A 230,686-nucleotide genomic window follows, 5' to 3' on the forward strand; every position below is an offset into this window, starting at 1 on the left:
AGTTCGCGCCCTGAGCGCTCAGGGCCGGCCTGCAGCAGGGACAGCAGTGCCAGCAGGCGTGCGGTCGGATCGGCCATGGTTTCCTCCCGGGAAACGTGTACTAGAGGAGCGTATCCACCGGGCGCGCTCACGATCCGCCACGTCATCCGTCGGGCGATGTCTTCGGGGCGGCCGGGCGTGCACTGCGCGCCGCGCCGATGGAGGCGATGACGACGCACGCCACAGCCAGCCATTGCGACCAGAGCAACGCCTCCTGCAGCACCACGAGGCCGATCACCGCCGCCATCGCGGGCTCGAGACTCATCAGGATGCCGAAGACCCGAGGCGGCATCCGCCGAAGGGCCTCCAGGTCGAATGATGACGGAATCACCGAAGACAACAGCGCCACCCCGACTCCGGCCGCCAGTACCCACGGCTGGATCAAGGCGAGCCCGCTCTCGGCGACGCCGACGGGAAACGCCACGCACGCGGCGACGACCGCCCCGAGAGCGAGGCCGTTGCCTTCGTGGGTGTGACGACCCAGAGCCGCGCTGACCAGAATGTAGAGCGACCAGCACACTCCCGCTCCCAGCGCGAACAGCACGCCGGCGAGCTCGAGGTCGCCGACACCTCCCATGAGCAGCACGACACCACCGGTCGCCAGGAGCGCCCAGAAGGCATCCGACCATCGTCTGGAACCGGCGAGAGCGACGGCGAGCGGCCCCAGGAACTCGATGGTCACCGCGATTCCCAGCGGTATGAGATTCAGGGCCAGATAGAAGAACAGGTTCATCAGGCCGAGGATCACGCCGTACGCCAGCACGATCGCCCAGGCGCGACGATTCATGCGCAGAGGAGGGCGCCACAGCACGACCAGCACGATAGCCGCGAAGAACAACCGCAGGGCGACGGTGCCGAAGCTCCCTACGGTCTCGAACAACCCTTTAGCGAGGGCAGACCCCAGCTGGACGCTGAGGATGCCGAGCAGAACAAGGGCTGTCGGCGGGACGGCGTCGACAAGCCGCCCGCCCTCCCGCGTCAGGGGTCATCACGTCGGCATGCGCCGCGTATGGTCCTGTCGATATCCATCCAAGCCATCGCCCCAGTCTGCACGGCTGCGCCTCGTGCCACCACCCCCATCCGATTCGGAGGCTCGACGGCCTCCGGAAATCGGATGAGATTCTCTTTTCTATTAGGAAGATATCCCGCCTATTAGGCTCATATCGTCGTAGACATGAACAACATCAACCTCACCTTCCGCCCCTTCTCCGTCTCCGTCTCCGCTGCCGAGGTCGCCGACCTCCAGGACCGACTCGCCCGTACCCGCCTGCCCCAGCCGTCGCCGGTCGACGACTGGGATGCCGGCACGCCGAACTCGTACCTCCGCGAAGCCATCGACGCGTGGCGCTCCTTCGACTGGGCCGCCGCCGAGGCACGGATCAACGCGGTGCCGCATTTCACCACCGAGATCGACGGTCAGAGCATCCACTTCATCCACGTGCGTTCGGCGCACGAGGGCGCGACTCCGCTGCTGCTCGCGCACACCTACCCGGGTTCGTCGATCGACTACCTCGACATGATCGACCAGCTCGTCGACCCGGTGGCGCACGGCGGCCGCGCAGAAGACGCGTTCGATGTCGTGATCCCGGATGCTCCGGGCTACGGCTACTCGCAGCCGCTCGCCTCTGCCGGCTGGACCACGGCACGGGTAGCCGCCGCGTACGACGAGCTGATGCGCGGCCTCGGCTACGACAGCTACGGCATCCACGGCTCTGACAACGGCGCGATGGTCGCCCGCGAGCTCGGTCTGCTCAACCCTGCAGGCTTCCTCGGTCTGCACGTGATGCAGCTGTTCTCGTTCCCCTCCGGCGACCCTGCCGAGTTCGAGAAGCTGGAGCCCGCGGACTACGCCGGTCTCGAGCACATGCAGTGGTTCCAGTCAGTCGGTGGCTACAACACGATGAACTCGTCCCGTCCGCAGACCGTGTCGGTCGGCATCAGCGACTCGCCGATCGGGCTTCTCGCTTACAGCGAGCTGTTCAACAACTTCGGCAACGGCACCTCGCTGGTCTCGCTCGACAAGATCCTGCTCGAGGTGAGCGTGAACTGGTTCGCCAACGCCGCCTCTGGCATGAGCCGCAGCTACCTGGAGAACGCTCGGGCTGACGGCGGGGAGGACGCTGCTCCGCAGATCAACGCCGCGCCGACCGGTGTGGCCGTCTTCAAGGACGACTTCCAGACGATCCGGGTCTTCGCCGAGCGCGACAACTCGAACATCGTGCACTGGAGCCGCTTCGACGAGGGCGGGCACTTCGCCGCACTGGAGCGGCCCGACGTGCTCGTCGGCGACATCCGGGCGTTCTTCGCCGGGCTGCGCTGAGCCCGTCGCCTCAGTGCCGAAACCCCCTGATACCGCCGAGACCCCCTCGTACAGACGTCTGTACGAGGGGGTCTCGGCGCTGAACGGGGGTCTCGGTGTCAGGTTGCAGGCGTCAGTTCTCGCGCAGATCGAGCCACATGATCCGCAGGCCCACATCGCCTTCGGACGGATGCCGGAACGCGCCCGGCGCGATGCCGATCGTGCGGAAGCCGAGGTTCTCGTACAACTGAACGGCGGCCGTGTTCGTCTCCACCACGGCGTTGAACTGGACCGCTACGAAACCGCGGCGGCGCGCCCAGGCGATCATGTCCTCCACGAGGGTGCGGCCCACGCGGCGCCCTCTCGCGGCGGAGTCCACCATGAAGCTCGCCGATGCCACGTGCGATCCGGGCCCTGCGCGATTCGGGTACATGTTCGCTGTTCCGAGCACCTGGTCGTCCGCGACGGCGACAACGGTGCGGGCGGGCTCGCCGCGCAACCACGTCCGGCGCGCTTCGTCCTCGCTCATCCCGGGGTCGTAGGCGAAGGTCGTCTGCTCCCGGACGACCTCGCGGAAGATCGGCCAGATGTGCGGCCAGTCATTCTCGGTGGCCTCGCGCACCGTCACGGCGCTCAGCTGCGCACCTCGATCTGCATGCCCTCGGTGCCACCGGATTCCGCCCAGGCGAGGGATCGCTCCAGGATGCCGCGGAGCACCTCGAGGTCGATCTCCTCGAGGTCTTTGATGTAGAGGCAGCCGGCGCCAGCCGTGTGCGGGCCGAGCTTCGCGATCGCTGCCGCGTGAGCATCAACCCCGTCGAGCAGATACACCGTGGTCGCAGCCTTGCGGGGTGCGAAGCCGATCAGGCCGGTGTCACCTTCGGTGCCGGTCGGGTAACGGTAGTGGCACGATCCGAAGCCGATGATCGTGCCCCAGACCACGGGCTCGCGGCCGGAGACCTCCTGCATCAGCGCGGTCAGCGTCTCGGCATCCCGCCGGCGCTTCTCCGGCGTCGACCGCGCGATCAGAGCCGCGACATCGTCACCGGTCGGCTTCATTTCGCGGCCTTGGCTGCGGCCTTCATGGCCTTCTTGTGCTCGCGCACCTGCGTGAGCGACTCCGGCGAGACGATGTCTGCGACGCTGCGGAATGAGCCTTCTTCGCCGTAGGGTGCGGCCGCCTCGCGCCAGCCCTCACCGGTGAAGCCGTACTGCTTGCCCAGCAGCGCGAGGAAGATCTTCGCCTTCTGCTCGCCGAAACCGGGGAGTGTCTTGAGCCGCTTCAACACCTCGGCGCCGCTCGGGTCGCCCTCGGTCCACAGCGCGGAGGCGTCACCGCCCCACTGGTCAACGAGTTCCTGACAGAGCGTCTGCACTCGGGCCGCCATGGAACCGGGGAAGCGATGCACGGCTGGCGTCTGCTTGAACGCCTCGAGGAACTCGTCGGGATTCATCCGGGCGATGGTGGCGGCGTCGGCCGCCCCGGTCCGCTGTTCGATCTTCAGAGGTCCGGCGAACGCCGTCTCCATCGGCACCTGCTGGTCGAGGAGCATCCCCACCAGAAGCGCGAGCGGATTGTCGGTGAGGAGCGCGTCGGCGGCGGTGTCTCCGGTGATGTGAAGGGCCATGCGACCAGTCTCGCACCGACCACGTCGCCGCGGGATGCGGGCTTCAGGCGGATTCTGATGCCGCGGCGGCGTCTGCCTCGGGCGCGATCCCGTACAGCGTCTCGAGGGCGGCCGCGAAGTCGTCGGCACGACCGGTGGCGGCGAGTTCGTGCGCACGCGTGGTCGGTGCGTGCAGGAGAACGCCGGCGAGGTGACGCAGGGACTGCTCGATGCGTCCGTCCTCGTCGCCGCGGGCGCGGGCCCGCCCGATCTCGTTCTCGAGGAGCCCGAAGATGTGCGTGCGCAGCGCGACGATCGAGGGGGTCACACTCTGTCGTGCACCCACGACGTGGAAGGTGTCGGCGGCATCGCGGACGACGCTGCGCGCGGCATCCGTCGCCTGCAGTTCCTCAAGAGGTGCGTGCAGCCGGATGGTCTCCAGATCGAGGAGAGCCGTTGCCGCGAGGTGCGCGACCGCGGGGTCGACGTTGCGCGGCATGCCGAGGTCGATGATGAGGCGGTTGTGATCGCCGACCGGGCATCCCGCCGGCGCGATCCCGAGGGGAGCGCTCAGGTGCTCGGGTCCGAGGACGGGCTCGGTCGCCGTGGTGCAGGTGATCAGCAGGCTCGAGCGCGACGCGGTGTACGCGTATTCGTCGGCGGTGATCGGGCGGATGCCGTGCTTCGCGGCGAACGCCGCTTCGCGGCCGGACGGCGAGAAGACCGAGATGTTCACGGCGCCGCGCTCACGGAGCGTGGCGAGGGTGACGGCCGCGTAGGCGCCGGTGCCGACGAGCAGCACACGCTCGGCGGACCAGTCGGCGATGCGGCTGTCGGCGAGCTCGAGCGCGAGTCGTACCAGTGAACGGCCGGCGCGGCCGAGCGCGGTGACGTTCTTGACCTTGCGCTGCGCCTGGCTCGCCCGTTGGAAGAGCCGTTCGAGCTCGGGCGAGGTGGTGCCGTCCGTGCGCGCCGTCTTCAACGCGCGCCGCACCTGCCCGGCGATCTCGCCCTCGCCGGAGACCACGGATTCGAGGCCGGCGGCGACGGAGAACAAGTGTTCGGCGACGCGCCTGCCGGAATGCACGGCGTACGCGCCCTCGAAGTCCTTGGCGGCGACGCCGGTGGTTGCCTCGACGGCCTCGAGCACGGCTTCGACGCCGATGGCGCCGGCTGCGGTGACCGGCTCGTCGATCTCGATGTACGCCTCGAACCGGTTGCAGGTCGCCAGGACGACCGCACCCTGCACGACCGGCGCCATGCTCACCAGGGTCGGAGCGACGTCATCGGGGGTGCGGCTCAGACGTTCGAGCAGATCGAAGGAGGCGGTCTTGTGACTCGCCGAGACGCAGAGCAGCACAGTTCGATTGTACCGGCCCTCGTCGAGTGCGTCGGCGGGGCCGATATCCGGAGACTTGCATGCACCTCAGCACGCCCATAGGCCCGGCTGGGAGAATGGTGCCATGCCTCTCTCCGACGCGCCGTTGCTGCGCGCCCTCGCCGGTGATCGCCCCGCGCAGACCCCGGTCTGGTTCATGCGCCAGGCGGGCCGGTCGCTGCCCGAATACCGGGAACTGCGGGTCGGGACGCGGATGCTGGACGCCTGCCTCACGCCGGACCTCGCCGCCGAGATCACGCTGCAGCCGGTTCGCCGTCATGGGGTGGACGCGGCTGTGTTCTTCAGTGACATCGTCATCCCACTGCGCCTCGCCGGCGTCGACGTGGTCATCGAACCGGGACGCGGTCCGGTGTTCGCGAACCCGGTCCGCACCGCGGCCGACGTCGATCGGATCACCGCGATCGACCCCGCCTCGCTGGACGCGACCGCGATCGCCGATGCCGTGCGCCTCGTGGTCGCCGAGCTCGGCGACACTCCGCTGATCGGCTTCGCCGGTGCGCCGTTCACCCTCGCCGCCTATCTCGTCGAGGGCGGCCCATCGAAGGAGCACATGCGTGCGCGGGCGATGATGCACGCCGACCCCGCATCGTGGAACAAGCTGGCAGGCTGGCTGGCGCAGATCTCACGGGCGTTCCTCGAGGCGCAGCGCGACGCCGGAGCATCCGTCGTGCAGCTCTTCGACTCCTGGGCGGGTTCCCTCAGCAACGCCGACTACCGCACCTTCGTCGCGCCGCACTCCCGGGCCGCCCTCGACGGCATCGGCATCCCGACGATCCACTTCGGCGTCGGCACCGGGCCGTTCCTCGGCGACATGCGGCTCGGCGGCATCGCCGACGGTGTCGGCGTCGACTGGCGTCAGCCTCTCGACGAGGCCGCAGCCATCCTCGGGCCTGACGTCACCGTGCAGGGCAACATCGATCCCGCGCTCCTCTCCGCGCCCTGGCCGGTGCTGGAGGCGCACGTGCTCGACGTGCTCGAGCGCGGTCGCGCCGCTCGTGCGCACATCCTCAACCTCGGACACGGCGTGCCTCCGGAGACCGACCCCGACCAGCTCACTCGTATCGTCGAGCTGGTGCACTCGTCGGGACACGGAGCCTCGGTGTGACCGAACCAGCCGGCCCCGAGGTAATCGCAGCCCGCGCCGCCGCGACGCGCGTCGTCGTGATCGGCGGGGGGATAGGCGGGTTGATCGCCGCCCGCGAATGCGTGAAGGTCGGCATGCGGGTCACCGTGCTGGAAGCCGCGGATGCTCTGGGCGGAGCGATCCGCCGGACCGACCTCGACGGTGTCCGTGTCGACATCGGAGCGGAGAGCTTCGCCACCCGGGGCGGTCATGTGCGCGGCCTGCTCACCGAACTCGGTCTTGCGGATCGGATCGTGGCACCCACCGCCGGTGGGGCCTGGCTGGCCGGAATCCCCGGCGTGGGGGCCGCGCCACTGCCCGTCGGCGGCATTCTCGGCATCCCGGCGAACCCGTTCCAGGACGACGTGCGCCGCATCATCGGCTGGTCGGGCGCCTGGCGGGCCTACCTCGACCGCGTGCGCCCCCCGCTGACGATCGGCCACCAGCACAGCCTCGGCAGGCTCGTCTCGTCCCGGATGGGCATGAAGGTGCGCGATCGACTGGTCGCCCCGGTGACCACCGGGGTCTACTCCGCATCGCCCGAAGATGTCGATGTCGACGTCGCAGCTCCTGGGCTCAACGCCGCTCTCACCCGCGCCGGCTCACTGGCAGGCGCGGTGCAGGTGCTGCGCGACGAGGGCGCGGCACGCGCGGCCAAGGCGCCGGGAGCTGCCGTGGAGGGCATCGAGGGCGGCATGTCGGTGCTCGTCGATGCGCTGGAAGCCGAGCTGCTGCGTCTCGGCGCGATCGTGCGCACGAATGCGCGCGCGCGGTCGGTCTCCCGAGCGGGGGAGGCGTGGCTGGTCGAGGCAGATGTGGAGCCGGATGACACAGCCGACGTCGCCACCGACGATGAGCTCGCTGAGGCGGTGGTACTGACCGAGGAGATCGAGGCCGACGCCGTCATCCTCGCCACCGACGAGGCCATCGCGCGACGGCTCCTCGATCCTCTCGTGCCCGGACTCGCCGCCTCGGCGGCCGCATCGTCGGCGCCGGAGATCGAGATCGTCACCCTGCTGCTCGACGCGCCGGCGCTCGACGCCGCGCCGCGCGGCACCGGCGTGCTCACGGTTCCCGGCAGCCACACGGCCAAGGCGCTCACGCATTCGACCGCGAAATGGGGCTGGCTGCGCGAGGCCGCAGGCGTGCGTCACCTCGTGCGGGTCTCCTTCGGCGCGCAGGGCGAGCCGCCGGCGACCGCCACCCTGGACGACGAGGCTGCCGCGGTGCTCGCGCTGAGCGAGGCATCCGCGCTCCTCGGTGCGACCATTCCGCGGACCGCGCTCGTCGCCGCGCACCGCTCCCGCTTCGTGCAGTCGCAGCCGGCGTCGATCATCGGAGTGGGCGAACGACGTGCTGCCGCGCGTGCCGCCGTGCGGGCGGTCCCAGGTCTTGCTGTCGTGGGGGCGTGGGTGGCCGGAACGGGGCTCGCCCAGGTCATCCCGGATGCCAAGGACGAGGCCGACCGGCTGCGCCGCGCCCTGATCTGGGACTGAATGGCGGCGTGTGTCAACCCCCATCAAGAATTGATGCCGAAATCGGCATACAGGGTTACGCTGGTATCTGGCCGGCGGGGATCGAAGCCTGCGGCTCGACCGGAACAACGTGAGGAGCACCCTATGAAGGGGAAGATCGGACTCGTCGTCGGACTCGGCGCCGGATACGTCCTCGGTACGCGCGCCGGGCGCGAGCGCTATGAGCAGATCAAGAAGCAGTGGCTGAAGGTGTGGAACCTCGACCCTGTGCAGGACCAGGTCGACAAGGTCAAGACCTTCGCGAAGTCTCAGGCCGCGGCCGTTCCGGGCGCGCTGTGGAACGGGGCCGTCAAGGTCGTCCAGTCCGTGGGCGGATCCGGCACCCCGGGTCAGAAGCTCGACTCGGTGATCGCGACCGGCAAGGATGCCGTCGAAGACGTCGCCCGCGCAGCGGAGGACACCGAGGCCGAGGTGAAGAAGCCGGCCGCCAAGAAGCCGGCAGCCAAGAACTCCACGACAGGCTCAGGGTCCGCGAAGAGCGGCAGCTGAGATGCTGCGAGGAAAGCGCGACAGGGCTGACGACAGCCTGCTGACATTGCTCGGCGACCTGCCCGAGTTGGTCACAAACCTGGTGAAGGCGGAGGTCGACGCGGCGAAGGCGTGGATCTCACGCACCGCCAAGGACGCCGGAATCGGATCGGTCTGGTTCCTGGTCGCGTTGTTCTTCCTGTTCTGGGCGGTTCCGGTGATTCTCGTCTTCGCGATCGCCGGGCTGTCCTCCTGGTGGCCGGTCTGGCTTTCGGCGCTGGCGGTGTTCGGCATCCTCCTGCTCGCGGTCCTGCTCTTCGCGCTGCTGGGCATCCTGAAGTTCCGCAAGGTACTTGCCCGCCAGAATCCCGCGCAGGCCGTGGCTGAAGACATCCGACTCGTGAAGGACGCCGGCGATGACCGTATCTGAGAACACGCCCCGCACCGTCGTGCCCGCGGGGATCGTCGATCCCGTCGCCTCGGCCCGTGCCGAGCTCAAGGCGGCTCTCGCGGCGATCGAGGTGAAGGGCAACTTCCCTCGCCGGATCGAGAAGGCCTCACAGCGCGCTGCGGCGAAGGCTCGGGTGTTCGCCGATCGCAATCCGGTGGGCGCCATCGCTGCAACGATCGGCATCGCGGCCGCCGTCGGCGGTGCGATCTGGGTGATCGCCAGGGCGCTCTCGCGCTGAGGGTCCGGTCATCCGGTCGCCGCCCCCGCGTAAAGGAGGCAGACTGGAAGCATGTCCGAAGAGCTCGAAGAGAACCCGTCCGGCTTCACCCTCTGGGCCGTCTGGCGACGCCATCCCGAGATGCCGGTCACCGAGACCGACGCGACCGAACTCGAGACGATCGTCGGGTACATCGAGGACTCGGGAGTCACCGTCCGCGGCTTCTACGACGTCTCCGGCCTCAAGGCCGACGCCGACCTGATGGTCTGGCTGCACGGCGACACCGCCGAGGAGCTGCAGCGGGCATTGCGTCGCCTGCGCCGTACCGAGCTGCTGCGCACCCTCTTGCCGGTGTGGAACGTGATGGGCGTGCACCGCGACGCCGAATTCAACCGTCAGCACGTGCCCGGTTTCCTGCGGGGCGTCGAGCCGAAGCAGTGGCTGTGCCTGTACCCGTTCGTCCGCACGCCAGAGTGGTATCTCGCACCCGAAGAGGAGCGCCGCAAGATGCTCGCCGATCACGGGCGCAAGGGCGCGGCATTCACCGGGGTCATCGCGAACACCGTGGCCGCCTTCGCCCTCGGAGACTACGAGTGGCTGCTGCCGCTCGAGGCCGACGACGTGACCGAGCTCGTCGACCTGATGCGTGACCTCCGCTACACCGATGCGCGCCGTTATGTGAAGGAGGAGGTGCCCTTCTACACGGGGCGCCGACTTCGATTCGACGAGATCGCCGACGTTCTTCAGTAGTCGTGATGAACACCTCGAGCCGAGAGCGCCCGATCCTCCTGGGCACCCGCCGCAGCGCCCTGGCGCTGGCGCAGTCCGGCCATGTCGCCACCGCCATCGAGAAGCTCTCCGGGCGCCCGGTCGAGCTCGTTCCGATCGTCTCCGAAGGCGACACCAATCGCGCCTCACTGTCGGAGATCGGCGGCCAGGGCATCTTCGCGACGCGACTGCGCGAGGCGCTCTTCGCGGGGGAGTGCGACATCCTCGTGCACTCGCTCAAGGATCTGCCCACGGCGCTCCCCGACGGCCTGATGATCGCAGCGACCCCCAGCCGGGAAGACGCCCGCGACGTCGTCCTGACACGCGGGGGCACACCGCTGCATGAGCTGCGTCCCGGCAGCACCATCGGCACCGGTTCCCCGCGGCGCATCGCCCAGGTGCGGCGCCGGGCTCCGCACGCCGCAGTCGTCGACATCCGCGGCAACGTCGACTCCCGCCTCGCGCGGGTGAGTTCCGGCGAGCTGGATGCCGTGATCCTCGCCGCCGCCGGTCTCTCCCGTCTCGAGTCCGACACAGATCTGAGGCGCGAGGAGCTCGGCCTCGCCGAATGGCCGACCGCGCCAGGGCAGGGTTCGCTGGCCGTCGAGACCACGACGGGAGCTCCGGCGGAACTGCTCGACGCACTCGCCGCGCTGGACGACGAGGCGACGCGTATCGCAGTCACCGTGGAGCGCGCGATCCTGGAGGGACTCGACGCCGGCTGCCAGGCGCCGATGGCCGCTCATGCCGTCGTGACGGGGGCATCCGTCCGCGTTCGGACGGTCGTCTACTCGCCGGATGACGGCCGCCGGATCGGGCTCGACGTCACGGAGACGCTGAACGGGGAGTATATTCGTCGAAACGGCAGTGGCAATGGAGCGGATGCTGCCGATGGTGCAGACCCGATGCACGCGGCACGCTTGCTCGGGTTGACTGTTGCCCGTCGGCTGCTCGAACAAGGGGCGGCTGACCTCGTCTCCCGAGAGCTTTCCTCATGACATCATCCGATTCGAAGCAAGACCGACCGCTGGACGGCTGGCGCGTACTCGTGCCCCGTGGCGGGCCGTGGGGCGACGGCGTCGCCGCGAGTCTGCGCGCCCAGGGCGCGATTCCCGTCGTCGCGCCGCTCATCAACTTCGCGCCGACCACGGACCAGGCGACGCTCGACCACGCCCTGGCGCAACTGGCGGCCGGCGAGTTCGACTGGCTCACGATCACCAGCGCGACGACGGTCGACGTGTTGTTCGCGCACCGGGCTGTCGTTCCGCGCTCCACGCGGATCGCCGCCGTCGGCGAGACCACCGCTGCCGCTCTTCAGGCGGTCGGCTACGAGGTCGACCTGGTGCCGGAGGACGACAACTCCGCCGAGGGCATGGCCGCGCAGCTCATCGCCCTCGAGTCCGCGCCGCGCCGCATCCTGACCCTCCGCAGCGAGATCGCGAAGCCGGTGCTCAGCCGGTCGCTGATCGAGGCCGGGCACGACGTGCAGAGCGTCGTCGCCTATCGCACGGTGGGCGTCCCGGTCACGGAGCGCATCATGCGCGATGTCGAGAACGGGCGCATCAACGCGATCCTGATCACCAGCGGCTCTGTGGCGGCGCAGGTTCGGGAGCAGTTCCCGGAGATCCCGGACAGCACGCTGCTCGCCGCGATCGGCCCTCGCACGGCGAACGACGCCCGCAAAGCGGGACTGCCCATCTCGGTCGTCGCCGACCGGCAGACCGTCGACGCTCTCATCGACGCCGTCTCGCAGTTCACGCTTCCGCACGCGGCGGACGAGTTCGCGCCGTGAGCTTTCCGGATGTTCGCCTGAGGCGGCTGCGACAGTCGCCCGCGGTTCGTTCCCTCGTTCGGGAGACGTCGCTCCGGCCGGGGCACCTCGTGCTTCCGATGTTCGTGCGCGAGGGGCTTCGCGAGCCGTCTCCGATCGGCTCGATGCCCGGTGTCCTGCAGCACTCGCTGGACTCGTTGCGCGCCGCCTCCGTCGAGGCTGCCGAAGCCGGTGTGGGCGGGGTCATGCTCTTCGGAGTGCCCGCCTCGCGTGATGCGATCGGCTCCGGGGCGGATGACCCGGACGGCATCCTGAACATCGCGACCGCGGCTGTCGCTGCCGAGGTCGGAGACGCGCTCGTCGTGCAGACCGACCTGTGCCTCGACGAGTTCACCGATCACGGGCACTGCGGGGTTCTCGCATCCGACGGCTCGGTCGACAACGACGCGACGCTGGAGCGGTACACGGCGATGGCGATTGCCCAGGCTCGCGCGGGATCGCACCTGCTGGGCCTGTCCGGGATGATGGACGGACAGGTCGCCGTCATCCGCGCCGCTCTGGACGCCGAGGGCTTCGCGCAGACGTTGCTCCTGGCCTATGCCGCCAAGTACGCGAGCGCCTTCTACGGGCCGTTCCGCGAGGCCGTCGATTCGCAGCTGACGGGTGATCGTCGCACGTACCAGCTCGACCCGGGCAACCGCCGGGAGGGCGTACGCGAGGCTGTCGTCGACGAGGCAGAGGGCGCAGACATCGTGATGGTCAAGCCGGCCATGGCGTTCCTCGATGTGCTGCGCGAAGTGCGTGACACGGTGAGCATTCCCGTCTGGGCGTACCAGGTCTCCGGCGAGTACGCCATGATCGAGGCGGCTGCGGCCAACGGCTGGATCGACCGCCGCGCGGCCGTGCTCGAGTCGTTGCTGTCGATCCGTCGCGCCGGCGCCGACGCCGTCCTCACCTACTGGGCGACCGAGGCCGCGCGCTGGCTGCGCGACGACGCTCGTTGAGCGCCGCGGGGCCCCGGTCGCTGAGCGACACTTCGACTCGCTTCGCTCGCTCAGCACAGGTCTCGCGAGACGAAACGCGGCACACGAACATGAGGAACATCAAATGACCGACCGCAATGACGACCTGTTCTCCGCTGCCCGCGCTGTGATCCCCGGCGGGGTGAACTCGCCGGTTCGCGCCTACGGCTCGGTCGGCGGTACGCCGCGGTTCCTCGCCTCGGCGCGCGGGGCGACGGTGACGGATGCCGCGGGCAACGAGTACGTCGACCTCGTCGCGTCCTGGGGGCCGGCGCTCCTCGGCCACGCACATCCCGAGGTCGTCGCCGCCGTTCAGGATGCTGCGACGCGCGGTCTCTCCTTCGGCGCGCCGACCGAGGGCGAGGTCGAACTCGCCGAGCTGATCGCCGGGCGCGTGCGGGTGGGCGATACCCGGCCCGTGGAGCGGGTGCGTCTCGTGTCGACCGGCACCGAAGCGACGATGACCGCGATCCGCCTGGCGCGCGGCGCCACCGGTCGCGATCTGCTGGTGAAGTTCGCTGGGCACTATCACGGCCACTCCGACGGGTTGCTCGCCGAGGCGGGTTCGGGCGTCGCGACGCTGGCGCTCCCGGGGTCGGCCGGTGTTCCCGCGCCGATCGCCGCGCAGACGCTCGTCATCTCCTATAACGACCCCGCTGCTCTTGAGGCTGTGTTCGCCGAGCATGGGCCGCGGATCGCCGCCGTGATCGTCGAGGCGTCTGCCGCGAACATGGGCGTCGTCGCTCCGCTTCCCGGGTTCAACCGGCTCATCGCCGATACCGTGCACGCACACGGAGCCCTGATGATCCTCGACGAGGTGCTCACCGGGTTCCGGGTGCACCCGGCGGGATTCTGGGGACTGCAGGTCGAGGGCGGCGAAGAGTTCGTCCCCGACATCATCACGTTCGGCAAGGTCGTCGGCGGCGGGATGCCGTTGGCCGCCCTCGGCGGCCGGGCGGAGATCATGGATCTGCTCGCACCTCTCGGCCCGGTGTATCAGGCAGGCACGCTCTCCGGGAACCCGCTGTCGGTCGCCGCGGGGCTTGCGACGCTGCGGCTCGCGACTCCCGAGGTGTACGCGACGGTGGACGCCGCGGCCGCGCGCGTGGCGACGGCACTGGATGCCGCGTTGGCCGACGCCGGTGTGACGCACGCCGTCGCGAACGCGGGAAGCCTGTTCAACGCCGCGTTCCGGGCATCCGCGCCACGCGATTACGCCGAGGCGCAGGCGCAGGAGTCGTTCCGCTACGCGCCGTTCTTCCACGCGATGCGCGAGCAGGGGGTGGCGCTGCCCCCGAGCGTCTTCGAAGCCTGGTTCCTGACGGCCGCGCATGGCGACGAGGAGCTCCAGCGGATCGAGGCCGCGCTTCCGATCGCGGCGGCCGCTGCGGCATCCGCCACGCGCTGAGACGAAAGCACCCCTGCGGCGATGCCGCAGGGGTGCTTCGTGCAACAGCGGATCAGCCGCCGAGGCCGCCCAGCAGGGCGAGGAGCGTGTTGAGGAGAGAGGTGATGAGGCCGAGTACAGCGTCCATTTTTCATTCCTTCTTCTGGGGTGGGCCGAAGCCCGTTGGGGATAGCGTCCGGAGGACGCGACTCCACTTTGACCGTTTGGTATACCAGAGTGCAAGAGTGACGTTCGGCCAAAACGAAGAGGACTTTCGTCTAGGCGGCGTCTCCGACCGCCTCCACGCGAGGATGGGTCAATCCGACAACCGGATCGTTGCCTTCCTGTGAACAAGTTGCAGCCAACTCGCGGGAAGGCGCTGGCAGACTGGACTCATGGTGACGTTGCTGCTGGATTCGACGCAACTGGAAGTTGTGCTCTCGCCGATCGAGCGTGCCGCGACCTTCCACAAGAAGAGTCTCCTCATTGCGCGGGACACCATCACCAAGGTGCAGCTCACCGATGACGCCTGGACATGGTTGCGTGGCGTGCCCAACCCCGGGACGCACATCCCCGGTGTTCTCGCGGCCGGAAGCTGGAAAACCGCCGGCGCTGTCGACTTCGTTCTCATCCGCCGACGTCGACCGAGCGTCGTGATCGATCTCGAGGGCGATGAGCAGTACGGCAGGCTCATCCTCACGACGAGCCACGGACTCGCGCTGACCCAGGCGCTCCGACTGGATGTCTCGTCCGAACCTGCCGACGTCGAAGAGATCGTCTTGACCGCGCCCACGCCGACCAGCACGGGTCGCCGGCGTCCGGTCATCCGCCCCCGGCCCGCCTGAGCGGCACCACCCCTGACAGAAACGCCCTCCGGCACCCGAAAGGTGCGGAGGGCGTTGTCACGTGACGTGAGGGCGCTCAGCCGTGGTGGTGGTGCTCGTCCCCATGGTGGTCGTGGTTCTGCTCGTGCTCGTGGCCATGCTCGCTGTGATGCTCGTCGCCCTGCTGAGCCGCGTCTGCGTCGTGATCGTTGTCGCCGGACTCGTTCGCGTCGTCTGCGGTCGGTTCGGCTTCCTGATCGGTCGACGACGAGGGCTCGTCGCCGGACGGCTCGCCCTCTGCTCTCGCGAGGGGAACCGTGTCGATGACGCCGGTCGGGGCGACCGCCCAGTGCGCGCCGTCATCCTCGGATGAACCGTCATCGACGGATTCGTCCTCGGAGCTCGCGATCGCCTGATTCAGCGGGTAGTCCTTCGGCTCGTCTTCGAAGTACGCCCGTGCGGCTGCGGCGAGCATCGAGGACACGGCGGCGGAGCGCGGGTCGTCATCGTCGTGCTCTTCGGAGGTCGTTTCGTGGTCATCGCCGAGCGCCGCGAAGATCTCGATGCCCTCGTGCTCGTGCTCGTGCTCGTCGTCGTCGCTGTCGGCGGCGTCGCCTTCGCTCTCGGCGTCGCTCTCGGAGATCGTCTCCGAGGCCGGCGCGGCGTCTGCATCCTGGCTCGCGGCGTCTTCCTGTGCCGACTCTGCGTCGCCGTCCGCGACAGCATCGGTCGCTTCGGGGGTCGACTCATCGGACTCGATGACCGGAGAGAAGGCGGCCGTTGCCGCAGTCGCGGAGACCGGAGCCGCACCGAACAGGATGTCGTCGAAAGAGGGCTTCGGCGTCGAGGATTCCTCGTCGTCCGACGCGTCGGTCTCAGTCCATCCGGCGATGCCGCCCTCGGCGGCAGCGGTCACAGGCTCGCCGTCGGACGCGACGGGCTCAGCGGCGGGTGCCGCGTGCCAATCGATGCCCGTCCCCGACGTGGGCTCGGGCTCGGGCTCGGGCTCGGTCGCGTCGGAGTCGTCGGAGTCATCGGTCGCGTCGGAGTCCGCGTCGGTCGAAGCAACGTGCGCGTCGTCCTCGACCTCGGCTTCATCCGGACCGGCCTCGAACTCGACCTCGTCGGAAGCGAGGTCCTCTGAAGGGGCATCAACCGGGGTGACAGCATCCCCGAACAGCCCGAGCGCGCCTTCCGGAGCCTCAGCGGCCGCGGTGTCCTCGGGTGCGGAGACTGGTGCGGAGTCGGCAGGGGCCTCATCCGCGACGGTCGCCCCGAACAAGCCGGCAGCGCCGGCAGTGACCACTCCGGCCGCGACCGGTGACGGCACCGGGGCAGAATCAGCGGCGGGCTCGGCGTCGGCACCATCGGCCTCGTCAGCGTCAGCGTCAGTGTCGGCATCCGCGTCGACCGCGTCCGAACCCGGCTCCGCGCTCGCGGGACCGGCGACGGGCGCGACCGGCACCGCGCCGTTGCGCTCCTGATCGACCAGCTGCGAGGCCACCGCCTCGGCGCGCGGCTCGAGAGTGCCGCCGCGAACCAGGTCGATGAAGACGTCTTCGAGGGTCGGGCCGCGCTGCACGAGCGTGCTCAGCGCGATGCCGGCGGATGCGGCGACAGCGCCGACGGTGGCGGCGTCGCCGCCGCGTACGGTCAGGCCGGAACGGAGTACCTCGACGTCGAATCCGGCGGCGGAGAGCGCCGTGGTGAGGGCTGCGCGGTCATCGGCATCCACAACGACCGACCCGGCGGCAGGGTCTGCGAGCTTCTCGATGCCGCTCGCCAGAACCAGCTGGCCCTTCGAGAGCACGAGTACGTTGTCGGCGACCTGCTCGACCTCGCTGAGCACATGCGAGGAGACCAGCACGGTGCGGCCCTCGTCGGCGAGGCGGCGCATCAGCAGGCGCATCCAGCGGATTCCCTCGGGGTCGAGGCCGTTCGCGGGCTCATCGAACACGAGCGCTCCCGGGTCGCCGAGCAGAGCGGTCGCGACGTTCAGGCGCTGCCGCATGCCGAGCGAGTAGCCGCCGAGGCGGGTTTCACCCTCGCCAGCGAGCCCGACCATCGTGAGCACCTCGTCGATGCGGGACAGCGGGATGCCGTTCGCCTTGGCGGCGATCGTGAGCTGGCGGTTCGCCGTGCGGCGCGGACGATACGGAGTCTCCTCCAGGACCGCGCCGATCGTGCGCAGCGGCTGGCGTAGCTCGGCGTACGAGACCCCGCCGATCGTCGCGGTTCCGGAGGTCGCCCGCAGTTGACCCAGCAGGATCCGCAGTGTGGTCGTCTTCCCGGCGCCGTTCGGGCCGAGGAACGCGGTGACGACACCGGGCTCGACACGCGCGGAGAAGTCGGAGACCGCCGTCACATCATTGAAGCGCTTCGTCACGCGCGTGAACTCGAGCACCTGTCCTTCGGGCATCCGCGACCTCTCCTTGCGTGAGCAGTTCCTCCCTATCCTGCCGGAAAATGCCGTCATTCCCTGCATTTTGCGCGCGAACCGACGGCCCTGCGATCGGAGTAGCCTGGCACGCGTGACCGAATCCGCAGCCGCCCCCCGTGTCCTCGCCCGCACGGAAGGAGCACTCGGACGCCTCACACTCAACCGCCCCGAGGCGATCAACGCGCTCGATCTCGGCATGATCGACCTCCTCACCGACGCCCTGAACGCCTGGCGCGACGACACCGACGTGCAGATCGTCCTCATCGACGGTGCGGGTGAGCGCGGCCTGTGCGCAGGGGGCGATGTGCGCACCCTGCACGCGCAGATCGTGGCGGGGCACCCAGAGCGCACCGCGGAGTTCTTCCGCTCCGAGTACGCCCTCAACGCGCTGATCGCGGAGTACCCGAAACCGGTGGTCGCCGTGGCCGACGGCGTCACCATGGGCGGCGGGATCGGCCTCGCCGGGCACGCCGCCATCCGCATCGTCACCGAGCGGTCGAAGCTGGCGATGCCGGAGACGCGGATCGGCTTCACACCGGACGTCGGCGGCACATGGCTGCTCGGCAGGGCGCCGGGGCGATTCGGCGAGTACTTCGGACTCACCGGCAGCACCATGACCGGTGCGGACGCCATCTATCTGGGGTTCGCCGACCACTACGTCCCGACGGAGAACCTCGACGCGCTCCGTGAGGCGCTGGCGTATCGCGCCGATCCGACCGGTCCGAGCGAGATCGTCCTGCTGTTCGACGAGACGCCGGAACCCTCGACGCTTCCCGCCGACCGCGAGTGGATCGACGAGGCGTTCTCGGCGCCGACCGTCGCCGACATCATCGAGCGGCTGCGCGCACAGGGGACTCCGGATGCTGCGGCCATCGCCGACCTTCTCGAGGATCTCTCACCGACCGCACTCACGGTGACCCTCGAAGCCGTACGGGAGGCGCGCGAACTGCCGGGCCTTCGCGCGGCACTCGAGGGGGAGTACCGTCGTGTGCTCTGGTTCGCCGAGCATCACCCCGACCTCGTCGAGGGCATCCGTGCGCAGCTGGTCGACAAGGACCGCAACCCGCGCTGGCAGCCCGCGTCGATCGCCGAGCTCGAAGCGGATGCCGGCGCCGGCGCCCGCGCCCACGTTCCGGCGCAGCCGCTGTTCTGACCCCGGTCACTGCCTGCGCGGCCCGCCGCCTCGATCGGGCGTACAACTTGCATGACCACAGTGTCGAAACGGCGGCGGATCCGGCTGTTCGGCCCTGCAACCGTGCTTCGGTCATGCAAGTGGAACGCGGTTGGTGATCGGGAGCGGATGCCGCGGCATCCGCTTCTTCGTCTCGGTGCAGAAAATGAGCACCGGTCAGGGATTCGTTCGCTGTCAGCGAAGGTCCGCCTTAAGGGGGATACGAATGTCCGACCTTCGTGGCAATCTTTGTTGTGGCCGATTGTCGGTCGGCATCCGCCTGCCGAGAAATCCGCCGTTCAACCCTCTCAAGGAAGTCCGCCTGTGCTGGGAAAACTCCTCGTCCGCTATCTCTCTCGATATCGATGGCTGCTGCTCGGCGTGCTGGTGTTCCAGTTCGTCAGTGCCCTCGCAGCCCTGTACCTTCCGCGCCTGAACGCCGACATCATCGACAAGGGCGTGGCGCAGGCCGACACCGGTTACATCTGGCGTACCGGTCTGTTCATGCTGGCCGTGTCGTTCGGCCAGATCGTCGCATCTGTCATCGCGACCTATTTCGCGGCACGTGCCGCCATGGGTGCCGGTCGTGACATCCGCGCCGACGTCTTCTCGCGAGTGAGCGGTTTCTCCGAGCGCGAGGTCTCGGTGTTCGGCGCCGGGTCCCTGATCACCCGCAACACGAACGACGTGCAGCAGGTGCAGATGCTGGCGATGATGGGCGCGACGATGTTCGTCACCGCGCCGCTGCTCGCGATCGGCGGCATCATCATGGCCGTCCAGCAGGACGTCGGACTGAGCTGGCTGATCGCCGTCTCGGTTCCGGTGCTGCTCATCGTGGCCGTGATCATCATCAGTCGCATGGTGCCGCTGTTCCGCACCAACCAGAAGAAGATCGATGCGGTGAACCGCATCATGCGCGAGCAGCTGACCGGCGTGCGCGTCGTTCGGGCCTTCGTGCGCGAGGGCATCGAGGAAGAGCGCTTCCGCGGAGCGAACACCGACATCATGGTGGTCGGCCGCAAGATCGGCTCCCTCTTCGTCCTCCTCTTCCCGCTGTTCATGCTGATCCTGAACGTGACGGTCGTCGCCGTGATCTGGTTTGGCGGCATCGAGGTCAACGCGGGCAATGTCGAGGTCGGCACCCTGTTCGCCTTCATGCAGTACATCGGTCAGATCATGATGGGCGTCATCATGTCCAGCTTCATGGCGATGATGATCCCGCGTGCGGCGGTCTCCGCCGAGCGCGTCGGAGAGGTCCTCGACGCCGAAGCGAGCATGAGTCGTCCCGAGAACGGCGTCGTCGACTTCCCGACGCCCGGATCGGTCGCCTTCGACAACGTCGAGTTCACCTACCCCGGTGCGGAGTCGCCGGTGCTCAAGGGCATCAGCTTCGCCGCCGACCCGGGCGAGACCGTCGCGATCGTCGGCTCGACCGGTGCCGGCAAGACGACGCTCATCTCGCTTCTCCCTCGCCTGTTCGACGTGACCGGCGGCGCCGCGTTCGTCGGCGGCACGGATGTGCGCGAGGCCGACGTCGAGGCGCTGTGGAAGAGCATCGGCCTGGTGCCGCAGCGTCCCTTCCTGTTCACGGGCACCGTGGCATCCAACCTCCGCTACGGTCGCGAGGAGGCGACTGACGAAGAACTCTGGCACGCGCTCGAGATCGCGCAGGGCCGTGACTTCGTCGAAGAGATGCCGGATGGCCTCGAGTCGCGTATCTCCCAGGGCGGCACGAACGTGTCGGGCGGGCAGCGCCAGCGTCTGGCCATCGCTCGCGCGATCGTGCACCAGCCGCAGATCCTCGTCTTCGACGACTCGTTCTCGGCGCTCGACCTGACCACGGATGCGCGCCTGAGGCAGGCGCTCTGGCGTGAATTGCCGCACGTCACCAAGATCGTCGTCGCACAGCGCGTATCGACGATCACGGATGCTGATCGCATCGTCGTCCTTGAAGGAGGAACCATGGTCGGCGTCGGCACCCACGAGGAGCTGCTCGAGACCAGCGACACCTATAGAGAGATCGTCGAATCGCAGCTGGGGGTGGACGCATGAGCGAGCAGACTCCGCCGGAGAAGAAGACTCCGAAGAGCCGCCGCGAGCGCGCGACCACAGACTCGGCCGTCGCGACGGTCGAGCTGGAGCTCACCGAAGAAGAGAAGTACGAGGCCGAGCTCGCCGAGCAGGCGCGTCAGAACTCCGGTGACTGGGACAGTGTCGCGCCGGGCAAGGCCGACAACTTCGGGCAGAGCTTCGGACGGATGATCGGTCTGCTGAAGCCCTCGGCCGTCTGGTTCGTGTTCGTGTCGATCCTCGGCGCCATCGGCGTCGTGCTCACGGTCGCCGCTCCCAAGGTGCTCGGCGAGGCCACCAACATCGTCTACGAGGGGTTCATCTCGAACATCCTCGCCGCCAACGGTGTGCCTCGGGAGCTCAGCCAGGAGCAGGTCGTCGAGATGCTGCGTTCGCAGAATCAGGACGACTTCGCGAACATGGTCGCGGCGATGAAGAACTTCGAGGTCGGTGCGGGCATCGACTTCGAGCGCCTGCGCTGGATCATCCTCGCGGTGCTGGCGATCTACGTCATCGCGGCGCTGCTGAGCTGGATCCAGGGCTACGTGATCAACGTCATCATGGTGCGCACGATGTGGCGTCTGCGTGAAGACGTCGAGGCGAAGATCAACCGCCTGCCGCTGTCGTACTTCGACAAGGTGCAGCGCGGCGAGCTGATCTCCCGCGTCACGAACGACATCGACAACATCACCCAGACGATGCAGCAGTCGCTCTCCGGAGCACTGACGTCGGTGCTCACCGTCATCGGCGTGCTGGTGATGATGTTCTCGATCTCGTGGCAGCTCGCGCTGGTCGCGCTGGTCTCCCTGCCGTTGATGGGCGTGATCTTCGGCGTCATCGGACCGCGTTCGCAGAAGGCCTTCGGCACGCAGTGGCGCAAGGTCGGCCGTCTGAACGCGCGCGTCGAAGAGGCTTTCTCCGGTCACGCACTGGTCAAGGTGTACGGCCGCGAGAAGGATGCGCTGGAGAAGTTCCAGGTCGAGAACGAAGAGCTGTACCAGGCTGCGTTCAAGGCGCAGTTCCTCTCCGGCATCATCATGCCGGCGATGACCTTCGTCGGCAGCCTCAGCTACGTCGGCATCGCGGTGCTCGGCGGCCTGATGGTCGCCAGCGGTCAGCTTCGCCTCGGCGATGTGCAGGCGTTCATCCAGTACTCGCAGCAGTTCTCGCAGCCGCTGGCCGAGCTGGGTGGCATGGCCGCGGTCGTGCAGTCCGGTACGGCATCGGCCGAGCGCGTGTTCGACCTCCTCGATGCCGATGAGCAGGAGCCGGATGCCGCTGACGCACCGGAGCTCGTCGACGGCAAGGGCGTCATCGAGTTCGAGAACGTCGAGTTCTCGTACACGCCCGAGCGACCGCTGATCAAGGACCTCTCGTTCCGGGTGAAGCCGGGGCAGACGGTGGCGATCGTCGGACCGACGGGTGCCGGCAAGACGACGCTGGTCAACCTGATCATGCGCTTCTACGAACTCAGCGGCGGCCGGATCACCTTGGACGGGCAGGACATCGCGGAGATCACGCGCGACGACCTGCGCTCCCGCACGGGTATGGTCCTGCAGGATCCGTGGCTCTTCGCGGGGAGCATCCGCGAGAACATCCGCTACGGGCGTTCCACGGCCACCGATGAAGAGGTGCTCGCCGCGGCGAAGGCGACGTACGTCGACCGCTTCGTGCACGCGCTGCCCGAGGGGTACGACACCGTGCTCGACGAGGACGCCTCCAACGTCTCGGCGGGTGAGCGTCAGCTCATCACCATCGCGAGGGCGTTCGTCGCTCAGCCGTCGATCCTCATCCTCGATGAGGCGACCTCGGCGGTCGACACGCGCACCGAGTTGCTGCTGCAGCACGCGATGGCGGCGCTTCGCGAAGGACGCACATCGTTCGTCATCGCGCACCGCCTGTCCACCATCCGCGACGCCGACCTCATCCTGGTGATGGAGCACGGCGACATCGTGGAGAAGGGCACGCACGACGAGCTCATCGCTGCGCAGGGGGCCTACTGGCGTCTGTACCAGTCGCAGTTCGAGCAGGCGGCGACCGACATCGACGCCGAAGAAGCCCTCACCGGGTCGACTCCGGTCGTCGTCACGGGTGACGCCGAGGAAGTAGAAGCAGAAGCTGCGCGGATCGGCGCCTCGGTCGGCGTCGGGATGCCGGCGGCCGAGGTTGCAGCCGCAGAGGCGATCCTCGAAAGCCCGGAGGCTCCTGACCGCAAGGCCTGACCTCCATCACGCAGACGCCCCACTCCGCATCGCGCGGGGTGGGGCGTCTCGCGTTGTGCGGGTCCCCTGGGGTGTTGGGCGGCTGCCTCGTGCAGCTCCCTCAGGTGGCGCCTCGTTCGTGTGACACCTCGGGCCGGTATTCGGGTGTCATGGCGACCCGAGGTGCCAGATGAAGGGGCGCCAGTATGGGTGGCCCTGGTTCGTGTGGCACGTCGGGTCGGTACTCGGGCGTCATGGCGACCCGAGGTGTCAGATGAGAGGGCAGGGGAAGCGGATGCTGCAGGCGAGACCGGTCAGCGCTGAGCGGACTCGGCGATCCCGAACAGTTCGAGAGGGTGCGTCAGTCGCCACCACGGGCTCGGACCCGCGAGTTCATCGGCGAGGGTGAGCTTCGTCTCGGCGGTATTCAGCGGGCCGGTCGCCGTGAGCGTTCCGACCACGTCGCCGGCCGCCTGGGTGTCGCCCAGGTCGAGCTCGGGGGTCACTTCTGCGGTGCCCGCGTTCCAGAGGATGACGGCGGCATCGGCATCCGTCACGATCTTCGCCGACTCGCCCCACACCGTCTGCACTTCGCCGACGACAGTGCCCGCGGGCACCGTCGGCTTCTGCGTCTGCAGAGCTGCTTCGGCTTCGGCGAAGAGCGTGCGGGTCACGGCGAGGCGTTCGTCGTCGCCGTTCTGACCGAGGACGGCGGCGTAGAGCCGGACGGTGATGTCTCCGACCGGCACGTCCTTCGCCGTGAGGAGGTTGTAATACTCGAGGGTGCCTGTCTTGATGCCGACGACGCCCGCATCGGCGAGCATCCCGTTGCCGTTGGTCACCACGCCGACACCCGGAATATCGACCGACTTCGTGCCGACGATGCTCGCGAACACCGGGTTCTCCATGGCGAGCTGCGCGAGCTTGACCAGCGCCTCCGGCGTCGCGGTGTTGCCCTCATCGAAGCCAGAAGGCGTCACCACGGTGATGCCTTCGAGTCCGCGTTCGCGCAGCCACACCTCGGCGGCATCGGCGAAGGCGCGTTCCGAGCCCCAGATCTCGTCGGACAGCCGGTCGATGTAGTTGTTGGCAGAACCCAGCAGAATGCCCTGCAGCATCTGGAACTCCGTCAACGTGCCACCGACGGGAACATCCAGTGAGGACTGATCCGCGATCCGGTAATCCCAGTAGTCTTCGCTGTCCTGGAGAGTGAACGAGTACTCCGGGCCCTGCTCGCCGACGGCGAGCGGGAGCCTGTCCAGCACCATCAGGGTGCTGACGACCTTCGTGATGCTGGCGATGCCCGCTTCGTCCAGAGCGGAGGCGACCGCGCCGACGCCCTCGACGCCGACGGCCGCGCTGCCCTGCGTCGGCCAGGTGAGCGATGCGGGCGGTGCGGATGCCGCTTCGAACTCGACTGCCTGCACTGTCGGCGCGATCTCGTGCAGGGGCCACAGCAACGTCGTTCCGGCATAGGCGGTGACGAGCCCTGCGAGGATCCCGAGCGGCACCAGCGTCTGCGGCTGGGCGAAACCGCTGCGCAGTCGGGCACCTTTCAAAAGGCTCGCGCCGTTCGCCGTTGCGATCGGGCCGTCGAGCGTCCCTGGCCGCGTCTCGTTCGCGATCGTCGCCGGATCGACCCAGGTCAGCGCGGTCGCGCCGCGTCCGGCATCGGCCCAGCGAGCGGGGGCGGTGGATTCGACTGCTCCGGATCCGGTAGTCGCAGCGACATCCGGCAGCGCGGGATCCGGCAATCCAGCATCGGACAGTGCGGGCTCAGACAGTGCGGGCTCGGCCACCGCCGCGTCATCGATCGACGCGCGTGCGGCCGCCGCATCCGATCCCGTATCCGGGCGCGCGTCACGAAGGGTCACCTGCACACGCTACCGAATCATTCAAGGAATTCGCGGCGTATCCCGCCTCCGCGCCTGTGAAAGTCGTCCGCCGCGAGAGGGGAATCGGGCGGGCAGCGGCGAGAGTAAGATCGACAGCACAACCACGGGAGTCCGGCGAGCCGGGCTGAGAGGGAGCGATCGCGCTTCGACCGTCGAACCTGATCTGGGTCATGCCAGCGCAGGGAGGAGTTCAGATGAGTACATCCACGCCCACATCGGTGGCCACGTCCGAGGCAAAGGGCCTGCGTCGTCCTGAGATCTGGCGCTGGCGCATCGTCGACATCGTCGTCGCCAGTGTCATCGGCGTCGCCGCCGGCCTGATCTTCCTGGCCTGGAACGTCGGTTATCTCGGCCCTGCAGCGTTGCTCGAACCGCTGCTTCCCGGTGTGCAGGGCCTGCTCGACGGGCCGTGGCTGTTCGCCGGTGTGCTCGGGGGCCTGATCATCCGCAAGGCGGGCGCTGCGATCTACACCGAGGTGCTCGCTGCGGTCGTGTCCGCACTCGTCGGCAACCAGTGGGGCGGGTTCCTCACGATCGAGGCCGGACTCGTGCAGGGGCTGGGCGCCGAACTCATCTTCCTGCTCTTCTTCTACAAGCGCTGGTCGTTGCCGGTCGCGGCGCTCGCCGGTGCCGGTGCGGCTCTTGCGGGAGGCATCAACAACCTGATCCTCTGGTACGCGGGATCCGGCCCGACCTTCACCGTCGTCTACCTGATCAGCGCCGTGATCTCGGGCGCCGTCATCGCCGGCATCCTGTCCTGGGTGCTGGCGCGAGGCATCGCCGCCACCGGAGCCCTCGACAGATTCGGTTCCGGGCGCGAGGCGCGCGTCCGGGTCTGATGAGCGCGAGTACCACCGGCCCCGCCGCCGTCGAGGCGCGCGGCTGGGGCTGGCGGCACGCGAGCCGTCTCGCCTGGGCGCTGGAGGAGATCTCCTTCCGCATCGACCCGGGGGAGCGGGTGCTCGTGCTCGGAGCATCGGGGTCGGGGAAATCGACCCTGATGCACGGACTCGCCGGCGTCCTCGGCGGCGACGAAGAGGGCGAGAGCACCGGTGAACTGCTCGTCGACGGGGCGCCGGCGTCGGCCACGAGAGGCCGCAGCGGCCTGGTGCTGCAAGACCCGGATTCGCAGGTCATCCTCGCGCGGGTGGGCGACGATGTCGCCTTCGGATGCGAGAACCTCGGTGTGCCGCGGCCGGAGATCTGGTCGCGCGTCGGCGCCGCACTGGACGCGGTCGGCCTCGACGTGCCCCTCGACCGGCAGACGAAGGCGCTCTCCGGCGGGCAGAAGCAACGCCTCGCGCTCGCCGGCATCCTCGCGATGCAACCGGGGCTCGTGCTTCTCGATGAGCCGACGGCGAACCTCGATCCGCAGGGCGTCATCGAGGTGCGCGACGCGGTCGAGCGGATGCTGCAGGCGCAGCCGGCCACGCTGATCGTCGTCGAGCATCGCCTCGACGTCTGGCTGCCGCTGATCACCCGGGTCATCGTGATCGGCCAGGGAGGCGTCGTGGCTGACGGCTCGCCGGACCGCGTGCTCGGCGTCGAGGGCGCTCGGCTCGCAGCCGACGGCGTCTGGGTGCCAGGATTCGCCCCCGTACCGCCGCCGCCCCCGCGCCGCGGACCTGGGGAACCGCTGCTATCGGCCCGAGACCTTGCGGTCGCACGGGTGAAGGGCAGACCGGTCGCCTCGGGCATCGACCTCGACGTGCGCGCCGGGGAGGTGCTGGCCATCACCGGGCCGAACGGTGCCGGAAAGTCGACGCTCGGGCTCACGCTCGCTGGACTCCTGCCGCCGGCCGCCGGCCGGCTCACGGCATCCGTCGCCCTGGCCTCCGACATCGGCGAGGAACCCATCCACTGGGCATCGCGCGACCTGCTGACGCGTATCGGCATGGTCTTCCAGGAGCCTGAGCATCAGCTGCTCGCCAAGACCGTACGCGACGAGCTCGCCGTCGGACCGCGCGCGCTCGGCATGGCGGAGGACGAGATCGCGGAACGCAGCGACGAACTGCTCACGCGGCTGCGGCTCGACCGCCTCGCGCTGGCAAATCCGTACACGCTCTCCGGCGGGGAGAAGCGACGGCTGACGGTCGCGGCGGCTTTGGCGACCCGACCGCGCGTGCTCGTCCTCGACGAGCCCACCTTCGGGCAGGATGCCCGCACCTGGGCGGAACTCGTCGCCATGCTCGCCGCCCTTCGCGACGACGGGACGGCGATCGTGACGATCACCCATGACGTCGATGTCGCGAGGGCGCTGCACGCCGAGCGCTTCGAACTGGGCGGTGCGGGATGACGGTCCTCGACTCGCATGCGCGCACGGGTGGGCTCGCGCAGATCAACCCGGTCGCCAAACTCGGCGTGAGCGCACTGATCGCGATCCCGCTGATCCTCACGCTCGATCCCGTATCGGCATCGACGGCCCTCGTCCTGGAGTGCGTGCTGTTCCTCTTCACGGGGATCGGCTGGCGCGAGTTCTGGGTGCGCACCTGGCCGGTGTGGCTCGCGGCTCCGCTCACCGGGCTCACGATCGTCCTCTACGGCGAGACGAGCGGCACGGTCTACGTCGACTGGTTCGTGCTGCGCATCAGTGACGGCTCCCTCGCCTTGGCGCTGGCGACGATGCTGCGGGTGCTCGCGATCGCTCTGCCGTCGGTCGTGTTGTTCATCACGGTCGATCCGACCGACCTCGCCGATGGGCTGGCGCAGATCGTCCGCCTGCCCGCGCGTTTCGTGCTCGGCGCACTGGCGGGGCTGCGTATGGTCGGGCTCTTCATCGACGATTGGCGTGCGCTCGAGCTCGCCCGCCGGGCGCGCGGCGTCGCCGACCGAGGCAGGATCCGCCGCTTCTTCGGCATGGCGTTCGCGCTCCTGGTGCTGTCGATCCGCCGGGGAGCGAAACTCGCGACGGCGATGGAAGCGCGCGGATTCGGCGCACCGGTGGCCCGCACGTGGGCGCGCGAATCGCGCTTCGGCTGGCGGGAATGGATGCTGCTGGCAGTCGGTGCCGCGATCTCCGCGCTCGCGATCGCCGCGGCCGTCGTCACCGGCGCCTGGAACTTCATCCTCGGGCCGAGCTGACGCGAGCCACATCGGCTCCGATTCGGGAACATGTTCCCGAATCGCTCTGAGGGACCTGCGTCAGATCGTCAGATCCACTGGTGCAGCACCAGAACGCCGATGAGGATGCACGTCAGTGCGAGTCCGACCCAGCCGAGCACGACTCCCGCGTCGGCGAGTCGGCGCCCGCCCTGGCGGCGCGCGGTGATCTGGCGACGAGAGGCATATCCGGCCGCGATTGCGACCAGCGGACCGAGAACGGGCACGAGGAAGACGACCCCGGCGAGGCCGCTGATCAACGCCACGATGGCGAGTGTGTTCGTCTGAGCCGGCACGACCGTCTGCGAAGCGATATGGGTCGAGCGAGCCGGTTGCGGCCGGGGCGCACGTTCTTCGCCCCGGCGGCGGGCGGTATCTGCCCCCATGCGCGGGCCGGTCATCGTTCGAGCACGGGGCGCGGCTGCGCGCCGTGCAGGGAGGACGCGGCGAGCGTCGGATTGGTTGCCGGTGCCGTTCTCCTCGCGGATCGCCAGGCGGCTCCGACCCCCACGGCGAGCAGCAGTGCGAGGCCGGAGGCGAGTGGCGTCATCCCGTCACCGGAGTGCCACAGCGCAAGGCTGAGGATGCCTCCCGTCAGCCAGATGGCCGCTGCACCGCCCGCGAGCCCGGCTGCGTCGAATGCGATCGCCACGCTTAGCGCCACCGCACCGAGGACAGCCGTCCAGACTCCGATCTGGCCGATCGCGGTGAGCAGTTCGGATACGACGGGGGCGATGGGAAGGGGTGCCATGGTTCTCGGATTCTCGGGGTGTAGTAGACGGTTCTCCATATGAGGAGAGTCCGCCACGGCGATTCCATTACGCGGAACTCCGACGCCATCGGGCACCGGAGATGGAGTGTCGCGTAATGGAATCGGCAGCCGGCCATCTCTATAGATGGGTGACGGTTGCCCCTGCAGCCGCGCCCGTGGTGAGTGATCTGGGGTCGCTCACTCTCCTCGCCGACGCTCCCACGCCGGGGAGGATCCGGGTCTCGGCCCGGCAGGGGAGGACGGGTGGCTACCTCCTCCCCTGTTCCTGATCCATGCGTGGGCTCATCCACGCATGGCGAGACCGTCGACAGAGCCAGAGCGAGGAAGGCGAGAACATGGTGAACCAGATCGTGATCCATGTGCATGCGCTGGAGCGCTTTCGCCGCCGCAACGGAAAATCGGTGACTCAGGTCCTCGGCGAGGTGGGGATGACCGCCGCGGATCTGAACGCAGGCGTCCGTGGCGGAGGCTTCACGCTGGCTGATCTGGCACGCCTCGCCGAGGCACTCGACACCACTCCGCGCGACCTCGCAACCGCCAGCACCGTGCTCACGGCGGCGGAGAACCTTCGGCAGGCGCCCTGAGAGCCGCGAGGCTAGTGGAACGGTCCCCGAGACGACACCCCGCCGTCGATGACGATCTGCTGTCCGGTCATGTAGCGGGATTCCGATGAGCAGAGGTAGGCCACGGCCGCTGCCACCTCATCGGGGGTTCCGGTGCGACCCATCGGTATCTCATCGATCCAATCGGCGGTGTCGCTGTTCGCCACGGGTGTGCTGATCGCGCCGCCGGCGACGACGTTCATCCGGATGCCGTCGGCCGAGTACTCGGCACCCACGGTTCGCGCCAGGCTGGCGAGTCCGGCCTTCATCACTCCGTAGGCGCCTTGACCCGGCGCGCCCATGAAGCCGGTGACCGACCCGACGCTGACGATCACCCCGTGTTTCTGAGCAAGGAAGTGCGGCAGGACGAGTCGGATGAGGCGGGCGACGTAGCGCAGGTTGATCTCGTACATCGTGTCCCAGTCCTCGTCGCGCATCTCGTGCAGGCGCGCTGATGGCACGAAAGCGACCTGTCCGCCGACGACGGTGACCACGGCGTCGATTCCTCCGAAGGCCGCGACGGTCTCGGCGACGAGCTGGGTCAACTGTGCTGCGTCGCGGACGTCGACGGGAAAGCCTGCAGCCGTGCCCCCGGCCGCGGCGACTTCCGCAGCCGCGTCCGATACGCGCGTGGAGTCGATGTCGGCGATCGCCAGGCGCGCGCCGAGACTCGCGAGATGCCTCGTGATCGCAGACCCGATACCGCCACCGCCTCCGCCGACGATGAGGATGCGCATACCGGCGAGGGATCTGGACGGCGGGGTCATCGCGTCATTCTAAGCGTCTCGCTCCTCAGGTTCGGAGCCCGAGGGGCGGCTCAGGTCGCATTCCACAGGTCGCGGTAGTACGCGAGTCGTTCGCGGTCGGGTTCGACGCCGTAGGCCTCGATGAGCGCGTCTTCCCATCCGGGGCCGCAGTTCCACTCGGTGCTCATCGAGGCGACCGCGATGTCGGCCCAGCGGTCGGCGGTGCCGAGGGCCGCGAGGTCGACGTGCGCGGTCCAGCGGCCGTCGGCGGCGAGCAGGGTGTTCGGCATGCACGCGTCCCCGTGGGCGACGACCAGTCGATCGATCTCCGGCGCATCGCGGAAGGCATCGGCAATCTCGATACCGCGCCGCTCGGCGTTCGCGATTCGAGTCGGCACGCTCCATTCCCATGGGCAGTCCGCCACGGGCAGCGCGTCGTGCATCGCGCGCAGCGCCTCGCCGACCGCGCGCACGGCGGTTCCGGGATCCTCAGCCCACCTCGGCTCGACGGCGCTGTGGCCGTCGAGCGCGATCGTGACGAGCCACTCGTGCTCGGCATCCTGCCCTTGCTCGAGCACCTCCGGAACCGTGATCCAACGCCGCGCCCACCGCATCCGCTCGGCTTCATCGTGCATGTTCGCTTCGGGATCCGACGGTCCCCACTTGATGAACCGGCCGTCGTCGGTGCGGAAGGTCAGGCCGCCGATGCCGTTCCGCCACACCGGAGTGAGCGCAGCACCGCGCGCCAGAACAGCGACCTGCACGGGGATCGCAACAGGTTCGGCGGGGATCGACATCCCTCCATCCTGCCGTTCCCGCCTCGGGTCACGGCCGGATACGGTTCACAACTCAGGAGAATCGGCACGGGTCGAAGGCTGGGACGCCGGAAAGTCGGGGCTGAACGTCGAGATCCGCGCCAAGAGCCGAAGAGCTTCCTGAGTTGTGAACCGCGAACGCCCGCGCTCGCGCCGGCAGCACGTTCCGCTGCGTCGTCGGCAGTGGCGGTGTCGTAGGCTCGTTTCCGACGCAGATCCATGCTCTCAGCCCACACTCTTCGCGGGGTGGCAACAAGATCTCGTGGTGACACCAAGAACCACGTAAGCTGAGACTCAGTCGCACAACGACGTTCGAAGGAGAACACAATGCAGATCACCGGACAGGGTGCGCTGGTCACCGGCGGAGCCTCAGGGCTCGGCCTCGCGACAGCCCGACGGCTCGCCGCCGCCGGCGCCCACGTCACGATCGTCGACCTCGCCTCCTCCCATGGGGCCGAGCTCGCCGCCGAGATCGGTGGAGCATTCGCCCCGGCCGACGTCACCAGCGTCGAAGAGGTGCAAGCCGCCGTCGCCACGGCGCAGGCAGCGGCCCCGCTGCGCATCGTCGTCAACTGCGCCGGAATCGCGCCGCCGGCGAAGGTGCTCGATCGCGAAGGCAACCCTGCCGTCCTCGGAGATTTCGAGCGCATCATCCGCATCAACCTGATCGGCACGTTCAACGTCATCTCGCAGGCATCCGCCGTCATCGCGAAGAACGAACTCATCGACGGCGACCGCGGAGTGATCGTGAGCACCGCATCCGTCGCCGCATTCGACGGCCAGATCGGCCAGCCGGCGTACTCGGCGTCGAAGGGCGGCGTGCACGCGATGACGCTGCCGATCGCCCGCGAACTCGCTCGCTACGGCATCCGCGTCTGCACCATCGCGCCAGGCATCATGGAGACCCCGATGCTGATGGGTCTGCCGCAGGCGGCCCAGGACTCTCTCGGCCAGCAGGTGCCGCATCCGTCCCGTCTCGGCCGGCCCGATGAGTACGCGGCGCTCGTGCAGCACATCGTCGAGAACAGCTACCTCAACGGTGAGACGATCCGCCTCGACGGCGCGATCCGCATGGCACCGAAGTAATCCGCTCCCGTCGCAGAAGAGCACGGAAAGATCCACCGATACCGGGCTCCTCTGCGACGGGAACGACCGGTTGGACGAAGGAGAGACATGAGCACACTGGCTGGAAAGACGATTCTGATGTCCGGCGGCAGCCGCGGGATCGGGTTGGCGATCGCACTGCGCGCAGCGCGTGACGGCGCGAACATCGCCATGCTCGCGAAGACCGACACTCCGCACCCGAAGCTCGAGGGCACGGTCCACTCCGCCGCAGAGCAGATCCGCGCGGCCGGCGGCAACGCGCTGCCGATCGTCGGCGACGTGCGCGATGACGATGACATCACCGAGGCCGTGCTGAAGACGCAGGGCGAGTTCGGCGGCATCGACATCGTCATCAACAACGCCAGTGTCATCGACCTGTCGCGCTCGCTGGAACTCGGCGCGAAGAAGTACGACCTGATGCAGGACGTCAACGTCCGTGGCACGTTCATGCTCTCGCGCGCCGCGGTGCCGATCCTCAAGGATGCTGCGAACCCGCACATCCTCTCGCTGTCACCGCCGCTGAACCCGTCGCCGAAGTGGCTCGGCGCGCACACCGGCTACACGCTCGCGAAGTTCGGCATGACGATGGTGACGCTCGGGCTCGCGGCCGAGTTCGCTCGCGACGGCATCGCCGCGAACACGCTGTGGCCGCGCACCACGATCGCGACCGCGGCGGTGCAGAACCTCCTCGGCGGCGACAAGGTCATGGCGGCGAGCCGCACGGCGGACATCTATGCGGATGCCGCCTACGCGGTGCTCCTCAAGCCCGCGCGCGAGTACACAGGTCAGACCCTGATCGTGGAAGACGTGCTCGAGGCGGACGGCGTGACGGACTTCTCGAAGTACGCGGCGATTCCCGGCACTCCCGACAACGCGCTGTTCCCGGACATCTTCCTCGACTGAGGCGCGGTCGTCCGGGAGTCTTCGCTCAGATCAGCAGGTACACCGCGCCGACGACCGTCAGCGCGATGACGATCCTGTCGAACAACTGCTGGGGGATGCGGCGCGCGATGCGCAGCCCCACAAGGGCGCTGATCACGACGAGTGGAGCGAGCACCAGATCCATCAGCAGCACCTGAGTGTCGATCAGTCCGAGGCCGGCGAGAAACGGCACCTTCACCAGGTTGATGATCGCGAAGAACCACGCCGAGGTGCCGAGGAACACCTGCACCGGTGTGCGCGTCGCGAGGAAGTACATCGCCATCACCGGTCCGCCCGCGTTGGCGACCATCGTGGTGAAGCCGCCGAGGGTGCCGTAGGTGGTGGACAGCAGGACTCCGGATGCCACGGCATCCGCCGTCGACTGCCGATGTCGGCGCCAGAGCGTCACCGCGATCATCAGCAGCAGGATGCCGCCGACCGCCCGCCGCACGATGGCGTCGTCGGCGAACGCGAGGAACGCGAAACCGACCAGGAGGCCGGCGATCACCGCGGGAGCCAGACGGATCAGCGTCGGCCAGTGCGCGTGCCGCCGGTAGGCGATGAGCGCGAACACGTCGCCGACCATGAAGAGCAGCAGCATCGCCGCGGTCGAGGTGTGTGCGGGCAGCACCGCAGTGAACAGCACGACGGCGAGGGTCGAGCCGCCGGGGATCGCCGACTTCGAGATTCCGGTGATGACCGCGGCGAGTCCGAGTGCCGCCCATGCCCACGCGCTGAGTTCGATCACCGATCGAGCTCAGCGATGATGGCGTCGTACCCTCGGGAAGCGGCGAGCTGGCGGGGGAGCACGCCATCGCCGTCAGGGATCGTGATGTCCGCACCGCCGTCGATGAGAGCACGCACCACCTGCACGTAGCGCTCCGAGCCGTCGCCGAGCACGATCGCCTCGTGCAGAGCGGTCCAGTGCAGGTTGTTGATGTGGTTAGGATCGACGCCCGCGTCGAGCAGCATCCGCACGGTGCTGAGCAGGCCGCGCTCCGATGCCGGGATCAGCGCGGTGCCGCCGTACCGGTTGGTGCTCTTCAGATCGGCGCCGTTGTCGAGGGTGAGACGCAGGATCTCGTCGTGACCGCGAGCGCCCGCGTAGAGGTAGGCAGAGTCTTGGATGTCGTCCTTGGCGTTGACGTCGGCGCCGGCCTCGATCAGCGCCCGCGCCGCGTCGACGTGGTTCGCCTTGGTGGCCGCGACTAGCGCCGTCATTCCGCCGTCGCCACGCGCGTCGATGTCGGCACCGGCATCGAGCGCATTGCGAACAGCGCCGGCGTCGCCCTGGGCGGCTGCGGCGAGCAGGTCACGGGTGGCGTGCGACATGGCGGACTCCTCGGTGGATGAACCGGCGGATGCTGTGGGCTCGAGCGCGGTACACGCCGACAGCGCCGGCGCGCTCGCCGCGATCGCTGCCGCGAAGAGCGCCGGTCCTGTGCGCATTCCGCGCGCCCGGGCCCGTGTGATGCTCAGCCCCGGACAGCCGCGAGGGAGGCCGCGAAGCGTGCCGAACGCTGCTCGATATCGGCCCAGTCGGATGCGGCGATCGACGCACCGTTCGCGAGGTCGCCGCCGGCGCCGACCGCGACAACGCCGACCGCGAACCAGGCGGCGAGATTGTCGGGGGTGACCCCACCGGTCGGCATGAGCGGAGCATCCGGGAACGGTCCGCGCAGCGACCCGAGGTAGGAGGGACCGCCGAGCGACGCCGGGAAGATCTTGACGACATCGACGCCCAGTGCGAGCGCCGTCATCACCTCGGTCGGCGTCATGGCGCCGGTCATCACTGCGCGTCCGGTGTCGAGCATCGCGCGGGTGAGGTCGGGGAGGGTGCCCGGGCTGACGAGGAACTCCGCACCGGCCTCTGCGGCCAGGGTCGCCTGCTCGGGAGTGGTGACGGTGCCGGCGCCGATGTAGGCGGATTCGCCGTGTCGAGCGATGAGCTCACGGATCACGGCCGGAGCATCGGGCGTGGAGAAGGTCACCTCGATCCCGGTGACGCCGCCCCGGATGATCGCCTCGGATGCCTCCAGTGCGAGTTCGGGGGTGGAGGCGCGGAGCACGGCGAGGACCCCGGTGCTGCGGGCGCGGTCGAGGCGGTCGGACATGTGTCTCCTTCGGGAACGGACGTCAGCCCATTCTCTCCGCGCTGGCGCCCGATCGCGAGCCGGAGTCAGCGCGAGCGGCCAGGAACCCAGGCCTCGACGATGTCCTTGGCCTCCTTGAGGCCCAGGCCGGTGTGCTCGCGCACCAACTTGATCGCGTGGATCTTCTGATTCCCGGCGATGAGTCTGTCGACATCGGCGACGACGGAAGCGGGAAGCGCGGACCGACCGGAACCGGACGAGTGCGGCGCGGCGTTCGACGAGTAGGCCGTCGGAATCGACGAACGCGTGGGGGAGGTGTTGGAGACGGCGGCGATGTGCGCAGCGGTGGTGCTGATCGACCAGTGATCGATCCGGTCCTTCGCCTCCTTGAGGCTGAGCTTCGCGTGGTCGCGGAGCACCTTGATCGCTTGGACCTTCTTGCCGGCCGCCATGAGTCGATCGATCTGCGCGATCACTTCGGGCGAGGTCCCCGCGGGGGTCGCGGTCTTCGGGCTCGCCGTCGACGACCTCATGACCGGTACCGGCGTGAACGTCTGCGCTTCCGGAATCTTCGGCCGCATTCCGCGGAGGGCGGCGGCGAGGATGGCGACGACGGCGATCAAGCCGACGACGATGCCGATGATCCAGAAGATCTCCATGGGCTCAGTCTAGAGAGACGGGCATCCGCGCCCCAGGTGCTTCTCATCCGACAACGCGTACCCTGGGAGAATGACCGAGAATCCCCGCGCGCGCGACACGCGACCAGCATCCGCGTCCCCGCAGGGCAAGGTCCGCTCCACGAAGCCCGCGCAGGTGCGCCCCGCGACAGAGGGCTGGACGCAGAAGAAGGATGCCGAGGGGCGTCCGCTCCTGCAGTTCGCCAGCCCGAAGCGTGGCAAGCCGCCGGTGCACCTGGCCGACCTCACCCCGGCGGAGCGCACCGAGAAGGTCAAGGAGCTCGGCCTTCCCGGGTTCCGCGCGAAGCAGCTCGCGACCCACTACTTCAAGCACTACACCTCCGACCCGGAGCAGATGACCGACCTGCCGGCCGACATCCGCGACCAGCTCGTCGCGGGGCTCCTGCCGCCGCTGCTCACCGAGGTGCGGCGCCTCGAGACCGACCGCGGAGACACGATCAAGTTCCTCTGGCGGCTGCACGACGGCGCGCTCGTCGAGTCCGTGCTGATGCGGTACCCCGGGCGCATCACGCTGTGCGTGTCGAGCCAGGCCGGATGCGGCATGAACTGCCCGTTCTGCGCCACAGGCCAGGCGGGGCTCACCCGCAACATGTCGGCGGCCGAGATCATCGAGCAGATCGTCCGCGCGAACCGCCTCATCGTCGAGGGCGGTCTCGGCGGCAAGAAGGCCGATGACCATTCGATGGAGCGGGTGAGCAACATCGTGTTCATGGGCATGGGGGAGCCGCTCGCCAACTACAACCGGGTGATGCATGCCGTGCGCACGATGGTCGCCGAGCAGCCCGACGGCCTCGGCATGAGCGCTCGCGGCATCACGGTATCGACCGTGGGACTCGTGCCGGCCATCAAGAAGCTCTCGGACGAAGGCATCCCGGTCACGTTCGCCCTGTCGCTGCACGCTCCGGATGACCACCTGCGCGATGAGCTCATCCCGGTGAACTCGAAGTGGAAGGTCGACGAGGCCCTCGACGCTGCACGCGAGTACTACGAGAAGACCGGCCGCCGGGTCTCGATCGAATACGCGCTGATCAAGGACATGAACGACCACGCCTGGCGCGCCGACCTCCTCGCGGAGAAGCTCAACGCCCGCGGTCGCGGCTGGGTGCACGTGAACCCGATCCCGCTGAACCCGACGCCCGGCTCGATCTGGACCTCGTCGACCCGCGACGTGCAGAACGAATTCGTGCGCCGCCTCAACGACGCCGGCATCCCGACGACCCTCCGCGACACCCGCGGCAAGGAGATCGACGGGGCCTGCGGCCAGCTCGTCGCGACCACAGAGGACGAAGCCGCCTCGGCGGCGATGGCCTGACTCGGCCCTCCCGCCGATGAAAGCGGGGCTACTCCTTGACCGCGCCGGCGGTCAGGCCCTGCACGATCCAGCGGCTGGCGACGGCGAACATCACCATCGTGGGCAGGATCGTCAGCACGGCGGCCGCTGACATCGAGCCCCAGTCGATGTTGAACGTCGAGATGAAGCCGTTCAGTGCCGACGGCACCGTGCGATTCGAGTCGGTGTTCATGAGCACCACCGACAGGAACAGCTCGTTCCAGCAGTTGACGAAGTTGAAGATGAACGCGGCGACGATGCCGGGCGTCATCACCGGGACGAGCACCCGGAACAGCGCTCCGATGCGCGAGCATCCGTCGATCATCGCGGCCTCTTCGAGCGCGTTCGGGACGTTCTCAAAGAACCCGCGCAGCATGACCGTCGAGAACGGGATGCAGACGGCGACGTAGACGAGGATGAGGCCGAACTTGCTGTCGACGAGACCGAGATCGCTCATCATCGAGTACAGCGGTCCGAGTGCGATGAACGTCGGGATCATCTGCGTGAGCAGGAACGCGATCAGCACCATTCCCTTGCCGCGGAACTCGAAGCGGGCGATCACGTAAGCGCCCAGCAGTGCGATGAGCGTGGAGGTGAGCCCTGCAGCCAGCGAGATCAATGCGGAGTTCGCGAGGAAGACGCCGAAGCTGCTGTTCTCGAACAGGCTCACGTAGTTGGCGAGCGAGGGTTCGCTGGGCCAGTACTCGATGGGGAACCGGCTGATCGTGGCCGGCGCCTTGAATGACGTCAGGGCGATCCAGTACAGCGGGAACAGGGTGAGGAGCAGCCAGAGCGCGAGCCCGGCCGCCTTCAGCACCCCGCCGATGGTGAGGCGTCGCTCGGTTCGAGGAGCCTTGGCGGCATCGGGCACCGTGATGCGCCTGGTCTGCGTGATGGTCATCGGTTCACCTTCCTCATGGTCATGAGGTAGAACGCGCAGAAGATGAACAGGAACGCCACGACGATCAGTCCGATCGCACTGGCGATGCCGTAGTTTCCCTGCTGGGTGTAGTTGATCATCCAGGTCGTGATGATGTGCGTCTGATTCGCGGGCCCGCCGCCGGTCATCGCGTAGATGATGTCGGGGAAGTTGAAGATCCAGATCACTCGCAGCAGGATCGTCAGGAGCAACGTCATCGAGATGTACGGGATGACGATCGAGAACAACTGCCGCACCCGCCCTGCGCCGTCCAGGCTCGCCGCCTCCAGCACCTCGTCCGGAACGGACTGGAGGGCGGCGAGGATCATGATCGCGAAGAACGTCACGCCGTACCAGATGTTCGCGATGATCACGGCGAACATCGCGAGCTTCGGATCAGCGAGCCAGGGCAGCGGGGCCTCGATGAGGCCCGCTTTCATGAGCAGGTCGTTGACGACCCCGAACTCGGCGTTGAACATCCAGCGGAACAGCATCCCGATCAGGAACCCCGACACGGCCCAGGGGAAGAAGATCAGCGCCTGATAGAGGCCGCGGAAGCGGAAGCGCTTGCGGAGGGCCAGCGCGATGAGGAAGCCGATCACGAACTGCGGCACGAGCGAGCCGACGACCCACAGCACCGTGTTCAGCGCGACCGTCGGGAACGCCGGGTCGCGGAAGATCGTCAGGAAGTTGTCGAAGCCGACGAAGGGAGTCGAGGTGAGGTCCCACAGGTTCCAGTCGTGGAACGCCATCCTCGCGCCCTGCAGCATCGGGTAATAGATGAACCAGCCGACGAACACGATCGCCGGGGCCAGGAACGCGAGGATCGTCCACGCATGACGGCCGCGGAACGGTCGTTTCCTCGCGCCGGGGGAGGCCCCGCCGGTCGAACCGGCGGGACCTCTCGTGTTCGTCGCCGTGCTCACCGGGTCAGCCCTTCTCCGCGGCGTACTTCTCGGTCCAGAACGTGTCCCACGAAGCCAGCAGCTCCTCATGGGTCATGTTTCCGAGCAGCACGCTCTGCACTTCCTGGTCGGCCTTCTGGATCCACTCGGTCCACCAGCTCACGCCGCGAGGCTGCTGCACGTTGACGTAGGTCTCCGGGTCCTCGGTCATCGTGACGTAGCTGGTCCACGGACCGGAGGAGTAGAAGTCGTCCTCGGCCGCGTCGGCGATGATCGGCACCAGGCTGTTGGCCTGGGCGAACTCGGTGGCGGGCTCCGCGGAGGAGAGGAACTCCACCAGCTTGACCGCCGCCTCCTTCTGGGTGCTCCCCTCGGCGACTCCCCAGCCGGCGACGGCCAGCGGCTGCGCCGCTTTGCCGGTCGGGCCGACCAGGAGCGGTGCGGTGTTCCACTGGTCGTCGGTCAACGAGGAGTCCTGAACGGTGGCGATGACTTCGGGGTCCTGCAGCAGGAACGCCGTCGTGCCGTTGGTGAACCCGGCGACCATCTCCGGGTAGCCCCACGACACGGCTGACGGCGGGGACGCCTTCTCGAACAGTGCGAAGTAGTCGGCCAGCGCGTCCTTCGCCTCGGGGGCGGCGAAGATCGTCGATCCGTCCTCGAGGAGGAACGCGTCATCGACATCGAGGTCGTCGATCACGTAGGCCTCGATCGCGGCGACGACGTTGCTGTTCGCGTTCGGACCGCCGCGGAAGGCGTAGCCGTAGATGTTGTTCGCCGGATCCTGGATCGCGGATGCCTGCTCGAGCAGTTCCTCCCAGCTGTGCGGCGGCTCATCGAAGCCCGCCTCCTTGATGAGGTCGGTGCGATAGAAGAGCGACAGGCCGTAGAAGCCGTAGGGGACGAAATAGCTCTTGCCGCCTCCCTCGGCAACCGCCTTCGCGTTGTCGGTGAGCGCATCCCAGCCGTCCCAGTCGGACAGGTCCTTGTTCATGTCGTACAGCCAGCCGTTGTTCGCGAAGGGCCCGACGGTGATGTCGCGCACTTCGAGCACATCGACGCCCTTGCCGGACTGCAGCATCTGCTGGATCTTCTGGTCGGCCTGTTCGGTGGGCGGCGAGATCAAGGAGACCTTGATCTTGGGGTTCTCCTCCTCGAACGTGTCGAGCAGCCCGCGGATGAGATCGGTGCGGGCCGGATTGGTCAGACTCTCGACCATCTGCAGGGTGACGGTGCCGTCGGCGGATTCGCCGTTCGACGATCCGCCGGTACAACCGGACAGGACGAGGGCGGCGACGGTGCCGATCCCCGCGGCCAGTGCCAAACGCTTGTGCTTCACGGTGTGCCTCGTTTCTTGATGGGGGTGGGTGGGTCAGAGCACGACGGAGTCCGGCGAACGTCGGATGCCGGCTCGCGCCAGGATGGCGGGAACGCAGCGTTCGACGAACGCTTCGAAGTCACCGATCTCGGTGTACAGATGCGTCGAGAGACGGAAGTAGCCGGTGCCTTCGAAACTGGTGAACGCCGTTTCGACACGCGTCTCGTCGAGCAGCTGCATCCTGAGCTCGTCGGCGTCCTCGCGTGTCGCGCCGAGGCCGTCCGGAAGGCGGATCAGCCGCATCGACGGGACGGGGGACGGCAGTGGCGTGAGCGCGCGCTGGCTCGTGTAGGGCTGCAGCGCCGCCGCGATGATCTCGGCACCCTGGTCGGCGAGGTCGGCCATCGTGCGACGGGTGGCATCCCAGCCGTACTCGCGCTCGATGAACTCGATCGCGGCCGGGGTGCTCAGATACGTCGTGGCGTCGATCGTGCCCTGTGTGTCGAATCGGTCCGGATACGGCTGCTCCGCAGCCCAGGAGTCGATGAGGGGCCAGAGGTCATCGCGATCGGACGCGGCCGTCACCAGCAGGGCCGAACCGCGCGGCGCACACGGCCACTTGTGCATGTTCCCGAACCACCAGTCGCCTCCGCCGACTGCCGATGCATCGGGGACCAGCCCCGGTGCGTGCGCCCCGTCGACGAGGGTGCGCACTCCGCGCTCTGCAGCCGCGTCCGCCACACGACGTGTCGGGAGCATCCGGGCGGTCGGCGAGGTGATCTGATCGATCACGATGAGTCGGGTGCGTGCAGAGAGCGCGGAGAGGAAGATGCTGACGACCTCATCGTCCGTGGCGTGCAGCGGCAGGTTCACCGTGCGAACGCGCGCTCCGAAGCGTCGGGCGAGACGCGCCGCGCCCATCGTGACGGCACCGTACCCGTGGTTGGTGACGAGGATCTCGTCGCCGGGCTCGAGGCGGAGGCTGTTGTAGACGACGGTCGCTGCGGCGGAGGCGTTCGGGACGAAGGCGCTCGCTTCTGCGCTCGCCCCGACGAACGGCGCGGTCTGCTCCCGCGCCTGGCGGACGAGGTCACCCAGTCGCGGATACCAGGCGACCGGGCTGAGGTCGGCCTGCCGCCGCAGCTCCTCCTGAACGGTGATGACCTCGGTCGGCACCGCGCCGAACGATCCGTGATTGAGGTGGATCACCTCGGGGTCCAGCGGCCAGGCATCGCGGGCCGGTCCGCCGGATGCGAAACGCACCGGGGCAGTCGCGATCTCGGGCTGTGCCATGCATCCTCACAATGTCGTGAACCAAGTTGTTGCACAACCTTGCCATGAAGTCGCCGTATTCGCCACCCAGAACGAGAAAATCACGAAAGTCGTTATACAACTCGCGATGCGGCGCTGATCGTGACCGCCATCCGGCCGTGGCACAATTGCTGAGAAGGAGGGCCAATGACTGCGCTCGACACTGCTCTGCACGGACTGCGGGCCCTCATCGCCGACGGCACGCTGCGCCCGGGTGATCGCCTGCCGAGCGAAGGAGATCTCTGCGAGCAGCTCGGCGTCTCTCGTGGCTCTCTGCGTGAGGCGATCAGGATGCTCGCAGCCCTTGGTGTTCTCGACACCCGTCATGGGTCGGGAAGCTACGTCAGCGAGCTGCACGCCGCTGACCTCATCACCGTGCTGTCGCTGACGGTCGGCCTGTTGCCGATGGACGGCGTACTCGAGCTGATCGAGCTCCGACGCGCCTTGGAGTCGCACTCCGCGGCGCTGGCGGCGGCGCGGGTGAATCCGCAGATCATCGGTGAGCTCGACGCCCTGCTCGGGAAGATCGAGTCGAGCTCGGACTTCGATGAGCACTCAGAGCTCGACCACGCCTTCCATATGACGATCGCCGCCATGGCCGGCAATGATGCACTGACCAGTCTGGTCGATGTGCTCCGCTCGCGGTCTCGAGAGTTCCGCATCGCCGACCCCGTCGATGCCGCCCAGCTCAAGCTCCACTCCGACGCCGGTCACCGCGCCATTCTGCGGGGGCTCGAAGCGCGAGACCCGGTGGCCGCCTCTGCAGCGGCGGCCGCCCACGTCGCGCAGACCGAGTACTGGCTCCGTCAGCTTCAGCCGAGCACCAGCGATGCGGCCGACGAGGGAACCGGCTCGACGGCGCCCGCCTGATCGCGAACCGATGCGGCAGGCGTCGGGACGCCGGACCGACCGGCGTCTGAATCGGAGTGATCGCGTCGGGCATCAGCCGCTCCCAGCTGCTCTGCACGCGTGAGCCAGCGAGCGATCTTCGCCTCGTCGGCACCCTTGACGCCGAGCATCCGATGCGTGCGGACGGAGCGGATGCCGCACAGGCGCATGGTGTTGCGGGCGACCTGCGTCTGCGCAGGCAGGCCGGTGAATGGCGCCGCGTACCAGGGGGTGTCGGCGAGCAGGAGCAGTCGACCGCGCCGAGCGGGGAGCAGCCCCTGGGGCAGGCCGAGACTCGTGTAGCGGTACTCCTGCTGCGGAAGCAGTGCGCGGTCGAAGAAACCTTTGAGCACTGCCGGAACCGAGCCCCACCAGAGCGGGGTCGCGATCACGATCGTCTTCGCCGCCTGCAGGGCGAGCTTGGCATCGGCGAGGTCGTCTTCGAGCGGCATCCGCTCGCGATAGCCGAACCGCAGATGCGGGTCGAAGTCGAGGTCGCGCAGCGCGAGCACGCGGGCATCGCCGTGCGCCGCGGCGTAGCGACGGGCGAGTTCTGCGGTGAGGGAACGTGCGTCAGGGTGGCCGTCGATGACGAGTGCGGTTGCCATGATTTCTCCGATCTGGACAGTGTCAACTTGCTGGACAGTGTCAACATAGGAGAGAATGTTGCTCGTGTCAAGTTCTCGATCCGGCTATCACCACGGCGATCTCGCGCATGCGCTGGAGGCCGCGGCGATGCAGCTGCTCGCCGAGAAACCCGCCCAGGAGATCAGCCTTCGAGAGGTGGCACGGGCCGCAGACGTGAGTCACAACGCCCCGTATCATCACTTCGCCGACCGGCGAGGGCTGCTGAAGGTTCTCGCCGAGCGCAGCATGGCGGACCTCGTCGATGTCGTGCGCACGGCGATCGCGGATGCCGCCGACCCGGTCGCTGCGCTGGTCGACGGCGGCGCCGCGTACCTGCGTTTCGCGGTGGAGCATCCGCACGGCTTCGACGTCATCTACGACCCCACGGTGTGCGTCCCCGGTGAGCCCAGCGAGACCATGGCTCCACTGATCGCCGAGCTCGAACAGGTCTTGGGATCGGCAGCCGTCGCCGCCGGTCTCCCCGACGCGCAGGATGCGTTGGGCGTCTGGGGGCTCGTGCACGGCCTCGGTCTGCTGTGCGGGGCCGGGCATCTCCCTTTGGATGCGGCGCTGCTGGTCAGCGACTCGACGCTGCGGCGGATGCTGCGGGGGTGATGCCCGCACCCCCTGGTGCGCTCAGGGCGTGTGGATCCTCAGCAGCCGTCCGCTGCCCTCGATGAGTTCGCTCCAGGATCCGACGTCGACAGCGCATTCCGCGACGGCGCAGGTCGGCAACTGCACGAACTCGCCGGTGAGCTCGGCCACGGCGTCGCTCATGCCGGGGTTGTGGCCGACGAGCATGGCGACGCTGCTCTGCTCGGGAAGGGCTGCCGCGATCGCAAGGATCGAACGGGCGGATGCCGCGTACAACTGCGCCTCCTCGACCACCGTGATGCCGAACGCCGCGGCGTACTCGTCGGCGGTGCTCCGGGCGCGCGTCGCAGTGCTCGAGACGATGTGATCGACGCCGACTCCGTCGTCCGTGAGGCGCCGCGCCATCGCAGGGGCATCGCGACGCCCTCGAGTGTTGAGCGGCCGATCATGGTCGGAGAGGTGCGGAAAAGCCCAGTCCGACTTCGCGTGGCGGGCCAGCAGCAGGGTCTTCATGGGACAAGCCTGGCATCGGCGGAGCGCATGCGCATCCCCAACCTGTGAGCCGCTCGCAGGGATCTTCCGGGGTTCGCCCAGGCGTGGGTTCTTACTCTCGAAGGATGGCTTATTCCGCGCATCGCCCCGGCCAGATGGATTCGCAGGGGCGGATCACCTTCGAATCCGGCGCCCCCGACGGCACGGTTTCCGACGAGGACCTCAACTTCCTGCGCAGTTTCGAACCCACCGGTAGCGACTCCCCGACGACTCCGGTGCCGGATGCTCCCGACACCACCACGCGCCCGACAGCCGTGATCGACCCGGCCGATGTGCCAGCGTCTGCAGCGCCGGCGCCCGCTCCGAGGCCGCCGCGCGCACCCCGCCAGAAGCGTGTGAAGAAGACTCGGGTGGCCCGTACCCTCGCGATCCTCGGCGGTGCCGAGGGCGAGATCCTCGACAAGGTGCCCGGCGAGACCCCGCGCTTCGTGCAGATGTTCTTCGTGCTCGCGGGCACCGCGCTGGTCTCGGCGATCTCGATGCTGTTCGCCCTGACCACTGGCGTGCAGGCAGCGATCTGGCTGGCCGTGCCGCTCGCGATGGTCTGGGCGCTCATCATCTTCAACCTGGACCGCTTCCTCACGTCGACCATGACCTCGACCAGGAACGTCTGGAAGCTCATCGGCCTCGCCATTCCGCGCGTCATCATGGCGGCGATCATCGGCTTCGTCGTGGCCGAGCCGCTCGTGCTGCAGGTGTTCCACAATGACATCGCGCGTGAGGTGGCATCGACCAACATCACCCAGTCGCAGTCCGACCAGGATGCGCTGGAGAGCGGGCCCGAGAAGAAGGCGCTGGACGAGGCATCCGCCCGTCTCGCCGAACTCGAGAACCAGGCGGCGACGGGTATCGTCGCCGGCACCGGGTCGGCCTCGGCGAGCGAGTCGGCGGCGCAGGCGACCGTCGACGACCTGACCGCGAAGATGACGACCCAGCAGGGTGTCATCGATCAGGCACGTGCGCTCTACCAGTGCGAGCTCACCGGGGAAGGCGTGGGCACAGTGCCCGGCTGCACCGGCGTGAACGGCGAGGGCGCGAGCTCCGACGCCGCGCAGGCGCAGCTCGCGCAGACGCAGCAGACCTACGACGCGCTCGCGGAGCAGCTGCGGGTCGCGAACGAGGAGCTCGCCGCCGCCGGCAGCGCCGCGAAGGAGAACACCTCGGCCTCGGAGTCGCAGAACCGCCAGCAGGCGAACGACCAGCTGCCGGCCGCTCAGGAGTCGTACGATCAGGCGCTCGCCGCATACAACGGCAGAGCGGATGCCGTGGCGCAGGGCAACGCGGGAGCGATCGGCCTGCTCAGCCAGATCAGCGGCCTGAACAGGCTCTCCGAGAAGGAGCCGACGATCCTGTGGGCGCACCTCCTGATCGCGGCGCTGTTCTTCATGATCGAGCTGTTGCCCGTGCTGGTGAAGGTTCTCACCTCGTACGGAGAGCCGACGCTGTACGAGAAGGCGGCGGCGATCCGCAAGCAGGTCGCCCTCGACCGGGTGACCGCTGAGGGCTTCCGCGATCGGGCCGAGATCGTCGCATCCGGGGCGAGCGCGACGGATGCTGCGGTCTCGGTTGCGGAGCCCGTTGATCCCGTTGAGCCGGCCGCCACGCGTCGAGTTCCTGTTCAGGCCACCTGAGCGTTGCGTTCCGTGCGCTGAGGCGTTCGCTTCGCTCGGCCGAATGCGCTTGCCTCGGCCGGATTCGCGGAGAGCGGCCGAGGCAAGCGCACTTCGCCGAGGCGGGCGTCCGGCGCGAGGGGCGACGGGTCGGTGCGGCCGCGCTGGGCGAGGCTACTGATCCGGATCCTGCGGAGCGCGGGGGTCGTGCGCGCTGCGTCGGCGATCGAGCGGATCAGTGCGACGGTCGAGGGGGTCGCGCTCCAGGGTGCGCCCGTGAGCGCAGCCTCGATCACGGCAAGGGGATGCCGGAGGGCGTCATCGTGCTGACGGGAGTCGTCGCTGAGCCAGTCGAGCAACTGGGCAATGGTCCATTCCGAGTCGATTGGATCAAGAAGCATCCCTGTTCTGGTGGTCATCGTGTCCATTGGTCCAGAATCGGATGTCATGAGCGTTGAAGACAGGGCCAATGGTCGGCCAGTGGACCAGCAATCGGCCACCGGTGTGCCGCTGGTGCGTGCCGGCGAGGTGTCGTCCGACCAACTCTCGGCTCGGCTCGGCCGTTGGACGCATGGCGACGGCACACTCGCGGCCCGCCTCTCGCGAGGAATCGCCGCGTTGATCGCGAGCGGCGAGCTGCGACCCGGTGACCGCCTGCCAGCCGAACGCGCGCTCGCGGCGGCGGGTTCGGTCTCGCGGGGCACCGTCGTCTCGGCCTATGCCGATCTCGCCGAGCGAGGACTCGTCGAGCGGCGGCAGGGGAGCGGCACCCGGATCGCCGGTGTCGCGGCATCCGCGGCTCTCGTTCAGCGCCCCGGCCGTGGTGAGGTGCTGTTCTCCGCCCTGCCCAACTCGATCGATCTGCTCCGCACCGTGCCGCGGATTCCCGATCTGGGCGTCCAGCTGATCCGCGATCATCAGCCACGGCTCGATCTCGCCCTGCTGCCGGAGACCGACCCGGCCGGCCTCCCCGCGCTGCGCGAGCAGATCGCCGCGCTGTTCTCGGCGGAGGGCACGCCGACGACGCCGGAGCAGATCCTGGTGACCCACGGCGCGCAGCAGGCGATCAGTCTCGTCGTCAATGCCCTCGTCGGGCCCGGTGACGTGGTGCTCGCCGAGGAGGTGACCTGGCCTGGTGTCACCGACTCGGTGGGTCTGCGGGGCGGCACGGTATACGGCATTCCGATGGGCGACGACGGCCTCGACGTCGATGCGCTCGAGGTCGCGATGTCCCGGATGCGGCCGGTGCTCGTCGCGATCAATCCGCATCACCACAACCCGACCGGAACGCGATTGCCGGCAGCCGCCCGTTACCGCGTCGCCGAGCTCGCCGCGCAGTACGGCGTGCCCATCATCGAAGACCGCGTCGTCGCCGACATCTCGTTCGACGGAGTCGTACCCCCGTCACTCGCCGCCGAGAGGGCGGATGCTCCCGTCATCGTCGCGGAGTCGGTATCGAAGTGGGCATGGGCCGGTCTTCGGATCGGCTGGCTGCGCGCCGATCCGGTCCTCGTGCGACGCCTGCGCGGAGCCCGGCAGCTCGCCGACCAGTCCACAAGCGTCCCGGGGCAGCTCCTCGCGCTCGATCTTCTCGCGCATGCAGACGAACTGCGCCGGGACACGAGTCGCACCCATCACAGGAGACTGGGCCTCCTGCAGGAGCTGATGGCTGAGCACCTGCCGGACTGGACCTACGTTCCGCCGCGCGGTGGGCTGTCGCTCTGGGCGGCGCTTCCGATCGGGTCTGCCGATGCGCTCGCGCGGGTCGCCGCCATGCACGGAGTTTCTGTCGCCGGGAGCGCGTCGTTCGCAGCGTCGGTTTCGCCGGACGATCACATCCGCCTTCCGTTCACTGCTCCAGACGAGGTTCTGACCGAGGGGATCCGGCGCCTCGGTGCGGCATGGCGGGAGTACCGGGGCAGTCTCTGAGACCGGTCACGGAAAATCAGCCCCGCTGTCGGTTCCGGCCAGTAGCGTTGGAGCATGGTCAACTATCGCTATCTCGGCAACAGCGGTCTCAAGGTCTCTGAGATCACCTACGGCAACTGGGTCACGCACGCCTCGCAGGTCGAGGACGACGCCGCCCTCAAGACGGTCCACGCCGCTCTGGATGCCGGCATCACCACGTTCGACACCGCGGACACCTACGCCAACACAGCCGCGGAGGTCGTGCTCGGCAAGGCGCTCTCCGGCCAGCGGCGCGAGGGACTGGAGATCTTCACGAAGGTCTACTTCCCGACCGGCTCGAAGGGCCCGAACGACACCGGCCTCAGCCGCAAGCACATCCTCGAATCGATCAACGGCTCGCTGAAGCGTCTCGGCACCGACTACGTCGACCTGTACCAGGCGCACCGCTTCGACTACGAGACCCCTCTCGAGGAGACTTTCCAGGCGTTCGCCGACATCGTGCGGCAGGGCAAGGTGCTCTACATCGGCGTCTCCGAGTGGACGGCGGAGCAGCTGCGTGAAGGCCACGCGCTCGCGAAGCAGCTCGGGGTGCAGCTCATCTCGAACCAGCCGCAGTACTCGATGCTGCACCGCGTGATCGAGGGCAAGGTCGTGCCGGCTTCCGAAGAGCTGGGCATCTCGCAGATCGTCTGGTCGCCGATGGCCCAGGGCGTGCTGAGCGGCAAGTACCTCCCGGGTCAGCCGGTACCTGAGGGATCGCGCGCCACCGACGAGAAGAGCGGTGCGCACTTCATCAAGGGCTTCCTGAACGATGACGTGCTCACCGCCGTGCAGCGGCTGAAGCCGATCGCAGCCGAGGCCGGACTCTCGATGCCGCAGCTCGCGATCGCCTGGGTGCTGCAGAACCCGAACATCGCCGCAGCTCTGGTCGGAGCCTCCCGTCCCGAGCAGCTCGCCGACACGGTGAAGGCATCCGGCGTGAAGCTCGACGCCGATACGATGGCTGCGATCGACGTCGCCCTCGGTGATGCGGTCAACCGGGACGCCGAGGACACCTACACGGTGTCGCCGAAGGAGCGCCTGGTCTGAAGAGAACCCCGCGAGAGGGGAAGGGCGAGGATGCCGGTCGACACGACGACGTGCTGGCAGCTGACGGCCGCTGCGTGCCGGGGTGACGTCGCGCTCGTCGCGGCCCTCGGTACGGGCAGCGGCAGGCACAATGTCGATCCGGCCCTCGCCCTCGCCCTTCTCGGAGCGGCGGAGTTCGCCGCCGGCGAGTTCGAGCGGGCCGTCATCACCACCGAGCGGGCGCGGCTCACCGCCCTCGAAGCCGGGGACGCCGAGGTGTTGCACTTCGCCTTGTCCTTCCGCGTCCTCGCCTCCGCCGGAGTGGTCTGGGAAGATCCGACCGCCGACGACGGCTTTCCGGAGCTGTGGGCGCGCCGTGGTGTGCTGGACTCGTTCGACCCGAGCATCCTTCCGCTTGCCCGGTTCGCCTTCGTCGAGGCCGCATTCGCGACCGGGCGGTTCGACGAGGCAGCGGAGGTGCTCGGTCCGATCGGCGAAGTCGTCGGCGTCGACGCCGGGCTCAGCGGCATCCATGCCTTTCCTGCTCTCGTGCTGCAACCCGCTCGACTGCTGATGTTCCGCGGCGATGCGTCGAGCGCTGCGCCCCATCTCGAAGCGGCAGCGGCGATCGCCCGGGAGCAGGGCGACGAGGTCTGGGTGCGCGCGATCGCCTCCGCAGCCGCGTTCGCCGCGGTGCTGGGAGGGGAGAGCGGACATCTCGATCAGGCCGAACGCGACCTCATCGACCCCACGCAGGCACCTCGCGGGTACATCGAAGCAGCGGTCTTCGCCTTCATCGCCTATGCGCGAGCCGGCCTCGGGCAGTGGGCCAGGGCGGAGGCCATTCTGCTCGCCGCCGGTGGTCCGGCGTTCCCGTTCATGCAGGTCGCGGATCGCGCGATGTGCACCGACATCCTCATCGCCGCAGCGATCGAGCGAGGCGACCTCGAAGGCGCCGAGCGGATCGCGACCGAACTGCTGCCGCTGATCGTGCACCCCGGTGCGCAGGTTCTCGTCGAGCAGGCCTTCGCGCGTATCGACGTCGCACGCGGCCGCATGACGGAGGCGGCAGAGCGCGCGGCCATCGCGGGCGCGCGCGCCGAACTCGCCGGGCGTTACCGCGACGCCGCCCACGTGCGGATGCTGCGGGCCCGTGCCCTCGCTGCGCTCGGACAAGCGGAGGAGGCGGTCCATGAGAACCTGTCGACCCTGCGCGATCCGGGTATCACGGGCGATCGCGGCATCGAACGCCAGGTACGGCGCCAGCTCCGCCAGCTCGGTCATCGGCCGCGGCCCACGCCCGGATCCGGCTGGGGTGCGCTCAGTGCGCGTGAACGCGAGGTCGCCACCCTCGTCGCCGGCGGGGCGAGCAACAGGGTGATCGCATCGACGCTGTTCCTCTCCGAGCGCACCGTCGAGGGGCATGTCTCCCGTATCCTCGCGGCGCTCGCCATCACCTCACGCAGCGGCATCCCGGCGTTGACCCTGGGCCACCTCGGCGCCCCGATCGTCCCCGTGCCGGCGCTCACCCCGCGTCAGCAGACCACGGCGGAGCTCGTCGCCACCGGTCTCGGCAACGCCGAGATCGCCCGACGACTCGACGTCAGCGTGAAGACCGTCGAGAAGAACGTGAGCGAGATCCTGCGTCGATGCGGGTTGACCTCACGCACGGGGATCGCGCGGATGATCATCGATGCCCCGGTGCTCGAAATCGAAACCTGACCGGGTCTGGCGCGAGGTTTCCCTACTCACGCCGGTCGGCGTCGCGGTGCGATCATCGGTGACATGAGGCATTCGAAGAGCGTTGGCGCGTTGGCACTGCTGCTGCTGCTGACCGGATGCACTCAGGCGGCGCCGCCCGCGGAGGATGGCGGGAGTGCGCCGAGCACGGTGGAGGGTGACGGCGAGGGCGACGGTGCGGCGACTGGGGCCTGCGCCGGCGACCTCGACGAAGACCTCAAGCCGTTCAGCAGCGATCTGGTCACTGAGCCGATTCCCGATCACGCGGTGTACGGGGACGGCAGCGAGATCGCATTCACCACCTCGATCGGGGCGGGGCTGTACCCCACGTTCGAGTTGCTGAAGTTCGTCGACGGCGTGCCCGCCGATTACTCGGCAGGCAACTGGGAGGACGCCGGAGACGGACGCTATACCACCGCGCTCAGCGTGTTCGACAGCGATCTCGACGGGCAGGAGGGCCTCGTCAAGGTCATGGCATTCCCGGAGGGTGTCACGTTCGACGGCGAGAAATACGAAGGGGATCAGGTGGTGCTCGGCATCTACTGCATCACCTACTCTGTCGAGTAGAGGACGTCGCTCGCGGCCGCTCCCGCGGCGAGCGTCTCAGGCGAGAGTGATGTCGACCTGGATCTCGGCCGCGAGGCGTTCGAGATCGGAGCGCAGCGTCTCGAGGTCCACGGACGCAGGCACCTTCGCCACCACGGTCGCCTCGAACAGGCGCCCACCCGACATCGCCGCATCGCGGGTCGTCGTGGTCAGGTCCTCGATGCTGAGGTCGTGCGCGCTGAGTGCGGCGGACACCTCGCGGACGATTCCGGGCCGATCGTTGCCGAGCACCTGGATGGTCAGCCGCCGATCGCCGTCGGCGGTGGCCGCCGTATCCGTGCCGGTGACCACCGCGATCGTCAGCAGCCCGTCGAGACCGCGCAATGCGGCGTCCAGTTCGGCCGTGCGATCGGCCGAGACCGAGACCTCGATCACCCCGGCGAAGGTGCCGGCGAGCTCGGCGAGCTGGCTGTTCTCCCAGTTGCCTCCGTGCGCATCGACGACATCGGCGACGGCGGCCACGAGGCCGGGACGATCTGCGCCCGCGACAGTGAGGATCAGAGTTGTCATGGGGTCAGCGTATCGAGATGCCGTCGCCGGTGAACATCGGGCCGGGGTCACTCCATCCAGTCGCCGGTCGCCAGGAACTGCTCCAGCCGTGCACGGTGCGGGGTGAGGTCCCAGCCCTGCTCGGCGACCCAGGCGTCGGAGTAGTAGGTGCCGGCGTAACGGATGCCGCTGTCGCAGATGAGCGTGACGACGCTGCCGGTCTCGCCCGCGGCGCGCATCCGCGCGATGAGCTGGAACGCTCCGTAGAGGTTGGTGCCGGTCGATCCGCCGGCCCAGTGCAGCGTGCGCTCCTTGAGCAGCCGGATCGCCGCTATGGAACCCGCGTCGGGGACGCGGATCATCTCGTCGATCACGCTCGGGACGAAGGAGAGCTCGACGCGAGGACGACCGATCCCTTCGATGCGGCTCGGGCGTCCGGCCGGAGCATCCGGGGTCCCTGCCCATCCGTCGTAGAACGCCGAGCCCTCGGGGTCGACGACGGCGACCTGCGTCTCGTGGCGGCGGTACTTGACGTAGCGCCCGAACGTCGCGCTGGTGCCGCCGGTACCGGCCCCGACCACGATCCAGCGGGGGATCGGGTGCCGCTCCTGGGCGAGCTGGCTGAACACGCTCTCGGCGATGTTGTTGTTGCCGCGCCAGTCGGTGGCGCGCTCGGCGTAGGTGAACTGGTCGAGATAGTGGCCGCGGCAATCCGAGGCGAGGCGCTGCGCGGTGGGCGACATGTCTTCGGCCCGGTCGACGAAGTGGCAGCGTCCGCCGTAGAACTCGATGAGATCGATCTTCTCCTGGCTGGTCGAGCGCGGCACGACGGTGACGAAGGGCAGCCCCAGCATCCGGGCGAAGTAGGCCTCGGAGACGGCCGTGGACCCGCTCGACGATTCCACGAGCGTGCTGTCCTCATGGATGCGGCCGTTGACCAGGCCGTACAGGATGAGCGAGCGGGCGAGACGGTGCTTGAGGGAGCCGGTCGGATGCACCGACTCATCCTTCAGGTACAGATCGATGCCCCACTCCGACGGCAACGGGAACAGGTGCAGGTGCGTGTCTGCGCTGCGATTGGCGTCGGCCTCCAGCAGGGCGATCGCGGTGCTGGTCCAGGTGGTCATTGTTCGAGGGTATCGGCCGGGCGATTCCGGGCGGGACCCGTCCGTCAGGCGGATGCGGCCTGACGCAGCCACCGCTCGATGCCGGCGATGTGCGCGGTGGCCAGCGACGTTGCGAGAGCGGGGTCGCGCTGTGCGATGGCATCTGCGATCGCGCGGTGCTCGGAGAGCGTGCGCTCGACAGCGCCTTCCTCGGTGAGACCGCGCCAGACGCGGGCGCGCACCGTCTGACTGCTGAGGTGATCGATGAGGCTCGAGAGGTACGCGTTGCCGGCCATGCGCACGATATCGCGGTGGAAACGGATGTCGTGCTCCACGAGCTCCTCGACGGTGACGGAGGCGTCGACCCCGCCGACCTCCCGTTCGAGCTCGGCGATCTCGTCACCGCTGCCCAGGGTGGCGGCGAGGCCGGTGGCCTGCGACTCCAGCATCCGTCGCACGGCGAAGATCTCCAGCATCGAGTCGTCGCCGTGCATGTCGACGACGAATGAGATGGCTTCGAGGAGCAGGTTCGGCTCGAGGCTCGTCACATAGGTTCCGTCGCCACGGCGCACATCGAGCACGCGAATGACCTCGAGCGCCTTCACCGCTTCGCGCATCGAGTTCCGGGACAGGCCGAGCCTCTCGGACAGCTCTTTCTCCGGCGGGAGCCGGTCGCCGGGGCCGAGCTCGCCGGACACGATCATCGCCTTGATCTTCTCGATCGCCTCGTCAGTCACAGCCATGGCGTCATCCTCGCACATTCATCGGATGTCTGGGGCAGGATGGAGCCATGCGCGTCCTCGACTCACACCTGCACCTGTGGAGACCCGACCTTCTGGAGTACACCTGGCTGGAAGGGCCGCTCGCTTTCGAATTCGCGGCTCTCGAGTTGGAGCACGCCCGGATCGAGGGCGCCACCGAGGTGGGTGCCGTCTTCGTCCAGGCAGAATGCGTCGAAGCACAGTTCCTCGACGAGGTGCGCTGGGTGACGGGTCTTGCCCGTGAGGCCGGTGTGAAGGCCATCGTCGCCGGTGCGCGGCTCGACGAGGGTGCTTCGACGACGGCGCATCTCGAGGCGCTCGCGGAGTTCGGGCTGGTCGTCGGGGTACGCCACCTGTTGCAGGGGGAGCGCGACGGCCTCGCGGCGACACCCGCGTTCATCGCCGGTGCCCGCGCCCTCGCCGCGCGCGAGTGGACGTTCGACGCCTGTGTTCGAGCCGCGCAGCTGCCGGACATCACGGCGCTCGCCGCGGCCGTGCCGGAACTGCGAGTGGTGCTCGACCATGTCGGCAAGCCCGCGGTGGGCATGGCATCCGCCCCGCTCGCGCCATCGGCCCAGTGGGTGTCGGACCTGACCGCTCTGGCGCAGCATCCGAATGTCTACTGCAAGCTGTCCGGGCTCCCTGGCGAGGCCGGCGGAGATTGGGATGCTGCGCAGGTCGCGCCCTTCCTGGACGCCGCCGCGGCGGCGTTCGGCCCGGAGCGGTTGATGTGGGGCAGCGACTGGCCGGTCTCGGTCATCGGGCCGGCCGAGCCCGGCGACCCGCACGCTCCGGCCGACGGTGCTCCGACGTATCAGCCGACCGCTCGCACCCGCTGGGCGCAGACGGTCGTAGCGTGGGCGACGAGTCGCGGCCACGACGTCGATGCGATCCTGTGGGCCAATGCCGCACGCTTCTACGGCATCGACAGCGCGCCCCGCCGCGGCGGCATCCTGGGCTGGCTGCGCGGCGACCGGGGCTAGCGCCCTGCAACCGTTCGGCCCCACGTCGTTCCCGTCGCAAAATGTCCCGGTATTCCTCGCGAATACCGGGACATTTCGCGACCGGAAGGGTCAGGACGACCGGCGTAGCTTCCTGGTGATGAGTTCGAAGCACACGTGCCAGACGTACTCGAGGGGACCCCGAGGGAATGCTCGCAGCCAGAGCTCGGCGAAGAGGACGAGCAGCAGGGTGATCACGACGAACATCGCCAGTGTGCCGAGCACCGGGTCGATCAGACCGGAGAGTGGCGAGTTACCGATCACGTACTGTCCCACGCGCCCGAGGATGTTCTGCAGCACATAGCAGGTGAGAGCCATCCGGCCGACCATCGAGAGTCGACGTCCGACGAATCCGATGGGGCGACGTTGATAGAACTCGGCCATGAGCGCGAGCACGCCGAAGGCGACCATGGGTGCCGTGACGTATCTGCCGAAGTTGAAAGTGTCGCCGGTGACGAACGCGAGGAGGTCCAGTGGCAGGCCGACGCCGAAGCCGATCACCATGAGCCACTTCCTGAGCCGGGCTCCGCGGCTCTCGAAGATGCCGTTTCGGTACAGCACAGCCCCGAGGGTGAAGACGGCGAGACCAAGGGTGATGATCGTGCCGGCGTCGGTGCCGAGAGTGATGTCGGAGAACACCGTCAGGACGTTCTCGTGGACGGTCTGCCAGTAGGTGGGCCGGGCTTCGTACACGGGGAATTCGCCGGGAAGCACGATCCCCGGGAGGCTCACACCGCCTGGAGCGAAGATCCCGATCGTGAGGATGGCGAGGTGCGTTGCGAGCGCCGCCCCGATGAAGACCCACTGCCGCTTCTCCGGCAGCAGGAGGACGAATGCGACGATGAAGCCGACGATGGCGTACGCGCGCAGGACGTCGAACTGCACGACGAAGATGTAGTTCAAGGCGCCGTCGAGGAAGAGCAGGCCGGCTCGGATGGGGTACGTGCCTGGCCAGCGCAGGCCCCGCCGCAGGGCCGCTTGGCGTTGGATCTCGAGACCGATGCCGAACATGATGGTCAGCAGACCCAGGAACTTGCCATCCGGGATCCACCCCAGAAAATCCTGCCACCAGATGTCCACGGCGCGATCGCCGGTGAAAGCCACGAACAGCCAGATGTTGCTCGCCAGGGTGCCGATGATGGCGACTCCGCGGATCACGTCGAGCGAAGGAATGCGGCGCTGCGACCGAGCCGACTCGATCGGCCGTGAGCTCGTCGATCCTGTGTGATCGGCGGCGTCGGCTGCGGCTGACTCGGCAGGCGGCGTAGGCGGTGCGGGCGGCGTCGGTAGTTCGGGCGGAGAATGACGGCGGTGCGGGGTCAGCGGGGACGGTGAGACGAGATCGGTCATCGACCCAGTCAATGCGTCGAGCTGTTGTGGTCTCGTATGCAGATCTCGATACGCGGACGATAGCCGGTCGCAGCGGGAGGCATCGATCCGGATGGGATCGATGCCTCCCGCGACCGGCGGTGGCTCGGGCGGCGCCCGTCAGCCGATCGGACGAGCGTCGAACGCCACGTATTCGATCGTGTGGGTCTCGGGCTGTCCGGAGCCGAGCGCATGCGTGCGGACGGTCGCCGCTCCTGCGGGAATCGTCAGCCCGTCGGCGACGAACGTGCGCGTCTGGGTCTCGCCAGGGGCGAGGCGCTTGATCCGATCCGATCCGAGCGTCGTCTCGATGCGCACGTCGGTGTCGCGGTCACCCGCACCCTGCACCGTCACGGTGAGGGCGGCTCTGCCGTCGGTTCGCGTGGCTTGGACGGACACCGCGCCCGAGGTCGCCACCGGCCCGGCGTCGAGGCCGTCGAGGAGCAGCCCTCGGTAGATCCGAGGCGCACCGTCGAGGTTGAGCTGCACCTGCCCGCCCGACGAGGCCAGTGCGCTCGTTCGGCCGAAGGAGTCCGTCTCTGTGACCGTCGCCGTGGCCGGGAGCGTCACCTGGGTCTTCGTCGACCAACCGTCCTGCCAGATCTCCGGCGCGGGGAAGCGCCAGTCCGTGCGGGCACCGGCGGTGTTGAGCAGGTATCCGTCGCTGCGGTTCCAGAGCACGGCGAGCGGGCCCTCCGGCGTGGTGAAGAGCAGGCCGTGGGTGGTTCCGTCATCGAGGTGCACCCAGCGGACGAACTCGGCCTGATCGAACGCGCGGGCTGCCGTCGCATAGGCCAGGAGCGACGGCTTGGGCCCGAGGTCTCGATTCACCAGCCCGAAGTGGTACTCCGTGTCCTCGGGGTCGGCGCCCATCGGGCTGATCGTGTACGAATCGAAGAACTGATACCAGCACACGGCCCGCACACCCTCGGCCTTGGCGAGAGCGAGCGAGAGCAGCACGTTCTCGGCGGCGTGCCGATAGGTGTCGTTCCACCACGCGTTGGGCCGGGTGCAGGCATAGGCCTCGGTGAGCCAGATCTCCTTCTCGCCGTACTCGGACATCATCTCCTTCAGCTGGCGAAGGCCACCGAGGAAGTTCCAGTACGTTCCGGTGGCCCCGGGACTCCATTCGCCGCCGTCTCCGTCCGGGACGAAGTCGGGAGTGAAGTTCCCACGCCCGGGGTGGAAGGCCACGCCGTCGACGAGATCCCACCCGCCGGCAGCGTGGAACTCCTCGAACCATGGACGATCCATTCCCGCGAGTCCGTTGTTCATGATCCGGAAGTCGGCGCCCTGGGCGGCGCGCGCCGCGTGCACCGGCTTGAGCACGCGCTCCACGTATGCCGGGGCGGCATCGCCGGTATTGAACGGACGGTTGAGCTCGTTGCCCACCTCGAACCAGGTTGCCCCTGCTGCGATGGCCGTGGCCGTGCTGGACCCGGCCCAGGTGACCAGAGCGGCATCGGTCGCCGTGAGGTCGGGCTGCAGTTCGAGGTTGTGATCCATCCCTCGAGCGTCGTACGCCGATGGCGGCAGCCCCGGCCCGCCGTCGTAGGCGATCCGGATCCACTGGATGCCGATCTTCTGCCAGAGGTCGAGGGTCGCCTGCTCGCCGGCGTTCAGCAGCCACGGGTAGTTCGCGATCCCGAACATGCTGGCCGAACCCGCGGTGTAGCCGAACGGGGTCAGCGCGGCGAGTGTGGTGCGCGCGAATGCGCTGTCGCTCGTCGTCGTGGCGGTCGCCTCGAGCAGCACCATCCCCTCCGCTTCCAGAGGGACCGTGATCGCCGCATCCGCCGTGGACAGAGCGGGGATCGTGATCGATTGCGTGCCGGAGGTGACGACGACCCCGTTGTCGTCACGCGCCCACCAGTCCAGCGCGAAGGTGTCGTCGACCGCGTGGGCATTGGTCACCGTGACCGTCGCCGTCACGTCGCCCGCCGCATCCCACACGTTGTACGGCCGCTGCGTGGAGAGCTCGATGCCCACTCCGTCTCCGCGCCCGATGGCGGCACCCGAGGCAGGACGTGCATCGGTGAGGATCAGGCTCGCGCGGGTCACGGCGGTCGTGGCATCCACCGAGCTGCCGGGGGCGTGCACCCAGGTGGATGTGGTCCAGGCCTTGCGAGACGAGTCAAGCAGCAGTAGCCCGTGGCCGGCGGCCCACGCGGACCGGTAGACGACGCCCGTCGGAACCTCGTAGGGGACGCCGCCCGCGCCGTCGCGCTGCCACTCCGACGTCGGGATGTACTCGTCGGCGGCAGTGGGCAGGTTGATCGCCCTGCTGAACATGAAGCCGGCCGGGTTGAGGGTCGTCGATCCCGACACCGTCCATTCGACGTGCATCTGCGCGGTCTGCACGCGGATGACGGCAGACACGGTCTGCCCGCCCGCCGCGACAGGCATCGTGTAGTCCATCCGGATCGCCTGCTCACCGCCGACTGTCACCAGGGACGGCGTGCCGCCGGTGGAGGTCTGGATGCCGTGGACGGTGTCCTTCGTCTGGAAGCGGGAGCCCGCCATCAGCAGCGTTCCGGTCGCGTTGTGCACGGCGATGCGCCCGCCGACGGATGCCACGACACGGATGCCGGTGGCCGTGAGCGTGACGTCGGTTCCCGCGGCTGAAGCGGTGACGGTGCTCGGAGGTAGCGCGATCAGGGCGCCCGCGAGCAGACCGGCGCCGAGGAAGTGCCGACGGGACAGCGTGAGGTGCAGGGGATCGGGGGACATCATTGTCCTTTCCATGATGATAGGGATTATCAAGGAACTATGCACCGAGTAACGATTCCAGCACAAGAGTTTGACAAGGATCCGATCCGGTCTGTTATGGTCATCTTCGAGTTCTGATAATCCGAACTATCAGGAGAGCTCGATCAGGAGAGGTCAATGACGACGAACAAGAATGGGCGCATCACCCAGCGCGAGATCGCGAAGATCGCCGGGGTGAGCCAGGCGACCGTGTCGATGGTGCTCAACGACAAGGACTACTCCAACGTCCGCATCCCCGAGGCCACTCGTGAGCGGGTGCTGCGAGCGATCGAGCAGACGACCTACGTCGTCGACCCCGCAGCGCGTCGCCTCGCCGGACTCGACAACAAGATCCTCGGCATCTTCACCTACGAGCCGGCACTGTCGGCCGAGAGCATGGACTTCTACGGTCCGCTCCTCAACGGCATCGAACGCGCCGCTGAACGGCTCAGCTGCGATCTCCTCTTCTTCACGGCTTCTCCGCTCGTCGACGGCTCGCGCAGCCTGTTCCACAAGAACACCCGGTTCCGCCTCGCCGACGGTTGCCTGCTCCTCGGGCAGCAGATGAATGGCGCAGAACTCGCACGACTGGTCGCCGAGGGTTTCCCGTTCGTCGCCGTCGGACGTCGGGATGAGCCGGATGTGCCGTACGTCGGAATCGACTACCTGTCGCTCACCGGCGAGATCATCCGCCGCCTCGCGGCTCTCGGTCACGAGCGCGCGGTCTACCTCCACCACGGCACGGTCGCCCCCGCCGCAGCCGACCGCCGTTCCGGAATCGCCCAGGCGGCCTCAGGGCTGCGCATCGCGGTCACCTCGATCGATGTGACCGGCCTCGATCGCGCGGCGATCGCTCGTCGCGTACTCGAGCTGGACTCCACCGCCGTGATCGCCGAGGACGCGTTCCTCGCCGAGTCCGCAGCGTCCGCGCTCGCCGCAGAGGCGCCGGATGCCGCCCTCAGCTACGTCGCGCTCGCCGACGTCGCCGGTCACGCCATCGACGGCGCACCGCTCAGCGGATTCGATCTGCGCCGCGAGGCCGTCGCGTCGCGGGCGCTGTCGCTGCTCCAGGACATCATCCTCACCGACGTGGCCGAACGCGGTGACCTGCAGAAGCAGGTGCTGTTGACCGGCGAGATCGTCGACGGCGCGACCCTTCACGCGGTGAGTCGATGACGTCGTTGCAGACCGACGTTCTCATCGTCGGCGGAGGACTCGGCGGGGTCGCGGCTGCGCTGGCCGCGCTCCGGCGGGGTCGCCAGGTGATCCTCACCGAGCAGTACCCCTGGCTCGGAGGGCAGCTGACCTCGCAGATCGTTCCGCCTGACGAGTCGTACTGGGTCGAGCAGTTCGGGATCACCGCGTCCTATCGCGCGCTCCGCGACGGCATCCGCGACTACTACCGCCAGAACTATCCGCTCACCGAGCGCGCTCGTTCGACGAAGGAGCTGAACCCCGGACTCGGTCGGGTCAGTCGGCTGTGCCACGAGCCGCGCGTCGCGGTCGCAGTGCTCGATGCGTTGCTCGCGCCCTACCGTGCCAGCGGGCTGCTCACCGTTCTGCAGCCGGCGCTGCCTGTCGCGGCGACCGTCGATGGCGACCTCGTGACGTCGGTCCTTGTCGAGCACGACGGGCAGCGGCGCGAGATCACCGCGTCCTTCGTCCTCGACGCCACCGAAACCGGTGATCTCCTCCCTCTCGTCAATGCCGAGTACGTCGTCGGCGCCGAATCTCGCGCCGAGACAGGGGAGCCGAACGCCGCCGAGGTGTCCGACCCGCAGAACGTGCAGGCGATCACCTGGTGCTTCGCGTTCGACCACGAGGAGGGCGCCGATCACACGATCGAGCGACCTGCGGAGTACGACCGTTTTCGGGCGGCCCATCCGGAGTTCTGGGGCGCCCCGCTGCTCTCGTTCACCGCACCGGATCCGCGCACGTTGGAACCCGTGACGCGCACCATGAACGTCAACCCGCCGATCGTCGAGCGCGGAGCATCCGATCAGAGAACCGACGCGGGAGACCGAGACCTCTGGGAGTTCCGTCGCATTCTCGCCCGTGAGAACTTCGTCCCCGGTTTCCTCGACAGCGACGTGGTCGTGGCCAACTGGCCGATGCTCGACTACCTCGACGGCTCTGTCATCGACACCGCGGATGCCGCGGACCACCTGGCCGGCGCCAAGGAACTCGCGCGGTCGTACGTGTACTGGCTGCAGACCGAGGCTCCGCGACCCGACGGCGGCTTCGGTTTTCCGGGGCTCCGCCTGCGGGGAGACGTCGCCGGTACCGAAGACGGATTCGCTCAGGCGCCCTACATCCGTGAGTCACGGCGGATCGTCGCACGACGCACGGTCGTTGAGCAGGACATCTCGGTGGCGCTCCGCGGACACGGCGGGCCCGCGACCTTCGACGACTCCGTCGGCGTCGGCATGTACCGGATCGACATCCACCCCTCCACAGGTGGTGACAACTACATCGATGTCGAGTGCGCGCCGTTCGAGATCCCCCTGGGCGCGCTCGTTCCCGTGCGGCTGCGCAACTTCCTGCCGGCGGCGAAGAACATCGGCACCACCCACATCACGAACGGCGCCTATCGCCTGCACCCCGTCGAGTGGAACATCGGCGAGTCGGCCGGCGAGCTCGCTGCCTTCTGTCTGGAAGGCGCGCTCGATCCCGGCGCCGTTCTGGCGGACCGGGCACTCGTCATCGCTTTCCAGGCCCGCCTCGTCGAGGCGGGCATCGAGATCCACTGGCCCGAGATCATCGGCTACTAGAGAAGAGAAGGAAGATGTCAACAGCAAAGAAGCTGGGTGCGGCGACCGCAATCGCCGCGTTGGGCCTGGCACTGGCGGGATGCGGGGCAGCCGCGCCGACTCCCGTCGAGACCACTGCCGCCCCGGGAAGCGTGGACCTGCGCATGTCGGTGTGGACGTCGAACGAGGATCAGCTCGCACTCTTCGATGAGATCGCCGAGGCATACAAGGCGGACCACCCGGAGATCGGCGAGATCACGTACGAATCGCTGCCCTTCGCCGATTACAACACCACCCTCACGACGCAGATCGCCGGCGGCAACGCGCCGGATCTGGCCTGGATGGGTGACCTGTCTCGCGACCTCATCGAGGCGGACGCCCTCGTGCCGCTGACCGATGCTCTGAAGGCCACCAAGGGCTGGAACTACGACGATCTCGTCGGCAGCGTCACCGCGGAGTTCGCGGTCGACGATGAGCTGTACGCCTACCCGTTCTCGAACTCGCCCTTCGCCCTCTACGTCAACAAGGATCTCCTCGGACAGGCCGGAGCCGCCATCGACGGCGACGTCACGTGGGAGAAGATCAGCGAACTCGGCGCCACCGTGCACCAGGCCACCGGCAAGGCCGGTTTCGTCATCCGCGACTTCGACTACGCGAACTGGGGACAGCTCGCGACGGTGTGGACCGGCTGGGGCGCCAGCGCCTGGAGCGCGGACGGCAAGACCTGCACCTTCGACAGTCCGGAGATGGTCGACGCCTTCACGTTCCTGCACGACGCGGCCTTCGTCGACCAGTCGATGCCAGGGCCGGGGACCACCGCGGACTTCTTCGCCGGCGACGCGGCCTTCACGGTCGCCCAGGTGTCGCGCGCGGCGCTGCTCGATGGATCCTTCGCGTACGACGTGATCCCGCTGCCGAACGGGCCCGAGGGCGAATACTCCGTCATCGGTCAGGCCGGTGTGGGCGTGCTCGCCACGAGCCCGCACGTGCAGGAGGCGACAGACTTCCTCGCATTCCTCACGAACCCGGAGAACGCGGAGAAGCTCGCCGCGTACTTCCCGCCGCCCCGTGAGTCGCTGCTGACCGGTGAGCAGCTCGCCGCGAACAACCCGAAGCTCACGGCCGACCAGCTCGAGAGCGTCGTCATCGACCAGCTGCCCGACGCGGTGACGCTGCCCAACCACACGGGACCCGCGGAGATCAAGGCTGCGGGCAAGACCGCTCTGGATGCGATGTGGGCGGCGGATGCCGACGTCGAGGCCGTGCTCGCTGCGACCTGCGAAGCCATCGAGCCGCTGCTGTCGAAGTGACCGCTCTCGACACGGTGATCGAGTCCCGGGGCGCGGTGGCGCCCCGGGATCCGCACCGCCCGTTCTGGACGATGCGGCGGCGCGACCACCTCACCGGCTATCTCTTCATCGCGCCGCAACTGGCCGGCGTCGTGCTGTTCGTGCTCGTGCCCGTGGGACTGGGCATCTGGTACAGCCTCAACGAGTGGAACATCTTCCGCGGAGAACTCACGTTCGTCGGCGGCGACAACTACGCCGCTCTGCTGACGGACCCGCAGTTACCGGCGGTGCTCGGTGCGACCGCGGTGTTCTCACTCGGCATCGTCGTGCTCAACATCGCGGCGGGCCTCGGCCTCGCGGTTCTCCTCAACCGCCGCTTCCGCGGCGTGACGATCTTCCGCACGATCTTCTTCTCGCCCGTGATCGTCTCGGTGGTCGCGTGGACGCTGGTCTGGGGATTCCTGCTGCAGGACAACGGGGGCATCAACGCGCTCCTCGCGGTCTTCGGTATCGACGGGCCGAACTGGTTGCTCTCCGGCGACACGGCGATGATCTCGGTCATCGTCACCCAGGTCATCCGCAGCGTCGGGGTGAACATGGTGCTCTTCCTCGCTGCGCTCCAAGGCGTGCCGTCGGAGCTCTACGAGGCGGCCCGGATCGACGGTGCAGGACCGGGGCGGATCTTCCTCCGGATCACCCTGCCCCTGATCTCACCGACGCTCATGCTGACCGCCGTCATCACCATCGTCGGATCGCTGCAGGCATTCGCCAACGTCGCGGTACTCACCGGCGGCGGCCCCGGTCTGTCGACCACCGTGCTCGTCTACTACGTCTTCCAGCAGGCGTTCGAGTTCAACGACATCGGCTACGGGTCGACGCTCGCCCTGATGCTGCTGACCTTCGTGATGCTGCTGACCATGCTGCAGTGGCAGCTCCGCCGGAAGTGGGTGTTCTATGAGGAGTGAGGGATCCCGCATCCGCCGAGTGATCCTCATCGCAGCGCTGATCGTCCTCGCCGTGCCGTTCGCGGTGCCGACGATCTGGATGATCACGTCATCGTTCAAGCCGCTGGCAGAGATCTTCCGCTCGCCGCCCGCGCTGTTCGCGGAGAACCCGACGGTCGCCGCCTATGTCGAGGCATTCACCTTCCAGCCGTTCGCGCAGCAGTACTTCAACAGCGTGTACATCGCGGTGCTCGTCACGGCGATCGTGATGGCGGTGTCGAGTCTCGCCGGCTACGCCTTCGCCCGCATCCGCTTTCCCTTTGCGGATGCGCTGTTCCTCGTGGTGCTGGTCGGTCTGCTCGTGCCCGGCGAGGTGACGATCGTGCCGCTGTTCCAGATGTTCAAGCAGTGGGGGATGATCAACACCCACTGGCCGTTGATACTGGTGACGGCGCTCGCCGCCCCGTGCGTCCTCGCGACGTTCATCATGCGGCAGTTCTTCCTGTCGCTGCCCGTCGAGCTGGAGGAGGCGGCGCGCATCGACGGGTTGGGCAGGCCGGCGATCTGGTGGCGGATCAGTCTTCCGCTGTCCAAGCCGGCGCTGTCGGCGGTCGCGATCCTCACCTTCCTCTCGTCGTGGAACCTCTATCTCGAACCGACGGTGTACCTCACGTCGCCGGAGCTGTTCACGCTGCCGCAGGCACTGACCCGGTTCACGGATGCGTATGGCGGACAGATGTGGAACACGCAGCTCGCCGCCGCGACCATGACGGTGGTGCCGATGCTGATCGTGTTCATCGTGGCCCAGCGTCAGTTCGTGGAAGGGCTCGCGCACTCCGGTCTCAAAGGCTGAGGTCTGCCAGTGGCTGGTGCTCCCGTCGCCGGCTTCCGGTGTTCCGGTCGCAAGAATGCCCGGTATCCGTTCGGAATACCGGGCATTTTCGCGACGGGAGCGGAAGAGACGGCGTCGAAGGCTACTCGGAGCGGAGCCGCAGCCGCGCCATGCCGCCGTCGACCTCGATGAAGGTGCCGGTCGTCGATCCGGCCGCGGGGCTGACGAGGTAGGCCACGGCTGCAGCGACCTCGCCGGCGGAGACGAGGCGGCCATGCGGCTGACGCGCCTCGAGTGCCGCACGTTCGGCGGCGGGGTCCGCAGCCGAATCGAGCAGGCGCTGCACCCAGGGGGTGTCGGCGGTGCCCGGGTTCACGGCGTTCACGCGGATGCCCTCACGGAGGTGGTCGGCGGCCATCGCCCGCGTCAGGGCCGATACCGCGCCCTTCGACGCGCTGTAGAGCGCGCGCTGCGGGAGCCCGGTGGTGGAGGCGATGGATGCCGTGTTGCAGACTGCCGCCGCTGGAGACTTCCGCAGCCATGGCAGCGCTGCCGCGGTGACACGGGCGATTCCGGTGACGTTGATCGACAGCACTCGTGCCCACTCGTCATCGTCGTTCGCGGCGATATCGCCCTGGGCGCCGATGCCGGCGTTGTTCACGACGATGTCGATGCGGCCGAACTTCTCAGCCACCGCGGCGACCGCAGCATCCACCGACGCGCGGTCCGAGACATCGGCCGTGAAGGCGGCGAACGCGGCATCCGCGCCGGCCGTGTCGCGATCGAGCACGGCGATCTGCGCACCGTCGGCGTGCAGTCGTTCGGCGATGGCTGCGCCGATGCCGGAGGCGCCGCCGGTGACGATCGCCACCAGTCCCTCAAGTGAGCGGGTCATTTCCGTGCCTCCCATGCGACGAATTCCTGGCGCTGGTGGCCCAGTCCATCGATCTCCACCTCGACGATGTCACCGGGTGCTATGTAGGGGTACTTGCCGGAGAGGGCGACGCCTTGCGGTGTTCCGGTGAGGATCAGGTCGCCCGGCTCGAGGGTCACGTACTGCGAGAGGTGGTGCACGATGTGCTCGACCGAGAAGATCATGTCGGCGGTGTTCGAGTCCTGACGCGGCTCGCCGTTGACGAAGCTGCGCAACCCGAGCGCCTGGTGGTCGACCTCGTCGCGGGTGACCAGCCACGGGCCGGTCGGATTGAAGCCGAAGGCGATCTTGCCCTTCGACCACTGACCGCCGGAGACGGCCATCTGGAAGTCGCGCTCGGACACGTCGTTCGCGACGACGAATCCGGCGACATGGTCGAGCGACTCCTCGGGGGAGTCGAGGTAGGCCGCTCGGCGTCCGATGACGATGCCGAGCTCGACCTCCCAGTCGGTCTTCTCGCTGCCACGGGGGATCATCACGGTGTCGTTCGGGCCGACCACGGTGTTCGGCGTCTTCAGGAACACGATCGGGATGGTCGGGGGCTCTGAGCCTGACTCTGCGGCGTGCGCCGCGTAGTTCATGCCGATGCAGATGACCGCGCTCGGGCGGGCGATCGGCGCGCCGATACGCATCGCCGCCGCATCCTCGAGCACGGGGAGCTGGTCCGCCTCCCGGGCCGCCGCGATGCGCGCACGGAAGTCACCGGCGAGAAAATCACCGTTCACATCGGATGTCACGGCCCGAAGGTCGAGGTAGTGGTCGCCCTCTACGAGAACGGGGATCTCGGTCCCCGGGTCGCCAAGCCGTGCGAACTTCATGGTTCTCCTGCTTCGTCTGGATGATTCGATCGGTGGGTCGCTTTCTCAGCCGCCCTCGTTGACAGTATAGACATCCGATGTTTACACTCCAAGAGATCCGCATGAGTCATTCGCTCATGCCAGGGAGAGGAACCCGTGAGCCGTATCGTCGCACTCGACACCACCGACATCCGTTTTCCGACGTCGCTCAGTCTCGACGGCTCGGACGCGATGAACCCCGACCCCGACTACTCGGCTGCCTACGTGATCGTGCGCACCGACGCCGGGGACGATATCGAGGGTCATGCCTTCGTGTTCACGATCGGCCGCGGCAACGACGTGCAGGTCGCCGCGATCGACGCGCTCGCCGGTCACCTCGTCGGGCGCGAGCTCGAGCCGCTCATCGATGACATGGGCGGCACGTTCCGCGAGATCATCGGCGACTCGCAGCTGCGCTGGCTCGGCCCGGAGAAGGGCGTCATGCACATGGCGATCGGTGCGGTGATCAACGCGCTGTGGGACATCAAGGCGAAGCGCGCCGGGCTCCCGCTCTGGCAGCTCCTGGCGAGGATGACGCCGGAAGAGCTCGTCGATCTCGTGGACTTCCGATACCTCACCAACGCGCTCACTCGCGAGGACGCCCTGAAGATCCTGCGGGACGCGGAACCCGGGCGGGCCGCTCGCGAGCAGGAGCTGCTGGCCACCGGGTACCCCGGATATACGACCAGCCCCGGCTGGCTCGGCTACTCCGACGAGAAGCTGGAGCGCCTCGCCCGAGAGGCGATGGCCGACGGCTTCACTCAGATCAAGCTCAAGGTCGGCGCCGATCTGGATGACGACATCCGTCGCTTCCGCAAGGCACGCGAGGTGTGCGGCCCCGACTTCCCGATCGCGATCGACGCCAACCAGCGCTGGGAGGTCTCCGAGGCGATCGAGTGGGTGAACGCGCTCGCCGAGTTCCACCCCGCGTGGATCGAGGAGCCCACCAGCCCCGACGATATCCTCGGTCACGCCGAGATCGCCCGCGGCGTGGCGCCCATCCGCGTGGCCACCGGTGAGCACGCGCAGAACCGGATGATCTTCAAACAGCTGCTGCAGGCGGATGCCATCGCGGTGATGCAGATCGACGCCGTCCGCGTCGGCGGCGTCAACGAGAACATCGCCAACCTGCTTCTCGCCGCGAAGTTCGGAGTTCCGGTCTGTCCGCACGCCGGCGGCGTCGGCCTCTGCGAGGCCGTGCAGCACCTGTCGATGTTCGACTTCGTGGCGGTGAGCGGCAGCCGTGACGGCCGCATGATCGAATACGTGGACCACCTGCACGAGCACTTCGTCGTGCCGACGAACATCCAGGGCGGTTCCTACATGGTGCCGACGGCGCCAGGAACGAGCATGGAGATGAAAGCGTCCAGCATCGCGGCCTACACCTGGAAGGGCGAGCATGTCGTCGTCGCCTGATCTCCGCACGGGCTTCCCCCGCCTCGGCTACGGTGCCGCCAACGTCGGCAACCTCTTCCGCGAACTCAGTGACGATGAATCCTGGGCGGTGCTGGATGCCGCGTGGGAGAGCGGCATCCGCTACTTCGACACCGCGCCGCACTACGGCCTCGGGCTCTCCGAGCGTCGCCTCGGTGCGTTCCTGCAGACGAAGCCGCGCGACGAGTACGTGCTCTCGACCAAGGTCGGTCGCCTTCTGCGGCCGAACCCCGACCACGACGGCGGGCTCGACACGGCCAACGATTTCCACGTGCCGGCCGATCTCCGGCGCGTCTGGGACTTCTCGGAGGCGGGCGTTCGCACCAGCCTCGAGGAATCGCGCGAGCGGCTCGGCATCGAGCGCATCGACCTCGTCTACCTGCACGACCCGGAACGGCACGATCTCGAGCTTGCGCTCGCCGAAGCGCTGCCCGCGCTCGAACAGCTCCGCGACGAGGGGCAGGCTCCCATGATCGGCATCGGCTCGATGGTGTCGGATGCTCTCGCTGCCGCCGTGCGCGGGGCAGACCTCGACCTCATCATGGTCGCCGGGAGGTACACGTTGCTCGAGCAGCCCGCGGCGGCCGACGTGCTGCCGGCGTGCCGGGAGACCGGAACCGGCATCGTCGCGGCATCCGTCTTCAACTCGGGCCTGCTGGCATCCAGCGTGCCGCGGCGCGACGGGCGTTACGAATACGGGCAGTTGCCGGATGCGCTGTGGGAACGGCTCGTGCGGATCGCCGCCGTCTGCGACGACCACGACGTGCCGCTTCCGGCGGCCGCCATCCAGTTCCCGCTCCAGGCTGCCGAGGTGCGCTCCGTGGTCGTGGGCGGCAGCCGCCCGGCGCAGCTGCAGCAGAACGCCGACTACGCTGCCCTGGAGATACCCGAAGCACTCTGGCAGAACCTCGCCGCCGAAGGCCTCATCCCGGCTTCCGTCGCGACGATCTGAGGGAGAAACACGTGCTGGAAGGCATCCACCCTCTGCTCACCGGAGAGCTGCTGCTGCACCTCGATCGGATGGGTCACTCCGACTCGGTCGTCATCGCCGACGCGCACTTCCCGGCGTGGGCGCTGGGGCGTCATGTGATCGACCTGCCCGGCACGACCACCCCCGAGGTGCTCGCCGCGATCCGCACCGTGATTCCGCTGGATGACGCACCCGGCATCGACCTGATGACCTCGGCCGACGGCGAGGTGCTCGACGTACAGAGCGAGCTGATGGATGCCGCCGGCACGACGCTGGACACCACCCGCTTCGTCGAGCGTTTCGCGTACTACGAGGTGGCCCGCGAGGCGTACCTGATGGTGCGCACCGGCGAGACCCGCAAGTACGGCAACGCCCTGCTGCGCAAGGGTGTGGTCGGGCACGCCTCCGCCTGAAATCCGCGTTTCCGCGATGCCGAGCGGAGGCTCTTGTCGGGCCCTGTCGAGGGGACGAGACTGTTCTCGTCGGTTCGACGGGGACTCGACGAGAACTCGGTGGAAGGGAGCATCATGGCGCACGGTGACATCACGCACATCGACATCCCGGTGGGCGACATGGAGAGGGCGAAGTCGTTCTATTTGGGCCTGTTCGGCTGGGATATCGCGGAGATGCCCGGGTTCGAGGGCTATCCGATGTGGCGAGCCCCGAACGGCGTCTCCGGCGGCGGGCTCGCGCCGCGCAGCGACGACTTCACGCATCCGCGCTCATACGTCGAGGTCGACTCCATCGACGACACGGTTGCGGCGGCGCTCGCCGCGGGCGGCTCTGTCGCGATGGAGAAGCAGCCGATCGACGAGAACAGCTCCTGGGCGGTGATCGTCGACCCCGACGGCAACCACGTCGGGCTGTTCGAGGGGGTCGTGGGGGAGGGGTGAGTCTCCCGATAGGGTGATCGGAGTTCGACGAAGGAGCACTCATGGATCACCTCGACCGCATCGTCTTCATCGGGGACTCGATCACGGATGCCGGACGCGATCGCGCGGACCCGGCCTCGCTGGGCGACGGCTACGTCTCGCTGCTGGCTGACGGGTTCGCCGCCCAGGGAGCGACCGTGCGAAACCTCGGGATCAGCGGCAATCGGGCGAAGGATCTCGCCGCACGGTGGGACGTCGAGCTGATGCCGACAGAGCCCGACCTGCTGACTGTGTACGTGGGTGTGAACGACATGTGGCGGCGCTTCGACAGCGACGACCCGACGTCTGCAGCCGATTTCGAGTCGACGTTGCGTGCACTGCTCACTCAGGTGGTCGAGGCGCACCGACCGCGGCTCATCCTCATGGAGCCTTTCTTCCTGCCGGTTCTCGCCGAGCAGCAGGAATGGCTGCCCGATCTCGATGAGAAGCGCGCCGTGGTCCGCTCGCTCGCGGCCGAGTTCGGCGCGGAGCTGGTGCCGCTGCACGACATCTTTACGGCGGCGGCATCCGAGCATCCGATCGCCGACCTCGCGCCCGACGGCGTGCACCCGACCCGGCTCGGGTCCGAGATCATCGCCGACGCCTGGCGGGAGGCCGCGCTCGCCCGCGACGCCCGCTGACGCGCGGCGGGCAGGACCTCAGTCGTCGCCAGCGCGCCGTGCGCGGTAGGCCGCGACGGCGTTTCGATTCGCGCAGGTGGCCGAGCAGTAGCGTTTCGAGCGGTTGCGGGAGAGGTCCAGGGCGAGGGCGTTGCACGTGTCGTCGTCGCAGACGGAGATGCGCGACCCCTCATCGGCGCGAATGACGTCGATCAGCGCCATGGTGGTCTCGATGAGCACGCGCTCGGCGAGCGGCTGCTCGTCGGCGACCGCGTGCAGGTGCCAGTCGGCGTTGACATGCCGGACGAGCTGGGGGGCGAGATTCGACTCCCCGAGCGCGGCGTTGACGTGCGCCGCCATCTCGTCGCGCGGGGCGAGCAGCATGGCGCGCAGGCGGGGGCGGAGCGCGCGCAATGAGGCGAGCTCTTCCGCATCGCGGTCCAGTCGGCCGTTGTACGGGAACATCGAGAGGAAGGCGCCCTCGTCGTCGAGACTGTCGAGCGTGTCCGGATCCTCTGCGGAGTTCACCAGCCAGACGGCCGCGCGCAGGCCCTCCGCGGTGTCATCGGTGAAGAGCATATTGACATGTTACATCGGCGGAGCGTAACGTCACATGTCATGGACGCAATGGCAAATGACAAGGCGCGAGGGGTGCGTCTCGGCCTGCCGTTGGCGATCGGTGCCGCGTTCGCCTTCGGGATGTCGGGTGGGTGGGCGCGTGGTCTGATCGACGCGGGATGGACACCAGGGGCCGCGGTCACTGCACGGGTCTGGGTGGCCGCCTTGGTTCTCCTCGTGCCGACGCTCATCGCCATGCGCGGCCGATGGGGCGTCCTTCGGCGCAATGCCGGAATGATCGCCGCCTACGGATTGCTCGCGGTCGCCGCGACTCAGGTCTGCTACTTCCAGGCTGTGGCCGTGATGGACGTCGGGCTGGCGCTCCTCATCGAGTACACGGCGCCCGTCGCCGTGGTGCTCTGGCTCTGGCTGCGCCGCGGTGAGCGCCCCAGCCGTCGCAGTGTCTTCGGCGCCGCCATCGCTTTCGTCGGTCTCGTGCTGATGCTCGACATCCTCACCGGTGCGCAGGTCAACGGCGGCGGCATCCTCTGGGCGCTGGGCGCCATGGTCGGCGCTGCGATGTACTTCGTGCTCTCCGGGCGGGCCGACACCGGCGTGCCCCCTGTCGCGATGGCTGGTCTCGGCCTGTTGCTGGGAGCCATCGGGCTCACCATTGCGGGAGCCATCGGCGTGCTGCCCCTCGCGTGGACCACACAGGACATCGCGTACCGCTTCGGCACGGTGCCGTGGTTCGTTCCCGTGCTCGCGATCGGCATTCTGGCGACGGCGGTCGCGTATCTGCTCGGCATCGCCTCGACCCGGATGCTCGGGTCTCGCCTCGCCTCGTTCGTCGCGCTCGCCGAGGTGGTCGCCGCGCTGTTGTTCGGCTGGCTGCTGCTCGGTCAGCTGCCCAACCTGGTACAGGCATTCGGCGGGGCTCTGGTGCTCATCGGGGTCGTGGTGGTGAAGCTGGGGGAGCCGGTGGTCCCCGAGTTCGTCGAGCCGATTCCCGAAGTCGTGGCGGAGAGCATCGCTGAGCGCTGACCCTGGCGCGGGTGCGGAGATCGCCCATGCTGCCGTGACGGCCTGACAAATCGACGAATGTATACCAGGGATCCCGCCTTGGATGCGCAGATGCCGTAGCGAGCTGTTTATGTATACACTATCCCCATGACTCTCGCCGCCGATCGCACCACGGCGAGCGATCGCGCCTATGCCGATCTGCTGGACGGCATCCAATCGGGCGCCCTGCCGTCGGGGCTGGTGCTCGGAGAGGTCGAGCAGGCGGCACGCCTCGGTATCAGCCGCACGCCGATGCGCGAGGCCCTCCGCCGGCTCGCCGCCGACGGCCTCGTCGTGCAGCAGTCGCCGCGCGTGACGGTCGTGGCGGATCTGGATGCCGACGACATCCGCGCCCTCTTCGAGATCCGCCGGGCGCTCGAGGAGACCTCTGCTCGGCTCGCGGCCGCCCGCGGCGATGCCGCCTTGTTCCGGGACCTCGCCGGCGAGTTCGCACACGTCGATCTCACCGCCGCAGAGGGCCGGGATGCGTATTACGCGCTCATCGCACGCTTCGACGCCGCACTGGACGCGGCCGTCGCCAATGACTACATATCTTCGGCACTGCGCACGGTGCGCACCCACCTGGTGCGGGTGCGGCGCATGGCCCGCGACAAGCCGGCGCGACTCGCAGCCTCCGCCTCCGAGCATCGCACCATCGCCGAGGCGCTCGCCGCCCGCGACGGCGATCTCGCCGCCCACGCCACGCATGTGCACCTGCACAACGCGCTCACGAGCATCCTCGAATCCCTTCCGGAAGGATCAGCATGACCATCAACCACCACGTCCGCGTCTACCCCAGCTCCGAGACGCTCGAGCGAGAAGACCAGCTCGCCTGGAAGATCGCCGAGGTCGCCGCCGACCAGGTCGAGGTCGAGCAGGACGTCGTCGACATGATCATCAACCGGATCATCGACAACGCCTCGGTCGCCGCGGCATCTCTCACCCGCGCCCCGATCAACGCCGCCCGTGCGCAGGCGTTCAGCCACCCGGTATCGCGGGGCGGGGAGGGCGCGACCGTGTTCGGAGCCGCGCTCGACGACCGCACCAGCCCCGAGTGGGCGGCCTGGGTGAACGGCGTCGCGGTGCGTGAGCTCGACTACCACGACACCTTCCTCGCGGCCGAGTACTCGCACCCCGGTGACAACATCCCGCCGATCCTCGCGGTGGCCCAGCACGTCGGCGCGGACGGCCGGGCGCTGGTGCGCGGTATCGCGACCGGGTACGAGATCCAGATGGACCTGGTGCGCGCCATCTGCCTGCACAAGCACAAGATCGACCACGTCGCACACCTCGGCCCCTCGGCCGCCGCCGGCATCGGCACCCTGCTCGGACTCGACGTGGAGACCATCTACCAGGCGGTCGGTCAGGGGCTGCACACCACCACCGCCACTCGGCAGAGCCGCAAGGGCGAGATCTCCACGTGGAAGGCGCACGCTCCGGCGTTCGCCGGCAAGATGGCGGTCGAAGCTGTGGATCGGGCCATGCGCGGACAGACTTCGCCGTCTCCGATCTATGAAGGCGAGGACGGCGTGATCGCCTGGATGCTCGACGGCAAGGATGCGTCTTACCAGGTGCCACTGCCCGCCCCCGGCGAGCCGAAGCGCGCGATCCTCGACTCGTACACGAAAGAGCACTCGGCCGAGTACCAGGCGCAGGCGCTGATCGACCTCGCACGCAAGCTCGGCATCGAGAACCCGGCACTGCGGGACCCGGCGAACGTCGAGGCCATCGTCATCCACACCAGCCACCACACCCACAACGTGATCGGCTCCGGCGCGAACGACCCGCAGAAGTACGATCCGACCGCGTCGCGCGAGACCCTCGACCACTCGGTGCCGTACATCTTCGCGGTCGCCCTGCAGGACGGCGGCTGGCACCACGTCGACTCGTACACCCCGGAGCGGGCCGGCCGGGAAGACACCGTCGCACTGTGGCACAAGATCACCACGGCAGAGGATGCCGAGTGGACGCGTCGGTACCACTCCGAAGACCCCGACGAGAAGGCGTTCGGCGGCCGCGTCGAGATCCGCCTCACCGATGGCACCACCGTGGTCGACGAGATCGCGGTCGCGGACGCCCACCCGCTGGGGGCTCGGCCGTTCGTGCGCGAGAACTACGTCGCGAAGTTCCGGCTGCTGGCAGAGCCGGTGCTCGAGCCGGCCGAGATCGAGCGCTTCCTCGCGCTCGTGCAGCGTCTGCCCGAGCTCACGGTCGCCGAGGTCGGCGAGCTGTCGATCATCGCGAAGCCCGGCCTGCTCGAGGCAGCGGATGCTCCGAAGGGGCTGTTCTGATGCTGTACTCCACCGTCACACCCGCGGAGAAGCGGCGGCTGTTCCGAGAGCGGCTCGCCGGCGGGGAACTGCTACAGTTCCCCGGCGCTTTCAACCCGCTCTCTGCGCGCCTCATCGAGCAGAAGGGCTTCGACGGGGTCTACATCTCGGGTGCGGTGCTCGCCGCCGACCTCGGCCTGCCCGACATCGGCCTGACCACCCTCACCGAGGTCGCCGGACGCGCGAAGCAGATCGCCCGGATGACGGACCTCCCGGCCATCGTCGATGCCGACACCGGATTCGGCGAGCCGATGAACGTCGCCCGGACGATCCAGGAGCTCGAGGATGCCGGCCTCGCCGGCGCCCACATCGAGGACCAGGTCAACCCGAAGCGCTGCGGTCATCTCGACGGCAAGAGCGTCGTCGACGAGGACACGGCGGTCAAGCGCATCCGCGCGGCGGCCGACGCCCGAAGGGACTCGAACTTCCTCATCATGGCGCGCACGGACATCCGTGGCGTCGAAGGGCTGGATGCCGCGATCGACCGTGCGAAGGCACTGGTGGATGCCGGCGCCGATGCGATCTTCCCGGAGGCGATGCGTGACCTCGCCGAGTTCGAGGCGATGGCGAAGGCTCTGGACGTGCCGATCCTCGCGAACATGACCGAGTTCGGCAAGAGCGAGCTGTTCTCCACGGCGCAGCTGCAGGACGCCGGCGTCAGCATCGTCATCTGGCCGGTTTCGCTGCTGCGCATCGCGATGGGGGCGGCCGGGCGGGCACTCGATACGCTGAACGACGACGGGCATCTGACCAGCAGGCTCGGCGAGATGCAGCACCGCGCCGATCTCTACGACCTCATCGACTACGAGTCGTACAACCATTTCGACTCCGGCGTCTTCAACTTCACCATCGACACCTCCGGCCGTTGAGCAAGGAGCGCAGCGACGAGACGAAACGCGTTTCGACTCGCTTCGCTCGCTCAACGACCGGGAGTAGCAAAAGGAGCAGGCAATGACCGATCCCGACATCAAGAAGGGCCTCGCCGGCGTCGTCGTGGACACGACGGCGATCTCGAAGGTCAACCCCGACACGAACAGTCTGCTGTACCGCGGTTACCCGGTGCAGGAGCTGGCTGCGACGCAGCCGTTCGAGGCCGTGGCGTACCTGCTGTGGCATGGGGAGCTCCCGGACGCCGCGCAGCTGGCGGCGTTCCGTGCGGAGGAGCGCGCCCACCGCGCGCTCGCCGACAACGTCAAGGCCGCGATCGATCTCGTTCCGCTCGAGGCGCATCCGATGGATGAGGTCCGCACCGCGGTCAGCCTCCTCGGCGCGACCGACCCGGCAGCGGGCGGATCCGTGCTCGACGCCGGAGGGAGCCCCGAGGACAACCTGGCGCGCAGCATCCGCCTGTTCGCCGCCCTGCCCGCAATCGTCGCCTACGGTCAGCGCCGCCGCCGCGGGCAGGAGCCGATCGCTCCGCGCGACGATCTCGACTATTCCGCGAACTTCCTCTGGATGACCTTCGGCGAGCTGCCGGATCCGGTCGTCGTCGACGCGTTCAACCGGTCGATGATCCTGTACGCGGAGCACTCCTTCAACGCGTCGACGTTCACCGCTCGCGTGATCACCTCGACGCTGAGCGACCTGTACTCCGCGGTCGTCGGTGCGATCGGCGCGCTCAAGGGTCCGCTGCACGGCGGCGCTAACGAGGCCGTGCTGCACATCTTCGACGAGATCGGCACGGCCGAGAACGTCAAGCCGTGGCTCGATGAGGCCCTCGCCGCCAAGCGCAAGATCATGGGCTTCGGGCACCGGGTCTACAAGAGCGGGGACTCGCGCGTCCCCACGATGAAGGCGGCACTGGACACCCTCGTCGATCACTACGGTCGCACCGACGTCGCCGACCTCTACGCCGCGCTCGAGCAGGAGTTCGTCGCCCGCAAGGGGATCTACCCGAACCTCGACTATCCGTCGGGTCCCGCGTACAACCTGATCGGCTTCGACACCCTCACCTTCACTCCGCTGTTCGTCGCGGCGCGGGTGACCGGGTGGACCGCGCACATCATCGAGCAGGCCGGGGCGAACGCCCTCATCCGCCCGCTCTCCGCCTACAACGGCGTCGCCGAGCGGCACATCGCCGTCTGAGGCACATCGCCGTCTGACGCGCCGTCCGGCTCGAGGCCGGACGGCGCGTCAGGGGATCAGCCGATGCGCTCCCACGCGCTGCGCTTCGCACCAGGCAGGTCTCCGCGCGACCACCACTTGGCGCGCCAGAGGTGGCCGTCGTGCTCGGCGATGTCGCCTGCCACGAAGGTGCGCGTCAGGGTCCACTTCGCGACGCCTGTCGGCGCCGTGACGATCTCCTGCCAGGGGCCCCGCTTCGCGCCGGGCACGTCCTTGCGGCTCCACCATGAGGCGAGCCACGTCGAACCGTCGAAGGAGACTAGGTCTCCCTCGGCGTACGTCGCCGAGGAGCTCCACGGGGCGGGCTCGGTGGCCGCTGCGTCATTCCCGACCACGATGCCTCGGCCGTTCGTCGCGACGTAGACCCGGCCGAACACGTCGGGATCCCCTTCGATGTCGGCGCCGAGATAACCCCACTGGTGGTCGTCGTCGTTGATGCGGATCCAGGTGTCGCCACCGTCGGTCGACCGGAAGACGCCGCGCACGCCGTCTCGGCGCGCGGCGGAGTAGATCGCGGGACGTGTCTCGCCCGGTGCGGCCTTGCCGAAGCCGATTGTGTCCGCCCCGTCGAATCCATCGACCTGTTGCCAGGTGCCGCCGCGGTCCGTCGAACGCCACATGCCGTAGGCGCCGTCCGGATCTCCGCCGGCCAGCCAGACATCTCCGATGTGCCCCGGCATCGCGCCCAAGCGCACGTTGCCCTCGGCGGGGAGGGTCCCCGCGTTCACGGCCGCGAAGCTCGATCCGCCATCCTCGGAGCGGTAGAACGTGCCCGCTGCGAAACCGTAGACGATGTCGCGATCGACGCGATCCGCTTCGACCCTCGCTCCGGCAGGCAGCCCCGCGACCGGGACCCAGGTCGCGCCGGCATCCCGGGTGACCTGCGGTGCGGCACTCGCCGGCGCCCAGACTGCTCCGCCGCCATCGGCCGTCACCGCCACGCTGCCGCCGCCGGTCGAGCCGGGGACCGCGGGAGAGGAGAACCAGGTGTCGCCGCCGTCGCTCGAGAACGCGGCGAGGTGGGCGCCGGTGCCGTCGGTGCCGGCACGGGCGATGACGCCGTCGGCCAGACCCGCCGCGTCCACAGACGTCCCGCCCCCGAAATACGGGGCTTGGAACGTGTTCGTGATGGTGTCGATGTCGTCGTGCACGAAGCCGCCGAGGTCGCCCATCGCCGAGACGAGGTCGACGTCGCCGAGCGGGGCGGCGAGCCCCTGGATGGACGTCTCCTCGATGCCGTCGGCGGATGGAGCGAGGTGGATCCGACCGCCGGGCTCATCCCAGGCGGTGAGGTCGTCGGCGCGGTAGATCGTCGCGCCGGTGCCGTACATGAGCTCGTCGGAGTTGTGCGGGTCGATTTCGAGGGACGACACCATCCAGCCCAGCTTCGGCGTCGGCTCGCTCCCCGGGACCGGTTCGCCGACCTCTTTGCCGAACGCGAGCCACGGCACGCCGTCGATGGACTGCTCATAGCGGCGATCGAGCGAGACGGCGCCGTCGCTGCCGGTGACGTAGTCCCAGATCGGCGACCAGGTCTCGCCGCGATCCGTGCTGCGGAAGATCAGGATGTCGGGCCACCACTGGATCTGCGATGCAACCATGATCGTGTCCGGGTCGTTCTGGTCGACGGTCAGGCCGCCGAAGCCGAAGTCGCCGCCGGCCGGACGCTGCGTGGGCGTGATGTCCGTCCACGTGCCGGTATCGATCCCGTATCGCCATACCTCGCCGTCGGACCCGTCGTAGGGACCGCTGGTGTCGGTGGTCGTGATGTACAGGAATCGACCGCTCTCGTCGATCACGCCGCGCTGGGGGAGGAACCCGGTCGGGGCGCCCTCGACCTCGGCCCAGGTCGCGCCGGCGTCGTCGGAGCGGTAGAGGATGTGCTCCTTGTCGGCGACAGCCGTGAAGATCGTCGAGGTCGCGGTGCCCGCGGGGGAGGACGCCGCGTCGAACGCGGTCCACAGCACGCCGAGCTCGGAGGTGAGGTACGAGTTCTCGGAGGCGGGATCGGGTGCGAAATCGCCCACGTTCGGGAAGCTCTCCACGCGCTGGAAGCTCACGCCGGCATCGGTCGAGCGCCAGAGTCCCTGTCGCTGTTCGGCGCCGAAATAGAGCACGTCGTTGTCGTTCGGGTCGATCTGCAGGCGTTCGCTGATTCCGCGCCCCGGCATGTTGCCGCCGACCTTGAAGGGCAGCGGCGTCGCCTGCCAGGTCTCCCCGGCGTCGGAGGACCGAAGCACAGCGCCGTTGTTCGGGTCCCAGTCGTTCGTGTACATGCCGACCGCGGCATACACCCGTGCGGTGTCGACCGGGTCGGTGGCGAGGCTCAGCACGCCGAGCCAGTTCCAGTCGTCCCAGCCGACGTGGTCGAGGAGGGGCACCCAGCGGTCGGCCTCCCGATCGAGCCGGTACGCGCCGCCGATGTCGGTGCGCGCGTACACCAGCCCCTCTTCGGTGGGGTTGTAGATGATGCCTGGCACGTATCCGCCGCCGGATATCTCGACGTTCGACCAGTCGTATTCGGGACCGGTCTGTTCCGGCGTGCTCGCAGAAGCGGGCCCGCTCGCCACCACCGCCCCCGCGGCGATCATCGCCCCCGCGGCGAGGATCGCCGTCGTGGTTCTCATCCTGACCTGCAACATTCGCACTCCTTCGTGTCGATGGCGGACCGCACGGTCCGCCGCGACTTTATCGAAGCGCTTCGAATCGCACAAGAGTCGAGTCGTGACAAGCGACCACCGACGTGATCAGGCGCGCGAGGCGAGCCACTCCGCCTGGCGCAGCCACTGCACGGTCTGGCCGCCTTCATGGCCGTTGAACTCGTAGACCTCGATCTCGGCATCCGCAGAGCCGCAGTGATTGAACGCCGCGAACACGCTCGAGGGCAGTACGACGGCATCCATCAGCGCGACGGAGAACAGCACCGGCGCCGAGATGCGGCGGGCGAAGTTCACCCCGTCGAAGTACGACAGGGTGCCGAAGACCTCGTTCGTCACTCCGCGGTGCACGGCGAGGTAGCGCTCGATCTCTTTGAAGGGATGCTCCGGCGTCAGCTCCACCGAACGGCGGAAGTGGCAGAGGAACGGGACGTCGGGCATCGCCGCGACGACACCGGGATGCAGTGCGGCGGCGGCCAGGCTGATCCCACCGCCCTGGCTGCCACCGGTGACGCTGATCCGGCTCGCATCGACGGCTGGCAGCTGCGCCACCGCGTCGATCAGCAGCGCGGCGTCGGTGAACACGCGGCGGTAGAAGTAGGTCTCGGGGCTGCGGATGCCGCGGGTCATGAACCCGGGAACCGAGCCGTCCGAGCCGTGCGGGTCGGGGGTGTCGCCCCCGGTGCCCCATCCGCTGCCCTGGCCCCGGGTGTCCATCAGCACGTGCACGTAGCCGGCCGCCGCCCACTGCAGACGTTCGCCCGGAACGCCGCGACCTCCGTTGTAGCCGATGTACTCGACGACCGTCGGCAGGGGGGAATCCGAGTGCGGGCGGGTGATCCATGCGCGGATCGGTTCGCCACCGAAGCCGCTGAACGTGAGGTCCTCGACGATCAGCTGCGTGATCGGAGTCGTCACCGCCTGCAGCTGCGGTGCGGTCGCGAGCGCTCTCGATTCCGTGAGGGTGCGCGCCCAGAAGTCATCGAAATCCGCGGGTTCGGCCACATCGGGGCGGAAGGAGCGGAGCTGGTCGAGGGGGAGATCAGTGAAGGTCACCGGCGTCACATTAGCGCAAGATTTTTTGGCAAGGCGAAGCGTTTCGATTTTCGGCCTTGTGCTTGCGGCGGTTCCGCTTTACTCTCTAAGTCGAAGCGTTTCGACAGATCTCACCCGAGGATCGACAGGGGCGCGCGAGCGATCCAACCCAAAGGCGAGTGGAGCCCCGATGACCGATGCCGTGAACTCCGCGGAGCATCCTGTAGTCCCCGGGTTCCACCCGGACCCGACGATCTGCCGGGCCGGAGACACGTACTACCTCGCGCACTCATCGTTCGAGTATTCGCCGGGTGTTCCCCTCTGGCGGAGCACGGATCTCACCACGTGGGAGCAGGTGGGTCACGCCCTCGACGGTGATGAGAACCTGCGCCCGGGCATCGCCGGACCCGGTGGAGGCGTGTACGCGCCGACGCTTCGTCATCACGCCGGACGATTCTGGATGATCACCACGAACGTCTCAGGAAAGGTCGGCCAGCTGGTCACCTCGGCCCCGAGCATCGAGGGTCCGTGGTCGCCGGGCATCGTGATCGAGGGCGCCGTCGGCATCGATCCCGACCTCGCCTGGGACGACGAGGGCACCTGTTACATGACGTTCAGCTCGAACATGTCATCGGCTCCGGGAATCGCCCAGGTGCGAGTGGACCTGGAGACGGGCACAGTGCTCGACGAGCCGCGGACCGTCTCGCGCGGCACCGGACTGGCGTACCCCGAAGCTCCGCATGTCTTCCGGCGCGGCGACTGGTGGTACCTGCTCTACGCCGAGGGCGGCACGGAGCGCGGGCACACGGTGGGCATCGCCAGGGCGAAGACCCCGACGGGACCGTTCGAACTTCATCCGCACAATCCGATCTTCACCCGCCGCAGCACCACCTTCCCGGTGCAGAACGCCGGCCATGCCGACCTGATCGAGCGCCTCGACGGCTCCTGGGCGATGGTCTATCTCGGCGTCCGTCCGCGCGGAGCCACCCCTCAGTTCCACGTGAACGGTCGTGAGACGTTCCTCGCCGGCATCGACTGGGTCGACGACTGGCCTGTGGTCGTCCCGGACCGCTTCACCTTCACCCCCGCACCGACCGGGTTCACCGACCGCTTCGACGGACCGCTGCACCCCCGATGGACCTCTCCGGGCTTCGCCCCCGCCGAGATCGCCGAGAGCACACCGGGCGGCATCCGGATCGCCGTCGAGGATGACGCGCCCAACGGGGCACCGTCGATGCTCGCGACCCGCACCCTCGACGCGCACTGGCGATTCTCGGCGACGACCGAGGCCTCCGAGGCGGCCGCGGTGCGCGTGCGCATGGACGATCGGCACTGGGGCGAGGTCCGCATCGACTCCGGTCGCGCGCGGGCCGAACTTCACATCGGCGGGCTGACCCGCACCATCGACGACGACCGCACCGCGGCGTCCGGTGCGCGGTCGCTGATCATCGAATCCCGACCAGCGACGTCCGGGGGCCCGGACGACCTCGTCTTCGCCATCGCCGACGCCGACGGGGAGCGGGAACTCGCGCGCCTGGACGGACGGTATCTGTCGACCGAGGTCGCCGGTGGGTTCGTGGGGCGCACGGTCGGTCTGCGCGCGGCGAGCACAGCGGCGCTGTTCACGGACGTGGCGTACGAGCCACGGGAAGCCGCCAACGAGAACGCGGAGGTTCACTCATGACCTTGACGATCGGGAACACGACCGCGGTCCAATCCGTGGTGATCAAGGACTCGCCCACCTCGCGCCGACGCCGTGGGCGCCGCCAGCGACAGCAGGCCGGCGGCCGCCGTTCGATGGGGATGTTCCTGTGCATCCTGCCCTTCCTGGTGCTGGTCTTCCTCTTCTCCTACTTCCCGCTCTACGGCTGGATCTATTCGCTGTTCGACTACCGGCCGGCCCTCGGGCTCGCCGGCAGCGAGTTCGTCGGACTGCAGTGGTTCGAGCTCCTCGTCAGCTCACCGACGCAGGTGGCCCAGATCGGGCAGGTGCTGCTGAACACGCTCGCCATCAGCTTCCTCGGCATCGCGACCTCGATCCTCCCGCTGTTCTTCGCGATCTTCCTCAACGAGGTGCGTGCTCCGTGGTTCCGCAACGCCGTGCAGACGCTGACCACACTCCCGAACTTCATCTCGTGGGTGCTCGTCTACATGATCGCGTTCTCGCTGTTCTCCAGCTCGGGCCTCGTCAACAACGTGCTCAACGACGCGGGGCTCATCACGCAGCCGCTCAAGTTCCTCGACAGCGATCAGAACGTCTGGCTCACGATGACGTTGTGGAGCGTCTGGAAGGGCCTCGGCTGGGGCGCGATCATCTACCTCGCCGCGATCGCCGGCATCGACCAGTCGCTGTACGAGTCGGCCAAGATCGACGGCGCCGGACGATTCCAGCTGATGCGGTACATCACCATTCCGCAGCTGATGCCGACCTACCTCGTGCTGCTGCTCCTGTCGGTCGCGAACATGCTGAACAACGGCATGGAGCAGTACTTCGTGTTCCAGAACGCCTTCAACAAGGAGACCATCCAGGTCCTCGATCTGTACGTCTACAACATCGGCATCACGGGCAACAGCCTGTCGATGGCGACCGCGATCGGCATGCTGAAGAGCATCATCTCGGTCGCTCTCCTGCTCACCGTCAACTGGATCGCCAAGCGCGTCCGCGGCCAGTCCATCGTCTGAGAAGGAGACACCCATGAGCAGCACGACCTTCGGGGTCCGCCGTCGCAGCAGTGGCGACATCATCTTCGCGATGACGAACTACACGGTCTTCATCGCGCTCGCCTTCCTGTGCGCCTACCCGTTCTACTTCCTGATCATCAACTCGATCAGCGCCAACGACGTCTCGGCCCTCGGGCAGGTGCGCTGGTTCCCTGTCGATCTCCACCTCGAGAACTACTCGCAGGTGCTGCAGTTGAACGGCCTCCCGATGGCGGCCGTGGTCAGCATCGGGCGCACGGCGATCGGCACCTTCGCCGCCGTCCTCGCCTCCGCCTTCCTCGGGTTCATGTTCTCGCAGAGCAAGATGTGGGGCCGCCAGTTCTGGTACCGCTCCGTCATCATCACCATGTACTTCAGCGCCGGACTCATCCCGGTGTTCATCGTGATGAAGACGCTCGGCCTCACCAACAACTTCTGGGTCTACGTGCTGCCGTTCATCGTGCAGCCGTTCTTCATCATCCTGGTGAAGACGTACGTCGAGGCGATGCCCGAGTCGCTCCAGGAAGCGGCCGAGATGGACGGCGCGAACATCGTGCAGATCTTCTTCCGCATCTTCCTGCCGAACATGACCCCGATCCTCGCGACGGTCGCTATCTTCTCGGCGGTCGCCCAGTGGAACTCGTTCCAGGACACGTTGATCTACATCACCGATCAGAGTCTGTACACCCTGCAGTACCTGCTCTACATGTTCATCAATCAGGCCAACAGCCTGGCTCAAGCCGCTCAGAACTCCGGCGGCAACCTGACCGGCATCATCACGGCGGCGACCACACAGACGCCGACGTCGATCAGGATGACCGTCTCCGTGCTGGTCGTGCTGCCGATCATCTTCATCTATCCCCTGTTCCAGCGCTTCTTCGTGAAGGGCATCATGCTGGGCGCCGTCAAGGGCTGACGACGTCACTGCATCCAAGAAAGGAAATGCAATGAAACTCAAGCGCAAGGTGGCGCTCACCGCGGTGGCGCTCGTTGCCGCGGGCCTGCTCACGTCCTGCACCGGAGGTGACGCGCAGCAACAGGAGTCCATCTCCTCCTTCCCCGACAAGTGGGATGAGGAGATCACGATCGACGTCTTCGACGGGCTCGCGAATTACATGGGGATCCAGGAGGGCTGGTTCGCCGACATCGTGAAGAAGAAGTTCAACATGAAGCTGAACATCATCGCCCCGAACGTCGCCGGCGGCGGTGACACCCTCTACAACACGCGGGTCTCGGCGGGCGATCTCGGCGACATGATCATCACCGAGAAGGGTGAGAAGCTCGATGAGCTGGTCCAGGGCGGGCTGGTGATGGACAGCGCGCCGTTCTACCCCGCGATGAGCAACGTCGAGGAGTTCGACACGGCCGTCGAGCACCTCAACGACGGAAAGGACGGCGTCTTCGCCTTCCCGACCTCGGTCTCCTCGCTGAAGCCGACCCAGCCGTCTGAGGGGCTGGACCCGACGTTCGGCCCGTATGTCCGCTGGGATCTCTACAAGGCCCTCGGCTATCCGGAACTCAACACCCTCGAGGATCTCGTTCCGGTGCTGAAGGACATGCAGGATCTTGAGCCGACCGCCCCCAACGGCGGCAAGGTGTACGCGCTGTCGCTGTTCAAGGACTGGGACGGCAACATGATGGTCACCGCCAAGCAGCCGACCACCTTCTACGGCTACGACGAGCTCGGCTTCGTGTTGGCGAAGGCCGACGGTTCGGACTACCAGGGCATCCTCGACGATGACGGCGAGTACATGCGCACGCTGAAGTTCTACCACGAGGCCAACAAGCTCGGCCTCGTCGACCCCGAATCGACCACCCAGAACTACGACACCATGTGGTCGAAGGTGCAGAACGGACAGGTCCTCTTCTCGTGGTGGCCGTGGCTCGGTCAGGCCGCCTACAACACCGATGTGAACACCGCGGCGGGCAAGGGCTTCGAGCTCGCGCCGGTCAAGGACATCAACATCTTCTCGTACGGAGCAGAGGCCTATGGCGGCAAGCCGGTGATCGCGATCGGCTCGAAGGCCGAGGACCCGGAGCGCATCGCGGCGTTCATCGACTGGCTGTACTCGGCCGAAGGCACCTACGCCAACAACAGCCAGACCATGGGCGCAGCCGGCCCGCAGGGCATGACCTGGGAGCTCGACGACGCCGGTCAGCCGGTGCTGACCGAACTCGGCAAGCAGGCCTTCATCAGCGGTGAGGCGCAGGTTCCGGCTGAGCTGGGCGGCGGCACGTACACCGACGGCGCCTCCGCGCTCAACGTCACCGCCGTCCTTCCCGTCGACATCGACGAGGAGACCGGGCTGCCGTTCAGCTACAAGGCATGGCCGTCGTACCAGGAGCTCGTGAAGACGCCGCTCTCGGAGGACTGGTCGGCCAAGATGGGCGGAGCCGCCACCACCATGGAGTACCTGGAGACGAACGACCAGCTGCTGGTCGCCCCCGGCGCGAGCTATGCGGCCCCCGCCGACCCCTCGGAGATCGAGACGCTCCGCAACCAGGTCAAGGCCATCGTCATCCAGTACTCGTGGCAGATGGCATTCGCCGCCAGCGACGACGAGTTCGAGTCACTGAAGGCCCAGCTGCAGGAGCAGGCAGCCGGTCTCGGATACGACAAGGTGCTCGAGTTCGACATGGAGAACGCCGAGTCGCAGAACAAGCAACGTGAGGCGGTGGCGGCAGACGCCGGCTGACCCTCCTCGCAGAACGCCCCCGGGACCATGTGGTCCCGGGGGCGTTCTGCGTGGGGTTGCGGGTTACCGGCGGTGCCGCGCGAAGACGCTGCGGAAGAGGAAGGCGGCGGCGTAGGCGCCGACCGAGAAGCCGACTGTTCCCATGATCACCAGGAACGGCGGGAAGAGGATGCTGATGCACGCCAGCGTCACCGGGATCATCAGCAGGCCGAAGGTGCGTGCCGGCTCGGCAGCCGCGAGCAGCACGGCGTTCTTCAGGGTGCGTCGGACGCCGTCGTCGAACGTCGCCACCAGCGCCATCGCATAGAGGAAAGCGGTGAAGAGGAAGACGGCGGCGAGTGCGGCGACCACGCCGCCGGTCGTTCCCAGCACGCTCGGCGTGGACAACCAGAACACGGCGCTGAAGACCAGCAGCGCGACCGGCACCAGCAGTGCGAGGCCGGTGAGCGCACCGCGGCGGAAGTTCTTCACGAACGCGGGGAGGAAATCGGCGACCGGCCGCCCGGTCTCGTCATCGGAATAGCGGATGGTGACCTGGAACAGCGCGCTCGTCGCGGCGCCGATCGTGACGATCGGAAGGCACGTGACCAGATACATCACGTTCAGCGCGACGAACTCGATGAACGTCGACAGCCCCTGCACGGACCGGCTGTTCGGGTCGATCCTCATCGGGCGATGACTTCGGCCTGCTCGAGGGCTGACTCTTGTCGCGACGAGGCGAGAACCGGCGGCAGCAGCCGCACCTTCGGCGTGCTCTCACCGGCGAGCAGGGCCATGAGCGCCTGCGTGGCGGCGATGCCGAGGCCCTCGGCCGGCAGGTCGATGCTGTCGGCCAGGGTCGGCACGGTGCGTGCCGTATCCGCCGGGCAGAGCGCGATCGCCTCGAGCCCTTCGACCGTCGCCGCGCGTGCCGCGAGGTGTGCCAGAGCACCTTCGTTGTGGATGAAGAGGCCTGTCACATCAGGATGCTCGGCGAGGACCGCGTCCAGGACCTCGACGGATTCGTGCGTGGTCGGGCACGGGTGCACCGTCGCCGGAACACCGCGCTCCGCGCACACGGCGAGGAAGCCGGTGGAGAGCCGTTCGGCATACGAGGTGCGCCGGTCGATCACCTCACGGGGCGAGCCGAGCAGCGCCACGCGGCGGTGACCGAGGGCGATCAGCCGCTCCGCAGCCGCGCGTCCCGCGCTCTCGAAGTCGAAGTCGACGCAGGTCAGCTCCTCGGCCCCGCGCGGCAGGCCGATCAGCACGCTGGGGGCGGAGAGGTCGCGCAGGGTGGCGATGCGCGGATCGTCCGACTCGACATCCATCAACAGCAGGGCGTCGACCATCGAGGCGCCGGTCGCGCGGCGCAGGCCCTCGCCGTCGTCACTGGTGAGCAGCAGGATGTCGTACTGGTGCACCCGCGCCTCGCGCACGATGCCGGCGACGATCTCCATGACGACGTGCACGTCGACACCCGAGCGCAGCGGTGCCTGCAGGCCGATCACACTGGTGGATCGCGAAGCGAGCGAGCGGGCACTCGCGTGCGGTCGGTACTCCAGCGCATCGATGGCGCTCTCGACGCGCTCCTTCGTGTCCTGAGAGATCGTCCTCTTGCCGCTCATCACGTATGAGACGGTCGAGATGGAGACGCCGGCTGCCCGTGCGACGTCTGCGATGGTCACCATCGGTTCTCCCTCGGCTCGATGAGAGCGGGCTGCCCTGCAGTGAGGACGACGGATCGGATGCCGATCCCCGGCCCGCTCATCTCTATTGTGGTGTTCCCATCGCTGCGCAACCGTACTTTCACGATTTCGCCGTGTTCCCAGTCGATGTCGACGGTCACGCCCCCTCGTGCGCGCAACCCGCGCACGCTTCCGACCGGCCAGTCCGGTGGCAGTGCCGGCAGCAGCAGCAGCATCCGCTCGTCATGGGACTGCAGCAGCGCCTCGGCGACACCGGCGGTGAGGCCGATGTTCCCGTCGATCTGGAACGGCGGATGCGCGCTGAATCCATTCGCATAGAGACCGCCGCGGTGGCCCCCGCCGTCGGAGACCGCAGGACGCAGCGCCATCGTGATCTGGTCGAGCACCTGCGCGCCATCCCCGAGGCGTGCCCACATCGCGGTGCGCCAGGCCAGTGCCCACCCCGTCGACTCCCGTCCACGGGAGATGATCGAGGCCGCCGCAGCGGCGGCGAGCTCAGGCGACCGGGCCGGCGTGATCTGCGCAAGCGGGAACAGGCCGACGAGATGAGACAGGTGCCGGTGGTCGGGCTCGGTGTCCTCGCGGGGGCGGTCCCATTCCCGCAGGGTGCCGTCGGCATCGACCTCGGCGTCGGGAAGGGCGGTGGTCAGGGTGAGCAGCTCGGCGATCCACGGCTCGTCGATGCCGAGTGCCATCGAGGCCTGCACGCACGCCGTCGCGAGGGCCCGCAGCAGCGCGACGTCCATCGTCGAGGATTCGCCCACGCCGGTCGCGGTGCCGTCATCGGCGAGGAAGTGGTTCTCCGGTGACGTCGAGGGGCTCGTGTACGTGCGGGTGCCGTCATCCCGGATCCATGACAGCGCGAACTGTGCGGCGGAGGCGAGCACCGGCCACGACTGCATGCGCAGCTCATCGATGTCGCCGGTGAACGCGTAGCGCTCCCAGAGGTGCAGGCTCAGCCAGACCCCGCCCATCGGCCAGAACGCCCAGGCAGGGTCGCCGTGACCGGCCCCGACCGGCGCAGCGTGCCCCCAGGCGTCGGAATTGTGGTGCGCCACCCAGCCGTCCGCACCGTGCAGCTCACGTGCGACGGTGCTGCCGGATCCGGCCGCGAGCCGCCGGATGAAGCGCAGCAGTGGGGTGTGGCATTCGCTGAGCGCGGTGGTCTCGGCAGCCCAGTACGCCATCTGCAAGTTGATGTTCGTCGTGTACGCGCTCGACCATGGGCCGGGAAGCTCGGCATTCCACAGGCCCCGCAGCGTGAGGGGCAGTCCGGTGTGCCGTGACGACGACAGCAGCAGGTAGCGACCGTAGTGGAAGAGCAGGGCGGCGAGGCCGGGGTCCGGCCGCTCCTGGGCGACCGCGATCCGCTCCTCGGTGCTGAGTTCCACCGCGCCGTCCGCAGAGGGCAGGGTCAGAGCGCAGCGCAGATACAGCTCCTGATGCGCGGCGATATGCGTTCCGTGCCGCCGGTCGGACTCGGCGGCGGCATCCGATCCGACCTGCCCCAGCACGGCGACCGCCCGTGTCGGTGCATCGGCATCCGATTCCGGCTCTCCGGGGATCGACGGCGCGGTCGCGGTGCCGGCGACGAAGGTGTGGGTGCGCGCGAGCTCGGTGACCAGCGTTCCGGCCTCGACGGTCGCCGGGCCTGTCGAGCGCACGGCGATCGCGCCGGTGCGTCCGTCGCCGTAGCGCACCGGCTCCGGTGGTGCCTCGTGCCCCGGAGCCACATCGATCGGCAGCAGCAGCTCGCGGACGATTCCGTCGGGGATGCCGGCATCCGGCCCCGCGGAGCGGAGCAGGCTCCCGACGCGCAGCCGCACGCGCACCGGGGCATCCGCCTCGATCCGGTGCACGATCGCCCCGCCGGCGGAGTCCGCCCATGTCGTGTGGCGCACGCCGGCGTACTCGAGATGGGCGGTCGCCGTCGTGAGGTCGAGACGGCGACGGCATCCGTCGTCGAAGGTTCCGTCGATCTCGACGTCGATCCAGCCGAGCGGCAGGAAGGCCTGCACCCACGGCGTCTGCTGTCGCTGGAGGAGCCGTTCGGCTGCGGCGGCATCGCCGCCGGCGATGGCATAGCGCACCGCGTCGAGGGCATACGGGCCGCGATCGACCACGCCGGCGAGCGGGTCCTGGTCGGGGAGGCCGGACCAGGCCGTGATGTCGTTCAGCCACAAGCGCTCAGCGCCGGGGCCGCCCTGACAGGACGCTCCGCGCACCCCGTTGCCGACCGGGAAGGCATCGGTCCATCGCGCGGCCGCGCGATCGGAGCGCAGCACGTGAAGCGCTTCGCGAAGCATCGTGGACATCGGCACCCGGCTAGTATATGGTCTCGTTGTTGAAGCGCTTCGACAATCGCAGAGATGAGAGAGAAAATGTCGACGGAGACATCCGCCACCGGTTCGTTCGGTGCCGTGACGGCCGAACGAGGAATCTGTTTCGGAGGCGACTACAACCCCGAGCAGTGGGACTCCTCGGTCTGGCGTGAAGATGTCGAACTGATGCGACGGGCCGGTGTGAATCTCGTGACTGTCGGGGTGTTCAGCTGGGCCCGCATCGAGCCGTCCCCTGGCGTCCGCGACTTCGCCTGGCTCGATGAGGTGCTCGACCTGTTGCACGCCGCCGGCATCGCCGTCGACCTGGCCACACCTACGGCATCGCCGCCGCCGTGGCTCGGCATCCGCTACCCGGAGACGCTTCCTGTCGATCAGGACGGCGTTCGGCTGGTGCCGGGTTCACGCAACCAGTTCTCTCCTGCGTCACGCGTCTACCGCGAGCACGCGCTGGCGATCTCGCGTGACCTCGCAGCGCGCTACGCCACCCACCCTGCGGTGCGCATGTGGCACGTCGGCAACGAGTTCGGTCAGGTGGACTTCGGCGATGAGGCGGCACGCGAGTTCCGGCGCTGGCTGCACACGAGGTACGGCGGCGTCGACGGAGTCAACACGGCCTGGGGGACGGCGTTCTGGTCGCAGCACTACGCCGACTTCGATGAGATCCTGCCGCCGCGCCGGGCGCCCTACCTGATCAACCCGACGCAGTCGCTGGACTTCCGCCGCTTCACCTCCGACCTGTTGCGTGAGTGCTACCGCGAGATCCGCGACGCGATCCGCGAGGCCGGAGCGACGCAGCCCATCACCACCAACTTCATGGGGTTCTTCGCACTCGTCGACTACCGGTCATGGGCAGACGACGTCGATGTCATCGCCGACGACCAGTACCCCGATCCCGCCGACCCGCAGTCGGCCGTCGACATCGCACTCACCCAGGATCTGATGCGCTCGCTCGGCGGCGGGCGTCCATGGATCCTGATGGAGCAGGCCACGACGGCGATCTCGTGGCGCTCCCACAATCTGCCGAAGAGCCCGCAGAAGGCGCGCCTCGATTCGCTGCAGGCCGTCGCCCGCGGCGCGGACGGCGTCTGCTATTTCCAGTGGCGGGCCTCCAGCGCGGGGGCCGAGCGCTTCCATGCGGCGATGCTCCCGCACGCCGGTGCCGACACCGACCTGTTCCGCGGCGTGTGCCGGCAGGGTGCGGATCTGCGGCTCCTGCGTCCTGTGGTCGGGTCGACGGTCGAGGCCGAGGTGGCGATCGTGTTCGACTGGTCGTCGTGGTGGGCCGCGGAAGAGCCGGCCCGCCCCACGGAACGGCTCGTCGCGATGGAGCAGCTCGGCCGCTGGTACCGCCAACTCTGGCGGAGGGGTATCGCCGTCGACGTGGTGGCGCCCGACGCGGATCTGGACCGCTACCGGCTCGTACTCGCACCGCAGCTGTACATCACCGAACCGGATGCCGCTGCGGCTCTGGAGCGCGCGGTGGAGCGTGGCGCGCACCTCGTCGTCGGCCCGTTCAGCGGCGTCGCCGATCGCAACGCCCATGTCCTCATCGGCCGCTCGCCTGCGCTCCTGCGCGAGGTGATGGGCGTGAGCGGCGAGGAATGGTGCGCACTTCCCGATGACGATGTCGTACTCGTCGGCGACTGGTGGCAGCAGACGGACGGTGCTGCCGAAGCGTCGATTCTCGGCGAGCGGCTGCGGACGGACGGTGCCGAGGTGCTGCTGTCCTACGCCGACGGTCCTCTCGCGGGTCTGCCGGCAGTCGCGCGGAACTCCCGCGGAGCCGGCGCTGCCTGGCACCTGGGCGCTGTCGTCTCGGATGCTGTCCTGTCGAAGATCCTCGGCGAGGCCGCCGCTGCCGCCGGAGTGCGCGGCGTCGTGCCGGAGCTCGATGTCCTGCCGGACCTCCTGGAGGCCGTGCAGCGCGGACCGGTGCTCTTCCTGCTCAACCACGGGACCGAGGAGCAGCGCATTCCGGTGCGCCCCGGACTCGTGGACCTCCTGACCTCGGAGGCGACGGATCACGTCGTCACTGTGCGCCCCGGCGAAGTCCGGGCCTTGATCGAAAGGGCGGACTCGTGAAGTTCACCGACGGCTACTGGCTGACCAGGCCGGGTTTCACTCCGCTCTTCGGGGTCGAAGTCGATGACATCCGTGTCGACGAACAGGCGGGCACGCTCACCGTGTACGCCGCCACCGCCGGCATCCGTCACCGCGGCGACACCCTCAATCGTCCGATGCTGACCATCACGTTCTCGGCACCGTCGCCCGGCGTCGTGCGCACCAGGGTGCAGCGCCATGCGGGTGGTGTGCACCCTCGCCCCGACTTCGCGATCGCCGCCCAGCCGGGGTTCCTCCCGGTCGTGAGCCTCGACGACGAGTACGGCGTGCTCGACGCCGACGGACTCCGCGTGCGGGTGCGTCGCACCGGTCAGTGGCAGATCGACTTCGAGCAGGGCGACACCGTGATCACCCGCGCCCTGCCCCGGTCGAGCGGTCACATCTCGGGGCCGGACGGCGCCTGGGTGCATCAGCAGCTGACGCTCGAGCCGGGGGAGCGCATCTATGGTCTCGGCGAGCGGTTCGGCGCGCTCATCAAGAACGGTCAGACCGTCGACACCTGGAACGCCGATGGTGGCACCTCCAGCGAGCAGTCGTACAAGTCGATCCCGTTCTACCTGTCGAGCCGGGGCTACGGCGTCCTCGTCGACAGCCCCGACAACGTCTCCTTCGAGGTCGGTTCCGAGGTCAACACCCGCGTGCAGTTCTCCGTGCCGGGCGAGACGATCGACTACTTCGTGATCGCCGGGCCGACCCCGAAAGACGTGCTGCGCCGCTACACCGGACTCACCGGACGCCCGGCCAGGGTGCCGGCCTGGTCGTTCGGGTTGTGGCTGACCACGTCGTTCACCGCCGACTACGACGAGGCGAGCGTCAACGCGTTCATCGACGGCATGGCCGAGCGCGATCTGCCGCTGAGCGTGTTCCATTTCGACTGCTTCTGGATGCGCGAGTACCAGTGGACGGACTTCGAGTGGGACCCGCGGACGTTCCCCGACCCCGAGGGGCAGCTCGCGCGTCTGCACGACCGCGGGCTCAAGGTCTCGGCGTGGATCAATCCGTACATCGCGCAGCGCTCGCGGTTGTTCGAGGAGGCGCGCGAGCGCGGCTTCCTGCTGACCAGGACCGACGGCAGCGTCTGGCAGTGGGACCTGTGGCAGGCGGGAATGGGCATCATCGACTTCACGAACCCGGAGGCCACCGATTGGTACGTCGAGCACCTCGAGCGACTGATGTCGCAGGGCGTCGACACGTTCAAGACCGACTTCGGTGAGCGGATCCCGTCCGAGGACGTCGTGTGGCATGACGGCTCCGACCCCGCCCGCATGCACAACTACTATCCGTACCTCTACAACGAGGCGGTATTCCGCGCGCTCGAGCGGCGCTACGGCGAGGGGCAGGCCATCGTGTTCGCGCGCTCGGCGACGGTGGGCACGCAGCAGTTCCCCGTGCACTGGGGCGGAGACAGCGACTCGACGTTCCTGTCGATGGCGGAGTCGCTGCGGGGCGGGCTGTCGCTGGCGATGAGCGGCTTCGGCTACTGGAGCCATGACATCGGCGGCTTCGAGGGCACGCCGGACGCCGGCGTCTTCAAGCGCTGGCTCGCATTCGGCCTGCTCTCCTCGCACTCGCGGCTGCACGGCTCCTCGTCGCTGCGGGTGCCGTGGGCGTTCGACGACGAGGCGGTGGAGATCACCCGGCAGTTCACGCGGTTGAAGATGCGGCTGATGCCGTACCTGATCGGCGCCGCCGAAGAGGCTCACCAGACCGGCACCCCGATGATGCGTCCCATGGTGCTCGAGTTCCCCGAGGACCGGAGCGGCTTCGACGCCGATGCGCAGTACATGCTCGGCGATTCGTTGCTCGTCGCGCCGGTCTTCAGCGAGCACGGCGACGTCGAGTACTACCTCCCCGAGGGCGACTGGACGTCGTTGCTCGACGGCGGGCTGCAGGACGGGCGTCGCTGGCTGCGCGAACGCCACGGCTTCGACTCGCTGCCCGTGCGCGTGCGCCCGGGCACCGTGCTGCCGTGGGGCGCACGCGATGATCGCCCGGACTACGACTGGGCAGACGGTGTCACTCTGCGGTGCTTCGCCCTGCCGGACGGCTTCGACCGCACGGTCACCGTACTCGGTGCCGATGGTGCCTCGACCGCGTTCCGTGTGCGGCGCGAGGGCGACCGGATCACCGCCGGCTCCACCGATGCCCGCGCGCCGTGGTCGCTGCAGGCCGGCGACGTCTCGGCCGATGCGGCGGGCGCCGGAGACATCACCATCACGATCGAGGAGACCCGATGACCGCCGAGCCGTTCCGGGACACGTCGTTGACGGTCGCCCAGCGCGCACAGGACCTGCTGAGCCGGCTCACCGCCGACGAGCGCATCGCCATGCTGCACCAGGCGGCCCCGGCGGTCGAACGGCTGCAGGTGTCGGCATTCCACACGGGCTGCGAGGCGCTTCATGGGGCGGCGTGGCTCGGGACGGCGACCGTCTTCCCGCAGCCGGTCGGCATGGCGGCGACGTGGGATGTCGACCTCATCGAGCGCATCGGCGAGGTGGCCGCGACCGAGGTGCGCGCCAAGCGCGCGGAGAACCCGCTGGTCAGCCTGAACGTGTGGGCGCCGGTCGTCAACACGCTGCGCCATCCTGCCTGGGGACGCAACGAGGAGGGGTACTCCGAGGACCCGCACGTGACCGGTCATTTCGGGGCCGCATATTCGCAGGGGCTGCGCGGAAGGCACGAACGCGTCTGGCGCACGGTTCCCGCGCTCAAGCACTTCCTCGGGTACAGCAACGAGACGGACCGCTCGGCGACCTCATCGGAGATGTCGCTGCGCACCCTGCACGAGGAGGAGCTGCCGGCCTTCCGCGACGCGATCGAGCGCGGTGTCGCCGGAGGCATGATGCTCGCCTACAACCAGGTCAACGGCACGCCAGCCCACACTCAACCCGAACTCGTCGACGAGGCGCGCTCATGGGCGCCCGGTTCGCTCGCCGTGGTGTCGGATGCCGGCGCGCCCACCTTCGTGGTGAAGGTGCAGCGCGCGCAGCCGGACCACGAGCACGCCGCCGCGGCCCTGGTGCGCAGCGGCATGGACTCGTTCACCGATGACGGCGCCGACGCCGAGCCGACGATCGCGCACGTCCGCGGTGCGCTCGAGGCAGGACTGCTGACCCAGGACGACGTCGACCGCGCGGTCGCCCGCGTGCTCGAGATGCGTGTGCGAAGCGGTGAGTTCGACGGTGCGGACGACCCCTATGCCGGCATCACTGCCGACGACATCGACGCGCCGGCATCCCGTGCCCTCGCCAGAGAGGTCGTCGCCCGCTCGGTCGTGGTGCTGCGGAACGACGCTGCGCTGCTGCCGCTCGCGGCTCCCGCATCCGTCGCCGTCGTCGGACCGCTCGCCGATCTGGTGCTCACCGACTGGTACGCCGGGACGCCGCCCTATGCCGTGGGCATCGCACAGGGAATCGGTGCCCGTTACCCCTCGGCCGTCGTGCGCGTCGAGACCGGCGCCGACACGATCGCCCTGCGTGACCTCGCGTCCGGGCGCTACGTCGCCGCCGACCACGACGGCGCGGCTGTGGACGCGTCGGCGGATGCTGCCGGCGAAGCCGCGCTGTGGGACCTCACCGACTGGGGCGACGGCATCCTGACCCTGCGCTCGCATGCGAGCGGGCGGCTGCTCACCGGCGGTGCGTGGCCGATGCGGGCCGACGCCGATCGCGTCGGCGGCTGGGTCGTGCAGGAGACCTTCCGGAAGCACGTGCACGCGGACGGGTCGTGGTCGCTGCTGCATCTCGGGTCCGGGCGGTGGGTCAAGGTGTCGCGCGAGGTCGGACTGCTGGTGGCGGAGGGCATCACCGTCGGCGACGCGTCGCGCTTCGCCGCGCGAGTGATTCGCTCAGGGCAGGCCGCGGTCGCAGAGGCTGCCGCTGACGCGGATGTCGTGATCGTCGCGGTCGGCAACGACCCGCACCTCTCGGGGCGCGAGACCGAGGATCGCCCGCATCTGATGCTGCCGGAGTCGGCGGTCGCCGTCTGGCGCGCCGCGCGCGAGCAGAACGCCAACGCGGTGCTCGCGATCGTGTCGAGCTACCCGTACGTGCTCGGGGACGGCATGGCGGATGCCGGGACCATCGTCTGGTCGAGTCATGGCGGACAGGAGCTGGGCAACGGCGTCGCCGACGTGCTCAGCGGCGATATGCCGCCGAGCGGTCGGCTCGCGCAGTCGTGGCCGACGGATGCCGCACAGGCGGGTGACCTGTTCGACTACGACACGCTGCGGCAGGGGGCGACCTATCGGCACCAGCCGTCGCCGTACGCCTTCGCGTTCGGGCACGGGCTGACGCTGAGCGAGGTCGCCTACCTCGGAGTGACGCTCGATGACTCCGCGGTCGAGGCGCCGGCTCCGTCGCATCGGCATGCACCGCTGGTCGCGACGGACCCGTCGGACGCATCGGTTCGGACCACCGTTCGCGTCGCGAACCGCGGCGCGCGCGTGGCGGAGGAGCTCGTGCAGCTGTACGCGCTCGCTCCCTCGGATCTGCCGATTCCGACGCCGCGCCGCGTGCTGGTCGGCTACCGTCGCGTCAGGCTCGAGCCGGGGGAGGAGCGCGACGTCGAGATCGGGTTCGACCCGGCGCGGCTCGCGGTCTGGGACGACGGCATCCGCGTGGAGGGCGCGGTCGACGACTGGCTGCACCAGGGCGCGTTGCGCGTGCAGGCGGGTGCCTATCGGGTGGCGGCGGGGCCGTCGGCTGACGACCTCGCGGTGGGGGCGGTGCTCCAGGTGACCGAGGGCGGTGTCTGAGGGCGCACGGGTGCGGCTGTAGGGTGATCTCGTCGTAATGACACGATTCTGCAACGTTGTAGAATGATGTCGGAACAGGGGGATCGGATGGCGGTGACGTTGCACGACGTGGCGGGGCTCGCCGGCGTCTCGATCAAGACGGTCTCGAACGTCATCAACGACTACCCGCATATCCGCCCGGCGACCAGGGAGAAGGTCGAAGCGGCGATCGCCGAACTCGGCTACACGCCCAACCTCACCGCGCGGAACCTCCGTTCCGGCCGCACCGGCGCGATCGCTCTCGCACTGCCCGATTTGAGCCTCGCCTACTTCGCTGAGCTCGCCGCGCAGGTCATCCACGAGGCCGAAGCCGCCGGCGTCGTCGTGCTCGTCGAGCAGACCGGCGCCGACCGCACCAGGGAACTCGAACTGCTGCGCAGCTCGCGTCTCAAGCTCACCGACGGGCTGATCTTCAGTCCACTGGGCATGGGGCAGGAGGATGCCGCCGCGCTCGACGTGGGCTTCCCGCTGGTGCTGCTCGGCGAGCGCATCTTCGACGGCCCTACGGACCACGTCACGATGCGCAACGTCGAAGCGGCCCGCGCGGCCACCGAGTACCTCATCGCCCACGGGCGGCGGCGGATCGCCGTGGTCGGTGCTCACGAGGGCGAAGTCATCGGTTCGGCGGCCCTGCGGCTTCGGGGCTACCGGGAAGCGCTCGAAGCGGCCGGCATCCCCTATGACGACGACATCGTCGGCTACACGACGCTCTGGCATCGTGCGAACGGCGCCCATTCGATGCGCGAGATCCTCGCCAGGGGCGGCGAGTTCGATGCCGTCTTCGGGTTGAACGACACGCTCGCGCTCGGCGCGATGCGCGTGCTGCAGGAAGCGGGGCGCAAGGTCCCGGAAGACGTCGCAGTGGTCGGCTTCGACGGTCTGGATGAGGCCGAGTACTCCATTCCGAGCCTCACCACCGTCGACCCCGGCCGCGAGTGGATCGCGAAGACCGCCGTGGCGACGCTGCTGGCGCGCATCGCCGGAGATGCGGATGCGCCGCCGCGCACGCTCCTGGCCGACTTCCGCATCCTCGACCGAGAGTCCGCTCCCGCCATCTGACCTCGCCCGTCGCCCGACCCGCCACCCTCTGGCCGTCGCGTGTCTTCGGAGAGGCTTTTCGCTGGTCCCCAGGTCTCTGGACCAGCCGATTCCATCTCTGTGAGCGACGAGAGCGGCAGGTGCTGACGAATCGCGATTGACAGGGCGGGGTGTTCGGGTCACAATGTCTCTACAACGTTTACTACAACGTTGTAGAACGAGAGAGATCGCTCCTGCGGCCCAGCCCGAGCGACGACATCGAAGTCAGCTCCCGAGAGGAAACACAGCACAATGAAGTCACGGATCCTGGCGGTCACGGCCGTCTCAGCGGTCGCCCTGGCGACAATCACCGGATGCTCGAGCGGCGCTGCGGGCAGCGACGGCGACACCATCACGTTCATGTTCCGCGGCAACGACGCGGAGAAGGCGGCGTACACCGCGGCCATCGAGCAGTTCGAGAAGGACCACGACGTCGACGTCAAGATCATCATGACGACGGCGGACGAGTACTCCACCAAGCTCAAGGCCGCCATCACCGGCAAGCAGATCCCGGATGTCTTCTACATCGACCCGGGCAGCGTCCAGGCCTACGTCAAGTCCGGCATCGTCAAGGAAATCACCGACAAGGTCGAGGAGTCCGTCGACCTCGACAACATCTGGGAGTACGGCGTCGACAGCTACCGCTTCGACGGCAAGCTGATGGGACAGGGCGCGATCTACGCGATGCCCAAGGACATCGGCCCGTTCTCCTTCGGCTACAACAAGACCATGTTCGATGCGGCCGGCATCCCGCTGCCCGACCCGGAGGTCCCGTACACCTGGGCCGAGTTCGTCGACGTCGCCAAGAAGCTGACCCTCGACACGAACGCCGACGGAACGCTCGACCAGTGGGGCACCGGACTCAACGTGCAGTGGAATCTGCAGCCGTTCGTCTGGTCCAACGGCGGCGACTGGCTGAACGAGGATCGCACCAAGGTCACGGTGGACACTCCGGAGTTCGCCGAGGCGCTGCAGTTCTTCGCCGACATGTCCAACGTCGAGAAGGTCACGCCGTCCACCTCCGACGCGCAGACGCTGGACACCTACCAGCGCTGGATGCAGGGACAGATCGGCTTCTTCCCGGTCGGTCCGTGGGACGTGCCCACCTACGAGAAGCTGGATTTCGAGTGGGATCTGATCCCCTACCCGGTCGGCGCCACCGGCGAGACCGCGACGTGGACGGGCACGCTCGGCATCGCCGTCGCCGAGACGACGAAGAACGCCGACATCGCGACCGAACTCGCGATCTACCTGTCCACGGATCCGACGGCGCAGCAGTCCCTCGTCGATGCGGGCGTGCAGGTGCCGAACCTGAAGGACATGGCCGACGAGTGGGTCGCATCCGCGACGCTGCCGCCGGCGAACAAGCAGGAGTTCCTCGACATCGCGAACGAGTACGGCAGGGCGCTTCCGGCCAACACCACCTACAGCGCCGAGTGGTACGACGAGCTCTTCAAGAACATCCAGCCCGTCCTCGACGGCGAGCAGTCCGCCGAGGACTACCTCGCCGAGGTGCAGCCGCGCATGCAGCAGCTGCTCGACAAGGCGAACGCCGACGCGGGCATCGGCTAGCGGATACCCCGGGGCCGGCCCCACGGCCGGCCCCGGCACCATCCGTACGTCTCACAGAAGAGGTGACCATGTCCACGACGACCATTCGTCGCTCCCGGCTGCACCGGCGCGAGCATCTCGCCGCCGCGGCCTTCATCGCTGTCCCGGTGCTCGGGTTCCTGATCTTCATCGCCTACCCGCTGCTGTTCGCCGTGTACGCGTCGTTCACCAAGTGGAACGGTCTCGGCGAGCCGGTGCTCAACGGCCTCGACAACTACGTCGAGATGTGGAACGACCCGTACTTCTGGCAGGCGATGGGCAACACGGTGTTCATGATGATCGGCATCCCGATCGGACTGGTCATCTCGCTGCTGCTCGCGCTCGCCCTCAACCGCAAGATGCGCGGCACCACGTTCTTCCGCACCGTGTACTACGTGCCCGTGATCTCGTCGCTCGCCGCGGTCGCCATCCTCTGGCAGTGGGCGTACAACGGCGACTTCGGCCTGGTCAACCAGGTGCTGGCGTTCTTCGGGATCGACGGACCGAACTGGCTGCAGAACGCCGACACCGCGAAGCCGGCGATCGTGATCATGGCCGTGTGGAAGGGTCTCGGGTTCTCGATGCTCCTCTATCTGGCGGCGCTGCAGTCGGTGCCGCGGCACCTGTACGAGGCCGCAGCGATCGACGGTGCGGGCGCGTTCTCGCAGTTCCGCCACATCACGATCCCGATGCTGCGCCCGGTGACCTTCTTCCTCGTCGTCACCAGCATCATCGGCGGTGCCCAGATCTTCATCGAGATCAACATCATGACCCCCACCGGAGGACCCGAGTTCTCCACGGCATCCATCGTCTGGTACATCTGGCAGAAGGCGTTCAACTACCTCCAGATGGGCTACGCGACAGCGATGTCGGTCGTGCTGGGACTGCTGGTCTTCGTCATCACGGCGATCCAGTTCCAGGTCAACCGTCGGTCCCAGTTCTCCATCGAGTGAGGCAGCCATGACTCTTTCAGCCCCTGGAATGCAGGCAGTCCGCGAGACGGAGACAGCGCCTGGAACGATGACCACCGTGTTACCGGTGACCGCCCGCCGCCGGCTCCCGCGCCGCGTCTCCGGCGGATCGGACGCCCCGGTCGGCACGCGCTCCCGCTCCTACCGTGCGATGAACGTCATCGTCACGATCATCCTGTCCATCGGCGGCATCGTGATGATCGCTCCGCTGCTGTGGACCTTCAGTACTTCGCTGAAGACCAAAGAGGCCGTGTTCGCCCTTCCGCCGCAGTGGATCCCCGATCCGGTGCAGTGGGAGACCTACATCCGCGTCTGGACGGCCGGCCCGCTCGCCAGTGGCATCTGGAACAGCATTATCGTCTCGGTGAGCGTCACCGTCGTCGGCACGGTGACCTCGGCGGTCGCGGCCTTTGCCTTCGCGAAGATGCGGCTCCCGTTCAAGAACGTCGTGTTCCTGGCGATGCTCTCGGCGATCATGATCCCGTTCCCGACGATCATGATCCCGCAGTTCAAGATGTTCGCGGATGCCGGAATGGTCGACACCCTGTGGCCGCTGATCCTGCCGGGCCTGTTCGGCAACATCGTGATGATCTTCTTCCTTCGGCAGTTCCTCGACTCGGTTCCCGACTCGATCATCGAGGCGGCGAAGCTCGACGGGGCCGGGTACCTGCGGATCTTCTTCACGTTGATCTTCCCGGCGATCCGTCCGGCGATCGCGGCGCAGTTCATCCTCTGGTTCATGGCGATGTGGAACGACTACCTCGCGCCGATCATCTACCTGAACTCGCCCGAGAAGCAGACCCTGCAGCTCGTGATCGCGAGCTTCAACGCCACCTATGCCAGTCAGACCGACTACCCGCTGATCATGGCGGCGTCCTTCATCGCGCTGGTCCCGGTGCTCGTCGTGTTCGTCGTGTTCCAGCGGCAGATCATCGAATCGGTCGCTCTGAGCGGATCGAAGGCCTGAGATGTCGACCATGACGAACGACCCGAGCACCTGGGGCGCGCGCAACGCGCATGACCCGACCGTGGTGCGCGGCGACGACGGGCTCTGGTACATGTTCTCGACGGATGCCGCCGCCGGCGTCTCGGACTTCCCGATCGGTGCGCACATCCGCACCTCGACAGATCTCGTCACCTGGTCGTTCCACGGCACCGCGCTCGGCGAGGTGCCGGCCGCGGCGAAGGAATGGAGCGGTGCCGAAGGGCTGTGGGCTCCCGAGGTGGTGCGCTGGCCGACAGCGGATGGCACGTCGCGCTGGCACATGTACTACTCGGCCTCGACGTTCGGCTCACGCACCTCGGCGATCGGCCTGGCCACGGCGAGCAGCCCGGCCGGTCCCTGGGCCGATCAGGGCATCGTGATAGCGACGCGGCACGACCGCGACGCGTACAACGCGATCGACGCCGCCATCGCATTCGATCGCGCAGGACGTCCGTGGATGATCTACGGATCGTTCTTCGGAGGCATCCATATCGTCGAACTCTCGGCGGAGACGGGGACGCGGCTCCGCGACGAACCCGGTGCGCTCATCGCCCGGCGTCCGGACAGCGTCGACGGGGCGATCGAGGGCGCGTACATCCAGTACCGCCCGGAGGAGGACCGCTTCGTGCTGTTCGTCTCCTACGACTCGCTCGTCGACACCTACAGCGTGCGCGTCGGAGTCGCCGACGAGATCACCGGTCCGTATCGGGATGCGGCGGGGAACGACCTGACCTCGCCGACGGATGAGCGCGCTGCCGCGACCGGTACCAAGGTGCTCGGCGGCCACCGCTTCCCTGGTGGCACCGGGCTCATCGCACCAGGGCACAATTCGATCTTCACCGACGGCGATGCGACGTTCATGGTGCACCACGTGCGGCTGGCCGATGCGCCGACGCAGCACGAGGCGCAGATCCGCCGGGTGCACTGGAACCGCAGCGGCTGGCCCGTAGTGTCGCCGCATCCGTTCGCCGGCGCCGGGACGGAGCGCCTGACCGCGCCTGAGCAGGTCGCAGGGGAGTGGGATGCCGTGCGCTTCGCGCCCGAGGTGTCGGCTCTGGTGGAGGCGCAGCGCGTGACCATCGTGGCGGATGCCGTGTCCGACGGCGAGCCTGTCGCGGTGACGATCCTCGTGGAGGGCGTTTCGTCTCGTCGCTTCGCTCCTCGCTCAACGACCGGGGTCACGCACCCGGTCGTCGAGCGAGCGGAGCAAGACGAAACGCGTGGCGGGGTCGAGCTCGAGGCGGTCGTGTTCGGCGCGTGGGATCCCGTCGCTGGACGATCGGTCCTCGCCTTCAGCGGCATCGACCCGAACGGTGTCGTCTGGAGCGGCTCGAAGGCGGTGACGTCATGACCGCCCCCGCGCTGGGCGGTCTCGGCTGGACTGGCCGCGTGATGCAGGTACTGCAGGTGGTGACCTCCCTGATCGCCGTGAACGTGATGTTCCTGCTCGGCACGCTGCTCGGGCTCGGCATCCTCGGGCTCATGCCGGCTGCGGTCGCGGCATCCGCAGTGCTCCGGCAGGGGGACCTGCTCTCCGGTACCGCGGAAGGCGGCGTGGTCCGCACCTTCTGGATCCGCTACCGGGCGGAGTTCGCCCGTGCCAACCTCGCCGGCATCCCGTTCGGGATCGCCGGCCTGCTGCTCGCCGCCGACGCCGCGCTCCTGCCAACGCTGCAGGGTCCGCTCTCCGCCGCATTGCTCGTGCTCACCGGCGTCGTCGTGATCGGCACCGCGATCATCGCGATCACCGCGGTCGTGCTGCTCTCCCGCTATGACGACCGCCCGGTTCCGGTGCTGCGTTTCGCGCTGCTTCTGCCCCTCGCCTCCCTTCCGATGTCGCTCGGTGTGCTCGTCGTCATCGCGGCGTGGGCGGCGATCGTCGGGGCCTTCCCCGTGCTCCTGCCGCTGCTCGGAGTCGCGATTCCGCTGGCGATCGCGGTCCGGCTCATCGACCGCCGACTCGACCGCATCGACCACGCCGGCTGACCGGCACCCCCACCCGTTTCCCATAGCCCGAGTACCTCGCCGCGCTGCGCGTGCAGCCGGCCTGTCCCAGAGAAGGAAAAACGTGACCAAGGCACGCATCTCCATCGACCGCGAGGCGGTCGTCGCGCCCCTCGACCGACGCATCTTCGGCTCGTTCGTCGAGCACCTCGGCCGCTGCGTCTACGACGGCATCTACGAACCCGGCCACCCCACGGCGAACGAGGACGGCTTCCGCCTCGATGTCGTCGACCTCGTCCGCGAGCTCGGCTCCAGCACCATCCGCTACCCCGGCGGCAACTTCGTCTCCGGCTTCCGCTGGGAGGACTCGGTGGGCCCGCGGGAGCAGCGCCCGGTGCGGCGCGACCTGGCCTGGCACTCGATCGAGACGAACCAGGTCGGCGTCGACGAGTTCTCGCGCTGGCTCGCGCTCACCGGCTCCGAACTGATGATGGCGGTGAACCTGGGCACGCGCGGCATCGAGGCGGCCCTCGACCTGCTCGAGTACTGCAACCACCCCTCCGGCACGGCGCTGAGCGACCAGCGCATTGCCAACGGCACCGTCGAGCCGCACGGCATCAAGATGTGGTGCCTGGGCAACGAGATGGATGGCCCGTGGCAGACCGGCTACATGACGGCCGAGGACTACGGCAAGATCGCCGCCCGCACGGCGCAGGCGATGAAGACCGCGGACAAGACGCTCGAGCTCGTCGTGTGCGGGTCGTCGAGCTCGTCCATGCCGACCTTCGGCGACTGGGAGCGCACCGTGCTCGAGCACGCCTACGAGCACGTGGACTACATCTCCTGCCACGCGTACTACCAGGAGCGCGGCGGTGACCTGGCCTCGTACCTCGCATCGTCTGTCGACATGCAGTACTTCATCGAGACGGTCGTCGCCACGGCCGACCACGTCGGCAACAAGCTGAAGTCGTCGAAGAAGATCAAGCTCTCTTTCGACGAGTGGAACATCTGGTACCTCGACGAGCACCAGGCATCCGATGAGGTCAACGACGAATGGCGCGTCGCGCCGCGTCAGCTCGAGGACGTGTACTGCGTGGCGGACGCCGTGGTGCTCGGCAACCTGCTGATCACCCTGCTGAAGAACCACGACCGCGTGGCATCCGCCTCGCTCGCCCAGCTGGTCAACGTGATCGCGCCGATCATGACCGAACCGGGTGGCGACGCCTGGCGCCAGACCACGTTCTTCCCGTTCTCGGTGACCTCGCGCCTCGCGAAAGGCGAGATCGTGAAGCCGCGGATCGACGTCGGCACGTATGAGACGAAGGTGTACGGCGAGGCACCACTGGTCGACTCGGTGGTCACCACCGACGGCGCGGAGTCGGCGGTGTTCCTGGTGAACCGCAGTCAGACCGAATCCATCGAGGTGCAGATCGCCGTCACCGAGCTCGGCGCGACGTCGATCGACGAGGCCGTGACGATCTGGGACGACGACGTGTACGCCAAGAACACGCTCGAGAACCAGACCTGCGTCGGACTGAAGACGCTCGCGGGCGCCGCGCTCGCCGACGGCGTGCTCACCGTCACGCTGCCGCCGGTGTCATGGTCGGCCATCGCGCTGAGCTGATCCGATGAATCCTCTCTTGCGTCTGGCCGGCGCCGTCGCAGTCGTCGCGGTGGCGGCGGCGCTGGCCGGATGCGGAACCGCGGCCGCGGCCGCGCCCCAACTGTCCGGCGACATCTTCGTGCACGACCCTGCCTACGTGCGCACGGCCGATGGCGAGTACGTGTACTCGACGGGGAACGGGCAGATCGGTGACGGCAACATCCAGATCCGCAGCTCCGATGACGGGGCGAGCTGGGAGTACGTCGGCGAGGTCTGGGCGTCCAAGCCCGATTGGTTGGCGGATGCCGTGCCGGGTGTCGACAACCTCTGGGCTCCTGAGCTCTACGAACACGACGGCGTCTGGTACCTCTATTACTCGGCGTCGACCTTCGGCAGCAGTGATTCGGTGATCGCGCTCGCCACCAACACGACTCTCGACCCGGAGGATCCGTCGTATGAGTGGGTTGATCGAGGCGAGGTGATCTCCTCTGCCGGCGCCGACTTCAATGCGATCGATCCGGGCATCGTCGAGGATGCGGACGGCGTGCCGTGGATGGCATTCGGCTCATTCTTCTCCGGCATCCACATGGTGCAGCTGGAGTGGCCGAGCGGACTGCGTGCATCCGCGGACGATGAGCCGATCCGCATCGCCGATCGCGGACTCGTCGAGAACGCGATCGAGGCGCCGTACATCGTGCCGCACGACGGCTGGTACTACCTCTTCCTCTCCCGGAACTTCTGCTGCAAGGGCGTCGACAGCACGTACGAGATCATCGTCGGGCGATCGAAGTCGGTCACGGGCCCGTATCTGGATGCCGACGGCGGCGAGCTCCTCGACGACGGCGGCACCGTGGTGCTGACGACCGATGGCTCCCGCGTCGGGCCGGGTGGGCAGTCCGTGTTCGAGGACATGCTCGCCTTCCACTTCTACGACGGTGCCGCCGATGGCATCCCGACTCTGGGCCTTCGACCGCTCACCTGGCACGACGGCTGGCCTGAGGTCGCTGACTGAGCTACGCGCGAGTCGCCTCCAGCTCGATCACCGACCAGGAGAGCGCCGGGAGAGTGGCGCGGACGGCACCGTCGACGATCTCGGCTGCGGCGAGCGGGACCATGTGCACGGCATCCGGAGTGGTCTCGAGGTTGGCGGTCAGGCGGTCGCCGCCCTCCGGGATCGTGAGCGTCTCGGCCCCGACGACCCGAAGCCCGCCCATCCCGCGCAGGTCGATCGTCAGGTCGCTCTCCTCGCTCAGCGAGCGGTTCGCGACGAACAGCACGACGCGTCCGGTCGCCTCATCCCAGGTCGCCGCGGCGTCGACCGCGTCGACGCCGCCGTAGCGCTTCGTCTCGATCTGCGGCGCCGACACCGCGAGCCGCAGGATGCGCCCCTTGGCGAGACGCGCCATCCGCTCGAACGGCCAGAAGCTCGTCTGTCGCCAGGCCGGTCCGTTCTCTTCCGAGCGGATGGGCGCGATCACGTTCACCAGCTGCGCCTGGTTCGCGATCTTCACGCGGTCGCCGTGGCGCAGGAGGCTGTTCAGCAGGGTGCCGACGACGACGGCATCGGTCACGTTGTAGGTGTCCTCGATCAGACGCGGATGCTCTCGCCACCCCGCCTTCGCGATCTCGCCTGCCTCGACGTCGTTGTACTTCACCTGGTCCCAGACGTTCCATTCGTCGAACGAGATGTCGACCTGCTTGGTGTGCTTGCCCGCGGCCTTGACCGCATCGACCGTCGCGATGACACCCTCGATGAAGGCATCCATGTCGACCGACTCGGCGAGGAACGACTCGGCGTCGCCGTCGTGCTCCTGGTAGTAGGCGTGCATCGAGACGTAGTCGACCTCGTCGTACGCGTGGGTGAGCACGGTGTGCTCCCAGGTCCCGAAGGTCGGCATCGAACGGGAGGACGAGCCCACCGCCACCAGCTCGATCGACGGGTCGACCAGTTTCATCGCCTTGGCCGACTCCTGGGCCAGTCGCCCGTACTCACCGGCGGTCTTGCCGCCGATCTGCCACGGGCCGTCGAGCTCGTTGCCCAGGCACCACAGCTTGATGTCGAACGGCTGCTCGGCGCCGTTCTTGCGACGCAGGTCCGACCAGTAGGTGCCGCCGGGGTGGTTCGCGTATTCGACGAGCGACCGGGCCTCCTCGACGCCACGAGTGCCGAGGTTGATCGCCTCCATGACCTCGACGTCGGCCTCCTTCGCCCAGTCCATGAACTCGTGCAGGCCGAAGGCGTTGGTCTCGATCGTGTGCCAGGCGCCGTCGATGCGCACAGGGCGGTCCTCGACCGGACCCACGCCGTCCTCCCACCGGTAGCCCGAGACGAAGTTGCCGCCCGGGTAGCGGACGACCGTCGGGCCCATCTCCCGCACCAGCGCGAGCACGTCCGTGCGGAAGCCGCGTTCATCGGCCTGCGGGTGCCCTGGCTCGTAGATGCCGGTGTACACGCAGCGCCCCATGTGCTCGACGAACGATCCGAAGAGTCTCCGGGGGACGTCGGCGATCGTGAAGTCGCGGTCGATAGTGATGCGGGCGCTACTCATTGCTCTCCAATTGAGGGGTTTACTGACCGCCGAAGCCGCTGGTCGCGACGCCCTTGACGATCTGCTTCTGGAAGATGATGAACACGATGATGAGGGGGAGTGCGGCGAGGACCGCCTGCGCCATGACCTGTGCGTACTGGACGCCGTAGGCGCTGATGACGGTCTGCAGTCCCACCGGAAGAGTCATCAGCGTGGTGTCGTTGATGACCAGGAACGGCCAGAGGAAGTTGTTCCACGCGCCGATGAACACGAAGATCGCCACCGATGCCAGGATCGGCCGTGACAGCGGCAGCACGATCGACCAGAAGATCCGGAACCGGCTGGCGCCGTCCACGCGTGCTGCCTCTTCGAGCTCGATCGGGACCGCGTCGAAGAACCGCTTGAGGATGAACACCATCGCCGGCGCCACTACCTGCGGCAGGATCAGGCCCCAGTAGGTGTCGATCATGTTGAAGGTGAGCATCTGGTAGAACAGCGGGATGATCAGCACCTGCGGCGGCACCACGATCGACGCGATGATGACGGCGAACAGCCACTTGCGGCCGGTGAAGTCGAGACGCGAGAACGCGTAGGCCGCCAGGGCCGAGATCGCCAGTGTGATCAGCGTCGCCGCCGCCGACGTCCACAGGCTGTTGAACGCCCAGGTGTAGACGTTCCCCTGCGAGAGGATCGCCGTGAAGGCCTCGATCGTCGGGCCGGAGGCGCCGATCCATCCGGGGTCGCCGGATGCGGCATCCGTCTCCGTCTTGAATGCGGTGGCGACCGCCCAGAGGAAGGGCAGCAGCCAGCCGATCGCGAGCAGCGCGAGCACGGCGAACGCGACGATGCGCAGCGGGCCGAACGGCTTCTGGCCGGGGACGTGCGGGCGACGCCTCGCGCGCGCCTGCGGAGCGACGATCGTCTCGGTCGTGGGTGCGAGAGTGGTGGCAGACATCACAGCTGTTCCTTCCGGCGGCGCGAGACCACGGCCTGCGCGACGCCGACGATGACGATGAGGGCGAAGAAGACGTACGAGATCGCGGCCGAGTAGCCGAATCGGTAGCTGGTGAAACCGGCTTCGTAGATGTACTGGACGATCGAACGGGTGGTGTCGCTCGCGACGCCGCCGAGCATCTGGTACGCCTGGTCGAACAGCTTCAACGAGGCGAGGATCTGCAGGAGCAGGATGAGCACGGTGGCCGGACCGAGCTGCGGCAGCGTGATCGACCAGAACTGACGCCAGGTGCTCGCGCCGTCCAGCGACGCCGCCTCGTACTGCTGCGGCGGGATGTTCTGCATCGCGGCGAGATAGAGCAGGAAGTTGAATCCGACCGTCCACCAGACCGTTGCGATCACGATCGACATCATGTTGGTCTCGGGGTTCTGCAGCCATGCGAGCGGCTCGAGTCCCAAGGCCTCGAGGACGTTGTTCGCCGCGCCGATCTGAGGGTTGAAGATCCACACCCAGATCTGCGAGATGACGGTGGAGGCGAGCAGGTACGGCATGAAGAACGACAGCCGCCACAGCCACTGACCGGGAAGCCCCCGGTCGACGAGCGCGGCCATCAGCAGGGCGATCGCCACCAGCGGGACCGTGGACAGCAGGGTGAACCACACCGTGTTCCCCATCGACCGCCACATCACGGGGTCCGTCAGCGCCTCGGCATAGTTCGCGAAGCCGACGAGCGATCCGCCGGCACCGGTGAGGGACTGGTCGGTGAAGCTGAGGTAGATCCCGTGCACGATCGGCCAGATGAGGAACAGGACGAACGCGACGACGAACGGCGCGAGGAACGCCCAGCTGACCAGCTGCTCGCGGTGCCCGGTGCCCGCCCGACGCGGACGGAGATCGGATGCTCCGCCGGTGACGATCGCACGTGTGGAGGTGGCGGTGTTCGTCATGGCTTCCACGTCCCTTCGGGGTCTGCCGGGTTGGGTTGCGCGAGCAGGGTGTTGACGCGGGCTTCGAAGCGGTCGATCGCGGCTGCCGGGTCGTCGCCGGAGAGCAGCACCCCTTGCACGGCGGCGCCGAACTCGCCCTGGAAGCTCGATCCCGACCCGGTGAACCAGGCCGTCGGGTCGTAGACGACGTGCTCGGCGGCTTCGGCGTAGTGCGCCTGCGGGAGGAGGTCGTCGTATTTCGGCGACTGCGTGACCGGCAGGAACGCGGGAACGTGCCCGGCCTCCGCCCAGCCGAACGAGCCCTTCAGCATGTCGGCGACGAACCGGTACGTGAGATCCCGCTTCGCCGGGTCCGGGTCGGTCTGATTCGGCAGGACGAAGGAGTGCGAGTCGGCGTACACGGCCGGAGTGCCGTACAGCGTGGGGATGACGGTGGCATCGAAGGGCAGCTTCGCGTTCTGCATGGTGCGCAGCTCCCAGACGCCGGTGAAGAGCATCCCGCTCTTGCCGGTCGCGAACTCCGCCACGGCGCTGCCGTAGTCGTTCTGCGCCGCGGCGATCTCGCCGTCGAGCAGGGTCTGCATGAATTGGAGCGATTCGATCGCGGCATCCTTGTCGATGATGGCCTTGCCGCCGATCGGGAGCTCCATCGCCAGCCCGTGCTGCGCGTACAGGCAGTAGAACAGGCGCCACATCTGGGCGCCGTCGCCCAGGTATCCGTAGGAGAGCGCGTGGCCTTCCGTCGTGCCGCTGACCGTTCGGAGCTGGTCGAGGAACTCTTCCGGAGAAGACGTCTTCTTCAGTGCGCCGTCGGTGTCGAGAACGCCGGCCGCATCACAGATATCGGTGTTGAACATCATCACGAACGGGTGGGCGTCGAGGGCGATGCTGTACATGTTCTCGCCGACGAAGCCCTTCTCCCAGATCGGATCCGGGAATTTCGAGCCGTCGATGCCGAGCTCGGCGAGGCGGTCGAGGTCCCACGGGTCGAGCAGGCCGCCGGGTGCCCAGCCGACGGTGCGGGTGGCATGCATGACGGCGACATCGGGAGCCCGACCGCCGGCGCCGGCCATCGCGAGCTTCGTGTAGTACGGGGTGCCCCAGGCGAGTACGGTCGGACGGATGCGGAACGCATCCTGCGCGTCGTTCGCCTGTTGCAGAAGCGTCGACATCGTGACGCCGTCACCGCCGGAGAGCAGGTGCCAGAACTGCAGGGTCTGGGGGCCGGAGCCCAGGGTGGCGCCGGGGGCGCACCCGGCGAGGAGGGCGGTGCCGGCTGTCAGCCCGGCGACGCTCAGGAACTGTCGTCTGGATAGGCCTGCGGGTTCTATCGGGGGCGTCATTCGTCACTCCTTCGTGACTGCGGGCTGGGGGCGCACCCATCATTACATCGTGGTAATCCGAGCGCAAGAGCGCCCCGCTTTCAAAGAGCGCAAACGGCTGCATCCACGGTCCGAATGCAGCCGTTTGCGCTCTTTGAAGCGGGGTGCGGGTTCAGGGATGGTGGCCGGCAGGGGGCCCGGCGGTGCTGGCGCGCTCGATGAGCCGGTGAGAGAGGGTCAGGCCTCGCGGCGCGGCGCTGCGGTCATCCATCCGCGATTCGAGGAGGCCCAGCGCGGCCTCGGCGAGCTCGCGGCGGTCGAACGCGATCGTGGTGAGCGATGGCGAGGTGAACTCCGAGAACTCCACATCGTCGAACCCGGTCACGATCACATCTTCGGGAACGCGGATGCCGTGCTCATGCAGGGCATGCAGCACGCCGAGTGCGAGAGAGTCGGTGAGCGCGATGATCGCATCGAAATCGACGCCGCGCGAGAGCAGGATCCGCGCTGCTTCGGCGCCACTGGACATCGACCACGGCAGGAGATTGACCTCCAGAGCGGGATCGGCCGCGAGGCCGGCGGTGCGCAGCGCATCGTGGACGCCTTCGAGTCTCAGTCGGCTCGTCGCGGTCGCGACCGATCGGTCTTCATCGGCGCCGATCACGGCGATGCGGCGGGCGCCACGCGACAGCACGTGGCGCGTCGCGTCGGCGGCCGCGAGGCGGCTGTCGATGCGCACATGATCGGCCCTGTTCTGCTCGACCTCGCCGATCACCACGAGCGGCGGCAGTCGGTCGGCGTACTTGACGACGCTGTCCTCGAGGCGGACCGGATTCAGGATCATGCCGTCGATGAGCTGGGCGCGGGCGCGGGACAGCAGCTCCTTCTCGCGCTCCGGCTCCGACGCCGTCTCCTCGATCAGCACCGCCAGCCCGCGTTCATGGGCGGCTTCGACGATGCGGTGCACGAGCTCCGCCGAATACGCGGTGGCAAGGTCAGGGAGCGCGAGGGCGATGATCCCTGATCGCCCCTTGCGCAGTCCTCGGGCGCTCAGATTCGGGACGAAGTCGAGCTCCGCCATTGCCGCCTCGACGCGGGCCTTGGTCTCGTCGCGGACGGCCACAGTGCCGGTGACGACATTGGAGACGGTCTTCGGCGAGACGCCGGCGAGGGCAGCGACGTCCTTCATCGTGGCCCGCGGCGGCGGCATCGCTGTCATCCGGTCAGCCTAACGGGGAGCCTGGGCGATCGCGGAGTACAACGATGTAGTTCGATCGCTATCCTGACACGATGAGCATTGAGCGCAACTGGGCGGGCAACCTCGAGTATCGAGCCGCTGGAGTGTCACACCCGGAGTCGGTCGATGAGCTGCGCGCGCTGATCGCGACCGGTGGCCAGACCCGGATTCTCGGCACGCGTCACTGCTTCAACGACATCGCTGACACGGCGGGCGCGCTGATCGCGCTGGATCGGATGCCGGCGACGTACGAGGTCGGCGCAGCACGGGACTCGGTCCGGGTCGCGGGTGCGCTCCGTTACGGCGACATCGCATCACGACTCGAAGACGAGGGGCTCGCGCTGGCGAACCTCGCCTCGTTGCCGCACATCTCGGTCGCCGGTGCGGTCGCCACCGGTACCCACGGATCCGGTGACGGGATCGGCGCGCTGTCCACTGCCGTGCGCGGCCTCAGCATCATGACCGCATCCGGCGATATCCGCACGCTCGCGCGCGGCGATGAGGGTTTCGACGGGGCGGTCGTGAGCCTCGGCGCTCTCGGCGCGGTGCTCGAGGTCACGCTCGACGTCGAGCCGACCTACCAGATCGCTCAGCACGTCTTCGAGCATCCCTCATGGGACGCGATCCTCGCCGACCTGGGCGCGGTCACCGGCGCCGGAACCAGCGTCAGCATCTTCTCGACGTGGCAGCAGACGGACGTCGCCGACCAGATCTGGATCAAGCAGCGGGTCGCGGCCACCCGGGCGGATGCTCGAGCCGGGCAGTCGCAGCGCGACGACCTCGCCGCTCGTCTCGGCGCGGCGGCCGCCGAGGGCAAGCGGCACCCGATCCTCGGCGTCGATCCGGAGGCGTGCACCGAGCAGGGCGGCGTCGCCGGTGCCTGGTTCCAGCGGCTGCCGCACTTCAAGCTCGAGTTCACGCCCTCCGCCGGAGCAGAGATTCAGAGCGAGTACCTGGTGCCGCGGACCGACGCCGTCGCGGCGATCGAGGCGGTCCGCTCGCTCGCCGACCGGATCGCGCCGCTGCTGCTGGTGAACGAGATCCGCACGGTCAAGGCGGACGAACTCTGGCTGAGCTCCTCCTCCGGAACGGATGCCGTGGGCCTGCACTTCACGTGGAAGCCCGATGAGGCCGCCGTCCGGGAGTTCCTCCCGACCCTCGAGGCGGCGCTGCCGGCATCCGCTCGCCCGCACTGGGGAAAGGTGTTCACCCTCGACGGCGCCGCGGTGCGTGCCCGCTACCCGCGCTGGGACGACTTCGCCGCGCTCGCCGCGTCGTGCGACCCCGAGCGTCGGTTCGTGAACGAGTACCTGGAGCGCCTCGGTCTCTGAGTCCGGGGCCCCGGACGGACGACGACCCGCCTCGGGTCAGGCGAGCCCGTCCGCAGCAGCGCCCCAGGCGACCAGGGCCTGGCGGACATCGTCGCGCGGCTCGTCGGAGACCGCCTGCGCATACGCCTGCTCCAGAACCTCGGCGATCGCGACGCGCGTCCCCGACTCGGCGGAGCGGACGGCGGCCTCCACCATCGCGAGGCTCAGAACGTTCGCGTGCACCTCTCCCGACGGTACGCGGCCGTCGCGTAGGGCGCCGACGAACTCCACGAGGGACCCGGCGATCTCCGCGGGCACGGTGGCCATCGCCGTCGGCGTCTCGATCGCCGCTGGCACGCCGTTCTGCGGGGCGAGCTGGCGCTGCGGCGCCGTATCGCCGTCCCAGGCGGCCGAACCGTGCTCACCGTTGACCCGCCACATGCCGTTCCACGACGTCTCCAGTCCGTCGGCGCACCAGCTGCCGGTGTACGTGTAGCGCACGCCTCCCTCGAACTCGAAGACCGCGGTGGCCGCGGCGTCGGCCGCGTACCAGCTCCACGGCGGGTTGAACTCCTCGCAGTAGACCGAGACCGGGTCGCTGCCGAGGAGGAAGCGCGCGGCGTCGAAGGCGTGGATGGCCATGTCGACGAGCAGCACGTGCGGCATCTCGTCGCGGAAACCACCGAAATGCGGCGCCTTGAAGAACTCGGTCGTCGCGGATCCGAGCCTTCCCAGGGACGCGATCTGCTCACGGAACGCGGCGATCGAGGCGTAGTACCGCCGTGACTGGCTGGTCATGAGCAGTTGTCCACTGGCCTCGGCCGTCGCCGCGAGCGAGAGCGCCTGCGCGACCGTCGGCGCGATCGGCTTCTCGCAGAGCACCGGCAGTCCGGCGAACAGCGCCTCCGTGTTCACCGGGTGGTGGGCCACGGGAACGGTCACGTTCACGACGGCGTCGGCACCGGTCGCCCTGGCGACCTCCGAGACGCTGGTCCCGACGAGCACGCCGCCCTCGCCCGGCTGCAGCCCGGCGTCAGAGACGGCTGTTTCGGCGAGCGCGGTATCGAGGTCGACGACGCCGACGAGCTCGGTGGCCGGATTCGCGAGGATGGTCCCCAACCACGCGCGGCCCATTCCTCCGGCCCCGACGAGCACGATTCGGACGGGAGCTGCCGAGTCCGCGAGCGTGGCGAAGTCTCCGTTCAGCGGTGCACTCATCGGACGAGGGCTCCCTGGTAACCGCGGCCGTTGTAGAAGTCTTCGGTCTCATAGCGCAGCAACACGGGCACGGCCCGCTCCGGGCGCAGGGTCACGGCCCAGCGGACGCCGTTCGCGAGCACGCGGCGCACGTGCTCGTGGTGGTAGACGGGGTAGTCCTGATCGCCGGGCGAGAAGAAGAAGATCTTCCCGAAGCCGCGCTTGTAGGTCATGCCGGAGCGGAAGACCTCACCGCCGGTGAAGGTCGAGAGGAAGATCAGTTCGTCCGGCGCCGGGACGTCGAAGAACTCGCCGTACATCTCCTGCGCGGGGATGATGAACGGGTGCGGGATGCCCTGTGCGATCGGGTGGGTGGGATCGACCGTCCAGACAATCTCACGGTCTTCTTCGGAACGCCACCGCAGCGTGCAGCTGGTGCCCATGAGCGTGCCGAAGATCTTCGACCAGTGGCCCGAGTGCAGGACGAGCAGGCCCATGCCGGCGAGCACATGCTGATGCACGCGCTCGACGACCTCGTCGGAGACCTCGTGGTGCGCGGCATGCCCCCACCAGACGAGCACGTCGGTCGCGGCGAGGACCTCCTCGGTCAGGCCGTGTTCCGGCTCGTCGAGGGTCGTCGTGGTGACGATCGCCTCGGCGCCGAGATACTCCTCGATGCCCTCCTTGATCGTGGTGTGCATGCCGTCCGGATAGATCGCACGGACCTTCTCCTCCAGCTGCTCGTGGCGGTTCTCGCCCCAGACGAGGACCCGGATGGGGGTGGCTCGGGTGTCGGACATGGTCGTGCTCCTTCGGGGATGTGTCGGGTGGTCTGGTGTGTTCGAGGTCATTTCACGGCACCGCCGGTGGCGCCGGCCGCGATGAACCGTTGGGCGATGACGAGCAGCAGGATGGCGGGCAGTGATGACAGCACGGCGGTCGCCATGACGGCGCTCCAGTTCGAGACCTGCGAGCCGAGGTACTGGTAGATGCCGAGCGTCACCGGTCGCACGTCCTCGGTGGTGGTGAGGGTGAGGGCGAAGAGGAAGTCGCTCCACGAGAACAGGAAGGCGAACAGGCCGGCCGTGATCAGCGCGTTGCGGCTCACCGGTACGACGATCGAGACGAACGCGCGGACCAGGCCGGCTCCGTCCACTCGTGCGGCCTCGACGATGGATGGCGGGATGGTCTGCATCGACGCCCGCAGGATGAGGATCGCGAAGGGGATCGCGTGCGAGGCGTCGGCGAGGATGAGCCCGGGGATGGAGTTCAGCATGCCGAGATCGTTGTAGGCCGAGTAGAGGGCGTTCGCGATCACGATGCCAGGGATCATCTGTGCGATCAGGATGACGAGCAGAGCGATGCTGATCCACCGGAAGCGGAACTGCGCGAGTGCATAGGCGGCCGGGGCGGCGATCGCGAGGGTCAGCACGACGGTCCCGAGGGAGATCGCGAGGCTCGTGAGGAGGTGGCCGCCCTGGTCGGCGAACGCCTTCTCGTAGCCGGCGAAGCTGGGGTTGACGGGGAAGAAGTCGCCCGTGAGCGTGTTCCCCGACGGTTGCAGCGAGGCGTTCACCATCCAGTAGACGGGGAAGAGCATGATCGCGAGGATCACGATGCCGATGAACGTGTAGCCCAGGTGCCGCCGCGGGCCGGGTCGCCTGCGTGCGCCGGCCGGATCGAACGGCCGACGCCGCTGGGCCCCGCCGGTGACGATGCTGGTCGTGGTCATGGTCGGTCCTTACTCGTCGACGGCGCGGCGGTTGGCGCGCAGGTACACGATGGCGAAGAGCAGCGAGATGACGATCAGGATGTTGCTGAACGCCGCCCCGACACCGAACTCGAAGTTCACGAACGACTCCTGGTAGCTCCGGACCGCGAGGGTCTGGGTCGCGTTCGCCGGCCCGCCGTTCGTGAGCCCGAGGATGATGTCGAGCACCTTGATCGTGTACACGACGCCGAGGACGAGGACCACGCTCACGACGGGCCGGAGGTTCGGCCAGGTGATGTGGCGGAACGCCTTCCAGCCGGTGGCACCGTCGAGTGCGCCCGCCTCGTACAGTTCGTCGGGGATGTCCTGCAGTCCGCCGTAGAGGATGGTGACGTTGAACGGGATGCCGATCCAGATGTTCACGAGCACCACGGCGAGCAGCGCGACCGACGGACTGGTCAGCCACGGGACTCCGGAGAGGCCGATCGACTCCAGTGCGGCATTGAGGACGCCGCTGTCCTGATCGAGGATCGAGCGCCAGGTCGCGCTCGAGACGATCAACGGCAGCAGCCAGGGGAGCAGCAGCATCGCCCGCAGGAACGAGCTCAGCGGGAAACGCCTCTTGAAGAACACGGCGAGGGCGAGCCCGATGAGGAACTGCCCGGCGATCGAACCGATCGTGAACAGTGCCGTGTTCAGCAGGGCCGGCGTGAACAGCTGCGAACCGAACACGGTCGCGTAGTTCGCGAACCCGACCCAGGGCGCCTCGCCGGTGAAGAAGGTCTTCGTCGTGTACTCCTGCAGGCTCATCGTGATGTTCTTGACCACGGGGTAGCCGAAGAACAGGACGATGTAGAGCGCCGCGGGCAGGACGAAGCCGAGTTTCACGAGCTCCTCGCGCCGGAAGCGGCGGGAGTGCGTCCGGCCGCTTCCGGCGATGCTGCTGCTCACCAGGATCAGCCCGCCGCTGCCTGCTCGAACGCCTCGGAGGGCGTCGCCTGCCCGGTGAGGGCGAGCTGGATGGCGGTGTAGATCTCGGTGGCGGCTTCCGGCCAGTCCTCGCCGAGCTCGCCGGTGCGTGAACGGGCGTTCGCGACCTGCTCGGTGAAGGCTGCCATCTCCGGCACCTTCGCCACGTACTGCTCCGCCAGGGCGGTCTTCGTCGGGACGGTGAAGCGGGCCTCGGCGAGTGCGAGCTGGTTCTCGTCGTTCGAGATGCACTCGACGAACTCGGCCGCCTTTGCCTGCTTGGCGTCATCGCCTGTCACCGGGACGGTCCACACCTCGCCGCCGAGGGGTGCGACCGGTGTCTGGCCGGCCTGGTTGACCGGCACCTGGACGCTGCCGTAGTTCAGGTCGGCGTCTGCGCTGAGCGCCGGGATCTGCCACGGTCCGTTGATCATCATCGCGGCCTTGCCGGCCATGAACTGGTCGTTGACGTCGGCCTGGGACCAGTTGATGACGCTCTTCGAGGCGGAGCCGGACTCGACGAGGTCGACCTGCAACTGGAGGGCCTCGGCGACCGCGGGTGACGTGAGATCCGTCTCATCGCCGCCGTTGGTCCACATGAACGGAAGGAACTGCCAGCTGCCCTCATAGGTGGCGATCGAGCTGAACGCCAGACCGTACGTGTCGCCCTCGGTGAGCGCGGCCGCTGCGGTCTTGAGCTCGGCCCAGGTGGTCGGCGGGGTGATGCCCTTGGCGGCGAGAAGATCCTCGTTGTAGAACAGGCCGATGGTGTTCACGGTCGGGGCGAGTCCGTAGACCTCGCCCTCGTAGCTGGCGGCGTCGAGGATGCCTTGCGCGAACCCCGATGTGTCGACGTCGTAGTCGCTGAGCGGAGACAGGCCGCCGGTCGCGGCGATCTCCTGGACATCGGGATTGTCGAGCATGAGGACGTCCGGCAGCGTCTTGGACGATGACTGCTGTAGGACCTTCTGGATGAGGTCCTTGCCGGGGACGGTCTCGCGTTTGATCGTGACGCCGATCTCGTCGGCGCAGCGGTCGAGCGCGTCGCCGACCAGAGTCTTGTCGGGCTCGTTGTTGTAGTAATCGAGGATGGTGAGGGTGTCCGGGTCGCCGCCGGATGCCGCGCCGCCGCCGCCACAGGCGGTCAGGGCGAGCGGGGCGATCGCGAGGATCGCGAGCGAACCCATGACGCGCGGCCTGCGGAGCGGCCGGCGGGGGTTCGATGTGCTGGTGGATCTCATATCGTGGCTCCTTTGCCTGGTGAGGGTGCGTGCGGCGTCGGTGGTGCGGGTCGTTCTGTCAGTGGGGGATCTCGGTCCACGCGGCGTCGGCCGCTGCGCTCGCCGCGACGGCGGTGAGGATGCGCTGCACGATGAGACCGTCGGCGAATCCGGGTGCCGGCGCGCGGCCGGCGGCGAGGTCGCGGGCGAAGTCGGCGACCTCGTGCACGAAGGTGTGCTCGTAGCCGAGGCCGTGGCCGGCGGGCCACCACGCTGCTGCGTAGGGATGCCCCGGCTCGGTCACGAGGATGCGGCGGAACCCCGCCTCCTCTGCCGGGAGCGTGTGGTCGTGGAACTGGAGCTCGTTCATCCGCTCGAAATCGAAGGAGATCGAACCGAGTGATCCGTCGACCTCAAGGCGCATGGCGTTCTTGCGTCCCGAGGCGAAGCGGGTCGCCTCGAAGGATGCGAGTGCGCCGCCGTCGGTGCGGCCGATGAAGACGACCGCGTCATCGACGGTGACACGTCCCATCGCCCGGTCGTCGCCCGACCCGCTGTCTGCGGAGGCGCTCAGACCGCTGGAGGCGGTCGGAAGCGGGCGCTCCGTCACGAAGGTGGACGACAGGGCGCTCACGCCGGTGAGCTCGTGCCCGGTCACGAATCGGGCGAGATCGATGATGTGCGCGCCGATGTCGCCCAGCGCCCCGGAGCCCGCCTGCTCGGCATCGAGTCGCCACACGAGGGGGAACTCGGGGTCGACGATCCAGTCCTGCAGGTACTGCGCACGGATGTGGCGGATGGTGCCGAGCCGCCCATCCTCGATCAAGCGCTTGGCGTAGGCGAGCGCGGGAGTGCGGCGGTAGCTGAAGCCGACCATCGCCTGCACGCCTTTCACTGCGGCGCGCTCGGCTGCGGCCGCCATCCGTTCGGCCTCCTCGACGGAGTTGGCCAGCGGCTTCTCGCAGAGCACGTGGATGCCGGCGTCGAGGGCGGCGATCGCGATCTCCGCGTGCAGATGCCCGGGGGTGCAGATGTCGATCACATCGATGTCGCCGCGGGTCAGCAGCGCGCGCCAGTCGGTCTCCACGTCGGCGATGCCGAACTTGTCGGCGAAGGCGCGAGCAGCGCCGGCGTCGCGGCCGCTGACGGCGACGAGCTCGACGCCGTCAGCGAGATCGAAGAAGCGGGGAGCGGTGGTCCAAGCCTGCGCGTGGATGGTGCCCATGAAGCTGTAACCGATGATCGCGACGCGGAGTGCGTGACCGGGACGAGGGTCGGTGTCGGGCCCGGTGGGTGTCATCGCGGCTCCTTCGCCGGTCGAGGTCGTGGTACCCGTCACCGAATAGTTAACCGGTTTACTGGGCGCTTCGGAGACCAGCTTGCCTCGGGGGCTCAGCCAAAGTCAAGAGAAATTTAACCGGTTTACTGCATCGGGATCCGTGAGAGACTGACCGAGGATCGACAGTGGGGAAACGAGGATTCATGGCAACGATGCGTGACGTCGCGCGGCTCGCCGGTGTCTCCGTCGCCACTGTCTCATTCGTCGTGAATGACTCCAAGCCGGTTGCTCCGGGCACCAGGCTTCGCGTCGAGGCGGCGATGGCCGAACTCGATTTCCGTCGCAACGCCGTGGCGCGGGCGCTCGCCAGCCGCCGCACGCGCATCATCGCGCTGCTGTTCCCCGTCCTGCAGCACCGTCTCTCGGACACCGCCGCCCGATTCTTCACCGGAGCCGCCGAGGCTGCGTCCGAGCTCGGGTACACGGTCGTCCTCTGGCCGGTGGCGAACGACTCCGACTCCCTGCGCGAGCTCACATCGGACGGGCTCGTCGACGGCGTCATCCTCATGGAGGTGCAGCTCGACGACCACCGGATCGATCAGCTGCTCGCCGCGAAGACCCCGTTGACCCTCATCGGCCGCAACCGCGATCCGTCCGGCCTCGACTACGTGGACGTCGACTTCGAGGGCATGGTCGAGCAGTCGATCGACCGCCTGCAATCGCTCGGGCACCGGGACTTCGTCCTGCTCGAGGAGTCCGAGAGTCCGGGTCTCGAAGGGTATGGCCCGGCCGTCCGCGTGGACGAGACGTTCCATGCCGTCTGCGCGGCGCGCGGTTTGCGCGGGCGGACGCTCCGGTGCACGGCGACTCCGGCCGCCGGGCGCGCATTCGCATCGACACTGATCGCTGAGGCGCCCGAGGCGACGGCGATGCTCGTCCTCAACGAACACGCCGCAGTCGGTCTGGTGAGCGGGCTCGGCAGGCTGGGCGTATCCGTCCCTCGCGACCTGTCGGTCGTCCTCATAGGGTCGACGATCGAGATCTCCGCCATGGCGGATCCCGAACTGGCTGTCGTGGTCTCGCCGGCCGCAGAACTCGGTCGGCTGGGTGTCGAGACGCTCGTCGGTCGGCTCGACGGCACGCTGGGCGCCCTCCGCCACGAACTCCTGATGGGGGAGTTCCACGAGGGCGAGTCCCTTGCTCCTGCCCCGGTCCTCTGAAGCGACGTGAGTGATTTGCGCATACGGGGGGCACGGCCCGAGGAGCATAGAGAGATCTCCGCGTTGGCGTTGCGTTCGAAGGGCCACTGGGGATACTCAGCCGAGTTTCTTGAAGCGTGCCGAGCTGAGCTGACGTTCGATGCGACCGTCTGCGGATCTGGACTGATGTGGGTCGTGGAGCAGGACGACACGGTTCTTGGCTTCTGCCTCTTGGGAGGTGGTCCGAATGACGGCGAACTGTCGGCGTTGTTCATTGATCCATCTGCGATAGGCACCGGCTGCGGCCGAATGCTGCTTGAGCACGCCCTGCACGCCGCGCGGGCCGCAGGGTTCACGCGCCTGGAACTCGACGCTGATCCCGGTGCGGAGTCGTTCTATCTACGCTTCGGCGCTCGACGGATCGGTACCACGCCTAGCGGTTCCATTCCCGGCCGCGAGCTTCCGCGTCTCGCATTCGTCGTCACCGAGTAGTCGGGAACCGTGCTCGGAGGCGGTCGTTGACAGCTCTGGACCACACCGCGACTGATCGTTATCAGCGGGGAGGTGGTCGATCGGATACCGCCGTTGAGCCGTCGTTATCCAGGTGTGATTTCTCGAGGCGGTTATGCGCCCTGATCTGGGGTTGGAATGTCGGTGGTCCCTGGTGTACTAGGGGTTATGACGGCGTTGATGGATGCGACAGTGGAGCAGGTGGCGACGCTGGGCGCGCTCACTGATTCTGTCGTGGAGATCGAGCGCACGATCAGTTCGTTGCAGGCCGCCAGGGACGGGATGCTCGCCCTCGGCTCCCGGGTCGCTCTTGACGTCGCCCAGCAGGCCGGGAACCCCGATTACGGCGACATGGCGTTGCGGACGGTCGCGGCGGAGATGGGTGCCGCGCTGCGGCTCAGCGACCGGACGGTGCAACGACGGATGACGGAAGCCTCGTTCCTGGTGGAGCAGTTTCCATTGGTGTGGCAGGCGCAGGGTGCCGGGCGGATCAGCGCTGGACATGCCCGGGTGATCATCGACGCCGGCCAGCACCTTGACGACGCCGCCGACCGGGACGCGTACTCGGAGCAGATGATCGAGTTTGCAGAGCATGAATCCCCGAATCGGGTGGGGCGGATGGCCCGACGGGTCGCAGAACGGTTCCAGGTGCGTCCGATCCAGGACCGGCACCAGGATGCCCTCGACAAGCGGGGCGTGTGGGCGAGAGACGATGCCGATGGGATCGCGGAGTTCAGTCTGCGCGGCCCCGCCGCGCTCGTGCACGGAGCGTTCGACCGGGTCACCTCAATGGCGAAGACGGTGCAGGGGCAGGCGGATGCCGGCGACGAGCGCACGCTCGACCAGATCCGCTGCGACCTCGCCCTCGACCTGCTCCTCACCGGGAACCCGGCCGGACACGACACCTCCGACGGGCTCCTCGCCGGAATCACCGCACACGTGTCGGTGACGGTGCCGGTGACGACGCTGATCGGCGTCGGCGCGATCCCCGCGGAGCTGAACGGGCGCATCCCGATCGACCCCGCCACCGCCCGGCGGCTGGCCGGCGCAGCATCCGGGTGGGATCGGATACTGACGCATCCGATCACCGGCGGATTGCTCGCGGTCGACCGGTACCGGCCATCTGCCCACCTCAAGCGACTGCTGCGGGCACGGGATCAACGCTGCCGGTTCCCCACCTGCGGACTCCCCGCCACGGAGTGCGATCTCGATCACAATCAGGATGCAGCCTTGGGCGGGGCGACCAGCGAGGAGAACCTCGGAGATCTCTGCCGCCGACATCACGTCCTCAAACACAACTCCCCATGGCACGTCGAACAACTCGAAGGTGGCGTCTTCGCGTGGACCAGCCCCACCGGGAAGGTCTACCTCGATCGGCCACCACCGCCGAACACCGTCACTTTCACCGAAGACGACACCCCACCGCCCTTCTGAGCCAGGGGAGAGGGGGCGGCCCATGACCCAGAAGTAATTTCGGGTCAGCGTGAATGTCGGGCATCGAGGTGACACCGAGCACACACGCCGAATGTGGGCCGCGTCGTGCGTGGTGGGCGAGCATAGCGAGCCGAGGGGCGAGCGTAACGGTGAGTGCCTGAGCATGCGGCCTGATCAGGTGGTGGGCCGGAATATGACGTACCCGGCCGGAACCTGACGGGCTTGGCCTGAACCGACAGGCCCGAGCGCGACGGCCCGAACCTGCCGATCACTATTGACCATGCGAAGGGCCGGCCAGGTTCTCCCCGGCCGACCCGGCGCCGGACTCAGCAGCCCTTCGCCGCGTAGGCAGCAGACACGGTCGCGCTCCCTGTCGGCCCCGTCGCGGTGACCTGCACCGACCCTGCCGGCAGCGAGGCCACCCTGGTGTTGAAGGACGCACTGCGCGATTCGCCGGTCGCGAGAGCGAACGACTTCGTGCCGTAGGTGCTCGTCGCGGTGATGTCGAGCACGACGGCATCCGCATTGCGCACCGTCGCGACGACGACCGCCTTGCCTGCCACGCAGCGCGTCGCGGCAGTGGCCTCCACTGTGACGACCGGTGCCACCGGATCCGGCGCGACCGACGACAGCCGGAACCGCTGGCAGTCGTTATTCAGCACGCTGTACTGATGCACGCGCGTGCCGTCGGAGACGGCGCAGAACGAGAGATCCAGTGCCTTGCCGCTCGTGCCGTTGCGGAACTCGATGACACCGTCGCCCGAGACCAGCACTCGCCACGTGCTGCCAGCGATGCCGCAGGCGCCCTGCGTGACGGCGACGGAGTCGGCAGTCGACCCGCCGCTCACCGCGAGGCACTTCTCCGGTGCCGAGCCGAGGTGCATCTCGGATTCGCCGTTCGCGGCGGCCGTGAACGTCACGCTCTGGCACGCGGTACCGGTGTACTCGCGCTGCTGCAGGATCGCCCCGTCTGCACTCGAGCAGTTCGGCACTTCGAGCGCCTTGCCCGAAACGATCGAGGTGACCGCGACAGCGCCGGCCGGGCGCAGCGCCCAGTCCTGGGCGGCCGAGGCATCCGCCGTCGACTGCACGATCGCCCCGTCGCCCGCCTCGAGAGCCTTGCCACTCGTGCGGTTCGTCAGCATCGACCAGCCGCTCGTCGTCGGGGTCACCGTCCACTGCTGGCACCCCGAGGTGCGGAACGGCGTCTGCTGCACCGCCGTGCCCTCGGCAGTGGTGCAATCGGCAGGACCGACGGACAGGCCGCTCGCCGCGCCGACGAGGCGCAGATATCCGTCACCGGTCGAGTCGAGCACGAAGCGCGACCGCGACGAGGAGCAGTCGCCGAGCACGAGGGAAGCTCCGGCGGCGTCAGAGGCCGCGCTGGCGCACTGACCGGTGCTGCGGCTGACGAGGTTCCAGCGCGCCCCTTCGACCTGCGCCGTGATCGGCGCGTTCTCGCCGCTCGGCACCGTCACCGCGGTGGTGGTGGCCTGAGGGATGCCGAAGTCGGGCTCGCCGGCTGCATCCCAGGTCACCTCCTGCGCTCGCGCCGAGCGCTCGCGGCTGCATCCACCATCCGGTCGGGCGTTGGCGTGGTACAGATTCCACGTCTCGGTGCCGTCCGGCGAGGTGAAGAAGTCGTTGTGACCGGTGCCGTAGGCGCCGTTGGCCTTCGAGAACACCGTCCCGTCGCTCTTCTGCCACGATGACGACAGCACCGGGTCGCCCCCGAGGTACTCGAGCGTGCCGAGCTGGTAGTCCTCGGTGCCGCAGAAGCTCGCCGAGTAGGTGACCCAGGTTCGCCCGTCCTTCTGCAGCGCGATCGGTCCCTCGTTCACGGGCTGGCCGATCGTCTCCCAGGCCTCGACCGGCTGGGACAGGATGTTCAGCGGTCCGGTCGCGGTCCAGGGGTCCGACATCCGGGCGATGTAGTTGCTCTGCAGCCCGTCCGGCGCGAACGCCGACCAGAGCACGAAGAGCTCACCGTTCAGTTCCATGTAGGAGCCGTCGATGTTCCAGTCGTCGGTCGGGATCGGCCGGCCCTTATAGCTGTACGGACCCATCGGGTCATCGGCTGCACTCTCGATGACCTGCAGGTGCTGAGTGCCGTAGTTGCCGGCGACACCCATCGTGTACATCAGGTACCAGCGTGTGCCGTTCGGCCCGTCGAGCCGCGCGAGTTCCGGAGCCCACATGTTCCCGTTGCGCCCGGCGTTGGTGTCGGAGTAGACCGTGACTGGCTTGGTGGTGCCGAGCGCGGCGAGCGTCGGTGCCTTGCGCATCACCACCCTGTTGTCCCACGTCGTCGACACCATGTAGTAGTTGCCGTCGTGGAACTCGATCGTCGGATCGGCCGTGTCCGGAGCGAGCGGATTGGTGAACGTGTCCTCGCCGACGGCCTGCGCGGCGGGCGCCTGTGCGACCCCGGCCGCGCCGAGAGCGCCCAGCGCGATCGCCGCTGTCAGCGCGATGTGCAGCGCGGTGCGGATGGGTTTCAGCATGAGCGGCCTCCGTAGCTCGCGGTCGAGACGGCGCCGTCGACGGTGCCGGAGATCTCGCCGGCTGGTGCCGTGACGAGACGGGATGAGAAGGATGCCGAGGCGCTCGCGCCCGCGGCGACGGTCAGCGTTCGCGTCCCGTACGGTGAGGCCAGCACGACGGATGCCGACTGCGACGCCGCATTCGCGACCGTCGCGACGACGACCGCTTTTCCTGCCACGCAGCGCGTCGAGGCGACGACACGGATTCCCGGGGTCACGGTGACGGTCGCCGTCACCGGCATCCGCGATTCGTCCTGAGCCACGCCTCGAACGGTGAACGTGCCGGTGGTCGCATAGTCCTCCGGATCCACGCCCTCCCAGGCGACGGATGCGGTCTTCACCGTGCCGTCGGCCGTGGTCAGCCGCGCATCCGGCAGCACCGGTGCAGTGCCTGCCCGCGTCGACACCGCGATCGGGTCGACCTGCGCGACGGCGATCGCCGGCGCGTACGCCTCGAGCACCTTCTCGTACTCGGAGCGGGTCACCGGAAGCACCGTGCCGTGACGCGGCTTGCCCCCATCGCTGTTCTGCGGCAGGTTCGCGCGCAGCGTCTCGCCCAACGGCTGCCAGGAGTCGCCGTCCGTGATGTCGGTCGAGCCGAACGGGATGTAGTGGTTCGGTCCGCCGTGGTAGGACGGCTGGTCGATGAACAGGTACCAGTCGAAGCCGTTCACATCACCGGGGTTCGACGGGAACACGCTCGGTCCCTCCCCGTGGGTGTAAGTGCCGCCCGGTTCGCCGTTCGGCAGGCCGGTGGCCACCTCGTCCTTGATCAGCGTCCACTCGTCGGCCGGCCCGGTCGTACCGGGGTACGTGCCCGAGATCGGTGCGAGCAGGTCGGTCGACTTCTCCAGGCGCAGCGTCATCGACGACTCGTCCTTGCTGAAGCGGTAGTACGTGCCGTCCTTCTTCGCGACGGTCGAGTCGATGGTTCCCCAGTTGTTGGTGACGACGTCCGTCCAGACCTGCGGTTCCGAGAAGGTCACGAAGTCGTCGGTCGTCACGTACATCATGCGGTTGTAGGTGACGCCGGTGCGGTCGGCGGGATCGGCGGTGGGGTACAGGTTCGACGCCCAGAACACGACGTAGCGGCCGAGCTCGTCATCCCAGTACGCCTCGGGCGCCCAGGTGTTCCCGGCGAACGGCGACGAGACCTCGACGTGCCGTTGCGCCGACCAGTTCACCAGGTCGGTCGATTCCCACACCTCGATCGAGCGGGAGCCGGAGATCTGCGCCGTCGTGAAGCCCCCGGGGAGTCCGGCCACCTTCAGGTCGGTGGCGAGCATGTAGAACTTGTCGCCCTCGTGCGAGCGGATGATGAACGGGTCGCGCAGCCCCTGAGTGCCCTGGGTGGAGGTGAAGATCGGCTCGCCGTCGTTCAAGGTGTTCCAACGGAGTGCGTTGTTCCCCTTCGATGCGGCCAGGCTGACGCGTTCGGCGCCGGCCCCCTCACCGGTGAAGAAGGCCCACACGTAGGCCTCCGGGTCGGCGGACACTGCCGGCATCGGGCGCACCGTCAGCGTGAACTCGCGCTCGGCTGTTGCTGCGCCACTGGTCGCCGTAGCCGTGAGGGCCACGTCGACGGCCGCGGCATCCGCTGCCGGACGGGTGATCGACACGGTCGCCGAACCCGCCTTGACCCCGTCGCGGATCTCCGCGTGCGCGGAACCCGACGCGACCGACCAGGTCAGTGTCGAGCCGTGCGCCCCCGTCGTGGGGACGGCGATGCTGGTGCGGATGTCGTCGGTCGCGCCGAGGTCGACGGCGGCGATATCGGCCTCCGCCTTTGCGGCATCCGTGAGCTCAGCGGGGATCGTGACCGTGTAGGTGCGGGTCGTGCTCTCCCCAGCGGCGGTGAAGGTCGCGGTGAGGGTGGCGGTTGCGTCTGCCGACCCCGCTGCGGGCCGGACGACCGCGGCATCGCCGCCGGTGATCGTGACGGCGGCATTGTCGGATGCCCACGAGATCGTGGCCCCGCTGGCAGCCGTCGGCAGGGTGAAATCGGCATCGGCGGTGGCCGGCACCGTCACCGCGGCGACCGCGCGCTCGAGCGCCTGATCGGCGAACACCTGCTGCACGTCGGCGGCGCTGAGCGCTTCGTCGTACACCGCGAAGTCGTCGACGTCGCCGGCCCAGCCGGGATCGTTGTAGGTCGATCGGCCGAGGTACGAGACCAGCGGCGAGCCGAACGACGACACGTCGCGGTTCAGCGCCTGCTGCGAGATCTGGGTGCCGTTCACGTAGACGGTGAGCTGCTTGCTCGCCCCGTCGATCACGGTCGTGTACAGCGACATCGTCGCTGGCGTGCGGATGCCGGAGGTGGCGGCGTTCGTGGAGCCGGGGCCGACTTCGGTGCCCCAGGGGGCGCCGGCGTTCACGGTGCCGGTGACGACCGACTTCACGTACCCGCTCGGGTTCGCGGGGTTGAGCAACCAGTACCCGCTGGAGTACGAAGCGCCAGAGGCGACCGGGGCGCCGATGAAGGCCGCTGCCGTGTTCCCGGGGCCGGAGCGACCGGCGAGCCATGTCGACACCGTCAGCTGCTGCTTTCCGGTGAGCTGCGCCGTCGGGATCTCCAGATACCCGGCGGTGCCGCGCGTTCCACCCGGCAGCGACAGCCGACCGTCTGCGACGGCGGCTCCGCTCTGCCGGATGACGCCGTCGTTGCCGTTGCCCGATGAATCGGCCACGATGCCGCTCTCGGCGGCGTCGAAGGTGTAGTGGATGAGCGGGGTGGGGCCGTCGGCGGCGAAGGTCGCAGATGGTGACGTGGTCACGCCGATGGCGATGACTGTCGCGGCGGCGGCGGTGATGGCCGCCGCTCTGCGCACGCGCTGGCTGAAGGTGCCGTTCATGATCTCCTCTGATCAGTCTGGGGTGTTCGGGTTCGGGGGGATTCAGCCGCCCATGGGTGCATCCGTCGGACGACGGATGCACCCGAGTGGTTCAGCCGCAGGCTCCCGGAGGTATCGGCGCGGAGCCTTCGTAGCGCTGGCCGTCGGCGGCGATGCCGGTCACGGTCGCCGTGCCGCTTGTGATCGACGCGAGGCGCGTCGGGAACGACGACGAAGCCGCAGCTCCGGCGGCGATGGTGACGGTCTTCGTGCCGAACGGAGTGCGGATCACGGTGTCGGCGGGCACGGTGTCGAGGTTGCGAACGGTGACGACAACCTGCGCCTTGCCCGCGACGCAACGCACGGCGGTCGAGGCGGTGAGGTCGAGGTCGCCGGCCACGGTCTCGACGGCCGACGTCGAGGTCGCGACGGCGCCGTCGGCGTATCCGTCGTAGGTGGCCGTGACGGAGGTCACGCCGGCGGGCACCGTGACGGTGGCCGCCGCATCCGCGAGCGGCGCAGACTGCGTCCAGCCGTCACCCGAGAACGTGACGGTGCCCACGACCTCGCCGTCGTCTGCCGCTGTCACCGTGGCTGTGGCCTCGCGGCCGCTCACCGTGAGCTCCGTCGCGGAGGCGACAGCCGCGATCGAGGTCCAGTCGTGCATCGCGGTGAGCACCGTCTGGGGCACGCTCACGAACGCACCGTGACGCGGGCTCGCGGGGAGTCCGCCGGCCGGGCGCACGTTCCACTCCGGCCGCTTCGACAGTCGATCGGCCTGCGTGCTCGAGGCGATCTCGTCACCGGTGGTCACGAATGCCCGGTAGCCCCCGGCGCCGTAGTTGTCGACGAGGAAGACGTAGCCGTCGCCCGAAGGGTTGCTCGGGTCGCCGGCGTTCAGCTTGACGATCTCCGGCCCCTCGCCGGCCTGGCCCGTCTCGAGCCCCGTCATCCGGGTGTCGGTGAGCTGCCAGGTCTGAGCGGGATCCGCGTTCCAGTTCGACGTCGTGGTCGGCGCGGTCAGCACCTTCGATCGCTCCAGGAAGATGTCCTTACCCGCTTCGAGGGGGCCGGCTGCTCCGCCGTCCTCGTTCTTGGTGAACCGGTAGTAGTACTCGCCGATCTTCGTGACGGTCGAGTCGATGCGCGCGAAACCGGTGTCCTGCCACGTCGCCGGTGGAGAGGTGAACGTCTGGAAATCACGCGTCAGGACGGCGAACATCCGCGCGTGCAGATTGTCGGAGTTCGTGTGCGAGGCGTCCGAGTACAGACGTGAGGCGAAGAAGACGACGTACGACTGCAAGTCGTCGTCCCAGTACGCCTCGGGCGCCCAGGTCATCCCGGCTTCCGGCTGGTTGATCGTGATGCCGGTGTTCTCGCCGTTGGTCCTGTCCCAGTGCACGAGGTCGGTGGATTCCCAGACCTCGACCTTGAGGCTGCCCTCGGATTGCGCCGGCCCCCAGCCCGTGCCGCATCCGATGCAGAGGTCGGTGGCGATCATGTAGTACTTGTCGCCGTCGTGGGAGCGCAGGATGTACGGGTCGCGGAGTCCCCGGGTGTCGGTCGTCGATGTGATCACCGGAGCGCCGCCGTTGACGGGTGAGAAGGTGAAGAAGTCGTTGCCGCTCGTCGCCGCCTGGTAGATCTTCTCATCGGAGTCGGAGCGGAAGTACGCCGCCGCATAGCCGGCATCTGGGGCGGTGCGGGCGCGTTCGGCCACCGCGACCGAGAATTCGCGTTCGATCGTCGTGCCGCCCGCCGTCGCGTGCGCGGTGAGGGTCACGGACCGGTCGCCCGCTCCGTATGCCGGCCGGCTGACGATCCCGCCTCCGCGGTACGGGTCGGACATGCCGGCGGCCGGGGCCGTGTAGCCGGGGTCGGTGGGGGAGACCAGTGACGCATCGGACGACGTCCAGGTGATCTGCGAGCCGTCCACGGATCCGGTGGTCACCAGCGGGAGGTTCTCCGTCGTGCGCGGTGCGAGGGCGATGGCGTCCAGGTCGGCGGATGCCGAGGGTGCGACGACCACGGCCGTCAGCTGGATGCTGGTGCCGAGCGACGTGGTCGCCGTGAGCTGCACGGAGGTGTCGGACGAGATGGCGCGGGAGACCGTGCCGGTGGCGGAGATGACGGACGGGTCGGAGCTCGACCAGGTGAGCGTGATCCCGTTCGACGACGCGGGCAGCACGAGGTCGCTGCGGACCGCATCCAGCGAGGCGTTCTCTCCCCGCACGACTGCCGGCAGATCCAGTCGCAGCAGGGCGTCGGTGCTGGCAGCCTTCCGCTCGGCGGTGGGCATGCTCGCGGTCACCTGCTCGGGGGTCAGTGAGGTGTCCCAGAAGCGCACATCGGTGACATCCGCCTGCAGCAGCGGGTCAGGCGCGTAGAGCGAGCGGCCGAGGTAGCCGAGGGTGCTGCCCGTCGGCACGATCGAGGAGAGGCTGTAGGCGTGCGTCACGGTCGAGATCTGCTGGCCGTCGCGGTAGAGGGTGATCCGGTCGCCGCTTCCGACCATCGTGATCGTGGAGAATCCGGGGTTCAGGCCGCCGCCGGCGGGAACGCGCACCTCGCCGTTGCTCGAACCGGTCTTGACCCGGATGCCGGAGAGGACCTGGCCGCTGTACGAACCCTCTGCCGAGCGCGGATTCACGAACACGTGGTTGCCGAGTGCGGTGGTGTTCCACGCGCCGACGCCGTCTCCGATGACCCAGCCGAACTGGTTGCCTGACGTCGATGCCGACACGGTGTACTCCACGGTGAAGGCGTTGTCCGTGCCGGTCACGAGGCCCTGCGGCAGCGCCGCATATCCGTCCCGCTTGAAGCGCAGCACCGCATCGCCGTCGGCGTCGGTGAATGAGGCGTCCGTCAGGCCGGTGAGCGTCGCGTCGCGGCCGTTGCCGGAGACATCCAGCAGAGTGCTGCCGGAGTGGGACATGTCGTAGTGCGCGGTCGGCGCGGGGACGTCGGCCGCAGACGCGGCAGGGGCGAGGGTGCACAGCGAGGCTGCCAGACCGACGCTGATCCCGGCGGCGAGCAGTCGCCGGGAGCGGGTTTCGGGTGTTCTCATGCGAAAGTCCTTGTCATCGTTGACGGTCGGCCGCACGTGGTCGGGTCGTGCGATCCAATGCCCGGGGTACGTGAATGTTACCGGACACAATGGCGGAAACATAGGAGTTTCTCGTGACGCGAAGGTTGCCGAAACAAACCCTCGCGAGACGCGACCGTGCTGTGCTACGGTTCCTGGTTACCGGTAACAGTGAGTGTTGCCGCCACAACCAGGAGTCCTCGATGGCGAAGTCCCCTTCTCTCTGTGCCCGTCCGGCGCGACGACGCTTTCCGCTGTCTCTGCGGGGCGCCGGTGCGCTCGCACTCGCCGCGGTCATCGCCCCGGGACTGATCGGTCCGACGAGCGCGTCCGGTGCCGAGATCACGGCCCCGCGCACCGGACTCGTCGCCGAGTACCTGTTCTCGCAGGAGGCCGGAACCGCCGTCCCGAACACCGCAGGCAGCGCCGTCGGCGCCGCCACGGTCGTCAACGGCACGGATGCGCACTGGACCGGATCGTCTCTCGTGCTCACCGGCGGGGACAAGGGCGGCACCGGCGACTGGGTGCGGCTGCCCGACAGCCTGCTCGCCGGCGAGGAATCGGCCACGATCACGGTCGAGACGAAGTTCGATGCGTCGATGGCATCCGCCTGGCACTTCCTCTGGAACATCGGCAGCGAGGGCACCTCGGCATACTGGTTCGCCTCGCTGAAGGACACCGCGCGCACCGCGATCACCACCGGCGGCGGCGGCGCAGAGGTGAACGCGCGCGGCCCCGCGCCGCTCACCCCTGACCGCTGGTACAGCGTGACCAGCGTGATCGACGGCGCCGCCGACGTCATCACCTTCTACGTCGACGGCGTGCGCGCGGGCAGCGCCCCGACGACGCTCACGCCCGGCTCCATCGCCGCGCAGACCATGAACACCATCGGCCGTGCGCCGTACCCCGACCCGCTCTACAAGGGCGAGGTCGCCGCATTCCGGGTGTACGACCGGGCCCTGAGTCAGGAAGAGGTCGCAGACGTGTCGATCGCAGACGCCGTAGCGCACGCAGACGAGATGGAGGCAGCGGCGCAGACCGCGGTGGACGCGCTCGCCCCGGTCACCATCGACGACGCGCATGTCACGCTGCCGGGATCGACTTCCGCGGCCGTCACCTGGACGTCGTCGAGCGACGACATCGTGATCGGCGCCGACGGCCGCTCGGCCACCGTGACGCAGCCGGCGGCAGGGTCCGCGCCCGTGGAGACCACCCTCACCGCGACCGCGACGGTGCGCGGAGTCGCTGCGACGAGAGAGATCCCCGTGACGATCCAGCCCGCGGCGACCGAAGCAGACGACTACGGATACCTCATGGTGCACTTCATCGAGGATGCCGACGGATACGCCGAGAAGATCTACCTCGACGTCTCGCGCGGTGACGACCCCGAGAAGTGGGACCCGCTCAACAGCGGCAAGCCGATCCTCGCCTCGCAGCTCGGGACGACCGGCGTGCGTGATCCGTTCCTGACGCGCAACCCCGAGACCGGCCGGTACTACATCATCGCCACTGACCTGCGGGTGTTCGGCGGTGACGGCGGCTCCGGCTCGTGCACCAGCTGGTGCCACTGGACGACGAAGGGCAGCACCGACCTGGTCGTCTGGGAATCCGACGACCTGGTGAACTGGGGCGAGCCGCGCACGTTCGACACGGCGCTGGACAGCAGCGGCGCCCAGGTGGCCGAGCTCGGCATGGCCTGGGCACCCGAGGCGCTGTGGGTCGACGACTACCACCCGGACGGTCGGGGCGCGTTCGTCATGTACTGGTCGTCGAATGTGTACCCGGATGCTTCGCACACCGGTCCGAGCCACAACCGGGTTCTGTGGGGTGCCACCACCGACTTCTCCCAGGAGACCTATTCGTACGGCGGTGACTTCGTCAACACCGGCGCCAACACGATCGACACGACGATGATCCAGGACGACGGCACGACCTACCGCGTCACCAAGGACAACGGCCTGGGCAAGGGCATCTACATGGAGTCCACCACGGCCGAGCGGTGGTGGGAGCAGGGCACCTCCTGGACGACCCTGCAGACCGAGATCGGCGCGGCATGGGCGGGCGGAAACGCCGGCGGAGTCGAGGGGCCCGCCGTCTTCAAGAGCCACAGCGACGAGAAGTGGTACCTGTACGTCGACGTGATCCCGAGCACCGGATATCGGCCCATGGTCACAACGGATCTCGATGCCGGGTGGACGCAGCTGAACGACCCCTCGTTCTCGATGGCCCCGCACACCAAGCACGGCGGCATCGTCTCGCTGACCAAGGGCGAGTACGACCGGGTGCGAGCCGCGGATGCCGTCTCCGTCGTCACGGCGGATCTCGGGGTGGTCGAGGTCGAGGCGGGCGCCGGTACCGGCGACCTCGTCGCCGCGCTTCCGCAGGAGGCCGACATCACACTCGCCTACGGCCGAGGCGCGGCTTCGCAGCCGGTCTCGTGGGACACCTCGTCCGTCGACCTGTCCGCACCGGGAGCCTACGAGGTCACCGGAATCGTGCAGACGCTCGGCGCCAACCTCGACTCGTGGACCGGCGCCGGCGGCTCGACCGCCTGGAACGCCCCCGATCGTGTGCTCGCTCGCAGCGGGGCGCTCACGGTCACCGCGCAGGTCACCGTGACGGATGCCGCCACGCCGACCATCACCGCGACCGCGATCACCCGTTGCGTCGCCGGCAAGGTCGTGCTCGTCACCGAGGTCCAGAACGCCGGGACGACGCCGGTCTCACTGACCGTCACCACGGCGTTCGGTGTGACGGATGCCGGAACCCTCGCCGCAGGGAAGTCCGTCAGTCGCAGCACGAGCACCCGCCTGGCCGCGGTCGAATCCGGTGAGGTCACGGTGACCGCATCCGCCCTGATCGACGGAGCGGTTCGCACCACCACTGCCGTCGCCGAGTACGCCGCGCGAACCTGCGCTCGCTGATCCGTCAGCCGCCCGAACTGTCATCACCCACCTGAGGAGCGTCAGCATGTCACGGAGAACCCGCGTCGCGGCATCCGCCACCATCGCATGCCTGGTCGGCGGTGCTCTCGTCGTCGGCTCCGCACCCGCCGCGGTCGCCGCAGAGGAGATCAGCATCGAATCGTCCAAAGTCCTCGAGCTCGGTTTCGACGGTGCCCTGACCGACACCAGCCCGCGCGGAGCCGCCATCGGCCTGCAGAAGGGATCGGCGGTGTATGCGGCCGGCATCCGCGGGCAGGCATTCGCGTTCGACGGTTCCACCGCGCTGCGCCTCGGCACCGACGCCTACCTGCAGCCGCAGGACCTGACCGTCTCGTTCTGGTACAACCCGAGTGCGCCGATGACTGGCGAGCAGGTGTTCTCCTGGAACAAAGCCGCCTACAACTCCGACGGCTGGTATCTCACCAGCGAGAACGACACCGCCCCGCTCGCGCTGTCGATCGGACCGTCATCGGGTCAGCCTTACAAGGTCGCGGTCGAGGGCACCCGCTCGACGTTCTTCCCGGCCGGCACATGGACGCACATCGTCGCCACCTACGACCACCAGAGCAAAGCGGTGACGTTCTACCGCAACGGCGTGCGGCAGGTGTCCTCGGTGAAGTACCCGGTCAGCGCCGCCGCGAGCGGTGTGCTGGGCTCCGAGAGCACCACCGTGAAGACGATCGGCTACAACGGGCCGCAGTACAACGGCTCGCATCTGAAGGGCTTGCTCGATGAATACGCGGTCTACGACGGCGTGGCCACGATCGACGATGTCGTTGCGCTCACGCAGCACGGTACCCCCGACTTCGACCCCGCCTCCGTCGCCGGCGCGGACCTCGCAGCGCTGACGCTGCCGACCACGGTCAGCGTCGACTTCCCACTGCCGACCGAGGGCGCGAGCGGCAGCGCACTCGCCTGGTCTTCGTCGGACACCGCCCTGATCGAGGTCGACGGCGCGACCGCGCACGTCACCGTTCCGGCTGAGGGGGAGAGCACTGCCACCCTCACGGCCTCGGCCACGTATGGTGCGAGTGCGCCTGCCACCCGGGAGTTCGCGGTGACCGTCACACCGCCGGCCGGCGCATCGGAGTACCTGCTCGATGCGGGGCTCGAGAACCTGGCTGTCACCGACGAATACCTGGGGAACGCGAACGGTCAGACGATCGACTATCTGCTCAGCCTCGATCCGGAGAAGTTCCTGTACGGCTGGTATCAGCAGGCGGGGCTCACCCCGACCACGGCCTCCGGCTATGGCGGCTGGGAGCGCACCAGCGGCACCCGGTTCTCCGGCCACTTCTTCGGCCACTATCTGTCGGCGCTCGCCCAGGCCTACGCGACGACGACGGATGCCGAGGTCAAGGCGCAGCTTCTGGCCAAGCTCACCGCGGGTGTCGAAGGACTCAAGCGATGCCAGGACGCGTGGGCGGCCGCGCACCCCGAGAGCGCCGGTTTCATGGCGCCCTTCCCGATCAGCGCCCTCCCCAGCGGTCAGGACGGATTGCTCGTGCCGTTCTATAACCTGCACAAGGTGCTCGCCGGGCTCATTGACGCACACCAGTACGCGCCGGAGGCGGTCGGTGCTGACGCGCTGTCCGTGGCATCCGGATTCGGCACCTGGGTGCGCGACTACGCCGCGTCTCTCCCCAACCCCGCCACGATCCTGAACACCGAGTACGGCGGAATGAACGAGGCGCTCTACGAACTGTACGAACTCACCCGCGACCCGGCGCACAAGCGGGCGGCGGAGTACTTCGACGAGGTCGCACTGTTCCAGAAGCTCGCGAACGGGCAGGACGTCCTGAACGGCCTGCATGCGAACACGACGATCCCGAAGCTGATCGGCGCGCTGAAGCGATACACCCTCTTCACGAGCGATGCCGGGCTCTATGAGACGCTGAGCGACGCCGAGAAGGCGGCTCTGCCGATGTATCTCGCAGCGGCGAAGAACTTCTGGCAGATCGTCGTCGACGACCACACCTACGCCAACGGTGCGAACAGCCAGTCCGAGCATTTCCACGGGGCGGACAGTCTGTACGCGTACGCCACCAACGGGGTGACCACCGGCTACGGCGAGAACTCCACCGCCGAAGGGTGCAACGAGTACAACATGCTCAAGCTCACCCATGCGCTGTTCGCCGTGGAGCCGCAACTGAAGTACGCCGACTACTACGAATCGACGTTCATCAACACGATCCTCGCTTCACAGAACCCCGAGACCGGGATGGTCACATACTTCCAGCCGCAGACCGCCGGCTACGCCAAGGTCTTCGGCACTCCGCTCGACCAGTTCTGGTGCGACCACGGCACCGGCATCGAGAGCTTCACGAAGCTCGGCGATTCGATGTACTTCACCGACTCAGACGGCGTGTGGCTGAACCAGTTCTACAGCTCCGAGTTCCGCGATCCGGCGCATAACCTGCGCGTGACGCAGGCCGCGAACGTACCGGCAGATCCGCTGGTGAGCATCTCCATCGACGCGCTCGACGGCACCACCGTCGCCGAGGGAACGCTGCTGCGCCTGCGCGTGCCGTCGTGGGCGGCATCCGCTCCCACGCTCACGGTGAACGGCACTCCAACCGAGATCGCCCCTGTCGACGGCTACATCACGCTGGAAGTGGCGGCCGGAGACGAGCTCGCGTACACGCTCCCGGCGCAGGTCACGGTGGATGACGGCACCGAGAACGCCAACTGGGTCGCATTCAAGTACGGGCCGGTGCTGCTGGGCACCGAACTCAGCCGTGCGAACGTCGAAGCCAGCTACACCGCAGGGGTGCTCGTGCAGATGGGCGTGGCCGACAAGTCGTTGAACGCGAACGTCGTCGTCGATGACGCGGCCGCATGGAAGGCCGCCGTCGCGCAGAACGTCGAACGCCTCGCCGACGGTGTGAACGCGAACGGCCGCACCACGATGCGCTTCGCCCTGCATGGCGTCGACCCGGCGGCATCCGCCCTCACCTTCGAGCCGTACTACAGCCTCTACGGCGCGCGCTACGCGACCTACATGACGCTCGTGCAGCCGGACTCGGCCGAGGCGCAGGCGCTGATCCTGAGGGAGAAGCAACAGCTGCGCATCGACGAGACGACGATCGACGCGCTGACGTCGTTCGACAACAACAACAGTGAGGCCGACAAGAACCACCGCTACAACAAGTCGTCGGTCGGTGTCTTCAATGGTCAGCCGTACCGCGACGGACAACGCGCGGCCGACGCCTTCTTCCAATACGACATGATCGTCGATCCCGCACTGCCGGCGAACCACCTGGGCGTCCGCTACTACGGCGGCGACGTGGGGCGCACGTTCGACGTCGACCTCAACGACGTCCTGCTCAAGCACGAGCGGATCACCGACGCGCACGGCGCGCAGGACTGGTACATCCAGTACGACAGGATCCCGCAGGAGGTGCTCGACGGCATCGTGGCGAAGGACAGCTACAAGCGCGATCAGAACGGCCAGTATGTGCTGGATGCCGAAGGGCAGCGCATCCCGATCGTCACCGTGCGCTTCCAGAGCAACGGGACGAGTTTCGTCGGCGGCGTCTTCGGGGTGTACACCTCGGCGGTCGACCACTATGCGACGGATGCCGAGCTCTCGGCCCTCGCGGTCGACGGCGGAGCCCTCAGCCCTGCGCTCACCGCGGGGGTGGTTGACTACACGGTCACCGTGCCGGTGGGGGCGACCGAGGTGGCGCTGACGCTGACGCCGGCCGTTCCGAGCGGGCTCGTCCACGTCGACGGGATCCTGATCGACGACACCCTGCCGCGTACGGTGGCGGTGGCGCCGGGGGAGGCACCCACGGTCGTCGCGGTGAAGGCGACCGCACAGGACCACGTCACGACCGCCGAGTACTCGATCCGCATCGTGCGCGAGTCCGAACTCGAGGTGACATCCGACGCCTCGGTGCGCTGTGTCGCCGGCAAGGCCGTGCTCGTGGTCAAGGTGCGCAACGGTGCGGACGCCCCGGTGAACGCCGTGATCATGTCCGCGTTCGGCAGCGCCCGGTTGCGGGTCGGTGCGGGCGGGAGCGCTTCGACGTCGATCGCCACCCGTCAGCCGGCGATCGCGGCCGGCGAGGTCGTGGTCGAGGCGTCAGCGGAGGTCGGTGGCCGACTGATCGTGACACGGACGACCGTGAGCCATCTCGCCGCGACCTGCCGCTGAACGGACGCTTGACGGATGGATGGAGGTTACCTAATCTAACTTTGTTCCCGCTAACATTGGGGCGGGAGCGTGGTCCACAGACGGAACACGAAAAGGCGACGATGCCGACCGAGGTCGCATGCGAAGCCTGAGAAGCGAACCGACAGCCTGGGGCTGATCGCTGATTCGGCACGGCAGACGCCGACCGAGGAATTGGAGTAACCATGAAGATCACCAAGGGAACCGCGGCACGTTGCGCCGCAGGCATCCTCGGCGGAGTGCTGCTGGCGGGCGTCGGAAGCGCCGCCTTCGCGGCGTGGCCGGACGAGGAAGACAGCTCGGGCGTCGACGTCAAGGTCGACATCGCCCCGGTGGCGGGCGGCGCACTGAGCCTGACCGTCGACGGCACCGAATCCGTGCTGACCGAGACGGGGTCGACGGCCTCGTACCGCCAGTTCACCGGCACCCTGCCGAACGTGACGGTGACGGATACCCGCACCGACGTGCCCGCCGGCGTGTACTGGTACGTCACGGGTCAGGCCGGTGACTTCACTGGAGCCGCCGGACAGCCGAGCATCACGCCCGACCACCTCGGGTGGACCCCGGCCCTGGTGACTACGGGCAACGGCGAGGTCACCGCCGGCGATGCCGTCGCCACCTCGAAGGATGACCCGACGCCGCCGGTGCCGAACAACGTAGGACTCGTCGGCCAGGAGATGCTGCAGCTCGCGCTCGACTCTGCCGAGGCGCAGGCCGCGGCCGGACAGTGGACGGCGAATGCCGGCCTCGTCCTGAAGACCGACGTGAACGTCGCTCCGGGCAGCTACACGTCGTTGCTGACGCTGTCGCTCTTCGAAGACACGTTCTGAGCACCATTCCGACGAGGGGCTGGGTCCGGGTGACCGGCCCAGCCCCCATCACCTGATCAGGACTCCCGTGAACTCTGTGCGATTCCGTTCGCTGCTGGTGAGTGCGCTGGCCGCTCTCACTCTGCTCGGTGCGCCTGCCGTGGCGGCTGCTGCCGAAGGCGACGCGCCGATCTCGTGGTCGGTGACCCCGGCTGACGAGTCCGGGCCGGACGGTCGCGTGTTCGTGGAGCACGCCATCGACCCCGGTGAGACCGTCGACGATCACCTGGCGGTGCGCAACCTCGGTGCCGAGCAGGTCACCTTCCGCCTTTCCGCCGCTGACGGCTTCTACAACGCGAACGGCCGGTTCGACATGCTCCGCTCCGATGAGGAGTCGGTGGCGGCCGGAACCTGGATCACGCTGCCGGAAAGCGTCACCGTCGCACCCGGGGCGACAGCGGTGGTTCCGTTCTCCCTGACGGTCCCCGAGGATGCGGAGCCGGGTGACCATGCCGCCGGCATCACCGCGTCCGTGGTCTCCGGGTCGAACGGCGAGGGCACCGGGGTCGGCGTCGAGAGCCGGGTCGGGTTCAAGGTGATGACTCAGGTCACCGGCCAGCTGAAGCCGGCGTTCTCCGTCGAGAAGATGCAGACCGACTATCTGCTCTCCTGGAACCCGTTCCGACCCGGCGACATCGCGACGACGTTCACCGTGGTCAACACGGGCAACACCAGACTGATGGTCGAGGGCGCGCTCGACGTCGCCGGTCAGACGATCGTCTTCCCCGCCGAGGGGGAGCGTCGCAGCGAGCTCCTGCCGGGCGAGGAGAGGTCGTACGCGCTGGCGGTCGATGACGTGTGGCCGCTTTTCGGCTTCCCCGCCGATCTCACGGTCGCACCGGTGGTGTCGTCATCCGCCGAAGAGGCGACCATCGTCACCGCCGCGACCACCACGCAGTTCCTCTGGGCCATGCCCTGGCCGCACCTCCTGATCGCCGTGGGTGTCGCACTCGTCGTGGTCGCGCTGCTGTGGAACCGCATCCGTTCGCGTCGGCGAGTGGATGGCCTGATCGAGAAGGCCGTGGAACGTGGTCGTGAGCAAGCGCTCAGAGAATCCTCCGTCCAGACGGAGAGCGTATGAATCCGTTCGCGATCGCGGCCCTGGAGCGCGAGGGCGGTGAACTCGCAGACGGAACGGTCGGCGTCTACATCCATGTCGAGATCCTCCCTCGCACGTGTCTCGAATCCTGCGGCGGACTCCCGGTGACGGGCGGCGAGGTGCCAGCGGTTCTGCTGGCCATCGGCCTCGTGCTGATCGTCGTCGGCGTCGCATTCCTGGCGATCAGGACTGTTCGCCGTCGCATCCGGGCTGACCAGGCAACCTCGGGCGCCATCCTCTGATCCTCACCCCGGCGGCTGCCGGATACCCAGGAAGTGCAATGATGCAGACTTTCACCAGACGGACCATCGCGGGTCTCACCGCGCTCACGCTCGGCCTCGCAGGTGCTCTGATCGTGACGCAGCCCGCCCTCGCAGCCGCACAACCGGGGCCCATCGCCGAATACGACTTCAACGACGGCACGCTTGCGGACTCGATCGGCGGAGCCGACCTCACCGCGAGCGGCACGGCCGTCGTCGCCACCGACGCGGAGAAGGGCAAGGCGTTGCGGCTGGACGGTACAACCGACGGCTTCGCCGCATTCCCGGTCGGATTCTTCGACGGGCGCAGCACCATGACCGTGTCGATGGACGTGAAGTCCGAGAAGACCAGCGGCAACTTCTTCACGTTCGCGATCGGTGCGGATGCGAACAAGTACCACTTCCTTCGGGTGCGCGGTTCCGATGTGCGCAGCGCGATCACGCAGAACTCGTGGCAGAACGAGTCCGCAGTGACCGGCACTGTCTCCGGCGGGCAGTGGCACAAGTTCGATGTCGTCTTCGACGGCACCACCATGACGGTGTACGTCGACGGTGTGAAACTCGGTGAGAACGTCGCGCTGGGCACGACGGTGGAACAACTCGGTACCAACCTCGCCGGATACCTCGGCAAGTCGTTCTACGTGGGTGACGAGTACTTCAAGGGCTGGTTCGACGACGTGCGCATCTACGACCGGGCGCTGTCGGCCACCGAGGTGCTGGGCAACGCCGGCGTGACGGATCAGCTGATCGATGTCTCGCTCGATGACCCCGCAGCGCTCAAGCTGGCTCCGATCGTGGACGCGGCAGCGCGGACGGTCGTGCTCCCGGTGCTGAAGGGGACGGACGTGACCGCGCTCGCGCCGACGTTCGGCGCGGCCGACGGCGTCACGGTTTCGCCGGTATCCGGCACCGTCGTCGATCTGAGCGCTCCGGTGACCTACACGCTCACTGCCCCGGGAGGGGAGACCGCGACTTGGGTGATCGAGGCGCGCGTGGTGAACAGCCCCGTCCTGCCCGGTCTCTACGCAGACCCCAACATCGCGGTCTTCGGCGACACGTACTTCATCTACGCGACCTCCGACGGCTATGCCGGGTGGGGAGGCAAGGAGTTCTATGTGTGGAGTTCGAAGAACCTGGTGGACTGGGTCCGCTCCGATCAGCCCTTCCTGACGCTCGACGGCGCGAACGGCAACGTGCCGTGGGCCACGGGCAACGCGTGGGCGCCGACCATCATCGAGCGCGACGGGAAGTACTACTTCTATTTCAGCGGTCACAACGCGAGCCTGAATCGCAAGACGATCGGCGTCGCTGTGGCGGACAGCCCGTACGGCCCCTTCGTCGCGAAGCCGACCGCGATGATCCTCAACAACGAGGCTGTCACCTCGGGCCAGGCGATCGATCCCGCTGCCTTCCATGATCCGGCGACCGGCAAGTGGTACCTGGGCTGGGGCAACGGATCCCCAGTGCTCGCCGAGCTCGGCGACGACATGGTCTCGATCAAACCGGGCAGTTACCAGCGGATCACGGGGCTGACCGATTTCCGTGAAGGGGTCTTCTTCAACTATCGCAACGGCCTGTACCACCTCACCTACGCGATCGACGACACCGGCTCGGAGAACTACCGCGTCGGGTACGCCACGGCGACGAGCATGAACGGGCCGTGGACCTATCGGGGAGTGATCCTTCAGAAGAACCTGGGCCTCGGCATCAAGGGCCCCGGTCACAGCTCGATCATCAACGTCCCCGGCACGGATGACTGGTACATCGCCTATCACCGGTTCGCGATTCCTGGCGGCAACGGCAACAACCGCGAGACGACCATCGACAGGCTTGAGTTCGGGGCCGACGGTCTGGTGAAGCCGGTCGTTCCGACGCTCGAGAGCGTGCCGGCGCAGATCGTGGAGCAGCCGCCGACGGGGCCCGATGTCGAGGTCGCGCTCAGCACGCGCTGCACCGCCGGCAAGGTCACGCTCGTCGTTACGACCTGGAACAGGGACGATGCTGCGGTCAGCGTGGAGATCAGCACGCCGCATGGCACGAAGACCGTCGCGGAGGTAAAGCCGGACAGGTCGACTTCGCTGGCGATCTCCACGAGGCTCGCGTCGATCGATGCGGGCTCCGCCACCGTGGTGGCGACAGGCGAATCGGGCACGACCGAGATCACCGAGTCCTACTCCGCCCGCGCCTGCGGCTGAATCACTGACACACACACCGATGCACGAAAGAACGAAGGGGTTCTCATGATGAGTTCTGAACAGACGCGCAGCCGCGGCCGGCGCGTGATCGCGGGCGCACTGGGCGTGGCGCTGGTGGGGGGTCTGTCACTCACCGTCCCGGCGGCGGCGAACGCGGCGCCGGTCCGTGCCGCAGTAGCCGACGAACCGGCGTCACTCGTGGCGCTGTACGACTTCTCAGAGGAGAGCGGCACGATCGCGCACGATGCGAGCACGCACGGCAACGACGCCACGGTGGTCGGCGGTGACTCCTGGAACAGCGGATACATGCAGTTCACCGGCGCCAACCACGTGAAGATGCCGAACGACCTGCTGGCCGGACGCAGCGCGGCGACGATCGTCATCGAGACCTCGCCGCAGGCGCTCACCGGCGCGAAGTTCCTGTGGAACATCGGCGGCGCAGCCGGCCCGTCGAGCGGTCAGGGCCAGTTCTTCATCCAGCCGGTCGCACCCCGCGTCGCGATCACCAAGACGAACTGGTCCGGTGAGCAGACGGTCACGTCGCCGACGAAGCTCGTCGAAGGGCAGTGGCAGTCGGTCGCCGCGACCATCGCGAAGAACCCCGACGGCACCACGTCGACCCTGCGGCTGTTCATCGACGGAGCGCAGGTGGCCGAGAAGACCGACTCGAGCGTCAACCTCACCGACCTGCTGACGCACACCGTCAATTACATCGGCAAGAGCGCCTACCCCGCAGACACCCAGTATCAGGGCAAGGTCTCGACGTTCCGGGTGTACGAGGAGGCACTGCCGGCGGCGACGCTGACCGAGATCGCAGCGACGGATGCCGCGAGCGCCGCGACCGAGACGGTCGCAGCGATCGATCTCGCCGCCGTGAACGCGCAGAGTCTCGACGCCGTGGAGACGAACCTCACGCTGCCCACCGCCGGTGGCGTCACCTGGACCTCGTCGGAGCCCGGCATCGTCGCCGCCGACGGCACCGTGACACAGCCGGAGTCCGACACCGTCGTGACACTCACGGCGGTCTCCGCCGTGCGCGGAGTGCAGAGCACGCCTCGCACCTTCCCGGTCACTGTGCTCAGGGATCCCGCGGCCTCGGACAAGGCCCAGCGCGACCTCGATGCGATCAGCATCGCGGACACCGACGACATCCGCTCGAACTTCGCGCTGCCCGCATCCGGATCCCGCTACGGCTCCGCGCTGACCTGGCAGAGCTCCTCTCCTTCGATCGTCGATGTGGCCGGCACCGCGCAGACCGCACCCGGAATCGTGACGCGTCCCGAGGGCGGCGACGCCAAGGTCATGCTGACCGTCACCGCGACGATCGATGGCGAGACCGCCACCCGTGAAATCGCGCTCGTGGTTCGTGCGGCCTACGACATGCCCGCGACGACCGACTACATCTTCGCCCACTTCACCGGTACGGAGGGCTCTGCGTCCGACGAGCAGATCTACTTCGCCACCAGCCGCGACGCCAAGGTCTTCACCGACACCCGCCCTGCAGGAGCCCCGGTGCTATCGACCGAACGCAACGCAGGAGAGGGCGAGGGCGGCGTGCGCGACCCGTTCCTGGTGCGCTCGCCGGAGGGCGACCGGTTCTACCTGATCGCGACCGACCTGAGCATCTACCACCGCGGCGGCTGGGGCAACGCCCACGCCACCGAGGACGGCTCGACCGAGCTCGTGATCTGGGAATCCACCGACCTCGTGAACTGGAGCGAGCCGCGTCTCTCCGACGTCGCCGGCGAGATCCCGAACGCCGGGATGGCCTGGGCGCCCGAGGCGATCTGGGATGAGGTCACAGGTCAGTACTACGTGTACTGGGCGACCCGCGCCGACGGGAACACCGCATTCGGGGACAGCGTCGACATCTACCTCTCGACCACGCGGGACTTCCGTACCTTCTCGACTCCGGTCAAGTGGATCGACCGCGAGCATTCCATCATCGACACCACGGTGATCAAGGTGGGCGACTGGTACTACCGTGCCTCCGGCGACGGTGAGATCACGATCGAGCGGTCGAAGAACCTCGCCGCGACCACGGCGTCGGCTCTGCCGGCCGCCACGGGCACCGATCAGCAGTGGGTGCTCGTCGGGACGCTGCAGTCGATCCTGCAGGGCAGCGGCACCTGCGCCGCCGGCACGAACTACACCGGCGCCTGCCTCGAGGGTCCGGAGTTCTTCCAGTACAACGACGACGATCGTGCCGGCGCGCAACAGCTCTACGGGCTGCTCGCCGACCAGTACGCGACCGGTCGCGGTTATGTGCCCTTCCGGACGACCGACCTCGCCTCCACATCGAACACCGTGTGGAGCAAGGCGAGCGACGTCAACCTCGGTGCGATCAAGAAGCGTCACGGCGGCATCGTGCCGATCACCGCGGCGGAGTACCAGCGCGTGATGTTCCATTACGCCGGAGTCGGCGCCGATCCCGACCTGAAGCTGAGCTCGGCGGTCACCACGCGCTGCGTCGCCGGCAAGGTGGCCCTCGCCGTCTCGGTCACGAACGACGACAGCCGGGCGGCCGATGTCGTCATCACGACCCCTTTCGGCGACAAGACGGTCAAGGCCCTGCAGGCGGGCAAGACGGTGACGCAGACCGTGTCGACCAGGCAGAGCGCGATCGCGGCGGCATCCATTGCCGTGCAGGGCACCGCGAGTGACGCCTCGTACTCCGCAAGCACCTTCTACGAGACCCGCACCTGCGGCTGACAGGAGGCCGGAACCGAGTAGCGCCGCACCGCATCGAGCCGCGCTGGGCGAATCGCCCCAGCGCGGCTCGGCGCGCCCTTCCCCGCCGCCCGGGTAGTCTTGCGATGTTCGCGGTCGCGGGGAGGGGGAGGCATGAGCAGTGGTTCGGCGCCCTCAGGCGACTCGGCACGTCCGAGCATCTACGACGTCGCGGATCGCGCCGGCGTCTCGCACATGACCGTGTCGCGCGTGCTCAACGGCCACCCCAACATCCGGGAATCGACCAGGCATCGCGTCATGGATGCGATCGAGCAACTGAACTACACCCGCAGCTCGATCGCCCGCGCCCTCGCGACCCGCAGGTCGATGCGGATCGGCGCGATCGTCGACAACCCCGAGCAGTTCGGTCCGAACAGCACTCTTCGAGCAGTTGAGACCGCGGCGCGCGCTGAGGGGTACGCGGTCAGCGCGTTCTCGGTCGTCGATGCCGAGGCCGGCGGCATCGATGCCGGGGTGCTGGAGCTCGTCACCCAGGGCATCGATGCGCTGTGCGTGATCGCACCGCGTGCTTCGTCTCTGGATGCGGTGCGGCTCGCGACCGTCCCCACGCTCGTGGTGAAGGAAGAGCCGGATGACCGCATGCACACGGTCGCGGTCGACCAGCGAGCCGGTGCGACGGCCGCGGTGCGGCACCTCATCGACCTCGGGCACCGGGTGATCCTGCACGTCGCCGGTCCGCAGGACTGGCTCGATGCCAAGGCGCGGACCGAGGCATGGCGGAGCTGCCTCGAACAGGACGGGCTTGAGGTGCGCGACCTCGCCATCGGCGACTGGTCATCCGACTCCGGGTACGAGTTCGGGCGGACGCTCGAACTGGGCGACGCCACCGCCGTGTTCGTCGCGAACGACCAGATGGCGCTCGGCTTCATCCATGGACTCGCCGAGCGCGGCCTCCGGGTGCCCGAAGACATCAGCGTCGTCGGCTTCGACGACCTCCCCGACGCCCGCCACTATCTGCCGCCGTTGACCACTGTGCGGCAGGACTTCGCCGCGCTCGGACGACTGGTGATGCGCGAGCTGCTGATCGCGATCGACGGCGGCGAATCGGATCTGCGCGAGCTCATCCAGCCCGAGCTCGTTGTGCGTGCCTCGTCGGCGCCGCCGCGCGCCTGAGCACCGCACGCGAGCGCTGTCAAGGCTTTTCGAAACCGTTGCTCCTCGTTTTCTGATACCGGTAACATCCGAGCTGTCGGCGTCTCGCGCCGCATCTCGAAGAGGAGACCGCATGAAGAAGATCATCGACGGCGCCAGGACGGCGCCGCATACCGGACGGGCGCGAGGCAGGTCGATCCGACTCGCCACGGCGCTGGTGGGCGCCGCCGCACTCGTCGCATCGCCGATGGCGGCGTTCGGCAGCAGCGCGGTGTACACCGCACCTGCCGGCATCGTCGAGAGCGGCGTGCTCTCCGGCATCGTGCCGGCAGCCGGCGCCGTCGTGACGGCCGTGGCCGACCCGCCGGCCGTACCGGGGAACCTGCTGCCGGATGGCCGCTTCGTCAGCGACTTCGCCGGTTGGAGCGCTCCGCGCGGGGGAACGCTGGCATTGAGCGAGGATGCCGCGAGCGGTGCGCACTCATTGCAGGCGACGGCCCGCGCGAACACCCAGTCCGGTCCCTTCGCCAGTGTCACCGGCAAGATCGAGCTCGGCGCCGTGTACCGGTTGACCGGAAAGCTGAAGTTCGACGAGGGCAACGCCACGCAGCAGTTCAACTTCACGTTCTGCCCGGCGAACTTCAACGGCTGCGCCGACTATGGCCAGACTTTCACCAAGGGTGAGTGGGGCAGCTTCTCGCGGGAGTTCACCGCCGAGGCGAAGCACGTCGCCGCGGACTGGCTCTTCGTCGAGACGCCGTGGGGCTCCAGCGCGCTGCAGGCGTTCAGCGTCGACGAGGTCTCTCTCATCAAGATCGCCGACGCGCCGGAAGGGCCCGACTTCGCAGGCCTGGAGAACGTGCAGACCAAGCCGATCGGCGACCACAACCCGCTGGTCGGCCACAAGTTCGGCGCCGATCCGCACCACCTCGTCTACGACGGTCGCCTGTACATCTACTCGACGGACGACACGCAGCAGTACGACCTGAACAGCAAGGACGCGAACGGACTGCCGACGCAGTCCAATGGCTACGGCGGGATCACCCGGCTGAACGTGATGTCCACCAGTGACATGGTCAACTGGGTCGATCACGGCACGGTTCCCGTCGCGCGTGAAGGCGGCGCGGCGCCGTGGAGCCGGAACTCCTGGGCACCGGCCGCGATCGAGAAGGACGGCAAGGTCTACCTGTACTTCTGCGACAGCGGAACAGGAACGGCCGTGGTCGTCGGCGGTTCGCCGCTCGGGCCGTGGGAGGACCCGCTCGGGAAGAAGATCATCCCGGACACCGTGTCGCCTGAGTACATCGCCGGCGGCGGATTCCCGGCCGGGATGTGGCTGTTCGACCCCGAGGTGTTCATCGACGACGACGGACAGGGCTACCTGTACTTCGGCGGCAACTCGCAGATCGGCACCTCACCAAACGTGCAGGGACCGCAGAACCCGAAGTCGACCAGAGTGGTCAAGCTGAAGGACGACATGGTCACCCTCGACGGCGACCCGGTCGAGATCGACGGGCCCGGGATGTTCGAGGCCTCGAGCATGTTCAAGCACGACGGCAAGTACTACTACTCGTACTCGTCGAACTTCCAGGTCAACGAGGTGCCGGGGGCGTACCCGTCGCGGGGCGCGATCGCGTACATGATGACCGATGACCCGATGGATCTCACGGCCGCACAGTACGCGGGCGTGGCATTCCAGAACCCCTCGACCTTCTTCGGCGCAGGCAACGGGGGCAACAACCACTCCGACATGTTCGACTACAAGGGCGGCACGTACTTCACCTACCACGCCCAAACCAGGGGTGCGGCATGGGCGGCGGCGCTGGGAACGCCGGGTGCGACTCAGGGTTACCGCTCCGTGCACATCGACAAGCTCGAGTTCAACGCGGACGGCACGATCAAGCCGGTCACCGGAACCCGGGCCGGCGTCGAGCAGGTCGAGAGCTTCGATCCGTATCGCACCTTCGAGGCCGAGACCCTGGCGTGGCAGCGCGGAATCAGCACGGCGAAGACGGATGCCGCCTCGGTGGAGTTCCCGAAGCACAACGGCGGCGGCAACATGATGCTTTCCGCCATCGATGACGGGGACTTCGCCGGAATCGCCGGAGTCGACTTCGGGGCAGGCGCCGCGACGGTCTCGGCCACGGTGAAGCCGCTCGTCGCCGGCGGCAGCATCCAGGTGCGCCTGGATGACGTCGACGGTCCGGTCATCGCCGAGATCCCTGTCGGCGGCACCGTCGGTGAGTGGACGAGTGTGCAGGCGGCCGTGACGGGAGCCACCGGAGAGCATGACGTGTTCTTCGTGTTCGCCGGTCCGGAGGGTGCCGAAGCGACGGCCGATCTCGTCGAAGTGGACAACTGGTCCTTCACGGCCGCCGCGTCGCTGGAGTTCTCGGTCGAGGTGACCACGCGCTGCGTCGCGGGCAAGAACCTGACCCAGACCGTACGGGTGGTGAACGAGGATGCGGTGGGGATCGCTTTCACCGCGGTGTCCGACTTCGGGCGTCGTGATCTCGGCACGGTGCTGCCGGATGCCGGAAAGTCTGCCGCGATCAACACCCGCGCGGCGACCATCCCGGCCGGCGAGGTGACGGTCGAGGCCACGGCCACGGTCGGCGGCGAACAGGTGCAGGTGCAGCGGCAGGTCGACACCGAGGCGGCCGCATGCGGCTGATGCTCTGACGCTCTGACGTGCAGAAGGATCCGGGCAATGCCCGGGTCCTTCTGCGCATCGATTGCGCCGCCGGAGCTGTTCTCGGTAACATCATCGAAGGCGGGGCCGACGGAGGTGCGCATGGTGAACGTCGGCTCGGACAAGCCCAATATCCGCCAGGTGGCGGTGATCGCCGGCGTCTCGCACATGACCGTCTCGCGGGTGCTGAACGATCACCCGAACATCAAACCGGACACCAAACGGCGCGTGCTCGAGGCCATCGAAGAGCTCGACTACCGTCCCAACCTCGTCGCCCGCGCGCTTGCGACTCAGCGCACCAGGCGCATCGGCGTCATCATCGAGAGTCCGGTGGCCTTCGGTCCGACCAGCATCCTCCGGGCCGTCGAACTCGCCGCCAGGGCCGCCGGGTACTCGGTCACAGCGGTCGCGCTGCACGAGGGCGATGCGCTCACCCCGCAGGATGCCGTCGACAACCTCGTCACGCAGGGCGTCGACGCGCTGTGCGTGATTGCGCCGCGATCGTCGTCGGTGGCCGCGTTGCGCAGGATCTCGCTCAGCGTGCCGATGCTCGTGGTGAAGGCGGATGCCGACCCCACGTTCCTGACGGTATCGATCGACCAGCACGCCGGCACGACGCTCGTCGTCGACCACCTCGTCTCGCTCGGGCATCGCGACATCCTGCACCTCGCCGGCCCCCTGGATTGGCTGGACGCTCGGGCCAGAGAACGCGCCTTCCACTCCAGGGCGAAGTCCTGGGGTATCCGGGAGCGACCGATCGTGGTCGGCGATTGGACCGCCGACTTCGCCTACGACTTCGCCATGGGACTGAACCGCCTCCCCGACTACACCGCGATCTTCGTGGCCAACGACGACATGGCGATCGGGCTGATCCACGGACTGCATGACAAGGGATTCGAGGTGCCGAAGGACCTCAGCATCGTCGGCTTCGATGATGTGCCGCTGGCGCGCCACTTCCTGCCGCCGCTGACGACCGTGCGCCAGGACTTCCACGCGCTGGGCGGCGCCGTCGTCGAGATGCTCCGCGCTGCGATGGAGGAGCGCGAGATCCCGCCGCTGACCCGCATCCCGACCGAACTCGTGCCGCGGGCGTCGTCTGCCGCGCCGCGGGAGGTGCGCTGATGGCGCTCCCCGACCCGCAGCCGCTGGTCGAGCTCGAAGGAATCACCGTGGATTTCCCCGGGGTGCGCGCTCTCGACGATGTCGACTTCCGGCTGTTCCCCGGCGAGGTGCACGCGCTGATGGGGGAGAACGGCGCAGGCAAGTCCACGCTGATCGCCGTCCTCACCGGTACCTGCGCACCGGTGACCGGAACGGTCAGCGTCGCCGGTGAGCAGCGCCGCTTCGCGGGTGTGGCCGATGCCCGTGCCGCGGGGATCGCGACCGTCTTCCAGGAGACGCAGCTGAGCCCGAACCTGAGTGTCGGTGAGAACGTCATGCTGGGGCGCGAGCGCCGCGGCATGTTCGGCATCGACTGGCGCCGGACGAGAGCGGATGCGGCTGCCGCATTGGCACGGCTCGGCCTCGACGACCTCGACCCGAAGACTCCGTTGTCGATGCTCTCGCCGGCGCAGAAGCAGCTCGTGGCGCTTGCGCGCGCCGTCGTCGACGACCCCAGGGTGCTCGTGCTCGACGAACCCACCTCAAGCCTCGATCAGGCCGAAGTCGCCATCCTGATGCGCGTGATCCGGGGCCTTCGGGAGCGCGGGGTCGCGATCCTCTTCGTCTCGCATTTCCTCGAGCAGGCCTTCGCGATCAGCGATCGGATGACGGTGCTGCGCGGAGGGCGCTGGATCGGGGAGCACGCGACCCGCGACCTCGAGCGCGCCGACCTCATCTCGCAGATGCTCGGCAAGGACATCGAGAGCCTGCGAGCGCTGAAGTCGGAGCGCAAGGCCCACCACTACGCCTCGGACGCCACACCCGTGCTGCAGGCGACGGATCTGGGACGACGTGGCGAACTGGACCGGATGGATGTCGAGGTGCAGCGCGGCGAGATCGTCGGCCTCGCGGGGCTGCGCGGCTCCGGACGGACCGAGCTGGCCTCCCTGCTGAGCGGATCCGTCCGGGCGGACAGCGGCGAGATATGGGTCGACGGCGCGAAAGTCGACATGCGCAGTCCCTCGACGGCGCTGCGGCACCGCATCGCGATGACCGCCGAGAGCCGCCGCACGCAGGGGCTGATCGGCGAGCTCACGGCGCGCGAGAACATCGTGCTGTCGCTGCAGGCGCTGCGCGGCTGGTCGCGACCGTTGTCGCCGTCGGAGGCCGCGACGCTGATCGACACCTACGTGGAGGCGTTGCACCTGGACCCCGCCGACCTCGATCGGCCGGTGAAGCTGCTCTCCGGTGGTACCCAGCAGAAGGTTCTGCTGGCCCGCGCCCTCGCGGTGCGCCCGCACGTGCTGATCCTCGACGAGCCGACGCGCGGCATCGACATCGCCGCGAAGCTCGACATCCAGCGCCGGATCACACAGCTCGCCGGCGACGGCGTGGCGGTGGTATTCATCTCCTCCGAACTCGAAGAGGTCGTGCGCTTGAGCGATCGCATCATCGTGCTGAAGGACCGGGAGAAGATCGGCGAGCTGAGCAACGGCCCCGGGGTGACCGTCGACACGGTCGTCGAGATGATCGCCGCAGACAGGGGATCGACCGACGAATCGTGACTGGACTGTGACCGGTAACGAGAACGCGGCCGCGACTTTGAAAGAACTTTGCGAGAAATGTTGTGTTCCACGAATTGTTCCCGGTAACATCGCGGCAGGGCGCTCGACCAGGCGTCCTGCAATCACGCAGGGGACCACGTCGGTCCGCACGCTTGCCGGGGGAGAACCCCGGCCTCTCAAGGAGGAGAACATGTCCGTGAACACGCGCATCCGCACCGCACTGGGGCTGGCCGCAGTCGGCGCGCTCGCATTGGGTCTTGCCGCTTGCTCGACCGCGGCCCCGGAAGAGGGCAACGGAGGCGGCTCCGGTGAGCTGACCACCGTCGGCTTCGTCGCCGTCGGCCCCGAGGGAGCATGGCGCGAGGCGAACGAGCAGAACATCCAGGACACCTTCACCGAGGACGCCGGATACGAGCTCAAGTACGCACCAGCCACCAACCTCGACCAGAAGTCGCAGATCGACGCATTCACGTCTTTCGTCGACGAGGGCGTCGACGTCATCCTGCTGTCCGCCACCGAGGCGTCCGGCTGGGAGGACTCGCTCAAGCGTGCGCAGGAGGCCGAGATCCCGGTCATCCTGCTCGACCGCGGCATCGAGCCCGATGACGACAGCCTCTACGTCACCCGCATCGCCCCCGACAACGTCGAGGTCGCCAAGGAGGTCGGCGCCTGGGCTGCAGCCACCTTCCCCGATGGCGGCAACTACGTCGTCCTCGAGGGCCCGGCCGGCGTCGGCGTCGTCAACGAGCGCAACAAGGGCTTCGACGAGGGCCTCGGAGACACGAAGCTGACCAAGCTCGACGCGCAGACCGCGAACTGGTCTGCCGAAGAGGGCAAGAGCGTCTTCGAGACGATGCTGAAGGCCAACAACAACAACATCCAGCTCGTGTTCGCCCAGAACGACGAGATGGGCCTCGGCGCCGCACAGGCAGCTGAAGAAGCGGGCCTGGTCGTGGGCAAGGACGTCAAGATCGCCACGATCGACGGCACCAAGAACGCCATGACGGCGCTCGCCGACGGCCAGCTCAGCTACGTGCACGAGTACAACCCGCTGTTCGGGGAGACCGCCCTCGAGGTCGTCGAGAAGGCTCTCGCCGGCGAGAAGGTCGATTCCTACATCGTCGTCCCGAGCGAGGAGTTCGACTCGGCCGAGGCGGCCAAGGCCGTCCTGGCGGACCGCAAGTACTGATCACTCCGCCGGAGCGATCCGGCGACCGGCCCGGGTGGCGGCGCGTCCGCCACCCGGGCAACACCATCTTCGAAACTGAGAGTCAGCGATGAACGAAGAACTCCCCATCGTCGAGATGCGCGGGATCTCCATCGAGTTCCCCGGCGTCAAAGCCCTCGACGGCGTCGACTTCCGGCTTTTCCAGGGCGAGGTCCACGCGCTCATGGGCGAGAACGGCGCCGGCAAGTCGACCCTGATCAAGGCGCTCACCGGTGTGTACCGGATCGATGCCGGCTCGATCGTCGTCGCCGGCGGCGAACGAAGCTTCGCGGGCACGGCAGATGCGCAGGAGGCCGGCATCTCGACGGTCTACCAGGAGGTCAACCTCGCGCCGAACCTGTCGATCGGCGAGAACGTGATGCTCGGACACGAGATCCGCGGCCCGTTCGGCATCAACTGGCGTGCGACCCACCGCGCGGCGACCGAGGCCCTCACGCGTCTCGGTCTCGAGCACCTCGACACGCACAAGCCGCTCTCGACGCTCTCGATCGCCCTTCAGCAACTCGTCGCGATCAGCCGCGCGATGGCGATCAAGGCCAAGGTGCTGATCCTCGACGAGCCCACCTCGAGCCTCGACGCCGCCGAGGTCGAAGGCCTCTTCACCGTCATGCGGACCCTGCGCGATCAGGGCGTCGCCATCCTCTTCGTCTCGCACTTCCTCGACCAGATCTATGCGATCAGCGACCGGCTCACGGTGCTGCGCAACGGACGGTACGAGGGCGAGTACCTCACGCGCGATCTCGATCGGCATGCGCTCATCTCGACGATGATCGGCAAGGACCTCGACACCCTCAAGTCGCTGGGCGGCAACCGCCGCCGCGCACCGCGCGAAGCGGGAGAGAAGCCGGTGCTCTCGGCATCCGGCATCGCCCGCCGCGGTGCTGTCGAAGCGACGGACCTCGAGATCCGCCCGGGAGAGGTGGTCGGCTTCGCCGGCCTGCTCGGCTCGGGCCGGACCGAGCTCGCCCGGCTCCTCTACGGCGCCGACCGCCCCGACGAGGGCACGATCACGGTCAAGGGCGCGAAGGCCGATCTGAAGTCGCCTGCCGAAGCGCTCGCCCGGCGCATCGCGTTCTCCACCGAGAACCGCCGCGACGAGGGCATCATCGGCGATCTCACCGTTCGCGAGAACATCATCCTCGCCGTCCAGGCCGAACGCGGCTGGGCGCGGCCCATGTCGCGCAAGGAGCAGGACGCGATCGTCGAAAAGTACATCGCTGAACTCAACGTGCGCCCGGCCGACCCGGAACGCATGATCAAGAACCTCTCCGGCGGCAACCAGCAGAAGGTGCTGCTCGGTCGCTGGCTCGCCACGAAGCCCGACCTATTGATCCTCGACGAGCCCACCAGAGGAATCGACGTGGGCGCGAAGGCCGAGATCCAGGAGGCCGTCGCGATGCTCGCCGAGGAAGGCGTGGCCGTCGTGTTCATCTCCTCCGAACTCGAGGAGGTCGTGCGCCTCTCCGAGCGCATCGTCGTCCTCAAGGACCATCGCAAGATCGGCGAGATCCAGAACGGCCCGGAGATCACCGCGCAGGAGATCGTCGACGTGATCGCCGCCCACGGGGTGGATGCGGCCGCTGAGACCCTCGAGGAGACCGACGGCGCGGCACCCGATACGATCGCCCACATCACCGAGAAGGAGGAGGCGCGATGACCGCCGCATCTCGCACGTCGCTCTGGCGTGAACTCATCCACAAGCCGTTCTTCTGGGGGATCGTCGCGATCCTCGCGCTGCTCGCGCTGAACGTGGTGAAGGACCCCGCGTACCTCGCGATGTCGGTCAACCCCAACAACGGCAACCTCGTCGGAAACCTCATCGACATCCTGCGCCAGGCGGCGCCCATCATGATGATCGCGATCGGGATGTCGCTGGTCATCGCCACCGGCGGCATCGACCTCTCGGTCGGATCGCTGATGGCCGTCGCCGGTGCCGTGTCGATGGAGTTCCTCAACGCCGCCGGCGACTCTGGGTCGGTGGGGGTCGCATTCGCCGCCGCCGGTCTCGCGCTGCTGATCACCGCCATCCTGGGCGCCGTCAACGGTGTGCTGGTGGCGTACGTCGGACTGCAACCCTTCATCGCCACGCTCGTGCTGATGCTCGCCGGCCGCGGAATCGCGAAGGTGATCACCGGTGGGCAGAACACCGCGGCATCCAACGATCCGTTCCGGTGGATCTCGAACGGCTACCTCATCGGCATCCCCGTCGTGTTCATCCTCGCCGTCCTGATCGTCCTCGTCGTCGGCTGGGTCGTGCGGCGCAGCGCCCTCGGTCTGATGATCGAAGCGATCGGCATCAACCCCAAGGCCAGCCGGATGGCGGGCATCAAGCCCAAGGGCCTGCTGCTGACCACCTACATCCTGAGTGGCATCCTCGCCGGGATCGCCGGCATCATGTCGGTCGGCAGTGTGATGACCGTCGACATCTCCCGCACCGGCTACCAGCTGGAGCTCGACGCGATCCTCGCGGTCGTGATCGGCGGAGCATCCTTGGCCGGCGGAAAGTTCTCGCTCAGCGGGGCATTCGTCGGCGCCCTGCTCATCGCGACCCTCGACAAGACCGTGCTGTTCCTGGGCGTCTCCTCGTCGGCGACACCCGCGTTCAAGGCGATCGTGATCGTCGTGCTCTGCCTGCTGCAGTCCGAGCGCGTTCGCAGCTGGTTCCGCACGCGTCGGCGGGAGAAACCGGCAGCATCAGAGCTGAAGACCATGAAAGAGGAGGTGCAGGCATGACCGCCCTGACCGCGGCACGCGTGCGCGACGAACCTGTGGCCATCCTGGACCGGGTGCGCCGGATGATCCAGGCGAACCCTTCTGTCCTGCCGACGATCGCCTCCGTCGTGATCTTCGTCGGCATGGTCGTCTACGGCGAGGTGGCCTATGGGCGCATCCTCCAGGCGAGCACCCTGTCGAACCTGCTCATCAACAACGCGCACCTGATCGTGCTCGCCGTGGCTCTGACGTTCGTCATCATCACCGGCGGCATCGACCTGTCCGTGGGCTCGATCATCGCGTTCTCCTCGGTGGCCGGCGTGATGCTGGCCAACGCAGGGTGGAACGCGATCGCGGTGATGGTCGTGATGGTCGGCATCGGCGCGCTCTTCGGCGTGGTGTCCGGCGTGCTGATCCGGTACTTCAACGTGCAGCCGTTCATCGCCACGCTGGCGATGATGTTCCTCGGGCGCGGCCTGGCATCGCTGCTGAGCACCAAGCCGGAGCGTCTCGGCGAGGACTCCCCGATCCGTTGGATCGGCGTCCAGCTCAAGGTCGTCGACGGCCCGAAGGTGAACGACCTGGTGATCACGCCGGCCGTCATCATCGCGGTCATCGTCGTCCTCGCAGCGTTCTTCGTCCTGCACCGCACCCGCACCGGGCGCACGGTCTACGCGATCGGCGGCTCCGAGAGCTCCGCCCTGCTGATGGGCCTGTCGGTGCAGCGCACCAAGGTTCTCGTCTACGTCATCAGCGGCGCCCTCGCCGGTCTCGCCGCCGTCCTCTACACGGCCCGCCTCGGCACGGCGCAGAACATCACGGGCATCGGCTGGGAGCTCGACGCGATCGCCGCGGCGGTCATCGGCGGCACGCTGCTGACCGGCGCCTACGGCTACGTGCTCGGCTCGGTCATCGGCGCGCTGGTCCTCGGGCTCATGAACGTGCTGATCACGCGCGACGGCGGGATCCCCCCGGAGATGACGACGATCATCACGGGCGGCATCCTGCTCGTCTTCGTGCTGCTGCAGCGCGCGGTGACGCGCAAGAAGGAGTAGCGCAGACAGCGAAAGCGATGAGTCCGCCCCGGCCCGCGTGCGCGTAGCCGGGGCGGTTCACCCGTGGTCGCGCCAGGAATGCCGCGGCTCGAAACCGAGCACGCTCCTCGCCTTCTCGATCGAGAGCAGCGTCTCGTGCGGTCCGACCTCGCGGGTCACCGGCACGCCGGGGAACACTTCGGCGATCAGCTCGGCGTTCGGCCGCGACATCACAGTGTCCGCTGCGGCGATGATGAACCGGTCGAAGCCGGGTGCGGCCACCTCGAGCGCGCGCTGCACGGCCTGCGCGCCGTCACGCCCGTCGATGTAGCCCCAGAGGTTCCACTTGCGGCGCAGGGCATCGGCGTCGAAGTCGGGGAACTCCGCGTAGTCCTCCGGGTCCATCACGTTCGAGAATCGCAGGGCCGTGATCGAGAGATCGGGGTGCCAGCGGACCAGCTCCGATGCGAGCTGCTCCTCGAGTGTCTTCACGAGCGAGTACACCGACTCGGGGCGGGCCGGATACTCCTCGTCGACGGGGATGTACGGGGGCGGCACGTCGAACGGCAGCCCGAGCACGGTCTCGCTCGAGGCGTACACGATGCGACGGATGCCGAGGCGCACCGCTGCCCAGAACACGTTGAACGTCGCCGGCATGTTGTTGTGGAACGTCGCGACATCGCTGCGGATGCCCGGGGCGGGGATCGCGCCGAGATGCACGACGGCGTCGATGCCGTCGTGACGATCGCCGACGGCGGTGAAAGCGTCGATGACCTGGCCGTAATCCGTCAGATCGACCTGCACGAAGCCGGCTCCTCGCGGGCCGGAGAGGTCCATGCCGATGACCTCGTAGCCGTTCGACCGCAGTTCGCGTGCGACGACGCGACCGAGCTTGCCGGATGAGCCAGTGAGAGCGATGCGCATGTCACCAGAGTGGCACGAAGGCGCGCGGCCGGGGCGCGGGGTCATACACTCAACGGCGTGAGTGAGTCCCGCAGCACCCCCGGCCGCACCGTCGGCGTACGCGATGTCGCGGCGCTCGCCGGCGTCTCCCGGCAGACGGTCTCGCGGGTGTTGAACGACCATCCCGAGGTCGCAGCCGACACCAAGGAGCGCGTGCTCGCCGCCATGGCCGAGCTCGGCTACCGGATGAACAACGCCGCCAGAGCATTGGGCACCCGACGCTCGCGCACGCTCGGCGTGCTGGCATCGGATGCGCTGCAGTACGGACCGTCGCGCAGCATCGCCGCCATCGAGGCTTCCGCTCGCGGGGCCGGGTACTGGGTGAGCGCTGCGTTCGCCGACGCCGGGGATGCCGGGGCGGTGGTCGCCGCCGTCGACCATCTGATCGCCCAGGGAGTCGAGGGCATCGTCGTGGTCGCCCCGCACGCGCGGACCCTCGAGGTGCTCGACGCGCTCCGCACCGGCGTGCCGGTGGTCACCCTGCACTCGGCGGGGCGCGGTGCACGCGGTCTCTCCGTCGACCAGGCGGCCGGAGCGCGACTCGCGGTCGCCGCGCTGGCGGACGCCGGACATACCCGCATCGCGCATCTCGCCGGTCCAGCGGACTGGCTCGAGGCCGAGTCGCGCGCTGACGGCTATGCCGCCGAGCTGGCCGCGCGGGGACTGCCGATCGGACCGGTCATCGCGGGGGATTGGTCTGCGGGATCCGGCTATGCCGCCGTGCCGGCGCTGCGGGATTCCGGCGTCACCGCGGTCTTCGCCGCGAACGACCAGATGGCGCTGGGGCTGCTCGGCGGCCTTCAGGAGATCGGTCTCGCCGTGCCGCGCGATCTCAGTGTGGTGGGGTTCGATGACGTGCCGGATGCCGCGTACTACTGGCCCCGGCTCACCACCGTCCGCCAGGACTTCGACGAGCTCGCGCGCCGTGCGGTCGCCGCCGTCGTCGGAGGGGCAGATGCTCCGGCATCCGACCTCGCCCCCGTCGCCCCCGAGCTGATCGTGCGCGACTCGGTGGCTCCGCCGCGCGCCTGAACCGCGTCCGTCGTCTTGACGGTCGGCGGGCTCCGTGACACACTACTGTGACCGGTCACAGTGATCGCCGACGAACCAGAGGTACCCGTGAGCAACGAAGCCCCCGTCTTCTCCACCGAGATCGACGCATCGATCCAGGCCGTGCGGGCCGATGTCGCACGTCTGCACAGCGAACTGGTCCGGTACGGCCTCGTCGTCTGGACGGGCGGCAACGTCTCCGGCCGCGTTCCCGGCGCCGACCTGTTCGTGATCAAGCCGTCCGGCGTCTCCTACGACGACCTGACGCCGGCGAACATGATCCTCTGCGACCTCGACGGCAACGTCATCCCCGGCACGCCTGGCAGCGACCGTTCGCCATCCAGCGACACCGCGGCGCACGCCTACGTGTACCGGAACATGCCGGAGGTCGGCGGCGTCGTGCACACGCACTCGACCTATGCGGTCGCCTGGGCAGCGCGCGGCGAGGAGATCCCCTGCGTGATCACGGCCATGGCCGACGAGTTCGGCGGGCCCATTCCGGTCGGCCCCTTCGCGATCATCGGCGACGATTCGATCGGCCGCGGGATCGTACAGACCCTGCATGGGCACCGCAGCCGCGCGGTGCTCATGCAGAACCACGGACCGTTCACGATCGGCGTGAACGCGAAGGATGCGGTGAAGGCGGCCGTCATGGTCGAAGACGTCGCCCGCACCGTGCACCACGCGCGGGAGGCCGGTCCGCTCATCCCGATCCCGCAGGAGGCGATCGACAGCCTCTACAACCGGTACCAGAATGTGTACGGCCAGAACTCGGACACCCGCCGATGAGCGGCCGCGACGACCTCCTCACCGGTCGCACCAGCCTCGGCATCGAACTCGGCTCGACCCGCATCAAGGCATGCCTGATCGGCGCGGATGCCACCGAGGTGCTCGCCACGGGATCCTTCGCGTGGGAGAACAAACTCGAGGACGGCCTCTGGACCTACGCGCTCGAGGAGGTCTGGCAGGGGGTGCAGGCGGCGCTCGCCGACCTCGTCGCCGACGCGCACGATCGCTTCGGCATCCGCCCCGACTCGTTCGGGGCCATCGGCATCTCGGCGATGATGCACGGCTACCTCGCCTTCGACGATGCGGGTGAGCAGCTGGTGCCGTTCCGCACCTGGCGGAACACGAACACCGGGGTCGCGGCCACCGAGCTCACCGAGCTGCTGGGCGTCAACATCCCGCTGCGCTGGTCGATCGCTCACCTGCATCAGGCCGTGGTCGACGGCGAGGCGCACGTGCCGCAGCTCGACTTCGTCACCACCCTCGCCGGTTACGTGCACTGGAAGCTCACCGGCGAGCGCGTGCTCGGCGTGGGCGACGCGTCCGGCATGTTCCCGATCGATTCCGCGACGGGCGACTATGACGAGCGGATGCTCACCGCATACGACGCCCTCGTCGGTGACCGCATGCCCGCCCCGGTCATCCGCCTGCTCCCGGCTGTGCTCCCCGCCGGTGCCGCGGCCGGAACGCTCACACCCGATGGTGCGAGACTCCTCGATCCGACCGGCGCCCTGAAGCCTGGCATCCCGCTCTGCCCGCCCGAGGGCGATGCCGGCACCGGCATGGTCGCGACCAACTCCGTCGCTCCCCGCACCGGCAACGTCTCCGCCGGTACCAGCATCTTCGCGATGGTCGTGCTGGAGCATCCGCTCGCGAATGTCCACCACGAGCTCGACCTCGTGACGACGCCGGCCGGCGACCCGGTGGCGATGGTGCACTGCAACAACGGCGCGAGTGAGCTCGCTGCCTGGGCCGGTCTCTTCACCCGTTTCTCGGCAGCGGCCGGCCACCCGCTGAACGACGACGCCGTGTTCGACGCGCTGTTCCGTGAGGCGCTGCTCGGCGAAGCGGATGCCGGTGGGCTGCTCGCTTACAACCATCTCGCCGGTGAGCCGATCGCCGGTCTCGCCGAGGGGCGCCCGCTGTTCGTGCGCACGCCCGACAGCGCCTTCACTCTGGCGAACTTCATGCGCGCGCAGCTCTACGGCGTCTTCGGCACGCTCGCTCTCGGCATGCAGGTGCTCGCGGCCGAGGGCGTGGGTCTTGACCGCATGTTCGCGCACGGGGGCATGTTCCGCACCGCCGGCGTCGCGCAGCGGTTCCTGGCGGGAGCACTCGATGCTCCCGTCGCTGTGGGCGAACTCGCCGCCGAGGGCGGAGCGTGGGGCATCGCCGTGCTGGCGTCGTACCTCGCGCACGCCGAGTCTGCCGACCTCGGGACGTACCTCGACCAGCAGGTCTTCGCCGGCGCATCTCTCGCCGTCGTCGATCCCGACCCGTCCGACGTCGCCGGATTCGCCTCGTATCTCGACCGTTACCGTGGAGGCCTCGCCATCGAGGCCGCCGCCGTCGCATCGCTCTGATCTCCACCCAGAACACTGAAGGACCATTCATGACCCGTACTCCGCTCACCACCTCCCTCGACGGCTACGAGGTCTGGTTCCTCACTGGAAGCCAGCACCTGTACGGCCCGGAGACGCTCGCCCAGGTCGCCGCGCAGTCGCAGGAGATCGCCGGCATCCTCGACGCGGCCGGCGAGGTCCCGGTGAAGATCGTCTGGAAGCCGGTCCTGACGGATTCCGCCGCCATCAAGCGGATCGCCCTCGAGGCGAACGCCGACGATTCGGTGATCGGTCTCGTTGCCTGGATGCACACCTTCAGCCCGGCGAAGATGTGGATCGCCGGCCTGGACGCGCTGCAGAAGCCGCTCGCGCACCTGCACACGCAGGCCAACGTCGAGCTCCCATGGGCTGACATCGACTTCGACTTCATGAACCTGAATCAGGCGGCGCACGGCGACCGCGAGTTCGGGTACATCCAGACGCGTCTCGGCGTGCCGCGCAAGACGATCGTCGGCCACGCCAGCGACCCGCGCGTGCGACAGGAACTCGCTACCTGGCAGCGCGCCGCAGCCGGTCTCGCGGCCTCCCGCTCCCTGAAGCTCGCCCGTTTCGGCGACAACATGCGTTTCGTCGCCGTCACCGAGGGCGACAAGACCGAAGCAGAACTGCGCTTCGGTGTCCAGGTGAACACGTGGGGCGTCAACGATCTGGCCGATGCCGTCGCGGCGGCATCCGAATCCGACATCGACGCCCTCGTCGCCGAATATGAGGAGCTGTACGAGGTCGTCCCCGAGCTGCGCAAGGGCGGCGATCGTCACCAGTCGTTGCGCGACGGCGCGGCGATCGAGCTCGGGCTGCGCTCGTTCCTCGAGGAGGGCGGTTTCGGCGCCTTCACCACCTCGTTCGAAGACCTCGGCGCCCTGAAGCAGCTGCCGGGACTGGCCGTGCAGCGCCTGATGGCGGAGGGCTATGGCTTCGGAGCGGAGGGCGACTGGAAGACGGCCGTGCTCGTGCGCGTCGCGAACGTGATGGGAGCGGGCCTGCCCGGCGGTGCGAGCCTCATGGAGGACTACACCTACGACATGACGCCGGGGGATGAGCTCATCCTCGGCGCGCACATGCTCGAGGTCTCTCCGTCGCTCACGACGGCGAAGCCGACGCTCGAGATCCACCCGCTCGGCATCGGCGGCAAGGACGACCCGGTGCGCCTGGTCTTCACGGCCGACCCCGGCCCTGCCGTCGTCGTCGCCCTCAGCGACATGCGCGATCGGTTCCGCCTCACCGCGAACATCGTCGAGAACGTGCCTCCGCGCGCGTCGCTGCCGAAGCTGCCGGTCGGTCGCGCGGTATGGAAGCCCGCACCCGACTTCAACACCAGCGCGGCGGCCTGGCTGACGGCCGGCGCCGCCCACCACACGGTCATGTCGACCGCGGTCGGCATCGAGGCGTTCCGCGACTTCGCCGAGATGGCCGAAGTCGAGCTGCTCGTGATCGATGACGCGACGACCCTGCCGGAGTTCCAGAAGCAGGTGCGCTGGAACCAGGCGTACTACCGTCTGGCGCAGGGCTTCTGATGGTGTCGCGGTCGGGGCGTCAACTGCGCATCGCGGCGCACGGGTACGAGGCCGTGATCGCGAGTGTCGGCGCCTCGCTGCGCGCGCTCACGCTCGACGGCCGCGACCTCGTCGTGCCGTTCGAGGCAGACGAGGTGCGCCCCGGGTATCGAGGCACGACGCTTGCGCCATGGCCGAACCGCATCGTCGACGGCCGCTACACGTTCGGCGGCGTCGAGCACCAGCTGTCGCTGACCGAGCCGGCTCGGGGGCAGGCCCTGCACGGGCTGCTGTCGTGGGCGGAGTTCTCCGACCGCGTCGTCGAGGACGACCGCGTCGTGCTCGCCGCGGTCATCGAACCGCAGAGCGGATACCCGTTCCGTGTCGAGGTCGAGACCGAGTACCGCCTCGACTCCGGCGGCCTCACGCAGACGGTCACCGCGCGCAACTTCGGGGCGGATGCCGCACCCTGGGGCACCGGACCGCATCCCTATCTCGTCGCAGGCCCCGGCCGGGTGGATGACTGGACGTTCACGCTGCCGGCATCCGAGGTGCTGACGGTGACCCCCGACCGTCTGAGTCCGGTCTCCGTGGAATCGGTGGCGGAGCATCCGGAGTGGGACTTCCGGGCACCCCGCGCGATCGGCGATGTGTTCATCGACCACGCGTTCACGGGGCTGTCGCGTTTCGACGGCGTCGCCGAGGTCCGCCTGGCGGCAACCGACGGCACCGGCGTCGCGATGACCTGGGATGACCGCTGCCCGTGGGTGCAGGTGCACACGGCCGACAACCCGGGGCAGGACGCCATCCACCGGATCGGCCTCGCCGTCGAGCCGATGACCTGCCCGCCCGATGCGTTCAACTCCGCGGTCGACCTGGTCGTGCTGGAGCCCGGAGACACGCACTCCGCTTCCTGGACCATCCGGGCGCTATGAGCACGGTGACCCCGCCGATGGGGTGGAACAGCTGGGACTGCTACGGCACCACGGTGACCGAGGCGGAGGTGCTCGCGAACGCCGAGTTCATGGCCGCACACCTGCTTGCCCACGGCTGGGACACGGTCGTGGTCGACATCGACTGGTCCGATCCTGCCGCGCGCTCGCACGGCTACAACGCGGATGCGCCGCTGGAGCTCGACGAGTGGGGACGGCTGATCCCCGACCCCGTGCGATTTCCGAGCTCAGCGGGCGGGGCGGGCTTCGGCCCGCTTGCAGCCCGCATCCACGCGCTGGGACTCCGCTTCGGCATCCATACGATGCGGGGCATCCCGCGCCGGGCGGTCGCACGGAACCTCCCGATCCTCGGAACGGATGCGCAGGCCGCCGATGTCGCCGACGTGACCAACGTCTGCGAGTGGAACCCCGACATGGTGGGTATCGATCACACGCACCCTGCGGCCCAGGCCTACTACGACTCGACCCTCGCACTGTATGCCGGGTGGGGTGTCGACTTCATCAAGTCCGATGACATGCTCTGGCCGTACCAGGCGGCCGACATCGAGGCATATGCGGAGGCCATCCGCCGGTCCGGCCGCGACATCGTGCTCAGCCTCTCGCCCGGGCGCGACCTGTCGCTCGAACGGCTCGATCACCTGCGTGCGCATGCGGACATGTGGCGCATCTGCGACGACCTGTGGGACTCGTGGGATGACGTCGCGGCGAACTTCGCCCGTTTCGCCCGATGGGCGCCGTTCGCCGGCGAGCACGGCTGGCCGGACGGTGACATGCTCCCGCTCGGACGCATCGGTATCCGTGCCGAACGCGGTGAGCCTCGCGACGACCGGCTGACACCGCACGAGCGCATCTCGCTGATGACGCTGTGGATCATCGCGCGCTCGCCGCTGATGATCGGCGGCGATCTGCCGTCCACGGATCCCGCCACGATCGCCCTGTTCCAGAACGCCGAGGCGCTCGCGGTGATCAGGCAGTCCTCGCGGAACCGCGAGGTGTTCCGCGAAGGGCGACTCGTGCTCTGGGCCGCCGACGGACCGGCCGGCGAGCGGTACGCGGCAGCGTTCAACCTGGGCGACGAGCCGTTCGAGGCCGTGTTGGATGCCGTGAACATCGGTTTCCCGGCATCGGGAACGGTCACCGAGCTCTGGAGCGGTCACGCGGTCGTGCTCGAGCCGGTCTCCGTGCAGAGCGACGCGGCGCGCGGTGTTGCTCCCGGCAGCGCCGCTCTGCGACTGACCCTCCAGCCGCACGGCGCCGCGCTGCTGCGGCACCGCGACTGACGCCTGAGGAAGACGCATTCGGGAAAGGGCTTGCCCGGCGAGTGCCCGTCCTGCTTGGATGTGTGTTGACGTCAACCGTTAACGTCAACACACGGAGCGATGAAGCTTCGATCACAAGGGAGTGGTTATGAAGAGAACGAAGGCTGTCGCCATGGCGGTCTGCACCGCTGCGGTACTGACGGTTTCGGCTGTGGGTTCGGCGCAGGCCGCCGTTCCCACCGGCGACCCCGCGACGTACACCTCTTATCCCGGCATCCAGGACCCGGGGAGTGCATCGCCGAGCTACTTCCAGCCGTACTGGTTCGACGACAACGGCGCCCACATCCAGGCGCACGGCGGCGCGGTCGTCTCCGCCCAGGAACTCGGTGTCGAAGGAGGCGATGTGGTCACCGGTGAGGAGGATGACCGCACCGTCTACTACTGGTACGGCGAAGACCGCAGCAACGGCTACTATGGCAGCCCCGGCGTGCACGCCTACAAGTCCTACGACACGCTCAACTGGACCGACGAGGGCGTCGTGCTGCGCTCGGTGTCCGACGCCGCCGAGCTCGAGTCCGAGTACTTCGACACGCTCTACGACACCGTCGACGACGCCGGACAGCCGCGGGCTGAGCGCATCTCCACGCTGAACTACCACCTCAACACCAACGACGCCGCCGAGCTCACCACGATCTTCGAGCGGCCCAAGGTGCTCTTCAACGAGTCGACGGGCAAATGGGTGCTGTGGTGGCACTCCGACGGGCAGACCTCGGCCGGCGGCAGCATGTACGCCCGATCGATGGCGGGAGTCGCGGTTTCCGACAGCCCGACGGGTCCCTTCCGCCTGACGGGTGTCTATCGGATGCCGAACCGCACCGACTACAAGGCCTGCATCTCGGCCGCAGTTCCCGGTCAGGCGCGCGACATGACGGTCTTCCAGGACGACGACGGCACCGCGTACATCGTCTACTCGTCCGAGGAGAACCGCTCGCTCTACGTCGCCGAACTCGACGCGTCGTACACGAACGTCACGCACACGACCGACGTCGACATGGCGAACGCCGGACAGTACTCCGACGACGGCCGCTACCCGTATCTGTTCGCGGACGGCACCGCCGACGCTCCGGTGCGCGGCGAGGACTTCCAGATCGTGAAGGAATGCGGGATGCTCGAGGCGCCCGCGCTCTTCCAACACGGCGGCAAGTACTACGCCGTGGCATCCGGCGCGACCGGGTGGGCACCGAACCCGCAGACGTACCACACGGCCGACAGCATCCTCGGCACCTGGATCCGCGGCGTCGAGACCGGCGACGTCTACGAGAACGTGGCCTACAACGCGATTCCCGAAGGGGGCGACGGGCTGCTGTCCGTCGGCGACACCCGGCGCACGTCGTTCGGATCGCAGTCGACCAACGTGCTCGACCTCGGCGGCGGCCGCTTCGTCTACATGGGCGATCGCTGGAACTCCGGCGCTGCCGACTCCACATACGTGTGGCTGCCGATCACGATCGGCGAGAACGGTCGTGCCGAGATGCGCAACCCCGCCACCGAGGATCCGACCAGGTGGGCTGCGGGCTGGGACGCGTCGTACTGGGATGACAAGGGCACGGGCACCGAGATCTGGCGCGTCGTCGAAGACGGCCTTCCCGAGACCGTCGAACCCGGCGAGGACTTCTCGGATGCCCTCCCGGCGACTGTCTCCGTCGACGTCGGTGGTGTGACCACCGACGTGGCCGTGGAGTGGAGCGCGAGCTCGTTCACTGAGCGCGGCACGCAGGCGATCATCGGAACGCTCCCGGCGGACGCGCAGTTCACGGCTGGGCGCACCTTCACCCGGACGATCGAGGTCGCCACCCCAGGGGTCGTGAATCTCGCGCCGGAGTCGGCGGTGTCCGCATCCAGCCGTCCGACGCTCGCGCCCACGGTCGTGGACGGCAACGTCAAGGGCAAGGGCTGGGATGACTGGGTCGGCGGCGGCGTCTACCCGAAGTCCGGCTGGCTCTCGTTCTCGTGGCCGTTGGCGCAGGACGTCGACGAGGTCGTCGTGCACACGTACAAGGACGGCGCGGGCGCGACCTGGCCGTCGACGATCGCGGCCGAGTACCTCGACGCGTCGGGCGCCTGGGTCTCGGCGGACGTGAGCGTCGAATTGGCGCAGGATGCCACGGCAACCGCACCCGTCGCAGCGCTCGACGTCTCGGCGTTGCCGCGGACCAACGGCGTCCGCCTGCAGCTGAAGACGGCGACCAACACCTGGCAGTCCATCTCGGAGGTGCAGATCTGGGGCGCCGACGGCGTCGAGGACATCTGCTCGGCTGAGGGCACGGCCGTGTCGGCGAGCTTCTCGCAGACCGAGTGGGAGACGATGCCTGCCCGGAACGCCTGTGACGGCAGCGCCGCGACCTCCTGGTCGACCTGGACCGGCGGCACCATGAAGGACTCGGCGACGTTCACCGTCGAGCCGGCGGCGGCCCGCATCGTCGACAGCGTCGGCTTCACGAACATCGAGGGGACGATCACCGCCGTGGGGGTCGAGTACCGCGATGTCGAGGGCAGCTGGCATGCGACGAGCGCGCAGAACGTCGTGCCGAGCGCCAATGGCGCACCGACGTCGATCTCGTTCGACGCGGTCGTCGCGTCGGCCGTCCGGATGACGTTCGCGACACCGGGGTCGTTCCTGAAGATCCCGGTCCTGGCGGTCGGGGCGCGGTCCTCGGACTTCGTTCCGGCGGTCTCCACGCGCTGCATCGCCGGCAAGGTGCAGCTCGTCTCCAGTGTGCACAATGCGGGCGCCGAACCGGTGGATGCCGTCGTCGAGACGCCATTCGGGCGCAGGGTCGTCGAAGCGGTGGGCGCAGGGGAGAAGGGTTCTGCCGTGGCCGCGACGCGCAAGGCCTCGATCGCCGCCGACGAGGTCGTCGTCTCCGTCGGAGAGTCGACGGTGACGGCGGGTTACGCCGCGAAGAACTGCGGCTGATCCTTGTCCTGACGGGCGGAGTCGGTCAACCGGCGCCGCCCGTCACTTTCTTCTGTTGACTTTCATCGACGGTTAGTTTTAGTCTTGGAATTGCTTCGACGACGAAGCGATGGCATCCCGCAGAGAGGCGAAGATGGCACAGTTGCAGACCTCCCGACCGCGCGCATCAGTGTGGCGGAGCATGATCCAGAACAGGATGCTCCTGTTCATGTGCCTGCCGGCGATCGCGTTCTTCCTGCTCTTCAGCTACGCGCCGCTCCCCGGTATCTGGATCGCGTTCACGAACTTCAATTACAACGACGGGATCTTCGGCAGCCCGTTCGTCGGACTCAAGAACTTCGAGTTCCTGCTCAAGTCCGGTCAACTCTGGCTGCTGACCCGCAACACGATCCTGTACAACGTCGCATTCATCGTGCTCGGCAACATCCTGCAGATCGCGATCGCCATCATGCTCAACGAGGTGCGGCTGAAGTACTTCAAGAAGATCAGCCAGGGCGTCATGTTCCTGCCCTACTTCATCTCGGTCGTCCTCGTCGGCGTCATCGCCTTCAACCTGCTCAACTACGACACCGGCGCGCTCAACGCCCTCATCGTGCAGACCGGCGGCGATCCGGTCAAGATCTACAGCACCGCCGGCGCCTGGCCGCTGATCATCATCCTGGTCCAGCTCTGGCAGAGCACCGGCTACGGCTCCATCGTGTACTTCGCAGCCATCATGGGCATCGACAAGGGGCTGATCGAGGCGGCATCCATCGACGGTGCCTCCGCCTGGCAGCGCATCCGCCACGTCATCCTGCCCAGCCTCAAGCCGACTTTCATCATCCTGCTGCTGTTCTCCCTCGGCGGCATCATGAACGGCAACTTCGGCCTGTTCTGGAACCTCGTCGGCAACAACGCCGCACTCTTCGCCACCACCGACATCATCGAGACCGCGGTCTACCGCATGGTCATGTCGCAGAACAACTTCACGACGTCCACCGCCGTGGGGCTGTACCAGTCGCTGTTCGGGTTCGCGATCGTCATGACGGCGAACTGGATCGTACGAAGGATGAACAAGGACTATGCGCTCTTCTGAACTCGCACCCGCCGTCATCTCCGACCCTGTGACCACCGAGGCGATCGTCCTCGCCGGGCGCAAGCCGCGCGGCAGGAAGCCGGCCGGCAGGCCCATCAAGCTCGAACGCGGCGACTACCTGCTGCGCGGCATCTCGTACGTCACGGTCTCGCTGTTCGCCCTGTTCTGCCTGCTGCCGTTCGTGCTGATCGTGTCGGCCTCGTTCTCCAGCGAGTCCGAGATCATGAAGACCGGCTTCGGACTGCTTCCCAAAGGCTTCACCTTCACGGCCTACGAGTACATCTTCAAGGCGCCGGGTCAGATCATCGGGTCCTACGTCGTCACGATCATCATGACCGTCACCGGCACCGCCGTGGGACTGCTCGTCATCTCGATGACCGGGTACGCCCTCTGGCGCCCGGACTTCCGGTTCCGCAACCAGATCTCCTTCTTCATCTACTTCACCACCCTGTTCTCCGCCGGTCTCGCGCCGACCTTCCTCTGGATCGGTCGCACGCTCGATCTCCGCGGCAACTATCTCGCCGTCTGGCTGCCGCTGCTGATGACGCCGTGGCTCATCATCCTGATGAAGAGCTTCATGCGCACCGTGCCCTTCGAGATCGTGGAGTCGGGCAAGATCGACGGCGCCGGCGACTTCCGCATCTTCTGGCAGCTGACGCTGCCGATGATGAAGCCCGCACTCGCGACCGTCGGGCTCTTCCTCGCCCTCGGCTACTGGAACGAGTGGTATCTGTCGTCGCTGTATCTCGGCAGCACGGTCGAGTTCAAACCGCTCCAGTACCAGCTCTACAACGTGATCAACACGGCGAACGCGCTGCGCAACTCCGTCGCCGGTTCCAACGTCAGCATCACCGACCTGCCGAGCAACACCCTGAAGATGGCGAGCGCGGTCGTCGCGACCGGCCCGATCCTGCTCGTCTACCCGTTCGTCCAGAAGTACTTCGTCAGCGGCATCACCGTCGGCGCCGTCAAGGGCTGATCCCCGCCCCTACCCGCAGCAACACCACCCGCACCAACAGATATGAGCCGAAGGAGTCTCACATGAAGAGAAGGATCATCACGTCCACGGCAGCGCTGATCGCGCTCGGCATCAGCGCGACCGCGCTGACCGCCTGCACCGGTGGCGACGGCGACCAAGAGGGGGGTGCGCCGACCGAGATCACCATGCTCGTACTCGGCGACAAGCCCACCAACGGTCGCCTCGAGGCCATGCTCGACAAGCTCAATGAGCGGCTCGTCGAGAAGGCGAACGCGAAGCTCGACCTGTTCTACGTCGAGTGGGCCGACTGGCAGACGCAGTACAACCTCCAGCTCCTCTCCGGCGACGACAACGTCGACCTCATCACCACCGCGACCGACTGGCTGTACGCGTGGGAGAACGCCAAGAAGGGCGCCTTCCTGCCGCTGAGCGAGGACATGCTCAAGGAGAACGCGCCGAAGACATGGGAGCAGGTGGATGCCGCAGGCGACTGGGAGCTCACCAAGCTCGACGACGACCAGATCTACTTCATTCCCGAGGACGCCTACACGCAGTGGACCAACCACGGCTTCTTCTACCGCGGAGACTGGGCGGCTCAAGCCGGCTTCGCGAACGGCGAGATCACGAAGTTCGAGGACTTCACGACGTACTTCCAGTGGATCAAGACGAACAAGCCGGAGGCCTACCCCTGGGACGTCGCCGGCGCCAATGAGTTCGCCCTCACCGGATACCTCCAGGGGCACACCGACCTGCAGACCATTCAGCAGATCACCGCGGGCAACTACTTCCCGTTCCAGACGCCCGAGGGCGACGAGACCGATGTCACCTCCTGGTACATGGAGGGCGACGAGCTGCTCGCCGCGGCCGAGCTCGCCAAGGAATGGAACGACATCGGCGTGTGGCGTGAGGACGCGCTGAACTACGACGGCGTCACGCGTGAGCTCCTCTACGCCGGACTGACCGGGACCGATCAGCACCACACGCAGACGTTCGTCGGGCAGATCGTCGACAACATGACGACCAAGCAGCCGGGCTCCGACCCGAAGCTGTTCTCCTTCGGGTCCGAGAACGGCAACTACTTCCGCGACATCAAGACGCACGGCGCGATGGCGGTCAGCGCCAATTCGTCGAACCCGGAGAAGGCGCTGCAGGTCTACGACCTCCTCCGCAACGATGAAGAGGCGTACAACCTGATCAACTTCGGCATCGAGGGCACCGACTACGTCGTGACCGACGACGGCAAGCTCGGCTACCCGGAGGGCTACGACTCGTCGACCGACGGTCTCGGCGCCAACTTCTGGGCTGGACGCATGGACGAGTTCGAGCTGCCGCGGACGTCCGAGGCGCCGAACAAGGACGAGATCTACGACGCGCTCGACGCCGATGCCAAGGACTACCCGTACTCGACGCTCGTGGTCGACAAGACGCCGATCGAATCGACGCTTGCGGCCATGAGCGGAGTGCTCTCCGAGTACATCCCGCAGCTGCAGTACGGCAAGTTCGACGACCCGGCGGCGGCGATCGCCGAGATGCGTCAGAAGCTCAAGGACGTCGGCTACGAAGACGCCAGGGCCGATGTCGAAGCGCAGATCAAGGCCTGGGACGAAGCCCGAGAGGGCTGAGCAGGCACCACAGCCGGGCGGGCGGGGCCATCTCGCCCGCCCGGCTCCCGCAGAAGCTCTCACAGAAAGAGGGGGACGACATGTCGAGCAGCATCCTCGCTCCGGATTCCACGCTGATGCGATTCCTCACGCGGATCGCGGATCTGATGATCCTGAACGTCCTGTTCGTTCTCACATCGCTCCCCATCGTCACGATCGGCGCGTCGCTCACGGCACTGAATTTCGTGGGCATGCGGATCGCCACCGACACGGACCGCACGATCGTCGGCGACTACCTCCGCTCGTTCCGCCGGAATCTCAAGCAGTCGACGCTGCTCGCGCTGATCCTCGCCGGCATCGGCAGTGCGCTCGCCGCCTGGTACTACGTCGTCACCACAGCCCCCCTCCCGTCGATCGCCGTGATCGTGCTGATGGCGATCTGGTACCTGCTCGCGTTCATGTTCGTGATGGCCGCGCTCTATGTGTTCCCCTACGTGGCTCGCTTCGAGGGCAGCATCGGCGAAGTGCTGCGCAACGCCCGGCGGATGTCGATCCGGCATCCGCTCGCGCCGCTCACCGTCGCCGCCCTTACCGCGCTCAGCGTCATCGTGACCATCTACTATCCGCAGGCCACCGCGTGGGGCCTGCTCTGGCTGATGATCGGCTTCGCCGGCATCGCCTTCCTGGGCGGCGCGCTCTTCGCCCGCGTGTTCCAGAGATACATATCGGCATCCGCACCCGCCAGCGACCAGGAAGAGGAATAGCACCCCGTGCACACGCAGACCATCGATCAGTGGCTCTTCTCGCGAGCGGACGACCCGGACGCCTGGGCGAAGCGGTACGACGACGCACCATGGCGAGCGGTCGCCGTGCCGCACGACTGGAGCGTCGAGGAGGAGTTCTCCGCCACGTTCTCCAGCGGCACCGGATACCTGCCAGGGGGCGTCGGCTGGTACCGGGCGCATGTTCCCACGGCAGGGCTCGGGCTGCGCGAAGACAACGTGGTGCGCCTCGTCTTCCACGGCGTCTACAAGAACGCCGAGGTGTGGGTCAACGGCTACCACCTGGGTCGCCGTCCGTCCGGGCATGCGCGCTTCTCATTCGACGTCAGCGAGATCCTCTCCTACGCCACCGACGATGATCTGGTGATCAGCGTGCGCGTCGACCACACCGACATCTCCGATTCCCGCTGGTACAACGGTTCGGGGCTCACGCGTCGCGTCGACCTCGAGGTGCACGAGCCGGTGCACCTGCGCGAACACGGCACGGTGGTGACCACACTGGCGGCGGATGCGGCTGAGGCGACGATCCGCATCGAGCAGACGATCATCAACAGCACGGCAGAGCAGGTCGCCGTGCACGCGCGGCACGAGCTCACCTCCCTGACGACCGGTCGGATCCATGTCGCCGAGGTGTCCGCAGAGATCGCGCCCGGTGCGTCTTCGTCGACCTCGACGGACATGCGGATCGCGGAGCCGGAACTCTGGTCGGACGACGACCCGCGCCTGCAGCGGCTCACGACGACAATCTCGTGGACCGGTGGCGCGGCATCGGGAGAGGCACAGTACAACGAGGTGATCGGCATCCGCACCTTCCGCTTCGACCCCGACCATGGCTTCTCGGTCAACGGCGACGCGCGCATTCTCACCGGCGTCTGCCTGCATGAGGACGCCGGCTGCCTCGGCACCGCGGTGCCGGTCGAGGTGTGGTTGCGGCGCCTCCTGGCCCTCAAGGAGATGGGTTGCAACGCCGTGCGGATGGCGCACAATCCGCATGCGCCGGAGCTGTACACGCTGTGCGACGCTCTCGGGTTCTACGTCATCGACGAGGCTTTCGACGAGTGGGAGAACGCGAAGAACAAATGGTGGCAGGGGCACAACGTCTACCCGCCGCGGCACCAGGGCTACGCCTCCGACTTCCCCGAATGGCACGGACGTGATCTGACCTCGATGGTCGAGGGCGGTCGCAACCATCCGTCGATCATCGCCTGGAGCATCGGCAATGAGATCGACTATCCGAACGACCCGTACGCGAGCCCGCTGTTCACCGAGATGACCGGCAACAACGACGCGAACAAGCCGGATGCCGAGCGGGTGTACGACCCCACCCGTCCTGACATCCGCCGCCTCACGACGATCGCCAGGAACCTCGCGCGGATCGTCCGCGAGAGCGATCGGACCCGGCCGGTGACGCTGGCCGCGGCGTTCCCTGAGCTCTCCAGCCGCACCGGGCTCTTCGAACCGCTCGACGTCGTCGGATACAACTACAAGGAGCACCTGTACGAGGACGACCACCGTCGGTTCCCTGGCACGCCGTTCCTGGGCAGCGAGAACTCCCATCGATATGCCGACTGGCAGGCCGTCACCGGCAACGAGTTCATCGCCGGCCAGTTCCTCTGGACCGGCATCGACTATCTCGGCGAGGCCCATGGGTGGCCCATCCACGGGTCGGGTGCGGGTCTGCTCACCCTCGCCGGCTTCCCGAAGCACACGTGGCATCTGCGTCGCAGCTGGTGGTCGGATGAGCCGCTCGCCCATCTCGTGGTCCGGCCGTTCACCGAGGGGGAGACGTCGTTCTGGAGCCACCCGGTCTCGCGGTCGGTCGACTTCGCTGCGGCTGGTCCTACCGAGGTCCTGTGCTTCGCCCGGGCCGACGAGGTGCGTTTGACGGTCGGCGGGCAGCAGGTCGATGTCGAGTGGGACGACGAGCACGGCTATTGGCGCGGGGTGGTGCCGGCGCTGACCGGGCCCGTCGAGGTGCAAACGCTGCGCGGCGGCACCGTGGTCGCCACCGATCGTCTCGAGAGCGCGGGCGAGCCGGCGAACCTCGAGGCCGTTGTGTGGCAGTCGCCCGGGGACGCACTAGCGCGGTGCGCCGCTGCGGGGCTGCCCGCCGCGGCCATCGTGCAGATCGAATGCACCATCCGCGACGCGGGCGGTGCCGTCGCGCGCGGCGACGTGCTCGTGGAGGCGAGTATCGAGGGCGGGGAACTGCTCGGGTTGGAGAACGGCGATCTCGCCGACGTCACCCCCTATGCGCTTCCGCAGCGCCGCACGCTGGACGGGCGTCTGATCGTCTTCGTGCGCGCCGGCGGACCGGCATCCGTGCGGCTTCGTGTCGAGGGGCTGGAAGATGCCCTCGTGGTGATCGAGTGATGGGATACTGGCGAAGGTCGGCGCACAGCGCCCGACGTGCGCCGAGTGAGGGCGGGAACGCGGTGCACGAGCAGAGGGAGTGAGTATGGGGCTGGCGAGGCGGACATCGCGGGATATCCGCAGCGACTCGCGCGTCGACGTCCTCCATGCCGTCCTGTCTGCGGGCCAGACCACGAGGAACGGCGTGGCACAGTCCACGGGGCTGAGCCCGGCCACGGTGGCGACCATCGTCGGCGAGCTCATCGACGAGGGCATCATCGCCGAGACCCGCGGTATCGCGGGCGGCATCGGCCGACCGACCGCGGTGATCGGCATGAACGGCGACCGCGGGCGGGTGGTCGGCATCGATGTCGCCGAGACCTACGTGCGCACCGTGCTCTTCGACACCGCACTGACCCAGCTCGCCACGACGGTGACTGAGCGCGACGAGCACATCCTCGACCCGGCATCCGTCGTCGAGGAGATCGGGGGCGCGCTCGATCGGATGCTGCTGCAGGAGAACGTCTCGCGGGATGCGCTGCTGGGCGTCGGAGTCGCCCTTCCCGCCCTCGTGCAGGAACCCTCCGGCGTCTCGGTGCTAGTGCCGAACTGGACCTGGCACTCCGTCGAGCTGGAGCACCTGCGCACCCGGGTCGGCCTGCCGCTTGTGATCGAGAACCCGCTGAAGGCCATGGTCGCCGCCGAACTCTGGCTCGGTCGAGGCCGCTCGGCGGCCAGCCTCGTCACCGTGAACCTCGGCACCGGCGTCGGAGCGGGCATCGTCCTCGAGGGGCGGATCCTGCGCGGTGCGACGAACTCTGCGGGGGAGTGGGGGCACTCCCTGCTCGTCCTCGACGGACGGCGCTGCCGCTGCGGGCGAAACGGCTGCGTCGAGGCGTACATCGGGGCACCCGGCATCCAGCAGACGCTCCGCGAGATCGCGCAGGACCATCCGCTGGCCGACGTCGCCCTGCAGGCCGACTTCATCGCCGCACTCGCGGCTGCCGCGAACGCGCCCGAGCCGGATCCGGCCGTCGCGGAGACGCTCGACCGGACCGCCTACTATCTCGGGTCCGCACTCGCAGACCTCGTTGCGATCGTCAACCCCGAGGTCGTGACGCTCACCGGCTGGACCACTTGGGGGCTGGGCTCCCACCTGCTCGAACCGGCTCGCCGTCACCTGCGGGAGCAGTCGCCGGGGCATGCGGGCGGAGACGTAGAGCTGGTGGTGTCGACGGTGTCGGGGAACCCGGTGGCGACCGGCGTCGCCCTGATCGCACTCGAGCGCTCTCTCGTCGACGCGGGGTTGCTGACGACGCACATCCCCGTCGCCCTCTGAGCGCAGGTGAGACGCAGAAGCCCCGCGACCCGATCGGGTCGCGGGGCTTCTCCATGATGGCGGTGGCTACCCGCGCGTCCACTGCTGGGTCGGCGAGGCGGGGTCGCAGGGTGCCAGCGCGAGGCCCCACTCGTTGGCCGGCGTCGCCAGGCAGAGTCCTGGATCTGCGCCGCTGCTGATGGTGAGGTCGGCGTTCACCAGCCACTGCTGTGCCGCGTCGCCCGAGCAGTCGGCGATGGCGAGGGGGCTACCCGCGACCAGGCCGCCGACGGCTTCGACGCAGAGGTCTCCGTAGACCGAGAGCTCGCCGGCATCCGTCGCGTGGAACGACTGGTTGCCGCCCCCGTTGCAGTGCCACAGGCCCAGCTGCGTGCCGGGAGTCGTCGAGCCGCCGGGCACGTCGACGCACACGCCGTGCGCGACGCTCTTCAGGGGTTCACCGGGGGGAGCCGGCGGCAGGTCGTTGAGCTGCTCCTTCTTGAGCAGGCCCCAGCCCCACTGGAGCTGGGCGAGACCGGACTCGTTCGTCACCTCGAGCCCGCCGTCATCTGTCTGCTCCGTCAGCGTGTACGAATCCCCGGTGCGAAGGCCGGGCCAGTAGACGACGCCCATCCCCTGGTCGCGAGTGACCTCGGTGAGAGCACCGAGGTACGCGGTCGACACGTCGCCCTCGTGGTTGCCGTAGTTCAGGCCGGTGGTCATCGGGGATCCAGCCTCGGAGACCAGGGTGCGCCAGCCGTACTCGCCGATGCGGGGCAGCAGGTTCGCCTTCCACTCGTCCTCCGTGGTGTGGCTCGCCCAGAAGCCGTAGAAGTGCAGCGACAGCAGCGTGCCCTCCAGCTCTTCGGCTGCGCCGACGCCGGTCACGTCGTCGTTGTAGCCCGTGCCGGAGATGATCACGCGCTTGCGCGGCACGGCGGCATGGTCGTCGAGCCATCCGGATGTCAGCGACACCCACTCGTCGAGCGTGTAGCCGAACGGCTCGTTCATCGGCTCGAAGTAGACCTTCGGGTTCTTGCCGTACTCGGCCACCACGGTGTCCCACATCGCGTCGAAGGCGGCAGCGTCGTCCGCTCGCCCGTCCTTCGCGTTGTCCGCCTCCCAGTAGCTGAGGATGACCTTGAAACCGCTGTCGACCGAGGCGTCGATGGCCGCCTGATACGACGCCCACCAGTCGGTGCCGACGCTCGAGGGGTTGATCGGCAGGCGGACCGTGTTGGCCCTGACCTCCGCGCGGAACTCGCCGATGATGGCGGCCGACTTGTCGTATGTCGTGTCGTAGTCGTCGGAGGTGCTGAGGCCGGACGGCACGACCTCGTCGTCTGCATAGTTGTCTCGGGGGTCGGCCCAGTTCACCCCGCGGAATTCGTTGGTACTGTGCGGGCCTCCCTGAGCTGCGGTGGCGGGCAACGGGGCGATGCCCATCAGGAGGGCGGCGGCCGCGACGGCCGCTCCGATCTGTCTCTTCATCGGGATCCGTTCGGTTCGGGTGCGCGACTCTGCGCGGGCGTCGACGGGTATCGACACTCGGCCAGCGTTGCACGGGAGGCGTTAATACTCAAGGGTTAAAATAACGGTGAGAAAAAGTACTTGCGGTTCCGCCGCCAGGCTCTATAACGTTGCAGGAATGATCACCGCCGTCGTTGAATCTGCCTCGCCCGTCATCGATCGCCGCATCTACGGACAGTTCGCCGAACATCTGGGGCGCGGCATCTACGAGGGTCTCTGGGTGGGTGAATCCTCCGACATCCCGAATCGCAACGGCTTGCGGATCGACGCGATCCAGGCCCTGCGCGACATCAAGGTGCCGGTCGTGCGGTGGCCGGGCGGATGCTTCGCCGACGAATACCACTGGCTGCAGGGGATCGGGCCCGACCGGGGCGCGATGGTGAACACGCACTGGGGCGGCGTGGTCGACCCGAACGAGTTCGGCACCCACGAGTACTTCGAGCTGCTGAACCAGCTCGATGCCGAGGCATACATCAACGGCAACGTGGGCAGCGGCACCGTCGCCGAGATGCAGGACTGGATCGAGTACATGACGCTCGACAGCCACACGCCGATGGCCGAACTGCGTAAGAGCCACGGGCGCGCGCAGCCGTGGAAGGTGCAGTTCTTCGGCGTCGGGAACGAGAGCTGGGGATGCGGCGGCAACATGATGCCGTTGCACTATGCGAACCTGTACCGGCAGTACCAGACGTACGTGCGCGACTACGGAGACAATCGCATCACCAAAGTCGCCTGCGGCGCCAACGCCGACGACTACGAATGGACCGATGTCCTGATGGCACGCGCTGCGGGTCACATGGACGCGCTGAGCCTGCACTACTACACGCTCCCGACCGGGAACTGGGACGTGAAGGGCGCTGCTCGTGGCTTCGACGACGCGGCGTGGTACGAGACCATCCGTCGCACCCTGTTCATGGACACCCTGCTCACTCGCCACGGCGAGATCATGGATCGCTACGACCCCGCGAAGCGCGTCGGGATCTATGTCGACGAGTGGGGGACCTGGTACGACGTCGAGCAGGGCACCAATCCCGGCTTCCTGTACCAGCAGAACACGATGCGCGATGCCGTGGTGGCAGCGCTGAACTTCCACGTCTTCCATCGGCACGCGGCGCGCGTGCGGATGACGAACATCGCGCAGATGGTCAACGTGCTGCAGGCGATGCTGCTCACCGACGGCCCGAGCCTGATCAAGACGCCGACGTACTTCGCCTTCGCGCTGTACACCGATCACCACGACGCGACACTGCTGCCGATCGAGGGTTCGCTGCCGCCGCACACCGACGTCACGGCTTCTCGCAAGGACGGGGCCGTCACCGTGAGCGCCGTGAACTACGCGCTGGATCGCCCTGCCCGGATCGAGATCGACCTGCCAGGGGCCATCGGCACCATCCGGCGCAGCGAGATCCTCGCCGGATCATCGACCGACCACAACACCTTCGAGGTGCCATCCGCCGTGGGTCTGACGGCGTTCGAAGGCGTTGCAGTGACCGGGTCGCGGCTGGTGCTGGACGTGCCGCCGTGCAGCGTCGTCACCGTTCGGGCAGACGTCGCGGGCGTCTGAGGCTCCCACCTCGTGAAGGGATCATGACGATGCAACGACTCGACGACTTCTGGGCGCACGACCCGTTCATCCTCCCGTACGCGGCGGATTCGACCTACTACCTGTACACCGCGGCGCGGGACCAGCCGGCCGTCGTCGCGTACCGCAGTGCCGACCTCGATAACTGGGATGATGAGCCGGTCGTCGTGTTCCGCGTGCCGGAGGGATCATGGGCCTCCGCGACCGAAGCGCCGTGGGCGCCGGAAGTCCACGAATACCGTGGTCGCTTCTACCTGTTCACGACGTTGCACGACTCGTCACGGCAGCTGGACGTGCCCGGTGGAGCGCGGTTCCGAGCGTTCGCAGAGGACGGCGGCTCCGCGTACATTCCGACGGCGAGGGGCACGGTGATCGCCGTGGCCGATCATCCGGCCGGGCCGTTCGAGCTGCTGCGCGCCGACGCGCCCGTCGCGCCGGCCGAGTTCATGACGCTCGACGGCACCCTGTTCGTCGATGACGACGGTGCGGCGTGGATGGTCTACGCGCACGAATGGGTGCAGATCTTCGACGGGACGATCGAGGCCGTACCGCTCGCGCTCGACCTCACGGCGGCCTCCGGTGATCCGATTCTGCTCTTCCGCGGCTCGGAGGCGGCGCTGCTGAGAACGCTGCCGCCGAGCGCCAGGACCCGGATGCCGTACGTCACCGACGGTCCGCAGCTGAGGCGGCTGCGCAGTGGCGCGCTCGTGATGCTGTGGGCGACCTATCATCCGCGCGACGACGGATCCGACTACGTCGAGACGATGGCCGTGTCGCGCAACGGACAGCTGACGGGACCCTGGGAGCAGCTCGAGACCCTGGTCGACGGCAACGCGGGCCACGGCATGCTGTTCGACACGTTCGACGGGCGCACGATGCTCGTGCTGCACCGCGGGATGGGGACCCCGCGTGTGCGTGCCGAACTGCACGAGGTCGTCGAGACCGAGGATCGCGTTCGTCTCGTGGACTGATACGGATTCCACTCGAGCGATTCGAAACGTCTGTCAGCGGGCGAGCCAGTTCCGCAGCGAGCGCGTGACCCACGGCAGCACCCAATAGGTCATGATCGGGGTGAGCACGAGCGTGGTGATGAGTACGCGCAGCCAGATCGGCAGCACGTCGCCCCAACCGGGTATCGGGTTCATCAGATAGGTGAAGCCGACGTTCAGCGGGAAGAATCCCAGCCAGATCGCGACGGCCTGCTTCCAGCGCGGCGGTGCGGTGACGACCTCTGTCGCACCGGTGGCGGCATCCACCACCGTGATCGATCCGGTCGCCGGCTCATCGAACCAGCCCTCGATGCCGGTGCGACGTTTCGAGCGCTCGCTGCGGACGAAACCCTCGCCCATCGACAGCCACCACTCGCGCTCAGCGGATTGCTCCCAGGCCTCGAGGGTCTCGGTGCCCGCGAACCGGTAGAGCATGTGCCACACCTGCGAGTTCTCGCCGGCTCGCACCCACCCAGATCCGAGGAACCCGGGATACTTGCTCGCGAGGTTCAGGCCCGTCTGCACCCATGCGGTCGCCTCGGCGATGCGGGCGGGATCCACCTCTCGACGGATGGAGACGGTGATCGGCTCGCTGGGCAGCGTGCGGGATTCGCGGGACATCGTGGCCTCAGGAAAGCAGGCGTGCCCGGATCACGGGCACGCCCGAGTGCGGATGCGCCAGGGTATCGGCGCTGTGTCAATTCTACTCCGGCAGCCGGCTGGGGTTTCAGAGAGCGCAAACGGCTCGAAAAACCGCCCGGATTGAGCCGTTTGCGCTCTCTGAATCGGGTTCTCAGCGGCTGAGAGCGGCGGCGACGCGGCGGATGAGTTCGGCCCGGTTCTTCAGCAGCGACGAGGTGACCTCGATCACGTTCCAGCCGTCGGCGCGGAGGGCAGCGATCCGCTCGACGTCACGCGCCCAGCTCTCGCCGTGCAGCATCCCGAGATACTCGATCGCGACCCGCTTCTCGCGATAGGCCATGTCTACGCATCCGAGGAAGTGGCCGCGCCCGTCGAACAGGTCGACGTTGAGTTCGGGTTCCGGCAGGCCGGCGCTCACCAGGATGTACCGGACCATGGACTCGCGCGGCGACCAGGAGTCTTCGCGGATCCATTCGAGCGCCTCGCGGAGGCGGGATGCTCCGTGCCGGCGTCCGGCGTCGACGGCTGCCTTCAGGTCATCGACGGTTGCCAGCGGCTCGCGTCCGGCATGCGGACGGCCATAACTCTCCCGCCATCGACGGCAGAAGTAGTCGCCGAGTGCGATCAGATCGGGAACCGACAGGGAACCGAGAGACGCCCACGTCGAGGCAGGTGAGGAGAGCCGAAGCCCGCTGTGTTCCCGCACCGTCATGAGGCTGGACAGTGTGCGATGCCCGGCGACTCCCGCCGCGCGCGGGAGCGGTGCCGGACCAAGCGCGCACACGTGGAGGTCGAGGTGCGCGAAGTCCAGCGGTCTGCCTCGCGGGTCGACCTCGAGCGGCAGCGGGGCGCCCCACGCCGACGCGGCGGTCTGCCGGCTGAAACAATGCCCCGGGTGAAGCCGTGCTTCATACTCTCTGGCACGCATCACGCGAAAGAGCCGCTGTCGTTCGTACGGATCATCGGTCTGCACCGTGTCTGGGCCATCGGCGGCCTGCGTCTGAATGCGCACGCCGTGGAAGGGGCGAGCGAGGTCTGAACCGCGCAACCTTCCTCGACCGATTCCGTTCGCTTTCGCGACGGTGACAGTGAAGGCGGAGCCGAGGTGTGTCGGCAGATTCTGCTTTCGTCCCATGGCGACACCGTGCCAGGATCGTCGCCGGCTTCGCAGAAGTTGTCCACAGGAGGCCCCTCCTCAACTTTTAAAGAGCGCAAACGGCTCGAAAATGGCCGGAGATCGAGCCATTTGCGCTCTTTGAAAGGGACCGAGAGGAAAGAGAAGACCCCCGCCGACCCGATTCGGCGGGGGTCTTGCGGTTTGTGAACCGCGGTGGGAGCGACGAGAGCGCTCACCGTGCGCGGAATCAAATGACTACCCGATCCGGTCTAAGTCCATCCGCGCACCTGCAGGTATACGGAACGAAGGTGTCCGGATGGTGAACCGGCGATGAAGGTCTCCTCGTGCGCCTGAGCATCGAGCGGAAGCAGAGTTCAGCGGGTTCGCCGCGGCGGCGGCACTTCTCCTGCTCGCCGCCGGTTGGCTCCTGCTCGCGCGGCGTAGCGCCGCCTGAATCGAGGCGACCGGACGTCGCCCACAAAGAAGCGCCGGCTCTGACCTGTGTCAGAACCGGCGCTTCTGTGCTCAGCCCGTCGGGATCACTCCGCGCGGGGCGGCGTGACCGTGATCAGCGCCGCGGTGTCGTTCTGCATCGACTTCTTCACGGTGACCACCGTGCCGTAACCGACTCCTGCATCCGCCGGGTTTCCGGTGCCGAGCACCGTGAATCCGAGGTCGAGGCCGTACACGTCGGTTGCGGGGGTGCCGTCCGGGTTCACCACTCGCGTGGAGTACGGCGCTTCATTCACCGACGGCACGACCACAGACGCGTCACGCAGGCGGTTCAGCAGCTGGCCGTCGCGCAGCTCGATGCCGGCGACCCAGCCCTGGTCGTCGGTGAAGGTGCTCACCGGCGCCTGCGGGGCGAAGGTCGTGCACGCCTCGTTGCTGAGCGCGGCGTCGACCAGGCAGTCCTTGAACGACGCGGTCGGCACCAGGCCGAATGCGGCGTTCGACGACTGCGCGCGAGTCGACACGTTCTTCAGCAGCGACGGGTCGAGCTCAGCCTCGGCGCCGGTGCGGCGCAGCGGGTCGAAGTGGCTGTCCACGAGCAGCAGGCCGCCCTTGGCGCCGTAGCTCGGCAGGTTGGTCAGGTTCGAGCTGACGTGGTTCACGTCACCGTAGGCGGTGTCGCGGTACCAGATCAGTGCGCCGGGCGCGTTGTACGGAACCTTCTCGACCTTCCAGCCTTCAGCGGAGTACACGGTGGTGTACCCGTACTTCAGGCCTTCATCGAAGCCGTCGTAGTTGCGCCATTCGACCAGGTAGTACTGCGCCTTGACCTGGGTGCCGCTGTCGCGGTGCCATCCGGCTCCTGTCGTGTCGGTCCAGCTTTCGACGGTCGCGGTCCAGCCGTTGTCGCCGGACTCGACGTCGTCGGTCCACACCCCGGCGCCCGCGCTGGTGAGCGCGAAGTCATCCGAGAACCATCCGCGTTCTTCGAAGCCGGCATCCGTCGCCTCCCGCAGGCGGATCTGGATGTTCTGGCCGGCGAACGCCGACAGGTCCACGTAGTCGTGACGCCATCCACCGGAAGAACCCGTGAGACCGTACTTCTTGTTCCCGTAGTCCTTCATCCGCCCGTTCGGGTCGGAATAGCCGTCATCGGTCGAGACCAGTGCACCGGACTCGTCGTAGACCTTCTGCTCGGTCCAGGTGGTTCCGCCGTCGGCCGAGACCTCGACGAAGCCGTAGTCCCAGTCCTCTTCGATGACGTAGTCGTTCCACATCCAGAACCTGGCATCGGCCGGTACCGACTCGATCGTCCGGGTCAGACGCACATCGGCCCAACTCTGATCCGCGCCGGAGTACCACATCTCCGCGCCGCTGTGCGGCTGGGCGAGAACGATCTCCTTGTCCGGAAGGTTGATCTTGATGCCGTCCTTCGTGCCCTTCTTCGGGCGCGACGTCTGACCGACCTTGACGGTGGTGGTGTCATCGCCGGGGTTCACGACCTGAGGGTCGACCCAGCCGAGCACCCACTTGTCCCAGAGGCCCATGTGGGTCGGCATCGACTGGAAGATCGGCCCCGAGTGCGATCCCGAGCTCATCAGATCCCAGAAGTCGATGTCGGAGTTGCCGTTGTTCGACGTGTCGTACAGGTCGGGCAGGCCCAGGTCGTGACCGTACTCGTGCGCGAATACGCCGACGCCGGAGTCCTCGGGCTGCACGATGTAGTTCGAGATCTGGAAGTCGGTGCCGGGGATGACGGCTCCGCCGGCCACGGCTGAGGAGTGCGCCCAGATCGCGTAGGTGCCTTCCTTTCCGCCGCCGCCCGACTTGTCCTCGCCCGCGTGCACCAGCACGACGTGGTCGATGACGCCGTCGGGTTCGTTGACGTTGCCGTCACCGTCGCGGTCGCCCTGGTCCTCGATGTCGTAATCGGCCCACGGGAAGTCGGGGTTGTCTGCGGCGACTGCCGCGACCGCGTCGATCGGCAGCTGTCCGGGGCCGAGTGGGTTGTCCGGGTGACCCTGCTGGTCCTGCATGGGGCCGGCCTCATACTCGCCCTCGTCGTTGAGGTGGCACACCGTTGCGCCGTAGTAGCCCTCGGAGTGGGGCACCGAGACCCATGCCGTCGCCTCGCCGCTGAGCGAGTACGCGCCGCGGGACATCTCCTCGTACATGTTCTTCATCGTGTAGCCGGAGATGTCGAAGCCGGGCTGTCCGTCAGGTCCGGTCAGGTCGGTGCGCACGCGCTCCGTGATGCCGTCTTCAGAGAAGAGCATCTTGTTGTAGTGCTCGGACGAGAAGTCCGGCACCCACATGCTGTTGTTGTCCGCCTGTGCGGCATCCGCCGGATTCGGGATGTTGTTGTGCAGGGTGGGCCCCTGCTCGCTGCCGGGCATGCAGGTCGTGGCGCCGAACTCGGTGGGCACATAGACGTCGGAGAAGTCGTCGGTGCCGTCGAACTCGACGAGGATCGTGAGCAGCTTCGCCTGCTGAGTGGTCTTGGAGTGCTTCAACGCCTTCGGGCTCTTGCCCGTCTTGATGGATTGGGCCTCGGTCTTCGCCAGCTGCCTGGCCGCCACCGGATTGCCGTGCGCGTGCTTCTCATCGTTCTTCTGCGCATGCTCCAGAGGGGAGCCGCCATAGGGCCCTCTGGCGTTGCCGCTGGTGATCACCGAATCATCGGAGGAGTCGAATGCCCCTTCCGCCCGCGGTGCCACGTAGTTCATGTAGTACTCGTCGGCGCCGATGACTGCCGGTGCCGGTGGGGCATCAGCATCCGGTGGGGCCGCGGTGGCCGAGCCGGATCCGAGTGTCACGAACCCGGTGGCCGCGAGTGCGAACGCCGTGCTCGTGGCGAAGGCACGTCGTCGTGCCTGAGCCGTCCATTGAGACATGTTTCTCCTTTTCGCGCGCGCCAGGGCGAAAGGTCATCGCCACGGTGCGATCGGGTTGTGCGCCGATCAGGCGCACCGAACAAGATCTACCGTGCACCGCGCCGCAACGGAAGAGGTGGCGGGAGATTCGTGTGGCTTCGGTGCAGTCATCCAGATACAAGGATCTCCTAGTAAATAATCGGATGCCGGAGTAACATCGTCATTGTGCCAATGAAGGCACGGAGGGATGTCACACAATGACTCGTACTATCCCGCACTTCGTGGGCGGATCGCTTCTCACCCCTGACGGCGGACGCTTCGCCGACGTCTTCGACCCGAGCACCGGATCGGTGCAGGCGCGCGTGCCGCTCGCCTCGCCCGACGAAGTGCGACGCGTCATCGACAACGCCGAGGCGGCGCAGCCGGAATGGGCTGCGACCAACCCGCAGAAGCGCGCCCGCGTGCTGCTGCGCTTCCTCGATCTCGTGCAGAAGGACATGACGGCGATCGCCCGGCTCCTCTCCAGCGAGCACGGCAAGACGCTCGACGACGCGAAGGGCGACATCCAGCGCGGCCTCGAAGTCATCGAGTTCGCGGCCGGCGCGCCGCATCTGCTCAAGGGCGAGTACTCCACCGGCGCAGGGGCCGGTATCGACGTCTACTCGATGCGGCAGCCGCTCGGTGTCGTCGCAGGCATCACCCCGTTCAACTTCCCGGCGATGATCCCGCTGTGGAAGGCGGGCCCCGCGATCGCGGCCGGCAACGCCTTCGTGCTCAAGCCCAGCGAGCGCGACCCTTCGGTTCCGGTGCGACTGGCCGAGCTCTTCCTCGAGGCGGGCCTTCCGGCCGGCATCCTCAACGTCGTGCACGGCGACAAGGAAGCCGTCGACACGATCCTCACCGATCCGCGGATCCAGGCCGTCGGCTTCGTCGGCTCCACGCCGATCGCCGAGTACATCTACTCGACCGCTGCCGCGCACGGCAAGCGGGCGCAGTGCTTCGGCGGCGCGAAGAACCACATGATCGTGATGCCGGATGCCGATCTCGACCAGGTTGCCGACGCGCTGATGGGTTCCGGCTACGGCTCTGCGGGCGAGCGGTGCATGGCGATCTCGGTCGCTGTGCCGGTCGGCGAAGAAACGGCGGATGCGCTGGCGGCGAAGCTCACCGAGCGCGTCGCACAGTTGCGCATCGGCCCCTCGCTCGCCGAGGACGTGGACTACGGTCCGCTCGTGAACCGCGCAGCGGTCGAGCGCGTCGAGGGATACATCCAGCAGGGCGTCGACGAAGGCGCCACCCTCCTCGCCGACGGTCGCGGCTTCCGCGTCGACGGTCACGAGGAAGGCTTCTACCTCGGCCCGACGCTGTTCGACCACGTCACGACCGACATGACGATCTACCGGGAGGAGATCTTCGGGCCGGTGCTCGTCATCGCCCGGGCCGCCGACTACGAAGAGGCGCTGCGGATGGCATCCGAGCACGAGTTCGGCAACGGCGTCGCGATCTTCACCCGTGACGGCGACGCCGCCCGCGACTTCGCCGCCAGGGTCAACGTCGGCATGGTCGGCATCAACGTGCCGATCCCGGTCCCGATCGCGTACTACACCTTCGGCGGCTGGAAGAGGTCTGGCTTCGGCGATCTCAACCAGCACGGCGCCGACGCCTTCCGCTTCTACACGAAGACCAAGACGGTCACCAGCCGCTGGCCGGCGGCGGGCATCCGCGATGGCGCCAGCTTCGTCATCCCCACAATGCACTGATCTCCCGGAGCCACCATGACAATCAGTACCGTCACCACCACGACCGCCGAAGAACGCGAGGCGATCCTCGACGCCGTCCGCGAGTATGTCGACGCCGAGCTCGCGCCGCACGCGAATGAGCGCGACGAGAAGCACGTCTTCCCGAGGGAGTCACTGCAGCGCGGAGGCGAGTTGGGCCTCGGCGGCATCTACGTGCGCGAGGAGTTCGGCGGCACCGGCCTCAGCCGCACCGACACCGTCGCGATCTTCGAGGAACTCGCCAAGGGAGACCCGGCGGTCGCCGCCTACATCTCGATCCACAACATGGTCGTCTGGATGATCGACACCTACGGTGATGATTCGCAGCGCGGCGAGTGGTTGCCGAAGCTCACGGCGATGACCGATTTCGGCGGCTACTGCCTCACCGAGCCCGGCGCCGGTTCGGACGCCGCGAACATCGCGACCAGCGCTGTCCGCGATGGTGACGACTACGTGCTCACGGGCGTGAAGCAGTTCATCTCGGGCGCCGGCGAAGCCGCGGTCTACGTCGTGATGGCGCGCACCGGTGAGCCGGGCGCGCGCGGAATCAGCGCGTTCCTCGTCGCCGGTGACGCCGAGGGGCTGAGCTTCGGGTCCCTCGAGAAGAAGATGGGCTGGCACGCTCAGCCCACACGGCAGGTCATCCTCGACGGCGTGCGTGTGCCGGCGTCCGCCATGCTGGGAGAGCCGGGCAAGGGCTTCGCGATCGCGATGTCGGCGCTCAACGGCGGTCGTCTCAATATCGCCGCCTGCTCGCTGGGAGGCGCGCAGTGGGCTTTGGACCGCGCCGTGCAGTACGTGCACGAGCGGGTCGCGTTCGGCGAGCCGCTCGCCGAGAAGCAGTCGATCCTGTTCGCCATCGCCGATATGCGCACCGATCTGCAGGCGGCACGGCTCATGGTCCGCGACGGTGCTCAGGCGGTCGACGAGCACGCGCCCGACGCGACGATGCGCTGTGCGATGGCCAAGCGCTTCGCGACGGATGCCGGTTTCGATGTCGCCAATCGCGCTCTTCAACTCCACGGCGGCTACGGGTACCTTCAGGATTACGGGATCGAGAAGGTCGTCCGTGATCTGCGGGTGCACCAGATCCTGGAAGGGACGAACGAGATCATGCGCCTGATCGTCGGACGAGAGATGCTGCGGCCCGCCGGCTCCGGCTCGATGCGGAGCGCATCATGACCGCGACCGCATCGAAAGTGGTCGCCTTCCTCGGGCTCGGGCACATGGGACTGCCGATGGCCGTCAACCTGGTCAAGGCCGGGTACGAGGTGCATGGTTTCGACCTGGTTCCCGCCGCGGTCGAGGCCGCAGGAGAGGCAGGCATCCCGGTCGCAGCGAGCGGTGCGGATGCCGTCGCAAACGCCGATGTCGTGATCACGATGTTCCCCGCAGGCAGGCACGTGATCGACGCCTATCGGGGAGAGCTGCTGGCGGCAGCCCGGCCGGGAACGCTGTTCATCGAGTCCTCGACGATCGCCGTCGATGAGGCCCGCACCGCGCACGAGCTCGCGCTCGCCGCGGGGCACCGCAACGTCGATGCCCCGGTCTCGGGCGGTGTCGTCGGTGCCGAGAACGGCACATTGGCCTTCATGGTCGGCGGCTCCGACGACGACTTCGCCGCTGCGCTGCCGCTGCTCGAGGCCATGGGCAAGCGCATCGTGCACTGCGGCGGGCCCGGACTCGGTCAGGCGGCGAAGGTGTGCAACAACATGGTCCTCGCGGTCTCTCAGATCGCCGTCGCCGAGGCGTTCGTGCTCGGCGAACGGCTGGGACTCGAACACCAGGCGCTGTTCGACGTCGTGTCGCAGGCATCCGGTCAGTGCTGGTCGATCACGACCAACTGCCCCGTGCCCGGCCCGGTGCCGACCAGCCCGGCGAACCGCGACTACCAGCCGGGTTTCGCCGGTGCGCTGATGGCCAAGGATCTCGGCCTCGCGCTGCAGGCGATCGAGCAGACGTCGACGGATGCGCAGATGGGCCGCCTCGCCCAGCAGATCTACGCGGCGTACGCTGCCGGCGACGGGGCAGGGCGCGACTTCTCCGGCATCATCACCGATATTCGCGAGGACCGCGTCTGACGCGTCGCAGCACTCCCCCCCCGGTCGTTGAGCGAGGGAGCCTGCGACCGAGACGAAACGCGTTCTCAATCACGCAACTCCCGCAATACTGAAACCCACCCACGACGAAGCGGAGGCACGATGGCCGAGTACGAGACGATCCTGGTCGAGCAGCGGGGACGCGTGGGCTGGATCACGCTCAACAGGCCGCAGGCGCTGAACGCGCTGAACGGGCGCGTGGCCGAAGAGGTCACCGCGGCCGCCGTCGACTTCGATGCCGACGAGGGCATCGGCGCGATCGTGCTGACCGGGTCGGAGAAGGCCTTCGCTGCCGGTGCCGACATCAAGGAGATGGAGGGGATGTCGGCATCAGAGATGCTCGAGACCGACCACTTCGGCTCCTGGCGCGACTTCGCCGCCGTGCGCACTCCGGTGATCGCGGCAGTTTCCGGCTTCGCTCTCGGCGGCGGCTGCGAACTCGCGATGATGTGCGACATCATCCTCGCCGCCGACACGGCGAAGTTCGGTCAACCCGAGATCAACCTCGGCGTCATCCCCGGAATGGGCGGCACGCAGCGACTGATCCGCGCCGTCGGCTACTACAAGGCGGCCGAACTCGTGCTCTCCGGGCGCTTCATGGGCGCCGAGGAGGCGGAGCGCGCCGGTCTGGTGTCGCGAGTCGTTCCGGCATCCGATCTGCTCGCCGAGGCGTCGAAGCTCGCCGATTCGATCGCCTCGAAGTCGCTGCCCTCCGTCTACGCGGCAAAGGCTGCACTGGATGCTGCGATGGAGACGACGCTCGCCGAGGGTCTCGAGCACGAGAAGCAGGCCTTCGCCGCGCTGTTCGACACCGTGGATCAGAAGGAAGGCATGTCGGCCTTCCGGGAGAAGCGCGTGCCGGGCTTCCAGAACCGCTGAGCGTGGCTCACAACTGCGCAGTCATGCACGCCGCGGGCGGGCCGGAGTCAACCGCGCAGTCCGTCGAGGATCTTCGCCAGACGACGCTCGCGGGTGGCATCCTGCTTCGCCTCGGCGACGGTGCGGGCGTGCTCCTTGCGGATCGAGTACGGCAGAGCATCGAACAGCGCCCGCAGCTCCGGCTCTGCGGCCAGGGCTTCGGCGAGGGCCGGAGGGATCTCGACGACCCGCTCAGCCGTGTCCACCGTGATCGTGACCTCGATCTCCTGATCGATCTCCAGCCCGAGGTCGGCCCGCGTCGCCTTGCTGAAGCCGATCATGTTCTCCCCTCCCATCCGCGACAGCCGCAACCGGGCGCTCCGGTCGCCGAAGGAGACGACGACGGGGAAGGCCTTGCCGGCGCCGAGAGAGGCGACCTGCTCATCGCTGAGGAAGATCGCCGCGGCCGGTCCCCGGCCGATGAGGACGGTGTGCAGGTGCAGCGCGGTCATGACGTCAGCGTACGCCGCCGGCCCTCGACCTCGGCAGCCAGCACCGCGTTGCGTTCGTCGATGATCCGTCGCATGTACGCGCGCATGAATATCGCGTCGACGAGTCGCCCGATCGGACCGAGCGGAGATCGGAACGTGATCGTGTCGCGCATCAGGGTGCCCCGTGGATGCTCCTCGAAGGCGTGCTCGTGCAGAAACGCACCGAACGGTCCGCTGATCTGCCGGTCGCGGAAACCGCGAGGCGGATCGATGTCGAAGACGATCGAGCGCAGCCGGAACGGGATGCCGAAGTGCCGCGCGCGCCACGTCACCGTCGACCCCTCGCGGAAGACGCCGCCTTCCGGCGCCTCCACCATGGTCTCGCCGAACCGCGCCATCGAGCGCACGTGCAGGGCCGGGTCGAGGGACGCGGCGAAGACCTCGCTCGGGGGAGCGGCGATGATCCGCTCCAGCAGGAACTGCGCCATCTCAGAGCGGGGCGGGCTGCGGGCGAGGATCGGTGAAGTCGCCGGCGTCTCTGCGCAGGCGGGCGACGATCCCGACGAGGTCGGCCGCGTCGTCGCGGCTGATGCCGGGGGCGGCGAAAACCTCGGAGTTCAACGCCGTCGTTGCGCGTTCGACAAGCTCGCGGCCGGCATCCGTCAGAGCGAGGAGTGCGGCCCGACCGTCATGCGGATGGGGCTCGCGCACGATGAGTCCGTCACGCACCAGTCGATCGGACGTGCTCGTCACCGTGGTGGCGTGCACCTGCAACCGCGCGACCACGCTCGACAGCGGAAGGCGCCCACTGCGGCTGAAGGCGAGCAGGCGCAGCACCTCGTAACGGGCGAAGCTGAGTTCGAACGGCTTCAGCGTCGCTTCGACGCGGGCGAGCAGCAGTTGCTGCGCGCGCATCACCGAGATCACCACAGTCATGCCGTCCGCGGCATCCGTCCATCCGTGCGCGACCCATTGCCGCTTCGCCTCGGCGAGCGGATCCACGGGGAGCGGACGGAGTTGGGCCACGGCTCTACGGTAGGCCATCCCGCTGGGCGCGGCCGGGAGCGACCAACCGTGACGCTCAGTAGCATGGCAAGTGAAACTGAGTATCACGGTCTAGAATCGACACAGTCGTGAGGAGCAATCGATGAAGATCTTCGTCCTGGTCAAAGAGGTGCCGGACACCTATGGCGATCGCAAGCTGAATCTCGAGACGGGACTCGCCGAGCGGTCCGCAGGTGACGTGGTGCTGGACGAGATCACCGAGCGCGCTCTCGAGGTCGCGCTGAGCTATGCCGACAAGAATCCGGACGCCGAGGTCGTGGCACTCTCGATGGCGCCGGAATCGTCGACGGCTTCGGTGCGCAGGGCCCTCGCCATCGGCGCGGCATCTGCGGTGCACATCGCCGACGAACAGCTCGCTGGAGCCGACCTCGGACTCACCGCCGAGGTGCTGGCCGCGGCGATCCGCCGAGTCGGGGCAGACCTCGTCATCACCGGCAATCTCTCCACCGACGGCTCCGGCGGAGTCATCCCGGCGATGCTGGCCGAGCACCTCGGATTCGCGCAGGCGACCGCGCTCAGCGCCGTGGAGATCAGCGCGGACAGCATCTCCGGTACGCGGGCGGCGGATGCCGGCGCGCAACCGGTCTCCGCTCAGCTGCCAGCGGTCATCTCGGTGACGGAGGCGCTTCCGGACGCGCGGTTCCCCAACTTCAAGGGCATCATGGCGGCCAAGAAGAAGCCCCTGGAGGTGCTCTCGCTGGCCGACCTCGAGGTGTCGGCAGATCCGGCGGCGGCACCCCGCACGATCATGACCGCGATCGCCGAGAAGCCGCCACGTGCGGCCGGCGTGAAGATCACCGATGAGGGCGATGCCGGCAACCAGCTGGTGGAGTACCTCGTGCAGAACAGGTTGGTGTGACGATGAGCTACCCCGAGAACTCGATCCTCGTCCTGGTGGATGTCGACCCGGCAGGGAATGCGGCGTCGAGCACCGCCGCGCTGATCGGTGCGGCTGCGGCGGTCGGCTCACCGGTGGCGCTCGTGGTGGGCGGCGCACAGGCGGCCGTCGACGCGGCGGCCGCTGCGGGAGCATCCGTCGTACTCACCGCGCAGGGCGATGACGCCGCACTCACGGTTCCGATCGTCGACGCGCTGCAGGCCGCCGCCGAAAAGGTGCGCCCGGATGCCGTGCTCATCTCGAACTCGATCACCGGGCGTGATGTCGCCGGACGCTTCGCCGTCCGCACGAAGAGCGCCCTCTCGGCGGACGCGATCGGCGTCTCCCGCGACGAAGAAGGTATCGTCGCGCATCACTCGGTCTACGGCGGCGCGTATCTCGTCGACTCGGCGCCGACATACGGCGCAGCCGTGATCACGGTTCGTCAGGGTGCCGTCGATGCGCGGGCGGAAGCTGTCGCCGCCCCCGTCGTCGAAGCGCTCGAGGTCGCACCGTCCGGCGCGATCGCGGCCAAGGCCGGAGCCGTCGAAGCCGTCGAGGTCGCGTCGTCCCGGCCCGATCTGCGCGGTGCGACCCGGGTCGTCTCCGGAGGGCGCGGACTCGCCTCCAAGGAGAAGTTCGCGCTCGTCGAAGAGCTGGCCGATGCCCTCGGTGCGGCCGTCGGCGCCTCGCGTGCGGCGGTCGACGCCGGATACATTCCGCAGTCGCACCAGGTCGGACAGACCGGCGTCTCGGTGTCGCCGCAGCTCTATGTCGCACTCGGCATCTCCGGCGCGATCCAGCACCGCGCCGGCATGCAGACGTCGAAGACGATCGTGGCGATCAACAAGGATGCGGAGGCGCCGATCTTCGACGTCGCCGACTTCGGCATCGTCGGCGATCTGTTCACGATCGTTCCCCAGATCATCGCCGCGCTCGAGGCGCGGAAGAAGTAGACATGGCGACGCGGATGCTGCGGCGGGGACTGCCCCGCGTGATCGGCGGCGAGCCGTGGCCGCCCGCGGATGCCGTCGCCGAGGTCGCCGTCGAGGCTGTGGTCGAGGCCGCGGAGGCGTCTTCCCCGGTCGTTGAGCGAGCGGAGCGAGACGAAACGCAGCACGGTTCCGAGTCTCCGGTCGGAGATGAGCGTTTCGTCTCGGTCGCTCCGCTCCCTCGCTCAACGACCGATCGCAACGCGGCGGCCCCGCTCCGCCGCGGTCTGCCCCGTGTCGTCGGTGGCGAGCCATGGCCGCCCGCCGATGCGGTCGCGACAGCGACTCCCGATTCGCTGTCGCCGCATGCAGCGGAGCGCGATTCCACGCTTCAGCCCGCGCCGAACGCCGGAGAGGCGCGTTCCGACTCGCCTGCGGCTCGCTCAACGACCGGGAGTGCGCCTGCGGCGCACTCGACGGCCGGTGGCGGGGATGCAGTCCGCGCGGCAGCATCCAGCGCCGCGGACGATGGCGGAATTCCTGTCCGGCGTGGACTCCCGCGTGCGGTCGGGGGAGACCCGTGGCCGCCCGCCGGGACGGTTCCTCTCGCCGCAGCGACGGTGAGCGAGATCGACGAGGCCGCGTACGAAGGCGTCGAGTCGCCGGTCGTCGTCCCCGAAGAGAGCGCCCCCGAGCAGAAGGCGGTCGCGCCGATCGTCGCCGCCGGCGAACTGGCGCCGATCCCGTTCACGCGCACGGTGTGGCACGGCAGCGCTCCGCGGCATGCTCCCGCTCCGGCATCCGATCGCCGTCGCCCGACCTGGACGCAGGGCATCGCGGGTCTGCTGGGAGCCGCCGCTCTCGGCATCCTCGCCGGCGCTGCCGTCGCATTCGTGCGTGCGCTGCTGAGCATGCCGTTCATGCAGGACTTCCTCGCGGCGTTCCCCGGCGAATACGACCCCGCCATCGAGGTCGCCCCCGGCTTCGCGCCCTGGATCGGCTGGCAGCACTTCTTCAATATGTTCCTGATCGTGCTGATCATCCGCTCCGGCCTGCGCGTGCGCACCGAGAAGCGTCCGACCGTGTTCTGGGCTCCCCGTGGCAGTACTAACGGCAAGGGCAAGATCAGCCTCACCCTGTGGTTCCACCAGGCGCTGGACATCCTCTGGCTCGTGAACGGCGTGACCTTCGTCGTGCTGATCTTCGTCACCGGGCACTGGGTGCGCATCGTGCCGACCAGCTGGGAGGTGCTGCCGAACGCGCTGTCCGCAGCGCTGCAGTACGTCTCCTTCAACTGGCCGACCGAACACGGCTGGGTGAACTACAACAGCCTGCAGCAGCTCGCCTACTTCACCACCGTCTTCCTCGCCGCGCCGCTGGCCGCTGCCACCGGGTTCCGGATGTCGGGGATGTGGCCGAAGAAGGCGGAGCGCCTGTCGAAGGCGTACCCGGTCGAATGGGCGCGCGCCGTGCACTTCCCCGTGATGCTGTACTTCGTCGCGTTCATCATCGGGCACGTGGCGCTGGTGTTCCTCACCGGCTTCCTGCGCAACCTGAACCACATGTTCGCGTCGTCGGATGCCGTCGGCTGGACCGGGTTCTGGGTGTTCACGGCATCCGTCGTCGTGATCATCGTCGCCTGGATCGCCGCCCGGCCCCTGGTGCTCGCACCGATCGCCAAGCTCTTCGGCAACGTCTCCGGCCGCTGAGCCCCCGAGGGGCTACGCCTTGCGGGGGCGCATCAACCACGCGGCGGCGGCGAGCGTGAGCACCCAGCCGATCACCTCGATGAGCAGGTGATCCGTCGCGTTGGGGACGGACTGCAGCAGGTACACCCGGATGCTGTTGATCGCCCCGTGCGCCAGCACCGCAGGCCAGACGCTGCCCGATCGCCAGCGAAGGGCGAGCAGGAGCGGCGCCCACGGCAGCATGCCCGCGAAGTAGATGACGATGTCCCAGAGCGGTCGATCGCCGATCACTGCGAGCACGGGCAGGTGCCAGACGATCCAGACCAGACCGCTGACCAGAGCCAGCGGCCAGAAACCCCACGACGCGGCGCGCGTCGACAGCCAGCCGCGCCAGCCGAACTCCTCGCCGATGGCGAAGACGGACTGCATGAGGAGGACCGGAACGACCCACATGGTCGCCGCGGCGATCTGGTCGAGCGGGTTCAACTCCCAGATGCCCAATGCCAGTGCAACGGCGGTCTGGATCGCGGCGATCGCCGCGATGAGGCCGATACCGATACCGATCCACCGAGGCGTGCCGCGCCACCCGGTGGCGAACGTCTCTCGGAACGTCCCTGGTCGCCGGGCGAGCCACATGATGATCCCTGCGAGCAGAGGGGTCAGCTGCAGGAGCGGCGTGATCAGGTTGTTGAAGTCCGTGGGGACGAGTCGGAAGACCATCGGAACCGACAGCGAGAAGCACAGGAGGATGGCGATCGCGAAGAACCACGTGACATCGGTGACCGTCGATCGGGCAGAGCGGGCGAGCGGGGGAGACGCAACCATGGTGACCTCGGTTCGTGTGAGGAGCGGACGCGCGGACTCTGCGCGTCTAGGACTCTAGGCGAGCGCTCATACCCGCAGGAACGCGGGAAACCCGAAGCCTGACTCGGGGTATCCGGAATCCTCACGGCTCCTGGCGCACACGCAGAAACGGCTTCCCCGCGCGAGCGGGGAAGCCGTTTCTCAGGAGTCGCGAACGCGCTCAGCGCACGAAGCGGACCTCGGTGAGCGTCTCGCCGAGGAAGGGCTCGGTGTGCGAAGCGCCGTCGAGCGTGAATCCGTTGCGCGTGTAGAAGCGGTGCGCGCGGGGGTTGTCCTCCGCGACCCAGAGGTACAGCGACTCGTCGTCGGCGGCAGCGGACTCGAACAGGCGCTGGCCGATTCCCGTACCGTGCCAGGCGTCGAGCAGGTAGATGAAGTACAGCTCCCGGAAGGCCGGGGCGTCCTTGTCGCGGGCGGGGCCGGAGCCGGCGAAACCGACGATCTCACCGTCGACGAGCGCAGCGCTCATCCGGAAATCCTCGCCCTGTGCGGCCCAGTGCGTCCAGAGCTCCGCCATGCGGCGCGGGGACACCTTCTCGAGGGCGGCCTTGCTGATCAGGTGGTCGTAGGTCTCGTGCCAGCACTGGGCGTGCACGCGACCGAGGGCTTCCGCATCGACATCACGGACCGGACGGACGATGACTTCGGAGTGGGCTTCGGCGCTCATGCCGCGACTCTACGCGCGGCTCCCGCGAACAGGAAATCGAGCGGATGCCATCCAAGACGCACGCGCACCGGATGGAGGGTTCGTACAACGATGTTCGCGAAACGTGCACCGATGGCTACGATCGATCCTCGTGAACGTGATCTGGCGCACTCTCCTGGTGATCCTCGGCGCTCGTCGCCGCGTGCGACGGGGGCAGACCCTCGACCCGACGGCGGTGGGGAGCATCCGAGCGACGACGCTCCCCTCCGATATCGACATCCTCCGCCACATGAACAACGGCCGATATCTGTCGCTGTTCGATCTCGGGCGCTGGGACCAGCTGATCCGCACCGGCCTGTTCGATGCGATGAAGAAGCAGGGCTGGTACGCGGTGGTCTCCAGCGAGACGATCACCTTCCGCAAGTCGCTGGAACTGTGGCAGCGATTCGAGATCCAGTCCCGGTTCATCGGGCACGACGAGAAGGCGCTGTTCATGGAGCACCGCGCGGTCGTCGACGGCGAGATCTATGCGCGCGCGATCGTGCGGGCGCGGATGCTGCGGCGCACCGGCGGCACCGTCAGCAACGAGGAGCTCTTCGCGGCCGTCGGCAAGCCGGAGGGCGTGCCCGAGATCGACGAATGGGTGCACGACTGGGCGGCGGCATCTGCCCTGCCGCCGGTGCGGAAGACGGCGCCGAGCGTCTGGAACTGACTCCGCCCGTCCGGCGCGGTAATGTCGGGTCGTGCTGGATATCCTGACGACGACGGGCCGGGTGCTGTGGCGGCACTGGCCGGCGATGATTGCGTGGTATCTCGCGGGCATCCTTGTGCACTACGTCGTAGTCCAGACGGCCGGATCGATCGGCGCCTACTCGGCCACGGTCGGCCTGCTCGTGCTGCCGATCGCGATCCTGGCGCGCTTGATCAGCCTGGTCGCGATGTTCCTCGTACTGCGCGACGGTTTACGCAATCTGCAGGAGGTAGCGCCCCTTCCGGAGTCGTCGGTCGAACGTCGTCGCACCTTCCTCTCCGCGCTGCTCGCCGGCATCCTCCCCTTCTTCGCGGTGTACTGGGCGCAGGGGCTGTTGCGGGAGGACATCAACGCCTATTCGGCGCGGGCACTCTATGTGCGCGACGGGCTCGGGTGGCAGGCGGTGGTGGACGGAACGGGACCTCTGCCCCAGGGCGACGCGGTGACTGATCTGCCTTTGAGTGGATGGACGGTCGCCATCATCGTGTTGGCGTTCGCCGGTCGCTGGGCGTGGTCGAAATGGTCAGCGCGCCTGAGCCGCTGGTTCTCACCGGTCGCGGTGTACTTCGAAGTCGTCTGGGTGTTCTTCTCGGTGATCCTTCTCGGTGATCTCTTCGACACCGTGAAGAGCTGGGTCGACACACGCGTGGCGATGGCGGTTCTTGAAGACGTCCGTGAAGGCATCCTCAACGCGGTCGCACCGCTGCGCTGGCTCTGGGAGGCGATCGGTTGGGTTCTCACCGAGGTCGGGCCGGTGCTGCTCGCTCCGCTCGCGTGGCTCACGATCGCCGGAGTGGTGTTCGGACAGGCGATCGTCGCCGAGAAGCTGCGCGTCGAAAACGACCTCGCTTCTCGGGTTCGCGAACATGTGAAGGCGATTCCGAATCCCGTCGCGCGACGACTGAAAGACCTCGGGGACGAACTCGGAGCACGGTTCCGACCGCTCTGGCGCGCTGTCGTGCTGATGTGGCGTGCTGGCCCGGTACTGGTCGCTTCGTATGCATTCCTATACGTGGCGGTGAAGGCATTGGAGTCCTACCTGCAGCTGGGACTCACGCGTGTGATCGGTGCGCAGGACTTCGTGTTCTGGTCGATCGCCATACCGGTGGTTTCGCTCGTGCCGCTGCTATTCACGGAGCCTCTGAGGATCGCCCTCGTCGCCGGCGCTTACGACGCGACTCTCGCACGACTGCGTAAACGCACCGATCGTGCGGACTCCGGATCGGTGTCCGTCGAAGAGCAGGAGATGCGCGCGGTAGCGGATGCTGCCGGGCTGCTGCCTGTCTCCGCCGACGCCGTGGCCGCTTCGATCGTCTCTGCGCCGAGACCTGATGAGGTCGGCGGTCAGGGGTCGATCGAGAATCTGAGGAACGATCCGCCTGAAAGCTCACCGGGTGAACGGATCTCGACCCAGAACGGACCGTCGACGTCATCGGGCAACACGAACGGCGCGATGAGCTCGTAATCCCCGGTATCGGCGGTCGTGCAGTACTCGGGTTCGTCGATGTTCGACGGAAGTCCGATCTCGCTGCGGGCCGGCCTCCACTCGTGGCCGGTCGCCTGCTGGACCAGTACCACCTGGCACGAGACACCGGTCGTGCCGGTGTGAACCGGAATCGCTGCGGCGATCAAACGGGCGTCCGAGGGTACGTCGAGTCCGCTCAGATCTTCGATCAGACCGCTGCGAATTGGGCCGAATGTGGCTCCGATGAACTCGGCGTCGCTCTTCTTCTCCACGAGAATCGGCTTGTATGGGAGCATGCCGTAGCCGTAGTGCTCATACCAGCCTTGCCATCCGATTGTCACTGCGGTCGAAGGGGCGAGCAGGGCGAGCGCCACGAGCGCCAGAGCGTTACGCCTCCACCACGACGGGCGGACAGCGGGCTCCGCGGGAGTGTTGCGCGGGGCGATCGGCTCGGGGATGCTCATCGTGCCCATCCGTTCTCCTGCAACGGCACCTCAGCCTCGACCGGGGTGGCATCGAGATCGATCATCAACTCGATGACGCCGTCCAAGGGTACGGTTCCGTCGTCAGCGGTCAGCAGACCCAGCCGGAGAGTCGCTGTGCCCCTCAACGCATCCGCGGGGAGTTCGAAGGCCAGGCTTCCGGACTGCGGTACGCCGGTCATGAGCTGATGCCGTGCGAAGGTGGTGCCGCGATCGGTAGGTGCGAAGGTGCGCTCGCCGATGAACAGATTCGCGTGGTTGAGGAGCGAGGGTTTCTGTACCGATGCTGCTTCGAGGTCGACCACGAGCCACGTACCGTCCGCCGACCAGCCTTCGGAACTCGTCACGCGTCGAGCTGCATGCACGTCGGTGATGGTGACGACGAGGTTGCGGGCCGACGCTTGTTCGCCGATCGTGGCCACTGTCGGGAAAGGTGCGAGTGAGGAGCCCTCGGGGAGAGTCACCTTCACCAGGAACCAGGCACCGGCGAGTAGCAGGAGAGTGAGCGCCCAGCGCGCGACGTGTCCGCTGAGGCGAGGACGGGGCGCGGTCTTCTGGAGGTCCGTCATTGCACATCCTTCGCCGAGACGGACGCGGTGACCGTGGCGCCGACACGGAGGTCGTCCCAGTAGTCGACGCCCCTCCACACGTTCTGGCCAACGTGATGGGTCGAGTCAGGGAGGGTGACGGTCACGTGGTCGTCGTCCGCGAGCTCTCCGCGTTCGACGATCCAGGAGAGCAGAAGCCGCGCTTGCACATCCGGTTGGAGCACGACGTTGAAAGTTCCGTCGGCGGCCAGGCTGACCTCCGGGGGGATATCGAATCCGCTGACCCGGACGTGATCCAGTAGACCGTCATTGCTGATGCTCGATGACCGGCGTGGCTTGTCGAAGGTGCTCAGGACATCGATGGTGACGACCAGCACCTTCTCGCCCTTCTCCTCATCGGGGAACACGGCTGCGTTGCCGTTGTTGTCCCAGAGCTCCACGCCGACGACAGTGAACTCGAAGTCCGAACCCTTGAACGTGTCGCCGACGGCGACCTCGGGGACCGGATCAGCGGGCGCGGTCGCGAGGCCGCCGAAGGCCGCGGTCGTCGCGAGGAGGACGGCCCCGGCTCCGGTGATCAGCCACGACGTCGGCACGAGGTCGATGGTGCGGCGTGCCCAGCCGAGCACCTTCGCCCGTGCGCTGGCGTTCGATGCCGACGTAGTGGTGGCATCGGCAGGATGCGCCGTTCCCTCCGGCCGTGTCGTGTTCACGGCACCAGCTTAGAGCTGCCGAGCTCTGGGTCTCCGCGTGCGGCAAGCCACCTGATCCTCGGCGCTCGTCATGGAGCGATCGTGGATCGCCGTATCAGATGACACGCGCGTTGTATGTCCCCCGAAGGTCCTACATACAGGCGAATAGCAGCAACGTAGCGTCGTGAAAGTCGCTCGCGACAGAAAGGAATTGCTTCATGGAAATGACTAAGAAGTGCACGATGATGGTAGGCGCTGCCGCAGTGTTGGTGATGCTGGTGGGTGGAAACAGCCCCGCGCTCGCGGCGTCGAATGAGACGTCAGCTGCGGGGGACAAATCTCCCACAATCAGTCGAGTCGTCGCCGGTATTCCGGTCGATATTGGGGTTCTCGAAGCGGCCAGGAGCGAGATTCTGAGAAGTGCAGCGGGAATCAAGGGGACCGCAAGACCCACCGACCACACGGTGAGACTCATCAACAATGCTGCATCCGAGATGCAGCAAGTCGGTAACTACCTTGGCGGAACGAGTGCCTCGGCCTTGCTGAGAGCCGAGCAGGACATGCGCAATGCGTTCGCGCACGGAGATGCCACTGAGGGGTACAACATCATGATCCGGGTCGCCAACGCGTTGCAGGCGGCGATCAACAGCTACGCGAGGGGCGATCGCGAAGGTGTGAGGTGGTCTTGATGGTGTGACAACCTCAGCCTCCCAGGGCGCCCCGTTGAAGGCTTCGGCGGGGCGCCCTGTCGTTCATCCGCTTTCCTCAAGAACCTCGAATCTTCACGCGTCATACGCCCGCCGACGGGCGGTGGGCGGCCCCTGCGTCAGTAGTCTGAGCGGGAACATTCGGGGATCGTCCCGGGAGCCCGTCGATGCGGACGGGCGGAGGAGGTTGCAATGGCAGTCATCGGAATCGTGCGGGAACCGGGAGGCGAGTCTCGAGTCTCGGCCACGCCCGCGACCGTCGGCTCGCTTCGGAAGCTGGGCTACGAAGTCGTTGTGGAACGCGGAGCCGGCACCGCTGCGTCGTACCCCGATGAGGAGTTCGCGGCCGCGGGTGCGGAGCTCGTCGATCGCGCAAGTGCCTGGGGGAGCGAGATCGTGCTCGCGATCACCGCACCGGATGCCGAGGCGATCGGTCTTCTCTCCGATGACGCGACGATCATCGCCCTGCTCTCGCCTGCGCTGCGTCCCGATCTGGTCGAGGCGCTCGCGCAGCGCGGCATCACTGCGGTCGCTCTCGACGCGGTGCCGCGCATCTCGCGGGCGCAGTCGATGGACGTGCTGAGTTCGATGGCGAACATCGCCGGATACCGAGCGGTCGTCGAAGCCGCGCACGAGTTCGGCCGCTTCTTCACCGGACAGGTCACCGCGGCGGGCAAGGTGCCGCCGGCGAAGGTTCTCGTCGCGGGTGCCGGCGTCGCCGGCCTCGCCGCGATCGGCGCGGCCAGCAGCCTCGGCGCGATCGTCCGTGCCACGGATCCGCGCCCCGAGGTCGCTGACCAGGTCTCATCGATCGGCGGCGAGTACCTGCCGGTCGACGTGGCCGTCGCGGCGTCGACCGACGGCTACGCGAAGGCCACCAGCGAGGACTACGACCGTCGCGCCGCGGAGATCTATACCGAACAGGCATCCGAGGTCGACATCATCATCACGACCGCGCTCATCCCCGGGCGGACGGCGCCGCGGCTGATCACAGCATCCGACGTCGCCCGGATGACACCGGGCAGCGTCATCGTCGATATGGCGGCAGGGCAGGGCGGCAACGTCGAGGGATCCGTCGCCGGCCAGCGCATCGTCACCGACAACGGCGTCATCATCCTCGGCTACACCGACCTGGCCTCCCGCCTCGCGACCCAGGCCTCGCAGCTCTACGGCACGAACGTCGCCAATCTCGTCGCCCTGCTGACGCCGGCGAAGGACGGGCAGCTGGCCATCGACTTCGACGATGTCGTGCAGCGCTCGGTCACCGTCGTCCGCGACGGTGAGGTCACCTGGCCGCCACCACCCGTTCAGGTCGCAGCGGCACCGGTCGCCGTCGCCCAGGCCGCCACCGCCGAGGTCGCCGCGCCCACGAAGATGTCGGCGGGGAGCAAAGTCCTGCTCATCGCGCTCGGCATCGCCGCGCTCTTCGCCGTCAATGCGTTCGCTCCCGCGCCGCTGCCCCAGCACTTCACCGTGCTCATGCTGTCGGTCGTCGTCGGCTTCTATGTCATTGGCAAGGTGCACCACGCCCTGCACACGCCCCTGATGTCGGTGACGAATGCGATCTCCGGCGTCATCGTCGTCGGTGCGATGCTGCAGGTCACGTCCGCCAATCCGGTCGTGCAGGTGCTCGCGGCGATCGCGGTTCTGCTCGCGAGCATCAACATCTTCGGAGGCTTCGCCGTGACCCGTCGAATGCTCGCGATGTTCACGAAGGGCGGCCAGAAATGACCGTCGACGCCCTCGCCGGGGCCGCCTACATCGTCGCGGCCCTCCTCTTCATCCTCAGCCTGGCCGGGCTCTCCCGGCATGAGTCCGCACGATCCGGCGTGATCTACGGCATCACCGGAATGACGATCGCTCTGCTCGCAACTCTCGCGCTCACGATCGCGGATGCCTGGACCACGGGCGCCGTCATCGGACTCGTGCTGCTGCTCGTCGCCCTCACGATCGGTGCGGCCATCGGGCTGTGGCGTGCGCGCGTGGTCGCGATGACCGGGATGCCCGAGCTCATCGCGCTCCTGCACAGCTTCGTCGGCCTGGCCGCTGTCCTCGTCGGCTGGAACGGCCACCTCGCGCACCCGGAGGTCGCGCCGCAGCTCGTCGGCATCCATAACGCCGAGGTCTTCATCGGCATCTTCATCGGCGGGGTGACCTTCACCGGGTCGATCGTCGCCTATCTGAAGCTCTCCGCGAAGATCTCGTCGAAGCCGCTCATGCTGCCGGGCAAGAACGTGCTGAACATCGGCGCGCTCGTCGCCTTCGTCGCACTCACCGTCTGGTTCGTGAACGACCAGCAGCTGTGGTTGCTGATCGCGGTGACCGTGCTGTCGTTCGCCCTCGGCTGGCACCTGGTCGCATCGATCGGCGGCGGCGACATGCCGGTGGTCGTCTCGATGCTGAACAGCTACTCGGGCTGGGCGGCCGCGGCCGCGGGCTTCCTGCTGAACAATGATCTCCTGATCGTCACCGGAGCTCTCGTCGGATCCTCGGGTGCGTACCTCTCCTATGTCATGTGCAAGGCGATGAACCGCTCGTTCCTCTCGGTGATCGCCGGCGGCTTCGGGATCGTCGCGGCGACATCGTCGGATGCCGAGTACGGCGAGCACCGAGAGATCACCGCCGAGAGCGCGGCCGAGCTGCTCGCGAGCGCCTCGAGCGTCGTGATCACGCCGGGCTACGGGATGGCTGTCGCGCAGGCGCAGTATCCCGTGGCCGACTTGGTGCGCCGTTTGCGTGAGCGCGGCGTCGATGTGCGCTTCGGCATCCATCCCGTCGCCGGTCGCCTGCCCGGGCACATGAACGTGCTGCTCGCCGAGGCGAAGGTGCCGTACGACATCGTGCTGAGCATGGACGAGATCAACGACGACTTCGCAGCGACGTCGGTGGTGCTCGTCATCGGCGCGAACGACACCGTGAACCCGGCCGCCGCCGAGGATCCGGGCAGCCCGATCGCCGGGATGCCGGTGCTGCACGTCTGGGAGGCCGAGAACGTCATCGTGTTCAAGCGTTCGATGGCCGCCGGCTACGCGGGCGTGCAGAACCCGCTGTTCTTCCGGGACAACGCCTCGATGCTGTTCGGCGACGCGAAGGAGCGGGTGGAGGACATCATCCAGGCCCTGTGACACGGGCGCGGTGCCGATGCGCTACCCCACTCTGCCGACGCATGGCCAAGAGGTGTCGCAGATGGTCGCATCGTGAGGGGTGAAGCGACCATATTCGACCCCTCCTCGCTGGAACTCGACCGAGAGGTGGCGCAGATGGTCGCATCGAGGACCTTGAAGCGACCATGTGCGACCCCTGCGGCTCATGAGTCAGGACCTCGTGGCTCACGGTATCCACGGGCGCGGTGCCGACGGCCGGAACGGCCGCAGACCTAGGGTGGAGAGCATGGCTGAGCCGTCGTCAACTCCGTCGGATGCCGCGGCATCCGCTCCTCTCGCCGAGCGGGCGGTCCAGCTCGCCCGCCGGTGGGTGATCGAGGCGGGAGCCGCCGAGGTCGACCCTGCTGCCGAGCGTTTGGCTGGCGTGCTGCAGGACGTCAACGGCCTGCCCTTCACCCTCGGTTTCGTCGACGGTGTGATGAGGCCGGAGAGTCTCGGCGCCGCTGCAGCCCAGCTGCACCGGATCGCGCCGATCGTGCCCGAATTCCTGCCCTGGTACGTGCGCGGAGCCGTGCGGCTCGGTGGCGGCGTCGCGCAGATCCTGCCCACCCCGGTGGTGCCGATCGCGCGGAGGGTGCTCCGGGACATGGTCGGGCATCTCGTCGTCGACGCCCGTCCGGCGAAACTCGGACCGGCGATCGAGAAGATCCGTGAGTCGGGCGCGAAGCTCAACCTCAATCTGCTCGGCGAGGCCGTGCTCGGCGAAGCCGAGGCGAAGCGCCGGCTCGACGGCATCCATGACCTCATCCGCCGACCAGATGTCGACTACGTGTCCGTGAAGGTCTCCGCGATCATCAGCCACATCTCGATGTGGGCGTTCGACGAGGTCGTCGACGCCGTGGGGGAGCGGCTGCTGCCGCTGTACCTCACGGCTGCCTCCGATGGCACGTTCATCAACCTCGACATGGAGGAGTACCGCGATCTCGACCTCACCATCGCGGTGTTCACCCGCATCCTCGAGGATCCCCGGCTGCGCGGACTCGAGGCCGGTATCGTGCTGCAGGCATATCTGCCGGACGCCCTTCCTGCGCTGCAGGAGCTGACGGCGTGGGCGCGAGACCGTGTCGAGCACGGCGGAGCCGCCATCAAGGTGCGTCTGGTGAAGGGCGCGAACCTCGCCATGGAGCGGGTCGAGGCACGCATGCACGGGTGGACGCCGGCGACCTACGACACCAAGCTCGACACCGATGCGAACTACCTGCGCTGCCTGGATTGGGCGCTCACGCCGGAGAACACCGCGGCGGTGCGACTGGGGATCGCCGGCCACAATCTGTTCGGCATCGCCTACGCGTGGCTGCTGGCCGGCGAGCGCGGAGTCCGCGAGCGCATCGAGTTCGAGATGCTGCTCGGCATGGCGCAGGGGCAGGTGCAGGCCGTGTCGCGCGAGGTCGGCCCGGTGCTGCTCTACGTGCCGGTGGTCAAGCCCGCCGAGTTCGATGTGGCCATCAGCTATCTGGTGCGGCGCCTAGAGGAGAACGCCTCGTCGGCGAACTTCCTCTCCGCGGCCTTCCGGCTCGATGAGGACGAGAGTCTGTTCGTCCGGGAGCAGGACCGGTTCCTCGACGCGCTCGACCGCTCGACCGACCCGACGCTGCGCACCGGCCCGCGGCGCACCCAGAACCGTCTCGCTCCGGTGCACGAATCGGTGCGCCAGGCTCCGGCGACGCCGGCCGAGGAGACGAATCTCACCCAGGCAGTGCTCGGGATCTCCCGTGGGTCCGACGAGGAGGCCTTCCTCGAGACCGCGGTCTACTCCGCCCACGAGATCGCGGCAGACGCCGGCGGTGCGCCCGGCTTCGTGAACACTCCGGACAGCGACGCGGCGCTCCCCGCGAGTCGGGACTGGGCGCGTCTCGTGCGAGGGCGGATCGCGGCGTCCACGGCGGGGGCGCTGACCGTGGAGCGCGCCAGGATCACCGCATCCGATGCCCTCGCTCAGACCGTGACGCGCGTGCGGGATTCCGCTGCCGGCTGGGGTGCGCGCCCGGCCGCCCAGCGCGCGGAAGTGCTGCTGCGCGCCGCTGCGGCGCTGGAGGCGCGCCGCGGTGAACTGATCGAGGTGGCGGCGTCCGAGACCGGCAAGGTGTTCGCCGAGGCCGACGTCGAGGTCAGCGAGGCCATCGATTTCGCCCGCTATTACGCGGCCAGGGCGCGGGAGCTGGATGCCGTCGCCGGTGCCGCATTCGTGCCGGCCAAGGTGACCGTGGTGACGCCGCCCTGGAACTTCCCCCTCGCCATCCCGGCCGGCGGGGTGCTCGCCGCGCTCGCCGCCGGTTCCGGCGTCGTGTTCAAGCCGGCGCATCAGGCCCGCCGCTGCGCCGCCGTTCTCGCCGAGGCACTCTGGGAGGCGGGAGTACCGCGCGATGTGCTCGCACTCGTCGACCTTGCCGAGCGGGAACTGGGGCGCGAGCTCATCGCGCATCCTGACGTCGATCGCGTCATCCTCACCGGTGCCTGGGAGACGGCAGCGCTGTTCCGTTCCTGGCGCCCGGACCTGCCGCTGCTCGCCGAGACCAGTGGCAAGAACGCGATGATCATCACGCCGTCTGCCGACCTCGATCTCGCCGCGGCCGACCTCGTGCGCAGCGCTTTCGGGCATGCAGGGCAGAAATGCTCGGCGGCGTCGCTGGCGATCCTGGTCGGACCGGTCGGTCGGTCCAAGCGGTTCGCACGTCAGCTCGGCGACGCCGCGCGCTCACTGCATGTCGGCTGGCCCACCGACCCGCTCGCCGAGGTCGGGCCGGTGATCGAGAAGCCGCAGGGCAAGCTCGCCTGGGCTCTCTCCGAGCTCGAAGGCGATGAGCAGTGGCTCATGAAGCCGGCGCTCGCCGACGGCGATGCGAGTGGACGGCTGTGGAGTCCCGGCATCCGCGTCGGAGTGCAACCCGGATCGCGTTTTCACCTGGAGGAGTTCTTCGGACCGGTGCTCGGCATCATGCATGCACCGACGCTCGCGAAGGCGGTCGAGCTGCAGAACGCCGTCGCCTTCGGCCTCACCGCGGGTCTGCACACGCAGGATCCTGATGAGCTCGACTTCTGGTTGGACCGCGTGCAAGCCGGCAACCTCTACGTGAACCGCGGGATCACGGGTGCCATCGTTCAGCGCCAGCCGTTCGGCGGCTGGAAGCGCTCCGCCGTCGGGCCGGGGGCGAAGGCCGGCGGGCCGAACTACCTGTTCGGGCTCGGGTCGTGGCGCTCGAACTCCGGCGGAGCGGCATCCAGCACCCTGCATCTGCGCGGACTCGACTCCCGGATCACCACGCTCATCGAGTCCGCACAGCCCTCCCTCGATTTCGAGGCCTTCGAGTGGTTGCGTCGTGCAGCGCTGTCGGACGCGCTGGCCTGGGATCGAGAGTTCGGGCGGGTCCGAGACGTGTCGCGCCTCGAGGTGGAGCGCAATCTGTTCCGCTATCGCCCCGTGCCGGTCGCGATCAGGGCGACGGCGGATGCCGAGTGGCAAGAGGTGCTGCGCGTCGTCATCGCGGCCGTGCGCGCCGGCGCCGGATTCGTGCTGTCCACCCCGGTCGGCCTGCCCGCCCCGGTGCGGCATGCCCTCGGTGAGCTCCAGGCCGTCGTGTTCATGGAGAGCGATGAGCAATGGGTGGAGCGGATGCGGCGACCCGTCGTCGACGAGAATGAGTTCGAGCCTGCGCCTCGCCCCGATCGGGCGCGGCTCGTCGGCTCGCGGGAATCGGTCGCTGCGCTGCACCGGATGCTGGCCTCGGCGGTCGAGGGCGACCCCGACCTCGCGGTCTACGCCGGAGAGGTGACCTCGGCCGGCCGGATCGAGCTGCTGCCGTTCGTGCGCGAGCAGTCGATCTCGATCACCGCGCATCGCTACGGCAACCCCGATCCCTGGAGCGCCGGCGTCATCTGATGTCGGTTTGGCATTCTCGGCCGTTCAAAGAGCGCAAACGGCTCGATAATCGGCGAAGAAGGAGCCGTTTGCGCTCTTTGAACGAATCGCGCGCTCACGCGGTGTAAAGAATTCTTGACATGAGTCGACGGCGAAGCGTACGCTCATGTCAAGAATCTTTTACATCGGAGGCGTCATGGTCTATGAAGAGCGCAATGCGTGGGCGGGGCTCGTCGTCGGAGTCATCTCAATGGCGGTCTACGTCTGGCTCGTGCTTCAGCAGGCCGCCGGCGGTCCGCTCACGGCGGTCGACTGGCTGCCCCTGATGCTCTGGACGATCGGCGTGAGCATCGCCATCATGATCGTGATCAGCATCATCTCGGGCATCGTCGCCGGTCTCACCGACGACGGCGGTGTCGGCAAGGCCGACGTCCGCGACCGGGACATCAGCCAGATGGGCGGCCGCGTCGAGAAGGCATTCCTCGTGATCGCCGGTCTCGGCGTGATCGCGCTGTGCGCGGTCGGCGCCGACGTGTTCTGGATCGCGAACACGATGTACCTGGGATTCGCGGTGTCCAATCTCGTCGGCGGCATCGCACGGGTCATCGCCTACCGTCGTGGACTCGTGTGATGGTCAAGCCGACACTCGTCTCCAACAGCATCCGCACTCACCGCGAAGAGGCCGGGATGACCCAGGCCGACCTCGCCCGCACAATCGGCGTGACGAGGCAGACACTCATCGCCATCGAGCAGGGCAGATACTCGCCCACGCTCGAACTCGCCTTCCAGATCGCCCACGCCTTCGCCGTCGGACTCGACGATCTCTTCCAGTATCCGGCGCCTTCCCACACAGAGGACTGACATGACCGACACGATCCCCGACACGATGCCCGTCTGGCGTCGCGACTCCTATGGGGCGGCCGACGGGACCCGCCTCGAACAGACGCCGGTGCCGACGCCCGGTCGCGGCCAGGTGCTGCTGCGCATCAGAGCGACGGCGTTGAACGCCGGAGATGTCCGGCTCATGCTCGGGGATCCGCTCCTCGTCCGGCCGTTCGTCGGTCTGACCCGACCGAAGAATCCGGTGCGCGGAATGGACGTCGCCGGCACCGTCGTCGCCGTCGGCCCTGATGTGGTCGGCGCCGAAGTCGGTGAAGAAGTGATCGTCGAACTCCCGGGCGGAGGGGGCCTCGCCGGCTACGCCTGCGTCGCCGCCTCGCGCGTCGTCTCGATGGGGCGCGGACTCGAGCCGGAAGCCGCCGCATGCCTCCCGATCGCCGGAGGCACGGCGTGGCAGGCCCTCGACGTGGCCGGCGTCGGGCTGACCGATCGGGCCACCCCGCGCGTGCTGATCATCGGAGCATCGGGCGGAGTCGGCGTCTTCGCCGTGCAGCTCGCCGTGCTCCGCGGCGCAGAGGTCTGGGCCTCCTGCGGCGATCGCAATGCTCCCCTGATCGAGGCGCTCGGTGCCACGCGCACCCTCGATCACCGCACGGAGCCACTGGAGGACCTGCCCGCGGGGCGGTTCGACGCGATCATCGATATCGCGGGCGGGATCCCGCTGAGACAGCTGCAGCGGCTCCTCGCCCCCGGCGGCACAGCGGCGCTGGTCACCGGCGACGGTGGCCATGTGATGGGGCCGGTGCCCCGGATGCTGAAGGCGGCCCTCCTCTCCATCGGGTCGCCGCGCCGCATCCGCTCGGTCGCCGCCGTCAACCGGCCGGAGGTGCTGCGCAAGCTCCTCGCGCTCGCCGCCGAAGGGCGCATCGTCCCCGTCATCGAGCGGGAGTACCCGTTCGCCGAAGCGCCTGCTGCTCTGGCTCACATCGAGGCGGGCCACACCGTCGGCAAGATCGTCGTCCGCGGGGCCTGACCCCCGGTTCGGAGAGCGCAAACGGCTCGATATTCGGCGGGGATGCAGCCGTTTGCGCTCTCTGAACTCAGAAAGCGACGCTCTGGCGTCGCACAGCCGACGGGTGACACAATGGAGACTGGCGTGCCCGGGTCGCATCTTCCCGCGCCGACTCTGACGAGCGGCCGGTCGAAGGACCGCCGGGCCCCTGGACAGCGTCCGCCGCACCCCTTTCGAGGAGCATCCATGTCGACGCCCGAGACCACCGTCACGTCCGCACCCGTGCGCACCGCGCACCACCGCCGCTACCTGATGTGCACGCCCGCACACTTCACCGTCAGCTACACGATCAACCCGTGGATGGAGCCGGCGAAGCCGACCGACACCGCCAAGGCGGTCGCGCAGTGGCAGAAGCTGTACGACCTCTACCTCGAGCTGGGCCACGAGGTCGAGCTCATCGAGCCGCTCGCCGACTACCCCGACATGGTCTACACGGCCAACGGCGGGTTCCTCATCGACGGCCGCGCGTACGTGCCGAAGTTCCGATTCGAGGAGCGCGCCGGTGAGGCACCGGCCTTCGCCGACTGGTTCCGCGGCGCCGGCTACGACACCGTCATCCCCGAAGAGGTCAACGAGGGCGAGGGCGACTTCCTGCTCGTCGGCGACGTGATCCTCGCCGGCACCGGGTTCCGCTCCACTGGCGACAGCCACCGCGAGGTGGGCGAGGTCTTCGGCCGCGAGGTCGTATCGCTCAACCTCGTCGACCCGCGCTTCTACCACCTCGACACCGCCCTCACCGTGCTCGACCCCGTGCAGGGCGTCGAGAACGGCGGCCCCGAGCGCGCCAACATCGCCTACCTGCCCGGCGCCTTCGACGACGCCAGCCGTGCCATCCTCGAGGAGCGCTTCCCGGAGGCGATCCTCGTCTCGGATGAGGACGGCTCCGTGTTCGGTCTCAACTCCGCCAGCGACGGCTACAACGTCATCATCTCGCCGCGGGCGAAGGGGTTCGAAGCGCAGCTCCGCGAGCGCGGGTACAACCCGATCATGATCGACCTCTCCGAGCTGCTGCTCGGCGGCGGCGGCATCAAGTGCTGCACCCTCGAGCTTCGCGGTGCGAAGTGACGGCGGTCGAGGCTGAGACGACCTCCGCCGAGACGGTCGTCGAGCCGCACGTCGCGCACAACTATCACCCGCTGCCGGTCAACATCGCCCGCGGCGAGGGCGCGTGGGTGACGGATGTCGAGGGCAAGCGCTACCTCGATCTTCTCGCCGCCTACTCGGCCGTGAACTTCGGACACCGGCATCCGGCGCTCGTAGCCGCGCTGACCGAGCAGCTCGGCCGGGTCACGCTCACCAGCCGCGCCTTCATGAGCGACCGGCTCGAGCCGTTCGCCGCCGCCCTTGCGGCGCTCTGCGGCAAGGAACTCGTGCTGCCGATGAACACCGGCGCCGAGGCCGTCGAGACCGGCATCAAGGTCGCTCGCGCCTGGGGTTACCGGGTGAAGGGCATCGCCGAAGGCCGTGCGCGCATCATCGTCGCCGCCGGCAACTTCCACGGGCGCACGACGACGATCGTCAGCTTCAGTGACGACGAGCAGGCTCGCGACGACTTCGGGCCGTATACGCCCGGATTCGATGTGGTTCCGTACGGGGATGCGGATGCGCTGGCCGCGGCCATCACAGAAGACACCGCTGCGATCCTCATCGAGCCCATCCAGGGCGAAGGCGGCGTTGTGATCCCGCCGGAGGGCTACCTGCGCCGCATCCGCGAGATCTGCGATGAACGGAATGTGCTGTTCATCGCCGACGAGATCCAGTCCGGACTCGGCCGCGTCGGCGAGACGTTCGCCTGCGACCGCGAAGGCGTCGTTCCCGACCTGTATCTGCTGGGCAAGGCGCTGGGTGGCGGCATCCTTCCGGTCTCGGCCGTCGTCGGCGACAGCGATGTGCTCGGCGTCATCCGCCCCGGTGAGCACGGCTCGACGTTCGGCGGAAACCCGCTGGCCGCTGCCGTCGGTCTGCGCGTCGTCGAGATGCTGGAGTCGGGTGAGTTCCAGGAGCGGGCCCGTGCACTCGGCGCGCACCTCTTCGCCGCTCTCGAACCCTTGATCGGCCACGGTGTCACCACCGTCCGCATCGCTGGACTCTGGGCCGGCGTCGACATCGATCCGGCCAAGGGAACAGGGCGGCAGATCGCCGAGAAGCTGCTCGAGCGCGGCGTGCTCGTCAAGGACACGCACGGTCAGACCATCCGCATCGCGCCGCCCATCGTCATCCGTGCCACCGAGCTCGACTGGGCCGTCGAGCAGCTGCGGCTGGTGCTGGAGGCGTAGCGGACGCGCGCACCACTCAGGCCGGCGAGTCGTCGGGGTCCAGCGACTTCAGAGTGTCGCGCTCCGTCGGGTTGTCGGCCTGCAGCTGATCCTCTGTGACGTCGTCGCCCCCGAGCGGCGCTCCGCGATCATCGCTGGGAGAGCCGTCCTCGTCGACGCGGGAGCGGTCTTCGGCCGGGTCGTCGGAGTAGGGTCTGCGTTCCATGTTCTCGTCCATGGCAGGAGCGTACGTCGAGTCGGGGCGCGCAGCGGAAGGGATTGACAGCGCGCGTTTCAGTCCTTGCGCGGCGTGCGGATCGGCGTCGTCTGGGCGGCGGTGTCGCTGAACTCCACCGGGTCGACCTCGTCGATGATGCTGAGCGGGCGGGTCTCGTCGAGCGTCAGCCGGAAGCGGCTCTCCTCCCGGCGGTGCAGTCGTCCGGATGACAGCACCCACAGGGCGCCGATCAGGCAGGCGATGAGACCAGCGGTACCGCCGAGCATGATCGCGGCGCGGGGCCCGAACGCGTCCGCCACCCAACCGGCGATCGGGGCGCCGACCGGGGTCGAGCCCATGATCACGGCCATGTACAGCGCGAGCACCCGGCCGCGCAGCGCCGGATCAGTGCTGATCTGCACGTAGCCGTTCGCGGTCGTCAGCAGCGTGACGATCATGAATCCGGTGAACATCAGGGTGACCGCGTAGGTGGCGTACGAGGGCATGGCGGACGAGACGAACGCCGAGATGCCGAAGCCGCCGGCGGCGAGGATGACGACCCGCACTCTGGCCCGATCACGCCGCGCGGCGAGCAGCGCGCCGAGCAGGGCGCCGATGGCGAGGATCGAGCTCAGTACGCCGTAGCCGTCTGCACCGCTGCCGAACTCCAGCGCCATCGTCGACGCGAAGATCGGGAAGTTCATCCCGAAGGCGCCGATGAGGAACACCATCACGAACACGACGCGCAGGTCGCCGCGTCCCCAGACGTAACGGAAGCCGGCGGCGAGGCCGCCGCGGTTGCGGTTCTTGAGGCGCGGGGCGAGCAGATGCGTGCGCATCATCAGGAGGGCGAGCATCATCGCGAGGAAGGTGGCGGCGTTCACGATGAACACCCACCCCGAACCGATCGCGACGATGAGCAGTCCGCCGACGGCCGGGCCGATCATGCGCGCCAGATTGAATGATGCCGAGTTGAGGGCGACGGCGTTCGACGTCTCACCGGTGGAGACCATGTCGGATACGAACGCCTGGCGGGCCGGGGCGTCGAAGGCGTTGGCGACGCCGAATCCGAGGGCGAGGCCGAACATCATCGGCAGCGTCATCACGTCGGTGAGCAGCAGGACGCCGGCCGCGACCGCCAGCAGCAGCAGCACGGTCTGGGTGACCAGCAGGATGTGGCGTCGGTCGAAGCGGTCGGCGACCCAGCCGGTGAGGCTGACCAGCACCAGGGGAGGGGCGAACTGCAGGGCCATCGTGACGCCCATCGCCGCGGCGTCGTTGTCGGTGAGCTCGGTGAGCACGACCCAGTCCTGGGCGGTCGCCTGCATCCAGCCGCCGATGTTGGAGACCAGGGCGCCGGCGAACCAGATCCGGTAGTTGACGTTGGAGAAGGAACGGAACATCGCGCTCATCGCTCGGCCACCCTTCGCATCAGTGCGCTGGCTTCGCGGAGGGTCGTCAGCTCCTCGTCGGTGAAGTCGACGTCGTCGAGCATCGCCGCGAGCAGTTCGTCGCGGCGGCGGATGGTCTCGGCGACGATCTCGACGCCGGCATCCGTGATCTCCACCTGCACGCGGCGGCGGTCATCCTCGTCGGGGATGCGCACGACGTAGCCCTGTTCCTCGAGGCCGTTGACGATGCTGCTCATGGACGGGGCCGTCACATGCTCGCTCACGGCGAGAGCGGAGATGGTGCGTCGGCCGTGGATGCGCAGGCCCGCGAGCACGGCGAGCTGCGTATCGCTCATCGAGTCGGCGGCGCGGGCGGATCGCAGACGTCGCGCCAACCGGAACGTGGCCATGCGGAGTTCGGTGGCAGTGAGGGAGAGGGATTCATCAGACGCAGACATTACTTAGTTAGTCTATCTAATCTTCTTCGGGAGGGAAGGGCTGATGCGGGGGACGGCGGCAGTGCGGGGCAGAATGGATGTCGTGACTCGAACGCTCGCCCTGGAAATCGCCGTGCAGGACCCCGCCGGAATGCGCATCGCCGGGGAGGTCGGCGCCGCGCGCGTCGAACTCGCTCAGGCCCTCGCCCTCGGCGGGCTCACCCCCTCACCGGCGACGCTGGAGCTCACCCTCGAGGCTGCGGGCCCGTCCGGTCCCGAAGTGCACGTGCTGATCCGTCCGCGGGCCGGCGGCTTCCACTACGACGCCGATGAACTCGCCATCGCCGAGCGCGACGTCCGCTGGGCCATCGGAGCGGGTGCCGCCGGTGTCGTGATCGGCGCGCTCGACGCCGCGGGGCGCCTCGACATCGACGCGATGACGCGACTGCGCGATGCAGCCGGCGGAGCATCCGTGACCCTGCACCGCGCCATCGACGTCACCGCCGATCCGGTCGCGACGCTGGTGGCCGCGCGCGATCTCGGGCTCCGCCGCGTGCTCACGTCGGGGGGAGCCTCGGCCGCGATCGACGGCATCGACACGCTCCGCGCCCTCGTCGCCGAGGCCTCGGGGCAGATCGAGATCATGGCCGGCAGCGGGGTGGATGCGGTGACCGCTCCCGTGCTCGCAGCGATCGGTGTCGATGCTCTGCACTTCTCAGCGAAGCGCGCCGTGGTCGAAACGGGCGGCGTGCGGATGGGGTCGGCCTCGGACGGCGTCGGCGGCTACGAGGTCACCGATCGCGACACGGCGTTCGCCGTGCTCACCGCGCTCGGGCGCTGACTCACTCTGCACGACGAGGGTACCCGTGGGTAGGGTGGGGGCGTGATGGATACGCGTGAGTTCACTGATGCTGACGGCATCGCCATCGTCTACGACGTGCATCCCGCACAGGGCACGCCGCGAGGAGTCGTGCAGCTGCTGCACGGTGTCGGCGAGCATGCGGGTCGCTATCCGGCGCTGATCGCCGCACTCAACGCCGCGGGATTCACCGTCTACGCGGACGATCATCGAGGGCACGGGCGCACGGGCATCCGTCAGCACGACGGGCCGGCGAAGCTGGGTCGGCTCGGCAAAGGCGGAATCCGCGCCGCGAAGGACGCGATCTGGCAGCTGACGCGCATCATCCGCACGGAGAACCCTGACCTGCCGCTCGTGCTGCTCGGGCACTCGTGGGGTTCGTTCCTCGCTCAGATGCTGGTCAACGAGCATCCGGAGGCATGGGACGCCGTCATCCTGTCCGGATCCGCACTGCGGACGCCGACGATGATGAACCCGGCACCGCTGAACGCGCGCTGGGCAGGACCTGAGGCGACCGGCTTCGAGTGGCTCTCGACAGATCCGGAGGTGTGGCGCGCATTCGACGAGGATCCGCTCACCACCGACGTGCCGCTGCTGAAACTCTTCGGTCCGGTGGAAGCGGCGAAGCTCTACGGTCGCCCGGCGAAGGACCTCGGCCGAGACATCCCGCTGCTGCTCATGGTCGGCCGGGACGACCCGGTGGGCGGGCCGCGCAGTGTGCACAAGCTCGCCGAGGAATACCGCACTCGCTCGGGGCTGACCGACGTGACGACGTTGGTCTATCCCGACGCGCGGCATGAGATCTTCAATGAAGTGCAGCAGGCCGAAGTGCGTGCCGACGTGCTCTCTTGGCTGAACAAGCACATTCCGCCTCGGGATTGAGCGCAGCTCGACGGGCCGCGGCTTAAGCTGGATCCGTGCACGGTGAATACAAGGTTCCTGGCGGAAAGCTCGTCGTCGTCGACCTCGAAGTCGAGAACGGGGCGATCGCCCGGTTCCGCCTCGCGGGCGACTTCTTCCTCGAGCCCGACACCGCACTCGAGGACATCAATGCCGCGGTGACCGGGCTGCCGGTGGAGACGGACGCCACGGCCATCGCCGCCGCCGTGCGGCAGGCTCTCCCCGACGGCGCACAGCTGCTCGGGTTCACCCCGGATGCCGTCGGCACCGCTGTGCGCCGCGCTCTCGTGACTGCGCCGGGCTGGCGCGACTTCGACTGGGAGATCGTGCACGACAAGGCGGTCTCGCCGCGCATGAACCTCGCTCTCGACGAGGTGCTCACCGCGCGCGTCGGTGAAGGGCGCCGACGCCCGACCCTGCGGATCTGGGAGTGGGATGAATCGGCCGTCGTCATCGGATCGTTCCAGTCGTACCGCAACGAGGTCGACCCCGAAGGTGCTGCGCGGCACGGCTTCGACGTCGTGCGCCGCATCTCCGGCGGCGGCGCGATGCTGATGGCCGCGGGGCAGATCATCACGTACTCGTTGTACGTGCCGGCCTCGCTCGTGCAAGGCATGACCTTCGCCGACTCCTACGCGTTCCTCGACGACTGGGTGCTGCAGGCGCTGCGCTCGCTCGGCATCGACGCCGTCTATCAGCCGCTCAACGACATCGCGTCGCCCTCGGGAAAGATCGGCGGAGCAGCCCAGAAGCGCCTCGCCAACGGGGGAGTGCTGCACCACGCCACGCTGTCGTACGACATCGACGGTCAGACGATGACCGAGGTGCTGCGCATCGGCCGCGAGAAGCTCAGCGACAAGGGCACGACATCGGCGGCGAAGCGCGTCGACCCGCTGCGGAGCCAGACCGGACTCAGCCGCGCCGAGATCATCGAGCGGTTCAAGGACACCTTCCGCTCTCTCACCGATGCCGAGGACGGCGCGGTCGCGCCGGACGAGCTCGCCGCCGCCGAAGCCCTCGTGGAGTCGAAGTTCGCCACCGAGGCGTGGCTGCAGCGGGTGCCGTGACGCCTTCGATCCCCGAGCCCGTCGAAGGGCCCGCGGTCGGGTCCGTCTCGATCCTCGAAGGCGACAACCTCGCCGCCGCTCGAGGCCTGCCATCGGCATCCTTCACCCTCGTCTACCTCGATCCGCCGTTCAACACCGGGCGTACGCAGGAGCGGCAGGTGGTCACCGCCCGGCGCACGTTCACAACTCAGGAAGAAGCTGCCGAACCGGGCGCAGACACTGCCGAAACGACCGGGATCGAGCCGAATCTCCTGAATTACGAACCGCAGTCGGCCGCGAGCGAGGTGCGACACGGCTTCCACGGCCATGCCTACGAGCGGGTGCGCGGGATGCTGCGCACCTATGACGACCGCTTCGACGACTACGGCGCGTTCCTCATGCCGCGGCTGGAGGAGGCCTGGCGGCTGCTGGCGGACGACGGCACGCTGTACCTGCACCTCGACTACCGCGAGGCGCACTACGCCAAGGTGATGCTCGACGCGGTCTTCGGCAGGGAGTGCTTCCTCAACGAGCTCATCTGGGCCTACGACTACGGTGCGAAGTCGCGCCGCCGCTGGCCGACGAAGCATGACACGATCCTGGTCTACGTGAAGAATCCGCGGGAGTACGTGTTCAACTCCGACGATGTCGATCGCGAGCCGTACATGGCCCCCGGCCTGGTCACCGCCGAGAAGGCGGCGCGAGGGAAGCTGCCGACCGATGTCTGGTGGCACACCATCGTGCCGACGACCGGTCGCGAGAAGACCGGCTATCCGACGCAGAAGCCCGAGGGCATCCTGCGCCGGATCGTGCGGGCGTCCAGTCGGCCAGGCGACCGCGTCCTCGACCTCTTCGCCGGCAGCGGCACCACCGGGGCTGTGGCCTCGGCGTTGGGCCGCGATGCCGTGCTCGTCGACGACAACCCCGAGGCGATCCGCGTGATGCGCGAGCGGATGCCGCATGCAGAGGTGACCGGGATCGCCTGAGCGAAGCCGACACGGCGGCGGGTCAGTCCACTCGATAGGCGCGGTACCGCACGGCCTTCGCCTGCCGTTGGGCCGCAGCGACGAACAGTGAGCGCTGCAGATCGGCCAGGTGCGTGGCCGCGGTCTCGATCTGCACCGTCGTGCGGAAGACATACTCGCGAGGGTCGACGTCCTCACCCCGGCGCAGGCGATCCAGCACTTCGGGAGGCCCGGTACGCAGGCCGCGGGCATGCAGCAGAAGATGATCACCGGATGCCGTGCGCGCCGTGTACCGGCTGTCGATCTCGATGGTGCCGTCGGGGCGGATGAGCTGCCAGTCGGCCCCGCCGGCGAGGATCTCCGCATCCACCGCACCGGAGATCCGGCCGCCGAGGATCGGCACGACGCGTCGTGAGCCCGCGCTGGTGGAATGGTGGTCCTCGATCGGGCCCAGCTCGACGGTGACGTCGAACGCGGATTCCAGTGTTGGAACGGGCAGCAGGGTGTGCGGGGTGCTCATGGCGAGGTCTCCTCCGGAGCTGTCGGTGCATCGGATGCCGCGGCATCTGCTTCGCTGAGAACCGCGCTCAGCCGCTCCAGCACGGGCAGTGCGTCCGCGAGGATGGCGCGCTCACCGGCGTTGAGCATGCTGCTCGCCTGCGTGAGGATGGCGGCGCTCGCGGCATCGAAACGCGCGAACAGGTCGAGGGCGCGATCCGAAGCCTGGACGAGGACGCGGCGGCCGTCGGACGGATCGGAGGTGCGCTCGACGAGGCGTGCGGCTTCCATCGTGCCGAGCAGATTGCTCACCGTCGGACGGCTGAGCCGCAGCTGCGCGGCGATCTCGGCCGGCCCCCGTGCGGTGCCTCGCGGGAGCGCGCGGATGACGTCGATCTGCGCATCGGGCAGCTCCGGAAGCCGGGCCGCGGCGCGGGTCGCCGCGAGCAGAGCTCGGCGCAGCGGGGAGATGACCGCGGCAAGGCGCGCGGCGTCGAACGCGGTCATCGGGCCGGGGTGAGCGACGGGCGCTCATTCAGGATGGTCGGCAGGAAACCGGCGGCGGTCTTGTAGTCGGCGGCGATCCGTTCGCGCTCGGAGAGCGGGATGATGTCGTCGATGTCGCCGAAGCCCTGTGGAGCACGCTCGTGCGCCAGTTGCATGACCCGCTCCGGACCGGTCGCCCTGGTGCCGGCCAGGAGCGCGGTCATCCGTGGGCGGCGGGCAGCTTCGTAGCGGGCGAGGCCTTCGTCGATCGTGTCGGCGGTGGCCAGGTGGAAGGCGAGCGTACGTGCGTCGAGGATCGCCTGTGAGCCGCCGTTCGAGCCGTTCGGGTACATCGCGTGCGCGGCATCCCCGAGCAGAGTCGTTCGGCCGAATGTCCAGTGCGGCAGAGGGTCGCGATCGACCATCGGATACTCGAGCATCTCGTCCGCCGCCGCGATCGTGGCCGGCACATCGAGCCAGTCGAAGCTCCAGTCGCGGAACAGCTCAGCGATCGGTGCGGGGTCGACGGCTCGATTCCAGTCGGCGTCGCCGGAGCCGCCGACTCGGCGCTCGGCGATGAAGTTCACCAGCATCCGCCCGGTGGGATCCGCCGCGGACAGCGGGTACGCGACGAACTTCTGCTCGCCGTCGCCGGCCATGATCATCGTGCGCCCGTCGAGGAAAGCCGGGATCCGGCTGACCCCGCGCCATAGTGTGAGACCGCTCCATGGCGGGGCGCCCTCGGCCGGGTAGCGTGCAGCGCGGAGCGCGGAGTGGATGCCATCGGCGCCGATGATCAGATCGGCGGTGGCGTCGACGTCGCCGGCATCGGTCGAGAAGCGCGCGGTTTCGGAGCCGTCCGAATTCGAGGCGACGCCGATGAGGCGATGCCCGAGACGGATCGGCTCGGCGAGGCGCGCTTCGGCGAGGTCGCGCAGTGCCAGCTGCAGCCGCCCGCGGTGCACCGAGAGCTGCGGCCAGTGGTACCCGGCCGCGAGGCCGCGCGGCTCGCTCCAGATCGGCTGACCATGGCGGTTGAAGTAGCTGAGCGTGGCCGGCGCGACGCCGAGGTCGGCGATGGTGTCCGCGAGGCCCAGCTCGGTCAGTTCTCGAACGGCATGGGGGAGCAGGTTGATCCCGACGCCAAGGCCGCGGATGGCGGCGCTGCGTTCATACACGGTGACGTCTGTGAGTCCGGCTTCGTGCAGGCTGATCGCCGCGGCGAGTCCGCCGATGCCCGCGCCGACGATGATGATCTTCATCGATCTCTCCCTCTGAGACTCTCTTTCGAGTCACCGGGGTAGTTTTGCAACAAAACTAGTTTTGCGCAAGGGGCCGATCGCGACTCAGTTGCCGGATGCCGTGCGCCGCGCCGAGTCGATGACGAGGTCGACTCCGCGGAGGAACAGATCACGGTCCTGCAGCTCGGACAGCATCAGCGAGTGCTGGGCGATCAGCGGGAACCGACGAGGATCGGCCAGGAGCGGGGCATCCACCCAGGGGTCGCCTTCGTCGGTCTCGCTCGGGTGCTCGGCCCGTGCTCGCGCGATTCCGGCGGCGAGCGAGAGCACGTGAGAGGCGAGAAGGGCGTAGTGCTGCACGAGTTCCGCGCCGTCGAGTCCCGCATGTCGGAAGGCGTCGAGCATGAGCTCGATCGCGGCCAGCTCTCCGGAACCGTGGGTGGTGAGACTCATCGCCTCTGCGCCGATCGCCGGATGCTGGATGTACAGGTCGAGCGTCGAGATGGAGAGCTCGCGCAGGCGCTCCGCCCAATCCTCGGCCGGCGCGTGAACGGCTGCGGCCGCACGGCCGTTGAGTTCGTCGAGGAGCGCGCCCATCAGGGCATCCTTGCTCTGGAAATGGCGGTAGATGGCGGTCGGGTCGGCTCGCAGTCTGGCGCCGAGATCGCGGACCGAGATCGTGGTGACGCCCGGTGTGCTCGCAAGCTCCAAGCCGGCCTCCACGATGAGCGCGCGATCCAGCCGAGCCCGTTTCGGGGTCTGTTCGTGATCGGACACCGCAGGCATGGGCGCCTCCTTTCGTTCGCTTCATCATGTCAGCAGGTGGGCCGCCGGCGTCGAAGAGCGCTCCTTCGAACCTAGGTGCTGTCATTGCTGTGGTCAACAGTGTTGACAATGCCTTGCGAGCCGATTAGCGTGAGCGAAATCACTTCAGAGAAGAGGGAGAGCGATGGCGCTCGAGATCGTGTTTCAGGGCGGTGCGGTGTTCACCGGCACCGGCGAGCCGCTCACCGGCCTGGCCGTGGTGGTCCGCGACGGGCGCATCGCCGCCGTCGTGCCCGAGTCGGCCGTCGAGGGGATCGTCTCGCCGGATGCCGCGCGGATCGACCTGCGGGGCGCTCTGCTCAGCCCCGGTTTCCAGGACGCGCACATTCACCCGGTCGGCGGCGGCATCGAGCTCCTGCAGTGCAACCTCACCGACGCCGAGGATGCCGAGCAGACCGCGGCCATCATCCGCGCGTATGCGGAGGCGAACCCCGATGAGGAGTGGATCCTCGGCGGCGGCTGGGGCATGGACCACTTCCCCGGCGGCAACCCGTCACGCGGCATCCTGGACGAGGCGGCCGGCGGCCGCAAGGTGCTTCTGCAGAGCAGGGACCACCACAGCACGTGGGCGAGCACCGCGGCGATCGAGTACGCCGGCATCACCGCTGAGACGCCGGATCCGGAAGACGGCCGTGTCGTGCGCGAGGCCGATGGCTACCCGGCTGGCACCTTCCACGAGGGAGCTGGCGACCTCTTCGAGGATGTGCGCCCGAAGACCTCACCGGAGCTCGCCTACCGGGGGTTGCTCCGTGCCCAGGACGACCTCATCGCCCTCGGGATCACGGGATGGCAGGATGCCATGGTCGGATCCAGCGTCGCCGGAATCGCCGATCCTCTCACCGCCTACGAGCGAGCGGCCGATGAAGGGACCCTGAAGGTCCATGTCGTCGGTGCTCAGTGGTGGGTGCGCGATCGCGGGATCGAGCAGGTCGAGCACATGGTCGCCCGTCGTGCGCGTATCGAGGCCAGGCATCCGGACCGGCGCCTCGATCTCGCATCGACCAAGATCATGGTCGACGGTGTCGCCGAGAACCAGACCGCCGCGATGCTCACTCCCTACCGTGACGACGCCGGTCACGACACCTGCAACCACGGTCTCAGCTTCATCGACCCAGCCAGGCTGCGCGACTACGTCACGGCGCTGGATGCCGCCGGCCAGCAGGTGCACATGCACGCCCTCGGTGACCGCGCCGTCCGCGAGGCACTGGATGCCCTGCAGGAGGCGCGCGACGGCAACGGCGCGATCGACGGGCGCCACCACCTGGCGCATCTGCAGATCGTCGCCGAAGAGGACATCCCTCGATTTGCCGAGCTCGGTGCGATCGCCAACATCCAGGCGCTGTGGGCAACCCACGAGGACCAGCTCGACGAGCTCACCCTGCCGTTCCTGCAGGACGGGCAGGAAGCCAGGCAGTACCCGTTCGGGGACTTCGCCCGCGCGGGCGTGCGGTTCGCGGCCGGCAGCGACTGGCCGGTCTCCACCGCCGACCCGATCGCCGCGATCCACATCGCGGTGAACCGGGCCTACCCGGAATCCGAGCAGCCGCCGCTGGGTGGAGCGCATCAGTGCCTGGATCTGGCGACCGCGCTCGCCGCCTACACCTCCGGCAGCGCCTACGTGAACCGGCGTGACGACGACACCGGCAGTATCCGCGAGGGATACCTCGCGAACCTCGTCGTGCTCGATCCGAACCCGTTCGACGTTCCGGCATCCGAGCTGTACCGCACCAGGGTCACGTCGACCTGGATCGAGGGGCAGCCCGTCTACACCGCGGAAACCACCACCAGCAGGGAGTCCTGATGAACCGCACGTTCCTCCGCGGCAGCGTCGCCGCAACCGCCGGTATCCTCTCCATCGCGGCCCTCGTCGCCTGCAGCTCCGCTGCATCGAACGGCGCAGGCTCCGACGAGTCCGTCGAGTGGGAGATCACCGCGACGACGGCCGCGCCGAGCGGTGATATCGACTCCTTCACGTTCGCCAGCTACGCCGAGCCGTACTCGCTCGACTACGCCTACGCCTTCGACTATCCGGACAACTCGGTGCTCGCCAACGTCTGCGAGTCGTTGCTGAGGCTGAACCCGGACTACTCGCTCAGCCCAGGCCTCGCGGAGTCGTTCGCTCACCCTGATCCGATGACCTGGGTGTACACGATCCGAGAGGGCGTCACCTTCCATGACGGATCGCCGCTGACCGCGGCCGACGCCGTCGCATCGATGAACAGGCACCTCGATCCCGAGGTCGGATCGTTCTGGTACTCGGTCTACCAGAACGTCGCATCCATCGTGCAGACCGGCGACCGCGAAGTGACCGTGACGATGACCGGGCCGGACGCGCAGTTCAACCTCGGCATGGGCGGGTCTGCGGGCGTCATCGAATCGGCGGCCACTCTCGCCGAGAAGGGCGCCGATTACGGCAACTCCACCGGCGGTGTGAACTGCACAGGGCCGTTCGCGCTCGACCGCTGGGAGTCCGGCGAGTCGATCACCCTCACCCGCAACGACGACTACTGGGATGAAGACCTCAAGGCGCGCTCCGGTGAGGTCGAGTTCGTCTTCATCAACGACGCCACGGCGCGGGTCAACGCGCTCAAGTCCGGCAGCGTCGACGGCTCCTGGATGCTGCCGATGGAGGCGGTGCCCACCCTGCAGGCCGCGGGCAAGGGCGACGTGCTGTTCGGTCTGAACACGGCCGTCGGATCCGTCGTGGTGAGTGATCTCGAGGGTCCGCTCGGCGATGTGCGCGTGCGCAAGGCGCTGCTGCTCGCGATGGACCGGGACGGCATCCTCCAGGCCGCTCTGCGCGGAATCGGTGAGCGGACCGACGTGATGACCACGGAATCCGTCTGGCAGGAGGCATCCGATTCCGCTCGAACGGCGGCCTTCGATGACGTCGCCGATTACGAACAGAACCTCGAGGAGGCGAAGAAGCTGATCGCCGAGGCCGGTGCGGAGGGCGCGGAGCTGACATACGTCACGGCGCCCATCAGCAACGACTTCTCCGTCATCTCGCAGGCCACCGCTGCTGCGGCGAAGTCGATCGGCCTGAACGTCACGGTCGAGACGGTCACCCCGAGCGCCTACTCGACGCTGTTCTCCGATCCCAGCGCACGCGAAGGCGTGGACCTGTTCTACACGAGCTGGTATCTCTCCAGCCCGGATGCGCTGGAGATGTACTCGGTGCTGCGAACCGGCGACTTCAGCAACTACGGCAACTGGTCCGATCCTGAATTCGATGCCCTCGTCAACGAAGCAGCGACGATCGACGACCCGGTCGCGCGCGGCGCGTTGACGGCGAAGGCGCAGCAGATCGCGAACGAGCAGCTGCCCTGGCTGCCGCTGTTCGAAGCGCCGATCTCGCTGTATCTCGGTGAGCGCATCACGGGCGTCCAGCCCTCCGTCGCCTTCCTCTACTACCCCTGGGCAGCAACGATCGGCGCCCGATGACAGCCACCCGCCGTGTCGCCGGGAAGCTCGGGGGGCTGCTGCTGACGCTGTTCCTGGCGTCGCTGCTCGTCTTCTTCTCGCGCTTCCTGGTGCCCGGCGACCCGATCCGGTTCCTGCTCCGCGGGCGCAAGCCCACCGCCGAGGCCGTGGCGGAGGTCACCGCGCAATACGGTCTCGATCTGTCGCCGGGCGAGCAGTACCTGCGCTGGATCCTGGGGGTGCTGCAGGGCGACTTCGGTCGTTCGCTGCAGTACCGCCAGGATGTCACCGCCGTGATCGGGGATCGGCTTCCGGTGACGTTGATGCTGGTCGCGATGGCGGGTGCGATCATCGTGGTGGTCGGTCTCCTCCTCGGCGCGGTCGCTGCCTTGAACCGCGGAAGGGCGGCGGACCGGGCCATCCTGATCGGACTCACCGTGCTCGGTGCGATCCCGTCGTTCGTCGGTGCGATCGTGCTCATCGCGATCTTCTCGGTGCAGCTGGGCTGGTTTCCGTCCTTCGGCTCCGGCGACGGTTTCTTCGACATGGTCCGCCACCTCACGTTGCCGTCGATCGCGTTGGCGATCGTCTTCATCGTGCTCGTCGCCAAAGTGACCAGGTCGGCGATGGTCGACCAGTCGAGCCGCGAGCATGTCGAGGTCTCCACGAGTCGCGGAGTCGGCCGCTGGGCCGTGGTGCGCAGGCACATTCTGCGCAATGCGCTCGGTCCGATCCTCACCGTGGGCGGAGTGCTCGTCGCCGGACTCATCGTCGCCAGTTCCATCGTCGAGGCGGCCTTCGGTCTGTCCGGGATCGGGTCGCTCCTGGTGCAGTCCGTCGATCGGCTCGACTTCCCCGTGGTGCAGGCGATCGTCTTGCTCGTCGTCGGCGTCTTCGTCGTGATGAACGCCATCGTCGACGTTCTCGAACCCTGGATCGACCCGCGATCCGCTGCCGGAACAGGTGCCAGATGACATCTTCGACCCCTACGCTCGCCATGCGGGTGCTGCGCGCGCCCAGAAAGCGGCGTCCGCGAGTCCTGTACCTCGGCAGCGTCGTCGTGCTCGCGCTGGTCGCGCTCGCTGCGATCTTCGCGCCGCTGCTCGCCCCCTACGATCCGGATGCCGTCGATTTCACGTCCTTCCTGGCACCGCCGTCTGCGGTGCACTGGCTCGGGACGGATGCTCTCGGCCGCGACGTGCTCAGCCGGATCATCCACGGCGGACGCACCGCGCTGATCGGCCCGCTGCTGGTCGTCGTCTTCTCCACCGTCATCGGCATCCTGCTGGGCCTGTGGGCAGGGTGGCGCGGCGGCTGGGTGGATGCGGCCCTCAGTCGAGTGTTCGACGTCCTGTTCGCATTCCCCTCGCTGCTCATCGCGATCATGGCCGTCGCCCTGTTCGGCAAGGGGCTCGTCGCGCCGATCATCGCGATGAGCATCGCTTACGCGCCGTTCGTCGCCCGGCTCACGCGGTCGCTGGTGGCAGCAGAGCGCACGCGGCCGTATGTCTCGGCGTACCGTGTGCAGGGCTTCGGCGGCGGCTGGATCGCTGTGCGCAGAGTGCTCCCGAACGTGACACCGATCGTCGGCGCCCAGTCGACGCTGAACTTCGGGTACGTGCTCGCCGAACTGGCAGGGCTCTCGTTCCTCGGCCTGGGCGTGCAGGCACCGACCGCCGACTGGGGCGCGATGATCAACGAGGCTCAGTCCGGTGTGGCGGCGGGTCACTTCCTGCCGGCCATCGCGCCGGCCGTCATGGTCGTCATCGTGGTGGTGGCGGTCAACATCATCGGCGAAGAGCTCTCCGATCGCATCGGTGGGGAGACCCCGGCATGAACGTTCTCGAAATCGACTCCCTGACGCTCGATCTGCCGAGCGGGGCGCGGCTGCTGCACGGCATCAGCCTGGCTGTCGCCGCGGGCGAGACCGTCGGCCTGGTCGGCGAGTCCGGGTCGGGCAAGTCGCTCACGGCGCGAGCCGTGCTCGGACTCCTGCCCGACCGCGCGAGCGTCGGCGGCACCGTCACGGTCGATGGGCGGTCACCGCTCCGGGATGCCGATTCCCGCCGCGAGGTCCGTCGGCGCAGCGCGGCGATGGTGTTCCAGGACCCGAGGGCCGGCATCAACCCGATGCGCACCATCGGCGATCACGTCACCGAGGCGTTGCGGCTCTGCGAAGGGTGGGACCGGGCGCGGGCGCGCGAGCGCGCTCTCGAACTGCTGACCGACGTGCGGCTTCCCGCTCCCGCGGATCATCTCGCGCAGCATCCGCACGAACTGTCCGGAGGGATGCTGCAGCGCGTGATGATCGCCGGTGCCCTGACGGCCTCGCCGAAGCTGCTCGTCTGCGATGAGCCGACCACCGCCCTCGACGTCACCACGCAGGCCGAGATCGTGGCGGTGCTGCGCCAGCTGTGCGCGGAGCGAGGGATGGGGATGCTGTTCATCACCCACGACCTGAACCTGGCCGGGGCGCTGTGCGATCGTCTCGTCGTCATGAAGGACGGCGCCGTGGTCGAGACGGGCAGCGCCCGCGACGTCCTCACGGCCCCTGCTGCCGAGTACACGCGGCAACTGGTCCTGGCCACGCCGAAGCTCACCGGGGGAAGCACGGCCGCGGCCCCGGACGTCGTCGCGGCCGAGCCGATGCTGTCGGTCTCCGCCGTCACGAAGACCTATCACCCGCGCGGCCGAAGCGCCGTCACGGCGGTCGCCGAGGCCGACCTGGTGGTACCGCGTGGCGGCGCCCTCGCGGTCGTCGGAGAATCGGGTTCCGGGAAGTCCACGCTCGCACGGATGATCGTCGGTCTGGAATCACCCGACAGCGGTGAGATCCGGATCGGCGGACGAACCATCGGCGCTGCGGACCGCTCCGCGGCCGCTCGACTGGCCAGGGCGAAGAGCGTGCAGATGGTGTTCCAGGATCCGTACCTGTCGCTCGATCCGAGGATCCAGGCAGGACGGGCGATCGAAGACGTTCTGCGTCTGCACGCCGGTCTCTCCGGGGCGGCGGCGCGGTCGCGGGCCACGGAGCTGCTGACCGCCGTCGGCCTCGGCGAGGAGCATCTCACCGCGCGGCCGCGCACGCTATCGGGCGGGCAGCGACAGCGAGTCGCCATCGCGAGGGCGCTCGCCGTGGAGCCCGAGCTGCTGGTGATGGATGAGGCCACCAGTGCACTGGACGTCTCGGTGCAGGCGCAGGTGCTCGATCTCGTCGCCGGCATCCGTCGCGCCCAAGGCCTGACGCTGCTGTTCATCAGCCACGACCTCGCCGTGGTGCGCAAGGTCTGCGAGCAGACGATCGTGATGCGCCGGGGCGAGATCGTGGAGGCGGGGCCGACGGAGCAGATCCTCAACGCTCCGCAGCACGACTACACGCGCCTGCTGATCGCATCGGTGCCGGTTCCGATCGAATCCGGATCATCCGCCGGCGGATCTCGCTAGGCGAGGTGACGCTCGTCGATCAGTGCGCCGTCAGGATGCCGGTCGCAGCAGGGCGATGAACTGCTCGATCTCCGCGGCCATGTCGATCGAGGGGTCGAGCATCCAGGCGGACTGCAACCCGTCTGCGAGTGCGTGCACCGAGCGGACGATCCACGCCGGATCGAGATCGTCCCGGATCAACCCGGCCTCCTGATCCTGGGCGACCTGCGCGCGGGTGGCCGACTCCACGAGCGCAGTGCGCTCACGGAAGTATGCGTGCGCGGGGTGCGCGGGGTCACCGGCTTCGGCGGCGAGCTGTGCATACAGCTGCACGAGTCCTGGCACGGCGGAGTTGTGGCGGACGACGGAGAGCAGGGTCTCGATCGCGTCGTCGGTGCCGTAAGTGCGAACGTCTCGTTCGTCTCTGGCACGGAGGATGGCGATGAAGAGCTCTTCCTTGCTCTCGAAGTAGTGCAGGAGGCCGGCGGGGCTCAGACCTACCGCTTCCGCGATCTCGCGTACTGATGCGCCGCGGTATCCGCGGGTCGCGATCACGTCGAGCGCCGCCTCGAGGATCTCCTCGCGTTTCGCGATTCCCTTCGCGTACACGGCTCGTCCTGACATGGCCTCAGCGTATCCGCCCACGCCGATCGGAAGAAACCGAACGTCATTCTGTTTCCCTCTTGCGCCGGACCGCGGGTCCTGCCATCCTGATTACCGAACGACGTTTGGTTTTTGAGCTTCGGCCCCGATCCGAGGCTCGTCCTACCCCGTGAACCGTGCTCAAAGAGGAGCAGAACCATGACAATGCAATCCACGCCCGACCCGGCCGCAGATCTGGCGCCCACCGGGACCATCTCCACGGATGCTCCCGCTCCCGGCGAAGCCGCAGCCAGCCCGCCCGCCACGAAACGGCTGCTGCCGAGCCTGCTGATCGCCTCGCTCACGCTGTTCGCCACCTACGGCGGACTCATCGCGATCCTGCTCCCGTCGCAGGTCGCGATGATCGACGAGGCGAACAAGGTGCAGAACCTCGCCATCGTGACGACGATCTCGTTCGTCTTCACCCTGTTCGCGCAGCCGCTCGCCGGCGCGTTCAGCGACCGCACGCGCTCACGTTTCGGCCGCCGGGCACCCTGGATGGTGATGGGAGCCGTCGTCGGCGCCATCTTCCTTTTCGGCCTCGGATCCCTCACCGACCTCCTGTGGATCACCGTGTTCTGGGTCATCATCCAGGTGGCGCTGAACTTCTTCCAGGCCCCGCTGACCACGATCACCGCCGACCGGTTCCCGCGCTCCAAGCGCGGCGGAGCCAGTGCCATGATGGGCCTGGGCACGCAGCTCGGCATGACCGTCGGGATCATGCTCGCGGCCGGTCTTGCCGCCCAGGTGGGGGTCGGCTACTCGGTCTTCGGTGTCGCGGTGCTCGTCGTGACGGTGCTGTTCGTCGTCGTCAATCGCGACTGGTCATCGAAGGATGCCGCCGTCGACGGCTTCCGCTGGGGCGCGTTCTTCCGGGGTTTCTGGATCAGCCCGCGCCGCCATCCCGATTTCGCCTGGGCGTTCGGTGCGCGCTTCCTGCTGATCCTCGGATACTTCGTCGTCACGACGTACCAGTTGTACCTGCTCACCGACTACATCGGCATGTCCCTGACCGAGGCGCAGGGCGCTGTCGTCACGTTGACCCTCGTCGCACTCGTACCCACGCTGCTCGCCATCGCCGTCTCCGGCTGGTGGAGTGACAAGGTCGGACGCCGCAAGGTGTTCATCTACGCGGCATCCCTCGTGATGGTCGCCGGGCTCGCCATGCCGCTGCTGATGCCGGACATGACCGGGATGATCGCCATGAGCATCATCAACGGGATCGGATTCGGCCTGTACATGGCCGTTGATGCCGCGCTGATGACCGAGGTGCTGCCGAGTGAAGGCACGTCGGCGGGCAAGGATCTCGGCATCCTGAACATCGCGACGAACATCCCGCAGGCGATGAGCCCGGCGATCGCCGCCGTGATCATCACCTCGTTCGGCGGGTATCCGATGCTGTTCGTCTTCGGGATCGTGTTCGTGATCCTCGCCGCCATCGCCACCGCGCCGATCAGAGGAGTGCGCTGATGACCGCCATCGACCAGAAGAATGCTGTGATGACCGAATACGTCGAGGTGGAGACGGCAGCCGGGCGGGTGCGCGGATGCTGGAGACCGACGACAGGGGGCAGAGGCAGGCCGCGCTCGGCCGCCTTCCTCGGCATCCCGTTCGCCGAGCCGCCGGTCGGAGCGCTGCGATTCCAGGCTCCGGTGCCGAAGGCGCCGTGGGACGGGGTGCTCGATGCGCTGGGGTTCGGGGCGACCGCCCAACGCGGCGATCCCGGTGTGACGCTCATTCCCGAGCCGTCCGTTCCAGGGGAGTCGACGCTCAACGTCAACGTCTTCACGCCCGATCCCACGGCATCCGGGCTCCCGGTGCTGGTCTGGATCCACGGTGGCGGGTTCTTCGCGGGGTCGCCGGCGAGCGAGTGGTACGACGGGCGCAACTTCAATCGCGACGGCGTCGTCACCGTCACGCTGTCGTATCGGCTGGGCTTCGACGGATTCGGCTGGATCGAGGATGCGCCGTCGAATCGCGGTGTGCGGGACTGGCTGCTCGCCCTGGAGTGGGTGCAGCAGAACATCGCGGCGTTCGGAGGAGACCCGGGCCGCGTCACGATCGCCGGGCAGTCCGCCGGCGGTGGGGCGGTGCTCACGCTGCTGGGCATGGAGAAGGCGCAGCACCTCTTCCACGGCGTGTACGCGATCTCCGGGGCGCTCGCCGATGTGGCTCGGCCGCGGGCCGAAGCGTTCGGGCGCGTGCTCGCCGCGGATGCCGGTGTCGAGCCGACGATCGCCGGGTTCGGGACGGTGCCGGAGGAACGGCTCCTGGAGCTGCAGAAGAAGGCGACGCAGCTCGGGCCGGACTCGTTGACCTCGATGATCGAGGAGGGCCTCGCCCTCGGCCCATCCGTCGACGGTGATCTCCTGCCCAGGTCGACGCGGGAGGCGCTGCGTGCCGGCATCGGTGCCGATAAGCCCCTCGTACTCGGCGCGACCGATGACGAGTTCACGATGGCGCTGTCGGCGGCTCCGAAGATCCTGCGCTGGGTGCCGAAGTCGTTGCTGCTGAAGAAGCTCGGCATGCCGAAAGCGGCGATGCGGGCCTATCTCGCCGCGAACGCCGACGTCGTGGCCAAGGGCTCCGTACGCATCGCCGGTCGCTATCTCACCGATCGCAT

At 68.0% G+C, this 230,686-nt stretch carries 193 protein-coding genes and 1 riboswitch (2 of these 194 running past the window's edge); of the genes, 123 read left to right on the forward strand and 70 right to left on the reverse strand.

From position 1 onward, the window contains the following. Together LTA6_RS07830 and LTA6_RS07835 are read right to left on the reverse strand one after the other, a co-directional pair. Positions 1-77: the beginning of a WYL domain-containing protein gene (locus tag LTA6_RS07830; protein ID WP_341977176.1), read on the reverse strand. The gene continues 892 nt to the left of window position 1, outside the view; only the first 77 of its 969 coding nucleotides appear in the window; the start codon lies at positions 75-77; the stop codon falls past the left edge of the window. A 65-nt stretch (positions 78-142) separates the two neighbouring features. Continuing rightward, positions 143-919: an EamA family transporter gene (locus tag LTA6_RS07835; protein WP_341977178.1), complete on the reverse strand. Its 777-nt coding sequence runs from the start codon at positions 917-919 to the stop codon at positions 143-145. A 294-nt stretch (positions 920-1,213) separates the two neighbouring features. Here LTA6_RS07835 and LTA6_RS07840 point away from each other — a divergent pair, with 294 nt between their 5' ends. Beyond that, positions 1,214-2,359, forward strand: a complete 1,146-nt coding sequence (locus tag LTA6_RS07840; RefSeq protein WP_341977180.1) for an epoxide hydrolase family protein — start codon at positions 1,214-1,216, stop codon at positions 2,357-2,359. A gap of 112 nt (positions 2,360-2,471) precedes the next feature. Here LTA6_RS07840 and LTA6_RS07845 read toward each other — a convergent pair whose 3' ends face one another. The 4 genes from LTA6_RS07845 to LTA6_RS07860 are packed head-to-tail and all read right to left on the reverse strand — an operon-like array spanning position 2,472 to position 5,305. Next, positions 2,472-2,966 (reverse strand): GNAT family N-acetyltransferase, encoded by a 495-nt coding sequence (locus tag LTA6_RS07845; RefSeq protein WP_341977182.1) that lies wholly within the window; start codon positions 2,964-2,966, stop codon positions 2,472-2,474. 5 nt (positions 2,967-2,971) lie between these two features. Then, the gene (locus LTA6_RS07850; RefSeq protein ID WP_341977184.1) at positions 2,972-3,397 is read right to left on the reverse strand and encodes a DUF1801 domain-containing protein; all 426 of its coding nucleotides are present in this window, start codon (positions 3,395-3,397) and stop codon (positions 2,972-2,974) included. Further along, positions 3,394-3,966 carry an HhH-GPD-type base excision DNA repair protein gene (locus LTA6_RS07855; protein WP_341977186.1) on the reverse strand — a complete coding sequence of 191 codons (573 nt, stop codon included), beginning with the start codon at positions 3,964-3,966 and terminating at the stop codon, positions 3,394-3,396. The genes LTA6_RS07850 and LTA6_RS07855 overlap by 4 nt, the downstream gene beginning before the upstream one ends. Before the next feature lie 43 nt (positions 3,967-4,009). Beyond that, the gene (locus LTA6_RS07860; RefSeq protein ID WP_407359122.1) at positions 4,010-5,305 is read right to left on the reverse strand and encodes a glutamyl-tRNA reductase; all 1,296 of its coding nucleotides are present in this window, start codon (positions 5,303-5,305) and stop codon (positions 4,010-4,012) included. Positions 5,306-5,408: 103 nt separating this feature from the next. Between LTA6_RS07860 and hemE the strand changes: the two genes are divergently transcribed. The 11 genes from hemE to LTA6_RS07915 all read left to right on the forward strand — a co-directional run bounded on the left by hemE (position 5,409) and on the right by LTA6_RS07915 (position 14,931). After that, entirely contained in the window at positions 5,409-6,449 is a 1,041-nt protein-coding gene (gene hemE / locus LTA6_RS07865; RefSeq protein WP_407359123.1) for a uroporphyrinogen decarboxylase, read from the forward strand. Next, complete coding sequence (locus tag LTA6_RS07870) at positions 6,446-7,963, forward strand: protoporphyrinogen/coproporphyrinogen oxidase (RefSeq protein ID WP_407359124.1); 1,518 nt, start codon at positions 6,446-6,448, stop codon at positions 7,961-7,963. The genes hemE and LTA6_RS07870 overlap by 4 nt, the downstream gene beginning before the upstream one ends. Before the next feature lie 123 nt (positions 7,964-8,086). Then, entirely contained in the window at positions 8,087-8,491 is a 405-nt protein-coding gene (locus LTA6_RS07875) for a hypothetical protein (RefSeq protein ID WP_341977193.1), read from the forward strand. Position 8,492: 1 nt separating this feature from the next. Further along, on the forward strand, positions 8,493-8,900 hold the full coding sequence (locus LTA6_RS07880) for a phage holin family protein (protein ID WP_341977194.1): 408 nt from the start codon (positions 8,493-8,495) through the stop codon (positions 8,898-8,900). Next, on the forward strand, positions 8,887-9,159 hold the full coding sequence (locus LTA6_RS07885; RefSeq protein ID WP_341977196.1) for a hypothetical protein: 273 nt from the start codon (positions 8,887-8,889) through the stop codon (positions 9,157-9,159). Before LTA6_RS07880 ends, LTA6_RS07885 begins: the two co-directional genes overlap by 14 nt. A 51-nt stretch (positions 9,160-9,210) precedes the next feature. Beyond that, positions 9,211-9,888, forward strand: coding sequence for a hydrogen peroxide-dependent heme synthase (gene hemQ, locus LTA6_RS07890; RefSeq protein WP_341977198.1), 678 nt, complete (start codon positions 9,211-9,213; stop codon positions 9,886-9,888). A gap of 5 nt (positions 9,889-9,893) precedes the next feature. Next, the gene (gene hemC / locus LTA6_RS07895; RefSeq protein ID WP_407359125.1) at positions 9,894-10,904 is read left to right on the forward strand and encodes a hydroxymethylbilane synthase; all 1,011 of its coding nucleotides are present in this window, start codon (positions 9,894-9,896) and stop codon (positions 10,902-10,904) included. Then, the gene (locus tag LTA6_RS07900; RefSeq protein WP_341977202.1) at positions 10,901-11,698 is read left to right on the forward strand and encodes a uroporphyrinogen-III synthase; all 798 of its coding nucleotides are present in this window, start codon (positions 10,901-10,903) and stop codon (positions 11,696-11,698) included. The genes hemC and LTA6_RS07900 overlap by 4 nt, the downstream gene beginning before the upstream one ends. Next, entirely contained in the window at positions 11,695-12,681 is a 987-nt protein-coding gene (gene hemB / locus LTA6_RS07905; RefSeq protein ID WP_407359126.1) for a porphobilinogen synthase, read from the forward strand. The genes LTA6_RS07900 and hemB overlap by 4 nt, the downstream gene beginning before the upstream one ends. 103 nt (positions 12,682-12,784) lie before the next feature. Continuing rightward, on the forward strand, positions 12,785-14,107 hold the full coding sequence (locus tag LTA6_RS07910) for a glutamate-1-semialdehyde 2,1-aminomutase (RefSeq protein WP_407359127.1): 1,323 nt from the start codon (positions 12,785-12,787) through the stop codon (positions 14,105-14,107). A gap of 374 nt (positions 14,108-14,481) precedes the next feature. After that, positions 14,482-14,931 carry a hypothetical protein gene (locus LTA6_RS07915; RefSeq protein WP_407359128.1) on the forward strand — a complete coding sequence of 150 codons (450 nt, stop codon included), beginning with the start codon at positions 14,482-14,484 and terminating at the stop codon, positions 14,929-14,931. 76 nt (positions 14,932-15,007) lie between these two features. On the opposite strand, the gene LTA6_RS07920 is transcribed toward LTA6_RS07915, so the two are convergent. Continuing rightward, entirely contained in the window at positions 15,008-17,329 is a 2,322-nt protein-coding gene (locus LTA6_RS07920) for an ATP-binding cassette domain-containing protein (protein ID WP_407359129.1), read from the reverse strand. A 112-nt stretch (positions 17,330-17,441) separates the two neighbouring features. On the opposite strand from LTA6_RS07920, the gene LTA6_RS07925 reads away from it, so the two are divergent. The 3 genes from LTA6_RS07925 to LTA6_RS07935 all read left to right on the forward strand — a co-directional run bounded on the left by LTA6_RS07925 (position 17,442) and on the right by LTA6_RS07935 (position 22,813). Then, positions 17,442-18,503, forward strand: a complete 1,062-nt coding sequence (locus LTA6_RS07925) for an enoyl-CoA hydratase/isomerase family protein (RefSeq protein ID WP_407359130.1) — start codon at positions 17,442-17,444, stop codon at positions 18,501-18,503. A 342-nt stretch (positions 18,504-18,845) separates the two neighbouring features. Continuing rightward, positions 18,846-20,573: an ABC transporter ATP-binding protein gene (locus tag LTA6_RS07930; protein WP_407359131.1), complete on the forward strand. Its 1,728-nt coding sequence runs from the start codon at positions 18,846-18,848 to the stop codon at positions 20,571-20,573. Continuing rightward, the gene (locus LTA6_RS07935; protein WP_407359132.1) at positions 20,570-22,813 is read left to right on the forward strand and encodes an ABC transporter ATP-binding protein; all 2,244 of its coding nucleotides are present in this window, start codon (positions 20,570-20,572) and stop codon (positions 22,811-22,813) included. Before LTA6_RS07930 ends, LTA6_RS07935 begins: the two co-directional genes overlap by 4 nt. Positions 22,814-23,106: 293 nt before the next feature. Here the strand turns inward: LTA6_RS07935 and LTA6_RS07940 are convergent, their stop codons facing one another. After that, positions 23,107-24,666 carry a D-alanyl-D-alanine carboxypeptidase gene (locus LTA6_RS07940; RefSeq protein ID WP_341977217.1) on the reverse strand — a complete coding sequence of 520 codons (1,560 nt, stop codon included), beginning with the start codon at positions 24,664-24,666 and terminating at the stop codon, positions 23,107-23,109. 114 nt (positions 24,667-24,780) lie between these two features. Further along, positions 24,781-24,891, forward strand: a riboswitch (TPP riboswitch). Between LTA6_RS07940 and LTA6_RS07945 the strand changes: the two genes are divergently transcribed. From LTA6_RS07945 to LTA6_RS07955, 3 genes are all read left to right on the forward strand, one after another. After that, a complete protein-coding gene (locus LTA6_RS07945; protein ID WP_341977219.1) occupies positions 24,882-25,526 on the forward strand; it encodes an ECF transporter S component in 645 nt (214 codons plus the stop codon). (Overlaps the previous riboswitch by 10 nt.) Next, positions 25,526-26,983: an ABC transporter ATP-binding protein gene (locus tag LTA6_RS07950; protein WP_341977221.1), complete on the forward strand. Its 1,458-nt coding sequence runs from the start codon at positions 25,526-25,528 to the stop codon at positions 26,981-26,983. The genes LTA6_RS07945 and LTA6_RS07950 overlap by 1 nt, the downstream gene beginning before the upstream one ends. Further along, on the forward strand, positions 26,980-27,768 hold the full coding sequence (locus LTA6_RS07955) for an energy-coupling factor transporter transmembrane component T (protein WP_341977223.1): 789 nt from the start codon (positions 26,980-26,982) through the stop codon (positions 27,766-27,768). Before LTA6_RS07950 ends, LTA6_RS07955 begins: the two co-directional genes overlap by 4 nt. 68 nt (positions 27,769-27,836) lie before the next feature. Here the strand turns inward: LTA6_RS07955 and LTA6_RS07960 are convergent, their stop codons facing one another. Continuing rightward, positions 27,837-28,187 carry a DUF4190 domain-containing protein gene (locus LTA6_RS07960; protein ID WP_341977225.1) on the reverse strand — a complete coding sequence of 117 codons (351 nt, stop codon included), beginning with the start codon at positions 28,185-28,187 and terminating at the stop codon, positions 27,837-27,839. Beyond that, positions 28,184-28,537 carry a hypothetical protein gene (locus LTA6_RS07965; RefSeq protein WP_341977227.1) on the reverse strand — a complete coding sequence of 118 codons (354 nt, stop codon included), beginning with the start codon at positions 28,535-28,537 and terminating at the stop codon, positions 28,184-28,186. Before LTA6_RS07965 ends, LTA6_RS07960 begins: the two co-directional genes overlap by 4 nt. A 356-nt stretch (positions 28,538-28,893) precedes the next feature. Between LTA6_RS07965 and LTA6_RS07970 the strand changes: the two genes are divergently transcribed. After that, positions 28,894-29,142: a hypothetical protein gene (locus LTA6_RS07970; RefSeq protein WP_341977229.1), complete on the forward strand. Its 249-nt coding sequence runs from the start codon at positions 28,894-28,896 to the stop codon at positions 29,140-29,142. 11 nt (positions 29,143-29,153) lie between these two features. Here LTA6_RS07970 and LTA6_RS07975 read toward each other — a convergent pair whose 3' ends face one another. Both LTA6_RS07975 and LTA6_RS07980 read right to left on the reverse strand, forming a co-directional pair. After that, positions 29,154-29,927 carry an SDR family oxidoreductase gene (locus LTA6_RS07975; RefSeq protein WP_341977231.1) on the reverse strand — a complete coding sequence of 258 codons (774 nt, stop codon included), beginning with the start codon at positions 29,925-29,927 and terminating at the stop codon, positions 29,154-29,156. Positions 29,928-29,977: 50 nt separating this feature from the next. Further along, on the reverse strand, positions 29,978-30,703 hold the full coding sequence (locus LTA6_RS07980; RefSeq protein ID WP_341977233.1) for an aminoglycoside 3'-phosphotransferase: 726 nt from the start codon (positions 30,701-30,703) through the stop codon (positions 29,978-29,980). Positions 30,704-31,048: 345 nt separating this feature from the next. Here LTA6_RS07980 and LTA6_RS07985 point away from each other — a divergent pair, with 345 nt between their 5' ends. Then, positions 31,049-31,807, forward strand: a complete 759-nt coding sequence (locus LTA6_RS07985) for an SDR family NAD(P)-dependent oxidoreductase (RefSeq protein ID WP_341977235.1) — start codon at positions 31,049-31,051, stop codon at positions 31,805-31,807. An 87-nt stretch (positions 31,808-31,894) separates the two neighbouring features. Then, the gene (locus LTA6_RS07990) at positions 31,895-32,728 is read left to right on the forward strand and encodes an NAD(P)-dependent oxidoreductase (protein ID WP_341977237.1); all 834 of its coding nucleotides are present in this window, start codon (positions 31,895-31,897) and stop codon (positions 32,726-32,728) included. A 25-nt stretch (positions 32,729-32,753) separates the two neighbouring features. Here the strand turns inward: LTA6_RS07990 and LTA6_RS07995 are convergent, their stop codons facing one another. The 4 genes from LTA6_RS07995 to LTA6_RS08010 form a co-directional block, all read right to left on the reverse strand. Continuing rightward, positions 32,754-33,494 carry a sulfite exporter TauE/SafE family protein gene (locus LTA6_RS07995; RefSeq protein ID WP_341977239.1) on the reverse strand — a complete coding sequence of 247 codons (741 nt, stop codon included), beginning with the start codon at positions 33,492-33,494 and terminating at the stop codon, positions 32,754-32,756. Beyond that, positions 33,491-34,195 carry an ankyrin repeat domain-containing protein gene (locus LTA6_RS08000; protein ID WP_341977241.1) on the reverse strand — a complete coding sequence of 235 codons (705 nt, stop codon included), beginning with the start codon at positions 34,193-34,195 and terminating at the stop codon, positions 33,491-33,493. The genes LTA6_RS07995 and LTA6_RS08000 overlap by 4 nt, the downstream gene beginning before the upstream one ends. Before the next feature lie 26 nt (positions 34,196-34,221). Further along, positions 34,222-34,860, reverse strand: a complete 639-nt coding sequence (locus LTA6_RS08005; protein ID WP_341977243.1) for a bifunctional 4-hydroxy-2-oxoglutarate aldolase/2-dehydro-3-deoxy-phosphogluconate aldolase — start codon at positions 34,858-34,860, stop codon at positions 34,222-34,224. A gap of 65 nt (positions 34,861-34,925) precedes the next feature. Beyond that, positions 34,926-35,498 carry a ribosomal protein L7/L12 gene (locus LTA6_RS08010; RefSeq protein ID WP_341977245.1) on the reverse strand — a complete coding sequence of 191 codons (573 nt, stop codon included), beginning with the start codon at positions 35,496-35,498 and terminating at the stop codon, positions 34,926-34,928. A gap of 70 nt (positions 35,499-35,568) precedes the next feature. Here LTA6_RS08010 and rlmN point away from each other — a divergent pair, with 70 nt between their 5' ends. Then, positions 35,569-36,849, forward strand: a complete 1,281-nt coding sequence (gene rlmN / locus LTA6_RS08015) for a 23S rRNA (adenine(2503)-C(2))-methyltransferase RlmN (protein WP_341977247.1) — start codon at positions 35,569-35,571, stop codon at positions 36,847-36,849. 28 nt (positions 36,850-36,877) lie between these two features. Here the strand turns inward: rlmN and LTA6_RS08020 are convergent, their stop codons facing one another. Genes LTA6_RS08020 through LTA6_RS08035 form a run of 4 tightly spaced genes read right to left on the reverse strand, consistent with a single transcriptional unit; the run spans position 36,878 to position 41,302 of the window. Continuing rightward, complete coding sequence (locus LTA6_RS08020; protein ID WP_341977250.1) at positions 36,878-37,768, reverse strand: carbohydrate ABC transporter permease; 891 nt, start codon at positions 37,766-37,768, stop codon at positions 36,878-36,880. Next, entirely contained in the window at positions 37,765-38,712 is a 948-nt protein-coding gene (locus tag LTA6_RS08025; RefSeq protein WP_341977252.1) for a sugar ABC transporter permease, read from the reverse strand. Before LTA6_RS08025 ends, LTA6_RS08020 begins: the two co-directional genes overlap by 4 nt. A gap of 4 nt (positions 38,713-38,716) precedes the next feature. Next, on the reverse strand, positions 38,717-40,030 hold the full coding sequence (locus tag LTA6_RS08030; protein WP_407359133.1) for an ABC transporter substrate-binding protein: 1,314 nt from the start codon (positions 40,028-40,030) through the stop codon (positions 38,717-38,719). 33 nt (positions 40,031-40,063) lie between these two features. Further along, positions 40,064-41,302, reverse strand: a complete 1,239-nt coding sequence (locus tag LTA6_RS08035; RefSeq protein ID WP_341977256.1) for an aminotransferase class V-fold PLP-dependent enzyme — start codon at positions 41,300-41,302, stop codon at positions 40,064-40,066. Between the two features lie 165 nt (positions 41,303-41,467). Here LTA6_RS08035 and LTA6_RS08040 point away from each other — a divergent pair, with 165 nt between their 5' ends. Continuing rightward, positions 41,468-42,190, forward strand: coding sequence for a FadR/GntR family transcriptional regulator (locus LTA6_RS08040; RefSeq protein ID WP_341977258.1), 723 nt, complete (start codon positions 41,468-41,470; stop codon positions 42,188-42,190). Here the strand turns inward: LTA6_RS08040 and LTA6_RS08045 are convergent. After that, entirely contained in the window at positions 42,133-42,816 is a 684-nt protein-coding gene (locus tag LTA6_RS08045; protein ID WP_341977260.1) for an NAD(P)H-dependent oxidoreductase, read from the reverse strand. The two genes, LTA6_RS08040 and LTA6_RS08045, sit on opposite strands and share 58 nt — an antisense overlap. A 64-nt stretch (positions 42,817-42,880) precedes the next feature. Here LTA6_RS08045 and LTA6_RS08050 point away from each other — a divergent pair, with 64 nt between their 5' ends. Then, positions 42,881-43,450: a TetR/AcrR family transcriptional regulator gene (locus LTA6_RS08050; RefSeq protein WP_341977262.1), complete on the forward strand. Its 570-nt coding sequence runs from the start codon at positions 42,881-42,883 to the stop codon at positions 43,448-43,450. A gap of 21 nt (positions 43,451-43,471) precedes the next feature. On the opposite strand, the gene LTA6_RS08055 is transcribed toward LTA6_RS08050, so the two are convergent. Beyond that, complete coding sequence (locus tag LTA6_RS08055) at positions 43,472-43,942, reverse strand: histidine phosphatase family protein (protein WP_341977264.1); 471 nt, start codon at positions 43,940-43,942, stop codon at positions 43,472-43,474. Positions 43,943-44,046: 104 nt separating this feature from the next. Between LTA6_RS08055 and LTA6_RS08060 the strand changes: the two genes are divergently transcribed. Beyond that, positions 44,047-45,612 (forward strand): DUF4407 domain-containing protein, encoded by a 1,566-nt coding sequence (locus LTA6_RS08060; protein WP_407359134.1) that lies wholly within the window; start codon positions 44,047-44,049, stop codon positions 45,610-45,612. Here the strand turns inward: LTA6_RS08060 and LTA6_RS08065 are convergent. Then, a complete protein-coding gene (locus tag LTA6_RS08065; RefSeq protein ID WP_407359135.1) occupies positions 45,600-46,019 on the reverse strand; it encodes a hypothetical protein in 420 nt (139 codons plus the stop codon). The two genes, LTA6_RS08060 and LTA6_RS08065, sit on opposite strands and share 13 nt — an antisense overlap. A gap of 19 nt (positions 46,020-46,038) precedes the next feature. Between LTA6_RS08065 and LTA6_RS08070 the strand changes: the two genes are divergently transcribed. The 4 genes from LTA6_RS08070 (at position 46,039) to LTA6_RS08085 (ending at position 50,874) form a co-directional block, all read left to right on the forward strand. Continuing rightward, positions 46,039-47,520: a PLP-dependent aminotransferase family protein gene (locus LTA6_RS08070; RefSeq protein ID WP_341977270.1), complete on the forward strand. Its 1,482-nt coding sequence runs from the start codon at positions 46,039-46,041 to the stop codon at positions 47,518-47,520. A 54-nt stretch (positions 47,521-47,574) separates the two neighbouring features. After that, positions 47,575-48,588, forward strand: coding sequence for an aldo/keto reductase family protein (locus LTA6_RS08075; protein ID WP_341977272.1), 1,014 nt, complete (start codon positions 47,575-47,577; stop codon positions 48,586-48,588). 30 nt (positions 48,589-48,618) lie between these two features. Continuing rightward, complete coding sequence (locus LTA6_RS08080) at positions 48,619-50,289, forward strand: LuxR C-terminal-related transcriptional regulator (RefSeq protein ID WP_341977274.1); 1,671 nt, start codon at positions 48,619-48,621, stop codon at positions 50,287-50,289. 63 nt (positions 50,290-50,352) lie between these two features. Beyond that, the gene (locus tag LTA6_RS08085; protein ID WP_341977276.1) at positions 50,353-50,874 is read left to right on the forward strand and encodes a hypothetical protein; all 522 of its coding nucleotides are present in this window, start codon (positions 50,353-50,355) and stop codon (positions 50,872-50,874) included. Between the two features lie 36 nt (positions 50,875-50,910). Here LTA6_RS08085 and LTA6_RS08090 read toward each other — a convergent pair whose 3' ends face one another. Genes LTA6_RS08090 through LTA6_RS08100 form a run of 3 tightly spaced genes read right to left on the reverse strand, consistent with a single transcriptional unit; the run spans position 50,911 to position 53,251 of the window. Beyond that, positions 50,911-51,423 carry an ACT domain-containing protein gene (locus LTA6_RS08090; protein WP_341977277.1) on the reverse strand — a complete coding sequence of 171 codons (513 nt, stop codon included), beginning with the start codon at positions 51,421-51,423 and terminating at the stop codon, positions 50,911-50,913. 47 nt (positions 51,424-51,470) lie between these two features. Further along, complete coding sequence (locus tag LTA6_RS08095; RefSeq protein ID WP_341977279.1) at positions 51,471-52,529, reverse strand: PLP-dependent cysteine synthase family protein; 1,059 nt, start codon at positions 52,527-52,529, stop codon at positions 51,471-51,473. A 44-nt stretch (positions 52,530-52,573) separates the two neighbouring features. Then, on the reverse strand, positions 52,574-53,251 hold the full coding sequence (locus LTA6_RS08100) for a FadR/GntR family transcriptional regulator (RefSeq protein ID WP_341977281.1): 678 nt from the start codon (positions 53,249-53,251) through the stop codon (positions 52,574-52,576). 47 nt (positions 53,252-53,298) lie between these two features. Between LTA6_RS08100 and LTA6_RS08105 the strand changes: the two genes are divergently transcribed. Further along, on the forward strand, positions 53,299-54,252 hold the full coding sequence (locus LTA6_RS08105) for an amidohydrolase family protein (protein WP_341977283.1): 954 nt from the start codon (positions 53,299-53,301) through the stop codon (positions 54,250-54,252). 90 nt (positions 54,253-54,342) lie between these two features. On the opposite strand, the gene LTA6_RS08110 is transcribed toward LTA6_RS08105, so the two are convergent. Next, positions 54,343-55,620: a DUF418 domain-containing protein gene (locus LTA6_RS08110; RefSeq protein ID WP_341977285.1), complete on the reverse strand. Its 1,278-nt coding sequence runs from the start codon at positions 55,618-55,620 to the stop codon at positions 54,343-54,345. Between the two features lie 138 nt (positions 55,621-55,758). Continuing rightward, the gene (locus LTA6_RS08115) at positions 55,759-58,368 is read right to left on the reverse strand and encodes a hypothetical protein (RefSeq protein ID WP_341977287.1); all 2,610 of its coding nucleotides are present in this window, start codon (positions 58,366-58,368) and stop codon (positions 55,759-55,761) included. A 156-nt stretch (positions 58,369-58,524) separates the two neighbouring features. Here LTA6_RS08115 and LTA6_RS08120 point away from each other — a divergent pair, with 156 nt between their 5' ends. The 5 genes from LTA6_RS08120 to LTA6_RS08140 are packed head-to-tail and all read left to right on the forward strand — an operon-like array spanning position 58,525 to position 64,222. Further along, complete coding sequence (locus LTA6_RS08120) at positions 58,525-59,562, forward strand: LacI family DNA-binding transcriptional regulator (protein ID WP_341977289.1); 1,038 nt, start codon at positions 58,525-58,527, stop codon at positions 59,560-59,562. Then, entirely contained in the window at positions 59,559-61,157 is a 1,599-nt protein-coding gene (locus LTA6_RS08125; protein WP_341977291.1) for an FAD-dependent oxidoreductase, read from the forward strand. The genes LTA6_RS08120 and LTA6_RS08125 overlap by 4 nt, the downstream gene beginning before the upstream one ends. Before the next feature lie 14 nt (positions 61,158-61,171). Beyond that, positions 61,172-62,446: a sugar ABC transporter substrate-binding protein gene (locus LTA6_RS08130; RefSeq protein ID WP_341977293.1), complete on the forward strand. Its 1,275-nt coding sequence runs from the start codon at positions 61,172-61,174 to the stop codon at positions 62,444-62,446. Continuing rightward, the gene (locus LTA6_RS08135; RefSeq protein ID WP_341977295.1) at positions 62,443-63,390 is read left to right on the forward strand and encodes a sugar ABC transporter permease; all 948 of its coding nucleotides are present in this window, start codon (positions 62,443-62,445) and stop codon (positions 63,388-63,390) included. Before LTA6_RS08130 ends, LTA6_RS08135 begins: the two co-directional genes overlap by 4 nt. Continuing rightward, the gene (locus tag LTA6_RS08140; protein ID WP_341977297.1) at positions 63,380-64,222 is read left to right on the forward strand and encodes a carbohydrate ABC transporter permease; all 843 of its coding nucleotides are present in this window, start codon (positions 63,380-63,382) and stop codon (positions 64,220-64,222) included. Before LTA6_RS08135 ends, LTA6_RS08140 begins: the two co-directional genes overlap by 11 nt. Before the next feature lie 121 nt (positions 64,223-64,343). Here the strand turns inward: LTA6_RS08140 and LTA6_RS08145 are convergent, their stop codons facing one another. Together LTA6_RS08145 and LTA6_RS08150 are read right to left on the reverse strand one after the other, a co-directional pair. Then, positions 64,344-65,096, reverse strand: a complete 753-nt coding sequence (locus tag LTA6_RS08145) for an SDR family oxidoreductase (protein WP_341977299.1) — start codon at positions 65,094-65,096, stop codon at positions 64,344-64,346. After that, on the reverse strand, positions 65,093-65,953 hold the full coding sequence (locus LTA6_RS08150; RefSeq protein ID WP_341977301.1) for a fumarylacetoacetate hydrolase family protein: 861 nt from the start codon (positions 65,951-65,953) through the stop codon (positions 65,093-65,095). Before LTA6_RS08150 ends, LTA6_RS08145 begins: the two co-directional genes overlap by 4 nt. 135 nt (positions 65,954-66,088) lie before the next feature. Between LTA6_RS08150 and LTA6_RS08155 the strand changes: the two genes are divergently transcribed. The 5 genes from LTA6_RS08155 to LTA6_RS08175 all read left to right on the forward strand — a co-directional run bounded on the left by LTA6_RS08155 (position 66,089) and on the right by LTA6_RS08175 (position 69,927). Further along, on the forward strand, positions 66,089-67,387 hold the full coding sequence (locus LTA6_RS08155) for an L-fuconate dehydratase (RefSeq protein WP_341977303.1): 1,299 nt from the start codon (positions 66,089-66,091) through the stop codon (positions 67,385-67,387). Further along, on the forward strand, positions 67,371-68,357 hold the full coding sequence (locus tag LTA6_RS08160; RefSeq protein WP_407359136.1) for an aldo/keto reductase: 987 nt from the start codon (positions 67,371-67,373) through the stop codon (positions 68,355-68,357). Before LTA6_RS08155 ends, LTA6_RS08160 begins: the two co-directional genes overlap by 17 nt. 11 nt (positions 68,358-68,368) lie before the next feature. Then, complete coding sequence (locus tag LTA6_RS08165; RefSeq protein WP_363549257.1) at positions 68,369-68,788, forward strand: RbsD/FucU domain-containing protein; 420 nt, start codon at positions 68,369-68,371, stop codon at positions 68,786-68,788. A gap of 114 nt (positions 68,789-68,902) precedes the next feature. After that, complete coding sequence (locus LTA6_RS08170; protein ID WP_407359259.1) at positions 68,903-69,268, forward strand: VOC family protein; 366 nt, start codon at positions 68,903-68,905, stop codon at positions 69,266-69,268. A 41-nt stretch (positions 69,269-69,309) separates the two neighbouring features. Further along, entirely contained in the window at positions 69,310-69,927 is a 618-nt protein-coding gene (locus LTA6_RS08175; RefSeq protein WP_407359137.1) for an SGNH/GDSL hydrolase family protein, read from the forward strand. Between the two features lie 18 nt (positions 69,928-69,945). Here the strand turns inward: LTA6_RS08175 and LTA6_RS08180 are convergent, their stop codons facing one another. Then, on the reverse strand, positions 69,946-70,485 hold the full coding sequence (locus tag LTA6_RS08180) for a CGNR zinc finger domain-containing protein (protein ID WP_341977310.1): 540 nt from the start codon (positions 70,483-70,485) through the stop codon (positions 69,946-69,948). 48 nt (positions 70,486-70,533) lie between these two features. Between LTA6_RS08180 and LTA6_RS08185 the strand changes: the two genes are divergently transcribed. The 5 genes from LTA6_RS08185 (at position 70,534) to LTA6_RS08205 (ending at position 75,941) form a co-directional block, all read left to right on the forward strand. Continuing rightward, a complete protein-coding gene (locus tag LTA6_RS08185) occupies positions 70,534-71,508 on the forward strand; it encodes an EamA family transporter (RefSeq protein ID WP_407359138.1) in 975 nt (324 codons plus the stop codon). A 126-nt stretch (positions 71,509-71,634) separates the two neighbouring features. After that, positions 71,635-72,294, forward strand: a complete 660-nt coding sequence (locus tag LTA6_RS08190) for a GntR family transcriptional regulator (protein ID WP_407359139.1) — start codon at positions 71,635-71,637, stop codon at positions 72,292-72,294. After that, positions 72,291-73,817 (forward strand): MmgE/PrpD family protein, encoded by a 1,527-nt coding sequence (locus LTA6_RS08195; protein WP_407359140.1) that lies wholly within the window; start codon positions 72,291-72,293, stop codon positions 73,815-73,817. Before LTA6_RS08190 ends, LTA6_RS08195 begins: the two co-directional genes overlap by 4 nt. Next, positions 73,817-74,725 carry a methylisocitrate lyase gene (gene prpB, locus LTA6_RS08200; RefSeq protein ID WP_341977318.1) on the forward strand — a complete coding sequence of 303 codons (909 nt, stop codon included), beginning with the start codon at positions 73,817-73,819 and terminating at the stop codon, positions 74,723-74,725. The genes LTA6_RS08195 and prpB overlap by 1 nt, the downstream gene beginning before the upstream one ends. An 82-nt stretch (positions 74,726-74,807) precedes the next feature. Continuing rightward, positions 74,808-75,941 carry a bifunctional 2-methylcitrate synthase/citrate synthase gene (locus LTA6_RS08205; RefSeq protein ID WP_341977320.1) on the forward strand — a complete coding sequence of 378 codons (1,134 nt, stop codon included), beginning with the start codon at positions 74,808-74,810 and terminating at the stop codon, positions 75,939-75,941. Between the two features lie 56 nt (positions 75,942-75,997). Here LTA6_RS08205 and LTA6_RS08210 read toward each other — a convergent pair whose 3' ends face one another. Together LTA6_RS08210 and LTA6_RS08215 are read right to left on the reverse strand one after the other, a co-directional pair. Next, positions 75,998-78,607 carry a carbohydrate-binding protein gene (locus LTA6_RS08210; RefSeq protein WP_341977322.1) on the reverse strand — a complete coding sequence of 870 codons (2,610 nt, stop codon included), beginning with the start codon at positions 78,605-78,607 and terminating at the stop codon, positions 75,998-76,000. A gap of 120 nt (positions 78,608-78,727) precedes the next feature. Continuing rightward, positions 78,728-79,693, reverse strand: coding sequence for an acetylxylan esterase (locus LTA6_RS08215; protein ID WP_341977324.1), 966 nt, complete (start codon positions 79,691-79,693; stop codon positions 78,728-78,730). Between the two features lie 169 nt (positions 79,694-79,862). On the opposite strand from LTA6_RS08215, the gene LTA6_RS08220 reads away from it, so the two are divergent. From LTA6_RS08220 to LTA6_RS08235, 4 genes are read left to right on the forward strand one after another with little or no spacing between them, the layout of a single operon-like run. Continuing rightward, entirely contained in the window at positions 79,863-81,356 is a 1,494-nt protein-coding gene (locus tag LTA6_RS08220; RefSeq protein WP_407359141.1) for a glycoside hydrolase family 43 protein, read from the forward strand. Continuing rightward, positions 81,353-82,354: an ABC transporter permease subunit gene (locus LTA6_RS08225; RefSeq protein ID WP_341977328.1), complete on the forward strand. Its 1,002-nt coding sequence runs from the start codon at positions 81,353-81,355 to the stop codon at positions 82,352-82,354. The genes LTA6_RS08220 and LTA6_RS08225 overlap by 4 nt, the downstream gene beginning before the upstream one ends. Before the next feature lie 13 nt (positions 82,355-82,367). Continuing rightward, positions 82,368-83,288 carry a carbohydrate ABC transporter permease gene (locus tag LTA6_RS08230; protein WP_341977330.1) on the forward strand — a complete coding sequence of 307 codons (921 nt, stop codon included), beginning with the start codon at positions 82,368-82,370 and terminating at the stop codon, positions 83,286-83,288. A 31-nt stretch (positions 83,289-83,319) separates the two neighbouring features. Beyond that, entirely contained in the window at positions 83,320-85,068 is a 1,749-nt protein-coding gene (locus LTA6_RS08235; protein WP_341977332.1) for an ABC transporter substrate-binding protein, read from the forward strand. A gap of 63 nt (positions 85,069-85,131) precedes the next feature. Here the strand turns inward: LTA6_RS08235 and LTA6_RS08240 are convergent, their stop codons facing one another. From LTA6_RS08240 to LTA6_RS08250, 3 genes are read right to left on the reverse strand one after another with little or no spacing between them, the layout of a single operon-like run. Then, positions 85,132-85,737, reverse strand: coding sequence for a YesL family protein (locus LTA6_RS08240; protein ID WP_341977334.1), 606 nt, complete (start codon positions 85,735-85,737; stop codon positions 85,132-85,134). After that, a complete protein-coding gene (locus tag LTA6_RS08245) occupies positions 85,734-86,738 on the reverse strand; it encodes a LacI family DNA-binding transcriptional regulator (RefSeq protein WP_341977336.1) in 1,005 nt (334 codons plus the stop codon). The genes LTA6_RS08240 and LTA6_RS08245 overlap by 4 nt, the downstream gene beginning before the upstream one ends. Continuing rightward, a complete protein-coding gene (locus LTA6_RS08250) occupies positions 86,732-89,071 on the reverse strand; it encodes a glycosyl hydrolase family 95 catalytic domain-containing protein (RefSeq protein ID WP_407359260.1) in 2,340 nt (779 codons plus the stop codon). Before LTA6_RS08250 ends, LTA6_RS08245 begins: the two co-directional genes overlap by 7 nt. Before the next feature lie 54 nt (positions 89,072-89,125). Between LTA6_RS08250 and LTA6_RS08255 the strand changes: the two genes are divergently transcribed. The 11 genes from LTA6_RS08255 to LTA6_RS08305 all read left to right on the forward strand — a co-directional run bounded on the left by LTA6_RS08255 (position 89,126) and on the right by LTA6_RS08305 (position 105,196). Continuing rightward, positions 89,126-91,180 carry a beta-galactosidase gene (locus LTA6_RS08255; protein ID WP_407359142.1) on the forward strand — a complete coding sequence of 685 codons (2,055 nt, stop codon included), beginning with the start codon at positions 89,126-89,128 and terminating at the stop codon, positions 91,178-91,180. Beyond that, positions 91,177-93,456, forward strand: a complete 2,280-nt coding sequence (gene yicI, locus LTA6_RS08260) for an alpha-xylosidase (protein WP_407359143.1) — start codon at positions 91,177-91,179, stop codon at positions 93,454-93,456. The genes LTA6_RS08255 and yicI overlap by 4 nt, the downstream gene beginning before the upstream one ends. Continuing rightward, entirely contained in the window at positions 93,453-95,975 is a 2,523-nt protein-coding gene (locus LTA6_RS08265; protein WP_407359144.1) for a beta-glucosidase family protein, read from the forward strand. The genes yicI and LTA6_RS08265 overlap by 4 nt, the downstream gene beginning before the upstream one ends. Positions 95,976-96,062: 87 nt before the next feature. Further along, on the forward strand, positions 96,063-97,073 hold the full coding sequence (locus LTA6_RS08270; RefSeq protein ID WP_407359261.1) for a LacI family DNA-binding transcriptional regulator: 1,011 nt from the start codon (positions 96,063-96,065) through the stop codon (positions 97,071-97,073). A 270-nt stretch (positions 97,074-97,343) separates the two neighbouring features. Then, positions 97,344-98,663, forward strand: a complete 1,320-nt coding sequence (locus LTA6_RS08275; RefSeq protein WP_407359145.1) for an ABC transporter substrate-binding protein — start codon at positions 97,344-97,346, stop codon at positions 98,661-98,663. A gap of 68 nt (positions 98,664-98,731) precedes the next feature. Beyond that, positions 98,732-99,634, forward strand: a complete 903-nt coding sequence (locus LTA6_RS08280; protein ID WP_341977347.1) for a sugar ABC transporter permease — start codon at positions 98,732-98,734, stop codon at positions 99,632-99,634. Between the two features lie 67 nt (positions 99,635-99,701). Further along, a complete protein-coding gene (locus LTA6_RS08285; RefSeq protein WP_341977349.1) occupies positions 99,702-100,619 on the forward strand; it encodes a carbohydrate ABC transporter permease in 918 nt (305 codons plus the stop codon). 10 nt (positions 100,620-100,629) lie between these two features. Beyond that, positions 100,630-101,988, forward strand: a complete 1,359-nt coding sequence (locus LTA6_RS08290; RefSeq protein ID WP_407359146.1) for an arabinan endo-1,5-alpha-L-arabinosidase — start codon at positions 100,630-100,632, stop codon at positions 101,986-101,988. Continuing rightward, entirely contained in the window at positions 101,985-102,623 is a 639-nt protein-coding gene (locus tag LTA6_RS08295) for a DUF624 domain-containing protein (protein WP_407359147.1), read from the forward strand. The genes LTA6_RS08290 and LTA6_RS08295 overlap by 4 nt, the downstream gene beginning before the upstream one ends. An 82-nt stretch (positions 102,624-102,705) precedes the next feature. After that, entirely contained in the window at positions 102,706-104,205 is a 1,500-nt protein-coding gene (locus LTA6_RS08300) for an alpha-N-arabinofuranosidase (RefSeq protein WP_407359148.1), read from the forward strand. 4 nt (positions 104,206-104,209) lie between these two features. Further along, the gene (locus LTA6_RS08305) at positions 104,210-105,196 is read left to right on the forward strand and encodes an arabinan endo-1,5-alpha-L-arabinosidase (protein WP_407359149.1); all 987 of its coding nucleotides are present in this window, start codon (positions 104,210-104,212) and stop codon (positions 105,194-105,196) included. Position 105,197: 1 nt separating this feature from the next. Here LTA6_RS08305 and LTA6_RS08310 read toward each other — a convergent pair whose 3' ends face one another. The 5 genes from LTA6_RS08310 to LTA6_RS08330 form a co-directional block, all read right to left on the reverse strand. Further along, positions 105,198-106,733 (reverse strand): alpha-N-arabinofuranosidase, encoded by a 1,536-nt coding sequence (locus LTA6_RS08310; protein ID WP_407359150.1) that lies wholly within the window; start codon positions 106,731-106,733, stop codon positions 105,198-105,200. Positions 106,734-106,752: 19 nt separating this feature from the next. Beyond that, on the reverse strand, positions 106,753-107,667 hold the full coding sequence (locus tag LTA6_RS08315) for a carbohydrate ABC transporter permease (protein ID WP_407359151.1): 915 nt from the start codon (positions 107,665-107,667) through the stop codon (positions 106,753-106,755). Next, on the reverse strand, positions 107,667-108,614 hold the full coding sequence (locus tag LTA6_RS08320) for a carbohydrate ABC transporter permease (RefSeq protein WP_407359152.1): 948 nt from the start codon (positions 108,612-108,614) through the stop codon (positions 107,667-107,669). The genes LTA6_RS08315 and LTA6_RS08320 overlap by 1 nt, the downstream gene beginning before the upstream one ends. After that, positions 108,611-109,957 carry an extracellular solute-binding protein gene (locus LTA6_RS08325; protein WP_407359153.1) on the reverse strand — a complete coding sequence of 449 codons (1,347 nt, stop codon included), beginning with the start codon at positions 109,955-109,957 and terminating at the stop codon, positions 108,611-108,613. The genes LTA6_RS08320 and LTA6_RS08325 overlap by 4 nt, the downstream gene beginning before the upstream one ends. 151 nt (positions 109,958-110,108) lie before the next feature. Next, on the reverse strand, positions 110,109-111,155 hold the full coding sequence (locus tag LTA6_RS08330; protein ID WP_341977365.1) for a LacI family DNA-binding transcriptional regulator: 1,047 nt from the start codon (positions 111,153-111,155) through the stop codon (positions 110,109-110,111). 71 nt (positions 111,156-111,226) lie between these two features. Here LTA6_RS08330 and LTA6_RS08335 point away from each other — a divergent pair, with 71 nt between their 5' ends. Beyond that, entirely contained in the window at positions 111,227-112,504 is a 1,278-nt protein-coding gene (locus tag LTA6_RS08335; protein WP_341977367.1) for a D-arabinono-1,4-lactone oxidase, read from the forward strand. Positions 112,505-112,540: 36 nt separating this feature from the next. On the opposite strand, the gene LTA6_RS08340 is transcribed toward LTA6_RS08335, so the two are convergent. From LTA6_RS08340 to LTA6_RS08365, 6 genes are read right to left on the reverse strand one after another with little or no spacing between them, the layout of a single operon-like run. Next, positions 112,541-113,701 carry a Gfo/Idh/MocA family protein gene (locus LTA6_RS08340; protein WP_407359154.1) on the reverse strand — a complete coding sequence of 387 codons (1,161 nt, stop codon included), beginning with the start codon at positions 113,699-113,701 and terminating at the stop codon, positions 112,541-112,543. Beyond that, entirely contained in the window at positions 113,698-114,480 is a 783-nt protein-coding gene (locus tag LTA6_RS08345) for a ThuA domain-containing protein (RefSeq protein WP_341977371.1), read from the reverse strand. The genes LTA6_RS08340 and LTA6_RS08345 overlap by 4 nt, the downstream gene beginning before the upstream one ends. A 47-nt stretch (positions 114,481-114,527) precedes the next feature. Next, complete coding sequence (locus LTA6_RS08350; RefSeq protein WP_341977373.1) at positions 114,528-115,412, reverse strand: carbohydrate ABC transporter permease; 885 nt, start codon at positions 115,410-115,412, stop codon at positions 114,528-114,530. Positions 115,413-115,421: 9 nt separating this feature from the next. Then, the gene (locus tag LTA6_RS08355) at positions 115,422-116,342 is read right to left on the reverse strand and encodes a carbohydrate ABC transporter permease (protein WP_407359155.1); all 921 of its coding nucleotides are present in this window, start codon (positions 116,340-116,342) and stop codon (positions 115,422-115,424) included. Positions 116,343-116,347: 5 nt separating this feature from the next. Then, positions 116,348-117,601 carry an ABC transporter substrate-binding protein gene (locus LTA6_RS08360; protein ID WP_341977375.1) on the reverse strand — a complete coding sequence of 418 codons (1,254 nt, stop codon included), beginning with the start codon at positions 117,599-117,601 and terminating at the stop codon, positions 116,348-116,350. Between the two features lie 58 nt (positions 117,602-117,659). Continuing rightward, a complete protein-coding gene (locus LTA6_RS08365) occupies positions 117,660-118,880 on the reverse strand; it encodes a Gfo/Idh/MocA family oxidoreductase (RefSeq protein WP_341977376.1) in 1,221 nt (406 codons plus the stop codon). Between the two features lie 182 nt (positions 118,881-119,062). Between LTA6_RS08365 and LTA6_RS08370 the strand changes: the two genes are divergently transcribed. The 3 genes from LTA6_RS08370 to LTA6_RS08380 all read left to right on the forward strand — a co-directional run bounded on the left by LTA6_RS08370 (position 119,063) and on the right by LTA6_RS08380 (position 122,002). Further along, positions 119,063-120,079 carry a LacI family DNA-binding transcriptional regulator gene (locus LTA6_RS08370; RefSeq protein ID WP_407359156.1) on the forward strand — a complete coding sequence of 339 codons (1,017 nt, stop codon included), beginning with the start codon at positions 119,063-119,065 and terminating at the stop codon, positions 120,077-120,079. A 174-nt stretch (positions 120,080-120,253) separates the two neighbouring features. Then, on the forward strand, positions 120,254-120,550 hold the full coding sequence (locus tag LTA6_RS08375) for a GNAT family N-acetyltransferase (RefSeq protein WP_407359157.1): 297 nt from the start codon (positions 120,254-120,256) through the stop codon (positions 120,548-120,550). Between the two features lie 186 nt (positions 120,551-120,736). Next, positions 120,737-122,002, forward strand: coding sequence for a DUF222 domain-containing protein (locus tag LTA6_RS08380; protein WP_407359158.1), 1,266 nt, complete (start codon positions 120,737-120,739; stop codon positions 122,000-122,002). 326 nt (positions 122,003-122,328) lie between these two features. On the opposite strand, the gene LTA6_RS08385 is transcribed toward LTA6_RS08380, so the two are convergent. The 3 genes from LTA6_RS08385 to LTA6_RS08395 form a co-directional block, all read right to left on the reverse strand. Next, positions 122,329-124,506 (reverse strand): family 43 glycosylhydrolase, encoded by a 2,178-nt coding sequence (locus LTA6_RS08385; protein WP_407359159.1) that lies wholly within the window; start codon positions 124,504-124,506, stop codon positions 122,329-122,331. After that, a complete protein-coding gene (locus LTA6_RS08390) occupies positions 124,500-127,400 on the reverse strand; it encodes an immunoglobulin-like domain-containing protein (RefSeq protein ID WP_407359160.1) in 2,901 nt (966 codons plus the stop codon). The genes LTA6_RS08385 and LTA6_RS08390 overlap by 7 nt, the downstream gene beginning before the upstream one ends. Before the next feature lie 91 nt (positions 127,401-127,491). Then, entirely contained in the window at positions 127,492-130,446 is a 2,955-nt protein-coding gene (locus LTA6_RS08395) for an immunoglobulin-like domain-containing protein (protein ID WP_407359161.1), read from the reverse strand. A 221-nt stretch (positions 130,447-130,667) separates the two neighbouring features. On the opposite strand from LTA6_RS08395, the gene LTA6_RS08400 reads away from it, so the two are divergent. The 15 genes from LTA6_RS08400 to LTA6_RS08470 all read left to right on the forward strand — a co-directional run bounded on the left by LTA6_RS08400 (position 130,668) and on the right by LTA6_RS08470 (position 156,205). Beyond that, positions 130,668-133,388, forward strand: a complete 2,721-nt coding sequence (locus LTA6_RS08400) for a LamG-like jellyroll fold domain-containing protein (protein ID WP_407359162.1) — start codon at positions 130,668-130,670, stop codon at positions 133,386-133,388. Positions 133,389-133,434: 46 nt separating this feature from the next. Then, positions 133,435-137,568, forward strand: a complete 4,134-nt coding sequence (locus tag LTA6_RS08405; RefSeq protein ID WP_407359163.1) for a beta-L-arabinofuranosidase domain-containing protein — start codon at positions 133,435-133,437, stop codon at positions 137,566-137,568. Positions 137,569-137,771: 203 nt separating this feature from the next. Further along, positions 137,772-138,416 carry a hypothetical protein gene (locus LTA6_RS08410; protein ID WP_341977394.1) on the forward strand — a complete coding sequence of 215 codons (645 nt, stop codon included), beginning with the start codon at positions 137,772-137,774 and terminating at the stop codon, positions 138,414-138,416. Positions 138,417-138,483: 67 nt separating this feature from the next. Then, entirely contained in the window at positions 138,484-139,536 is a 1,053-nt protein-coding gene (locus LTA6_RS08415; RefSeq protein WP_407359164.1) for a WxL protein peptidoglycan domain-containing protein, read from the forward strand. Further along, positions 139,533-139,796: an LPXTG cell wall anchor domain-containing protein gene (locus LTA6_RS08420; protein WP_407359165.1), complete on the forward strand. Its 264-nt coding sequence runs from the start codon at positions 139,533-139,535 to the stop codon at positions 139,794-139,796. The genes LTA6_RS08415 and LTA6_RS08420 overlap by 4 nt, the downstream gene beginning before the upstream one ends. A 38-nt stretch (positions 139,797-139,834) precedes the next feature. Then, complete coding sequence (locus LTA6_RS08425; protein ID WP_407359166.1) at positions 139,835-142,009, forward strand: family 43 glycosylhydrolase; 2,175 nt, start codon at positions 139,835-139,837, stop codon at positions 142,007-142,009. A 45-nt stretch (positions 142,010-142,054) separates the two neighbouring features. Then, complete coding sequence (locus LTA6_RS08430) at positions 142,055-144,721, forward strand: immunoglobulin-like domain-containing protein (RefSeq protein WP_407359167.1); 2,667 nt, start codon at positions 142,055-142,057, stop codon at positions 144,719-144,721. 132 nt (positions 144,722-144,853) lie between these two features. Continuing rightward, positions 144,854-145,873, forward strand: coding sequence for a LacI family DNA-binding transcriptional regulator (locus LTA6_RS08435; protein WP_341977403.1), 1,020 nt, complete (start codon positions 144,854-144,856; stop codon positions 145,871-145,873). Positions 145,874-145,985: 112 nt separating this feature from the next. Next, positions 145,986-148,526 (forward strand): glycoside hydrolase family 43 protein, encoded by a 2,541-nt coding sequence (locus tag LTA6_RS08440; protein WP_341977405.1) that lies wholly within the window; start codon positions 145,986-145,988, stop codon positions 148,524-148,526. 36 nt (positions 148,527-148,562) lie between these two features. After that, the gene (locus tag LTA6_RS08445) at positions 148,563-149,666 is read left to right on the forward strand and encodes a LacI family DNA-binding transcriptional regulator (protein ID WP_341977407.1); all 1,104 of its coding nucleotides are present in this window, start codon (positions 148,563-148,565) and stop codon (positions 149,664-149,666) included. Beyond that, entirely contained in the window at positions 149,666-151,210 is a 1,545-nt protein-coding gene (locus tag LTA6_RS08450) for a sugar ABC transporter ATP-binding protein (protein WP_341977410.1), read from the forward strand. The genes LTA6_RS08445 and LTA6_RS08450 overlap by 1 nt, the downstream gene beginning before the upstream one ends. Before the next feature lie 190 nt (positions 151,211-151,400). Further along, positions 151,401-152,399, forward strand: a complete 999-nt coding sequence (locus tag LTA6_RS08455; RefSeq protein ID WP_363549109.1) for a substrate-binding domain-containing protein — start codon at positions 151,401-151,403, stop codon at positions 152,397-152,399. An 88-nt stretch (positions 152,400-152,487) separates the two neighbouring features. Beyond that, positions 152,488-154,095 (forward strand): sugar ABC transporter ATP-binding protein, encoded by a 1,608-nt coding sequence (locus tag LTA6_RS08460; protein ID WP_407359168.1) that lies wholly within the window; start codon positions 152,488-152,490, stop codon positions 154,093-154,095. Next, the gene (locus tag LTA6_RS08465) at positions 154,092-155,171 is read left to right on the forward strand and encodes an ABC transporter permease (protein WP_407359169.1); all 1,080 of its coding nucleotides are present in this window, start codon (positions 154,092-154,094) and stop codon (positions 155,169-155,171) included. The genes LTA6_RS08460 and LTA6_RS08465 overlap by 4 nt, the downstream gene beginning before the upstream one ends. After that, a complete protein-coding gene (locus LTA6_RS08470; RefSeq protein WP_102194521.1) occupies positions 155,168-156,205 on the forward strand; it encodes an ABC transporter permease in 1,038 nt (345 codons plus the stop codon). The genes LTA6_RS08465 and LTA6_RS08470 overlap by 4 nt, the downstream gene beginning before the upstream one ends. A gap of 57 nt (positions 156,206-156,262) precedes the next feature. Here the strand turns inward: LTA6_RS08470 and LTA6_RS08475 are convergent, their stop codons facing one another. Beyond that, positions 156,263-157,108 carry an NAD(P)-dependent oxidoreductase gene (locus LTA6_RS08475; RefSeq protein WP_341977421.1) on the reverse strand — a complete coding sequence of 282 codons (846 nt, stop codon included), beginning with the start codon at positions 157,106-157,108 and terminating at the stop codon, positions 156,263-156,265. A 57-nt stretch (positions 157,109-157,165) separates the two neighbouring features. On the opposite strand from LTA6_RS08475, the gene LTA6_RS08480 reads away from it, so the two are divergent. The 13 genes from LTA6_RS08480 to LTA6_RS08540 all read left to right on the forward strand — a co-directional run bounded on the left by LTA6_RS08480 (position 157,166) and on the right by LTA6_RS08540 (position 175,415). After that, positions 157,166-158,179, forward strand: a complete 1,014-nt coding sequence (locus tag LTA6_RS08480; RefSeq protein WP_363549086.1) for a LacI family DNA-binding transcriptional regulator — start codon at positions 157,166-157,168, stop codon at positions 158,177-158,179. Between the two features lie 87 nt (positions 158,180-158,266). Continuing rightward, entirely contained in the window at positions 158,267-158,986 is a 720-nt protein-coding gene (locus tag LTA6_RS08485) for an L-ribulose-5-phosphate 4-epimerase (RefSeq protein ID WP_341977425.1), read from the forward strand. Continuing rightward, the gene (locus LTA6_RS08490) at positions 158,983-160,566 is read left to right on the forward strand and encodes an FGGY-family carbohydrate kinase (RefSeq protein WP_341977427.1); all 1,584 of its coding nucleotides are present in this window, start codon (positions 158,983-158,985) and stop codon (positions 160,564-160,566) included. The genes LTA6_RS08485 and LTA6_RS08490 overlap by 4 nt, the downstream gene beginning before the upstream one ends. A 29-nt stretch (positions 160,567-160,595) precedes the next feature. Further along, the gene (gene araA, locus LTA6_RS08495; RefSeq protein WP_341977429.1) at positions 160,596-162,119 is read left to right on the forward strand and encodes an L-arabinose isomerase; all 1,524 of its coding nucleotides are present in this window, start codon (positions 160,596-160,598) and stop codon (positions 162,117-162,119) included. Next, the gene (locus LTA6_RS08500; RefSeq protein WP_407359170.1) at positions 162,119-163,033 is read left to right on the forward strand and encodes an aldose 1-epimerase family protein; all 915 of its coding nucleotides are present in this window, start codon (positions 162,119-162,121) and stop codon (positions 163,031-163,033) included. Before araA ends, LTA6_RS08500 begins: the two co-directional genes overlap by 1 nt. Then, on the forward strand, positions 163,030-164,331 hold the full coding sequence (locus LTA6_RS08505; protein ID WP_407359171.1) for a glycoside hydrolase family 27 protein: 1,302 nt from the start codon (positions 163,030-163,032) through the stop codon (positions 164,329-164,331). Before LTA6_RS08500 ends, LTA6_RS08505 begins: the two co-directional genes overlap by 4 nt. Positions 164,332-164,458: 127 nt before the next feature. Further along, on the forward strand, positions 164,459-167,287 hold the full coding sequence (locus LTA6_RS08510; RefSeq protein WP_341977435.1) for a glycoside hydrolase family 43 protein: 2,829 nt from the start codon (positions 164,459-164,461) through the stop codon (positions 167,285-167,287). 181 nt (positions 167,288-167,468) lie between these two features. Then, positions 167,469-168,362 (forward strand): ABC transporter permease subunit, encoded by an 894-nt coding sequence (locus LTA6_RS08515; RefSeq protein ID WP_341977437.1) that lies wholly within the window; start codon positions 167,469-167,471, stop codon positions 168,360-168,362. Further along, entirely contained in the window at positions 168,349-169,341 is a 993-nt protein-coding gene (locus tag LTA6_RS08520) for a carbohydrate ABC transporter permease (protein ID WP_341977439.1), read from the forward strand. Before LTA6_RS08515 ends, LTA6_RS08520 begins: the two co-directional genes overlap by 14 nt. 62 nt (positions 169,342-169,403) lie before the next feature. Continuing rightward, on the forward strand, positions 169,404-170,963 hold the full coding sequence (locus tag LTA6_RS08525; RefSeq protein ID WP_363549070.1) for an ABC transporter substrate-binding protein: 1,560 nt from the start codon (positions 169,404-169,406) through the stop codon (positions 170,961-170,963). Between the two features lie 80 nt (positions 170,964-171,043). Then, on the forward strand, positions 171,044-171,706 hold the full coding sequence (locus LTA6_RS08530) for a YesL family protein (protein ID WP_407359172.1): 663 nt from the start codon (positions 171,044-171,046) through the stop codon (positions 171,704-171,706). 6 nt (positions 171,707-171,712) lie between these two features. Then, a complete protein-coding gene (locus LTA6_RS08535; protein ID WP_407359173.1) occupies positions 171,713-174,097 on the forward strand; it encodes a glycoside hydrolase family 2 TIM barrel-domain containing protein in 2,385 nt (794 codons plus the stop codon). Positions 174,098-174,281: 184 nt separating this feature from the next. Further along, positions 174,282-175,415 carry an ROK family protein gene (locus LTA6_RS08540; protein ID WP_407359174.1) on the forward strand — a complete coding sequence of 378 codons (1,134 nt, stop codon included), beginning with the start codon at positions 174,282-174,284 and terminating at the stop codon, positions 175,413-175,415. A 66-nt stretch (positions 175,416-175,481) separates the two neighbouring features. On the opposite strand, the gene LTA6_RS08545 is transcribed toward LTA6_RS08540, so the two are convergent. Further along, positions 175,482-176,885 (reverse strand): ricin-type beta-trefoil lectin domain protein, encoded by a 1,404-nt coding sequence (locus tag LTA6_RS08545; RefSeq protein WP_407359175.1) that lies wholly within the window; start codon positions 176,883-176,885, stop codon positions 175,482-175,484. A 157-nt stretch (positions 176,886-177,042) separates the two neighbouring features. Here LTA6_RS08545 and LTA6_RS08550 point away from each other — a divergent pair, with 157 nt between their 5' ends. Together LTA6_RS08550 and LTA6_RS08555 are read left to right on the forward strand one after the other, a co-directional pair. Continuing rightward, entirely contained in the window at positions 177,043-178,488 is a 1,446-nt protein-coding gene (locus LTA6_RS08550; protein ID WP_341977451.1) for an alpha-L-arabinofuranosidase C-terminal domain-containing protein, read from the forward strand. Positions 178,489-178,511: 23 nt separating this feature from the next. Continuing rightward, positions 178,512-179,477, forward strand: a complete 966-nt coding sequence (locus tag LTA6_RS08555; protein ID WP_341977453.1) for a glycoside hydrolase family 43 protein — start codon at positions 178,512-178,514, stop codon at positions 179,475-179,477. A gap of 33 nt (positions 179,478-179,510) precedes the next feature. Here LTA6_RS08555 and LTA6_RS08560 read toward each other — a convergent pair whose 3' ends face one another. The 3 genes from LTA6_RS08560 to LTA6_RS08570 all read right to left on the reverse strand — a co-directional run bounded on the left by LTA6_RS08560 (position 179,511) and on the right by LTA6_RS08570 (position 184,601). Beyond that, entirely contained in the window at positions 179,511-180,116 is a 606-nt protein-coding gene (locus tag LTA6_RS08560) for an antibiotic biosynthesis monooxygenase (protein WP_341977456.1), read from the reverse strand. 172 nt (positions 180,117-180,288) lie between these two features. Next, the gene (locus tag LTA6_RS08565) at positions 180,289-181,272 is read right to left on the reverse strand and encodes a hypothetical protein (RefSeq protein WP_341977458.1); all 984 of its coding nucleotides are present in this window, start codon (positions 181,270-181,272) and stop codon (positions 180,289-180,291) included. Positions 181,273-181,793: 521 nt separating this feature from the next. Beyond that, a complete protein-coding gene (locus LTA6_RS08570; RefSeq protein WP_341977460.1) occupies positions 181,794-184,601 on the reverse strand; it encodes an immune inhibitor A domain-containing protein in 2,808 nt (935 codons plus the stop codon). Positions 184,602-184,837: 236 nt separating this feature from the next. Here LTA6_RS08570 and LTA6_RS08575 point away from each other — a divergent pair, with 236 nt between their 5' ends. From LTA6_RS08575 to LTA6_RS08590, 4 genes are all read left to right on the forward strand, one after another. Continuing rightward, entirely contained in the window at positions 184,838-186,340 is a 1,503-nt protein-coding gene (locus LTA6_RS08575) for a CoA-acylating methylmalonate-semialdehyde dehydrogenase (protein WP_341977462.1), read from the forward strand. Between the two features lie 15 nt (positions 186,341-186,355). After that, positions 186,356-187,540, forward strand: coding sequence for an acyl-CoA dehydrogenase family protein (locus tag LTA6_RS08580; RefSeq protein WP_341977464.1), 1,185 nt, complete (start codon positions 186,356-186,358; stop codon positions 187,538-187,540). After that, positions 187,537-188,439, forward strand: a complete 903-nt coding sequence (mmsB, locus tag LTA6_RS08585; protein WP_341977466.1) for a 3-hydroxyisobutyrate dehydrogenase — start codon at positions 187,537-187,539, stop codon at positions 188,437-188,439. The genes LTA6_RS08580 and mmsB overlap by 4 nt, the downstream gene beginning before the upstream one ends. A gap of 120 nt (positions 188,440-188,559) precedes the next feature. Further along, on the forward strand, positions 188,560-189,336 hold the full coding sequence (locus tag LTA6_RS08590; RefSeq protein ID WP_407359176.1) for an enoyl-CoA hydratase-related protein: 777 nt from the start codon (positions 188,560-188,562) through the stop codon (positions 189,334-189,336). Positions 189,337-189,383: 47 nt separating this feature from the next. On the opposite strand, the gene LTA6_RS08595 is transcribed toward LTA6_RS08590, so the two are convergent. Genes LTA6_RS08595 through LTA6_RS08605 form a run of 3 tightly spaced genes read right to left on the reverse strand, consistent with a single transcriptional unit; the run spans position 189,384 to position 190,832 of the window. Beyond that, positions 189,384-189,827 carry a YdeI/OmpD-associated family protein gene (locus tag LTA6_RS08595; protein ID WP_407359177.1) on the reverse strand — a complete coding sequence of 148 codons (444 nt, stop codon included), beginning with the start codon at positions 189,825-189,827 and terminating at the stop codon, positions 189,384-189,386. Further along, entirely contained in the window at positions 189,824-190,294 is a 471-nt protein-coding gene (locus tag LTA6_RS08600) for an SRPBCC family protein (protein WP_407359178.1), read from the reverse strand. Before LTA6_RS08600 ends, LTA6_RS08595 begins: the two co-directional genes overlap by 4 nt. Position 190,295: 1 nt before the next feature. Beyond that, complete coding sequence (locus tag LTA6_RS08605) at positions 190,296-190,832, reverse strand: MarR family winged helix-turn-helix transcriptional regulator (protein WP_407359179.1); 537 nt, start codon at positions 190,830-190,832, stop codon at positions 190,296-190,298. 121 nt (positions 190,833-190,953) lie between these two features. Between LTA6_RS08605 and LTA6_RS08610 the strand changes: the two genes are divergently transcribed. From LTA6_RS08610 to LTA6_RS08620, 3 genes are read left to right on the forward strand one after another with little or no spacing between them, the layout of a single operon-like run. After that, complete coding sequence (locus LTA6_RS08610; RefSeq protein ID WP_407359180.1) at positions 190,954-191,730, forward strand: electron transfer flavoprotein subunit beta/FixA family protein; 777 nt, start codon at positions 190,954-190,956, stop codon at positions 191,728-191,730. Positions 191,731-191,732: 2 nt separating this feature from the next. After that, positions 191,733-192,704 (forward strand): electron transfer flavoprotein subunit alpha/FixB family protein, encoded by a 972-nt coding sequence (locus tag LTA6_RS08615; protein WP_407359181.1) that lies wholly within the window; start codon positions 191,733-191,735, stop codon positions 192,702-192,704. A 2-nt stretch (positions 192,705-192,706) separates the two neighbouring features. Next, positions 192,707-194,389: a cytochrome b/b6 domain-containing protein gene (locus LTA6_RS08620; protein WP_407359182.1), complete on the forward strand. Its 1,683-nt coding sequence runs from the start codon at positions 192,707-192,709 to the stop codon at positions 194,387-194,389. 12 nt (positions 194,390-194,401) lie between these two features. Here LTA6_RS08620 and LTA6_RS08625 read toward each other — a convergent pair whose 3' ends face one another. Then, positions 194,402-195,193 (reverse strand): CPBP family intramembrane glutamic endopeptidase, encoded by a 792-nt coding sequence (locus LTA6_RS08625; protein ID WP_407359183.1) that lies wholly within the window; start codon positions 195,191-195,193, stop codon positions 194,402-194,404. A gap of 199 nt (positions 195,194-195,392) precedes the next feature. Further along, the gene (locus LTA6_RS08630; protein ID WP_341977483.1) at positions 195,393-195,899 is read right to left on the reverse strand and encodes a GNAT family N-acetyltransferase; all 507 of its coding nucleotides are present in this window, start codon (positions 195,897-195,899) and stop codon (positions 195,393-195,395) included. Between the two features lie 130 nt (positions 195,900-196,029). On the opposite strand from LTA6_RS08630, the gene LTA6_RS08635 reads away from it, so the two are divergent. Further along, positions 196,030-196,590, forward strand: a complete 561-nt coding sequence (locus LTA6_RS08635) for an acyl-CoA thioesterase (protein WP_341977485.1) — start codon at positions 196,030-196,032, stop codon at positions 196,588-196,590. A 31-nt stretch (positions 196,591-196,621) separates the two neighbouring features. Next, positions 196,622-198,094, forward strand: coding sequence for a hypothetical protein (locus LTA6_RS08640; protein ID WP_341977487.1), 1,473 nt, complete (start codon positions 196,622-196,624; stop codon positions 198,092-198,094). A 460-nt stretch (positions 198,095-198,554) separates the two neighbouring features. Here the strand turns inward: LTA6_RS08640 and LTA6_RS08645 are convergent, their stop codons facing one another. Together LTA6_RS08645 and LTA6_RS08650 are read right to left on the reverse strand one after the other, a co-directional pair. Next, positions 198,555-199,145, reverse strand: coding sequence for a hypothetical protein (locus LTA6_RS08645; RefSeq protein ID WP_341977489.1), 591 nt, complete (start codon positions 199,143-199,145; stop codon positions 198,555-198,557). Next, positions 199,142-199,837, reverse strand: a complete 696-nt coding sequence (locus LTA6_RS08650) for a hypothetical protein (RefSeq protein WP_341977491.1) — start codon at positions 199,835-199,837, stop codon at positions 199,142-199,144. The genes LTA6_RS08645 and LTA6_RS08650 overlap by 4 nt, the downstream gene beginning before the upstream one ends. Before the next feature lie 197 nt (positions 199,838-200,034). On the opposite strand from LTA6_RS08650, the gene LTA6_RS08655 reads away from it, so the two are divergent. The 9 genes from LTA6_RS08655 to rocD all read left to right on the forward strand — a co-directional run bounded on the left by LTA6_RS08655 (position 200,035) and on the right by rocD (position 211,731). After that, positions 200,035-200,505, forward strand: coding sequence for a hypothetical protein (locus LTA6_RS08655; protein ID WP_407359184.1), 471 nt, complete (start codon positions 200,035-200,037; stop codon positions 200,503-200,505). A 210-nt stretch (positions 200,506-200,715) separates the two neighbouring features. Beyond that, the gene (locus LTA6_RS08660; RefSeq protein WP_407359185.1) at positions 200,716-202,254 is read left to right on the forward strand and encodes a Re/Si-specific NAD(P)(+) transhydrogenase subunit alpha; all 1,539 of its coding nucleotides are present in this window, start codon (positions 200,716-200,718) and stop codon (positions 202,252-202,254) included. Beyond that, the gene (pntB, locus tag LTA6_RS08665) at positions 202,251-203,648 is read left to right on the forward strand and encodes a Re/Si-specific NAD(P)(+) transhydrogenase subunit beta (RefSeq protein WP_363549019.1); all 1,398 of its coding nucleotides are present in this window, start codon (positions 202,251-202,253) and stop codon (positions 203,646-203,648) included. The genes LTA6_RS08660 and pntB overlap by 4 nt, the downstream gene beginning before the upstream one ends. 265 nt (positions 203,649-203,913) lie before the next feature. After that, on the forward strand, positions 203,914-207,564 hold the full coding sequence (locus LTA6_RS08670) for a proline dehydrogenase family protein (protein ID WP_407359186.1): 3,651 nt from the start codon (positions 203,914-203,916) through the stop codon (positions 207,562-207,564). 145 nt (positions 207,565-207,709) lie between these two features. After that, positions 207,710-208,174 (forward strand): hypothetical protein, encoded by a 465-nt coding sequence (locus tag LTA6_RS08675; protein WP_341977501.1) that lies wholly within the window; start codon positions 207,710-207,712, stop codon positions 208,172-208,174. Further along, complete coding sequence (locus tag LTA6_RS08680) at positions 208,174-208,404, forward strand: helix-turn-helix transcriptional regulator (protein ID WP_341977503.1); 231 nt, start codon at positions 208,174-208,176, stop codon at positions 208,402-208,404. Before LTA6_RS08675 ends, LTA6_RS08680 begins: the two co-directional genes overlap by 1 nt. Before the next feature lies 1 nt (position 208,405). Beyond that, positions 208,406-209,416 (forward strand): NAD(P)-dependent alcohol dehydrogenase, encoded by a 1,011-nt coding sequence (locus LTA6_RS08685; RefSeq protein ID WP_407359187.1) that lies wholly within the window; start codon positions 208,406-208,408, stop codon positions 209,414-209,416. Positions 209,417-209,641: 225 nt separating this feature from the next. Next, entirely contained in the window at positions 209,642-210,520 is an 879-nt protein-coding gene (gene ddaH / locus LTA6_RS08690) for a dimethylargininase (protein ID WP_341977507.1), read from the forward strand. Beyond that, a complete protein-coding gene (gene rocD / locus LTA6_RS08695) occupies positions 210,517-211,731 on the forward strand; it encodes an ornithine--oxo-acid transaminase (RefSeq protein ID WP_341977509.1) in 1,215 nt (404 codons plus the stop codon). Before ddaH ends, rocD begins: the two co-directional genes overlap by 4 nt. Before the next feature lie 16 nt (positions 211,732-211,747). On the opposite strand, the gene LTA6_RS08700 is transcribed toward rocD, so the two are convergent. Genes LTA6_RS08700 through LTA6_RS08710 form a run of 3 tightly spaced genes read right to left on the reverse strand, consistent with a single transcriptional unit; the run spans position 211,748 to position 213,776 of the window. Then, entirely contained in the window at positions 211,748-211,948 is a 201-nt protein-coding gene (locus LTA6_RS08700; RefSeq protein ID WP_363549007.1) for a hypothetical protein, read from the reverse strand. 56 nt (positions 211,949-212,004) lie between these two features. Beyond that, positions 212,005-213,330, reverse strand: a complete 1,326-nt coding sequence (locus LTA6_RS08705; RefSeq protein WP_363551359.1) for an MFS transporter — start codon at positions 213,328-213,330, stop codon at positions 212,005-212,007. Positions 213,331-213,335: 5 nt separating this feature from the next. Then, a complete protein-coding gene (locus LTA6_RS08710; RefSeq protein WP_407359188.1) occupies positions 213,336-213,776 on the reverse strand; it encodes a MarR family winged helix-turn-helix transcriptional regulator in 441 nt (146 codons plus the stop codon). A gap of 82 nt (positions 213,777-213,858) precedes the next feature. On the opposite strand from LTA6_RS08710, the gene LTA6_RS08715 reads away from it, so the two are divergent. From LTA6_RS08715 to LTA6_RS08730, 4 genes are read left to right on the forward strand one after another with little or no spacing between them, the layout of a single operon-like run. After that, positions 213,859-214,596 carry a copper homeostasis protein CutC gene (locus tag LTA6_RS08715; RefSeq protein WP_407359189.1) on the forward strand — a complete coding sequence of 246 codons (738 nt, stop codon included), beginning with the start codon at positions 213,859-213,861 and terminating at the stop codon, positions 214,594-214,596. 45 nt (positions 214,597-214,641) lie between these two features. Next, the gene (locus LTA6_RS08720) at positions 214,642-215,496 is read left to right on the forward strand and encodes an alpha/beta fold hydrolase (RefSeq protein WP_341978319.1); all 855 of its coding nucleotides are present in this window, start codon (positions 214,642-214,644) and stop codon (positions 215,494-215,496) included. A gap of 35 nt (positions 215,497-215,531) precedes the next feature. Beyond that, a complete protein-coding gene (locus LTA6_RS08725) occupies positions 215,532-216,581 on the forward strand; it encodes a lipoyl protein ligase domain-containing protein (protein WP_407359190.1) in 1,050 nt (349 codons plus the stop codon). Beyond that, on the forward strand, positions 216,578-217,546 hold the full coding sequence (locus LTA6_RS08730) for a DNA-methyltransferase (protein ID WP_407359191.1): 969 nt from the start codon (positions 216,578-216,580) through the stop codon (positions 217,544-217,546). Before LTA6_RS08725 ends, LTA6_RS08730 begins: the two co-directional genes overlap by 4 nt. A 22-nt stretch (positions 217,547-217,568) precedes the next feature. Here LTA6_RS08730 and LTA6_RS08735 read toward each other — a convergent pair whose 3' ends face one another. From LTA6_RS08735 to LTA6_RS08750, 4 genes are all read right to left on the reverse strand, one after another. After that, on the reverse strand, positions 217,569-218,045 hold the full coding sequence (locus LTA6_RS08735; RefSeq protein ID WP_407359192.1) for a DUF3237 domain-containing protein: 477 nt from the start codon (positions 218,043-218,045) through the stop codon (positions 217,569-217,571). Further along, complete coding sequence (locus tag LTA6_RS08740) at positions 218,042-218,530, reverse strand: MarR family transcriptional regulator (protein ID WP_341977524.1); 489 nt, start codon at positions 218,528-218,530, stop codon at positions 218,042-218,044. The genes LTA6_RS08735 and LTA6_RS08740 overlap by 4 nt, the downstream gene beginning before the upstream one ends. Next, positions 218,527-219,771, reverse strand: coding sequence for a flavin-dependent oxidoreductase (locus LTA6_RS08745; protein ID WP_341977525.1), 1,245 nt, complete (start codon positions 219,769-219,771; stop codon positions 218,527-218,529). The genes LTA6_RS08740 and LTA6_RS08745 overlap by 4 nt, the downstream gene beginning before the upstream one ends. Before the next feature lie 84 nt (positions 219,772-219,855). Next, positions 219,856-220,536, reverse strand: coding sequence for a helix-turn-helix domain-containing protein (locus tag LTA6_RS08750; RefSeq protein ID WP_341977527.1), 681 nt, complete (start codon positions 220,534-220,536; stop codon positions 219,856-219,858). A 163-nt stretch (positions 220,537-220,699) separates the two neighbouring features. Between LTA6_RS08750 and LTA6_RS08755 the strand changes: the two genes are divergently transcribed. From LTA6_RS08755 to LTA6_RS08775, 5 genes are read left to right on the forward strand one after another with little or no spacing between them, the layout of a single operon-like run. Beyond that, complete coding sequence (locus tag LTA6_RS08755) at positions 220,700-222,376, forward strand: amidohydrolase (protein WP_341977529.1); 1,677 nt, start codon at positions 220,700-220,702, stop codon at positions 222,374-222,376. Continuing rightward, a complete protein-coding gene (locus LTA6_RS08760) occupies positions 222,376-224,019 on the forward strand; it encodes an ABC transporter substrate-binding protein (protein WP_341977531.1) in 1,644 nt (547 codons plus the stop codon). Before LTA6_RS08755 ends, LTA6_RS08760 begins: the two co-directional genes overlap by 1 nt. Further along, positions 224,016-224,972 carry an ABC transporter permease gene (locus LTA6_RS08765; RefSeq protein WP_341977532.1) on the forward strand — a complete coding sequence of 319 codons (957 nt, stop codon included), beginning with the start codon at positions 224,016-224,018 and terminating at the stop codon, positions 224,970-224,972. Before LTA6_RS08760 ends, LTA6_RS08765 begins: the two co-directional genes overlap by 4 nt. Continuing rightward, positions 224,969-225,835 (forward strand): ABC transporter permease, encoded by an 867-nt coding sequence (locus LTA6_RS08770; RefSeq protein ID WP_341977534.1) that lies wholly within the window; start codon positions 224,969-224,971, stop codon positions 225,833-225,835. The genes LTA6_RS08765 and LTA6_RS08770 overlap by 4 nt, the downstream gene beginning before the upstream one ends. Beyond that, a complete protein-coding gene (locus LTA6_RS08775; RefSeq protein WP_407359193.1) occupies positions 225,832-227,442 on the forward strand; it encodes an ABC transporter ATP-binding protein in 1,611 nt (536 codons plus the stop codon). The genes LTA6_RS08770 and LTA6_RS08775 overlap by 4 nt, the downstream gene beginning before the upstream one ends. A 30-nt stretch (positions 227,443-227,472) precedes the next feature. Here LTA6_RS08775 and LTA6_RS08780 read toward each other — a convergent pair whose 3' ends face one another. After that, a complete protein-coding gene (locus LTA6_RS08780) occupies positions 227,473-228,045 on the reverse strand; it encodes a helix-turn-helix domain-containing protein (protein WP_341977538.1) in 573 nt (190 codons plus the stop codon). Between the two features lie 177 nt (positions 228,046-228,222). Between LTA6_RS08780 and LTA6_RS08785 the strand changes: the two genes are divergently transcribed. Both LTA6_RS08785 and LTA6_RS08790 read left to right on the forward strand, forming a co-directional pair. After that, the gene (locus LTA6_RS08785) at positions 228,223-229,533 is read left to right on the forward strand and encodes an MFS transporter (RefSeq protein WP_341977540.1); all 1,311 of its coding nucleotides are present in this window, start codon (positions 228,223-228,225) and stop codon (positions 229,531-229,533) included. Next, positions 229,533-230,686, forward strand: the 5' portion of a protein-coding gene (locus LTA6_RS08790) for a carboxylesterase family protein (RefSeq protein ID WP_341977542.1). It continues 352 nt past the right edge of the window; the window shows 1,154 of its 1,506 coding nt (coding positions 1-1,154); the start codon lies at positions 229,533-229,535; its stop codon lies off the right edge, out of view. Before LTA6_RS08785 ends, LTA6_RS08790 begins: the two co-directional genes overlap by 1 nt.

Source organism: Microbacterium sp. LTA6 (assembly GCF_045690355.1).
Lineage (GTDB): Bacteria > Actinomycetota > Actinomycetes > Actinomycetales > Microbacteriaceae > Microbacterium.

Coding starts and splice junctions, on each gene's coding strand:
- LTA6_RS07840 (WP_341977180.1), top strand. CDS start 1,214: ATGAACAACATCAACCTCACCTTCCGCCCCTTCTCCGTCTCCGTCTCC.
- LTA6_RS07850 (WP_341977184.1), bottom strand. CDS start 3,397: ATGAAGCCGACCGGTGACGATGTCGCGGCTCTGATCGCGCGGTCGACG.
- LTA6_RS07855 (WP_341977186.1), bottom strand. CDS start 3,966: ATGGCCCTTCACATCACCGGAGACACCGCCGCCGACGCGCTCCTCACC.
- hemE (WP_407359123.1), top strand. CDS start 5,409: ATGCCTCTCTCCGACGCGCCGTTGCTGCGCGCCCTCGCCGGTGATCGC.
- LTA6_RS07875 (WP_341977193.1), top strand. CDS start 8,087: ATGAAGGGGAAGATCGGACTCGTCGTCGGACTCGGCGCCGGATACGTC.
- LTA6_RS07880 (WP_341977194.1), top strand. CDS start 8,493: ATGCTGCGAGGAAAGCGCGACAGGGCTGACGACAGCCTGCTGACATTG.
- LTA6_RS07885 (WP_341977196.1), top strand. CDS start 8,887: ATGACCGTATCTGAGAACACGCCCCGCACCGTCGTGCCCGCGGGGATC.
- hemQ (WP_341977198.1), top strand. CDS start 9,211: ATGTCCGAAGAGCTCGAAGAGAACCCGTCCGGCTTCACCCTCTGGGCC.
- hemC (WP_407359125.1), top strand. CDS start 9,894: ATGAACACCTCGAGCCGAGAGCGCCCGATCCTCCTGGGCACCCGCCGC.
- LTA6_RS07900 (WP_341977202.1), top strand. CDS start 10,901: ATGACATCATCCGATTCGAAGCAAGACCGACCGCTGGACGGCTGGCGC.
- LTA6_RS07910 (WP_407359127.1), top strand. CDS start 12,785: ATGACCGACCGCAATGACGACCTGTTCTCCGCTGCCCGCGCTGTGATC.
- LTA6_RS07915 (WP_407359128.1), top strand. CDS start 14,482: ATGGTGACGTTGCTGCTGGATTCGACGCAACTGGAAGTTGTGCTCTCG.
- LTA6_RS07920 (WP_407359129.1), bottom strand. CDS start 17,329: ATGCCCGAAGGACAGGTGCTCGAGTTCACGCGCGTGACGAAGCGCTTC.
- LTA6_RS07935 (WP_407359132.1), top strand. CDS start 20,570: ATGAGCGAGCAGACTCCGCCGGAGAAGAAGACTCCGAAGAGCCGCCGC.
- LTA6_RS07945 (WP_341977219.1), top strand. CDS start 24,882: ATGAGTACATCCACGCCCACATCGGTGGCCACGTCCGAGGCAAAGGGC.
- LTA6_RS07950 (WP_341977221.1), top strand. CDS start 25,526: ATGAGCGCGAGTACCACCGGCCCCGCCGCCGTCGAGGCGCGCGGCTGG.
- LTA6_RS07955 (WP_341977223.1), top strand. CDS start 26,980: ATGACGGTCCTCGACTCGCATGCGCGCACGGGTGGGCTCGCGCAGATC.
- LTA6_RS07960 (WP_341977225.1), bottom strand. CDS start 28,187: ATGACCGGCCCGCGCATGGGGGCAGATACCGCCCGCCGCCGGGGCGAA.
- LTA6_RS07965 (WP_341977227.1), bottom strand. CDS start 28,537: ATGGCACCCCTTCCCATCGCCCCCGTCGTATCCGAACTGCTCACCGCG.
- LTA6_RS07970 (WP_341977229.1), top strand. CDS start 28,894: ATGGTGAACCAGATCGTGATCCATGTGCATGCGCTGGAGCGCTTTCGC.
- LTA6_RS07975 (WP_341977231.1), bottom strand. CDS start 29,927: ATGACCCCGCCGTCCAGATCCCTCGCCGGTATGCGCATCCTCATCGTC.
- LTA6_RS07980 (WP_341977233.1), bottom strand. CDS start 30,703: ATGTCGATCCCCGCCGAACCTGTTGCGATCCCCGTGCAGGTCGCTGTT.
- LTA6_RS07985 (WP_341977235.1), top strand. CDS start 31,049: ATGCAGATCACCGGACAGGGTGCGCTGGTCACCGGCGGAGCCTCAGGG.
- LTA6_RS07990 (WP_341977237.1), top strand. CDS start 31,895: ATGAGCACACTGGCTGGAAAGACGATTCTGATGTCCGGCGGCAGCCGC.
- LTA6_RS08000 (WP_341977241.1), bottom strand. CDS start 34,195: ATGCGCACAGGACCGGCGCTCTTCGCGGCAGCGATCGCGGCGAGCGCG.
- LTA6_RS08005 (WP_341977243.1), bottom strand. CDS start 34,860: ATGTCCGACCGCCTCGACCGCGCCCGCAGCACCGGGGTCCTCGCCGTG.
- LTA6_RS08010 (WP_341977245.1), bottom strand. CDS start 35,498: ATGGAGATCTTCTGGATCATCGGCATCGTCGTCGGCTTGATCGCCGTC.
- rlmN (WP_341977247.1), top strand. CDS start 35,569: ATGACCGAGAATCCCCGCGCGCGCGACACGCGACCAGCATCCGCGTCC.
- LTA6_RS08020 (WP_341977250.1), bottom strand. CDS start 37,768: ATGACCATCACGCAGACCAGGCGCATCACGGTGCCCGATGCCGCCAAG.
- LTA6_RS08035 (WP_341977256.1), bottom strand. CDS start 41,302: ATGGCACAGCCCGAGATCGCGACTGCCCCGGTGCGTTTCGCATCCGGC.
- LTA6_RS08040 (WP_341977258.1), top strand. CDS start 41,468: ATGACTGCGCTCGACACTGCTCTGCACGGACTGCGGGCCCTCATCGCC.
- LTA6_RS08045 (WP_341977260.1), bottom strand. CDS start 42,816: ATGGCAACCGCACTCGTCATCGACGGCCACCCTGACGCACGTTCCCTC.
- LTA6_RS08055 (WP_341977264.1), bottom strand. CDS start 43,942: ATGAAGACCCTGCTGCTGGCCCGCCACGCGAAGTCGGACTGGGCTTTT.
- LTA6_RS08060 (WP_407359134.1), top strand. CDS start 44,047: ATGGCTTATTCCGCGCATCGCCCCGGCCAGATGGATTCGCAGGGGCGG.
- LTA6_RS08065 (WP_407359135.1), bottom strand. CDS start 46,019: ATGGACACGATGACCACCAGAACAGGGATGCTTCTTGATCCAATCGAC.
- LTA6_RS08070 (WP_341977270.1), top strand. CDS start 46,039: ATGAGCGTTGAAGACAGGGCCAATGGTCGGCCAGTGGACCAGCAATCG.
- LTA6_RS08075 (WP_341977272.1), top strand. CDS start 47,575: ATGGTCAACTATCGCTATCTCGGCAACAGCGGTCTCAAGGTCTCTGAG.
- LTA6_RS08080 (WP_341977274.1), top strand. CDS start 48,619: ATGCCGGTCGACACGACGACGTGCTGGCAGCTGACGGCCGCTGCGTGC.
- LTA6_RS08085 (WP_341977276.1), top strand. CDS start 50,353: ATGAGGCATTCGAAGAGCGTTGGCGCGTTGGCACTGCTGCTGCTGCTG.
- LTA6_RS08090 (WP_341977277.1), bottom strand. CDS start 51,423: ATGACAACTCTGATCCTCACTGTCGCGGGCGCAGATCGTCCCGGCCTC.
- LTA6_RS08095 (WP_341977279.1), bottom strand. CDS start 52,529: ATGACCACCTGGACCAGCACCGCGATCGCCCTGCTGGAGGCCGACGCC.
- LTA6_RS08100 (WP_341977281.1), bottom strand. CDS start 53,251: ATGGCTGTGACTGACGAGGCGATCGAGAAGATCAAGGCGATGATCGTG.
- LTA6_RS08105 (WP_341977283.1), top strand. CDS start 53,299: ATGCGCGTCCTCGACTCACACCTGCACCTGTGGAGACCCGACCTTCTG.
- LTA6_RS08110 (WP_341977285.1), bottom strand. CDS start 55,620: ATGACCGATCTCGTCTCACCGTCCCCGCTGACCCCGCACCGCCGTCAT.
- LTA6_RS08115 (WP_341977287.1), bottom strand. CDS start 58,368: ATGTCCCCCGATCCCCTGCACCTCACGCTGTCCCGTCGGCACTTCCTC.
- LTA6_RS08120 (WP_341977289.1), top strand. CDS start 58,525: ATGACGACGAACAAGAATGGGCGCATCACCCAGCGCGAGATCGCGAAG.
- LTA6_RS08125 (WP_341977291.1), top strand. CDS start 59,559: ATGACGTCGTTGCAGACCGACGTTCTCATCGTCGGCGGAGGACTCGGC.
- LTA6_RS08130 (WP_341977293.1), top strand. CDS start 61,172: ATGTCAACAGCAAAGAAGCTGGGTGCGGCGACCGCAATCGCCGCGTTG.
- LTA6_RS08140 (WP_341977297.1), top strand. CDS start 63,380: ATGAGGAGTGAGGGATCCCGCATCCGCCGAGTGATCCTCATCGCAGCG.
- LTA6_RS08145 (WP_341977299.1), bottom strand. CDS start 65,096: ATGACCCGCTCACTTGAGGGACTGGTGGCGATCGTCACCGGCGGCGCC.
- LTA6_RS08150 (WP_341977301.1), bottom strand. CDS start 65,953: ATGAAGTTCGCACGGCTTGGCGACCCGGGGACCGAGATCCCCGTTCTC.
- LTA6_RS08160 (WP_407359136.1), top strand. CDS start 67,371: ATGTCGTCGTCGCCTGATCTCCGCACGGGCTTCCCCCGCCTCGGCTAC.
- LTA6_RS08170 (WP_407359259.1), top strand. CDS start 68,903: ATGGCGCACGGTGACATCACGCACATCGACATCCCGGTGGGCGACATG.
- LTA6_RS08175 (WP_407359137.1), top strand. CDS start 69,310: ATGGATCACCTCGACCGCATCGTCTTCATCGGGGACTCGATCACGGAT.
- LTA6_RS08180 (WP_341977310.1), bottom strand. CDS start 70,485: ATGCTCTTCACCGATGACACCGCGGAGGGCCTGCGCGCGGCCGTCTGG.
- LTA6_RS08185 (WP_407359138.1), top strand. CDS start 70,534: ATGGCAAATGACAAGGCGCGAGGGGTGCGTCTCGGCCTGCCGTTGGCG.
- LTA6_RS08190 (WP_407359139.1), top strand. CDS start 71,635: ATGACTCTCGCCGCCGATCGCACCACGGCGAGCGATCGCGCCTATGCC.
- LTA6_RS08195 (WP_407359140.1), top strand. CDS start 72,291: ATGACCATCAACCACCACGTCCGCGTCTACCCCAGCTCCGAGACGCTC.
- prpB (WP_341977318.1), top strand. CDS start 73,817: ATGCTGTACTCCACCGTCACACCCGCGGAGAAGCGGCGGCTGTTCCGA.
- LTA6_RS08205 (WP_341977320.1), top strand. CDS start 74,808: ATGACCGATCCCGACATCAAGAAGGGCCTCGCCGGCGTCGTCGTGGAC.
- LTA6_RS08210 (WP_341977322.1), bottom strand. CDS start 78,607: ATGAGAACCACGACGGCGATCCTCGCCGCGGGGGCGATGATCGCCGCG.
- LTA6_RS08220 (WP_407359141.1), top strand. CDS start 79,863: ATGACCGATGCCGTGAACTCCGCGGAGCATCCTGTAGTCCCCGGGTTC.
- LTA6_RS08225 (WP_341977328.1), top strand. CDS start 81,353: ATGACCTTGACGATCGGGAACACGACCGCGGTCCAATCCGTGGTGATC.
- LTA6_RS08230 (WP_341977330.1), top strand. CDS start 82,368: ATGAGCAGCACGACCTTCGGGGTCCGCCGTCGCAGCAGTGGCGACATC.
- LTA6_RS08235 (WP_341977332.1), top strand. CDS start 83,320: ATGAAACTCAAGCGCAAGGTGGCGCTCACCGCGGTGGCGCTCGTTGCC.
- LTA6_RS08240 (WP_341977334.1), bottom strand. CDS start 85,737: ATGAGGATCGACCCGAACAGCCGGTCCGTGCAGGGGCTGTCGACGTTC.
- LTA6_RS08245 (WP_341977336.1), bottom strand. CDS start 86,738: ATGGTGACCATCGCAGACGTCGCACGGGCAGCCGGCGTCTCCATCTCG.
- LTA6_RS08250 (WP_407359260.1), bottom strand. CDS start 89,071: ATGTCCACGATGCTTCGCGAAGCGCTTCACGTGCTGCGCTCCGATCGC.
- LTA6_RS08255 (WP_407359142.1), top strand. CDS start 89,126: ATGAGAGAGAAAATGTCGACGGAGACATCCGCCACCGGTTCGTTCGGT.
- LTA6_RS08265 (WP_407359144.1), top strand. CDS start 93,453: ATGACCGCCGAGCCGTTCCGGGACACGTCGTTGACGGTCGCCCAGCGC.
- LTA6_RS08270 (WP_407359261.1), top strand. CDS start 96,063: ATGGCGGTGACGTTGCACGACGTGGCGGGGCTCGCCGGCGTCTCGATC.
- LTA6_RS08275 (WP_407359145.1), top strand. CDS start 97,344: ATGAAGTCACGGATCCTGGCGGTCACGGCCGTCTCAGCGGTCGCCCTG.
- LTA6_RS08280 (WP_341977347.1), top strand. CDS start 98,732: ATGTCCACGACGACCATTCGTCGCTCCCGGCTGCACCGGCGCGAGCAT.
- LTA6_RS08285 (WP_341977349.1), top strand. CDS start 99,702: ATGACCACCGTGTTACCGGTGACCGCCCGCCGCCGGCTCCCGCGCCGC.
- LTA6_RS08290 (WP_407359146.1), top strand. CDS start 100,630: ATGACGAACGACCCGAGCACCTGGGGCGCGCGCAACGCGCATGACCCG.
- LTA6_RS08295 (WP_407359147.1), top strand. CDS start 101,985: ATGACCGCCCCCGCGCTGGGCGGTCTCGGCTGGACTGGCCGCGTGATG.
- LTA6_RS08305 (WP_407359149.1), top strand. CDS start 104,210: ATGAATCCTCTCTTGCGTCTGGCCGGCGCCGTCGCAGTCGTCGCGGTG.
- LTA6_RS08310 (WP_407359150.1), bottom strand. CDS start 106,733: ATGAGTAGCGCCCGCATCACTATCGACCGCGACTTCACGATCGCCGAC.
- LTA6_RS08315 (WP_407359151.1), bottom strand. CDS start 107,667: ATGTCTGCCACCACTCTCGCACCCACGACCGAGACGATCGTCGCTCCG.
- LTA6_RS08320 (WP_407359152.1), bottom strand. CDS start 108,614: ATGACGAACACCGCCACCTCCACACGTGCGATCGTCACCGGCGGAGCA.
- LTA6_RS08325 (WP_407359153.1), bottom strand. CDS start 109,957: ATGACGCCCCCGATAGAACCCGCAGGCCTATCCAGACGACAGTTCCTG.
- LTA6_RS08330 (WP_341977365.1), bottom strand. CDS start 111,155: ATGACAGCGATGCCGCCGCCGCGGGCCACGATGAAGGACGTCGCTGCC.
- LTA6_RS08335 (WP_341977367.1), top strand. CDS start 111,227: ATGAGCATTGAGCGCAACTGGGCGGGCAACCTCGAGTATCGAGCCGCT.
- LTA6_RS08340 (WP_407359154.1), bottom strand. CDS start 113,701: ATGAGTGCACCGCTGAACGGAGACTTCGCCACGCTCGCGGACTCGGCA.
- LTA6_RS08345 (WP_341977371.1), bottom strand. CDS start 114,480: ATGTCCGACACCCGAGCCACCCCCATCCGGGTCCTCGTCTGGGGCGAG.
- LTA6_RS08350 (WP_341977373.1), bottom strand. CDS start 115,412: ATGACCACGACCAGCATCGTCACCGGCGGGGCCCAGCGGCGTCGGCCG.
- LTA6_RS08360 (WP_341977375.1), bottom strand. CDS start 117,601: ATGAGATCCACCAGCACATCGAACCCCCGCCGGCCGCTCCGCAGGCCG.
- LTA6_RS08365 (WP_341977376.1), bottom strand. CDS start 118,880: ATGACACCCACCGGGCCCGACACCGACCCTCGTCCCGGTCACGCACTC.
- LTA6_RS08370 (WP_407359156.1), top strand. CDS start 119,063: ATGGCAACGATGCGTGACGTCGCGCGGCTCGCCGGTGTCTCCGTCGCC.
- LTA6_RS08380 (WP_407359158.1), top strand. CDS start 120,737: ATGACGGCGTTGATGGATGCGACAGTGGAGCAGGTGGCGACGCTGGGC.
- LTA6_RS08385 (WP_407359159.1), bottom strand. CDS start 124,506: ATGCTGAAACCCATCCGCACCGCGCTGCACATCGCGCTGACAGCGGCG.
- LTA6_RS08390 (WP_407359160.1), bottom strand. CDS start 127,400: ATGAACGGCACCTTCAGCCAGCGCGTGCGCAGAGCGGCGGCCATCACC.
- LTA6_RS08395 (WP_407359161.1), bottom strand. CDS start 130,446: ATGAGAACACCCGAAACCCGCTCCCGGCGACTGCTCGCCGCCGGGATC.
- LTA6_RS08400 (WP_407359162.1), top strand. CDS start 130,668: ATGGCGAAGTCCCCTTCTCTCTGTGCCCGTCCGGCGCGACGACGCTTT.
- LTA6_RS08405 (WP_407359163.1), top strand. CDS start 133,435: ATGTCACGGAGAACCCGCGTCGCGGCATCCGCCACCATCGCATGCCTG.
- LTA6_RS08410 (WP_341977394.1), top strand. CDS start 137,772: ATGAAGATCACCAAGGGAACCGCGGCACGTTGCGCCGCAGGCATCCTC.
- LTA6_RS08420 (WP_407359165.1), top strand. CDS start 139,533: ATGAATCCGTTCGCGATCGCGGCCCTGGAGCGCGAGGGCGGTGAACTC.
- LTA6_RS08425 (WP_407359166.1), top strand. CDS start 139,835: ATGATGCAGACTTTCACCAGACGGACCATCGCGGGTCTCACCGCGCTC.
- LTA6_RS08430 (WP_407359167.1), top strand. CDS start 142,055: ATGATGAGTTCTGAACAGACGCGCAGCCGCGGCCGGCGCGTGATCGCG.
- LTA6_RS08435 (WP_341977403.1), top strand. CDS start 144,854: ATGAGCAGTGGTTCGGCGCCCTCAGGCGACTCGGCACGTCCGAGCATC.
- LTA6_RS08440 (WP_341977405.1), top strand. CDS start 145,986: ATGAAGAAGATCATCGACGGCGCCAGGACGGCGCCGCATACCGGACGG.
- LTA6_RS08445 (WP_341977407.1), top strand. CDS start 148,563: ATGCCCGGGTCCTTCTGCGCATCGATTGCGCCGCCGGAGCTGTTCTCG.
- LTA6_RS08450 (WP_341977410.1), top strand. CDS start 149,666: ATGGCGCTCCCCGACCCGCAGCCGCTGGTCGAGCTCGAAGGAATCACC.
- LTA6_RS08455 (WP_363549109.1), top strand. CDS start 151,401: ATGTCCGTGAACACGCGCATCCGCACCGCACTGGGGCTGGCCGCAGTC.
- LTA6_RS08460 (WP_407359168.1), top strand. CDS start 152,488: ATGAACGAAGAACTCCCCATCGTCGAGATGCGCGGGATCTCCATCGAG.
- LTA6_RS08465 (WP_407359169.1), top strand. CDS start 154,092: ATGACCGCCGCATCTCGCACGTCGCTCTGGCGTGAACTCATCCACAAG.
- LTA6_RS08470 (WP_102194521.1), top strand. CDS start 155,168: ATGACCGCCCTGACCGCGGCACGCGTGCGCGACGAACCTGTGGCCATC.
- LTA6_RS08475 (WP_341977421.1), bottom strand. CDS start 157,108: ATGCGCATCGCTCTCACTGGCTCATCCGGCAAGCTCGGTCGCGTCGTC.
- LTA6_RS08490 (WP_341977427.1), top strand. CDS start 158,983: ATGAGCGGCCGCGACGACCTCCTCACCGGTCGCACCAGCCTCGGCATC.
- araA (WP_341977429.1), top strand. CDS start 160,596: ATGACCCGTACTCCGCTCACCACCTCCCTCGACGGCTACGAGGTCTGG.
- LTA6_RS08500 (WP_407359170.1), top strand. CDS start 162,119: ATGGTGTCGCGGTCGGGGCGTCAACTGCGCATCGCGGCGCACGGGTAC.
- LTA6_RS08505 (WP_407359171.1), top strand. CDS start 163,030: ATGAGCACGGTGACCCCGCCGATGGGGTGGAACAGCTGGGACTGCTAC.
- LTA6_RS08510 (WP_341977435.1), top strand. CDS start 164,459: ATGAAGAGAACGAAGGCTGTCGCCATGGCGGTCTGCACCGCTGCGGTA.
- LTA6_RS08515 (WP_341977437.1), top strand. CDS start 167,469: ATGATCCAGAACAGGATGCTCCTGTTCATGTGCCTGCCGGCGATCGCG.
- LTA6_RS08520 (WP_341977439.1), top strand. CDS start 168,349: ATGCGCTCTTCTGAACTCGCACCCGCCGTCATCTCCGACCCTGTGACC.
- LTA6_RS08525 (WP_363549070.1), top strand. CDS start 169,404: ATGAAGAGAAGGATCATCACGTCCACGGCAGCGCTGATCGCGCTCGGC.
- LTA6_RS08530 (WP_407359172.1), top strand. CDS start 171,044: ATGTCGAGCAGCATCCTCGCTCCGGATTCCACGCTGATGCGATTCCTC.
- LTA6_RS08545 (WP_407359175.1), bottom strand. CDS start 176,885: ATGAAGAGACAGATCGGAGCGGCCGTCGCGGCCGCCGCCCTCCTGATG.
- LTA6_RS08550 (WP_341977451.1), top strand. CDS start 177,043: ATGATCACCGCCGTCGTTGAATCTGCCTCGCCCGTCATCGATCGCCGC.
- LTA6_RS08555 (WP_341977453.1), top strand. CDS start 178,512: ATGACGATGCAACGACTCGACGACTTCTGGGCGCACGACCCGTTCATC.
- LTA6_RS08560 (WP_341977456.1), bottom strand. CDS start 180,116: ATGTCCCGCGAATCCCGCACGCTGCCCAGCGAGCCGATCACCGTCTCC.
- LTA6_RS08565 (WP_341977458.1), bottom strand. CDS start 181,272: ATGGGACGAAAGCAGAATCTGCCGACACACCTCGGCTCCGCCTTCACT.
- LTA6_RS08570 (WP_341977460.1), bottom strand. CDS start 184,601: ATGTCTCAATGGACGGCTCAGGCACGACGACGTGCCTTCGCCACGAGC.
- LTA6_RS08575 (WP_341977462.1), top strand. CDS start 184,838: ATGACTCGTACTATCCCGCACTTCGTGGGCGGATCGCTTCTCACCCCT.
- LTA6_RS08580 (WP_341977464.1), top strand. CDS start 186,356: ATGACAATCAGTACCGTCACCACCACGACCGCCGAAGAACGCGAGGCG.
- mmsB (WP_341977466.1), top strand. CDS start 187,537: ATGACCGCGACCGCATCGAAAGTGGTCGCCTTCCTCGGGCTCGGGCAC.
- LTA6_RS08590 (WP_407359176.1), top strand. CDS start 188,560: ATGGCCGAGTACGAGACGATCCTGGTCGAGCAGCGGGGACGCGTGGGC.
- LTA6_RS08595 (WP_407359177.1), bottom strand. CDS start 189,827: ATGACCGCGCTGCACCTGCACACCGTCCTCATCGGCCGGGGACCGGCC.
- LTA6_RS08600 (WP_407359178.1), bottom strand. CDS start 190,294: ATGGCGCAGTTCCTGCTGGAGCGGATCATCGCCGCTCCCCCGAGCGAG.
- LTA6_RS08610 (WP_407359180.1), top strand. CDS start 190,954: ATGAAGATCTTCGTCCTGGTCAAAGAGGTGCCGGACACCTATGGCGAT.
- LTA6_RS08615 (WP_407359181.1), top strand. CDS start 191,733: ATGAGCTACCCCGAGAACTCGATCCTCGTCCTGGTGGATGTCGACCCG.
- LTA6_RS08620 (WP_407359182.1), top strand. CDS start 192,707: ATGGCGACGCGGATGCTGCGGCGGGGACTGCCCCGCGTGATCGGCGGC.
- LTA6_RS08625 (WP_407359183.1), bottom strand. CDS start 195,193: ATGGTTGCGTCTCCCCCGCTCGCCCGCTCTGCCCGATCGACGGTCACC.
- LTA6_RS08630 (WP_341977483.1), bottom strand. CDS start 195,899: ATGAGCGCCGAAGCCCACTCCGAAGTCATCGTCCGTCCGGTCCGTGAT.
- LTA6_RS08645 (WP_341977489.1), bottom strand. CDS start 199,145: ATGACGGACCTCCAGAAGACCGCGCCCCGTCCTCGCCTCAGCGGACAC.
- LTA6_RS08655 (WP_407359184.1), top strand. CDS start 200,035: ATGGAAATGACTAAGAAGTGCACGATGATGGTAGGCGCTGCCGCAGTG.
- LTA6_RS08660 (WP_407359185.1), top strand. CDS start 200,716: ATGGCAGTCATCGGAATCGTGCGGGAACCGGGAGGCGAGTCTCGAGTC.
- pntB (WP_363549019.1), top strand. CDS start 202,251: ATGACCGTCGACGCCCTCGCCGGGGCCGCCTACATCGTCGCGGCCCTC.
- LTA6_RS08670 (WP_407359186.1), top strand. CDS start 203,914: ATGGCTGAGCCGTCGTCAACTCCGTCGGATGCCGCGGCATCCGCTCCT.
- LTA6_RS08675 (WP_341977501.1), top strand. CDS start 207,710: ATGTCAAGAATCTTTTACATCGGAGGCGTCATGGTCTATGAAGAGCGC.
- LTA6_RS08680 (WP_341977503.1), top strand. CDS start 208,174: ATGGTCAAGCCGACACTCGTCTCCAACAGCATCCGCACTCACCGCGAA.
- LTA6_RS08685 (WP_407359187.1), top strand. CDS start 208,406: ATGACCGACACGATCCCCGACACGATGCCCGTCTGGCGTCGCGACTCC.
- ddaH (WP_341977507.1), top strand. CDS start 209,642: ATGTCGACGCCCGAGACCACCGTCACGTCCGCACCCGTGCGCACCGCG.
- LTA6_RS08700 (WP_363549007.1), bottom strand. CDS start 211,948: ATGGACGAGAACATGGAACGCAGACCCTACTCCGACGACCCGGCCGAA.
- LTA6_RS08705 (WP_363551359.1), bottom strand. CDS start 213,330: ATGTTCCGTTCCTTCTCCAACGTCAACTACCGGATCTGGTTCGCCGGC.
- LTA6_RS08710 (WP_407359188.1), bottom strand. CDS start 213,776: ATGTCTGCGTCTGATGAATCCCTCTCCCTCACTGCCACCGAACTCCGC.
- LTA6_RS08720 (WP_341978319.1), top strand. CDS start 214,642: ATGGATACGCGTGAGTTCACTGATGCTGACGGCATCGCCATCGTCTAC.
- LTA6_RS08735 (WP_407359192.1), bottom strand. CDS start 218,045: ATGAGCACCCCGCACACCCTGCTGCCCGTTCCAACACTGGAATCCGCG.
- LTA6_RS08740 (WP_341977524.1), bottom strand. CDS start 218,530: ATGACCGCGTTCGACGCCGCGCGCCTTGCCGCGGTCATCTCCCCGCTG.
- LTA6_RS08745 (WP_341977525.1), bottom strand. CDS start 219,771: ATGAAGATCATCATCGTCGGCGCGGGCATCGGCGGACTCGCCGCGGCG.
- LTA6_RS08750 (WP_341977527.1), bottom strand. CDS start 220,536: ATGCCTGCGGTGTCCGATCACGAACAGACCCCGAAACGGGCTCGGCTG.
- LTA6_RS08755 (WP_341977529.1), top strand. CDS start 220,700: ATGGCGCTCGAGATCGTGTTTCAGGGCGGTGCGGTGTTCACCGGCACC.
- LTA6_RS08760 (WP_341977531.1), top strand. CDS start 222,376: ATGAACCGCACGTTCCTCCGCGGCAGCGTCGCCGCAACCGCCGGTATC.
- LTA6_RS08765 (WP_341977532.1), top strand. CDS start 224,016: ATGACAGCCACCCGCCGTGTCGCCGGGAAGCTCGGGGGGCTGCTGCTG.
- LTA6_RS08770 (WP_341977534.1), top strand. CDS start 224,969: ATGACATCTTCGACCCCTACGCTCGCCATGCGGGTGCTGCGCGCGCCC.
- LTA6_RS08775 (WP_407359193.1), top strand. CDS start 225,832: ATGAACGTTCTCGAAATCGACTCCCTGACGCTCGATCTGCCGAGCGGG.
- LTA6_RS08780 (WP_341977538.1), bottom strand. CDS start 228,045: ATGTCAGGACGAGCCGTGTACGCGAAGGGAATCGCGAAACGCGAGGAG.
- LTA6_RS08785 (WP_341977540.1), top strand. CDS start 228,223: ATGACAATGCAATCCACGCCCGACCCGGCCGCAGATCTGGCGCCCACC.